We start from the raw sequence: 230686 nt of genomic DNA, 5'->3' as shown, positions 1-230686 counted from the left end.
AACTTTGCCTGCCAGGACTGTCACACGGCAAGCGAGCACGAAATCTCGGGCCGGTATTACGACCGTAAGGCACACATTGACCATGAACTGAACATGGGACGTAAAGAGCGTGAAGGTAACAACGTCTCCTGTGAATCCTGCCATAGTGAAACACCGCATAACGACAGAGAAATCGATAACCACACATCTAAGGTTGCCTGTGCATCCTGTCATATTCCGGAAATGGCCCGTGGTCCATATCTGACCAAGCTTTCCTGGGACTGGTCTACAGCCGGTAAAACTAAAGATGGCAAACCTTATGTTATTGATGAAGTTTTTGATGGCGTAGAGCACCACGCTTACATGAGTAAGAAGGGAACTTTCACCTGGGGCAAGAACGTTGTTCCTGAATATCGCTGGTATAAGGGTGAGCTGGATCAGATGACCTTCCAAGACACCATTGACCCGGCTAATGCGCCTATCGATATTAACCCGCCGACCGGTAACTACAGTGATCCGGAAGCAAAAATCTGGCCGTTCAAGATCCATAAAGGTAAGCAGCCATATGATAAAGATCGAAATAAAATGCTGCCTATCAAGCTGTACGGTAAGAAAGGAACCGGTGCATTCTGGACCGAGCTTGACTGGGATAAAGCCCTGGCAGCCGGTGCAAAACTGAATGATCTGGAGTTCAGCGGCAACTATGACTTTATTGAGACCAATGGTTACTGGCCAATCAAACACATGGTCGCACCGGCAGATCAGGCGGTTGCCTGTGAGTCTTGCCACAGCAAAGAGAGCCGTCTGAATGGTCTGAACGATTTCTACCTTGTTGGCCGCGATAGCTATAGCATTGTAGAGATTATCGGTGCACTGGCAATCTTCGGTGGTCTGGCTGGCGTTATTCTGCACTCACTGATCAGAATCATGACAATCCGCCGCAGAAAAGCAAACCAGAAGTAAGGAATACGGGTAAGAACTATGAAAAAGACAGTATTAATTTTTAAACGATTCGAACGCTTCTGGCACTGGGCTCAGGCACTGCTGATTATCGGCCTTATCGTGACCGGACTGGAGCTGCACGGGCTGATTTCTGTATTCGGTTTTGAAGACAGTTCAGAGCTTCACCACTTCGGTGGTTTTATCTGGGCCGGACTGCTGGTGCTGATCTTCACCTGGATATTTACCACAGGTGACTGGAAGCAATATGTGCCGACCATGCACGGCATTGATGGTGTTCTGCGTTACTACCTGTACGGCGTATTTGTGGGTGAAAAGCACCCGCACCATATGACAGCGGAGGATAAGTTTAACCCGCTTCAGCGACTGGCTTATATCGGCATTGTATTTGGTGTGCTGCCTGTACAGGTGATTACCGGTCTGATTTTTTTCTTCTATCCGGACCTGAGAGAAGCGGGATATATCGACCATATCGGTTTTGTTGCAGCAGTGCATACCTTCTGTGCGTATATGCTGATTGCATTTTTAGTGACACATTTGTACCTGATAACGCTTGGTGAGAAGTTGAGTAGTCATATGAAAGCTATGCTTACAGGTAAAGAAGAAATTGATGAATAATTTGAATTTAAAAATCTGGTAAAGAGGAACGATTATGAAAAAACTAGTTATCGGTATGGCTGTTGCCGCTATGTCATTCGGTGTTATGGCGGATGCCCAAAAGGGGCAGGAAGCTTATCTTGAGCACTTAAGACCACTGTTTGGCTACAACGGCCAGGAGTTTGCAGCGCAGCACCTGAAGGTTGAGTGGAAGCGTTACTTCAAAAAAGATGCGAAACGATTCATTAAAAAATTCAGTAAGAAGCATCCTGAATCAGCCGAGTTTTTAAAAAGCGACAAGTTCCAGGAAATCGCACCTGATATCGCTGACTTTGCAATGAAGTATGCGGCAGACAGTGGCGAACTGGCAGCCTGTGATTAAGTAAAACCAACCCTACAACAAATGCGTCCTGATATCAGGGCGCAACAATAATTGGAGGAACTCTATGTTTAAGAAAACAGCACTTGTCGCATCTCTTGCTCTGGTATTGCCATTCTCTGCTGCGGCAGAGCAGGTCGTCGGTAAGATTCAGTCTGCGGTTCATATGTCCAAAACCATTCAGTACCTGAACCCGAAGACCAAAGAAGTTAACGTAATTAAGTATGATGAGAATACGGTTTTAGTTGACGCGGAATCCTTTAAAGATCTTACCGTCAATACAAAGTTCAAGGCAGAAGTGGATGAAAACGGATACGCAAGCAAGATCAAGCGCGTTCTGGTAAAACTTCCGGCGGATCAGGTAATCGATACCGATACGCTGTCTGATATGCTTGACGATGGTGAGCCGGTATTTATTGGTGATGCTCGTCCGGTCAGCAAATACAATATCGGTCATATTCCCACTTCCAAACCAACGCCATCAGATAAGTTAAAACAGAACCTGGACTGGCTGCCGGAAGATAAAGATCAGTTGCTGGTTTTCTATTGTGGCGGTGTGACCTGCCCGCTCAGCCCGGCGGCGCTGAAAATTGCTCAAGCGGCTGGCTATACCAATGTTAAGGCGTATGTTGAAGGCTTCCCAGCATGGAAAGGTGATGTTTATCCGGCTCATGTGAACGCAGACTGGCTGAAGAAGAATCTGAATAAGCATCATGTCATTCTTGATGTTCGTGACGATGCTGACTCTTTCGTTAAGGGTGCGGTGCATATGCCGGCTTCGAAGCTTGCTGACATGCATGAGCAGTGGAACGAAGAGAAGTACCCGACAGCCAAGCGTACGATTTTCGAACTGCGTGATAAAAAAGCGCCGATCATTATCGTGGCGGACGGCGATGATTCCGATGAAGCGATTGAAGCCTTCGAAACTCTGACTTTCTGGAAGTTTAAGAATGTCACCATTCTGAAAGACGGTCTGGAAGGCTGGAAAGCCGCCAAACTGCCAACCGGCGAAGGTAAAATTGCCACTAAACTTGTCTATGAGAAGAAACTGGCGAAGGGCGCGGTAGAAGAGCTGGCCTTTGTTAAGGCGGCTAAAGAAGGCGCGGCAACCATCATTGACGTTCGTAACCCGGATGAAATGAGCCAGGGCAAGGTGAAAGGCTCAATTAACATTCCTCTGGATCAGCTTGAGCAGCATCTTGCGCAGATCCCTAAGGATAAGCCGGTCATCCTTCACTGTGTTGGCGGAGCGCGTGCGGCATTGGGTTACACTATGCTGTCGAAGAAAGGCTACAAAAACGTGAAGTATCTGAACGATACCTTTGTGGATGTGGCTAATGATAACGGTATTGCGCTAGTTAAATAACCAAGTTTCATAGTTTACAGAACGTCTTAGTAACGTCATCCCCCGCGGGTGGCGTTTTTTTATAGATATTTCAAACTCCTCAGCAATCAAAATGTCATAAATCGCCTAACTGTCTTACAGTTAAAGAAAAGGAAAGAATATGACGCCTGCGCAGAATGAGAGGGAAAGGTCTCTGGAAAAGATAAAACGCCTTGTGGACAAGGGACGTTATCTTGATGCCTATCATTCTGCAACCGAACTTTGGGGCGACTACCGTTCCTGGACTGACAAAGAAAGGTTAAATCAGCTTGGCCGTATTTTTCGTGGCCTTGGGCGTATCCGCTTAGCAGACTGGGTAAACCTTCGCATTTACAGAAAGTGGCCGCAGGACTCCCTTGCTGCTATCCATCAGATCCTTCATTCCACATCATCTTGTGGCGCTATCGAGTGCTATGAAAAGGCAGAGCAATGGCTGAAAAAAGTGTCATCCAGTGAAGGTGATATTGCTGACTGGTTTATTGTAAAAGCCATCATCCTGCTTAATGTGCGTGATTTTACCCAGGCACATCAATATCTGGATAAAGCAGCGAAGGTCAAAAGCTCTGAAAACTGGGCAAACCGGGTAAGAGCCAATGTGCTTGAAGCTGAAGGCCGCAGAGAAGAGGCGCTAAATATTGCCTGTCGTAGTTACGCTGTAACTAAAGGGCCAGTTGAGCTGGAACGTTATACCGAGCTTTTAAAAGTGACTACCGGAGCGCAAGCCGCACTTAATTTTCTTCTGCAAAGAGTGAATCAGTATCAAAGTGTCAGCCTCTGGCGGCGAGTGGCGGGATACCAGTTTGAGCTGGGAGAGTATGATGCGGCCCTGGAAAGTAATGCCCAAGGTGAAAAGCTGCAGATTTTCGGCACCGATAAATACGATGAATTTTCAGATTCGCTGCGTTATCAAATAGCGCTGGAGAAGCGGGACTTAACTGCGGCTAAGAACCAGCTTGTCACACTGAAAAGTGAATACTTCAGGGAGCAGGCCAGACAGCTTGAAAAACATAAGGAGTTAAAGCCGGTCCTGAAGCTGCCGGTTCCGCATATCACGCAAAAGCATATGACTTGTGCGCCATCCTGTATGGCTTCCATTGCGCAGTACTGGGGAATACATGCCGATGAAGATAAGATAGCGGCGCTTATCTGCTTTGACGGAACCGATGACAGGCTTCAGCGGGAGTGGCTGGCCGGGAATGATTTTATTTACCTGGACTTTGACCTGTCGGCACAGGCCGCCGGGGAGTTACTCAGCCGCAAAATTCCCTTTACACTGGTGACCACATCCGGCCTTTCCTCACACCTTCAGGTAGTTAAGGGAATTGATAACGAAGCGGGTATCCTTTACCTGATGGATCCGTCTTTAAGTGCGGAGAGCAAAGCGCTTATCGATGGCACCTGCAGCAAGGATCTTGCGAACGGGCCCAAATGCCGTGCGGTTGTACCTGAAGAGAAAGCCCATCTTTTACAGGGATTAAGCCTGCCATCCATGGATTTATATCCCATAAAAAACCAGTTCGATGCTCAGGCGAACAGAGGCGATATTTATGCGTGCCGGCAGTTAATCAGCGAGATTTCACAGATAGACAGTGACCATAGGCTGGCTCTCTATATGAAGCGCTCTCTGGCTATTCTACTCAATGATGAGTCTGCGATTGCCCGATATACCAACCAGCTTCTGGAGCGGTATCCGGATTCGGTTTCTCTTCTTTTATCAAGATACTACAGCCTGAAAACCACCAAAGGGCATGCTGACGCCTATCAGTGGCTAAAAGAGAAGTACAGTAAATACAGAGAGCTGGATCTGCTGAATATGCTGTTAGAAGATATCCAGTTATCACAGGATATAGGTAAAACCAAAAGAGAGTTGCTGGCAAGAAAAGCTATGTGGTCCAACCCTAAGTTTTTCTGGCTTGAAGGACACGACGCCTGGGCGAGATCCGATAAGGAGAGCGCTTCACTTTATTACTACTGGGCCTTATGTCTGGAGCCGGGGAACCCAGGCTATCTGAGAAGCTATTTTCTGACATATCTGGATCAGGGCAAAGCGGAGCAGGCACTCAGTACAATAAAAGCTATCTATGATTCGTCGGTTCATATCAATCCCGGAGTCGCATACAGCCTCTACCGGGCATACTGTTTCAGGGGGCAGGAGCACCTGGGGCTGGATGTTTTACAGGATGTCTGCGAGTTGCACCCGGATGACAGTGCATTAATCGCCTTTTATCTTCAGGAGTTATCGGATAAAGGACAGTGGCAGAGGTTTGAGCAGGCTTATGAGAAATACGCGTTATCTCTGCCGGGTATCGAGCAGAAAAAGCTGACGGCACTTTATTATCTGGACAAGGGGGACAACCTCGCCGCCGTTCATGAATACGAGGCTTTGCAGACACAGATACCGGGAAATCTACAGATTTCAGAACGCCTTATCGATGCCTATAAACGAGCCGGGCTGAATAAACAACTGGAGAGCTTCCTTGAGCGTCTGATTGATCAGTTGGGAGAGCGTCCATCAGTACTGAATCTGGTACTGGAGAGCACCAAAGATGAAGCAAAAAGGATTGGTACACTGAAGCGTCTGGTAGAGCTGTTTCCCGCTGACTTTGATGCGCAGAGAGCTCTGGCCTGTCACTATCTGATCTCAGACAACCTGACGGGAGCACAGCAAATCTCAGAACAGCTAAATCAGATAGAGCCCGGTTATGTCGAAAATCTGCTGCTTCAGGCTGAGATTTTGCTGGCTAAGGGAAAGCAAACCCAGGCCAGAGCCGTTGCCTGCGATGCAATAAAGCTGTCGCCAAATCATAGCGGCGCATTTCAGATGCTGATGAGAACTCATATCCAGCCAGATGAGAAAAAGCAGGCGCTGAAAGAATTTGCCCGGCAACTGGCAAGCATACCAAACGCCGACGATGGCGTGTGGAATTTCTGGCATACCGCCAGGTACTGGTTTACCAATCAGGAATTGAGAGAGTTTTGCGATCAGATGATAGCCAGGCATGGGGACAACTGGTGTGTCTGGGTAGTGAGTGCTTACCAGAAAGAGATAGCCAATGAGCTGGACGATGCCATTTCAGAGCTGGACAAAGCGGCAGAGATAGCTCCGCTAACGGCCAGGGTCTTTGTTGAGAAAGCCCGTATGATGTCAGTGCAGGGGCGCAAACAGGAAGCGGCTGAGGCTTTCGGGTACGCAGCCACATTAGCGCCGGGGTGGGACTATATAGCGATAGAGCACTATAAACACTGTGAGCGTTATGCAGACATAAAAACCGGCCTGGCAATCCTTGAACAGTGCAAAAGGTTTAATGACAGAGATGCTGTGCTCAGGGGGTATATGGCCGAGTGCTATTACAATCTGGGCAGAACCGAGCGGGCGCTGGAATTGCTGGTGGAAGCGATTGAAAGAATGTTTGATTACTCCTGGGCATGGGAAAAGCTTCAGCACTGGGGAGATGAGTCCGGAAGCAGTCAGTTGTGGAAAGAGATGCTGAATAAACGCCAGAGCCAGCTTCCGGATAGCGTGGACACCTGGATAATTTCGGCGCAACTGAGCAGTGATAACAGTGAACGTTGCAGATATCTTAGTAGAGCGATCGAGATAGAGCCAACACATATCGAAGCGAACAAGGAGATGGTGGATGTTCTGGTGGCGATGCAAAAAGAGCAGCAGGCATTGGAGTTAATCAGAAACAACAAATGGAATCGCAGCGCACCGATTTCAATCGCAGTAAAAGAGTGTCACATTCTGCACCGGCTGGGAGAGACGGAATCCGCGATTGCTCAGTTGGAAATACTGCTGCAAAAAAGTCCGCGCTATATCGAAGGCTGGTTGCTGCTGCTTAGCTGGGTTTCAGGAGCAGAAGATAAAAATAAGGCGCAATTTTGTGCCGCGCAGCTTGAAGCAGTCGGGGGCAATGATGCTGAATGCCTGTGCGAGATTGGAGCTTATTATGAACGCTATGGCAACCCGGAGCAGAAGAGCAGGGTGCTTTCGCTGTATGAAAGGGCACACGTACTTTCTCCCGAGTCAGGAAATGCTGCCTTCTCTTTACTGGACAGGCTTATTTTTGAAAAGCATAGCGACCGGGCATGGCGTCTGCTCTCGAAAATGGAAAGCAGCTTCGAAACGCCGTGGGTTGATGTAAGACGGATTGAGTTGCTAATCCGAGAGGGGGCCATAGAGAAAGCACTGGCGCTTTACAGAAAGATTGTTGCCAGCGGTGAAAATACGGCCTGGTTGTACTACCACCCGCTGGAAATGGTAAGCAGCACAGATAGCTCACTGCTGCCACCGTTTGTGGATGCATTACAAGAGGCGGTATCAGAAAACAGAGACACCCCTCAAATGGCCGAAGTTCTGGTTCGCTATGCAATTAAAGGCTAAACTTTAATTGATCTTTTCGCTTTGCACATGGAGCGTGTCGTGAGAAAAGCTTTACTGACCATTATCAATAGCCTGTTTATTCTTTTGTCTGCTAACTGCTTAGCAGGGGGGACTGTTCGCTTGTCCGCAGGTGAATGGAAACCTTATATTTCAGAATCCTTAGACAATTACGGTTATTTTACCCAAATTGTTACTGAGGCTTTTGCCGCTGCCGGTATAGAGGCGCAATACGATTTTTACCCCTGGAAACGAGCCGTCTATCAGGCAAGAACCGGTGTTCTTGACGGCTGTATCGCCATCGCTAAGTCAGAAGACAGGGAAAGAGAGTTCTGGTTTAGCGAACAGCCAATTCTTGTTGGTGAGCGTGTCTTCTTTTATCGTAAAGAGCAGCCCTTTGACTGGGTCAGTGTTTATGACCTCAGGGGTATCCCGTTGGGCGCGACACTGGAGTATTTTTACGGCGATGACTTTGAAAAAGCAGAGGAGTCAGGGGAGCTGGATGTTGACCGGGTTACCACGGATAGCCAGAATTTTAAAAAGCTGGTAGCGAAAAGGATTCAGGCTTTTCCGATCACCAAAGAAGTGGGCTATTACATCCTAAACACAGAGTTTGATGCAGAAAGCGCCAAAATGATCACTCATCACCCTAAGCCGCTTATAACCACATCTTTTTATGTGATTCTTTCTAAAGCAAACCCTGAGAACGAAAATCTGATGAAAACCTTTAATAAAGGATTTGAAGCCCTGAAGAAGTCGGGCAGATATGAGGAGTTAACTGGCTTGCTTCAACGCAGCGTTCAGGGTAACTAGCGGCAGAAAGAGTTCACCAGCCTCCGGTCAGCACTGTTTATTTCGCAAGATGACGCAAAAACAGGCACTTGAGAGTGAAATTTAACCATACAGTTCAAAACATTACATTTTCTTGTTGACGAATTTTCTCAATGGAGTAAAGTACACCCCGTTCCCAAGGCGAAGCCCAGCAGGAACACAGATGGTGTCTCCATCGCTTTCAAGCGTGCCCTGGTGGTGGAATTGGTAGACACAAGGGATTTAAAATCCCTCGACGTTCGCGTTGTGCCGGTTCAAGTCCGGCCCGGGGCACCATCTTGCGACACTAGCTCAGTTGGTAGAGCGCAACCTTGCCAAGGTTGAGGTCACGAGTTCGAACCTCGTGTGTCGCTCCAGATTCAGAAAAGCCCGATCAGAAATGGTCGGGCTTTTTGTTTTCTGCCGTCTGGTCGTAATTTTTGGAATTGACGCAAACAGCACAATCAAAATTACACAATTAGCCTGGATTGATTTGGAAATTAAAAAGCCCCGAACAGAAATGTCGGGGCTTTTTAATTAAATCGAAATATCACTGAATCTTAATAATCGAGTTTTTCTGCTGTTTCACCTGCTGATCCTTAATTTCAAACAGGTTCGGTAGCTGATTCAGCAGTGCTCTGTCATGTGAAACCACCAATACAATCGCGTGTGGTGCTTCCTGTTTAATGTATTGCATGATTGCGGAAACATCTGCGTTTGACAGGTTAGAAAGAGCCTCGTCCAGGACAATTAGGTGTTTGGTCGGCTCTATGCTCATCAGAATAAGCAGCTTACGCTTTTGGCCGGTGGACATTGGTATCTGGCTGATATCACGCTGGAAAATAAATTCATAGTCGATGGAAGTATGAGTAAAGATCAGGCTACAGATCTTGGTAACTTTATTCACATCAGTCACGCCGCGCATATAGAAGTTGGAATAGACGCTGCCACGGATAAACTCTGAACTTGGGTCAATAAAGACGACCTGTTTGGCAAAAACATGCGGATCGATATCCACACCATTATAAAACCCGTTATACAGAATGGTTCCGGTATACTCTGAATGAGACTGCACTATGGTTGAGAGCAGAGTGGATTTACCGCTGCCTATCTGGCCAAAGAAGCCGTAGATATTGCCTTTGGTCAGCTCAAAATTTACGCCGGCTAGTAGCGGAGTTTGTTCGGCACTTACACTGACATCTTTCAGGGTAATATTATTAATCGCATCCAGGTGAAGCCCTTTTGAAACCACCTTTGGCTCCAGGTTCTCAAATAGATCATTAACGGCTTGTTTTAAATGATAGGTTGAGATTAATACAAAGAAAGTTTTGGTGACAAAGTTGATAACACTGGAAGCGGCACGGCCATTTAAGATCAGAAGCGCAAACAGAACATTAAAGATACTGGTATCCATTTTGGATGTATAAAAAAGCACCAGAAACAGACCGAAGCTGGCTAAAAATGAGCTGACACGAACAAACTCTTCCCAGTTAAAATTAAAGCTGGCCAGGCTATGATCACTGTCAAAGGACTTTTTACAGGAGCTTTCAAAGTTATTTAGCAAAGACTGAGTATTTAAAAACCTCAGTTGTTTGTTATTGCGGTAATAAGAGATGCGCTCATTAAGTAAATCCTGTTTGGCAGACTCTAACTCGATAAAGATTTTGTAGTTGCGATAACGCATATAAGTGGATGCACCAACTATCACCATATAAAAACCGAACAAGGCCAGTGCATAACCACCGATAAACAGAAACAGCAGCGACATTATCAGCATAAAGCTGGCGGCATCCATCATAAGACCGGGCAGGTTATCCCAGATAACTTTACGGTTTGACTCCACCATACGCATCTTGGTCAGGCTGTCTTTCTGTTTAAAGGCAGGCATGATTGAGAGGAGGTAGCGTTCCACTTTTAGTGCATTTTTATCTACTTTTCTCAGGTGAATATTCTTTATTGCGTATTTCAGCGCGTACTCACAGCCCCACAAAATAAGAAATGCCATGGTGACAAAGATAAGGGTTGATACCTGTGAGTTATAGATTAAACGCGTGTTAAACAGGTTACTGTAAAATGCCGGAATAAGAACAAAAGGAACCGCGGCGAGCAGGAAAAAGTTAGCCTTCGGAAAAAGCTGATAGATAACCTCAACAAACTCTCTGGTTTTCAGAATTTTTGGATAACCTTCGATAAAAACGATCTCTTTGCCAATCAGGGTTCCGGCTTCTACCTGCTCATGTTTTTCATTAACCAGGTTCACTCCCACACGGTGCACATAAATGGGCTCCACGCCTGAAATGATAAAGGCTTCAGGAAGGTCGTTGACTGACTTTACTTCTCTTTTTTCGATGGTGTAGTTGAACAGAGAATCAGCAAAGAGTGGCTTAAGTTGTGAGATGATCTGATCAAGTGTCTCGCCTTCAATATGCTTAAAAGCCTTCCAGTCAAACTTGGCCTGAGCTTGTCTGATTAGCAGAGTAACGGTTGATTTCATAAAGACCTCACAAACGATAAGTATCAGTATGATAAGAAGTATGAGCAGAGAGCACAATCCTTATACTGAGCTTTTGCATTAATTTGTTTGTAAAACAGCCAGATATCCTCGGTGTTTGTATGAGATTCAGACTAAACCGGTATGATTACCAATTAATATAAAATTAACAGCAATATAGATACAAATTATGTATTTATTGATATAATTTCTCAGTTAAGAATACGGTATGTTATAAATAATTTTGTCAGTTGTTAATTAATGATTTTCAAAGGATATATGAAAATCTGCATGTGGTTTATATGCCGGGTAATCAGGCATCTTAAACTGACTATTTTTTCAGACCTATTCGGTTGATTTTTGGGCAAGTTGCAAATTAAATATTGGGTCTTTTATTATGCAAAAAGTTGTAGTTGATTCTGTTGCAGATATCAATATTAAAGGTTTTAACATTGAGGTTACTTTGCCCGATGGTAAGGTGGAAGTGATCGAAGATGGTGTTGTTTCTGTAGCTCAGGGTAGTTTGGAAGTTGAAACTCGTGAAGGCGAGTTTTCAATGAACGACCTGATCAATCAAACAGGGGTTAACCTTGAAACTGCATCTAGCGTTTTCTTAGAGAATCAACTTTTTGCAACAGGGGACTCAGTAAAAGGCGATCTTGCGGGTGAAGGTACCAGTGAAGAAGAGCTAACTGGTGAGGGTGATAAATCACTGGAAGGTGAAGAAGGTCTGCTTGGTGTTTTCGATGATGAGAACAGTGAAAATCAGGAAGAGTTAAATGCGTTGATTGAAGCTCAGGCCCAGGAGCGTCAGGCAGCGTTAGAAGCACAGTTTGCCCAACTGACAGAACTACAGGAAGCATTAGATGCCCAAAAGGCTGCTCTTGATGCAGAAAGACAGGAGTTAATAGAGCTTGCACAGACCCAGCAAGCCGTTCTGGAAGCAGAGACAGAAAGCTTGCTTGAATTGGCAGAAGCCATAATCAGTAATAGTCAGATAGATGGAGACTACGAGGTTGAAGATTATATCGTAGAGCTTCAGGGAGAAGGGGTTGATGTTGAAACCGGCTCTGACTCCACCGATGATTCTGGATCTAACGCCACTTCGGGCTCTGCTCTGGTTGATGCCATTGAAGAACTGATTGAATCCCAGGCAAGCGCCAGTGATTCTGCTGTTGCCAGCAGCAGTGCTGATGATTCGTCGGCAGAGTCTTCACAAACTGAAAGTGTTTCAAGCACAACTGCTTCCAGCAGTACAAGTACTTCCACAAGCACAGAAAGTTCAAGCAGTTCGTCAAGCTCTTCTTCAAGCAGTTCATCAAGTACTACAGATGCAAATACGGACGCGACTACGGATGCAAACACAGGGGTAGAAGTCCCGACTGATGATGGTACAGGTGAGAGTGAAGACTCCGGGGTATTGTCATTCCTGACCCTTCTTCTGGAGAACGAAGATGACTCAGGTACCCTTGGCGACTTTATTACCAACGTGAATACCAACCTGAGTTTTTACGGTCAGACAGACCCGGAAACGACCGTTAATTTCGTTATGACCGACGGGGTAGGCAATGTTGTTTATCAGGAGTATTTAACCTCTGATTCAGCAGGTGACTTTGCGGTTGAACTGTCCGATGAATATGCTGACGGTTCCTATTCCGTTAAAGTGACGGCAACCTCTGAATCCGGGGAAACTCTGGAAGTGGCAGAAACCCTGGTGATTGAAACTCAGGCACCGGAAGCGCCAACGGTCGCGCTTAGTGCTGAGTCGGATACTGCGGCCTCTTTTAACGAGGAAGCAGACGGGTTCAATACCGATACCATCACCAATGATACCAATCCAACCTTTGTAGGTACCGCAGAAGCCGGTTCTACCGTTACGCTTTATATTCCGGTTATTTCAGATGACTCGGAAGAAGTTACCTATACCACCTACACAACCACAGCGGAAGATGACGGCAGCTGGTCAGTAACCATCAGCTCAGCGCTGACCACCGATGGTTTGTATAACTATTACGTCACTTCAACCGATACCGCCGGCAACGAATCAGAAAAAGCAGAGTCCAGCTTTACGCTTGATCGCGAGGTAACACAGGAGTCCGGCAGACTGTCTGAAAGCTCAGACACAGCGGCAGATTTTAATGAAGATACCACCGGCCATACTGACGGCATTACCCGTAGTATCGAGCCAAGCTTTAACGGTACGGTTGAACCTGATGCTCAGGTTACCCTGGTGGTTAATGTGGATGGCACGGACTATTTTATTAAACCGACAGCCAGCCAGTATGAAGACCCGACGACGGATGATCAGGGCAATACATCGCAAGCCTGGTCTGTCAACAGCACATCTGACGGCTATTCGGATGTCTTTACTGATATTGAAGACGGCACTTACAGTTACTATTTTATCTATGAAGATGCCGCAGGCAACGTAACAACGTCAGATTCGCAGGATCTGGTCATTGATACCCTGGCACCTGAAGTCACAAGCAGCTTAACCACGGATACCGATACCGCACCGGAAGGTAGTGATGACACCAGCCTGAAAATTGACAATATCACCAATAATACCCAGCCAAGTCTGGAAGGTGAGTCAGAGGCTGGTGCTTATATTGAAATCAGCGTTAAATCCGGCGATGGCACAGTATCACTCTCTTACAACACTTTTGCAGACAGCGACGGAAAGTGGACGATAGATCTGGATGAATATTTAGACCAGGGTGATTACACCGTTGAGGTGACAGCGACAGATGCAGCGGGCAACCATTCCGATACCTCGCACACCATTACCATTGATACTGAATCAGAGCTTTCTGTTAGCGCAGGAATTGTGACTAATAGTGATGGCGTAACCAATACTGCAGCGCAGACACTAAACGGTACAGCAGAAGCGAACTCAGCAGTCACTGTTAACATATACGGCACAGATTCAAGAGGTGTTTCCTATGTTGCCTATACCCAAACCGGAGAGGCAGGTACAGACGGCAACTGGGAACTTACTATTCCGGATGATGTTAATCTGACCGACGGAATTTACACCTATACGGTGACCGCAGTAGATATTGCCGGTAACAGTACCACGACAGACACTTTAGGTACATTTACGCTGGATACTGAGGTTTCGCTGCTTACCGCAGGTCTGGATGACGACTCTAACAGCGCAGATAAAACCGATACCATAACAAGTGATACAACTCCGGTTATCAGCGGTGAGGTTGAAGCCGGAAGTACGGTAACTCTTACCATCACCATTAATAGCGTTGAGTATGTGCTGACCACAAGTGATACCGATGATGCAAACTGGTCCATCGACATCAGCGAACAGCTGCCAAGTGGTGAAGTTGTGCCTGATGGTGAGTACAGCTACACAGTGGTTGCCACCGATGCGGTAGGGAATACCTCCGAGACGCTTGTCAGAAGTGTGACGATAGATTCTAAGATCAGTGCTGATGGTGATTTAAGTACTGACAGCGATACCGGCGTGGATAACACCGATGGTATTACCAGCGACAACACGCCAACATTTTCCGGTACCGGAACCAGTGGTGATACCATTACCGTAACCATTCAGGATAGCGACAACGCCTTCCTGGCAGCGGTTGTGAAAACGGCAACCGTTAACGAAGATGGTTCATGGAATATCACCTTTGATGCATTGGCCGATGGCAATTACGAATACAGCATCAGCGCTTCAGATGTCGCCGGTAATGAAACCGATGTGGTGATCGACGGGGATTCCACCCCGACTTCAGGCTCACTGGTGATTGATACTGAAAACCCGACACCATTAACCGGCGGATTAGACAGCGACAGTGACTATCTGACGGATGCCGAAATTACGGATATCGAGAATCTGTACACAGGCGATACGGATTACGCGAGCTACCAGTACCAGGATGATTTAGATGATCAGACCACAGACACCACTCCGGTTCTAAGCGGTACTGTGGATGCAACCAATATTTATTCCGTTTTTGTTTATCTGGACGGTAGCGAAACGGGTATTCAGGCCACTCTGGAAAGCGATGATGACGGCGATGGTGTTATTGTCTGGTCAGTGCAACTGACTGATGCGCTTGGCGAAGGGGAGCACAGCTTTACCATTGAGGCGACAGATCTTGCCGGAAACATCACTGAATCAAATGAACAGACCTTCACCGTTGACAGTGCCACCAATCAGCTGTTTACGCTGGATACCACAACCGGACTGATCACACCAAATGTGCTGAACAGTGCTTCAGATTCAGGAACCAAAGGCGATCTGCTGACCTACGAACTGACCCCTAACTTTAGCGGTGATGCAGGGAGCGCAGAAGCAGGCTCTACAATCGTTCTTGAAATTAATGACAATGTCTATCAGACAACGGCAAATGCCGATGGCAGTTGGCTGATTGAGGTTACCGATCCTCTGCTGAGCGATGATGAGATAGCAGCAGGCACAACAACAGAAGATTTTGATTTCACCCTGTCTCAGGTGGACAGCGCAGGTAACGTGGCGTCGGCCAGCAATACACTGAGCATTGATGTGAGCACGGATGTCACCGTTCACCTGGAAACTGCAGCTGATCTGGATAGCGTACCGGGTGATTATGTCAGTTCCGACTCAGGTAATGTCGGTGATGATATTACCAACGTTAGTGCGCCAACCTTTACCGGTACGGGTGAGTCTGGTGCCAGCATTACATTTTCTATCGATAATCAGGTGTATACCACGACGGTTGATTCTGACGGCACCTGGAGTGTTGATGTACCCGGGTTAGATCTTTCAACTGACAATGCCACAATTAACCCATATACCGGCGCTCAGAGCTTTGAATACACAGTATCCAGCACAGATGAGGCGGGGAATACGGCCACAGTAACAGATACGCTCAATGTTGACAGCAGTGTCGTCTGGAGCAGCGGATTCGGAACCGGCACTATCACTACTGAGGCGGATGACGGTACAACTTATATTGGCATGACTAATGGCTCAGCTTCGCTCAGCTTCAGCGGTAAGATTGAAACCTACGATTACGCTACAGTTACCACAGAGTCTGTGGTACTGACAATTACGTCAGCCACAAGTGGTACTTTTGTTATTTCTGCTGATATCAGCGCAGACGGCAGTTGGGTGATTGATTCAACGGAGCTGCAGAATCTGAATGACGGGGAAACCTACACCTATACCCTGGTTGCCACCGATGTGGCGGGTAATACCGATAGCATCAGCGACAGCTTTGTTGTCGACAGTACGCTGCCGGAAATTCTGAATATGGATCTGGAGTCGGAAACCGGCCTGTCCAGCGACAACGCGGCAACGGATGCAAGCGGCACCTACAGCGATAACATCACTTCTGAAACTCTGCCGACCATTTCGGGCTACAGTCAGGTAGGTAACGATGTCAGCGTGGTTGTGACTGACTCAGACGGTGTGACCGTTGATACACTGACCACAACCGTTACTGCCACGGTTGACCCGGATAAAATCATAACAGTAAATGGCGAAGAGTTTGTTTACTGGTCGGTAACGCTTGATAATGAACTGACAACCGATGGTACCTATACCGCAACTGCAACGGTATCTGAGGGTTCAGGTAAGTCGGCGACTTCCAGCATAGATATCAAAATTGACACCACAGATCCGCTTTCTGAGTCGACCACCGGCGATATCCTGACCAATGAAATGCCGACCTTTATCGGCTCTGCGGATGAATCCGGCCAGAAAGTTACGATTACAATTACTACAGTAAATGATCAGGGACAAACCAGTATCGCTTATACCGGTACTGTTGAAGCGAATGCAAACCAGACATGGTCGATTACGGTTCCGGATGGTGAGCTTGCTGAGGGTGACTACACCTACACCATTACCTCTGAAGACTATGCGGGTAACATTGCTGACTCAGTGACGGGTAGCCTGGAAATCGATACTTCAGCGCCCGTGATCACTGCGGGGCTGGATTATGACTCTAATACCGGTGATAAAAGCGACAGCGTGACGGCAGACCCTCTGCCGGTTATCAGTGGTACGGTGGATGATCCGGATGCAAGTATCAGCGTCACCATAGACAACCAGACTTATACCAATGTAACTATTTCTGATACAGCCGACAGTGACGGAAAATATGCATGGTCGGTTGAAGTTGGCTCGTTATCAGACACTTCTGAACTGGAAGATGGTGAATACACCTATTCAGTCACAGCTACGGATGAAGCCGGCAATACGACCGTTCCTGCGGTGAGCGGTACGCTTACCATCGACTCCTATATCTCAGTGACCACCCAGTTTGACTCAAGAACTAACGATGAGTCAGATGCGGATATTCTTACCAATGACTCAACGCCGGACTTTAGCGGTACCGGTAACGGCATTGGTGATGAGATCACCATCGTTATTACCAGTGAAGATGAAACCGATGTAAACGGTGACCCGGTTACATACAGCTTTACAACTACAGTCACAAGCACGGAAGACGGCAATGGTAATTACACCTGGAGCTACACCATTCCTGAGGGCAGTGAGCTTCCTGCCGGAGATTACACCTATCAGGTAACCGCATCAGATACCGTTGGCAATACAGCCACCGTTGATGGTGAAGATTTCACGGTTGACCTTGAGGTGGCTGAATTTACCGCGCAGCTGGATTCAGATTATCAGGAGTATGCAGATGGCGATGCCACTGCAACCTATACTACAGATTCAACTCCGGAATTTTCCGGCAGGGTAGAGTCCGGCAGCTCAGTGATTCTTACCATAGGAACTCTGTCGGTAGCCGCGACAGTGAATGCTGATGATGGCACCTGGTATATTGATGATGCCTCATGGAGCGACTATGTATCCGGTCTTTCCGATGATGAGTACAACTACACACTAAAAGCAACGGACCGCGCAGGTAACACGGATACCATCAGCGGCACACTAAACGTTGATACCGGTATCGGCACCTTTAACGGTGGATTGGCGACAGAAGATGACACCACCAATAATCAGGATGCGGCATACAGCAGCGACAATTACACCAGTGTGGTTCAGCCAACCTTTGAAGGCAGTGGTGATGAAGGTGATACCGTTACTCTGGCTATCTATGCCGTAGATGCCTCCGGTAATAAAGCGGCCAACGCGACTTACACCTATACCACAACGGTTGATACCGATAATGGTGATAACACCTTCTCATGGGATATTGACCTTGAAAACGATGCCGATGCAGATGGCATTATCAATACTCTGGTTCAGGGTGATTACGTTTATGAACTGGTTGCAACGGATAAAGCAGGCAACACAAGTTCGACCATTAGCGAAAATCTGACCATAGATACAGAGACAAGCGTAGATGGCGGAGTAAGAGCTGATACCGATACCGGTTCAAGCGATACAGATGGCATCACTAAAAACACAGCGCCGGTATTTACCGGAACAGGTGAGGAAGGGGCATTTGTCACCCTGACGCTGACAAATGCGACCGACACTAGTGCCGAAGATATTGTTGAGACGCTGACCATTGACTCAACCGGGACATGGACGGTTTCTCTTACTGGTTTAGATTTAAATGCTACCTATGGTTACACCATAGTTTCTCAGGATATTGCAGGTAACTCTGACAGCGAATCCGGCACTTTAATTATTGATAACAGCGAGCCTGTTATCACTTCTTCGGCGCAACTGGATTCTCTGAGTGACACCAGCCCAGATGATGACGCGCTGGTGAACAAAACCGATGCAAGCGTTGATTTTGCTGCTGACAGCCTGACTTCAGATGTGACGCCGACCATTTCCGGTGTAACAGAGCCGGGTACAACCGTTCTGGTTCAGCAGGGCTCGGATACGGAAACTGTGACGGCAGACAGCGACGGTAATTGGTCTGCGACACCATCAACTTTTGCCAATGACGGCTCTGATGATGGCAGCTATACCTTTACGGTGACCTACACAGATGCGGCGGGCAACTCTGACACAGAAGAGGTTGTCGTTGAGCTGGATACTCAGAACACGGTAACCGGCTCACTTTCTGCTGACAGTGATACCGGCAGCAGCGATTCTGATACCATTACCAATGCGAATATTGACGCAGACAGCAATACCAATACCTTGTCGTTCAATGGTACCGGTGAGGCCGGTCAGAAAGTTATCCTTTATATTGATACCGATGGCGATAATGACTATGACATCGCAGGCACTGCGGTTGTCGGTGATTCAGGAAACTGGAGCATTGATAATATCGATGTAAGCAGCCTGAGCGATGATACCGCTTACTCTTACTATATCGCTTCAACGGATACCGCCGGTAACTACGACGCAACAGACGTACAAACTTTCACCCTGGACCGCACGGATCCGGTTATCACAGCGGATCTGGCTTCAAGTTCAGATAGCGGTATTAAAGGTGATACGGTTACCAATGAGACCTTGCCTGTGTTTAGCGGCACCACTGATTCAGCAGATGATGTTGTTACCATCAGCATTGGTGGCGACTCAGTAAATGCTGTCGTGAGTCAGACCGCTGATGAAAATGGCAACTACACCTGGACCGCGCAGTGGGAAAAAGAGCTGACCACTGATGGCACCTATACCTACACAGTAACATCAACAGATATTGCGGGTAACGTAACGACGGACAGCAGTCAGTCCATTACTCTTGATACCACCGCTGAGGTAACCGCTTCTATTGCCAGTGCTTCCGTTGCTGAAACTCAGGCCAATGGCTATGAGCTGCTTGATGCCGATCAGCAGATTACCTTTGAGGGTACGGTCGAGCCGGGAGCATCCCTGACACTGGTTATTACTGATGAGAACGGAAACCCGGTTTCCTACACAATTGGCGATCAGAATATTGATACATCTTCAGTTGACGCCAATGGCAACTATGCCTGGAGTTATACGCTTTCAACGGATGAGCAAAACGCTCTGGCAGATGGCAATTACAGCTATCAGGTTGTGGCTGTTGATGAAGCGGATAACACGGATTCCACAACAACCGGCTACTTTACAACGGATGCTCAGGTTGAGGACTTTACTGCACAGCTGGATTCTGACTCTGGCCGCACGGATGATTTTACTGCAGACCAGATCACCAATGAGTTGCCACTGACATTCAGCGGTACAGCGGAAGCGGGCTCTACGGTTGTTCTTAATATCGATGGCTACTCCTACCAGGCTGAATTTAGCACTACAGATCCGACTATCTGGACCCTGGTGGTGGCTGAAGAGAACTTAGTCAGCGGCAACTGGGCAGCAAATTATGATGCAAGTAACCTGATTGATGGTAACTATACTTACAGCTTTGCGGTAACCGATGCCGCAGGTAACAAGCTGGTTAGCACCACCACAGATGCAGACGCTGTGGTTGGTAACGGTACGGATGTTACCGATCTGAATGGTATGGTAGTACGCGATACACAAGTGACTCAGTCCGGAACTGGCCTGAGTGAAGGCTCAGATACCGGGGCAGATACCAGCGACGGCATTACCCAAACCAAATCACCAACCTTTACCGGCACCACAGAGTCCGATGCGGAAGTGGTGATCAATATCTACGCAGGCAGCGATACCACAGCGGAGCCGGTTTACAGCTACACCTTTGTTAACAGCGAAGATGCAGCGTCAGGCAATGCGTCACTGGCCGTGACTGAAACCGGTGATAACGGTGAGTGGAGCTACACTATTGCCAATGAACTGGCCGATGGCGACTACACCTACGAAATTGATATTACCGATAAAACCGGTAACACCACGGTGGATACGGCAGAGACTGTCACAGGCAGCCTGACGATAGATAACCAGTCAGAGCTGATGGTAAGCGGTATCACAACGGCAACCGATTCGGCGCAGGGTGGCACTACTAACAGCGACCAACTGACCAATATTACGCCGACCATCGCTGGTACGGCGGAAGCAAACTCAGAAATTACCCTGACCATCACTCAGATTGGCGATACCACTCTGACTACTCCGGTGGTTATTGATGGTATTACTGCAGACATTAATGGTGACTGGTCAGTCGATCTGGCAACCAATTCTGATGCTGCGAGTCTACGTGATCAGTACGGTGAACTGGCTCAGGACGGCGAGTATTTCTATAACGTTTCCGCCACTGATACGGCTGGCAATGTGACGGAAACTGCGCTGACCGGTAACTTTGAATACGATTCAACGGCTGAAACCGGTGTGGCCTTTGATGGTGGATTAGATACCTCCAGCGATTCCGGTACATCCGATAATGACGATCTTACCAAAGAGTCTCAGCCTGTCTTTAGCGGCAGCGGTGAAGTGGGCGCAACGGTCACTCTGACCATTGATGGCGTGGGAAGCACCACCACTGAAATCACCAATAGTGACGGCTCATGGTCGATTAACCTGGCAACCGCCGGACTGACGCTGTCCGAAGGGAGCAACAGCTATACCCTGAGCCTTGAAGATGAAGCCGGTAATACGGCAAGTAACATTACAGGCTCGGTAAATCTTGATACCACTGTGAACAACTTTGATGGCGGTCTGGCTGCGGCGGATGATTCAAGTAACGGCCAGGATGCAGCCTACAGCAGCGATAATTACACCAGCGAAGATCAGCCAACGTTTGAAGGCAGCGGTGAGCAGGGCGATACGGTTACTCTGACGATTTACGCCGTTGATGATTCTGGTAATAAAGCGTCGAATGCCACTTATACCTACACCACCACAGTGGATGGTACGGATTCCTGGAGTATCGATCTTGCCAATGACAGCGATACAGGTAGCGTGATTAATACCCTGATCCCGGGCGATTATGTCTATGAACTGGTGGCAACAGACAATGCCGGAAATACCAGCGCGGTGATTTCTGAAGATCTGACGATTGATACCGCGACCTCTGTTGACGGCGGATTAAGCACAAATTCAGATACCGGCTCAAGTGACAATGACGGTATCACGAAATCCACAGCACCGGAATTTAACGGCAGCGGAGAAGAGGGCGCCTTTGTGACCTTTACTCTGCATAATGAAACCGACAACACAGCAGTCGATATCGTCAGAACCCTGACCATTGATGCCAGCGGAACCTGGACCATCGATGACATAACGGGTCTGGATGCTGACGCGACTTACACCTACACCATAGTATCTGCAGATATTGCCGGTAACACAGATACCGAAACCGGTACTCTGGTGATTGATAATTCCGAGCCGGATATCTCCACTAACGCAAAACTGGATGCAGACAGCGATTCTAAGCCATCTGATACCAGTCTGGTTGTAGACAGCAGTGTTGACTACGGTGCTGACGGTTTGACTTCCGATGTTTCACCGGCGATTTCCGGTGTGACTGAAGCGGGCACGACGGTTGTGGTGACACAGGGCTCAGAAACCGTCACAGTGACTGCTGATGCGGATGGCAAATGGTCAGCCGCTCCGTCCACCTTTACTAGTGACGGTACAGAGGACGGCACTTATACCTATACAGTGACTTATACCGATACTGCCGGTAACTCAACCAGTGAAAGTGTGGATGTGGTTCTGGATACTCAAAACACAGTGACAGGCTCACTGTCTGAGGCCAGTGATACCGGTAGCAGCAATACCGATTCCATTACCAATGCTGATGTTGATGCTGACAGTACTGATGTTCAGAATAAGTTGTCTTTCAATGGTACCGGTGAATCCGGCCAGAAAGTGATCCTGTACATCGATACCGACGGTGATAACAACTACGATGTTGCTGGTACCGCAGTTGTCGGTGATTCAGGTAACTGGAGCATTGATGATATCGATGTGAGCGGCCTGAGTGACAATACCGAATACTCTTACTATATTGCCTCAACAGATACCGCCGGTAACTACGATGCAACGGATGTGCAGACCTTTACTCTGGACCGCTCCGATCCGGTAATTACTGCTGAGCTGGCTGACGGATCAGATACGGGTACCAAGGGCGATACGGTAACGAACGAGACGCTACCGCAGTTTACCGGTACCACGGATTCAGCCGATGACACGATTACCGTCAGCATTGGTGGTGATTCAGTAACAGCAACAGTAAGCGATACCCCGGATGCCGTTACCGGTCTTTACACCTGGACGGCGCAGTGGGACACCGAAATTACCACAGATGGTGACTACACCTACACAGTGACCGCAACGGATATCGCGGGCAACGTCACTACAGACAGCACACACACCGTAACTATTGATACCATAGCAGAAGTTACCGCTTCTATTGCTTCAGCTTCAATTGCCCAAACGCAGGATAACGGCTATGAGCTGCTGGATGCCGATAAGCAACTGACCTTTGAAGGCACAGTAGAGCCGGGTGCGGAACTCACTCTGGTGATCACCGATGAGAATGGCACTTCAGTCTCTTACCCTATCGGTGACGAGAATATTGATACAGACTCAACCGATGCCGATGGTAACTACAGCTGGAGCTACACTTTGTCAGCTGAAGCGCAGGCGGCACTGACTGATGGCAACTACAGCTATCAGGTTGTGGCGCTGGATGATGCGGCCAATACCGATACCACGGCGACCGATTATTTCACCGTTGATACTCAGGTGGATGATTTTACCGCGCAACTGGATTCTGATTCAGGCCGCAGCGATGCCTTCACCGCCGACCAGATCACTAATGCTGATACGCTAACGTTTAGCGGTACGGCAGAAGAAGGCTCAGAGGTGATACTGAATATCGGCGAATATGCGTATAAAGCCGAATTCAGCGATACGGATCCAACCAGCTGGACGTTGGTGGTTGCTGAAGAGAACCTGGTCAGTGGTAGCTGGGCATCCGGTTATGATGCAAGTAACTTGTCGGATGGTGATTACTCATACAGCTTCAGCGTAACGGATGCGGCCGGTAATGAACTGGTTAGTACAACCACAGCCAGTGATGATGTTGTGGGAACAGGCACCGATGCTACTGACCTGACGGGTACAGTGACAAAAGACACTGGTGTTACTCAGTCCGGAACATCTCTGAGCGCAACTTCAGATTCGGGCTCTGCTACGGATGACGGCATTACCCAAACCAAATCACCAACCTTTACCGGCACTACAGAATCTGACGCTGAAGTGGTGATCAATATCTACGCAGGCAGCGATACCACAGCGGAGCCGGTTTACAGCTACACCTTTGTTAACAGCGAAGATGCAGCGTCAGGCAATGCGTCACTGGCCGTGACTGAAACCGGTGATAACGGTGAGTGGAGCTACACTATTGCCAATGAACTGGCCGATGGCGACTACACCTACGAAATTGATATTACCGATAAAAGCGGTAACACCACGGTGGATACAGCAGAAACCGTAACAGGCAGCCTGACGATAGATAATCAGTCAGAGCTGACGGTAAGCGGTATCACAACGGCAACCGATTCGGCGCAGGGCGGCACTACCAACAGCGATCAACTGACCAATATTACGCCGACCATTGCAGGTACGGCGGAAGCGAATTCAGTAATTACTCTGACCATCACTCAGATTGGCGATACAGCTTTGACTACTCCGGTGGTTATCGATGGTATTACTGCAGACATTAATGGCGACTGGTCAGTGGATCTGGCAACCAATTCTGACGCAGCGAGTCTGCTGGATCAATACGGTGAACTGGCTCAGGACGGCGAGTATTTCTATAACGTTACCGCCACTGATACGGCGGGCAATGTGACGGAAACTGCGCTGACCGGTAACTTTGAATACGATTCAACGGCTGAAACCGGGGTGACCTTTGATGGTGGATTAGATACCTCCAGCGATTCCGGTACATCCGATAATGACGATCTTACCAAAGAGTCTCAGCCTGTCTTTAGCGGCACCGGTGAAGTGGGCGCAACGGTCACTCTGACCATTGACGGCGTGGGAACCACCACCACCGAAATTACCAATAGTGACGGCTCATGGTCGATTAACCTGGCAACCGCCGGACTGACTCTGTCTGAAGGGAGCAACAGCTATACCCTGAGCCTCGAAGACGAAGCGGGTAATACGGCTGACAACATCACAGGCTCGGTAAATCTTGATACTGCTGTGAACAACTTTGATGGCGGTCTGGCTGCGGCGGACGATTCAAACAATGGTCAGGACGCAGCCTACAGCAGTGATAATTACACCAGTGAAGATCAGCCAACCTTTGAAGGCAGCGGCGAGCAGGGCGATACGGTCACTCTGACGATTTACGCCGTTGATGATTCTGGTAATAAAGCGTCGAATGCCACTTATACCTACACCACCACAGTGGATGGTACGGATTCCTGGAGTATCGATCTTGCCAATGACAGCGATACAGGTAGCGTGATTAATACCCTGATCCCGGGCGATTATGTCTTTGAACTGGTGGCAACGGACAATGCAGGTAATACCAGCGCGGTGATTTCTGAAGATCTGACTATTGATACCGCGACTTCAGTTGATGGCGGATTAAGCACAGATTCAGATACCGGCTCAAGCGACAGTGACGGTATCACGAAATCCACAGCACCGGAATTTAACGGCAGCGGAGAAGAGGGCGCCTTTGTAACCTTTACTCTGCATAATGAAACCGACAACACAGCAGTCGATATCGTCAGAACCCTGACCATTGATGCTAGCGAAACCTGGACCATCGATGACATTACGGGTCTGGATGCTAACGCGACTTACACCTACATCATAGTATCTGCAGATATTGCCGGTAACACAGATACCGAAACCGGTACTCTGGTGATTGATAATTCCGAGCCGGATATCTCCACCAACGCCAAACTGGATGCTGACAGTGATTCTAAGCCATCTGATACTAGTCTGGTTGTAGACAGCAGTGTTGACTACGGTGCTGACGGTCTGACTTCCGATGTTTCACCGGCGATTTCCGGTGTAACTGAAGCGGGCACGACGGTTGTGGTGACGCAGGGCTCAGAAACCGTCACTGTGACCGCTGATGCGGATGGCAAATGGTCAGCCGCTCCGTCCACCTTTGCCAATGACGGTACAGAGGACGGCACTTATACCTATACGGTGACCTACACAGATACTGCCGGTAACTCAACCAGTGAAAGTGTGGATGTGGTTCTGGATACTCAAAACACAGTGACAGGCTCACTGTCTGAGGCCAGTGATACCGGTAGCAGCAATACCGATTCCATTACCAATGCTGATGTTGATGCTGACAGTACTGATGATCAGAATAAGTTGTCTTTCAATGGTACCGGTGAATCCGGCCAGAAAGTGATCCTGTACATCGATACCGACGGTGATAACAACTACGATGTTGCTGGTACCGCGGTTGTCGGTGATTCAGGTAACTGGAGCATTGATGATATCGATGTGAGCAGCCTGAGTGACGATACCGAATACTCTTACTATATCGCATCAACGGATACCGCCGGTAACTACGATGCAACGGATGTGCAGACCTTTATTCTGGACCGCTCTGGTCCGGTTCTTACGGTTGCGCTTTCGGACAGTGCCGACAGTGGCACCAAAGGCGATACGGTGACAAATGAGACGTTGCCGCAGTTTACCGGTACCACGGATTCAGCCGATGACACGATTACCGTCAGCATTGGTGGTGATTCAGTAACAGCAACAGTAAGCGATACCCCGGATGCCGTTACCGGTCTTTACACCTGGACGGCGCAGTGGGACACCGAAATTACCACAGATGGTGACTATACCTACACAGTGACCGCAACGGATATCGCGGGCAACGTTACTACAGACAGCACGCACAGCGTAACTATTGATACCACAGCAGAAGTTACCGCCTCTATTGCTTCAGCTTCAATTGCCCAAACGCAGGACAATGGTTACGAACTGCTGGATGCCGATAAGCAGCTAACCTTTGAAGGCACAGTAGAACCGGGTGCGGAATTAACCCTGGTGATCACCGATGAGAATGGCACTTCAGTCTCTTACACTATCGGTGACGAGAATATTGATACAGACTCAACCGATGCCGATGGTAACTACAGCTGGAGCTACACTCTGTCAGCAGAAGCGCAGGCGGCGCTGACTGACGGTAACTACAGCTATCAGGTTGTGGCGCTGGACGATGCAGCCAATACCGATACCACGGCGACCGATTACTTCACCGTTGATACCCAGGTGGATGATTTTACCGCGCAACTGGATTCAGATTCAGGCCGCAGCGATGCCTTTACCGCCGACCAGATCACTAATGCTGACACCCTGATCTTCAGCGGTACGGCAGAAGCGGGTTCAGAGGTGATTCTGAATATCGACGGATACGCTTACAAAGCGGAGTTTAGCGATACGGATCCAACTAGCTGGACCCTTGTGGTTGCTGAAGAGAATCTGGTCAGCGGTAGCTGGGCATCCGGTTATGATGCAAGCAACTTGTCAGATGCTGATTACTCATACACCTTTAGCGTAACCGATGCGGCCGGTAATGAACTGGTCAGCACGACAGCAGCAGGCGATGCAGTTGTCGGAACCGGCACCGATGTGACAGACCTTAAAGGGACAGTCACCTTAGACTCTGAGGTAACTCAGACTGTGGCAGCCGATCTGGACCAGAGTTCTGACACAGGTACATACGACTACGATGGCATAACACAAACCAAGTCCCCAACCTTCAGCGGTACCACTGAGTCGGATGCTGAGGTTGTGATTAATATTTATGCGGGCAGCGATACATCCGCAGACCCGATTTACAGCTATACCTTCGTTAACAGTGAAGACGCAGCAGCAGCCAATACCTCGCTGGCGGTGACGGGATCAGGTGACAACGGTGAGTGGAGCTACACCATTGCCAATGAACTGGCTGATGGCGACTACACCTATGAAATTGATATTACCGATAAGACAGGTAATACCACGAAAGATACGACAGAGACGATAACTGGCAACCTGACTGTAGATAACCTGTCAGATCTGACAGTAAGCGGTATAACCACTGCAACGGACTCCGCGCCGGGTAATACTACCAACAGCGATCAACTGACCAATATCGTTCCGACCATTGCAGGTACGGCAGAGGCAAGCTCTGAAATTACCCTGACTATTACTAAGATTGGCGATACCACTCTGACTACTCCTGTGGTTATCGATGGTATTACTGCAGACATTAATGGTGACTGGTCAGTGGATTTGGCAACCAACTCTGACGCAGCAAGTCTGCTTGATGAGTACGGTAATCTTGCCCAGGACGGTGAGTATTTCTATAACGTCACGGCAACCGATATTGCCGGAAATGTAACGGAAAGTGCGGTAGCAGACACCTTTGAGTACGATTCCTCTGCGGAAACCGGCATAGCATTTAGCGGCGGTCTGGAAAATGACAGCAGCAGCGATTCAGGTACTTCCGATTCTGATGGCTACACCGCCATCCAGACGCCAACCTTTAGCGGCTTTGGTGAAGTGGGTGCGACGGTTTCTCTTGAGATTGAAGGCCAGCAAGCTATCACCACAGAGATCACCAATAGCGACGGCTCATGGTCCATCGACCTTGCGACGGAAGGCGTTACCCTGTCTGAAGGCGAATACGATTATGACCTGACTATCACGGATGATGCAGGCAATACTAAATCGCTGGATACTCAGGTTCTGAATATTGATACTTCAGCGCCGACAATCAGCTCCTTCACGTTAAGCGATTCGGCAGACAGTGGCGAGTACAACTACGACGATATCACCAATGATACCACGCCGGCATTTAACGGCACTATCAGTGAGCAGGGCTTTGTTACCCTGACCATCAGTGATGGTTCAACTGACCTGGCCGTTGTGGAAAATATTGCCACCGATGAAAATGGCAACTGGAGCTATGACCTTTCTGATTTAGACGGCTTTACCGGTTTAGATTCCGGTGACGGAACCTATTACTACAGCGTAAGCGCTACCGATCTGGCCGGTAATACATCGGCAGAATCGGCGGATCAATCCTTCGAGCTGGATACTTCCAATGATATGACGGCAGCGATGGACTCAGGTGTTCAGCTAACCTCCGGCGCGGTAGCCGCTGAAGATGATGACTCAGCTGTTACGGATGAAAAATGGACTAACCCGGACCGCCTGACTAACGATCCGACACCAAGCTTCTCTGGCTCTGTTGAATTTGAAGATAATGCCGTACTGACCGGTGCTGTGAATCTGGTTATTTATGACTCAGACAGCAATGCGATTCTTACCGTAGCGATTGATGCAAATGCAGCGGGAAGCTGGAGTTATGATCTGGGCACCGATGAGGCTCTGGCACTGCTGAAGCAGGCAGATGCAAGCTATGAAGATGGCCTGACAGACGGCGATTACTCCTACAGCATTTCCTCCACAGACGTTGCCGGAAACATCAAAACCGTTAGCGGTGAGTTTGAAGTTAAGACAGATTCCGATGTGTTTATTACCTCTGTTGGTCTGACAGATGAGTCAGATTCCGAACCAAGAGTGGGCGCATCAGCAGAAGAGTCTTCAGACAACTACACCAACAAAGATCCGGTTATCGAAGGTGTTGCGGTTGGCGCAGATACAGTGGAAGTGATTCTGGTTAGCTATACAGGCAGTGATGGCGTCACTAAGGATGCCTCTGATGTGCTTACCACTGTTGAATCCGCAGCTGTGGATGTTGCCGATGACGGAAGCTGGACGGTCGATCTGAGCAGTCTTGGACTGATCACCGATGACCATAGTCTGGACGGTACGTATGTTTATAAAGTAGTGGCAACGGATGATGGCGTTGAGGTTGAACTGGCGACAGATGAGTTAACCTTCACCATAGATACTGAATTTGAAAATGTCGCAACCGCGGATATCAGCCACAGCACATCGTTTAACTCAGGTGATGCCAGCGACAATATTGTGGATACCGGTGAGCCTGTCTTTACCGGTACAGCCGAAGAGAACGCGGTTGTCACCGTTACTATTTATGAAGTAACCACGGTTGGAGACAGTGAAGTACGATCAGAAGTCGGCACACTGACAACCAGAGCCAGCTCGGAAGGGACAGATGGTACTTATACCTGGGTAATCAACAGCAGCACTTCCGGATACGGAGATGTTATACCTGACGGCGGACTGGATGACGGCACTTATCAGTACGATGTGGTGATGTACGATACGGCTGATAACAGTGAAACCATAGAAACCAAAGAGTTTGTTGTTGATAGTACGCCGGCTGTGGTTAATGTCTATGGCCTGGCAACAGCCAGCGATACCGGTGACTCCACCACTGATGCCTATACAAAAGACAGCACACCTACCATTACAGGTTATGTTAACGAAACCGGCTCTATCACCCTTTATCTGAAAAATCTGGATGATGGCAGTACGGAAGAGGTCACTCAGACAATTACCCAGGCGGGCGACTGGTCGGTTGATGTCTCTTCCACGCTGACAGAAGGCGACTGGGAATACTATGTGGTGATGACCGATGAGGCCGGAAATACCACAACATCAGACACATCCAGCTTTAGCCTGGATTTGGAAAATGATCTGACTGGTGAAATTGCGGCCACTCAGGTAAACGGCAGTGATACTTCGGCGACGACAACCAATGATGATGGTTCAGTCACAGTTACTATGCCAGCCACCATCACCAACAGTGGTGCTCTGAGCTTTAGTGGTCAGGTGGAAGCGGGTAATACCGACACCGGAAATACAGTTACCCTGACCATCTATGATGAAAACGGCAACACAGTTTACTTCCAGGATGAGGCGGTGATAACCGGGAATGATGATCCGGAAACTCTGGTGGACTGGAATATCACAATCGCAGATGATCAGGCACTAACGGATGAAATCAATTACTACTACACCATCACCTCTGATGATGCAGCAGGTAACGAAAAGACTGTTGAAGGTTACGTCACCTTAGACCTGACCGACAGTGTCATTACCGCATCCGGCATCAGTGATGAGACAGACTCCACCAGTGTTGCAAGTGACAGCGATGACTATATCTCAGCGGAAAATCACGACAACATAACCAATCAGGTCCCAGAGCTGGAAGGTACAGTATCAGATGCACAAGCAATCTATGTTCAGTTGCTGACTCTGGACAATGCTTCTCTGGTTACCGGAACAGATTTGGTTGATGAAGACACTACAGAAGATACGATTCAGAGCCTGTTAGCGGCAGATAATGCGTATATCTACTCGGCAGATATCAGCGACAGTAAAAACGATTCTGACACCTATGACTGGAGCGCAAGTGTTGATGATATCTTAACTAATGCAGATTTAGGTGAAGGTTCATACACTTATCAGGTAATAGCTGTAGACTCATCAGGTAACGTTTCTGTTCTGAATGAAACCACAGTAGACAGCGAAGATACCACCAGCGCGGCGAATCTGTCCTTTGATATCGATCTGACGGTTGAGACTTCAACCAGCGTGGGGTACATACACACAGCAGATAACGACACAGGCTCAAGCAACAGTGACCAGCTAAGCAGTGATACCAAGCCAACCTTTAGCGGTTACGGTGAGGCTGGTTCGCTGGTCACAGTCACCATTTATGACGATGCAGACGGTGAAGTAATTTCATTTACCACCAGAGTTAGTTCGGTTGATGGTAACAATGACGGAAACTATGCCTGGGAAATCGATACCGCTGACAGCGAGTATGATTCTGTATTTGCAGATGCGGCGTTGGATGGACTGGAAGATGGTTTGTATTCGTACAAGATCAGCATGACAGATATTGCGGGTAACACCGTTAATGATGTGACTCCGACCAACAGCAATATCTTTGAAGTGGATACTGAGCAGCCTTCTGTTGTCGATTTCGATATGGTTTCGGATGCGGCAGAGAACGCGGAAATCACCGTTGATTCCAGTCCGAAATTTGAAGGCACAATCAATGACGGAACCGTCAGCGATGAAAGCATTGTGACCGTTACCCTGACGGTAACGGATTCTGAAGGTAACTCCCATGATATCGCGGTGGATGTGTCAGACACTGACAACACAGATGGCGCGTGGAATGGCAGCTGGAGCATTGACCTGTCCGATCTGGCCGATGGCGCAGAAGATATCACTCTGTCTGACGGTCTGGCGAGCTACTCAGTGAAACTTGTGGACAGCGCAGGTAACGAATACACAAGCGAGACAAAAACGTTCACTGTTGTTACCACCAACACCATGACAGGGGAAATGACAACCTCGTCAGACTCCGGTGTTGATGATGAAAACAACTACACCAACCCGACTGACCTGACAGATATCAGTTTTGAAGGCACAGTGGAATCCGGTTCAACTGTAACGGTGACGCTAAGCGACGGCAATAGTGCCACTGCGGATATTGTGCTTGATGGTGACGATATTACCTACGACGGAGAAGGGAACTGGAGCTGTACGCTGGCCGATGGTTCTGTGCTGCTTGACGGCACAACCTATGAGTATGAAATCTCATCAACCAACTCTGTGGGTATCACCAAAACCATCAGTAACAACGGCATTGTTGAGACTGCAACCATAGACGGTGAGACAGTTACTCTGTCTGCCGATTATGAGGTGTCCGGCTATGACTTTATTGTTGACTTAACCTCGCCGGATGCTGCCACCGTTAGCGGATTAACCTCTGCAACGGATACCGCAGCCAGCGAAGAGATCTACGCAGATTCCGATGCCTATGCGGCAGCGTTGGACGATAACATAACAAGCTCAACCACTCCGACTATCGAAGGCTCCTTCGCAAGCAGCGAGAAAGGTTTGATCGCAAGCGTTCAACTGGTTCTGCTGACTCAGGATGGCAATGCACTGGATGCAACAAGCTACACCTACGACGCTGTTATCGGTGAAGATGGTACAAGCTGGACGGCAGCACTGTCTGGTCTTGATGACGGTACTTATACCTACAAAATTGTGCTGACCGATCTTGCCGGTAACACAAGCGAAGACACGGCACTATACACCTTTGAGCAGGATACTCAGGGACCAGCTGCGCCAACCAATGACGGCGATGTGGATGCTGATGCAAATGACTTCCTGGTGCACGATGATTCCGGCGAGAACACAGGTGACACCGGCGATAACATAACCAGCAATACCACACCAAGCTTCCAGGGCAGTGCGGAAGCCGGTTCAACGGTCACGCTATTTATTGATGGCAATTACTACTCTGCTCAGGCAGGTTCCGATGGCTCATGGCTAATCGACCTTTCTGATTACGAAGATGCTGCGCTGGATGAAGATGGCACCTATGTTTACACCATCACCTCCTATGATCCTGCCGGTAACAGCAGTGATTCGGTTGAAGGTGAAGTGGTTATCGATACGCAGGTATCCATTATCACCGTAGAGCTGCAGCCTGATGAATCGGTAGAAGATGATACCTGGGCGAGTGAAACTGATGCCACTCTGAAGGCAACGCTGGAAGATGCTTCAACGTCGAAAACCACAGTTATCGACGGCAGTAATGAATATGAAGTTCCGTTACTTGGTGAAGCAACGCCGGTATTTACCGGTGAGGCTGAAGTTGGGGCGGTTGTTACACTAACCATTACTGACTTGAATGATGAGTCTAAGACATATTCCTACGATGTAACCGTAACGGATGCCGATGATATTAATGGCGACGGCGTTGGTACCTGGTCAATAGAAGTGAGCGAACTTGCGGTAGATGACACAGGTACAGCGGAATACAAATACGAAGTGTCAGCCGTGGATGCAGCTGGTAACCAGGCCACGGGTGTGATCGAAACGCCGACCGTCGATGGTGAAACGCTGGACGGCGGTTACTTTGTGCTGGATACCGAGACTTCGCTCTCTGAAGTTGCTCTGGCAGCAGAGAGTGATACCGGTTCTGACGATGCCGATCAGGTCACCCGCGAGACAACACCAACCTTTGAAGGTGAAGGTGAAGCCGGTTCAACCATCCAAGTGGCGCTGGTTAATGCCAGCGGTGAGACGGTGACAACGGTGACCACTGAAGTGAATTCAGACAATACCTGGTCTGTTGATGTTAACGACTTTGATTACGATGTTGATCTGGATGGTGACAGCACCAATGACATTTATGGTCTGGCTGATGGTGTTTACTCTGCCGTTGTTACCGCAACGGATGAAATGGGTAACCAGACATCCTACACCATTGATGATATCTACATTGATTCAGAAGCACCAACCGCATCGGATCTGGATTCAGATTCTGACGGTGATTATGACATTACTCCGCTTTACAGCGCGGCTTCTAAGACTTCTTATGATGAAGGCAAAACCGGCGACTATATCACTTCAGCGAAAACAGTTGCCATCAGCGGCAGCGTTAAGGATGTGGATGGCGCGGTTGAAGAAGGTTCGGTGGTTACGGTTACCGTTTATGAAGTGGACGGTTCTACCATTGTAGAGGGCGGTGTTAGTAGTCAGGTTACCGCAACAGTACAAAGCGACGGAACCTGGACTGCAGAGGTAACATTAGAAACCAACACCTATGATGCAACCACATTCGGTTACAGCGTATCTATCGTGGATGTCGCCGGTAACTCAGATAATACTGAGCTGACCACTGAGGCTGATGGTCTGCAAACCTTCACCATAGATCCGGTTCAGCTTTCATTTAGCGGATACGACCATGGTGATGCACTTACAGGTCAGTATCTGGGTAATGGTAATTCGGATTACTACACCAACGATAATACATTCACTGCCTCAGGTGCGTATGAAGATGATGTTACTTCACTTGATATCAGCATTCAGGCAACTGGTGACGGTACGACTTTAACTGCGGGTACGGATTACCAGTATGCGTTTAATTATGCTAATGGCGAATGGACACTAGACCTTACAGGTTTAGAGGACGGTTCATATACCTATACCATTACCGCGACAGACGCTAACCTGCTGGAAGCAACCATCACTAAGACGGTTACAGTGGATACAGAACTGCCTGTTGCACCTGCTGTGACTAAAGTTGATGATGAGTCGATTTCTGACAGCGAAGTTAACTATGTTAATGACCTGACCTTTAATGGTACAGCGGAAGCCTACTCGACAATTACGCTGTACTACTCGTCTGGCTCGGATCTTAGCAGCGGTACGGCCTATTCAGTGACCACTACGGCCAACCAGAATGGTGTCTGGGAACTGGCACTTGATGAAAATGATGTTTCAGATCTGCTGACGGGTGAGTTCTACTACGCCTTTACCGCAACAGACCTTGCCGGTAATGAAAGTGATATCGCCACATCCACAACCTACCAGATAGACTACGATACAAACGATCCTGTTTTTGCATCGGTAACCCTGAATGCAGGTGAAGCGGGTGCGACTGATGACTTAGCGGACACTGAAAACTGGTGGGTAATCGGAAGCCAGGATGAGCTTGTGGTTTCCGGTCAGCTAACCGATGCAAGTAATGATATCGATACCGTGGATCTGGATCTGACTATTAACGGAACGGATTACACCAGCAGCCTTGTACTCAACAGCGATGGCAGCTTTAGCGTTGATCTGAACACCATATTTGGCGGTGAGCATGGCGACTATGAGCTGGTATTTACCGCAACAGATCAGAACGGCAATGTCACCACATTTAACAAGTCAATTAGTTATGACGATGCGGTAAATGTGACGGCGCAGCTTTCTGCTGATTCAAACACAGGTTCGGATGATGACACCATCACCAGCGAAACTCTGCCGGAACTAACCGGTGTTTCTGACCCGTATGCGATTGTGTCTGTTTATGACGCGGATAACAATCTTGTGGGAACCGTAAATGCGGATGAAAGTGGTGTATGGAGCTATACCTTTACCACTGAACTTGAGTCCGGCACCCATACCTTCACGGTAACGGCTACTGACACTGATGAGAACAGCGACAACCTGGCAACAACAAGCGTAACCTTTGATGTTGATGCGATTGCGCCAGTGCTTAGCAGCGTGACAGTTACGGCTGCGGAAGCGGAAGTAACAGATGCTAATGAAGCCACGGTTGACACCACAGAAGCAAGTGCGTCAAACGCAACGGATGCGACCACCTGGAATGTACCGGATATCGAGACCTTCTATAACTATGTCACGATTGAAGGTGATATTGGCTCAGATGATACCGATGCAACGGTCAGAATCTATGTCGGTGGTCAGTGGCATGATGTGGAAGTTGATTCAACAGGTCATTACAGCTACGACATTGCTCTGCCGGCAGACGATGACGCATACCAGTACAAAATAGAAGTGACCGATGTGGCCGGTAATGTATCGACCTCTGAAGAAGGCTCTATTAGGGTTAACGCAACCACAGTGAGCATCAGTGCCGATGCCGCGCTTTCTACCGTTGTGATAAATAGTGACGGTGAAGTGGTCATTAACGACAGCGTGGGCGATGGTGCCTACGTAAGACTGACCGGTACTGCCGTAGTTGGCAATGACTACACAGTTTATCTGGCTGACTCAGAAGGAAACAAGGTAACCGATGATCAGGGTAACGCGGTTTACTCGGTAACCAATACCGTGACCTCGTCTGACGGCACCTGGGAAATTAATGGCCTGAGCATTGACTCGCTTTCTCTGGAAGAGGGCGGCTCATACCAGTTTGTGATTAGCTCTTCGGACGGACGTACCGACTCGATAGATATTGCTGTCGATACTGGGGTTGATGTTTCTGACGTTCAGGTGATGGGCGATGAAGAAGACGGCGTGCTGTACTTCAACGCAGATGATGCGGACGGTTCAATTATTACCGGCACCACAGAAGCGGGTGCAACGGTAACGGTTGAATTAACCAATACCAATACCAGTGAAATCTTTAATGAATCTCAGGTCTCAGTGGTTGTGGATGCAAATGGTAACTTTACTATCAGTAACCCAGACTCTGTTCTGACTGAAGGCTCGTACTCTTACGAAATCACCATAACCGATACCGCCGGAAACAGCGAGACTATCACCTCAGCTGACCATAGCACCTTTGTGGTGGATACTATTGCGCCGGCAGAAGAGACCAGTAGCTCCGTTGTTCTGAAAGAGATTGATGATGAGACTTCAGCGACAACAACTCTGTCGTCAGGCTCTGTGACGGCTGAATCAGCTGTTGAGCTGAGCGGCACCATTGATCTGAACAATGATGACTACAATCAGGTTTCACTCGTGGTGAAAGACACTGAAACCGGAATTGAAACCACATATGTTATCCGTCCTGCGGATAGCGGCAGTCTGCAAACCTCAGATGGCGTGACCTATGCAGAAAGCGGTGATTCTGGAGACTGGTCACTGACGCTAAGCGATCTGGCAAGTACTACCTACACCTATACGCTGGTCACAGAAGACTCTGCCGGCAACCAGACAGAGCATACGCTGGATGACACAGACAGTTTCAGCGGCAGCTTTACCGTGAAACAGTCCACCGATGGCGATGTTAGTTACTCGCTGATCGATGGTACAGAAAGCTCGTCCAACACTTATACCACAACGGATGGCGTCTTTGATGTTGAGCTGTCGACGGCAAGTACCACGGATGTTGTGGTTGTGGCGACTCTGTACAGTGGCTCAACGGCGCTGGGCTCACAGCAGCTAACTCTGAACGCGTCGGATGCGGGTGCAACCACAGTTACCTTTGCCGATGTTAACGATGCAGACGGCACCTATCAGGTGAAACTGGATATTACCGATGCTTACGGCAACACCGGCACGGAATATATGACGGTGGAGTACACCGCAATACCTAATGATCCAACCGTAGATTTAGTCTCTGAATCAGATACGACATCCGGCGCTGGCATTGATTCTGAAGCGAGCGATTACCGGACCAATGATGAAACAGCGACGATAAAAGGCACAGCGGACGCTGGTGATACAATTTCTATCTGGGTGAATGATAAGCTTGTGGCTGATGATGTTGTCGTTGGCGATAATGGCGAGTGGTCATACACCTTCAGTGCGGGCCAGTTAGACGTTAACAGCAGCAACGAAATTAAAGTTCAGGCAACGGACAGTTTTGGCAATGAATCTGCTGTTGTCACAATGGACAACGCTATCTATCTGGATACCGATGCCCTGACAGCTCCAACCTTCAGCTTTGAAGGTGGCAGCACAGTGACAACCGATGATTCAACGCTTGTATCCAAAGTGAACGAAATTGATGTGGATATCAGCCTAGATGCTTCCATGTGGGAGTACTCGCTGGATAACGGCTCAAACTGGATTATTGGCAGTGATAGCAAGACGATTACGCTTGCTGACGGCTCTTACGATTTGGTTATCCGCCAGATCGATAATGTGGGCAACGTAAGCAGCGAAACCTCTCAGTCGATTGAAATTGATACCGTAGCGCCGGAAGCGGCGACCCTGTCACTGGCAACAGATACAGGGGTAACCGGTGATTATGTGTCTAACGTCGGTACTATCGATGTTGGTCTGCCTGCTGAGTTTGATGCAGCAACCTGGTCATACAGTTACACAGGCACAGACGGCACGGTTTCTGATACAGGGACAGGCACCAGTTTCTCACTTCCTGCCGGAGGTACTTATACCAATGTATCGGTAACTGTGACCGATCAGGCCGGTAACTCAACCGTGACCACATTGTCAGAAGTGACTATCACAGATGGGTTCGACACACTGGAGTTGATACTGCCGGATAATACCGATAGTGATCCTTCAGATAACGCAACCGTTACGGTTTCCGGCTTCACAGATGCAAGCAGCAACTGGATGTACTCTGTTGATGCTGGTGAGACCTGGTATGTTGGCTCAGGCACAATGACGCTAAATGATGACGGCACCTACAGCGTTAGCTTTAATCTTGATGAAGACCGTACTTATGATGTCGGTTATATTCAGGTTAAACAGGTGGATTCAAGTGGTGATGTAAGTGCCACTGTTAGTTCATCTTCTGCAGTTACTGTGGATACAACCGCACCAGGTGCAGCGACGGTAGCGCTTCAGGATGATACCGGTGTTGACGGTGACAGCATCACCAATGACGGCAAAGTCGATGTCACTCTTGCTGATAGCAGTGATAGCTGGACTTATGAGTACAAACTGGAAGGGGATTCCGACTGGACAACCGGAGCGAATAAGCTGGATAGCGATACCTTCGAATTAGCTCCTGGTACTTATTCCGAAGTGAAGGTCACGGTGACAGACAGTGCAGGTAACTCAACAGAAACCATTTTGTCAGATATCACTATCACTGAAACAACGGTGACAACAGATGCATCCTTCTCGGTTGGCCTTCAGAGTGACTCTGGCGCGGCTGACTATGTAACCAATGATTCTACAGTAGTCGTTTCAGGTATTACTTCCGGTAATAGCTGGATGTACTCCTTTGATGGAACAAACTGGTACTCAGGCTCAACGGTTAACGATGCAGGTTCAGGAACTTACAGCGGTACTTTTGAACTTCCGGCGGGTACTTATACTGAGAATACGATTCTGGTTAAACAGCTAGATGTCAGTGGCAGCGAAAGTGAACCAATTACGATAGGTTCAGCTGTAACCGTGGATCTGAGTACTCCGACTACACCGGTTATTTCCTACAACCAGACGGGTGATGATACAGAAATTACCAACGATCCAAGCATCACAGTAAGCGGTATTACCGAATCAAGCTACTCATGCACAGTCAATGGAACGAGTTATACCCTGACTCCGGATGCTGATGGTGTCGCCATTATTACGCTGACAGATATTGGCTCTGATGCGCTTTATGCAATTGAAGTGAACCAGACCAATGAAGCGGGCACTTCTGCCACGGCATCATTGAGCGTGACGCTCGATACTGATGCACCGGATGCCGTCACCTTCACCTATGATGAAAATGGTGATGCCGGGTACACCAATGACAGCACCATCGAAGTTTCAGGCATTGAAGCTAACTCCAGCTGGAAGTACTCCACAGATGGCGGTTCAACCTGGAGTGACAGCTTTGACACAACCTCTGGTACCATCACGCTGACCAGTGAAGGCACTAACACGATTCTGGTTTCGGTAACCGATAGCGCAGGTAATACCAGCATCACATCAGAAACGGTGATTTATGACAGCACAGATCCTGTTGTAAACGCATCGACCAGTGTGAACACCATTTCCGGTGATACGGATGAAACAGTAACGCTTAAGTTTGATGTTGATAACAACGGCTCTGTGGATCTGGAAAAAGTGGTCAGTGCCGGTGATAACTGGAGTGTGACTGCGGCTGATCTTGGGCTGACGGATACTGACGGTGATAAATCTGTCTCGGTAACAGCAACAGACAGTGCCGGTAATGTTACCGACCTGGGCACTCTGACTCTGGATGTGGATACACTGGCTCCAACATCAGCAAGCTACGCGGTCAGTGATGTCAGCGGAGCGCTAACGGCGACATCGGCTGATAACTACTCAACAGCCGATAGCCAGCCAACCTTCTCAGGTACCACTGAAGCGGGAGCGACGGTAACGCTGACCATTGGAACAGAAACTTATACTGTTACCACCTCTGACGGTAACTGGAGCATTACTTCAGGAGCCGAATTGCAGGATGGCAGCTATGGTTACTCCATCTCCATCACAGACAGTGCAGGAAATACTTCCTCAACCACAAACGGCACTCTGAACGTTGCGCTGGATACCACCGCGCCTGATGTGAGTAGTGTGACATTTACCTACAATGCATCTGGTGAGGCGGGTTATACCAACGACAATACCATTGAAGTTTCCGGTATTGAGTCAGGTGCAAGCTGGAAGTACTCCATTGACGGCGGTTCAACCTGGAGCAGCAGCTCCACAAGCACATCGGGTACAGTGACACTTGCAGCGGCAGGCACCTATACGATTCTGGTGGCGGTAACCGATATTTATGGTAATACCAACACCACATCAGAAACGGTGGTTTATGATAATGTTGCTCCGGGCGTAACAACCTCTACCAGCGTGAATTCCATTTCAGGCCAGGCTGACGAAGATGTCACCTTAGTATTTGATGCCAATAATGACGGCTCGGATGACTATAGTATTGAGGTAAGTGCTGGCAGTGACTGGAGTGTAACGGCAGATGACCTAGGTTTGTCTGGTACACAGGATGATGTTTCAGTTGCGATTACAGCAACCGATAGTGCAGGGAATGTCAGCCTGTCTAACCTGGATGTGCTTCTGGATGTGGACACAGATGCACCGACATTAACCGGTGGTGTCACAGTGACGGATGACGTTACCAGCGGTTCCACCGATGATACCGGCACACTGGCCACCGGAGACTGGACCAACGATAACCAGCCGACCTTTGAAGGTACAACGGAAACCAGTGCGACCGTGACCCTTACTATCACTGATTCTGGTACCGGGACTGAGGCATCTTACAGCGTAACTTCTGATTCTGATGACGGAAGCTGGAGCATAACGCCGGATACAGCCTTAGCGGATGGTGAACATACCTACTCAATCTCAATTACGGACAGTGCAGGTAATACTTCATCTACCGTTAATGGCACATTGAATGTGGATACGGTAGCTCCGACGATAAGCAATGTGGTGGATGATGAATCGGCTAATGAGATTAGTTTTGATGTTGCAGACGGCACTGGCTCAGGCATCAGCAATATTACAGCGCTTCTGGATGGTCAGGAGGTAGATGTCGATATGTCTGATATTGATACGACCGGTAAAGCAACCATAGATACTTCCGGAGCGGCTGACTCGTCTCATGATATTGTCATTACCATTGAGGATGCGGCAGGTAACGAAACAACGTTCTCAGATCCTGACTTGTAATCTGAAACAAGCTTCATAATAAAACCTAATAACGCCAGTCAGTTACCTGACTGGCGTTTTTTTGTCCTATTATTTAATCAGGATGAACCTCAAAGATAAAAATTAGCTATTTAAAAATGAAATATATTAATAGTATACTTAACCCTGAGTTATTGCTTTAGGTTAGAGGCTGCTCTAACATGGCTATTTACGCGCGCGCTTTTAGGCACTGTATTATCAGTGAGCTGTTTAGGAATTGTACGATCAGATGAGAAATTATAAGAAAGTGGCATGTTATAAATTTGTGCTAACTTGTTGCGGTTGTGTTTTATTGTGGGGATGTAAATCTCTGAATAAAGAACCTCAGCTTTCTTCTGACGTAAATAATAAACCGGCAGCAGAAATGGTTGCAGAATCTGCTGAGGAAAAACCTCAACAAACTGAAACCGTTGAATCAGAAATTGCAGAAACCAAAGCACCGGAAACTCAGGAAACCGAAAATTTAGCCATTGAGCTCAGCGAGCCGGAAGAGGCCGTTTCTGAGCCGGTTTTATTGACGCCAAAAGACGGCTACCTGCTTAATTTTGATGATGTTTTTGAACTGGCCCTAAGCAGCTCAAAGGAATATCACGCACTTGGTAAAGAAGTAGACTCAAAGACCATTCTAAAAGACAAAGAAGAGAAGTATTACTACCCGACGGCGACAATGAACTCTGAGACCACAAAATATTACGGCAGCCCGACACCGGATGCCACAGAAACTCAGAAGTTCATACTCAAGCTGAATTCAAAACTTTATGGCAGTGCAGTAAAAGATAAAATTGCCGCCAGTCAACAGTCACTGGATGCAGGAAATATCAGCTTAGAAGCTCAGGAAATATCCATTTATTACACCGTTTTAAAATATTTAACCAAAGTAGAACTGACACGGCAATATGAAAAAACAGCGGAAGAGTTCCGTAAAGAAATAGAGATCTATTACCTGAAGCAGGTGAATTCCACAAACGAGGGTGTTTCCACCCAGACCGATGCAATGGAAGCTAAGCTTTCCGTAGCGGAGTTTGATGACTCTGTATACTCGGTAGTTTCAAATATTGAGCAGTACTTTAAAAAGCTGAGTGAAGAGACGGGGATCGATCTGGGGACGGATGAAAATATCTCCATGGATAAAATTGGTGTCAACTACCAACGCCTTGAGCCATATCTGGCGATGGACGTTCCGGAAATAACGCCAAAAGAGCTGATAGCCACTAACTCTGAGCTAAGAAAGATTCAGAAAAACCTGAAATCCTCACTCTATAACGCTCAGGCTACCCGTGAACGTTTTACCGTTGAACTGACCTCTGAAAACTACCTGATGACCAATGGCGACACCAATAGCCACTCCTGGGGCGATACTGATGAGTCTTATATTCAGCTGAACCTGGAGCTGGATCTGTTTAACCAGGGTACCCAGGCAGATCAGGACTCGGCTTATAAAATGTATGAGGCGGAAAAGCTAAGATTTGATAAGCAGTATAAGCAATATATGGATCAGTTCAGAACGAATCTGACCAACTACAACCAGCAGCAGATTAAACGCCAGAAAACAGCGGATCAGGTCGATATCCTGGCCGGACTGATTGAGAACCAGAAAGAAGAGATATACACGGACCAGGTAACCTACAAGGATATCGTAGACAGTATTAAAAAGTTGAACAACGCTAAACAAACTCTGCTTGAAATTGATTTAAACTTGTTCGATACCCTGTACGAATTAGAAACCCTGAAATCACAGAAGTTACTGTGATTGAGAATTTTCCCGGAAGCATAAGTAAGCAATGAACCTACGCAAACACCGAAATAAACTGATATTAGCGGCACTGGCCATTGTGGCGGTCGTTTATATTCTGCTTTATAAGGAAGTGGAGGTGGTTGCGCCGGGCACCGGTCTTACCGGTATTAAGCAGAGTAACGTCTCGGTTAAAGCGCCAACCAGCAGTTATATTGTGGAGCTGATGGTGGCTCAGGGGCAGGAAGTGACGGAAGGGCAGCCGCTGTTAAAGTACCGCAATTTGGAAGATGAATACCGTCTGAAGCAGACCAGTGAAGAGCTGGAGCAGAATGAAAAGCTGCTCAATGTGTATCACAACGAGCGCTGTTTCTTAACCGGGCCACAGTTTGCTTCGGTGACCAGAGAGAAACTGGATCATGGCTGTGAAGGCACAGCGCTTTTAGCCAGCGCGGGTGGCCTGTATATCCTGAGTTTTTACGAAGACTATCTGCAAGAGCAGCACTACATCCTCAATGTTGAGCAGGAAAGGCAGCGAAAAGAGCGCGAACTGCTGAACAAAGAAGAAATCCTGACTAAAAAGAAAAACGCGTTGCGCCGTGGTAAAGGGGCAACCGTCAGTTTTTACGATGTAGACACTGAGCTCTCCAACGTTAAGACGGAAGTGATTAACCACCAGATCTCTTCCATCGATGCCACCAAAAAGCTTAATGACAAACTGATGGTATTCCAGATGCGCCGTTCAGAGCGCCTGTTGTCGCTTGAAGAGCAGATAGACAAAATTCAGCCCCTTATTACCCAGCAGAAATACACCAAAAGACTGCTGGAAGAGAAGAAGCTTAAATCGGTTATCCGTTCTCCTATTGACGGCAGCATTCTGGAGCTGACCGAAGGGCTCTCCACCGGCACCTTTATTCAGGAAGCTGCGCCTCTGTTTGTTCTGAAAAAGAAAGGGGCATCGCAGCAGGTTGAAGCTAAGTTTGATTCCCGCTACCGCCATTTCTTAAGTATTGGACGAAAAGTGCGGTTGAAGATTAATTCGCCGGGATTTAATGAAATCTTCAACGGCACCATTATAGAATTGAGTTCTGACTCTATTAGTTATGAAGATCAAAGCCACGCAGGGCAACGTTATTACCGGGTGACCATTCAGCCCGATGATGAGTTCCTGGATTTGTCTCTTGATCTTGGTATGGATGTTCAGGTTTTTGTTGTTAACGATAAAGTCAGTGTGCTCGGGTTTATATTAAGTGTGTTACCAGATGAAATTAAGTTTGAGGTGTGGTAGATGATAGGGTTTGTTGCCGCTATTACAGCCTCACTGGCCGTGATAATACTGGTTGTTATATCCAGCCTTATCGGCTTTGTGCAATCTATCATGCCAACCACAGGTCTGATTAAGATTGATGAAGTGACTTACCGTTATAACCTGCAAACGCCATATGTCAGCCGGGAAGTGCTGAAAGACCTGGTGCTGACGGTGGACGGCATGAGTTTTAATGACAGGGTTAAGTCTTATCAGACCGGGTGCAATTTTGGTTTTAATACCAATGAAAATGAAATGGTGCATATTGCGACTTTTAATTATATTTCGCTAAACCAGTTTTTCGCCGGCTCATACCCCATCGAGCATATTAATGTTGTGTCACAAGATGACAGAATGAACAGTTGCTTTATTGATATCCATCTCTTCCCTGAAGAGAGCGGTAAAAAAGCGCCTTCAACCGGAAATACAGGAGAGAGTGATGGATGATGATACTCTGGCCCCCTTTGTGGATGCACTGTCTTCCGCTTTGATCTTAATGGTTCTGGTCAGTATTTTCTTTATGCTGCAGACAGCCACCTCATTAAGTTCGGCCGCAAAGCAGCACTCAATCAACGATATTGATGAAAACAAGTACAGCCCCATCGTTTACCACGATGTGATGCGCGCTAATCTGGATGAACACCAGTTCGAATACCTGATTAACTTTAAATTAGAAAAGGAATTTATCGAGCAGATCCGTTCACAAATGCTCGAGGCAAAAAAAGTAAAAATAATTATTCACAGCAGGGATGATGTGAAAAAAAATACCGTCAATTTAATGCGACTTTTAGCCTATTTAAAGTTGCCGTCAGAAATAAAGGTTGAAACCTCAATGCAAACAACAACAAATGTATTATCGACAGTGGAATGGGAGATAAACTAGATGTATATCTTTGGCTTAATCCTTTATTTAGGCATACCCGCGTTTGTTTACTTCTTTCCGGCAGCGAACGCACTGGTCTCTCAGTGCCTTACGCTTTCTCCTGAAATTACGGTACTGATCACGCTGACCTACTTTTATCCGCTTTCTGTTTTTGCGTATAACTTTATTCGTAAGTATAAGGATGCAAGTCATCTCGCTCACTTCAGAAGTCAGGTGACACTGGCCTCATCACTGGCGGTCTCTTTCGGTCTTATCGGTACCTTTATCGGTCTGTCAGAAATGATCGCCGGTATTGCAGCTGGTATGGGCGCAGACGGTGACTTCTCGGAAAAAATGGAAGCGCTGCTGAGCTCCATCGGTACGGCTCTGGACTCCATGTCCTTTGCCTTCCTGACCTCTATTCTCGGTGTAAGTGCCTCGGTAAGTATTCTGCTTGCTTCTAACTATCTGAACGGATTTTTTGAAAAAGAGCACGTTCAGGGTGCGGATGATGAATCAGGTCCGGGAGCCGGCAATTCCATCGACGGTATTTCAGAAGAGCAGCAGCAGGTTATCAATGAGAACTTCAGAAAAGTTCAGCAATCCATTGACGACACCATAAACCTGATCAACAGCAAGGACAAGGTCTGGACAGATCTCTTTACTCTGCTGGAAAACAACTCAGGCTCAACTGTGGTGCAGGCATTCAGCGACAGCCTGGCTGAAAATAACCGCCTTGCGGTGCAGCAGTCAGAGCAGGTTAATCAGATTTATACTGAGCAGACCAATATGTATCAGAAGATGGAAACTTCTCTGAACGATTACTCGCACTATATGCAGCAGCAGACGCACTCTATGGTGAACGCCATTACTAATATGGCGTCAGAGATCGACAGAATGGGCTACCTGATTGAGCAGTCTTCTAACCGCACCAATGAGAACATTATCCAGAATGGGCAGGTGTTTGAGCGCGTTAACTCAGCGTTTACTGAAGCTCTGAGCAATACCAATGTTCAGCTGCAGGGCGTTGCTGAAATTTTGCATGATATCCGCGTGGCAACGGCGCTGCCTCTGGAAGAGTCTTTAAATGTGGCTATTCGTGAGAACGCCTTCCATCTGGTATTCCAGCCTCAGTTTAATGAAGACCAGACCGTTATCGGTGCCGAATCTTATATCCGCTGGATTGAGCCGGTTCGTGGCCTGATTCCAAACGGTAAGCTGTTTGATATCGCCAAGAAAGAGGGCGTCTCTGTTCAGCTTGAGCTCTGGGTGATGCGCAATACCATCCAACAGGTTTCCCAATGGCAGCAGCAGGGCATGTGGGATCAGGACTGGACCGTTTCCATTAACGCCACCAGCGAACTGCTTCTGGCTGCTAACTTTATCACTGAAGTTGAGAAAACCGTTAAGCAGTACGATGTTATGCCTGGCTCTATCGCCTTTGAGGTAACCGAAGATGTGCTGATGCAGCATAACGAACAGGCCAAGGATAAGATCCGTCAGCTGCACAATATGGGCATGAAGCTGTTTATCGATAACTTCGGTACCGGCTACACCAACATTGGTCACCTGAGTGAGTTCAACCCTGACCGTCTGAAGATCGCCCGTACCATTGTTAATAATCTGACCGATGCCACTCAGTCCGGCGTTGCGGTTGTGCGCTCGGTAATGTCACTGGCTCAGCAGCTGAATATTACCGTTTCTGCTGACGGCGTTGAAACCGAAGAGCAGTTCGAACTGCTGAAAGGCGAAGGCCTGAATCTGTTCCAGGGCTGGTACTTTGAGAAACCGCTGGAAGTGGATGCCTTTGAACAGAAGCTGAACAGCAGTACGCTTTTAGAAGATGCAAGTGCTGAAGGTGCTCAGCAGATCGAAGACGCTGAAATTGTGGAAAAACCTGAAGAGTAAGCAATAAAAACAACCGGACTGGCGAAGAAAAGCCAGTCCGGGCTCTGTGAGCTAAATCAAACTCCCGCCTGTAAAATTCTAAATTGCAAAAAATGACTTCTAAATCCGCTGTGATTTGCGACCAGAAAAAGGGCGCAGATATGACTAATCAGGTCAAAGCAGGGATTTATATCATGTCGTAATTTTCCATATGATTCTCTTAACTCATTGAAAAATAAGCTCTGATGCTGTTCATCTTTTTTGACATTTGAGCTCTATTCCAGCAAATCGCACGTCATTTTCTGAATGGAAAAATCCGGCGCATCATGCCTCTCGTTCTCATCCCCCAACGGTTTTAATGCCGTTTTACAAACAACAACGAGAACCCATTTAAGAAAAAGGCAGATTATTATGAAAAGAATTATTCCCCTAAGCGCACTTTCTTTGGCTTTCGCATCCACCGCATTTGCAGGCTCTTCTTATGTGACCGGTAATGTGCAGTTTCATTCGGATGCGCAGCCGGATGCGACATCCACACTGGAAGCAGGCCATACTTTTGATTCTGGCACTACTATTCTTACGGAGTTTGATGGTATTGGTTTAGGCGGCTATGACAATGAAAGCTATGAACATGGGAAAGGGGTTACGCCATGGGTAACGCTTGGTGTTGAACAGGCTTTCAATATTACCGATAACTTCTGGGCAGCAGTTGGTTACCACCATTTAGTCAACAACGGTGAAACAGTACAGTACCGTCCGCTATTTAAAATCGGCTATAACTTCGATAACGGCCTGTCTCTGAGCAACCGTACCCGCTACCATGCTCAGGAAGATGACAGACTAAGTGACGAAACCCGCTTTGATAACCGTATTGGTTACGTTGTAAATGAAAAACTGGCACTAAGCTACAACAACGTTTACGTTATCCGCGACGAAGGTGACGACACCATGGACCACGAGCTACGCGCCACCTGGACCCGCGCAGGCGTACAGCCATACTTCGAGTACCGCAACCAGGGTAATGGTTCAGACAACACCAATAACGCCTTTGTATTTGGTGCTTCTTACGGGTTCTAAAGAGACAGCCTTTACACACACGTCTAATGGGGCAAAGAAAACCCCTCCCCTTAGCCTCGAAAGGCCGGATTTTCGAAGAAGTAACATCGAAGGGGAGGCTGGGAGGGGTTGTTTCCCATGAGCTTAAGTTTTTGGGGGTTAACCATGCATAGCATAACCAACCCCCTCTAACTCCCCGTTCTATTAGCTTTATCAATCAATTAGGCTTTCTCACTCAAGGGGGAGAACCGTTCTCTGGTCACTTTAATATTTGTGTATAAGAGTCAGGGTTACAGGCTGACTTTTATACACAAGTTTAAGGAGCCAAAGAATGCTCCTCCCCTTAACCTCGAAAGGTCGGATTTTCGAAGAAGTAACATCGAAGGGGAGGCAGGGAGGGGTTGTTTCTCATGGGTTTAAGTTTGGTAGTAAACCATGCATGGCATAAGCAACCCCCTCTAACTCCCCCTTCTATTAGCTTTATCAATCAATTAGGCTTTTTCACTCAAGGGGGAGAACCGTTCTCTGGTCACTTTAATATTTGTGTATAAGAGTCAGGGTTACAGGCTGACTTTTATACACAAGTTTAAGGAGCCAAAGAATGCTCCTCCCCTTAACCTCGAAAGGCCGGATTTTCAAAGAAGTAACATCGAAGGGGAGGCAGGGAGGGGTTGTTTCTCATGGGTTTAAGTTTGGTAGTAAACCATGCATGGCATAAGCAACCCCCTCTAACTCCCCCTTCTATTAGCTTTATCAATCAATTAGGCTTTTTTACTCAAGGGGGAGAACCGTTCTTTAGTCACTTTAATATTTGTGCATTAAAGTTATGCTGATAGCTTTCTTGGCATACCAGCCTAAAACCTGCTCACTTTTCCACCACCATTACACAAATCATATGAATCAGTTGTAGCATCCAACTCAACAGTGTATAAAGACTAGTCAAATTAAAATAGCGTTCTATAAAATGTCAGGCTGGTTACTGTTAATTGTCTTTTTGTCGATTGCCTTGCTGTATATTGTCTTTAAGTGGGGAACCATTTACGGGCTAAACAGCGTCAATCTTCCCATGTTTGTTACCGACAAACAGGGAAAAATATCGTTTGCCAATAAAGCGGCCAGAGCGAGGTATGCTGGTTTGCATAATATCAGCAATCTTCCCGATACCTGCGTGACTTCTTCTTCAGACAGTCTGCTGGCGATACTCTTTGGCCCGAAATGCCGCCTTGTGACCCTTGATGCCATCCGGGAGCTGCCAGACGACTTTGCTCCGGACCCGCTAAATACCAACCTTATCCATACCGTGATTCAGGATATCCCGGATGCTATCGGTATGATGGACCATAATTTCAGATATCTCGCCTGTAACCCGGCTTTTGTAAAACCACTGGGGATTAAAGACCCGGGTGATTTGCTTGGCAAAACACTAAAAGAAGTGGCTCCGCGAGAGATTTACCTGAAATTTAATGTATCCGACCGCAATGTACTGAATACAGGCAAACCTTTTTTGATTGTTGACGAGAGCAGGGATGACAAAGGCTTGCCTGTTTATATCGATGCAAGAAAATTCAGATATATCCACCCGGAGACGCAAAAGCCGGGCGTTTTTATTATCGCCAGAGATGTCACCAAAGCTGAGATAACCAGGCGGGAGCTGAACGAGGCCAGAGATAACTTCAAAAAGCTGAGTATGATAGACAGCCTGACTCAGGTTGGTAACCGCAGGCTGTTTAACGAAAGCCTGTCCGCTGAGTGGCGCAATCATATCCGCAACAATATGCCGTTTTCGCTGATCATGTGTGATATCGACGAGTTTAAAAAGCTGAATGACAGCCGCGGCCATATTTATGGTGATGAAGTGCTGGTGGCGGTGGCTTCTGCGCTGAAAAAGGCGTTAAAGCGTCCGATGGACAATGTTTACCGTTATGGGGGAGAGGAGTTCGCCTTTATCCTGTGCGATACCGATTCCTCCGGCGCAGGCACGGTAGCCAACCGTATTCACTATGAGATTGAAGCTTTGAAAATCGCCAATCCGCACTCGGTTGTGAAAGAGTTCCTTACTGTGAGTCTTGGTGTGTATACCTGTTATCCGGAAGCCAAAGATGAGAGCCTGGAAGCGCTGATGCTGGTTGACCAGGCCCTGTACCGCGCCAAACACGAAGGGCGGAACAAGACGGTTCAGGCCGGGCAGTGGTATGAAAAGTCGGGCGGGAAGATTACTGTTTAGACCTGTATTTTCTTTACTTACGGCGTGTACCTTTGGCCAAGGTATGCAAATGGCTTGAAATGACCCAATGCAGGTTTAAAGCGTTATACACAAATATCAAAGTGACCAGAGAACGGTTCTCCCCCTTGATCGAAAAGCTTAAGTGGTTGATAAAGTAACTAGAAGGGGGAGTTAGAGGGGGTTGGTTATACAAAAGTTAACTAAATCGTAGAACCTTAAACCGCTAAGCAACAACCCCTCCCAGCCTCCCCTTCGATGTTACTTCTTCGAAAATCCAGCCTTTCGAGGCTAAGGGGAGGGGTATTCTTTGATTCCTTAAACTTCTATGAAATTAATAGAAATTGTATTGAGCTGAATTATTTCAACTTAAACTGCCCCACAATCCGCACCAACTGCTCATTAGTCTCAGTCAACTGATGCGTACTTTCCACAGTCGCGCTGCCGTTGGCATTCAGTGTCTGAATCATCTCCTGAATCGCCGTCATATTGCGGTTAATCTCCTCGGTTACTGAGCTCTGCTCTTCTGCTGAGGTGGCGATTTGCGCCGCAAGGTCGTTGATTTCTGCCACTGAGCCTGTCATCAGATCCAGAGAGTTCATTACCTGCGAAGTGCTCTCTGCTGTCTGCTGGCAGCTTGATTTGGTGCTTTCCATGCTGGAGACCACCGCGGTGCTGCCGGACTTCAGCTTAGACAACATCTCATTGATCTCTTCGGTGCTCTGACGGGTACGCTCAGCAAGGGCTCTTACCTCATCGGCCACCACGGCAAAACCACGGCCCTGTTCACCCGCTCGCGCGGCTTCAATAGCGGCATTCAGTGCCAGAAGGTTGGTCTGGTCGGCAATATCGCCAATAACATTCAGGGTATCGCCAATCTGCTCCGTGTCTTTGCTCATCTGAATAATCGACAGAGAGGTGTGCTCTACCTCTTCAACCAGAGCGGTAACATTGTCAACCGCCTGACGAACAATTGCCTTGCTCTGGTCCGCTTCAGCACTTGCACTCTGTGTCTGTTTTGCCGTTGTCGCAGCGCTTTCTGCCACCGCATCCGCTGTTGAACTCATTTCATTAATGGAAGTGACGGCCATCTCCATCTCAGAACTGTGCGCATTGAGCAGCTCCTGAGTGGTATCTGCCTGAGATTCCAGCTGTGAAATTTCATCGCTGATTTGATGATTTGAAGAAGAGACTTCCAGCATCATCTTCTGCAGGTTTTCAATAAAGCGGTTAACACCGTCGGCGATTTTGCCAAGGTCATCCTGAGACTCTACTTTCAGGCGATGAGTAAGGTCGCCACTGCCGTTTGCCAGATCGCTGATCACATCACGCAGACTGATGATAGGGCGGAAAGCCAGAGTCAGCAGCGCAATAGAAATCGGAATAATAATGGCGGCAGAGATAAGCAGCGCAATAGTGATGGCGCCATTTAGCGTATCGGTATTTTTCTGAATATTGGCTTTGTCGATATAGCCGTTCAGCGTCCAGGTTTTACCGTAAACATCAAACTGCTGACTGATAAGGGTTAAATCACCTTCCTGCTTGTTGGAAAAGATAACCGTCTGATTGGCATCAATCAGCTCAAGATAGGAGCCTTCAGCCGTCGCATCTTGCAGCAGGCGTTGTGCCGGGCTTAAATCCATATAGAAAATATTACCTGAGCTCTGATCTTCAGACACTACGATTGAGATCAGAGGCCTGTCCTGCTCAAAGTAGACATCGCTGATCACCAGTTGCCCGTTCGCCTTTGCTACCGCGTCGACATATGGCTTGGCCTCTGCTTCATCATCAATCATTCCGTTTTTAGTCATCGCCAGACCGTAGGTGACCTTGATGATGTCGTGGAAACCTGTCTTGGTGATGATCTCTTTGGTTTCAGTGATATTAAACTTGGTGGCCTGAGCAACTCTTATCTGGCTGACAATATTCGCAGCCAGGCTCTCTTTGGCGATCACAATCTGGCGGTTAATGTTGCTTGAATCGCTCTCTTTGATGTAATTGCTTATAAAGTAGTTGGCACTCAGATAGGCCGTAACAATGGTTATTGATATAACAGATATCAATAGGGTAAGCAGCTTAGCTTTAAAAGATATAGCTTTCATTATGGGTAAATCGATCCGGATATGTATATATTTATTAGTAGTCGCATTCTACTCACTTTTATTCAAATTTCTTATGAAGCTCATCACCTTTCTGAGTTTAAGTCATACAAGTTACAAAAAAATGAGAGTTGTTAGGAGAGTGATAAAGGCCTGAACTTCAGTTGTTAATGCTGATTTTCGTACTGATAAAATTGTTGCCCGCTCGCAAAAATGCGAGTAAAATCGCGCGCAATCTCGGAGCAGGCTCTGGGGGATACGCGAAAAGTCCATTAAGGCTGGTGACTTTTCGTAGGGTAGGTACTAAATACCCCTGTATTTAGTAGACGGGATACTTATGCCAAGACGGCATTTTTTTAGGAAACCCAACATTGTTATCAATACATTCAAACTTCAAAATCAGCTTAGTTCTTCCTAGTTGCAGTATTATCACTGAACCTTGATCTGCTGAAAATACAATTGGTTAGCTCTGTCTAACAGTTTTCCTGTGTCTGGAAGATGCAGGTGTTTTCCTGTGCATCCTATTCGAAAATGAACAAAGCACAGATTTGATATTTATATACCAATGTCAGCAGTTTTTACGCAGATGCCCTCGCATTGGTATCACTATAAGGGTTTATTCAGATGAGCACAGTACTGGAACTGGAAACTTATAAAGCAAACAATCCATTCAACACAAACACGCCTGTACTTGAAGGTGTCTACGATCTGTCGCTTGACCAGCTGCTTGTGGACCAGGAAGAGCACGAATCAGAAGTGCGCTCTTATCCACGCCGTCTTCCTCTTGCCATTAAGCGTGCCTACGGCGCATTAGTGGAAGACACCCGTGGTCAGCTTTTCTTAGACTGCCTGGCCGGTGCAGGTACGTTGGCACTGGGTTATAACCACCCGGAAATTAACCAGGCACTGAAAGATCAGTTAGATTCAGGTCTGCCGTATCAGACGCTGGATATTACAACAGAATCAAAAGACCGCTTTATCAAAGCAGTAAAAGCTTTTCTTCCGCAAGATTTTGCCAAGAACTCAGCAATTCAGTTCTGCGGTCCTTCAGGTGCGGATGCGGTAGAAGCGGCTATCAAGCTGGCGAAACAGACCACAGGCCGCAACACCATGTTTGCCTTCCGCGGTGCCTACCACGGTATGACCAACGGCACCATGGGTATGATGGGTAACCTGGGTACCAAAGCGCGCCGTACCGGTCTGATGTCAGACGTTCACTTTATGCCGTTCCCGTACAGCCTGCGCTGTCCGTTTGGTATGGGCGGTGAAGCCGGTGCTAAGCAGAGCATTCGTTATATTGAGCGCCTTCTTCACGATGATGAAGCAGGTATCCAAAAACCAGCTGCGATTATCGTTGAACCGGTACAGGGCGAGGGCGGTGTTATCCCGGCTCCTGCATTCTGGCTAAAAGAGCTGCGCCGCATCTGTGATGAGCACGGTATCCTGCTTATCTTTGATGAAATTCAGTGTGGTGTGGGCAAAACCGGCTACAACTTCGCCTTTGAAGAAGCGGGTATTGCGCCGGACATTCTTTGTCTTTCTAAAGCCATTGGCGGCGGTCTGCCAATGTCGCTTCTGGTATTTAACAAAGAGATCGACACCTGGAAAGCGGGTGAGCACACAGGTACATTCCGTGGCAACCAGCTGGCGATGGTTTCCGGCGCTAAAGCCCTTGAGATTATCGAGCGTGATAATCTGGTAGAGCACGCCAATGTTGCGGGTAACTACCTGCGTATGGGCCTTGAAAAGATTCAGGAGCGCACAGGTTGTGTGGTTGAAGTTCGCGGTAAAGGTCTGATGCTGGGCGTTGAAATCGTTAAGCCATCCGGTGAAGAGAACCGCTTTGGTGAGCGCGTTGCTGACCCTGAACTGACGCTGAAAATCCAGCGCGCTGCTCTTGAGCGCGGCCTGATGGTAGAGAAGGGCGGTCGTGAAGGCTCTGTTATCCGTTTCCTTCCGCCACTGATTATCTCATTTGAGCAGATTGACTTTGCGCTGCGCACGCTGGAAGAAGCGATTCTTATCTCTGGTGGTGCTAAAGAGGAACAGAAGTAATGTCCAACTGGCAAAAACACTTTGTTCATACCGGCGCAAATGGTGCAGATGAATACGCATCGGTAATGGCGCACACAAACAGCAATCTGAAAGCGTTGTTTGAAACGCTGGATAAGCCATACTCCGGCCTTGAGCCTGCTAAGCTTGAGCAGGCAATTAACGCTATTGATTTAGACAGCGGCAATCAGTCGCTTAAATCGGTTATCGATACAGCAACCGCTCTGGTAGCAAAGAACTCCATCATAGTTCAGCATCCAAACTGCATCGCGCACCTGCACACGCCACCGCTAATGCCGGCGATTGTGGCAGAGGCGATTATCGCTGTATTAAACCAGTCAATGGACTCCTGGGATCAGGCCTCTGCTGCAACTTATGTTGAGCAGAAAGTGGTCGACTGGCTGTGTGAAAAATACGAGCTGGGCGAAAAAGCTGACGGTATCTTCACCAGTGGCGGCACTCAGTCAAACCAGATGGGTCTTCTTCTGGCTCGCGACTGGGTTGCAGATAAAATCAGCGGTCACTCTATCCAGAAGCTGGGTCTTCCTGAGTATGCTGCGGATCTGCGAATCCTGTGCTCTAAGAAATCTCACTTCACAGTGCAGAAAACCGCTTCAATTATGGGCCTTGGTGAACGTGCTGTACTGTGTGTGGATACTCACGAAGACGGCACAATGAAGGTAGATTCCCTAAAAGAAACCGTCGCTAAGGCAAAAGAAGAAGGTTTGATTCCTTTTGCTCTTGTAGCCACTGCAGGAACCACAGATCACGGCGCAATCGACGATATTGACGCCCTGGCAGATATTGCAGAAAACGAAAACCTCTGGCTTCATGTAGACGGTGCATACGGCGGCTCACTTATCCTGAGCAGCTACAAATCCCGCCTGAAAGGGATCGAGCGCGCAAGCTCTGTAAGCGTAGACTTCCACAAACTGTTTTATCAGACAATCAGCTGCGGCGCAGTCCTTTTAAAAGACAAAGCCAACTTCAAGTACCTGCTACACCACGCAGACTACCTGAACCGCGAACACGATGAACTACCAAACCTGGTAGACAAGTCCATCGCCACCACAAAACGCTTCGACGCCCTGAAAGTTTTCATGACAATGCAAAACGTAGGCCCGGCCGCGCTAGGCGAAATGTACGATCACCTGCTGGAACAGACACAACAAGTAGCAGAAATGGTAAACGCCCACAGCAGCTTCGAACTGCTGGCAAAACCATCCCTCTCAACTGTCCTGTTCCGCCTTAAAGGGACAGGCACCTCAGTTAAGGGGACAGGCACCACAAAAATTACAGGGACAGGCGCCCCAACAGGCGCCCCAACAACGAGCACCGAAACCCCCATAGCCCATAGCCCAGCCCCCCATAACCCTGATCTCTTACAGGGACAGGCACCTTTAGTTGATAACCCAGTTGAAGGGACAGGCACCATAACAACAGGCGCAAACACCCCCATAGCCCCTAGCCCAGAGCCCCATAGCCCTGATCTAGACGCCCTAAACCAAAAGGTTCGCGTCGAAGCCTTAACCCGCGGAATAGCAGTACTCGGCGAAACCACAGTCGACGGAAAATCCGCCCTGAAATTCACAATACTAAACCCATGTCTGACCCTGTCAGATTTTGAAAACCTGTTAAATCAAATTGATACGCTGGCATCTGAGCTGGCTGAAACCTTATAAGGAAAAACACACTATGGCTATTTTACAGATCGGTGCCGGTGGCGTTGGATGGGTTGTTGCACACAAAGCAGCACAGAATAACGATGTACTTGGTGATATCACGCTGGCTTCACGCACAATCAGCAAGTGTGAAAAAATCATCGAATCAATCAAAAACAAAAACAATCTGAAAGACACAACGAAGAAGCTGGAAGCGCGCGCGGTAAATGCTGACGACGTAGACGCTCTGGTTGCGCTTATCAAAGAAGTTAAGCCTGATCTTGTTATTAACGCAGGTCCTCCGTGGGTAAACATCACCATTATGGAAGCGTGTCTGCAGGCGAAGGTGTCATACCTTGATACTTCAGTAGCGGTAGACCTGTGCTCAGAAGGCCAGCAGGTTCCTCAGGCTTACGACTGGCAGTGGGAATTCCGTGACAAGTTTAAAGAAGCAGGCATCACAGGCATCCTTGGCGCTGGTTTCGATCCGGGCGTAGTAAGTGTTTTCGCAGCCTACGCTGTGAAGCACCTGTTCGATGAAATCGACACAATTGACGTAATGGACGTAAACGCAGGCGACCACGGCAAGAAGTTCGCAACCAACTTCGACCCTGAAACCAACATGCTTGAAATCCAGGGCGACTCTTTCTACTGGGAAAACGGCGAGTGGAAACAGGTTCCTTGCCACTCTCGTATGTTTGAGTTTGACTTCCCTCTGGTTGGTAAGCACAAAGTTTATTCTATGGCTCACGATGAAGTGCGTTCCATGCAGGAATTCATCCCGGCGAAGCGTATCGAGTTCTGGATGGGCTTTGGCGACAAATACCTGAACTACTTCAACTGCATGCGCGATATCGGCCTTCTTAGCCCGGATCCGCTGACTCTGCATGACGGCACGGTTGTTCAGCCTCTGCACGTACTAAAAGCAATGCTGCCAGACCCAACTTCACTGGCACCGGGCTACACAGGTAAAACCTGCATCGGTACCTGGGTTCAGGGCAAGAAAGACGGTAAAGAGCGCAGCGTATTTATCTACAACAACGCAGATCACGAAGTGGCCTACGAAGACGTAGAGCACCAGGCAATCTCTTACACCACAGGTGTACCTGCAATCACAGCAGCACTTCAGTACTTCCGCGGCAAGTGGGCAGACGCAGGCGTATTTAACATGGAACAACTAGATCCGGACCCGTTCCTGGAAACCATGCCAGAAATCGGCCTGGACTGGGGGGTTCAGGAGCTGGAAGTGGGGCAGCCGGATATTCAGGTTCTTAAGTAAGGTTACCGCGATAGAAGCTTGGTGGTTTTTAGGGCTATAGGGTGAGGGGACTATGGGGTGTTGAATCCCTATAGCCTTCATCCCCCATAGCCTTATAGCCCAAATGCATACCGGACTTAAAGAATCTGCATCCAGCACAACGTCTCCTATACATGCTTTTAGCGCCTTTAAACTGTTGCGATACCCGGAACCAAGCAATACACCTTAAACCAAGATACATTTCCACGCGGGATATGTATGGAACGAGGGTAATAACTAGATTACTTAGGTTAAGTAGCCAAAGAACGGTTCTCCCCCTTAGACGCTGAAGCCAAATTGGCTGATGAAGTTAATAGAAGGGGGAGTTAGAGGGGGTTGCTTATACAAGCATGGCTAGATCACAAATGTTTAATTCCATGAGAAGCAACCCCTCCCAGCCTCCCCTTGGATGCTACTTCTTCGTAAATCCGGCCTTTCGAGGTTAAGGGGAGGAGTATTCTTTGTCTCTTAAACGAGACCAAACTATAATACCTAAGTAGGAATACTGATAATGATGCGGAAAGTTAGGTGACTTATGCTAAAGATCTTAGATGTCGATTTACATAAAGATTATATTCTGGAACTCACGTTTAGTGACGGATTTTGCGGCCGTGCAGATCTGACAGAGTATTTCTCTAAGCCGCCATTTTCTGAGCTGAGTGATTTTAAACGTTTCGCATTGACTGCAGATGGTTCACTAAGCTGGAGCGGCAATGAGCTTTCTGCTGAAACTCTCCGCGCAATATCTGTTGGTACAAGGAAAAAGCCGGAATTGATTATCAATATAAACGACATAGAAGCTGTGATCAAACAAGCATCATGGGAGTCTATGCAGGAAGGTCGTCCGGATATACTTCAGGCAGCGATTCGTTCCTATGTCGAATACTTCGGCCACAAAGACGTAATCAAAAGAGCCGGAATTAAAAGCAGAACCAGCGCCTATCGTTCACTAAAACCAGAAACCAAGCCGAATTATGGCACTCTAGTGCAATTAGGCCACGCAATAATCGAAATCGCGAAAGACCGAACAACAAGGCTGCATGTTTGAAGTATTAATAAAGCTTTCAGCCGTTAGCTGTCCCTCGTTCCCACGCAGGAGCATGGGAACGAGGTGATAAAGTTTTGGGCTTTAGAGGTTAAAGGGAAATGGGGCGATGAGGAGTCGACCCCCCATAGCCCCCAAACCCATAGCCCCATAACCCCAAAAAAACCAGATTAAAACTCATGACCAAAACCAACCTAACAACCCCATATTTCATGATCAACGAATCCGCGTTGATCCAAAACCTTGAAAAAGCCAGGCACCTGAAAGAAATCTCAGGCGTGAAGCTGGTACTTGCACTTAAATGCTTCTCCACCTGGGGCGTGTTTGACATCATCAAGCCGTACCTTGACGGAACCACCAGTTCCGGCCCGTACGAAGTTAAACTGGGCTATGAAACCTTCGGTGGTGAAACGCACGCCTACAGCGTGGGTTACAGCGAAGATGACGTTAAAGAAGTAGCAGACATCTGCGATAAGATGATCTTCAACTCTCAGTCACAACTAGCTGCTTACCGCCACCTGATCGAAGACAAAGCCTCCATCGGCCTGCGCCTGAACCCGGGTGTAAGCTACGCAGGGCAAGACCTTGCCAACCCCGCACGTAAATATTCACGCTTAGGCGTTCAGGCTGATCACATCAAACCTGAAGTATTCGAAAGCATCGACGGCTGCATGTTCCATATGAACTGCGAAAACAAAGACGTAGATGCTTTCATTAAGCTGCTGGACTCCATCTCAGAGCAGTTCGGTAAATACCTGAATAAGCTTGACTGGGTCAGCCTTGGTGGCGGCGTATTCTTCACATGGCAGGGCTACGATATCGAAAAGCTGGGTAAAGCACTAAAAGCCTTCTCAGAAAAGCACGCTGTTCAGCTATACCTTGAACCGGGTGAAGCCATCATCACCAAAACCACCGACCTTGTGGTAACAGTGGTCGATATCGTAGAAAACCAAATGAAAACCGCGATTGTAGACTCAGCAACAGAAGCGCACCGCTTAGATACCCTAATCTACGACGAGCCAGCCTCAGTACTGGAAGCCTCAGAAAACGGTGAACATGAATACGTAATCGGCTCCTGCTCATGCCTGGCAGGTGATCAGTTCTGCGTTGCCAATTTCGACAAGCCACTGGAAATCGGCCAAAGACTACACATCATGGACAGCGCAGGCTACACCATGGTCAAACTAAACTGGTTCAACGGCCTGAAAATGCCATCCATTTACTGCGAACGTGCAAACGGAGAAATTCAAAAGCTGAATGAATTTGGCTATGAGGATTTTAAGCGGTCGCTTTCGCAGTGGAAGGTTGATTTATAAGGAAATTAATGTGGCATGAAAAGCTGCAAATAAGCTCTGAACACTCGTTCCCATGCTTATATGGACTCCCGGGTGTTGTCAAAAAGTTTATTAGAACAGAGGTCAGATGCTTGCTTATATACGGGCTCTAACTGAGGAGCTACCTCGGCCTCTTCGATGTATTCGCACCTTCATGACTTTATCTCCCGCACGGTAGTTTCTACCTGAGCATGGGCCAGTCTCTTGAAGGTTGGTCTTACCTGTTTGTTCTTACGTTCTTTTTGACTAACCTGGTATTAAGCCACAAGTGGTTGTGGCTTATATTCCTCATCACTTTTTATCATGGCAAGAGCCGTTCTCACCGTTTTATTTGCCAAAGCAATAGCTGCAACTTTTTTGCCTCGCCTTGTGGTCAGATCTTTAAGCCATTGCTCTTTTCCTGTCCGGGCTTCTCGTTTTTCCAGTTTACACACAACTGTTAAGGCTCCTCGAAAGAGTGCACTACGCAACATGTTGTGACCACACTTTTTAGCGATAGAACCTATTTTCTGTTTACCACCACTACTGTGTTGAACGGGTGTTAACCCCAGACAAGCTGAAGCTTCTCTACCCTTACTAAAATGCTCTGCCTGGCCTAACGCTACTTTTAATAAAACTGAGCATACTGGGCCAACCCCCTCCAGAGCTTGTAACCGCCTGCACACTTTATCTTGCGCTATTGACTGCTGTAGTTGTTGTGTAAAAGCTTCTACTTGCTCTATCAAATTTATAAACTGCTCATACATCTGACTCAGGCAAGCTCTAAACTGGCCGGTTAATCCGTTATCAGCGTCCTCAAGAACATAAGGAATGGCTTCTCTCAATGCTTTATCACCTTTAGTGATCGGAATGCCAAACTCCAGTAAATAGGAACGCAGTTGATTACTTATACTTACCTTCTGCCTAACCAGTAGATCTCGCATATGAACGATGGATTGCTGACACTGCTCTTCAACGGTTGGTATGCGACAGGATTTTATTTGAGATTGCGTAGCTGCGATAGCAATGGCAATAGCGTCATTGGCATCGGTTTTTTGGCCCTGCCTGAATGCAGCTGCCCGACGTGGGGCAATAGCCTTCACTTCATGCCCTTGCTCTTTAGCATATCGAGCCCAATAGTTGGTTGTACTGCATGACTCCATTGCTACCAGTGTTGCTTTTTCCCTGGCTAAAAATTCCAGCAGTTTCTTACGGCTCATTTCTCGATTAAAAATAATCTTGCCATCGAAATTCATCTTACAGACCTGAAAAACACTCTTTGCAAGGTCAATAGCAATAACGGTAGAATATTTCATGTATGGACTCCTTTTGTAAAAGTTTGGTCGCTTATTACGCTACTCCTGAGGGAGCCGGGAGTCCATACATCTCCCGCGTGGGAATGTATACCGGACTTGCCCCCACCCAATTACTATCCAATGTTACTTATCATTAAAAATGCCTAAATTTCTCAAGAGGAAGTCCGTGATTTTCAACATATTCATTCGAGCTATCAATAGCGTCTTTGTTTCCTTCTAGCCAAAGTGTTTTTTTACGCAGTTTTACTGCTTCCGCAATACCTTGTTCTGCAGAATGAGACAGGTTAATTCCTAGCTTTCTGGCTTCTTCAAGCAAAGTGCTGTTCAAAGATAGGTTTGTTCGCTTTTTAGGTGATGAGCTAGTATGTGCCACTATTTGCTCCTGGCAGTATCGTTGTTGTGTATCAATTATACACAACAACGATGCACTCTTCACAGTAGGATTCCCATCTAATAACAAAGTACTACGTTTGGTTTTAGCCGTTCTATCCGGTATTACGTTCATTTTTACTACGCTGCCTTTCTAGTTGTAAATCAAGGGTAGAGCATATTTTCTGAAGAAGTATTTGCCAACAACACCATCTCAAAATCAGTCTTTTTTCACACTTTTTCCTAATAGTGCTACCATAACGTTTTGCCAATTTCATCAGGTTTCATGAAGCAAAGATGAATTCATCAAGTCATGATGAATTTTGATGAATGCCTTTCTGCAACATCTAAATTCCCATACCTTTTGACAAACCACCCACTTCCCGGTATATCAATAACTAACATCTGAAAAAAAACTAAGGAACGACCATGAGCTCAACTACCATGCTCACAGAGGAACAGATCATAAGTGGGCGTGATATCCCGTTAAATGAACTGCTATACGCGAAAAGAGTGTTTCACAACTACATGCTGATAGGTAAAGAAAGCAGCCCTGTAGAGCTGCTCGCTGAAATGAAAGAGGCCATCAAAGGCCTTGAGTACTTCAATACATCAGACGACCCGTGTGAAGCCAGAAACGTGCTAAGCAGCATGTTTGCAGAAGTAGAACCGGCTGACTCATTTGAAAGCTTCAACACCCTGGCAGCAAAACCATTCCAGGCAGTGAATGAGCTGGTAGAGGACAGAGTGCAGCTAATCAAAAAGGAACGCCAGCTTCTGCTTGATGCCGGTTATGATGTATCTCAAATCTAAAACTCTTGCCTGACTGTATTGATGATTCCGTATTTCAAAGGAATGCGGAATCATAGTGTCACTTTGAACTACCGCTCAATCATGCACCTTCTGGTGCGAGGGCAAACACGCATAAACCCGCGCACCTCGTTTCCACTCCTGCGCGGGTTATTTATCCTTGTTGATACCACGAGTTAATAATTAATAACACTTCACCTCTCTATATACGCGAATAATATTGCGTGCATGTTAACAATGTTGCCAGTAAGGTTATTTATTGTTGCATCTGATATGGATATAAATGTATTGCTGTTCAATTTGTGCCATATGCTGGAATGCATCAATAGCAATGCTATTAACATTATTATTTATATTGTCACCTTATAGTGCTATAAAAATGTACTTTGGCTGGATTTGGGCGCGTTTGTGGGCTGATTAAATTATAAACATATTGAAATTCTCATTTATGAGACGCGTATTCATAATCTATGTATATGGTTGATTTGTTCATTTACGAAACGTAGTATGGTTCTTAATGTTTGTGATATTAGTCCAACGAATGAACGGTGTAATGCATTCTTTTGGAGAGATGACTCTAGCTTATTTTGGCCCTCCCAAGATCCAATTAACTGTTTATAGGAAGTAAGTATGGATACCTATGACGATTTGAAACGTTTTTCCGATAAAACGGGTCATGGTTTTGTAAATTTTAAAAATATCTCTTCGCATGCCTCTAAAAGTATTTCTTCGCATGCTTCAAATCACTTTGGTAGAGCGCGAGCAACGTCGGTATTCAAGGAAGTCGCCAGTGCAAAGGTGGAAGAGACCAAAATAGAAGTAGCTCCTGAGCCTTTAAATACTTCAAGCCAAATTGGCGAAAGAAGTGGAAGTGATTACGCTCTTTTCAATCAAGTTGCTACGGCTAACTCAAATGAAACAAGAAAGGAGTCAAAGCCTGAAGTAATAGCAGAAGAAGCATCTCAACCTTCAATCATGTCAGCCGTGTCTGAAGATACCTCTGAACCTTCAATTATGTCGGCTATGTCTGAAGGTACTTCCTCTGAACCTTCAGTTATGTCGGCCATGTCCGAAGATACCTCTGAACCTTCAATTATGTCAGCTATGTCAGAAAAAAGCTCAGAAGTTACCCCTTCAACTGAGAGTAAGGAAGTTGTACCAGCAGGAAATGCAACAATCGTTCAAAATCACAGAACGGTTGTTATTCCGGAAAGTCCGGAAAGAAAGCAAAGCGGTATCGCTATATTAGACGCAGTATCAGATATTTCTTCTGTAAAGAAAGCGGATAAGTCTTCAGATAAAAAGCAAAAACCGAAGAAAGAGGGAATATTTTTTGCCCTTGCGGAAAGGGGAGTTTAATGCCGCTAATTACAATTTATTCACCAAAGGGCGGTGTTGGCAAAACAACACTTACTGCAAACTTGTGTTATTCCTTTGCCAGACAGGGTTTGCAGGCCATTGGTATTGATTTCGACCCACAAAACGCGTTACGCCTTCATTTTGGGGTTCATTTAAACCACGAAGAAGGGTATGTGCCAGGTTCGGAAGAGAGTGCTGACTGGAGCGACTTTGCTCTATCTTATAAAAACAAAGATAACCTGTTTGTTCTTCCATACGGAACCGCAACAGAACTTCAGCGCCTGGAATTTGAAATGAAGTTGCTTAAAGACGAGACTTTTTTAACAAGAGGTCTGAGAGCGATACTTGAAAACCCTCAACTAATTGTCATTGCTGACCTGCCTCCGGGGCCTTCAGCTGCAATCAAGGCTATCTCACCTTTAACCGATCTATTTGTTATGCCTCTGCTAGCGGATTCTGCCTCTTTATCACTGTTACCAACCGTTGAGAATGAAAACTTCGGCAATGAAACTGCCGAGCAGTATTTTCTGTTAAATCAGGTTGACTACAAAAGGCGGATCAGTAGTGATGTGACTGCTTTTGTACAAGACAGGCTAAAAGATAAGTTACTTGGCGTAGTGCACCGCGACGAAAGTGTCGTAGAAGCTAATGCGTTGCAAAAAGCAATAGTTGATGTAAACCGGGCTTCAGTCGCCGCATTTGATATCGAAGATCTAAGCAAAAAGATAGCCGATATTCTTGGGGTTGGGGTAGCTGGCGGATCCATGTTTATAGCTCCAATGTAATGGAAATACTAAGATGAAATTAGTTGCAGGAATGCGAGAATATTGATGAGTAAACTAATGTTTTATCTATTACTATTGGTGTTTTCGCCTCTAGTATACCTTATCGTTGTTACCCCTATGAGTGATCATAGCCAATATATGTTTGGCTTAATAAGTATCATCCTTGTATTTATTATGGGGCACGTTAAAAGTCGAAAATTAGCCATGACAATGATGCTATTTTCGTTACTGACTTCTACCCGCTACCTCTATTTCAGGACAACTCAGACACTGATTTTTGACTCGTATCTTGAGGCGGGTTTAGGAATAGGTTTGTTTATCGCAGAGATATACGCCTACATAATGCTTTTCCTGGGCTATCTGCAGAGTACATTCCCACTAAACAGAAAAATTGTTCCTCTTCCGGAAGATCAGTCTACCTGGCCGACCGTGGATGTTTATATCCCGAGTTATAACGAACCGCTAGATGTTGTAAGAGATGCTGTCTTAGCGGCTCAGTGTATCGATTATCCGAAAGATAAATTTAAGGTTTATCTGCTTGATGACGGTAACAGACAGGAATTTGCGGAATTTGCAGCGGATGCTGGTGTGGGTTATATCACGCGAACAGACAATAATGACGCAAAAGCCGGTAACCTGAACCACGCCATGACACTGACAAATGGCGAACTGGTGTGCATTTTTGATTGTGACCACATAGCGACTCGTATCTTCCTGCAGGCTACGGTTGGTGCCTTTATTAAAGACTCTAACCTTTCACTTATCCAGACACCGCACTACTACTATTCAGACGACCCATTTGAGAGAAACCTCTATGGTGGTCGTGATATTCCCAACGAAGGTGAGCTGTTTTACGGACCTGTGCAGCAGGGCAATGACTTTTGGAACGCGACCTTCTTCTGTGGTTCCTGTGCGGTAATAAGACGCAGCGCTCTGGATGAAATTGGTGGTATTGCTACAGAAACCGTTACCGAAGATGCGCATACAGCACTTAAGCTGCAGCGTCTTGGCTGGGATACCGCATTTCTTCCTTACCCGTTGGTAGGCGGTCTGGCAACAGAACGTTTGGCTCTGCACGTAATCCAGCGTAACCGCTGGGCCAGGGGAATGATCCAGATATTCCGACTGGATAACCCACTGCTCGGCAGAGGGTTAAAATGGCAGCAGCGACTCTGTTATTTAAGTGCAATGATGTATTTCTTATTCCCGCTGCCCAGGGTTATTTTCCTTACGGCACCGATGGCCTATCTGTTGTTTGATTTAAATATCATTCATGCGCAGTCGGGGATGATATTCGCCTACGCCTTGCCGCATTTTGTCATGTGTACCTATGTCGCCTCCAGGTTGACGGGGAGGTACAGGTACAGTTTCTGGGGGGATGTGTACGATATTACCTTAGCCATGCATCTTCTCGTCCCTACAGTTGCAACACTATTTTCACCGAAAGTGGGTAGTTTCAACGTGACCGATAAGGGCGGGACTCTGGACAGAACTTACTTCGATTTAAACGTTGTGCGTCCTCACTTAATCATTGCGGTTGCCTTGATAATCGGCCTTAGCTGGGGTGTATGGCGGACGGTAGTTGCCCATTACGCCATTATGGAGCCTTCGGTCATTATGCTGAACGTTGGCTGGGCGACATACAGTTTGATCTTCTTACTTGCATCCATTGCTGTAGGACGAGAAACCCGCCAGGTACGTAAAACCGTTCGTCTGGATGTGGAAATCCCGGCCGTAATTCACTATGCCGATGGTGTATCTTCAATCACCAGTACTGAGAACGTATCAATGGGTGGTTGTCTGGTGAAAATTCCGAATGACGGTCGCTTAGGTAACGAGATAGAAGAAATAGAGCTTCGGCTTGCTTCCGGTGTTGTCTCAATACCGGTTAAAAAATCAGTAAAAATCAAAAACACCTATGGTCTGATGTTTGATGAGGTCTCCGTTGATCACCGAAGACAGATAGTCCGGGTGGTGTTATCCCGTGCCGATGCGTGGGTCAGAGAACACCCAAGAGCGGAAGACAAGCCTCTACGCTCCCTGGCGACAATTATTGTGTGTACTATCCCTGTACTGTTTTCACTGTTTAAAAGAAAACCGAAACCAAAAAGAGCACCTGTAGGTGCACAGGCACAAACCCAAAAAGGCCCTCAAGGGGAAGCAGTATGAAAATGAGGCTCTTTTTCCGAGCAATAGTGCTGACAGCATTCTTGCCTGGCTTTGTTGCGGCAGCGGATAAAACCGCAAACGCCAACAAAGCGCAGGAAACAGTAGAGGATACAATTACATTCGCGCAAATGGGACGCTCTGAGGGCGTTCTGTTTGTGAGTGGCCAGAGTGAAGCCGGCATCGACTTTACCATGCCCGAAGATAAGATCGTCACTGACGCAGAACTTCACCTGGATATTAAAGCGACATCAGATCAGATTACCGATGACACTATGTTGGAGGTAAGGGCTAATGGTGTATTTCTTGGTGAACTTGCATTGAAAAAGGCTCTGGACGGCAAAGCGTCTTACCAGGTGAATCTTCCTGCAATGCTGGTGACAACAAGCAACGCACTAAACTTCAGGTTGAGTGACCGCGACGAATTAATCTGTTCTCCGGAACAAATTGGTATTTCGCAGCTAAACATCTTGCCGACTAGTTACGTGAAAGCAAAATCTCAGCTGCTCAACTTTCCAGCTGATCTGAGCTTTTTTCCCAGACCTTTTTGGGACCCACTTGACCTTACCAAAGGTTCAGTAACAGTTTCACTGCCAGAAACCCCGAACACAGGGCAGATTAGCGCAGCTAGTTTGCTGGCGTCATGGTTTGGCACAGTAACTGACAAAAGAGGGGTCTCTTTTGAGGTATTAACCGGCGATTTACCGTCAGGTAATGGTATTGTTATCGCGGCTCCGGGTGATGAAATCGGCGGATTAGAGATAGCAGATTCGGAAGAGCCGTACCTTCAGGTTATTCCTAATCCGTTTAATTCTGCCAGCAAGTTGCTATTGATTGTGGGTAAAGACAGAAAGGATTTGCGCAAAGCAACCTGGCGACTGACTCAAGGTGATTTTGAAACCCAGGCAGTACAACACATTGTCAAAGAAGCGGGCTCAATCCCGAAAAGCAAGGCTTATGATGCACCGCGCTGGTTGTCAACCGAGGAGCCGATTTATCTTCACCAATTAATGGCGAAAGATGAGCGCATGGTTTCCACCGGTTTCTGGCATAAAGCCATCGACATCAAGTTCAGAACCGCTCCGGATTTATACCTTTGGGATGCAAAATCTTTCCCGTTGAATATCAGCTACCGTTTTCCGACCAAGTCCTGGATAGACGAAGACAGGTCGTCTCTGGGTGTCACTCTTAATGGTGAGTTTTTAAAAGCTTTGCCGGTAAACGAGCAAGGTTTGATTGAAACAATATGGAGCAAGCTTGGTGGCGATGCCCGTAAAGAAGAAGCTTTGATCCCGGTTCAGCCTCGTGATGTTTATGGCGATAACCAATTATCGTTGTATTTCAACATTGTTAACCAGCCGGGGATTTCCTGTGATGAGCTGATGAACTCCGACATTAAGAGTAGCATCGAAACGGACTCCAGGATTGATATGAGCAAGGCAAGCCACTTCGCATTAATGCCGGAGTTATCTTACTTTGTCGGCGCATCTTTCCCGTTTTCAAAGTTTGCAGACTACTCTAAAACCGCAGTTTTGTTACCTGAGGTTCCGGGTTCAACGCATCTTGAAACCTTGCTGGACTTAGGTGCCCGCTCAGGCGCAGCGACAGGTACTCTTGTTTCCCGTGAAAATATATTCCTGGGGATTCCTAAAACCCGCTCATCACTGGAAGGCAGGGATGTTCTGGCAATATCGACCATGGCAGACGATGACTTCAACGAGGAAATTTTTGAACAATCGCCATATATGGCGTCAGACAGAGACGTTCTAGAGTTGCGTAATCTGAGCCTGATTCAAAAGGTGACTAACTGGATATTGAGCGACTGGGAATTAGACCATCTGGATGCGGAACGTTATTTCTCTTCGCAGACTGCCTGGCGAGGCTTTGTCAGCTATCCTTCACCGTGGAGCTCTGGCCGGATGGTCGTAGTTGCAACCGGTTCGGATAGTGACCAGCTATCACGTCTTGAATCAGACCTCAGAATAAGAAAAATTAACGAAAATATTCATGGTAACGCCTCCATCATCACCGATCTGGATGGTGTACGTAGCTTTTACATTTCCCCTCAGCGTCCGACAGGTGAGTACTCCTGGTACAAACTGGTGTTGTGGTACGGGGGCAAGCACATAATTTTACTTGCACTTGTGGCAGGGCTGATATCGCTGATACTGGCGTTCCCGCTGCACGGAGCATACAAAAACCGAGTCAAAAGAAGACTGAATGCAGAGCGTTAAGTTTTAATTATTGGTAACCACAAAATGAAGAACAAAAAAACACAGTTATTTGCGACAGTTTGTTTGCTAGAAGCCCTTGCAGTGGGACTAGGCTCTGCACCAGTATTGGCGGCAGAAGGGGACAGCGCTAATGTACAGGCTTTGATTGAGCAGGCTAACTATTGGCATGACAGATCAAATGATAAGCTTGCTGGCGAGTCTATCAATAAAATTCTTATGATAGATGCTAACCATGCCGAAGCGCTTTACCTGAAATCGCTTTGGGCAGAACAGCAAGGTGATGCTGATGAAGCCCAGTTGTGGCGTGAACGTCTGGAGAAAGCCGATCCGTCATCGCCTTATTTAGAAAGCCTGAAGTCGTCAAATCAGGTTAAAAAGCTTCCTCAGGATAAGATCGCTAAGGCCAGGCAGCAGTCAAACTCCGGAGACATAAAAGGTTCACTGGCGACCTGGGATAGCGTATTCCAGGGGCAAGAGCCTTCGGGAGCACTTGCCATGGAGTACTACCAAACCATGGCTGGTGACAAGTCTCGCTATGGTACTGCAGTGAAAAAACTGGAAGGCCTGAGCAAACTGCACCCGAACAATACGGCAATGAAAATTGCTTACGCAGAGGCACTGACTTACCGGGAGAAAACTCGTCGTTCAGGTATAAAAATCCTGGAAGGCCTGGCAGACTCCCAGCCAGATGCAGATAAGAGCTTACGTCAGAGCTTGCTATGGTTAAATCCAAAAACTTCAGATAAAAGTCATTATGACAAGTGGATGTCAAGACACCCGAAAGACGCCACGGTAATGAACTATTACAAGAAAAAGCAGAAAGGCACTGCGACAACGGACGCCTTTAGCCAATTAAATAGTGGCAATGTAGAAGCTGCGAAAAAGTCCTTCCAGAAGGTACTAAAAGTTAAGCCAAATAATGCTGATGCATTAGCGGGCATGGGCTACGTGTACCTTCATCAGGGAGACAATGCAAAGGCCGCTAAATACTTAAACCGCTCGGCGGACCAGGGTGGTAAGCAGGCGAAAAAGCGCAGACAACAAGCAAAAGAAGCCGCATTCTATAGCGAGCTTGCTAAAGCGCAAGCGGCCTATAAGGATGGTAATATCCAGCGAGCGCTTGAATTAAGTAAACCATTGTCTGTTCAGCCGGGTGAACTGGGTATTTCAGCAAAACTGTTCCGCGCCGACCTGTTGCGTCAGGATGGTGAATACGCACAGTCCGAATCGCTGCTACGAAGTGTTCTTAAGGCTGACCATGGCAATAATGAGGCAAAAGAACAGCTTTATTATGTGCTGACTGAGCAGGATAAAACCAAAGAAGCTAAAAGCGTTCTTTCCTCACTGCCTCAGGATGTCCGGACAAGAATTCAAAAAGAAGACACTTACGGAAATATTCGTAACCTTGCGAACCAGGCTGCAAGCATAGGTAACACAGAGACAGCGGTTGTAATACTTGAGAACGGCGTGAGTCGTTTGCCGAATAACCCGTGGCTGCGCCTTGAACTGGCCCGTATGCAAAAGAAACTAGGCCGGAATTACGAAGCAGAAAGCACTATTTCCCAGCTATACCGCTCTGATGCAAATAACGAAGAGGTGTACGTAGCCGCTCTGTATTCTCAGGATGCCGGTGACTGGAAGCGGGTTAACTCATTGCTTAGCCGTATTCCTGAAGATAAGCGTGATGGTAAGGTTAAAGAGCTCTACGCCGAGTCTCTTTTTAACCTGAAACTACAGCTGGCTGAGAAATACCTTTCGCATGGTGACAAGAGCCAGGCAATGATGGTGCTGAAAAATATTTCCGCTGAAGCGCAGGAAAGCCCGTTAAAAGCGGGTCAGGTTGCTTCATTAATGATGAAAGCGGGCGGTGTTGAGCAGGCTGTATCTCTGGTTAAGCAAAATATTGCCGGTGGCATTAAAGGTAATGCTTCCGAATACACCAACCATGTGACGGTTCTTTATCAGGCCGGGTTAAGAACCGATGCTCAGAACCTGTTGAATGATCCTAAGCTAAGAGCCAAGAGTACGCCGGAACAACTTTCTCAGGCGCGAAACATCTTTGTTATTAAAGAAGCAGACAGGCTGCGTAATATGGGCAGCTATGCTGAAGCATACGACCTTCTCCTGCAGGCACTGCAACAGGACCCTCATAACACAGATCTGATGCTGGCGATGGCAAGGTTGTACCAATCTGGTGATATGAACGACAAAGCAGGCACAGTTTACGATTACCTGCTTGCAAACAATCTGGATACGCCTGAACAGAGTGCACGCGTGGGCGCAATTAATGCAGCCCTTGCGAGCAAACAAACCAAGAAAGCCCGTGCTCTGGCCGATGGTCTGACGGATACAAAGAGCCCGTCAAACCTGCTGCTATTGGCAAGAGTAGCAGAAGCTGAAGGCAATAATAAGCAGGCAGTTGCATTGCTGAAGAAAGCCCGTGGAAGTCTGTTAGGAGCTACTCCCGGCACATTTGACGACGGTTCGGAGCCTCAAATGCAAGGCGGAATGCTCTCAATGGATAACCCGTTCAGAGCCAAACCTAAAGCATATAATACTAACACAGCACAGTCGGTGTATGGTGTCACCATGCCATGGCAAAAAGCCGGGCCGAACCAGTCTGTACAGGTGACAAATGCTCAGGGTGAGAGCGTAGCATTGAACTCTGAAAAACTGCAGACTCTGCAACAAGTTGATGAAATGCTGATTCAGATGGACGAACGAACCTCATCATGGGTTCAGGGTAAACTGTCTATACGTAACCGTGTTGGCGAGAGCGGGCTAAGTCAGCTTACTGAGGTAAAAGCGCCGCTGGAGTTTTCGACAATACCGGTTAGTAACGACAGACTGACGGTGAGCGTTACACCAGTAGCCCTGGCGGCAGGTAGTTCATCGGGCGATGCAAGCCGAGAGTTTGGTACCGGGGCATTGGAGCAAGGTGAGTCTGCTTCAAGCTCAGGTACATCAACGCTAAACGGAGATGAACTGCCAGATGTAGCTTCTCAGGGAAGCCAGAGCGATGCCGGTGTAGAACTTGCTGTTGCTCTTGAAGGTGACACCTACAAGGTAGATGTGGGTACAACGCCACTGGGGGCTGAGAAGAGTACTCTGGTTGGTGGTGTTCAGTGGACACCAAGAATCACCAATAATAGCACTTTAACACTTGCCGCAGAAAGAAGGTCTATTAACGAAAGTATTCTCTCTTATGTTGGTGTTGTGGATGAGTTCAGTGGTGATTACTGGGGTCTGGTTACTAAAAATGGTATCAGAGCCGGAGTGAATTATGACAACAGCAAAACAGGCATGTACTTTGGTGTCGCAGCTTACAAATACCTGGGTACTAATGTCGCGGATAACGATAGTATTGAATTAAATACCGGTATGTATTCGCGCCTTGTTGCTGAAAAAAACCGGGAATTCAGACTTGGTGTGAACCTGCTTTATAAAGATTTCTCCGAGAACCTGAGCTACTTCAGTTATGGGCAAGGTGGATACTTCAGCCCGCAGGACCAATGGACACTGTCGTTCCCGGTTGAATATAAGCACGACTTTTTGGATTCAGACGTAAGTTTGTCTATCGGCGGCTCGTTGGGTTACCAGTCTTATGACCTGGATTCATCGGCATACTTCCCGGATGATGCAAGCCTTCAGACCCAGTTGGAAGACTATGTGACACTTGGCTATGCTGAAGAGGCCTATTACGATGAAAACAGTGTTAGCGGAGTCGGTTATAATTTCCATGCCGCTCTGGAATATGAACTTGAAGACAATATGACATTAGGTGCAAGTGCAGCATTCGATGCATTTGATGACTACAACGAATACCTGGCTCAGGTATGGCTACGTCGTTACTTCGATGAGTAAATCTAAGCCTATGAATTTACAGATGGATCTGAAAATCATTCAGTATTAGTTTTATTATGTTTATTAGATTATTTTTAATAGCCCAGCTTTCATTGATACTTTCCTGCTCTACGGCCTTTGCGGCCGTAGACTGGGATCCGTATAAAACACGTTTTTTAGCGGTTGACGGCAGGGTAGTGGACACAGGAAACCAAAACGTAAGCCACTCGGAAGGGCAGGGTTTTGGGATGCTGTTTGCGGTTTCAGCCGCGGACAAAGAGAGCTTTGATAAAATTTGGAACTGGACTAAGAAGTACCTTCAGGATCCGAAAACAGGGCTTTTTTACTGGCGTTATAAGTACGCTAATGCAAACCCGATAGAAGATAAAAACAACGCCACTGACGGAGATGTGCTTATTGCATGGGCTCTGTTAAAGGCGGGTAATTTGTGGAATGAACAGCGATACCTGACAGAATCAGATAAGATTCTGCATGGGTTGTTAAAGTATACCGTTAAGGATTTCTCTGGCAGAAAAGTGTTGCTTCCCGGCAAGGAGGGCTTCGTTTTTTCTGATCATGTTAACCTTAACCCATCTTACTTTATCTTCCCGGCATGGAAAGACTTTGCTGATCGTGGCTATTTTGATGAAATCTACACCTTAATCGCCGACACGCAGGAGCTATTAGAGCAGATTAACTGGGGACAGCATAAGGTTCCGACCGACTGGATCACCCTTTATTCTGACGGAACTACCAGCCCTGCAAGCGACTGGCCTGCCAGAGTAAGTTATGACGCCATTCGTGTTCCGTTATATATGAAGTGGGACAGGCCGGATAACCCGTTGCTGGACAGATGGAAAGGTATGTATAGTCAATACACCCGCCAGTTCACACCCGCATGGGAAAACGTAAGCACCTTAAACAAGGCAAGCTACGTAATGACCGGCGGCCTGTTAGCGGTGCGAGATCTGACCATGGGTGAGTTATCTTATACAGAAACTCAGGTGAGCCATCAGGACGATTACTACTCAGCAAGCCTGAAACTACTGGCAGCCCTCGCGCTGCAACGCCTTTGACGAGCTGGAACACCCATTTCCGACGCCTGAGTCAATAGTAGACCCACTGATTCCCACGCTAGGCGTGGGAACGCCCCAAAGTGCAGAAATAACCCCACCTGCAATAAAAAGCAACTAACCACATAGCATAATACCAATACCAGTAATTGCTGGGATTGGTATAACAGCATGCACGCGCACGCGACGTCGTCATTCCCGCGAAAGCGGGAATCTTATCAAGGCGTGTTGTAGAGTTAAAATAAATTAGATATCTAAAAGAGGGGGGATAGAGAAACAAAACCACTACCGAAAGGAACCTAACTCGCGAGCGCTTTTTTTTTCCTGCCATACATTCCAGGATATTTTTGTCTGAGATGCATCTGCTCCTGGGTCATTCTTCTAAATGAAATGCCATCATCAATAAGCTTAACAGCTACTTCTGATTCGTGCTGACGTAGAATAGTGCCTTGTACTTCGACAGACTTGTCATCATAAAACGTAACTAAACCAGAAATAATAACGCCAACTTCTACCGGAGTATCGCTTACAAATACAATGCGCATACCTTGCTCAGATATTTCACATACGTAAAACTCTTCATCCATTATGCTGATGATTGGCCTGTCGTGATCGGGGTAGCGTAATCTGTAAAACTGACGTTTTTGCTCCCATTGTTCCTGATCCATTAAACCTAGTGTCCTTTATCTTCTTATTCGTATGATAAATATTAGCATTCCTGACGCCTTATATCTAAGGCTTTGTTCGGTTCATTAATAAAATTCAATTTTTTAACATTATCACAACAGTAATAGTTACAAATCATAATGAGTAAAATAATAATAATAAATTGATGACTTGTAAGTGACGGGAAATACGACAAATAATTTATAGTTTAAAATAAATTGGCTGCGAGTATTCGAATGACAAATGACAGTATTATCAATTTTCAGGGACGGACTTTTGCCAGAAAAATATGGATTAACTTGCTGAGTTTACGGGGTAAATTCGCATTTATAATAGGTGTGTAAGTGGCGATAAAAGCGCGGCTTACTGTTAAAAAATAGGATCTTCAGCAAATAAGCTCTGTCTCAAATTTAAGAATGTGCAGTGTTTGTGGAAAGAACATCTTTATTCTTACGCAAAGTAACTGTAACTTGTCTCATAAGTGATTCACGGTCTGAATGTGGACATCTGATGTATTATTTTTGTCATAATGCGCGTGCAAGCTTTACATCAAACGAGTTGCTTTAATAATAAAAGTGCATTGTATAACGATGTCATAGGTAATATCCCTGAGCGTCGGGTACTGATAAATAAAACGATAACTTCTGACGATGTCAGATTTTGAATTGATAGTTTAACAACGTAAACGTAATAGAAGCATGTATCTGAACCAGGTGCTATCAGGCGGCCTGTGGGGTTATTTGCTCTATAAGAAAGTATTTGCCTTATAGAAAGTTTGAACGGCGATCTGGACAGGGAAGCGCAAATTTAGTTGGTAATGTTTGAGCAAGGTAGGAGCTGTCAACCTAAGGGCGGTAGCGTGCTTAAACATAACTAGGGAAAGACCTATGGGATATTCAAATCATATTAAGCACCACTCGGAAGAGTCAGCACTTTTAAACCGTGCAGTTGATATTATTCTGATTTGCGCGGTATTAATAGTGACATGTTTTGCATACCTGGGCGACTTAACGCTCATTTATGAGCTGATCATGTGCATTGTTGTTATCGCCTATTTCATGATAGCTGACATATGCGGGCTTTACCGTACCTACAAATACACTTCTCTACGACAGACCTTCATGACCATCACCACTATCTGGTGTATCTGCATCGGTATTACACTTGGTCTTGGTTTCTTCCTGAAAATTTCCGAATCTTACTCCCGTGCTGTACTTGGCATCTGGTACTTTTTGGTCCCCCCTGCATTAATTTTGTGGCGTTTGGCTGCCATTCGCATTCCAAGGCTACTAAGGCCATCCGACTCTTATCAGGATAAATCTATCATTATAGGTGCCACCCGATCCGGTATGCTTTTAGCCAAGCAGATCAAAGAAAACGATTATCTTAACGAAAAACTCATTGGTTTTTATGATGACCGTACGCTAGACAGAATTGGTCATGAATTGCCAGTTCCCATGCGTGGTAATATAGACGATGCATTGCTGCTGGCGAAAAACCGTGGGGTAAAAAACATTTATATCGCTTTGCCAATGGAAGCGTCTATGCGAATTAAGCAGATCTTAAACGAATTTGCAGATTCAAACGCCAATGTTCATATCGTTCCTGACTTCTTTATTTTTGACTTAATGCAGTCACGCTTACGAAATGTAGGCAATATGGTTACCCTTAGTGTGTATGACACACCATTTATTGGCTTTTCCAATATACTGAAACGTGTGGAAGATATCGTCCTTGCATCGGTTATTATTACGCTGATTAGCCCGATACTTGCTGTTGTTGCTATTGGTGTAAAACTGTCATCCCCCGGCCCGGTTATTTTCAAGCAGGATCGCTACGGCCTGGACGGAAAACCAATCAAGGTTTGGAAGTTCCGCTCTATGCGCGCCATGGACAACGGCGAAAAAGTGAAGCAGGCAACTAAAGACGACCCGCGCATCACACCGTTTGGTTCTTTTATCCGCAGAACGTCGTTAGATGAACTCCCGCAGTTTTTTAATGTGCTGACAGGAAGAATGTCGATTGTAGGCCCGCGCCCACACGCTGTTGCCCACAACGAAGAGTACCGCGGCCTGATAGACAAATACATGCTGCGCCACAACGTAAAACCAGGCATCACAGGCTGGGCGCAAATCAACGGCTTCCGTGGCGAAACCGACACCCTTTATAAAATGGAAAAAAGGGTAGAGTACGATTTAACCTATATCCAAAACTGGTCACTATGGCTGGACATCAAAATCGTATTCCTAACCATATTCAAAGGATTTGTAGGCAAAACCGCTTATTAGATAAAGGCCCTGGGCCCTGGGGACGGACTTTGTCCTATAGGGCCTGGGAGTTAATGAAGGCGCGAGACCTCTCTGCATAGGGTAATCCTCTCGTTCCCATGCTCCTGCGTGGGAATGCATACCGAGCTAAACGAGCATCCGGAATCTGGCAGAGTGACTTGGTACACGTACCACCAAAACTAAACCAAAACAGATTTCCCAGGGCCCAGGGCCGAAAACCCCAGGGCCCAAAAACAACAACCAAGGCCCGAGGGCCAAAAACAGGTACACCATGCTTAAAACGATAACAAAGCTACTACTGACCACAATAACTCTACTATTCGCGTCAAGCGCTTTGGCCGACCAATACGTCCTTTCAGCCGGGGATACAATAAAGATTTCAGTATACGGTGAAGACGATCTGTCAATAGCCGAATTAATAATCGATAGCAGGGAGACCTTCGATTACCCTTATCTTGGCAACATCAGTACCCAATACAAAACACTGGAAATGATCCAAAACGAGATCGAAGATGGCCTGAGAGGCGATTATCTCATTGATCCCAAAGTAAACGTAAGCATAGTGAAGTACCGCAATATCTACGTAAACGGTGTAGTAAACAGGCCTGGCGCTTATGAATTCCAGCCAGACCTGACTGTTGACAAGGCCATCGCCCTGGCAGGAGGCTTTTTAGCCAAATACAGAAAAACGAAAGGTATTTACCTGACCAGAAATGACGAAGTAAAAGGTTTATCCCAGAGTGAGATAAATAATTTGCTAAAAAACAAAGAACCAGTAGACAGAACAGCATCAGTAGAACCAGGCGACACCATCTACGTAGTAAGTTCCTTCTGGTAAATAAATAACCCTCGTTCCCACGCTCCAGCGTGGGAATGCATACCAAAGGTAAAGGGAACCACAAAACCAAAAGCCCCACAAGTCGTCATTCCTGCGCAGGCAGGAATCTACTAACAGCGCGTTGTAGACAAACCGAGCAAGAAAACTTTCCCTCATTCCCATGCTCCAGCGTGGGAATGCATACCAAGGGTAAAGGGAACCGAAAAACAACTTATAAGTAATACTCAGGCCATTTATGCAGCAACTACTCGAAGACAAAAATTTTGCTCAGGGTGAGATGATCGACTTTGCACGCTACATCAAAGTGCTAAAAAGAAGTTTCTTATCTATCCTTTTTTTTGCAACGTTATTCGCCGTAATCACAGCCGTAGTTGTACTTTCAATCACCCCAAAATATACTGCTACAGCAACCTTACTGATAGAAGCTCAGGAAAAGAAAGTTGTATCCATTCAGGAAGTAGTAGGCATAGACACCAGCCAGGCAGAATATTATCTGACACAGTTTGAGTCCCTGAAATCGAACCAGCTTGCAGAAAAGGTAATCCGGGACCTGAAAATAGATGAGCTTGTAGAGTTCAATACAGCTTTAGACACCGAAAAAGGTATTATCGACAAAATCAAAGAGATGCCTTTTGTCGCCTCTCTGCTGAACAATAAACAGGAAGATACGCCATCAAAAGAGATGATTCGCCAGAAGGTTCTAAAAGCATTTAAAGAGAATCTGGTAATTTTTCCAGTACGTAAAACTCAACTGGTAAGAATTAGCTTTACGTCAGAAGACCCTGAACTGGCGGCGAAAGTCGCAAATGCTGTTGGTTCTGCCTATATAGAATCGAATCTCGAAGGCAGAATTTCTATAACCAAACATGCATCAAGCTGGATTTCCAGTCGACTGATTGAACTGAAAGGCCAATTGGAAGAATCTGAAAAAGCATTATCTGATTTCTTAGTGAAAGAACAACTTATTGACGACAGTGGTATAGATGTTTTAGCAAGTAAGGAACTGGACAACCTAACCGAGCGCATTGCAGAACTGCGTGACAAAAGAATAGAAACTGCATCTACTTACGATGCGCTTCGTTCATCTAATGTCACAGATGTTTCATCTTTAACTGCGATACCAAGCATTTCAAAACATCCACAGGTTATCGCGATTCGTGAAGCTGAAATTCTGGCAGAAAATAACGTAAATGAACTAAGCAAACGTTATGGCCCTAAACACGACAAAATGAAAGCAGCACAGGCAAAGCTTGATGCTGTTCAATTGCAGGCTAAAAACACCACGGAAAAGCTGATTAATGGTATAGGAAAGGAACTTCAGGCCATACGTAAGCAAGAAGCATTAATCAACCAAGAGATAAGCACCCGCAAAGGTGAATTTCAGTCACTTACGGTTAAAAAGAGCAAGTATGAAGCCCTGAAACGAGAAGTGGAAACCAACCGAAATGTACTTAATGTATTCCTGAGCCGCGAAAAAGAAACAGAAGCGACCAGTGACTTTGGTGCATCCAACGCAAAAATTGCAGATAAAGCATTAGTCCCACTAGAGCCAAGCGCGCCTAAGAAAACGGCAATTGTAGTGATAGCGTTTGTGGTGAGTGCCGGTCTTGCGATAGTGATGGTATTGATGATCGAACTACTCAAAAATACCATCGAATCAGTGAAAGATTTCGAAAACCGTTTTGGTATGATCCCGTTAGGCTGTATCCCACAGATTAAAGCCAAACGCTTTAAGAAAAGACCGCTGGATCACACCGTTCTCTTCGATGAGCAAGAGTTTGGTTTTAGTGAATCTATTCGTTCAATTCGCACATCTCTAACGCTTAGCTATATGCATAGCGATCGCAAGCGCTTAGCCATAACTTCATCTTTACCTTCAGAAGGTAAGTCTACAGTGGCTTTAAATCTTGCTATGTGCATGGCTAAGATGGAAAACACCTTGCTTATTGACTGTGACCTGCGCAAATCAGCCATTGCTGGCCGCTTTGGCCTGAAAAAACGTCAGCAGGGTTTAGTTGACCATTTAATGAAGGGCTTGCCACTTCAACAGTGTCTGCTTAAAGATGAGCAGTCTGGCTTGTATATTTTACCAGCTGGTATGGCAACAGCTAACCCACAAGAGCTACTAAGTTCTAAACAGTTTGAAAACCTATTGGATGAACTGGATGAGTTGTTTGACTGCATCATCATAGATACTCCGCCAACACTCCCTGTTAGTGATTCATTGATTATTGGCCAAAATGCAGATTCTGTTCTTCTGGTAGTAAAGGCCAACTCAACCAAGCTGGACACAGTTAAAATGTCCATGGGGATACTAATGAGTCACAACATCGTAGTAGACGGCGTAATTGTGAATCAACTGGATCCAAACGTAAGCAAATCCGAATATGGCTATGGTTATGGTGCTAGCGAGTATGGCGACCATGGAGACGAAATAAACGCAATTAACACATGATACAACAACCCCTAACAAATAGATTTTCCATGACCCTGGGCCTAACATCCCAGAGTCCGTTAACAAAAAACTCAGGCCACCTATGCAGCAGTTATTAGAAGAAAAAAAAGTCGAATCCGAAGAGATAATCGACCTGACACATTACTTCAAAGTCCTAAGAAAAAGCTGGTTATCCATCCTTCTATTCGCCATCTTAGTGACCGGCATTACCGTTCTGGTTGTACTATCCATCACACCTAAGTACACAGCAACCGCAACCCTGCTTATTGAAGCGCAGGAAACAAAGGCGGTTTCCATTGAAGATGTAGTAGGCATAGACTCCACTCAGGACGAATACTACTTAACTCAGTTTGAAATTCTGAAGTCTAACCAGATTGCAGAAAAGGTAATTGCGCAGCTAAAAATCAGCGAGTTAGAAGAGTTTAACGCTTCACTGAACACAGAAAAATCCATTGTCGACGAAATCAAAGAGATCCCTCTTGTAGCTTCTCTCCTACAAACCGAACTCGATGAAGGCCCAACCGCAGAGGGTATCCGACAGGCAGTACTGGAAGCATTCAAACAAAATCTGGTAATTTCGCCTGTACGTAAAACACAGCTGGTAAAAATAAGCTTTACTTCAGAAGATCCCGATCTGGCAGCAAAAGTGGCAAATGCGATTGGTTACGCCTATATCGATATTAACCTTGAAGCGCGTATCTCAACCACAAAATACGCCACAAGCTGGATTACTACCCGCCTGGTTGAACTTAAAGATCAGTTAGCGGCATCTGAACAGGCACTTTCTGATTTTCTGGTAAAGGAACAGCTGATTGACGATAGCGGTATCGATGCGCTGGCAAGCCAGGAGCTGGCAAACCTGACAAAACGCCTTGCCGAAGTTCGTGATCAAAGAATAGAAACCGAGTCTGCATACACCGCACTTCGCTCATCCAACATAACCGATGTCTCTTCACTCACAGCGATTCCAAGTATTTCAGAACACCCACAGGTTATTGAAATCCGTAGAGCTGAAATTGAAGCAGAAAATGATGTACAGAAGTTAAGCAAGCGCTATGGTCCAAAACACGACAAAATGAAAGAAGCGAGTGCAAAGCTTAAAGCGGTTCAGGATCAGGCAAGAAGCATTACGAATAAGCTGATTAATGGCATTGGTAAAGAACTGCAGGCGATTCGTAAGCAAGAAGCTCTGTTAACCAAAGAAATCAGTTCAATGAAAGGCGACTTCCAGGAATTAACCGTTAAGAAAAGCAAATACCAGGCACTTCAGCGAGAAGTACAGACCAATAGAAATGTACTTAATGTGTTCCTGAGTCGCCAGAAAGAAACTGAGGCAACCAGTGACTTTGAAGCAGCAAATGCAAGGTTTACAGATGAAGCGCTGGTTCCACAAGAACCAAGTGCACCAAAGAAAAAGCTGATTGTTGCATTGGCCTTTGTAGCAAGTTTTGGTTTTGCTGTAGTCATGGTCTTCATCATAGATGCAATGAAAAACACCATTGAATCAGTGAAAAACTTCGAAGATCGTTTCGGGTTGATTCCTCTTGGGGGCATCCCACAAATTAAAGCCAAACGCTTTAAGAAAAAGCCATTGGACAACACAGTATTTTTCGATGAAAACGAAGTCAGCTTTAGTGAATGTATCCGCTCTATCCGTACATCACTAATGCTTAGCTTTATGAACCGCAACGACAAACGCTTAGCAGTGACTTCTTCATTGCCATCAGAAGGTAAATCGACGTTAGCGCTTAACCTTGCTATGTCTATGGCAAAAGTAGAAAGAACACTACTAATCGATTGTGACTTGCGTAAATCATCAGTAGCTGAGCGCTTTGGCTATAAAAAACACCAGCAAGGTCTGGTAAACCACCTGTTAATGGGTACCGAATTGCAGGATTGCGTATTTAAAGACGAGCAATCTGGTTTGTATGTTCTGCCAGCCGGTATGATGACACCAAACCCGCAGGAGTTACTAAGCTCGAAGCAGTTCGAAGAGCTGCTAAATAAACTGGACAGCAAGTTTGACCGCATCATTATAGACACACCACCAACACTACCGGTAAGTGATTCGCTGCTTATAGGCCAACATGCAGCAGCCGTACTGGTAGTAGTAAAAGCAAATTCAACCAAGCAGGATGCGATTAAGAAAACCCTGTCTAAGCTAATGAGCCACAACATCACAATTGATGGAGTAGTAGTAAACCAGGTAAGCAGTAAAACAGGCAAAACAGAATACGGCTACGGTTACGGCGAATACAGCCACTACGGCGAACAAGCCAAAGCCTAAAGCACTTTGCTCCTCCCCTTTCCAAGGGGAGGCTGGGAGGGGTTAAGCACACAGATGCTTACCATACCAAACAAAGTCAAAGTTTGTCATTCCGGACGAGCCCCAGCGAGCATCCGGAATCTGGCAAAGTGATTAGATACACGTACTAACAGATATCAACCAAAACAAAGAATGGTTCTCCCCCTTCCCAAGGGGGAGTTAGAGGGGGTTCATACCTCCGAAATAAACCAATAACCAAAAAACTCAACGCTCAGTAAGGACACAAAATGAAAATCGCAGTGGCCGGAACAGGATACGTAGGCCTATCAAACGCCATGCTACTAGCGCAAAACCACGAAGTAGTAGCACTAGACATAATCCAAGAAAAAGTCGACAAACTAAACGACAAAATATCCCCAATTGTTGATGCAGAAATAGAAGACTTCCTGCAAAACAAACAACTCAACTTCCTTGCCACTACAGACAAACAAACCGCTTACCAAAATGCAGAGTTCGTCATAATAGCCACGCCCACCGATTACGACGTTGAAACCAATTACTTCAACACAAACTCAGTAGAAGCAGTAATCAAAGACGTAATGGAAACAAACCCAACAGCGGTAATGGTAATAAAATCGACTGTACCGGTGGGTTACACAAAGCGCATTAAACAAAAGTTTTGTTGTAACAACATTATCTTTTCGCCTGAGTTCCTGAGAGAGGGCAAAGCGCTTTACGATAACCTTTATCCATCCCGAATTATTGTTGGTGAACAGTCAGAGCGCGCCCAAACCTTCGCGAGTTTATTAGCTGAAGGCGCTATTAAAGAAGACATTCCAACCTTGCTGATTGAATCAACGGAAGCTGAAGCCGTTAAGCTTTTCTCAAATACCTATTTGGCAATGCGAGTTTCATATTTCAATGAATTAGACACATATGCTGAGTCCCGTGGGTTAAATACACGTCAGATTATCGAAGGAGTGGGGCTAGACCCCCGTATTGGTAATCACTATAACAACCCTTCATTTGGCTATGGTGGATATTGCTTACCTAAGGATACGAAACAACTTTTACGTAACTTTGAGGATGTTCCTAATAATCTTGTTCAAGCTATAGTTGATTCGAACACCACCCGAAAAGACCATATCGCATTTTCTATTCTAAACAAACAACCCAAAGTAGTGGGCATCTACCGACTAATCATGAAAGCTGGCTCAGATAACTTTAGAGCGTCATCAATTCAAGGAATTATGAAGCGAATTAAAGCTAAGGGGGTTGAGGTTGTTGTTTATGAGCCAGTATTACATGAGAAAGACTTTTTTCATTCAAAAGTAATAAATGACCTGGAAGAGTTTAAAGCTTCTTCAGATATTATCGTTGCGAATAGAGTAGTTAAAGAATTGGAAGACGTAATCGAAAAAGTTTACACCCGAGATTTATTTAGAAAAGATTGATAAATCTAGGTGGTTAAAGTTCTTGGGTAAATAAGTTTTCTAGTAAATGCAAAGCTATGAGGGTGACTCATGTTTCACTCAAAAAAAGAGCCATGAAAGACTTGAGACTCAGGGAAAATTCATGTACATGCCCATGTTTAAAGGGTTTGTGAGCTGGTGAGTTCTCAATTTTTGAATCTTAGTGGTTAGCGTTATCACATAACAATCAATTCGTTAATGATCGATTTGTAGATCATTTTCAGTGTTTTTAAATACCTCCATAAACTATTTGGAGGTCCAACAATGAGTAACCAGCACCCATTTATGCATTTCGATGTTATTCCAGATTACCGACAAAAAGGCAAAGTCGAGCACAAGTTAACTGATATCATTCTGTTAACAATTTGTGCAGTGCTTTCTGGTCAGGATGACTGGAAAGCAATCAGCCTTTATGGTGAAGCCCGGTTGGAGTTCCTGAAGCGATTTGGTGATTTTAGTCATGGTGTCCCTTCAACATCGACGATAGCCAGAACGATGGGAATGATTAGTGCAGCCCGACTACAAAAGTGCTTTATCGAGTGGATGAAAGATTGCTGTGAGCTGACCAAAGGTGAAGTCGTTGCTATTGACGGTAAAACTGTCAGGGGCTCTTATGATGATTCCCGCGGACTTGGTGCTATTCACATAGTCAACGCTTTTGCGACTTAAAATGGTGTGAGTCTCGGACAACATAAAGTTTACGAGAAATCTAATGAGATCACCGCTATTCCAGAGTTACTCGAGCTGCTTGATATATCTGGTTGTCTGCTTACCATTGACGCAATGGGATGCCAAAAGAAAATTGCTCAAAAAGTGCTGGATAAAAACGCTGATTATTTACTTGCAGTGAAAGGCAATCAAGGTCGCCTGGAGCAGGCATTCGACAATTATTTCGATATGAGTATGCTGCAAAAACACGATGGTGATTCTTACAGCACGCAAGAAAAATCACGTGGCAGACAAGAAACGAGGTTGGCATTAACAAACACAGATTTGAGTGTATTAGGTGACTTAGAGTTTGATTGGCCAGAGCTAAAAACAATGGGTATCGTTGTTTCCGTGAGACAAGAAGAAGCCGTAGCGAAAGAGTCAGAAATTACGGTGAGATATTACATTAGCTCGAAGGATTTAAATGCTAAGGAATTGTTAAATGCAACGCGTTCACACTGGTTAGTAGAGTCGATGCACTGGAGCCTGGATACCGAATTTGGTGAAGATGCTTGCCGAAAACGGGTGGAAGAGCGTGCAGAGAACTTCGCAAGGATCAGGCAGATGTGTTTAAACATGCTGAAGAGTGAAACGACTTTGAAAGCGAGCATTAAACACAAAAGAGCGATGTGTGCGATGGATTCTGAGTACCTTTTGAAGGTATTGGCAAGCCTTTATTGACGGGGATGTTCATGAATTTTCCGTGGGATAAAGAGGAAACAGAAGAAGGCGAACAGAAGTAACGCCTATCTTTCTCAAGTCCTTGCAGGGCAAGGGGTTTCGTAATCTTGCCCTGGCCCTTTTAGGGCGCAACCTAATAAGCCTCCGGCTCAGTCGGAGGTCATTTAGATTTATTTCTTTATTATATATGTGAGTGCTTAATGGATAAAATTGCAGTAATTATACTTCAATATAATAAGTCAAATTTAACAATTGACTGTTTAAGTTCAATGAAGGAACATGAGTGTGTAGATAAGTTTGATATCTTCGTCGTGGATAATAATTCGTTAGACAGTGAATATGAAGCGATTGAGTCTTATCGTGATAGAAACGATTTTTTTAACATCATAAGAATGGAAAAGAATTATGGTTTTGGGGTCGCTCATAATATACTGATAAATTCTATTTCTAATAAATTCGTGGTTCTATTAAATAATGATACTTTATTGATTGACAATGCTATTACTAAGATATCTGAATACTATCTCAACAATGATTGTGATTTTTGCACAGGCACGTTATTGAATACAGATAAATCATATCAAGAAAATTCGGCAGGGTATTTTTATTTCCCCCACCCACTTATTAGATTATCGAACGCTATAAAGAATAACCTTTTGAAAGGGAGTGTTACTAGAATAAATTATGTAAATGGTGCATTTTTTATGATTTCTAAAGAGCTATTTTTAAAGGCGGGGGGGTTCTCAAAGAACATATTTATGTATGGGGAAGACTTAGATTTCATGATAAAGCTAAATTTGATGGGGTTTAATAATGGTATTAAATTAAATAATACAAGAATAATCCATATTGGAGGAGCTAGTTCTCTACAAAAATGGAATAACAAAGAAAAATCAAGGTTACAAATATCCCAAGGTAACTGTATTGTAAAACAACACTATGGTAAAACTAAAAATTTCGTATTCGCTATGATTGCATTTGTAGTTACTATTTTAAGTGTTAATAAATTACTATTTTCAACTGAATTGTACAAAAATAATTTACTAAAGAGTATATATAGACTAACACAATAATAAAATAGATGTATATTTTAATTCTAAAAGTTGGAATCGGAGTGTATGAATTGTTTATCTGTTGCTGATGGCTTTGGACAATAAATGAATTACTTAAAATTTAACAAATTATACTTCGATTATAAGGTTCAATTATTTTTATTGTTCTGTGTATTTACTAATATACAAGGCTATTTGACCAATAGGTTTGTAAATCTTTGGTTTTTTAACTTGGTGGATGAATGCCTAATAATATCTATATATGTTTTGGTATTGTTTTATGCTATAAAAATATCATACACTACAGTTTTATTTGTTATGATTCTTCCTGTCATATCCATACTTTACGGGGTTATTATAAATTATTATAATGGATGGAGTGTTAATTGGTTTGTAGTTATTGCACAATCATTTATTAATGTGAAATTTTTTATATATTTCATTCCATTTTATCTGTTTTCTATTAGCACAGAAGAAAAAGTTGATGGTGTGGAAATGTATATTATGAATGTGGTTTTTTTGGTTTCTCTTGTAGGCGCGGGGCTTAGTTTAGTGGAACCACATATTTTTTCTGTAGCAGTAGGCGTTCATGAAATAGAAAGAACAAGGCTCATAGGGTTTCAATTTAAACCAAATGATCTCGCAATATTTTTATCACTCTATTATTCGGTTATTCTTTTTGATAGCAAAAAAACGTGGTTAAAATATGTATTGATGATGTTAGCTTTTTGTACAGTAATATATAGTACTTCAAGGACGGGTTTATTTGTCGTTATTATCTCTACTATGTTTTGTTTTCTGAGATTAAGGATGCTTAAATATTTATTATTTTTTGCAACTGCCATTATACTTATACTCTCTTATGATAAGATTAAAGATTCATTTTTTATTACAGAAACCATAAGGAACTTTTCTGAGTTTTTCGACATTGAAAGATCAAGATACATAAGATTTATTATGTTATATCTAGGATTCGACATAGCATTAGATAACTTTCCGATAGGAGTAGGGCCAGGAAATTTTGGTACAGTGTTATCTGAAAATAGTCCTGTATATTATCTTATAGGAGTGTCTTCTATGTCATTTTTTGAAGAGTTGAAAGGCATTTATGATAGTAATATTGCTTCTATTCTTGGTGAATACGGTTTTCTCGGATTAACATTTTTTTTGTATATCAGTTATAGAGTGTTTAAGTTTTTCGCAAAAGGAAATTTGTTCTATTTATCTCTGTTTTTTTCAATTTCAATTGTCATTGCGCTATTTCAACCATTTTATAGTTATCATGTGAACGCGATTAATATGCTTCTATTTATGTTAACAATGAAAAGACTAATCAAAGAAACGGTGTAATAACGATACCTAATTAACAGGGCAAGATCATGAAAAAGCCTTATGGAATAAGGGCTCAATCGAGAAGAAAATTTAACTAAACTTATCGCCAACCACTCAAAATTGCAAACAAAATAATGATCGATTTGACGATCTAAACTCGCTGTGATCATATACTGTTTTTTACAGTTGAGATTCCAAGTCATGAACGGATTAAGCCTTTTGGACCACATTTCAATAATACAAGACCCACGCCAAGCCTGGCAGGGAAAATTCATGTACATGCCCATGTTTAAAGGGTTTGTGGGCCAGTGAGTTCTCGTTTTTTGAATCTTAGTAGTTAGTGTTATCACATAACAATTAATTCGTTAATGATCGATTTGTAGATCATTTTCAGTGTTTTTAAATACCTCCATAAACAGGGTGAGATCGTGAGTATTTTTTAAGCAAAAAGTAAGATCGATTTGACGATCACATCTAGCTGTGATCATATACTCTCCTTTTAGGGAGAACACCATGCACATTGACCACTTCAAAGAACATTTTCAACCAATAACCGACCAACGTCAGAGTGCAAAAGTTACTTATTGCCTATTTGATGTCCTGTTTGGCTCATTGTGTGCGGTAATAGCAGGTGCTAAAGGTTGGTTTGATATTCGAGAATACATTCTTGGGCATCATGACTGGTTTAAACGTAATGGATTGTTTATAGAAGGTATTCCCGCCGACGATACCATCGCTCGAATTATCTCCACTATTGAACCTGAACAGTTTCATGAATGTTTCGTCAATTGGATGTCATCGGTACACACGCTGACAGAAGGTCAAGTGGTAGCTATTGACGGAAAAACGCTTCGTGGATCATACAACCGCGAAGATAGAGCCAGCACCATCCATATGATTAGTGCGTATGCTTCCTCAAATAAATTGGTGCTTGGACAGCTCAAAACCGATCAAAAAAGCAATGAGATAACAGCGATCCCAGAGCTGATAGAAATGCTTGATATCAAAGGAGCTTTAGTCACGATTGATGCAATGGCATGCCAGACCAAAATAGCCAAAGCCATTGTAGACAAAGGTGGAGATTACTTACTTGCAGTAAAAAGTAATCAAGGGAAACTCCGAAAAGCAGTGGAAAATGCCTTTTCAGCTCAGCGGGCTAATATGCCAGAGACAATCTCCTTAGAAAATGGACACGGACGTATTGAATCTCGTCAATGTTATGTCTTTGACAGCAAAGATCTTGGAGGTAATTTCTCACGCTGGAAAGGCCTGAAAAGTATCGTAATGGTTGAGAACTTCCGCCTTGAAAAAGGAAAAGCGGTTGACCTTGAATATCGTTACTACATCAGTTCCAAGGCTCTTAGCGCAGAGCAAGCCTTAGCAGCGGTAAGAGAGCATTGGGGCATAGAGTCCATGCATTGGGTTCTTGATGTCAGTATGGGTGAAGACGCCTGCCAGATATATAAAGATCATGGTGCAGAAAACTTATCTTGTCTGCGTCATATGAGCCTGAATATGCTTCGTGCTGAACCGACAAAGGTGAGCATTGTTGGAAAACAAAAGCGATGCATGATGAATACATCAATGCTGGAAACCGTTTTAAATGCAGGTTTTAGTCAGGTGGCGAAAAGCTGAGCACTCATGCGGTTGCCCTGCCTCCATAAACTATTTGGAGGTCCCAACAATGAGTAACCAGCACCCATTTATGCATTTCGATGTCATTCCAGATTACCGACAAAAAGGCAAAGTCGAACACAAGTTAACTGATATCATTCTGTTAACAATTTGTGCAGTACTTTCTGGTCAGGATGACTGGAAAGCAATCAGCCTTTATGGAGAGGCCCGGCTGGAGTTCTTAAAGCGATTTGGTGATTTTAGTCATGGCGTCCCATCAACCTCGACGATAGCCAGAACGATGGGAATGATTAGTGCAACCCGACTACAAAAGTGCTTTATCGAGTGGATGAAGGATTGCTGTGAGCTTACCAAAGGTGAAGTCGTTGCTATAGACGGTAAAACTGTCAGGGGCTCTTATGATGATTCTCGTGGACTTGGCGCGATTCACATGGTCAATGCGTTTGCCACTGAAAATGGGGTGAGCCTCGGACAACATAAAGTTTACGAGAAATCCAATGAGATCACCGCTATCCCAGAGTTACTCGAACTGCTTGATATATCTGGTTGTCTGGTTACCATTGACGCCATGGGATGCCAAAAGAAAATTGCTCAAAAAGTGCTGAAAAAAACGCTGATTATTTACTTGCAGTGAAAGGCAATCAAGGTCGCCTAGAGCAGGCATTCGATAATTATTTTGATATGAGCATGCTACAAAACCACGAAGGTGATTCTTACAGCACCCAAGAAAAATCACGTGGCAGGTTAGAAAGCAGGTTGGCACTAACAAACACAGATTTAAGCGTGTTAGGTGATTTAGAATTCGATTGGCCTGAGCTAAAAACGATGGGCATCGTTGTTTCCGTGAGACAAGAAGAACCCGTAGCGAAAGAGTCAGAAATTACGGTGAGATATTACATTAGCTCGAAGGATTTAAATGCTAAGGAATTGTTAAATGCAACGCGTTCACACTGGTTAGTAGAGTCGATGCACTGGAGCCTGGATACCGAATTTGGTGAAGATGCTTGCCGAAAACGGGTGGAAGAGAGTGCAGAGAACTTCGCAAGGATCAGGCAGATGTGTTTAAAAATGCTGAAGAGTGAAACGACTTTGAAAGCGAGCATTAAACACAAAAGAGCGATGTGTGCGATGGATTCTGAGTACCTTTTGAAGGTATTGGCAAGCCTTTATTGACGGGGATGTTCATGAATTTTCCGTGTTCTCAAGTCCTTGCAGGGCAAGGGGCATCGTAATCTTGCCCCAGGGTGAGATCGTGAGTATTTTTTAAGCAAAAAGTAAGATCGATTTGACGATCACATCTAGCTGTGATCATATACTCTCCTTTTAGGGAGAACACCATGCACATTGACCACTTCAAAGAACATTTTCAACCAATAACCGACCAACGTCAGAGTGCAAAAGTTACTTATTGCCTATTTGATGTCCTGTTTGGCTCATTGTGTGCGGTAATAGCAGGTGCTAAAGGTTGGTTTGATATTCGAGAATACATTCTTGGGCATCATGACTGGTTTAAACGTAATGGATTGTTTATAGAAGGTATTCCCGCCGACGATACCATCGCTCGAATTATCTCCACTATTGAACCTGAACAGTTTCATGAATGTTTCGTCAATTGGATGTCATCGGTACACACGCTGACAGAAGGTCAAGTGGTAGCTATTGACGGAAAAACGCTTCGTGGATCATACAACCGCGAAGATAGAGCCAGCACCATCCATATGATTAGTGCGTATGCTTCCTCAAATAAATTGGTGCTTGGACAGCTCAAAACCGATCAAAAAAGCAATGAGATAACAGCGATCCCAGAGCTGATAGAAATGCTTGATATCAAAGGAGCTTTAGTCACGATTGATGCAATGGCATGCCAGACCAAAATAGCCAAAGCCATTGTAGACAAAGGTGGAGATTACTTACTTGCAGTAAAAAGTAATCAAGGGAAACTCCGAAAAGCAGTGGAAAATGCCTTTTCAGCTCAGCGGGCTAATATGCCAGAGACAATCTCCTTAGAAAATGGACACGGACGTATTGAATCTCGTCAATGTTATGTCTTTGACAGCAAAGATCTTGGAGGTAATTTCTCACGCTGGAAAGGCCTGAAAAGTATCGTAATGGTTGAGAACTTCCGCCTTGAAAAAGGAAAAGCGGTTGACCTTGAATATCGTTACTACATCAGTTCCAAGGCTCTTAGCGCAGAGCAAGCCTTAGCAGCGGTAAGAGAGCATTGGGGCATAGAGTCCATGCATTGGGTTCTTGATGTCAGTATGGGTGAAGACGCCTGCCAGATATATAAAGATCATGGTGCAGAAAACTTATCTTGTCTGCGTCATATGAGCCTGAATATGCTTCGTGCTGAACCGACAAAGGTGAGCATTGTTGGAAAACAAAAGCGATGCATGATGAATACATCAATGCTGGAAACCGTTTTAAATGCAGGTTTTAGTCAGGTGGCGAAAAGCTGAGCACTCATGCGGTTGCCCTGAATCTTGCCCTGACCTAATTAAAAACGGGATATACACATTTTGAAAATTAGCATTTGTTATGAGAATTTATTAATAATAAAGACGAGGATTATAAATGCATGAATGAAGCGCTAAAGAAGTTGATATGGCTTATATTGTCATATGTTGGCTATGATGATAAATTAGAATATTATCTGTTAAAAAAACTTATTTTAAGACACAGGGATACGAAGTTACCATTAAGTTATAGAGAAAGAAGTTTATTTTTTTCGTATAACTCTAAAATTTTGTTTATACATATTCCAAAAGCTGCTGGAATGTCAGTGGTTCATAGTTTATATGGTGAAAATAAATCGCATCACGCCAAAGCTATAGACTTTATAGAACAAAGTGAAGTTAAATATAGGTCAGCATTTTCGTTTACTATCGTCCGCAATCCATATGAAAGACTATATTCAGCGTACAACTATCTAAAGAAAGGTGGTATGAATGTGATCGATCAAGTTTGGAGAGATATTTATGTTAATAAGTATAATGACTTTCGCAGTTTTGTTACAGAAGGTGGTTTACAGTTTGCGGTTTCTTGCAGTGCTGAACATTTTATTCCACAACATGAGTTTGTATTCTTAGATGAAATCCAATTGTGTGATTACATTGGTTATTTAGAGCAGCAAGAAGAAATCGAAAGAACTATATCTAACCAATTAGGATATAAATTTGTACTATCGAATAAAAATACTACTTTGAAAAATGAGTATAACTTTAAAAAAATTTATAATGACGAGATGATAGCTATTGTAAATGAAGTATATAAAGATGACTTTTCTTTGCTAGGATACAAAATGATGTGAGTTTTTGAATAATATATACCGTATTATTTTTTATTCGCTGTTTAAATGACTTGGCAATGATTTTACGAGAGATTGTTTTTAATGTGTGATATTGAAAGATATGAAATGATATGAGTTTTTACCTCCAAAGTAAGTTAAGAAAGTTTAAAGATAATAATATCATGAGCGAATTACTAAAAGGTGCGACATTAGCCTTTTTTATTAAGGTATTAGCTGCAGGGTTTGGTTTTTTTTTAAATGTTGCTGTTGCAAGAAATATCGGTGCAGAAGAAGCAGGCTATTTTTTTCTTGTACAAACTATCGTTATAATTTGCTCATTAATTTGTCGCCAAGGAATGGATAATTCTCTAGTTAGGTATATATCTGAATATAGAGTTTCTGATAATAATTCCAACATTATCGGTTTGTACTTTTTTGGGCTTAAAAAGATTACGATACTATTGCCAGTTTTTGTTGTAATGTTATTTTTTGGGAGTGATTATATTAGCGTTTACTTATTTAACAAGGAGGATCTTGCACCAGTATTGATTGCTTCTCCTGTAGTTCTTATTGCTATAACAATAAGTCAATACCATAGTTATTGTTTCCAAGGAGAAAAAAGGATAATTGAGTCAATGCTTTTCCAAGCATCTTTACTTTCAGTTGTAGCCACATTGGTACTATTGATTTCTAGACCTAACTCCGCAAAGGAATGCATGCTCATATATGGTACATGTTCGTCATTTGTGTGCTTCTTGTCTTGTTTGCTTTGGTTTAAAATAAAAAAGATAAATATAAAAAATATAAAAAATATAAAGATACTTCCCTGTGGTGAAAGAGAAAGATTTATAAAAACATCTAAACCGCTTTTTATGATTTTATTGTTAAATCAAGTTACTCAATGGTTAGGAATGCTGTTGCTTGGAGTATGGGCAAATGCTTATGATATAGCATTATTTGTATCAGCTCAGAAAACAGCAATGTTGACTTCGTTTGTGTTAGTAGCCGTCAACGCAATAGCTGCGCCAAAATTTGCGGAAGCCTATGCTAAAAAGGACTTCAATCAGCTGAAATATATTTCAGTTAATGTCTGCAAATTAATAATTTCGATGTCACTACCCATAGTGTTAGTTTTGTTTTTATTTTCTTCATCTGTAATGAGTTTATTTGGCTCTGAATTTATTAATGCAGCACCTATCTTAAGGATTTTGATAGTAGGACAATTTGTGAATCTTATTACGGGCTCTGTTGGATATTTATTGCAAATGACAGGTTATGAAAAATTAATGAGAAACAATGTTGTTGTATCGTCGTTGGTCATGGGTATAGGTGGATATCTATTTATTCCTAACTATGGAACATATGGTGCTGCTACTGTTACAACTATAGCTATATCAATTCAAAATTTGTTAGGTGTTTGGATGGTAAAGAAACACCTTGGATTTAACACGATTAATATTTTTCAAAAATCAGAGTTGTAGTCGAATAATATTCAATTTAAATAAAGTATGAGTGATGTTACTTTAATTTTCTTTCAATTATTTCTTATTTTAAAAACGATGTAAAATGAAAATATGCAATATAAGTCAGCGATCAACTTTAAATGGTGGGTCAGACCTTTACTGGTATAACCTATCTAAGTTGTTGAGCGAGTATGGTCACGATGTTTATAATTTTTCCTCTCGGGAAATATCACAGAAAGATTATCCCTCGGGTATAAAAGAATTCTATAAAGATTATCCATTGTCTCCGAGTTTTGAAAGGCCTAAGCTAGGTGATTTAATTAAGTATATGTACTCTTTGGATGCAAAAAATAAGTTAAATGCAGTTATAAAGAGAGGCGAGTTTGACATCGTTCATATGCATATTTACTACGGAAAACTAACATCATCTATTTTATCTCCCATTGTTAATAATAATATTCCAATAGTTCAAACTTGCCATGATCTGAAGTTGGTGTGCCCTTGTTATTTAATGTTAAGAAATAATGATGTCTGCTATAAATGCAAAAATAATAAATTTTATAACGCTATAAAATATAAATGTAATAGAAATAAGTATAGTCGTTCAATGCTATCAATGGTTGAGTCTTATGTCAGTGTTTTTTTTGGCTCACAGTCAAAAATTGATAAATATATTGCTGTCTCGCATACTCAAAAAAAATTATTATTAGGTATGGGAGTTGACGAAAAGAAGGTTTCAGTAATACATAATTATGTGGATATACCTGATAATATCCAAAGTGTAGTGGAAGAAAAAGAATATTTTTTATACGCGGGTAGAATTGAAGACTACAAAGGCATTTTTACTTTGCTTCGGGCTGTTAATTTTCTTAGAAAAAAAGGTAAGGTGCCAAAAATAAAAATTGCAGGTTCAGGTTCGAAAATAAAGCAGCTTAAAGAATATGTACAAATGAACAAGTTGAGCAACGTTGAGTATTTAGGGCAACTTACGCAAGAGGAAACTTATGCTTATATGAAAGGTGCGATAGCGTTAGTATCACCATCAAATGCGATGGAAACTTTTGGCCTCTCAATTGTTGAATCAATGGGTTGCTCAACTCCAGTAATTGCAACAAAAACGGGGGCGTATGTCGAGATTGTAAAAGATGACGGACTTGGCTTTCTTTTTGAAAAAGATGCGTACGAAGAGTTAGCTGAAATCATTGAATACTTATATGTTAATAGCTCAAAAGCTGTTAGTTTAGGAGAGTATGCCGCGAAACATGTCAATGAATTCTACTCAAAAAGAAAGCATTATGAAAAATTAAACTTATTATATTCTGAGGTTATTAATGGTCGCTCAACTTGATGGTGATTTTATTAAAAAATCATGGTTAAAAACATATACACGATTAGTTTCTTATTTATTCTATGAAGGTAGGCCACTAACTACTAAAGGTCGATGGATCAATCCTCTTGTGTTTGCACTTTTTAAGCTACAAGAGTACATCCCTGTAGGGAAAAAAGTCATAAGTCCTATTTTTATTTTAGGCACAGGGCGAAGTGGGACAACTATTTTAGGTGTAACGTTGGGGATGCATCGAGATGTGGGCTTTTTAAACGAGCCTAAAGCTTATTGGGCTCATTTAAATGATAAAGATGACCTTATTGGAAGCTATCAAAACCAAACTGGTTGTTATTGTCTTGATGATAAGGAAGTGGATGATTCATTGACTCGAAAAGCTCATGCAATTTATGGGAACTATTTAAGATTTACTTTTAGCAATCGCATTGTAGATAAATATCCTGAAATGGTTTTTAGATATAGTTATCTTAATAAGATATTCCCAGATGCTAAGTATCTGTTTCTTTACCGGAATGGCTGGGATACATGTCATTCAATCGAATTGTGGTCTAAACGCTTAGGGGTAACACAAGCTGATGAGAAACATGACTGGTGGGGACTAAATGATCAAAAGTGGTTCGCACTATGCGACCAAGTGGTTAAGAGTGATCGGGTGTTGGGAAAGTACCATAGAAAAATAAGAAGTTATAACAATCATGTCAATAGAGCCGCTGTCGAATGGATTGTAACGATGAAGTGCGGTCTAGCGTTAGAAAAGCACACGAATGTAATGCCAGTAAAGTATGAAGATTTTGTTGCTAACCCAAGTTTTCGAAAAAGAGTAATTGAGTTCTGTGGATTATGTGATGACTCTAAATTTGCATCTTATAGTGACAAAGTCCTTTGCCCGGTAAAACCAAAACCAACTTTTGACATGCCAGAAGAAATCTCAGAAGAATTTAAAAGAGTGATGCAGCAGCTAGGTTATGAATAACAAAAAATTAATTTTACTGGGCATTCGTGGTGTTCCAGCTTCCCACGGTGGTTTCGAGACGTTTGCAGAGTATTTATGTAAGTTCTTAGTAAAAAAGGGCTGGGATATAACAGTATATTGTCAAGAAGATGGAAGCGGTGATATTTATGAGTCAGAGTGGGAAGGTGTAAATAGGATTCATATACCAGTTTCTACACCAGGGCCTCTTGGTACCATTTTTTTTGATTTTAAGTCTGTAGTTAACTCTCTAAAGTATAACGGTCTTTACTTAACGCTTGGCTACAACACCGCATGCTTTAATATTTTTCATCGTATTTTTAGAAAGACAAACATTATTAATATGGATGGTATAGAATGGAAGCGTCAAAAATGGGGTAGGGTTGCAAAAACATGGTTTTGGCTTAATGAAAGGTTTGGTTGCTGGTTTGGCAACCATTTGATTGCTGACCACCCAAGAATCGAAGACCACTTAGCTACACGAGTCTCCAGAAATAAAATAACCATGATTCCATATGGTGCTCCAGACGTAAGTGGAGCTGATGTTTCAGTTCTAGATAAATATGGTTTAGTCCCAAATAAATATTCTATTCTAATTGCAAGGCCAGAACCTGAAAACTCAATACTCGAAGTTGTTAAAGCATTTTCTGTTAAGAAAAGAGGTCAGAAATTGGTTGTTTTAGGTAACTTCACCCCAGATGAGAAAGAGTATCATAGGAGTATAATAGACTCAGCTAGTGATGAAGTTATATTTCCTGGTGCTATATATGATTATGAAAAAGTTGGTGCATTAAGATATTTTTCTCGTTTTTATATCCACGGTCATCAAGTTGGGGGGACAAATCCGTCTCTTGTTGAGGCGTTAGGAGCAGGTTGCGCAGTAATAGCACATGATAATAAATTCAACAGATGGGTTGCAGACGATGGTGCCAGCTACTTCAAATCCGAAGAGCAGCTTTGTACCTTTTTTGATGATGAATACCAAAATGAAGAATTAGTCAGTCAAAGGAAAAATAATTCAAAAATGCAATTTTATAACCGTTTCCAATGGGACTATATCTTATCAGGGTATGAGTCACTTCTTCTTAAATACGTCAAGTAATGGTTAATATGAAAATCTTAGTTACTGGTGGAGCCGGATTTATCGGTAGTGCGGTCGTCCGGCACACCTTAGAAAATACAAAAGACACGATAATTAACGTTGATGCACTAACATATGCTGGAAATACTGAATCTATTCCCGAATCATTGTTAACTGATAGGTATGTTTTTGAGCAAGTTAATATATGTGACTTTAGTCAGATCCAGAGAGTGTTTGAAAAACATAAACCGGATGCAGTAATGCATTTGGCAGCAGAATCACATGTAGACAGATCAATTGACGGCCCTACCGAATTTATTCAAACGAATCTGGTAGGCACCTTTAATATGCTAGAAGCTGCTCGTCAGTATTGGGATGCGTTGAGTACTGAAAAAAAAGATACTTTTCGTTTCCATCATATTTCTACTGATGAAGTATATGGCGACCTTGAAGGAACAGATGACTTATTCACTGAAACAACATCTTATGCACCAAGCAGCCCTTATTCTGCGAGTAAAGCAGGTTCTGACCATCTAGTTCGTGCATGGGGGCGTACTTATGGCTTGCCAGTATTGGTAACCAACTGCTCGAACAACTACGGACCATACCACTTTCCTGAGAAGTTAATACCACATATGATCTTAAACGCGCTTTCAGGCAAAGCACTGCCCGTATATGGTGATGGAAGTCAAATTCGTGATTGGCTATTCGTAGAAGATCATGCAAGGGCTTTATATAAGGTTGTGACAGAGGGAAAGACTGGCGAAACCTACAACATAGGCGGCCACAACGAAAAGCGCAATATTGAAGTTGTAGAGATAATTTGTGAATTACTAGAGGAACTTGCGCCAAATAAACCTGAAGGGGTCACGCAATACAAAGATCTCATTACTTTTGTTAACGATCGTCCTGGGCATGATTTACGTTACGCCATTGATGCTTCAAAAATGCAACGTGAATTAGGTTGGGTTCCAGAAGAAACCTTTGAGTCGGGGATAAGAAAAACGGTTATTTGGTATTTAGAAAACCAGAAATGGTGGCAGCGTGTACTTTCAGGAGAGTATTCATTGAACAGGCTGGGTGAAGGAAGCAATAATGCGTAAATATAAGGGAATTATTTTAGCGGGTGGTTCAGGCACAAGGCTTCATCCAATCACTATGGGCGTATCTAAGCAGTTGCTTCCAATTTACGACAAGCCTATGATTTTCTATCCGTTGTCAGTTTTAATGCTGGCAGGGATTCAGGATATTTTAATTATCTCTACACCAGAAGATTTGCCTAACTTTCAGAAATTGTTAGGTGATGGTAGTCGTTTTGGAGTGAGTTTATCCTATGCTGAGCAGCCTAGCCCAGATGGGTTAGCGCAAGCTTTTGTTATCGGTGACCAGTTCATTGGCAATGAAAATGTTAGTTTGGTACTTGGCGATAACATTTTTTACGGGCAACATTTTTCTGATACGTTAGTTAGCGCAGTATCTCGTGATAAAGGTGCTACTGTCTTTGGTTATCATGTGTCAGACCCAGAAAGATTTGGTGTAGTTGAGTTTGATGCAGCTGGAATGGCTGTGAGTATCGAAGAAAAACCAGAAAAACCTAAATCAAACTATGCTGTTACGGGGCTGTATTTTTACGATAATGATGTACGGGCAATTGCCCGTGATATCAAACCATCTGCTCGTGGAGAGCTTGAAATTACAGATGTGAATAATGTATATCTGGAAAGAGGGGATTTACATGTAAGTCTTCTTGGGAGGGGGTTCGCGTGGCTAGATACTGGCACTCATGATTCGCTTTTAGATGCTGGTGAGTTTGTACAAACTATTGAGCACCGCCAGGGCCTTAAAGTGGCCTGCTTGGAAGAGATTGCTTTTCAAAAGGGTTGGTTGAGTGCAGAGCAAGTATTTGAAGCTGGTAATAAGTTGCATAAAACAGGTTACGGTCAGTATTTAATGCAATTGGTTAGAGGGGTTTAACAGGTGGAAATTATTAATACCTCTATTCCAGAAGTAAAGATAGTTCAGCCAAAAGTGTTTGGTGATGAAAGAGGTTTTTTTCTGGAAACTTTTCAGGCTGAACGATACAGAGATATCATTGGCTCAGATCTTACTTTTGTGCAAGACAATCACTCTAGGTCTTCTAAAGGTGTACTGAGAGGGCTTCATTTCCAAAAGACTAAACCTCAGGGAAAGCTAGTTCGTGTAGTGAGAGGTGAAGTCTTTGATGTTGCAGTTGACATAAGGAAAGGTTCTCCTACATTCGGCAAGTGGGAAGGCGTTATTCTTTCTGAACAGAATAAAACACAGTTCTGGGTACCACCAGGTTTTGCACATGGGTTTGTTGTGTTGTCTGACACTGCAGATTTTGAGTACAAATGTACTGATTTTTATGATCCAGCGGATGAAGGAAGTATTCGTTGGGATGACCCAGACTTAAGCATCAAGTGGCCTGTAGAAAAGCCGGTTTTATCTGAAAAAGACGCGGTAGCAGGTTTGTTTAGGGATTTATGATGAAGCTATTAATTGTTGGCGCTAATGGGCAACTGGGGCGTTGCCTACAAGATAGGGTTCAATCCAAAAAATACGAGTGTCTTGCTACTGATGTCGATCAGCTAGACATTACCGATACAAGCTCAGTCATGTCGCTAGTAACTGAATCTATGCCAGATATCATCATTAATGCCGCCGCTTACACTGCTGTGGATAAGGCTGAAACTGAAAGTGAACTGGCGTATGCCGTAAATTCCGATGGCCCCAAAAATTTGGCAGAAGCCGCCAAGAGCAGAGATATTCCGCTAATTCATATTTCCACAGACTATGTTTTTGATGGTAAAAGCACCTCACCGTATAAGTGCGATGCATTAACTAATCCCCAGGGTGTTTACGGTGAAAGTAAATTGGCTGGTGAACGTTCCGTCATTGATACAACTTCGCAACATATTATAATTCGTACTGCGTGGGTTTTTAGTGAATATGGGAATAACTTTGTAAAAACCATGATACGTTTAGCTACCGAGCGCGATGAGGTTGGCGTTGTTGCAGATCAGTATGGTTGCCCTACTTATGCCGGAGATCTTGCAGACGTTGTGCTTAAAGCGGTTGATGAGTATTTTGCTAGCTCAAATTTCTCCAAGTATGGTGTATATCATTTCTGCGGTTCTGAAGCGACGTCTTGGCATGGGTTTGCCCGAGCGATATTTTCACAAGCAGAGTCTCTTTCAGTTATTAATAAACAGCCGAAACTAAAGGCGATTAAAACTGAAGACTATCCGACACCTGCCAGACGACCTGAATATTCAGTACTTGATTGTAGCGCTATTGATAGCTGCTGGTTAGTTAACCGAGACTGGCAACGCAGTTTGTTTAAAGTTCTTAAGCAATATTAATTGTTAATGACCAGTTCATATACTGTATTTGTTCTTTTTTTATCCACGATAGTAGGGTTAGTTAAATATCAAAATAAGCCAGAAAGAGTATTTGGTGCATTGCTACTGGTATTATACGCAGCCCAACTAGCAACAACAGACCAGTTAATAGCAAGCTTTTCCAATCAGGGTTTATTAACACTAATGCTTATAATGGTCTGTTCTCTAGCTCTGGAAAAAACTAGACTACTACGCATTATTGCTGGCTATGTAATTCGAGAAGGCTATCGTGTTACTTGGTTGCGATTAGTTTCTTTAACTGCCTTATCTTCAGCGCTACTAAATAACACTGCCGTAGTTTCAACCATGCTGGCACCAATACGAAATAACTCGTACCATCCAGCAAGCAAACTGCTACTGCCACTTTCTTACGCAGCAATTCTGGGTGGCACATTAACCCTTGTCGGCACCTCAACAAACTTAATCGTAAATAGTATGGTTCTGGAAATGGGCCTACCTTCAGTTAGCTTTTTTGAGTTTACACCAATAGGTGCTGCCTTGGTGTTAGGGTGTGGACTCGTTTTATTTGGCATTTCCAGGTTTCTTCCTGCATCCGAAGAAAGTAAGGCCGTATCTACGGATTACTTTATCGATACTAAGGTATCTTCAGGTTCTGTACTTGTTGGTAAAACCATTGAGGCAAATGGGCTAAGAAATCTAGAATCGCTTTTTCTGGTTGAAGTTTTACGTGATGGAAGATTAATTTCTCCGGTTTCACCAAGTGAAGTTCTTGAAGAGAACGATCGGCTGGTTTTTAGTGGGGATATTAAGAAAGTTACTCTGTTAGAACAGATTAACGGTCTTGACTCTTTTGCTTACCGAAACGGCCTTCCTCTTGAAAATCTAACTGAAGTTGTAGTGCGTTCAGATAGTATTCTGGTTGGAAAAACACTTAAGCAAACCGGTTTTCGTGCGCTGTTTGATGCTGCTGTGGTCGCTATAAAAAGAGATGGTGCAACTGTATCGGGTAAACTTGGTGATGTTGTGCTGCAGCCGGGTGATTTTTTGGTGTTAGCGGTTGGTGAGGATTTTAAAGCTCGCCGTAATATCAGTAAGAACTTTATTGTACTTAGTGGGGTTGAGACTGAGCAGTTGTTAAGTGGCTGGCAGGAGAAGCTATCTGTATGCGGTTTCCTTGGTGCCATTTTGCTGGCGGCTACCGGGGTGGTTTCGCTGTTTCAGAGTATGTTTCTTTTGTTAGGACTGTTTTTGTTTGCCGGAGTATTAACACCTAATGAAGTGGTGCAGAGAGCGCCTAAACAGATCTGGCTTATTATTGCTTCTGCTTTGGTTTTGTCTAAATCGCTGCAGTCCAGCGGGGCGCTGGATGTAATTGGTGATTTGGTTCGTCAGCATCAGAATGGGTTTAGTCCTTTTACCGGGTTGCTTGTTATTTATGTTTTGACCTGGTTGCTGACTGAACTGGTTACCAATAATGCTGCTGCTGCGCTTATGTTTCCTATTGCTTATGGGCTGGCGGTTAGTTTATCGGTTGAGCCTATTGGGTATATTATGGCGGTGGCTTTTGGGGCCAGTGCCAGTTTTATTAGCCCTTATGGGTATCAGACTAATCTTATGGTGTTTAGTGCGGGGCAGTATAAGCTGGGTGACTTTGTGAGGATTGGGTTGCCGGTTAGTTTGGTTTATGGGGTTATTGCTGTTAGTGGTATCTCTTATCTTTATGGGATCTAGTTTGCTTACGTGGCGGTTTTGAGCCTGGTACGTATTTCTACGTTGGAACGTGGGAATGAGTTCTCTTTCGCTTTCGTTTGATCTTATTTTTTGTTTTCCTTTCGTTTATCTGTGCCTTTGAGCTCGGTATGCATTCCCACGCTGGAGCGTGGGAACGAGGGGGAATCTTTCAGAAATTACAGTTAGTTTAGTTGGAAAGGAATATATGAAAATCTCTCCTGAACGGATGACTCATTTGAAACAGCTTGAGGCTGAATCTATTCATATTATGCGTGAAGTGGCGGCGGAGTTTGATAATCCGGTGATGCTTTATTCGGTTGGTAAAGATTCGTCTGTGATGCTGCATTTGGCTAAGAAGGCGTTTGCGCCTGGTATTCCACCGTTTCCCTTGATGCATGTGGATACAACCTGGAAGTTTGTTGAGATGATCAAGTTCCGTGATTATATGGCGGAAAAACTGGGTATGAAGCTGATTGTTCATCAAAACCCGGAAGGGCTTGAGATGAATATTAACCCGTTTGTTCATGGCAGTTCTAAGCATACGGATATTATGAAAACTCAGGGGCTGAAGCAGGCGCTGGATAAATACGGCTTTGATGCTGCTTTTGGTGGTGCGCGTCGTGATGAAGAAAAGTCCCGTGCTAAAGAGCGTGTTTACTCTTTTCGTGATGAGCACCATCGCTGGGACCCTAAAAACCAGCGCCCGGAGCTTTGGAATACCTATAACGGTAAGGTGAATAAGGGCGAGAGTATTCGTGTATTCCCGCTTTCTAACTGGACAGAGTTAGACGTATGGCAATATATCTACCTTGAGCAAATTGAGATTCCAGGTTTGTACCTTTCGGCTAAGCGTCCGGTTGTTGAGCGTGATGGCCTGCTTATCATGGTTGATGATGATCGTATGGAGCTTAAACCAGGTGAAAAGGTGGAAGACAAAATGGTTCGCTTCCGTACACTGGGTTGCTACCCGTTAACTGGTGCGGTTGAGTCTGAAGCGACAACACTGCCGGAGATTATCCAGGAAATGCTGCTGACTACAACTTCAGAGCGTCAGGGCAGGGCGATTGACCACGACAGTGCCGGCTCTATGGAGAAGAAAAAGCGTGAGGGGTATTTCTAAGCAATGACGCCTTACGAAAGAAAAGAAAACGAGTCAGTAAGCGATGATGTGGTGTGGCATAACACCACGGTTTCCCATTCTGAAAGGGTTAGCTTAAAACAGCAAAAACCGGTAGTGCTCTGGTTTACCGGGTTAAGTGGTTCCGGTAAATCAACTATTGCCAATGTAGTAGAGCATGAGCTTCTTCAACTTGGTAAGCATAGCTACCTGCTGGATGGTGACAATGTTCGCCATGGCTTGAATAAAGACTTAGGTTTTAGCGATAACGACAGAGTCGAAAATATCCGCCGTATCGGTGAAGTAGCCAAATTGTTTGTGGATTCAGGTTCTATTGTGCTTACTGCATTTATCTCACCATTTATCTCCGACAGGGAGCAGGTGAGAGATATCCTTGAGCCAGGGCAGTTTCTGGAAGTGTTTATTGATACGCCACTGGACATCTGCGAGCAGCGAGATCCAAAAGGGCTGTATAAGAAAGCGCGTGCTGGAGAAATAAAACATTTCACTGGCATTGATTCTGAGTATCAGCCGCCAAAGGCTGCGGAAATTCATATCCGTACGGAAGACAAAAGCGTTAAAGAGTGTGCCGATATGATTATTGCGGAACTGAGCAAGCAAGGCTACCTGAAGATTTAGGTTAAGGATAATTTAATGCATTACGATGTTTTTAATGGCGATGCGGACGGTATTATTGCTTTGCTTCAGTTAAGGTTAGCCGAGCCTAAAGACGCTACTCTGGTTACCGGGGTAAAGCGTGATATTAAGCTGCTGGAAAAAGTCGTTGCCGAAGGTGATGCATCAGGCCTGACCGTGCTTGATGTTTCCATGGAAAAAAATATGCCTGCGCTGGAAAAGCTTCTGGAGCAGGGTGTTAAGACTTTTTATTGTGATCACCACAGAACGGGAGATATTCCTGAATCTGAGCACTTAGAAGCACTGATTGATCTGGATTCAGAAGTCTGTACCAGTTTGCTAATTAATAACCGCCTTCAGGGGGAATATGTTAGCTGGGCAATAGCAGCAGCTTTTGGTGATAACCTGATTTCCACTGCCAGCAAAATTGCTGAAGAGCAGGGTTTAAGCAAAGTCGATACCGAGTTTCTGAAAGAGCTGGGTACCCTGGTTAACTACAACGGATATGGTGCGGCTACAGCTGATCTGCATATCGCACCAGACCACCTGTATAAAGCACTTCTGGAATATTCCGACCCCTTTATGCTGCGGGATGACCTGGAATCGCCATATTACCAGCTTAAGAAGGGCTATGAAGCGGACATGGCGAATCTTTCTGAGTTATCACCTCTGGTTGATTCATCAATTAGCCGGGTATTTGAACTGCCGTGTGAAGCATGGGCACGTCGCATCAGTGGTGTATTTGGTAACCAGCTTGCGAATGAAGAGCCGGGTAAAGCACATGCGGTATTAACGTTAAATGGCAGCGGTGAAGATTACACTGTAAGTGTCAGGGCTCCGCTTGAGAACCGGACCGGAGCTGATGAGGTTTGTACCCAGTTTCCTACCGGTGGTGGCCGTAAGGCGGCGGCGGGAATTAATGCGCTTCCGGTTGCGGATAAGGCGCGTTTTACTCAAGTTCTTGAAGAGTTTTATCAATAATTTAATAAGGAAAGAGTTAGCCCCCCCCTCTAACTCCCCCTTCGGAAGGGGGAGAACTGGTTTGGTGGAGTGTTTTACTTATTGCACATGCTCTTTCTATAACAGGATATAAAAAATGTCACATTCATCAGAGCTAATCGCTACGGATATTGAAGCTTATCTGAACGTTCATGAAAATAAAGACCTGCTGCGCTTTCTGACCTGCGGCAACGTGGACGATGGTAAATCTACACTTATTGGTCGTCTGCTATACGATAGCAAGTTGATTTATGAAGATCAGATGGCGGCTATTGAGCGCGATTCTCAAAAATTTAATACCACAGACGATGCGTTTGATTTGGCGCTTTTGGTAGATGGTTTACAGTCTGAACGCGAACAGGGTATTACCATTGATGTTGCTTACCGTTATTTCTCTACCGATAAGCGTAAGTTTATTATTGCCGATACTCCGGGGCACGAGCAGTACACCCGTAATATGGTAACCGGAGCTTCTACCTGTGATTTAGCCATTGTAATGGTTGATGCCCGTAACGGTATTCAGACTCAGACCCGTCGTCACAGCTATATTTGTAGCCTGCTGGGTATTAAGCACATTATTGTTGCTATCAACAAGATGGACCTGATGGACTACAGCCAGGAGGTTTATCAGAAGATTAAAGCGGACTACCGTGAAATGGCGGAAAACTTTAACTTTAAAGATCTGCGTTTTGTGCCTATTTCAGCACTTAAGGGTGATAATGTGGTAACTGCCAGCCAGAATATGGACTGGTATCCGGGTGCAACGCTAATGAAATTGCTGGAAACGGTGAAGATTAACCAGGATGTGAATCTTGAGCATATGCGTTTCCCTGTTCAGTATGTTAACCGTCCGAATCTGGATTTCCGTGGATTCTGCGGTACTCTGTCTTCAGGTATTGTTCAGGTAGGTGATGAGATCACCGCACTGCCTTCTGGCAAGAGCTCAAAGGTTAAGTCTATTTATACCTACGATGGTGATTTAGCATCGGCGCAACCGGGCCAGGCAATCACTCTTACTCTTGAAGATGAAATCGATATCTCTCGTGGAGATATGATCGTTCATAAAGGGTTTGAACCTAAAGTCTCTAACAAGCTTGCTGCTCATATTGTGTGGATGGGTGAAACACCAGCTCGTTCTTATAAAGAGTATGCGTTTAAGTTCGCGACTAAAACTTGTTTTGGTAAGCTGGATAATATCGATTACAAAGTTGATGTTAATACGCTTGAGCGTGGTGCGCAGGGCAGTGAGACGGTTGAACTGAATGAGATTGCTCACGCAACTATTTCGTTAACCGATAAGGTTGCGATGGATAAGTATCAGCAACTTTCGGGTACGGGTTCGTTTATTATTATCGACCGCCATACTAACGTAACTGTTGGTGCGGGTATGGTTGATCTGATTAATGGTGAGTCTGTTGAAGATAAACGTACTTACTCTCAGGCTGATCGTGATCTGAATGCTTATATCAGAAAGCATTATCCTGAATGGGGCTGTACGGAAATCTAATGATTTTGCCAGTAATTATGGCAGGCGGCTCTGGCACTCGCCTATGGCCGCTTTCCCGAACTCATTTTCCCAAGCAGTTTCTCTCATTAGCAAGCGAGAATACGATGCTTCAGGATACTGTTTCCCGCTTAGCCGGCCTTGAACATAAAGCCCCACTTTTTATCTGTAACGACGAACACAGATTCATTGTGGCAGAGCAGTTAAGAAAAGCTGAATTTAAACATAGCGGTATTATCTTAGAGCCGGTTGGCCGGAATACCGCGCCAGCGGTTGCACTGGCTGCGCTTCAGGCTGTTCAGAATGGGGATGATCCGTTACTCCTGGTGCTTGCAGCGGATCATGTGATTAAAAATGAGGCTGCTTTTGTGGCATCGGTAGAGGCGGCAGTGCCTGAGGCAAGGAAAGGTAATTTGGTTACCTTTGGTATTGTGCCTACCGCGCCTGAAACGGGTTACGGTTATATTCGTCAGGGCGAAGTAAGCGGTGAAAACAGCTTTAAAGTCGATTCCTTTGTAGAAAAACCAAATCAGGAAAAAGCGCAGGAGTATCTTGCCAGTGGTGAGTATTACTGGAACAGTGGCCTGTTTTTGTTTAAGGCTTCTGCATTTTTAGCTGAGTTGGAAGCGCACCGTCCGGATATTCTGGCGGCATGTAAGGAAGCGCATTTAAGCAGTTATCCTGATCTGGATTTTATCCGGCTGGATAAAGATGTGTTTGCAAATTGCCCGGATGAGTCTATCGACTATGCGGTAATGGAACCCACTCAGAATGCGATTGTAGTACCGATGGATGCACACTGGAACGATGTGGGCAGCTGGTCTGCTATCTGGGAAGTTAACGATAAAGATGCAAAGGGCAATGCAACCCGTGGCGATGTTATCGCAGAAGATACCCGGAACAGCTATGTCTATTCTCAGAGTAAACTGGTTTCCACTGTGGGTGTGGACGATCTGATTGTTATCGAAACAAAAGATGCCGTATTGGTTGCACATAAAGACAAAGTTCAGGGTGTAAAAAACATCGTTAACCACCTTAAACAGAATGGCAGAGAAGAGTACCTTAAGCACCGGGAAGTTTTCAGGCCGTGGGGCTCTTACGACGCAATCGCAAATGGTGAACGTTTTGAGGTTAAGCAGGTCACGATCAAACCCGGTGAAAGAACCGCGATTCAAAAACACTATCACAGAGCCGAGCACTGGGTGGTGGTATCCGGTACCGCCAGAATCATTCGTGGCGATAAAGAGCTGATTTTAAGTGAAAACGAGTCTACCTATATTCCGATCAATATGGAGCACGCCATAGAGAATCCGGGTAAAGTACCTCTGGAAATCATAGAGGTGCGCTCAGGTAGCTATTTAGCTGAAGACGATATTGTGCGTATCAGCCGCGATGGTTATGTGGACTCAGAGCAAACGCTGCTAACATCAGAAAGTATGCTTGTTGCTACTCAAAGCGCGAAAGAGGCTATCAATGAATAAGGCTAAACTGGCGCTTAGCTGCTTTAAAGCCTACGATATTCGCGGCAAACTGGGTTCGCAGCTAAACGAAGATATCGCTTATCGTATTGGCCGGGCTTACGGTCAGTACTGCAGGCCAGAGAAGGTAGCCCTGGGCGGGGATGCGCGTTTAACTTCTGAATCCTTAAAGGCTTCGCTGGCAAACGGCCTCATGGATGCGGGGGTAGATGTTGTTGACCTTGGCATGACAGGCACGGAAGAGATCTATTACGCGGCCTTTGCCATGGATGTGGATGGTGGCATTGAAGTGACTGCCAGCCATAATCCGATTGATTACAACGGTATGAAACCCGTTGGTAAAGGTGCGGCTCCAATCGGAAAGACCAGCGGCCTAAATGAGATTCAGGCTATTGCGGAAAGCGGTGAGTTTGAACCGGTTGAGGTAAAAGGCTCATTGTTTAACACAGACAACCGCCCAGCTTATATTGAGCATATTCTAAGCTATATCGCCCCGGCCAATATTAAACCGCTTAAACTGGTGGTAAATGCCGGAAATGGCGCAGCAGGGCCGGTTGTTGATGAAATAGAAAAACGTTTTAATGCGCTGAATGTGCCGGTCGAGTTTATTAAGGTGCATCATCAGCCGGATGGCACCTTCCCAAATGGTATTCCAAATCCACTTTTACCTGAAAACCGTGCTTCAACCTCTGAAGCTGTGCTTAAGCATAAAGCAGATTTTGGTATCGCCTGGGATGGCGATTTTGACCGCTGTTTCCTGTTTGATGAAAATGGCCGCTTTATAGAGGGTTACTATATTGTCGGTCTGCTTGCGCAGGCTTTTTTGCAGCAGGATGCAAACCAGAAAATTATTTTTGATCCGCGTGCTTACTGGAATACAGAGCAGGTAATTAAAGAACTGGGTGGCACACCTGTGATGAGCAAGTCTGGTCATGCCATTATTAAAGAAAAAATGCGTGAAGTGGATGCGGTATACGGTGGTGAAATGAGTGCCCATCACTATTTCCGTGACTTTGCCTATTGTGACTCGGGTATGATCCCATGGCTGCTGATTGCCGAGCTTATTTCGGTTAAAGGTATAAAGCTCTCTTCTATGGTTGATGAGATGATCGCGGCTTATCCGGCGTCCAGTGAAATAAATTTCAAGCTGGAAGAGCCGAAGAGGGCACTGCAAAGAGTGCAGGATTACTATGCGCCTAAGGCTGACTCTATTGAAGATATTGACGGAATCGGTATGGCGTTTAAAGGTTCCGGTTCTGCATGGCGTTTTAATCTTAGATCTTCAAATACTGAGCCGGTTGTGCGTTTAAATATTGAGTCTGAGGGAAACCGTAATCTGATTGAAGAGAAGATTAGGGAAATATCTAGCTTGTTAAATGCTTAGTATTACCTAATCATATTTAGTATTTTACTTTGTACGACCACAGTATCAGTGAAATACCGAAACAAACCAGAACGTGTTTTCAGTCAGAAAAACTCCCGAGTTTTCTGCGGATTATGGGATTGTTGCTGTAACTGGTATTTCTTATGCCTACAGCTTTGAATTTGAATCATTTGTTCTTTGTTGGATTTACAAAATGAGTATAACAATGGAAAGAAGAGAGCACTGGGTCGATTACGCAAAGGCAATCGGAATTATCTTAGTTGTATTTGGACATGTGTCTAGAGGGCTTCATAACGCAGGTATTGAGATACCTACGGAGTTCTATGAGTTAGCAGACAGTATCGTTTATAGTTTTCATATGCCTTTATTTTTTTTTCTATCAGGGTTATTTTTTTATAACTCATTCATTAATAGAGGAATAAAGAACTTAGTGCTCAACAAGATCGATACAATTTTCTATCCTTACGTTATTTGGTCAATTATTCAAGGAACTATAGAAGTTATTTTGTCTACCTATACGAATGGTGAAGTGTCTATTACACAAGTGCTTGAGTTTTTATGGGCACCACGAGCACAGTTTTGGTTTTTGTATGTGCTGTTATTTACTTTTATCTTTTTTTCATTTGTTTATAGTTCGCTCTCAAAAATTAGTGCAGTAATAGTTCTCTCAGCGATATCAATTTTTTTCTATTTTTCTGCGCCACATATAGGTAATATTGGTGTTGTTAAACAGTTTATGGGTAGCATGGTTTTTTTTGCTTTAGGTGTACTATTCACCATACATATTAAAGTTAATTATGTTTCCACACCTAAATTCTTGATTTGTTCTGGAATTGTCTTTATATTATCTCAATGGTATTTCCACAGTATATTGTCCTTAAGGTATGTGGATAAAGGAGTCGAAACGTTATTTTTGGCGATTGTTTCAATATTTTTCGTGGTCTCAGTGTCGACCTACCTCAGTTTAAAAAATGCTAAACTTCTTGCTTACATTGGTTCATCTTCAATGGTGATTTACTTGATGCATATTCTAGCCGGAAGTGGTATTAGAGTAATATTAGGAAAAGTATTTAATGTTGACTCCTATTATATCCATATTACTCTTGGATGTATCGTTGGTGTCAGTGCTCCTTTGTGCGCTCTTTGGTTAATAAAAAAGCTCAATATTAGATTTCTCTTTTCTGCACCACTCAGTTCGTGTTTAACACAAGGGTTTAAAAAATTGGTAGCGAGAACTTAGAAACTTCTAAATATGAAGGGGACAGTGTTTTGGTTCAGGAAAAAGTAGAAGAGCTGTTTGTTCTATTCGCTTCTTCATAAATAAGGTTGTAAATAATTAATGACAAAGGGTTCAAAAGTCAGTTTAGCGGTTATTGGGTTGGTTTCACTTGCAACAATTTTTGTTGCAAGTCAGTTTGCTGTGGGGTCGCTGTATAAGATAGGTTTGGATAATCAGATCGAGGTTTATAGTAAATACCGGGCAAAATATGCCAATAGTGATGATCAGGCGGTATCGGATAAAAAGCTGAGTATCTTGGAGCGTTTAAATATGCTTAAGGACAATATGCTGGCCTGGAATCAGTATAATCCTGAGTATTTGACTTATTCTGCTTATGTTGAACTGGTAAACAGTTATTCCGGTGAAAGCAGTGAAGTACCTGATTCGTTTGTGAGTCAGGGACTGGGGCTGACTCAAGAGGCTGCTAAGGCTCGTCCTCTCTCTTTTAAGACTTATGTTCAGCAGGCTTATTCGTTTAATGCAAAGGGTGATGCTTTGCAGGAGGCGCTTTCGCAGTTATATCTTGCTGAGCAGTTTGGGCCTTATGAGAAAGCAACAGCCAGGGCCGGGATTGATTTTTATTTTGGTTACTGGGATAAGGTTTCCGCTAAGGACCGGGCTAAGGGTGTTCGGTATGTTTTAAATCCTCAGCAGTATGGCTTTAATTGGGGGTTTAGTCGGGGAGAGTTGGTTGAGTTGCTTAATGGTTCTTCTTATAAAGAGCGGGTTTGTCAGATTTTGATTTTTAGTGGGAAAGAGCCTCGGGTTTGTCAGTAGTTTTTTTAGTTTGATCAGGCGAGCGTTATTTTTTGAGAATTTTTTGAGTTTGGTATGCAATGGCATGGACTCCCTCACCTTCGTCGAAAATATCGGCTAAGGTAAGAGTGTCAACTAAAAAGGAGCCCATGCCATGAACAAGAATATCACTATTTCTATCGACCTTGCTAAGACTGTTATTCAAGTTGCGATAATTAATAAGCACGGAAAGCTTTCATCTAATCAAAAAGTATCTCAATCAAAGTTAATTTCAATGGTGGCTAAGCACCCCAAAGCTGTTATTTGTATGGAAGCTTGTGCAACGGCTCATTATTGGGGTCGAAAGTTCCAGCAGGCAGGACATCAAGTCTTACTCGTGCCTGCTCAGATCGCCGCTAAGTATCGCTCGGGAAATAAAAATGATCCCAATGATGCTTTGGCTATTTATGAAGCCAGTCAGCGGACAGATATTCATTTCGTTCCGGTTAAAACTGTTGAACAGCAAGATCTTGCCTGCTTACTAAGACTGCGGGAAGGTTATATTAAGCAACGAACACAGCTTGCTAACCGTATCCGGGGGCTTGCGATGGAATATGGCATCAAATTTCCCATAGGAATCAATTCGCTCAGAAAACAGCTACCGTTTGAGTTGGAAAATGCTGAAAATGAATTAACCCATGCTGCTCGGTTTATTCTAAATAATCTTAAAGAACAGTTGCTCGCGCTTGATACCCAAATTGATGATGCCACTCAAGCTCTTACCAATCAGGCAAAACAAAATGAAGATTGTAAGCTTTTAGCCTCGTTACCGGGTATTTCATGGATTTCAGGCAGTGCTTTGTATGCCAGGTTAGGAAATGCATCGGCTTATAAGTGTGGTAGGGATGCAAGCGCAAGCATTGGATTAGTGCCTGCTCATACAGGAAGTGGAGGTAGAAATATCAACCTTGGCATTACTAAGCGAGGAGATCGTTATCTCAGAGCTCTTGTCGTTCATGGTGCCCGAGCTGTAGTTAGTCATGTCAAAGATAAAACTGATCCACTTAGTCAGTGGATACGCTCTCTGTTAGAGAGAAACCATGTGAATAAAGTCGTTATTGCTCTAGCGAATAAGATAGTCAGGATGGCGTGTGCCATATTGAAATCAAAACAGCCTTACCAGCTTAAGTTAGCTTAACTGAAATAAGGTAAAGCTGAATTTGGAGCAAACGACAAACCAGCGTAATAGCAAGTAATTAAGATAAAGTGTTAGCACAGCACACAAGGCAAACTCTGTGTGGGAATGAGGCAATAAATGCCTGGACTGCGATTAGAAGCCTTGTTAGTGGATTTAGCCATAAAGGTTCGGGGTAGCGCCCCATGATGAAACCGAATATACGTGCACTTGCATAAACTCTTATTATCTTAAACCACTTGTGTTACAGGGGGAGTCCATATACGTTCCCACGCGGGAGCGTGGGAACGAGGGTCTTGTGATCGCGAGGGCATGCTAAGGTGAACTTTGGTTATATGTGCGAGTGATGGAAGCGTTGGTGTTTTTTTATCGGTATCGGTTTCCTGTTTTTCTTTTGGGAACTTTAATTTGTGGTGGTGCCTCTTTGTCTAAGAGCTCGGGGGTATTTCTTAAGCAGATTCACTTTGCTGAGCACTTTGTTGGGGGGCATCAGTTTTTACATTTGGCTATTGCTACCTCACTTAGCTTTTTGGCAGCCTGGTGTACTTTGCCGCAAGCTCGAAGATTTATGTTTAAAACAGTTGGCTTACCAACGCTTGTGCTTTTAGCTTTGGTTATTACCGATGAGCTGTTGCAGTATTTTCTACCAGCCAGGCATTACTCACTGGTTGATTTGTCTATTAATGTCGCTGGTATTATCGCAGGGACGTTTATTTACTTTTCTCTCAGTATCATAAAGGAGAAAATAGGGAGGTTTTTCATTTAATATGTTGAGAGTTGCTTATTATTGGATATTATTTCGTTTGTGAGCTCGTTTCACAACTTAGTTTATTAGTTTGACGTTCTCAGTGATCGTAAATAAGAGTTAAGGAATTTATACATGAAAGTTAAAAAATTATCACTAAGCATTGTTGCAGCTTTAGCGATACTTTCAGCGCCAACGTACGCTGCGATCACTGCGGCACAGCAGGCGGAAATCGATGCGGTTTTATCTGGCGGGCTAACAATTGAAGAGCAAGCGGCTCGTTTGGCTCAGCTGGCTTCTGCTAATCCAGAAATTGCAGCGGATATTACCAGGGTTGCAGTGGCAGCTGCGCCTGAAGCAGCTGCGGTAGTAACATCAGCAGTAGTAGAAGCTGCTCCAACAGCAGCGGTAGCAGTAACAGCCGCCGCTGTAGAGGCTGCGCCAGCGCAAGCTGCGGCAGTAACGGCGGCAGCGGTAGAGAAAGCACCGGAAGCGGCGGCGGCAGTAACGGCGGCAGCGGTAGAAAAAGCACCGGAAGCGGCAGCGGCAGTAACGGCGGCAGCGGTAGAGAAAGCACCGGAAGCGGCGGCGGCAGTAACGGCGGCAGCGGTAGAGAAAGCACCGGAAGCGGCGGCGGCAGTAACGGCGGCAGCGGTAGAGAAAGCACCGGAAGCGGCGGCGGCAGTAACGGCGGCAGCGGTAGAGAAAGCACCGGAAGCGGCGGCGGCAGTAACGGCGGCAGCGGTAGAGAAAGCACCGGAAGCGGCGGCGGCAGTAACGGCGGCAGCGGTAGAGAAAGCACCGGAAGCGGCAGCGGCAGTAACGGCGGCAGCGATTGAAAAAGCACCAGAAGCGGCTGTGGCAGTAACGATTGCAGCAGTAGAATCTGTATCCGATGAGTTAGCAGCGGAAGTAACGGCAGCGGCAGTTGAATCTGTTTCAGATGAAGTGGCAGCAGAAGTCACAGCGGCAGCGGTAGAGGCGGCATCAGATGAAGTAGCGGCCGAGGTAACGGCAGCAGCGGTTGAGTCTGCGTCGGATGAAGTGGTAGCGGCCGTAACAACGGCAGCGGTTGAATCTGTATCCGATGAGTTAGCAGCGGAAGTAACGGCAGCAGCAGTTGAATCGGTATCAGATGAAGTTGCGGCAGAAGTAACGGCAGCTGCGGTTGAGGCTGCATCAGATGAAGTTGCGGCGGAAGTAACGGCGGCAGCGGTTGAATCTGCGTCAGACGAAGTGGCGGCGGAAGTGACAGCAGCTGCGGTTGAGTCGGTATCTGATGAGCTGGCAGCGGAAGTAACGGCAGCGGCAGTTGAATCTGTATCAGACGAGGTTGCGGCAGAAGTAACGGCAGCGGCGGTTGAGGCAGCATCAGATGAAGTTGCAGCAGAAGTAACAACAGCAGCGATAGAGTCGGCTTCAGAAGAAGTGGTTGCTGAAGTGGCAGCGGCAGCGGTTGAGTCGGCATCGGATGAAGTGGCATCGGATGTAGCAACAGCAGCGGTAGAAAGTGCTTCTGAAGAGGCAATTGTTTCTGTTGTAGAAGCGGTTGTAGATGCGGCTTCAGAAGAGGTTGTTGATGAGGTAACTACTGCAGCGGTAACAACGGCAATCAGTGAAGGTGCTGACCCGACAGCGGTTGCTGAAGCATCTGCGGCGGGTGAGTCTACTGTTACTGACGAAACACCGGTTTCTGCTAGTTAATTTTAAAAATAATTATTAGATTAGAAAGTCCAAATTTCAGTTTGGGCTTTTTTGTTGTTTGAAGGTTTTTTGGGTTGCAGGTTGCAGGTTGCAGGTTGCAGGTTACGGGTTGGGATAGTCGGTGCTTGTTGATTTATATGTAACCTTTGTGCTTCCTTATTTTCATTTTTTTCTTATCTTTTTGGTTTATTCATGACCCGCACTGAGAGTTTTTGTTTTTATAGTCTTCTTGTTCTTATTATCTGGTTGCCTATTCCTTTGGCTAGCCACAGGGTTTGGGCCTGGTCTGTGTTCGAAATCTGGATTTCACTGCAGACCGTTGCGCTTATTTTTACCCTGAGGGGGGATTTCCCGTGGCATAGGGTTAAGCGGTTTGCCTGGTTGTTGGTTCCCTTAGTGCTGTTTCAGTTATGGACGGCTTTTCAGCTTGTTCCGTTACCACATAGTGTTGTTCAGTTTATGTCTCCGAAGGCGTTTGAGATCTATAGCTCGCTTGCGCTGGAGTCTATGACGCTGTCGCTGGACAGGTACGCGACCCTTACCGGGTTGTTAAAAGGGCTGGCTTATACGCTTTTTGCTTTTAATGCGGTTGTGCTGATTAACAGTGTCGACAGGGTTAGAAAAGTACTGCTGTTTGTGGTGATCAGTGGCACTTTCCAGGCGTTTTATGCCGCCTTGATGATACTTACCGGAACCACGGAAAGCTGGGTGTTCGGAATGCGACAAGGGCCGCGGGCTAGCGGCTCTTTTGTTTATCATAACCACCTTGCCAATTATATGATGATGTCGCTTTGTTTAGGTACAGGGCTAATTGTTGCCGACCTGCACCAGAGTGCTTCAGGTAACTGGCGTGTGCGGATTACGCGCTGGTCAGAGGCGCTGCTTTCCCCGAAAATGATTGTGCGTTTATGCCTGGTGATAATGGTGATTGCACTGGTTATGACGCGCTCAAGAATGGGCAATACCGCGTTTTTCTCGGTGACCGTGATTGGCGGTATTGTCGCGCTGCTGTTTTATAAAAACCGGCCAAGAGCATTAACGGTATTAATTATCTCTCTGCTTGCCATTGATACCTTTATTGTGGGCACCGTATTTGGGCTGGGTAAAGTAAAAGAGCGTTTAGAGCATACTTCCATGACTCAGGAAACCCGTGATGAGGTGGTTAACTGGAGTATGGAGATTATTCAGGATTACCCTTATACAGGCACTGGTCTGGGAAGCTTTTATTCCACTTTTCCCTCCTATACTAAACGTAATATCGGTTATTATGACTTTGCTCATAATGAATATGTTCAGTTTGCGGTTGAAACTGGAATTCCGGCAACGCTGCTATTAGGGCTTTCTGTGCTTTTTGCGCTGTGGTTAAGCTTTAAAGCGATCCGCAGCAGAAACAGTAAAACTCTAAAGGGAACTGCGCTGGGCTGCTTTATGGCGATTATCGGCATGCTGATACATATTTCAGTGGACTTTAACCTGCAGCCACCGGCGAATGCAGTGACATTTATATTGGTTCTGGTGCTGGCCGGGTGTTCGGTGAATTTGCAGGCTGGTTCTAAGCGAGCCTTGCAGCAATAAATCTCAGTAGAACCGATAAGGAAATCGGAGGTAACTATGAGTGAACTAGTCAAACCATTTATGCATTTCAGCATCATCAAAGATTACCGTCGGTAAGGAAAAGGGGCTTCGTAATCTTGCCCTGTACGAGCCAGAAAACAATAGTTTACATAAAAAGAGAGGGATGTGTGGGTAAGTTTAAATATCGTCCAGATATAGATGGTTTGCGTGCGGTTGCTGTAATATCTGTTATTATATTTCACCTAGATGAGTCATACCTTTCTGGTGGTTATCTAGGCGTAGATATATTTTTTGTCATTTCTGGATATTTAATTACAGGGATTATATATAGAGAGTTTATAGAAAACAGATTTTCATTATCCAACTTCTATACTCGACGTGCTAAGAGAATATTACCTCCACTCTTTTCGGTTCTTCTAATGGTAATGATTGTGGGTTATTTTGTAATGCTACCTTATGAGTATTATAAAGTGGGGGTTTCAATTATCAGTGTGCTTCTATTTATATCCAACGTTCAGTACTCCTTACGAATAGGTGATTATTTTTCCGGTGAATCTTCTGAATGGCCACTTTTACACACATGGTCTTTGTCTGTTGAAGAACAGTATTATTTTATATTTCCTTTAACATTATTTGTTTTAATTAAGTTTTTTAATTCTAGAAAGACAGTTTTCCTATTTGCTATAGCTCTCATGAGTTTTCTGTTGGCAGAGGTTCTATCGGGTAATGATAAGTTTCAATCAATTAGCTTTTACTTGATATTTACCAGAATGGGCGAGTTATTGATAGGGTCGGTTTTAGCAGTTTTAGCTCAAGATAATAAAATAAAACCTATAACTTCAAGTTTTATTTCTGTGTTGTCTCTGGTTATTATCGGATTAATGCTAATTACGATAAATGAAACATATACAACTCCTGGTTTATTATCACTATTGCTCTGCGTATGTGTCGTAATAATAATAAATAGTCATAACACTTTGGTTAACAAGTGGTTATCGAACCGTGTAATGGTTTCTATTGGATTGGTTTCTTACTCGTTGTATTTATATCATTGGCCTATAATGGCATACTATCGTTATTTATATAACTTAAAAGTAAAAATACTTGATATTCCTGTTATATCTCAATTTAGTATTGTTCTACTTACATTTATATTAAGTGTGGCATCTTACTTTTTAATAGAAAGACCGCTTCGACGAAACTCTCTAAAAGGGAAAAAAGTTGCACTCTTTTATTTTATACTTCCTTCCCTAATAATGGGGGGGCTATCTAGTTTTGTTTATTTAAGTAATGGGTATCCGACTAGATTAGATATCAATAATATCCTTGCTAAAAAGCAATATAATCACATTGATAAGGAGAAATGCCCTTCTTTAGTTAATGAGGGATGTAAAGGTGGCAATATAGGTAGTAAAAAAAGTATTTTCTTATTCGGTAATAGTCATGCCGAGCATTATTTCGAATATGTATCATTGCTTGCAAATGATCATGGGTACGAAGTTCAATTATATGCTTCTGGGGGATGCGGATTAATGCCTGTTTCTTCTAAATGTAAACATATTCAGGATAGTTTTAATAAAGTTAAAGACAGTGCGGATATTATAGTTATTTCATACAGGTGGGATGCTTTGTATAAAAAAACTGGTTTCGATAATGATTTGCAAAAAATTATTAGAGGTGTAAAAAGTAACAACAACAGAGTTATTGTTATGGCTCAGCCCCCATTGCTAAAATTTTCTCCAACCAAATTACAGAACTGTAGTCGACTTGGTTTGAACTGCATAGTTGATGAGTATTATTCGGATCAATACCCTGATTACAACAAGGTTGTAGAAAAAGTAACGACATTAAGTGGTGTTGAGTTTTTTGATCCTTATACATATGTTAAACACCCAAAAACTATAGAGGAAAAGGGTAAGCTATATTTCTCAGATAATGACCATTTGTCAGTGTATGGTGGAGACTGGCTCTATTCACAATATCAAAAGAAAAACGATATATTTAGGTGATATTGTGAAGAGGTTCTTTCTATCAGTAATTTTATTATTGGTTTTAATTTCTATAGGAGGACTGCTCGGTTTACACCATCTAATTATTGGGGTAGCTAGAACTATTGTGGTCCCAGATATTACAACCACTTCTGATTATAAAAATCGAATTGAAATTATCCGAAGCTATCCACTATCAACTGATGGTATTGTACTTTTAGGGGATAGTATAACCTATCAGTTCGATGTGGATAAACTTTCTGTAAAGAATAAAGTAGTTTACAATATGGGTATATCAGGTGATACCACGAGAGGAGTTATCAAGCGCTTAGACTTGGTAAACAGAGTTAAACCTGAGGTTGTATTTATCATGATTGGAACTAATGATCTTGGAAGAAATATTAAAGTTAAAGAAATAAGCCATCATTTTCAGATAATTTTAGATGCTTTAAAAACTGACGAAAGAAAGATCATTGTGCAGTCGGTGTTACTATCAAATGGTTTTAAACGAAATAATGATAAAGTTAAATTGCTCAACTTGGAAATAAAGAAGTTGGCGGCGTTAAATAACGTTAACTACTTGGACGTAAATCGAGTACTTAGTAAAAATGATTATATTATTCCTGAATACACTACAGATGGGCTTCATTTAAATGATAATGGAAACGACAAATGGAGAATATTGATTAACGAATGTTTGAAAGAATCGAAGTTATAAATTGATTTTATGTGGGGTCGTTATTGAATGATAAAGAAGGATATCTGAGTTAGAGAACTAAGTTAGCCCAAATAACTTACTTTAAAAGATAAATAGGTTAGTTTACTTAAGTGCTGAGAAATTGTTAAACTATACACGCTCCCATTGGCAGGTTGAATCAATGCACTGTACAGATTTTGTACCATTTACATTGCTGGCGTCTCATAGGTGAGACTGGCGTTGTTATTGGAATTCATTCCTTTATTTGTGCATTTACTCTAGGTAGATTGTTTTACAAATTGCTTACTGAATAAGTACTGAGTGGGCGGTATACAGGGTTTACCTTGGTGAATTAAAGCAGGGTGGGAGCTTTGGACCCAGGGGCGGTAGCGTCACCCATCTTATCTATCAATATAGAGTCGGCAGAGATTGAAACTAAATGAAGCTATCAGTTGTTATTCCATCTTATTGTGCAGAGGCGAATCTTAATTCTGCGCTGGCTTCGATAGGAAAGCAGATTGACAGTGAGGTTGAATGCATAGTTGTAGACTGTTCGCCTCATAATAAAGTTGAGGATATCTGTAATCGATACCCGTTTGTTACCTTTATTAAATCAGAGCAGAGATTTGATCCCGGGCAGGGGCGTAATATCGGTGCAAAGGCTAGTACAGGTGAGACCTTAGTCTTTATAGACGCCGATGTGGTACTTCATCATGATGCCATAAAGAATATTAAGAAGGCTGTGGAACAGGGCTACAGAGCCTTTGGTGCCGCATTAGATTTAAATACAGAAGTTCACGATAGTTTTCCTGCTAGGGTTGAGCACTATTACTTTAATCATGAGTCTCAGTCCACAAGAAGTTTCACCTTACGTAAGAATTTAAGCTCTGCCTTTATGATTATAGAGAAGGCGCTGTTTTTGCAGTTTGGCGGCTTCAGTGATATTCCCCGCATGCAGGATACAGAGCTTACCGAACGGTTAGTGGCCAGTGGTATTGAACTGTTTCTTGTTCCTTCTGTTATCGGGTATCAGATACAGGACTCTCCCCTAGAAAAGGTGTTAAGAAAAATTGCCATTACAGGTAACAACACCTATTTTATTCGCTATCAGAACAGCAGTGGTTTACGAAAGCGTGGACTATTTGCACTGCTTGCCCCTCTCATGATGCTGGCTAAAATAAGCCGGATAAATTACCGCAACCTGCGCTATTCATTTAGCTTAAAGATGCTGTTGGTATATTCACCCTATATGTATATATGTGGCCTATATTGGATGAAGGGATTTTACCGTGCTCTGGTTACTAATAGCGGAATATCGTCGGGCAGATAAATGAAATTGAAAATTAGCCAAATAGTCTTAATTTATTTTATATTCTTTATATCTTTTGCAAATTCCGGGCAGTCTGATGCGTCGGTGCAGAACGCCTTCCATTGGAATAAGCTTATTGGCCGTGGCATCAACCTTGGTAATGCCCTGGAAGCGCCGAAGGAAGGTGACTGGGGGCTGCGCCTGGAGGCCGAGCATTTTAAACTGGTTGCTTCTAAAGGCTTTCAGTCGGTTCGGATCCCTATCCGCTGGTCAGCCCATGCGCAAAAACAGGCACCTTACACAATAGATGATAAGTTTTTCAAGCGTGTAGACTGGGCGGTAAAGCAGGCACTGGATTTGAATCTGGTTGCGATTATCAATATTCATCATTACCAGGAGATTATGGCGTCTCCTGAAAAGCACAAAGCGCGCTTTCTTGCGTTCTGGAAACAGATTTCTGAGCACTATGCCAGTCATCCTGAAACGCTTTATTTTGAAATATTGAACGAGCCAAGTAAAAAACTAACCAGCGAAATCTGGAATGATTATTTAGCTGAGGCTATCAGCATAGTGCGAGAGAGTAACCCTAATAGAGCAATTCTTGTGGGACCCGGCCATTACAATAGTCTTGAGTCATTAACTAAGCTGAAACTTCCTGATGATAGAAAAAACCTGATTGTTTCTTTTCATTACTATGAGCCGTTTAAATTTACTCATCAGGGGGCTCACTGGCTAGGTAAAAAAAGCAATCAGTGGCTTGGTACAACCTGGGACGCAACCTACATTGAGCGCCGGGCTATTACCCGAAGCTTAAATAAAGCGAAAACCTGGGCGTTAAAAAATAAAGTTCCGCTCCATATGGGAGAGTTTGGTGTTTTTGAAAAAGCAGACATGGAGTCTCGCGTCCGCTGGACAACCTTTTTGAGGGAAGAAGCGGAGAAAAGAAGAATTTCATGGTCGTACTGGGAGTTTTGCAGGACATTTGGTATCTACGACCTTGATAATAATAAGTGGCGAAAAGATTTGTTAGAGGCACTTCAGCCATAATACCCTGCGTTATTTGTCCACTGAGATGTGGCTTTAAGTTGTAATAACGAATCGATTTTTTTGGACTATTTATGACATTTACCAATGTGTTTGGGATTAGCTTTCTTAATACCACTATAGAAGATCTTTCTTCAGAGATAATCAATGGAGAGTTATCTAAAAAAATGGTGGTGACGCCTAATGTGGACCATATAGTCCGCTTTCATAAGAATAATGATTTCAGAGCTGTTTATTCAAAGGCTGATTTGTACTTGAACGATTCACGAATACTTCAGGTACTTTCACGTTTTACAAAAAACAGATTAACGAGTCTGGTTACAGGAAGTGATTTAACGGCGTACTTATTTAATCAACTCAGACACAATGAAAATATCAAAATTGCGGTAATTGGTGGTGAAGACCCGGTTATTGAAAAAGTTATTAACGAGTACGATATCAAGAATGTTGTTCACTATAATCCCCCTATGGGCTTTCATACCCAGCAAGGTGAAATAGATAAGTGTGTTGCGGTTTGTAAGCTCGCTAACCCGGATATTGTTTTTCTTGCGGTGGGTAGTCCTAAACAAGAAATTGTGGCCAAGGTGTTAAGAGATAATGATGTGCCTGGCTGCTATCTCTGCGTGGGTGCATCTTTGTTGTACCTTGCAGGCGAAGAGAAGCGTGCGCCTTTATGGGTGCAGAAGATGCATTGTGAATGGTTTTACCGGTTAAGCCAGAATCCGAAGAGACTAGCAAAGCGGTATTTGGTTGATGGCTGGGGTATCTTGCCAGTCGTATTAAAAGAGCGAAGAAAGTGACATTCAGATATGACATAAATGGCCTTAGAGCGATAGCTGTAATCGCTGTGGTATTGTTTCACTATGAGCCTGACTTGCTGCCTGGTGGCTTTGCGGGTGTAGACGTGTTTTTTGTTATTTCTGGTTTTTTAATGACCGGAATAATTTTCCGAGGAGTAGAGCAAAATAGCTTCTCTGTTTTGAGGTTTTACATTGCTCGCGCAAACAGAATTATCCCGGCGCTGGCAGTCGTTTGCTTAGCTATCACTGTTTGGGGATACTTTTTTCTTACGCCTTGGGATTATAAAACCGTAGGCCGTGATATTGCTACCAGCATGTTTTTTGTCAGTAATATCATGTTTAGCTTCAGACGTGGCTACTTTGATTCTGAAGATAATTTTTTACTTCACACCTGGTCTTTGTCTGCGGAATGGCAGTTTTACATATTATTCCCTGCGATCTTAGTACTTATGCGCCGGTTTATGTCTGTTAAGGCGATGAAAGCATGCGTATTGGTTGGGACTGCTGCAGGATATGTGTTTTGTGTTGCTGCAACTTATAAGTGGACAGCATCATCCTATTTTCTGTTGCCAATGAGAGCCTGGGAGATGATGGCCGGAGGGGTGGCTTTTCTTTATCCAATTAATTTGCAAAGTAAAGTAAAACACCTGGTAGAAAAGACAGGAATAGTATTAATTCTTGCATCGTATATTTTTATATCTAAGGATAACTATTGGCCGGGATACCTAGCCGTGATCCCGGTTTTAGGCGCATTTCTGGTAATTCAGGCACAAAACGACAGTATTTTTACCAATAATATTGTTTTCCAGAAGCTGGGTAGCTGGTCATACTCGATTTACTTGTGGCACTGGCCGATTTTATTGTTATTCAGCTATTACTTTATAGATGAAAAGTACGAGATTCTTGGCGCTCTTCTTTCTGTCTTGATCGCTTATCTGAGTTACCGTTTTGTTGAAAGCAGACGTATAAGGCGAGTTGACGAATCTGTATTGAAACCTTTGCTCAAATACTCGTTAATTCTGATTGTTTTTGGTTTCTTCGGAACCGCTATTTTCAAAACTAAAGGGTTTGCTCAACGAGAAGACCTTACCGCCAACTCTTTAATTCGCGGCGGTACCATGGATGATTATCAAGAGCATGAAGGGGTGTCGTTACTCAACAGTGAAATAGAGTACGATTATGTATTGATTGGTGACAGCAATGCAGACCATTATGTCCGCGGCATCCTTCATAAAGGAACAAAGGTTAAGCTTTCATGGTACTCAGATTGCCTCTCTTTTCCTCATTCTATATCTACGCGACAGGGCGTCTACGTCAGTTGGAAAGAAAACTGTAGAAATAATTTCAGGATTGGCCTTAATGAAAGCAAGCCGATTATTATTGCCCAACGGTGGCGACGCGCAGGTAAGGGTAGTTTAGAGTGCGTAGACGAAGGTTGTAATCTAATCGGTGAATATGACGCCGATTTAAGAACCCAGTTAAATGATTTGTTTAGAGCATACTCTGATAGCAAATCTGTCTATTTGGTTGGTGAGTTGCCTAAGCCGGTAGATAATCAGATTATGAAATGCCTGAAAACCAGCAAGTATTTTGGCGTTGATTTGGATTGCAAAGTAACGGATAAACTTCAGGATGATATCAGAGCAATGAACCGGGCTCTGAGAGCAGTCGCTTCTGAGTTCTCAAATGTTACTTTTATTGATCCAACTAAATACATTTGTTCAAACGGTCGCTGCAAATATTCCTTTAACGGTAATTCAATATTTATGACGGACGGAACTCACTTGTCTGGCTACGGCGCTGAAGTTATATGGAGTGATATAATTGATGAGATCAAGCAATATAATTAGCAGGCAGATATTGTTTATATGAAAAAGTCAATTATAATTTCTTTTATAGATCAGGGTATGTTGAGTGCCTTTAATATGGTTCTCTCTATACTGTTTATTAAAGTGCTTAGTTTTTCTGAGTTTGGTTCTTATAGCCTGGCATTTGCATACGGGCTAACACTTATCTCGTTTCAGAACGCGCTTTCTACTACTCCTATGTCAATTATGACTAAGAAGCGAGTAAGTTCAGGCCTTTCCAAGTATCAGAACTTATTCAACCTCAATCAGTATATATTTCTTTTATGTACTGCTGCTATTTCTCTGTTGTTTAGTGGGTTTACGGGACACTCCTGGCTAATTATCTGCTTTTATTCGATCAGTTTTTGCTTCAGAGAGTATGTAAAAAACCAGTTATTACTTAACTACCACCTTGTTTTGGTGTTTATAGTAGATCTGGTTTTCGTTGTTCTGACATCTGCTTTGCTGCTTGGTTGTTTTTTTCTTGATATGTTAAGTGAAAGTACGGTGTTGGTATCTCTGGCTTTCTCTTCATTTGTCGGAACACTTTGTGTGAAAGGTTACTGCTTATTAGGGATCGATGTTAGCAGAACCAGCGTAATGCTTTGGTTTCGTTTTTTTAAAGTGAAAGTATGGAGAATGGCTCGATGGACAACGCTTGGTGTTTCTTTAACCGAGTTATACGGCCGCTCATATTTATATATTATTAATATCGCCTGGGGGCAGGATATTCTCGGTCTTGTTCAGGGCGCAAGAGTCTTGTTTGGACCGCTCAATCTGTTTTTGATGGGGTGGTTCCGAGTAGGCCGGAATTATATGGCATCGTGCGTTGGTGCTGATGATAAAAAGGGGTTCAACCGGTTTTTTTGGCTAAGTATATTTGGCTTTGTAGTCCTGAGTACTGGGGTGATTATTTTAGTTAACCTTGCCTGGGGTATAATAGAGCCTTTATTGTTTGATGAAGCGAACCAGGATATGTATTACGCGGTTATGTGCTGGGGCCTTGTTATGTTTACCGTAAATATAAGAATGGTCGTTTCTACCGCTCTGCAGGCATATAGTGAGTTTAAGAAGCAGGCCTTATTCAACGCTCTATGTGCCATTGTTACGGTTGGCTCCGGTTATATTATCACTCAGTACCTTTTCTGGCAGGTTATGCCATTTTCTGTATTTTTAGGCGAACTTACACTCTTGCTATGTTGTAGCTACTATTTGAAGAAAATTAAAAATAAAAACAGTCGCTCCCTTACTAAGGTTGTTGTGAAGTAATATTTTATATGTACGATAGGGAGAATATGGATATTTATATTTATCCTGAAATAGAGAACGATAACAAATATATAAAGCTCATCTCCGATTTGTTCAAAGGTGACTTTAATGTGCGCTACATTCCAAAGCTTAAGTCTTTACCTCCATTTTTATTCAAAAGCTGGAAGAAAGCGAATAATGCTTGTTTGATACTTAACTGGTATGAAGACAAAGTTTCAGTACAAAAGTTATTGCCATTTACACTTGGGGTTTTATATCTTTTGTTGTTTAAGCTTATGTTTAAGAAAATCATTTGGATAAAGCATAACTTAAAACCCCACTCGGGAAAGCACTATAAAAGGTATAACCTGATGTGCCGACTCCTTGAGCGGGTATCATCTGAAAAAATAACCCATAGGCATTATGCTGATTTTTCCTACGTGCCGCACCCCACCTATCGGGTAGATGCCAGTTACGATCTTAAGAAATTTGAAGAGAGAGATATAGATAACTTGTACTTCGGTATTATCAAGAGATACAAGGGAATACCCGAATTATTAGCAAACTGGCCGAGAGAAAAACAGTTATCCGTTATTGGTCGATGTGAAGATAGTGTGCTTTTCCAGGAAATTGCGAACATCATTGATGAGCGATGTTTGCAGGTTGATTTTCAGAATCGTTTTATCAGCGATGAAGAGCTGAATTCTTTGTTGTGCAGGACTAAAACGGTGATACTGCCACACAAGAAAAACAGTATGATTGTTAGCGGTGCTTTCTACCACGCAGCTTCCTTTGGTGCATCTGTTGCCCTGAATGAGGGTGAGTTTTACGACTATTTGAAAGGCAACTTTAGTTTTGTGAGGTTAATTAATGAAGACCTGACAGAGTGCCAATTAACAAGTGATATCCGTTCGGAATTGTTGTCTGAGTGTTCAGATAAGATAATAAGAAATGAACTTTCCCGGTTGCTCTACAATAACTAGTTAAGATACTTGATAAATTATGACATCATTAGGTAATCGTGCTGTTTTTTTATTTGAAAAGTATGGCTTTTCTTTGGTCTTGCTGTACTGCTTTAAAATATTTTCACCAAACCTGAGTTCCAAATCATCGATCATGGAAACTGACTTTGCCAACATGGTGGCAAGTGAGTCGGGGTCGAATGCTTTCAAGCAGATTTTTCTGGTTCTTATGTTTCTTTCTTATCTTTTCCTAGCATATAGGCATTCGAAAAATTTATCGTATAGGGTGTTGCTTCATAATTTAACGCCCAATATCTATTTGCTGGTAACATTAGTTGCTTTGTGCTTCATTAGTGTTTTTTGGTCCGCAGCTCCTTTATTGACAGTGAAACGGATATTGGCTCAGTCTCTGTTAATTTTTATTATCTCTCAATCTCTGCTGTTTTCTACATTGCATAACAATAATTATAATAACGTGAAAATTTTGGTACTATCAACGCTGATTCTAGTACTTATATCACTGGCAATGGGAGGGGGGTTAGATACAAACGGAGAGTTGAGCGGTTATCAAAACTCGAAGAATGTGATGGGTAGTACCCTTGCAGTCATTTTTATAATTTTCTACATCACGGGGAAAGCTAAGCTTGATACTAATCAAATTTTGTACATTACTTTACTGGTTGTTGTTTTCCTATTTCTTATTTTTACCAGAAGTAAGACAGGTTTAGCATTAACCGTTTTATTTATGCTATTAACTTGTTTCTCTAACCACCTGCTCAGATTCTTTATTTTGTTGTTTGGGCTTGTTTGTATTGTGACCTTCTTAGTTGCCCCCCTTTATTCATTTATATTGGCAGACTCGTTACAACCTACGGATAATTGGAATATAGCCAAAGTAGTTGGTTCGGAATTTTTTACTGATAGAGGACTTATATGGGGCTCAGTATATTACCAGTTAGAATACTTCGATAAAATGCTTCTGGGATATGGCTATGGCGCGTTTTTTGGGACGCAGGATATACCATACTTTTTTGATGTGAAAGACAGTTTTTTACGGTTTATTAATTCTGCCCACAATGGATATATTGAAATACTCTCACAGTTAGGTGTTTTTGGTGTCTTTCTTATAAGTTTTATTGTGCTAGGGTTTTCTATGTTGAGAAACGGCCATCTATTAAGTGCAGCTTTGTTCATATTGGCTTATAATTTTACCGAGTCTAGTTTTCTCAGAGGTGTACACGTTATTTGGGTTATGACAATATTAATTTTGCTATACGATCGGATTGATAATATTACGAGAAATATAAATGAAAGTTAGGAACTTGTCATTAGACTTGCTAAAGGTACTGATGGCATTTATGGTTGTTGCCTTACATGGGAATTTTTTAAAAGATATAAGCCCATTAGGGCACTACTTAACCGTTAATGGGGTTTTTAGAATTGCAGTTCCTGTATTCTTTTTAATTAACGGTTACTATTTTGTTTCAATATTAGAAACAGGAAAACTGATTCATTGGACTAAGCGTGTAGTTTATCTTTATGCTTTATGGATGTTGTTTTACGCGTATTTTTGGTTTCGACCTGGTACTTTTACTGTTAATGAATTAATGAAAATTGTAGAAGCTATTTTGGTTGGTCACCAACATTTATGGTATCTAAATGCGATGTTGGGTGCGGGTTTTTTGACGTTTTTTGTGCAAAACAAGAGTAAGTTAGGGGTTATACTAGCAACTATATGTTATTTTTGGGGTGTTCTTATCCAGTACATTGGGAACTATCATGTTTTTCCTGAAACTATTGTGGATCAAATTTTTAATATGTATTGGGCACACAGAAATTTTTTGTTTTTTGGTTTCCCATTTTTCTATTTAGGTTATTTAATAAACAATAATAACTTATTTTCAAAAAATAGCACTTTTACATTGGTACTGTTGTTTTTGTTTGGTTTGGGGCTTCTTGTAGGTGAAAGTTGGTATAATTTCAATAACCCGTTTAGTAACGGCGGTTTTGATAACTATATTTCTCTTATTTTTGTTTGCCCTGTTTTGTTTATTATTGCAATGCGAGGTACTTTGAGAATAAATAGCAAGTTTTTTACTTTGATCTCAACTGCTATATATTTAATTCATCCCTTATGGAAACAAGTTCTTTATAAGTTCCTTAATCTAGAAAATACACAATTAACATTGGCGTGTTTGTTTTTTTCGATAATTACATCGTATTTACTAATACGGTTAAATGAAAATTTTAAATTTATTCTTTAATGGCGCTGGCAAGATTGAGTATTAGTTAATCTTGCTGTTTTATAAATGTGATACATATGATTTTGAGTTTTATCCTGTGAACTTTCGTTATGATATAAATGGCCTTCGGGCTTTGGCTGTTATCGCAGTTGTTCTTTTCCATTTTGATTCAAGCCTCATGCCAGGTGGCTTTGCAGGAGTAGATGTCTTTTTTGTTATTTCAGGATTCTTGATGACTGGAATTGTCATCCGAGGGTTTGAACGAAATACATTTAATATTTTTAAATTTTACGTAGCGCGTGCGGATCGAATTATTCCTGCACTGGCAGTTCTTTGTTTAGTGCTTCTGGTTTTCGGTATGTTTTACTTAACGCCATTAGACTATAGAGAATTAGGTAAGCATATTTTGAGTAGCATAGGTTTCTTATCAAATATTGTTTACTGGAAGGAATCTGGATATTTTGACGTTTCCTCACAAGATAAATGGCTGTTACATACCTGGTCTCTATCCGTAGAGTGGCAGTTCTACATTATCTATCCACTTTTGCTAGTTGCTATGAAGCGCTTTCTCTCTTTGCAAAGCATCAAAAAGTTATTAGTACTTAGTACATTGCTTGGTTTTGCATTTAGCGTTGTAGCTACGATTAAATGGACTAGTCCCGCGTATTATTTACTGCCTACCCGTGCGTGGGAGATGATGTTTGGGGGGCTCGCTTATGCTTATCCATGGACGCTAAATGAAAATAGAAAACGGTTTGTAGAATATTTGGGTGTGATTTTAATTTTGTCATCTTATGTATTTTTCGCAAAGTATACGCCATGGCCTGGCTGTCTTGCTTTGTTACCGGTACTAGGTACATATTTTATCATAGTTGCAGATAGGCAAAATAGCATTATAACTAATAACCCCATTTCTCAATCAATTGGAAGGTGGTCATATTCTCTTTACCTTTGGCATTGGCCCATTGTTGTATTTGAAAACTATTTCAGCGTATCCGGGTGGTCTTTTTATGGAATAGCACTTTCATTTTTATTTGGTTTTTTAAGTTATAGGTTAGTGGAGAGTAAGCAGTGGAGTATATGGGAAAATTTGAAAAGGGTTATTAAATTAAGACCTGTGTGGTTGGTAACTATAGTGGCTACTTTATCCACATTCGTGTACATAAGCAATGGTATGCTTTATTATTATGATGCCAATTTCCAAAAACTGGTAATGTCTGCAAGTAACGCTTATAGCGATTGGGGGTATCCCGAAAAATATGAGTACATTGATGGTCTTGAAGTAAGAATAATTGATAACGATAAAAGAAAAAACATTCTCTTTATGGGAGCAAGTCATGCAGAGCATACATACCCATATGTTAGCAACATTAATTCCGACTATAATATATACTACCTAACAACTCCGGGGTGTTTTTCTACGCCATCTATGAAAAACCCTAAGTGGAGTTGTTCTAATTTGCAGAATTATGAAAAATTACTATCCAAAATTAACTTTGATAAGGTTGCTATTAGTTTTTATTGTTTTGATTGTTACCTTTCTGACAATGAGATTAGAAGAAACTCTCAAATCCAGACGAGAATTTTAGAATTTGATCGAGTTCTGAGTAATATAAAGGAGAAAACAAAAGAAACATTTCTTATTTTAGGCGAGCCTAAGGGAGATGAGTTTGATCCCAAGTTAGCAATTCGGCATTCACTTCGACCCTATATCACCTTAAAAGAAGCAAAACAAAACTACGTGACTCATCGCTATGCTTTATCAAAACTAACGCAGCTAGGGGGCGTTACTTTGATAGATCCAATGTCTATTTTATGTGAAAACAACATTTGTGCTACTCGTGATGACAACAATCGATTTTATTACCAAGATGGGAACCATATGCGTCCATGGTACGTTCAGAATAAGGGAGGGTATCTATCTTCCATTTTTGACTAAACCACTCGATTTTTACCTACGGCGTTAATGGTTTTGGGGCTATAGCGCATATTTTCAAGCGAGATGTTTGTATTTAGCGGGAATGTTAAGCTTGAGGGTGTCTCATTATTAAGAAAAGTGCATCATATGCAATTAATTTTAAGCTTTGCAATAAAGTTTTGCTCATTAGCCCGTATCTTTTTTGGTATTGTACTCTAGAAGCAAAATACTACTTTTGTCATATTTATAGAGAGAAAGACTCCGACAGGAGAGGGAAAAAATGAGAAAAACAATTTTAGCAGTGGCAGTTGCAGGTACAGTTGGTTCAGTCCAGGCCGCTGAAGTCTATTCACTTGATGGTGTAACTCTTAATATTTCAGGCGACGTTGAAGTTCAGTACATCAAAACTCAGTCTGAAGATCAGGACCTGGAGTTAAACGTCGCTGATGGTACCTTTGGTTTTGATATTGACTATGATTTGACTGAAGATGTTACCTTTGGCGCTGCATTGGATATCGAAGTGGACGATGCTACTGACGATTTTGAACGTGGTGACGTTTATATTTCTGCTAAGTACGTTCAGGCTCACACTCTTACGCTTGGCAGCCAGTCTACTATTTATTCCGATGCCGGTATCGGTGATGACTATGAATTTGGTTTTACCGCGGCTGTTGAAGATGTCGACAGTTCAGGTAATCAGGTTGTTAAGTATAAGTATGATGGCGGTGAGATGTTCTACGGTGGCATCGCGTACTTAGCTAACCAAAATACGACAGATACTACTAATGCGTCTGGTAGTGATTATGTAGTCGATGGAAAGATCGGTATGCGCATTACCGATTATGATTTTACTTTCTACGCTCTGCAGGGTGAAACTCTGGATCTTGACCGTGATGTATACGTGCTTGAAGCGAGATACAACTTGGGTGATACCACTTTAGCTGCTATGTACTCAAACTCTACTACAGAGAAAGCAGATGCTGCTGATGTCGATATCGACTCCGTTGGCCTGACGGCAACCTATAGTGATGGCGGCCGTATGAAGTATGCAGCTGGTTGGGCATACATAGACGATAACAGTAAGACAGAAACTGTGAACGACTTCTATGTGAATGCGACTTACACTCTTACTGATGACCTGAAAGCTTATGCTGAAGTTGGCCTGACAGATGAAAGTAATACTGACACAGGTTATGTTGTTGGTATGAAGGCTAGCTTCTAAGTTATTTTTTTGGAACAGAGCTAACTCCCTGCCTTGGTAACAAAGCAGGGATTTGTTGTAGGAATCTTTCAACGTGCATTTTAAAAAATCATTAATTTCAGTTCTTAGTTTTTCCACATTTTTTATCCCTTTTTGTTCTCACGCCGACTTTACCTTTCCGAGAACGGTTAATTTATTAGTAGTGAATGGTAATAAAGTTTCCGAGCCGGATTCTATAATTCTCCCTAAAGGTGATAACCAGCTTGTTATTCGGTATGAGCAGGAACTTAAAAAGGGTTCCGGGACTAAAAAGCTTGTTACTAAGCCGTTGGTGATAGTGGTAGAAGTTGGTGATAGTAGTGATGAAATGGCTATTACTCATAAAAGGTTTAGAGAGTACCACGCGGCTAACGCGGCCTTTGCAAATAATAAGGCTGACTGGTCGTTAATCATCAATGGTGAAAAACAGGCTATTTCTCCCGTTATTTTACCGGGCAATCCAGGAATGCTTCCTTACCGGGATATTGAAAAGGCGGTGGCAAATTTTAATTTGGATCACGGTATTAAACTTACCAGTGTTGAGTCACTACAAGAGCCTATTGATGAAGAGGTTGCTGCGCAAGTACAATCAGAAACAGAAATGGTTATTGTTGAGCAGCCAGTGGAGCTAAAAGTAGAGGATACTTTTGTTACTGATATTAAAAAGTGGTATTTGAAGGCTTCTGGTGAAGAGAGAAAATCACTTTTGAAATGGATGATTGATAATCAATAGGCTGTCGGCTTTCAGCTGTCAGCTATCGGTAAAAACAGACAACTATATGAACTAATCGCCTCAGGCAGCCGATTGATAACATAAGGAATTTCTTTGTTTAACAGTATATTAGTGATTTGTGCCGGTAATATCTGTCGTTCTCCTTATGGTGAGTTTAGGCTTAAAGCTTTGCTGCCAGGGAAGAAAATTACCTCTGCAGGTGTTGCTACTAAAATAAGCAATCTTCAGGATAAACCTGCTGACATACTGGCGATTGAGGTCGCCGGAGAGTTTAATGCTGATATTACAGAGCATAGGGCTAAGCAGGTTACTCAAGAGCTGGTTGATGAATACGATCTGATTTTGTGTATGGAGCGGAATCAGCTTGAAAAACTTTGTGAATTGCATCCTACTGCGAGACATAAATCTTTTGTTTTTGGCCATTGGGTAGGTTCGAGCACCATAGAAGATCCGTATCAGAAGGATGTTCATGCTTTTCGGCAAGCGTTTACTAATATTGATAACGCGGCTGAAAGCTGGGCTCGTAAACTGGGGTAGTGTTTGTCCCTGTTGGTGTTCAGTTCGCCTTTGGCATAGGTATGCATTCCCACGCTGGAGTGTGGGAATTTAAGTTTATTATTTTAATTAGAAAACCCTTAAGGATATACGAATGATTAGAAAGTGCCTTTTCCCGGCAGCAGGCTATGGAACACGTTTTTTACCGGCAACTAAATCTATGCCGAAAGAGATGATGCCGGTGGTGAATAAGCCGCTGATCGAGTACGGCGTGGATGAGGCTATTGAAGCTGGCCTTGAAGGTATCGGGATTGTTACAGGTCGTGGCAAGAACTCGCTGTTTGATCACTTTGATTTAAACTATGAGCTTGAGCACCAGATCATGGGCACAAATAAGGAAGAGTTGCTTGATGGTATCCGCAGTATTATGGATTCTGCTCAGTTTACTTATATTCGTCAGAGAGAGATGAAAGGCCTTGGTCATGCGATTCTTATGGGGCGTGAGCTGGTTGGTCATGAACCATTTGCTGTGGTTCTGGCTGATGACCTTTGTGTTAACCCTAAGGGGGATGGTGTACTTGCTCAGATGGTTGCGCTTTACAAGCAATTCCGTTGTTCTATTGTCGCGGTTCAGGAAGTGCCTAAGGAAGATACTCACAAGTATGGTGTTATCTCAGGCGAACCGATTCGTGATGATATTTTCCGTGTTGATGATATGGTTGAAAAACCAGAACCGGGAACAGAGCCAAGTAACCTTGCGATTATCGGCCGTTATATTCTGACTCCAGATATTTTCGAGTTAATTGAGCAGACAGAACCTGGTAAGGGTGGCGAAATTCAGATTACCGATGCTCTGCTTAAGCAGGCGAAAGCTGGCTGTGTAATGGCTTACAAGTTTAAAGGTGAGCGTTTTGATTGCGGTAGCGTAGACGGTTATATTGAAGCGACAAACTACTGTTATGAAAATTTGTATAAAATGGATGCACATAAACAGGAGCTGGATAGCCACTCAACTGTGAGAGAAGAACCCATTGAAAGTGAAGTTTCTGTGGCTAAAGAATTAGAAGCAGTATAAAAAGCGTTGATTAGTATCCCGGACCATTGCCATGCAGTATCCGGGATTTTTGGTTAGTCCGGATTAGAATTTGGGAAAGTTATGGATAATGAGCGAACCTTGATATCAGAGGGCACAATACAGTCGGCTCAGCAGGATATCAGACGGGACCCTACGGTTGCTCGGTTGCTTGAGCGTATGCCTAAGTCGGTACAAGATAGCTTTGATGATGAGCAGCTTATGCATATCCGTAACGCTGTTGGCTCGCGTAAGTGGGGGAATCATAGCGTCGATTTACGTGGCGTAGTCAGCATTCCTATGATCCGCTGGCGCTATTACTATGTTTTTCTCATCGGTAAAAACCGCCGTGAGCTTAGTGTAAAAGAGAAGTTGCTGTCACTATGGCTAGGGGCAATATTTATGACAGGGTTTACTGTTTTTGCAGTACTTTGTGTGCTTCTTATTTTGTATCTTCTTAAATCGGCAGCTGGTATCGATCTTTTCCCTGGGTTTTCTTTGGGAATTTGGACTTGGTTTAAAGCTAATGTGCTGTAACGTTTTTAAGACGGTTTTTTACAATAGCTAAATTAACCTATTTTGATCTTAAGTTTTTTTCAGTTAACTCGATTCAGAACTTCAGGCGGTGATTTTACAGGGTCAGGTTGAATATGCGTAAAAAAATGGAAATATCGTGCTTTAACTCTTCGGGCATTTATGGAAAGCGTGGCAAAGAAATCACACCGGATGTTGTATATCGCGTTAGTCGTGCGTTTGGTCAGCTTTCAAAAGCGAAGACAATCGTAGTAGGCAGCGATAATCAGATTTCTTCAGAAAAATTGAAAGCTTCGGTTTGCGATGGGTTACGGGATGCTAGCATTGAAGTTCTTGATATTGGTGCCGTCAGCTCTGAAGAGGTGCGCTTTGCAACACGGTATTATGAAGCTGATGCCGGGATATGCGTTATAGGCTACCACCATCCGGCTTATAACGGGCTCAAATTTCTTGGAATAGACTCATTAGAAGAAAGCGCCCCAGAGCTTCTCAGAGGTGTCAGGTTAATCGCTGAAAGTGGCAGCTTTATTAACCCTATTGGTAAAGGGGTATGTGTTAACCGGAGTGTACTGCCTGATTACATTTCTTATCTGCTTAGTTATATCCAATTAGAAAACCTTGAGCCACTAAAAATTGTGGTTAATTCCAATAATGTTCCGGCAAGCAGGGTTATTAACCAGATTGAAAAGCGCTTTAAGGTGCGGGATATTCCGGTGACTTTTGTTAAGCTGGAAAATCAAGATGATGAGCCTTTACTTACGAACAATTCCGGCTCTTTAAAAGATACCCTGGATGCCACTTCCGATGCGATTATGGAACATGAGGCAGATTTTGGTATCGCCTGGGATCATGACTTTTGCCGCTGTTTCCTGTTTGATGAAAGTGGCCGTCAGATTGAAGGTTATTATATTGTGGGTTTGCTGGCTGAATTATTCCTTAAAGCTGATGCAGACCAGAAAATCATTAGTGATCCGCGAGCTTATTGGAACACAGAAGCTATCGTCAGGCGCAATGGTGGCATTCCGGTTAAGTCCAGAGTAGGGGACGACTATATCCGAAAAAATATGCGTAAGGAGAATGCTATCTACGGTGGTGATATGGCTTCTTATCATTACTTTAGGGATTTTGACTATGGCAGCTCGGGTATGATCCCCTGGTTGTTGATTGCCGAATTAATTTCTTCTTCCGGTGAAAGGCTATCTGCACTTCTGATGAATAGGATTGATGCCCATCCAATTTCTGGCGAAATCCATGTGAATACGAAAGATCGTAGAGAAGCGATTCAGCGTGTTTACGAATTCTATCATTACAAGGCCTCCAGGATTGATAAGATAGATGGGTTAGGCATGGAGTTCGAGAGTTATGATGCTGCGTGGCGGTTCAATATTCGAGCGTCCGATTTTCAGCCCGGGCTTAAGTTAAATGTAGAGTCAGAAGCTGACTCTGAGTTAGTCGGCAGAAAAATTACGGAAATCAGCCGCATTTTAGCCGGATATACTCCTGTATACGCACCTGTTTATTAGTTGCTTCTTAGGAGCTGGGAAAAGGGGTTTTGCTAGGTTCGCAAGAGCTAAGAGGGGGGCTTTTATGAGAAATATGGGGCTTTTGAGTAACTCTGTTAATCGATGATAGCTTGTACTTTTGCAAGGACTTCACTGAGAACATCATAATCTACATATTCGATGAATCTGGCTCTACGTTCTCGCATATCAAGGATACGGGCTTGGTTAGAAACGATGACGCCTTGTGTTTTGGTACCTGTCCCCATTAGTGTTGTTGTGAATCCACCTTCGCGATGGTATGTCCCTTGTGTTATGGGACACACCATCGCCATTTCAGATTGGTTGAATGTATCGTTGGAAATAACAAGAGCAAAGTGTTCGCCCTTCATTTCTCGACCTGATGATGGGTCAAAATCCAGATGAACAATAGAAGATTGATTGAAAGAATACTTAGACATCTTCACGACCTACTGGTGACATGTTATTCCATTCTTTTAAATCAGGGTCTTGCCTCTGTGCCTCAAAATCAGTATTAGCCATTAATTCATTGATGTTGTACTTTGGCTTTGCTTTTATTGGTTTAATTCGGATTTCGCCGTTCTCTGTAATTACGTTCACTTTTGAGCCTTTTTTAATGTTTAATTCAGCCAGGAATTCGGCCGGAATACCGACTCCGGTTGAGTTCCCCATTGAGACCAATGTTCGAATCATAAGATATCCTAGTATGTACAGTGTTATTACTAATGTTAGAACTCTGTACTTACATATTCAACCTTCTTTGCGTGATATTAACGTTTGGGATTAATCGGATAGTTTGAAATAGTTTGATTTGTTTAGCTCTGGTATGCATTCCCACGCTGGAGCGTGGGAACGAGGGGGAGGGGTAAGTTGCTGAGGGAAAAGCTATTCTTCGCTGGTTAAAATAACCCTTGTATCTTCACTTAGTGATTCCAGCTCTTTGGTTACATCATCAATGCTGACTTCAGCCGGAAGGCGGATTGCCAGGTTGGCGGTAAACAGGCTGTTGCTTACGCCACCACCGCTGGCGATAAATACGCGCTGGCAGTCCATATCTAAAATGCTGATGCCCTGGCCGTCCAGTACCTGAGTAATTTCATTCACTACACCGGCTCTGTCTTCTGAGTCGAATCTTAGCTGGTAGATTTCGTCTTTGTCGTGAGCGGTGTCACCGGCCTCTACAAAGCGAACTAACAGGTCAGGCACTTCTCTGAAGGCTTCTTTGACCTTTTCTTCGTTCTCTTCCGGTAGTTCAATTTTAATGACTGCCGCGACCTGATTTTCTATAAAATTGACTTTACTGATTAGCCATTTGCCATCATTTTCATGCGTGGTAGCTGCCAGTTGTTTAATTGTTGAAGGTGAAGCATTGCCTACAAAATTAACAATGAAAGTAGTGTTCATAGAACCCTCCATATCAGATTAGCGCACTTAAATCGAAAAAATGATGGAAATAGAGCAATAAACCTAAGTGCATGAATTCCTTTGTTTCCTTTAGTTTAGAGAGTAACTGACTGAAAAGTATGACACTTGTCTGATTTTTGAAGTTCGGTCGATAAGGAGTTTTAAAGAATGATATGTGATACGCATTTTGTGCATTTGCGAGTTTAAAATTTTAACTTCAATTCAACGCCAACAAACTGATAATCATAGGGTGCTCCGGCATCAATGGCGAAACTGGCTGCGTTTGAGTTGTTTAGCCACTGGTCGGTTGTTAGGTTAAATTCTGTTTCGTCTCCCCAGGTATCAGTTATCCAGTAGTGGATATGGCCTACCGGGTTTAGCAGGAATAGTGAAGCATTGCCGAGCGTTTCTGATCCCCAGACTTCTCCGCCACTTGCAACTATATTTTGCTCAGCTCCCAGCATTAACTCGCCCGCCAGGGCTCCGAAAAATGGTGTGATAAACAGATCCTGATAAGACGGGGTTTCTGCGAAGGCTTCTACGCCGTATTCCCAGAAGAAAGTGGACATGGTCCAGGAGTAGACGAAGGATTCAAATTTGGTAAAGCCTGCGTGACGGGCAGAGGTGTAATACACACCGCCAAAGTAGGGGTGCATTATGTAGTTGAGGTAGTGCTCGTCTTTGTCCCATACCGGGCCGTCAGTTACGTTGTCTTTCCACTGTTCGCCAAGATCACCCAAGCTGGTTTCGTCAGTGTCCCATTTAGTGACGCTTTCCGGGAGAAAGGTCATCAGGCCAGCTGTTGCCACACTAAGACCTAAAATGGTGTAGGTCTGCTCTTTAAGGTATTGCCAGTCTTTTTCTGGTTTTACGGTAAGGTAGAGCTCGGATCCTTTTTCTGCTGGTGGTTCTGCAGCAAACATTGATGCAGTCGCCAGACACAATCCCGAAGCGATGATTTTTTTTATCACAAATTTCCCTTGTTAACGGGCTGATTAACTTAAAGTTATTAGTAATTATTGACTATGATTCATGTTATGAGAACAGAGTCAGGTAAATTCTTGTTCCGAACTTGGTTAAGATTGCTCTACAATAGTGAGTTGAGTCAGTAAGTTAGAATAGATATCTGAAGTGAAAGATAAGGCGCGCCAATGAAAAGAATAGCAATGCTGAGCACCGGAGAAGAGGTGCTGCACGGAGACATTGTAGATACAAATGCTGCTTGGTTATCACGAAAGTTTTATGAAGAAGGCCTGGCGCTAAGTAAGCGCTCGACGGTTGGTGATCAGAAATCGTCGCTGGTAAATGAGTTTATTAACCTGAGCCTGAATTACGATATCGTTATTGTAAATGGCGGCCTGGGGCCAACCTCTGACGATTTGACCGCAGAAGCGGCAGCAGAGGCAGCAGAAGAGGAGCTGACTCTGTTTAAAGAGTGGCTTACCCGCATTGAGTCGTTTTACCAGCAAACGGGCAGAAAGATGCCTGAGAGCAACATAAAACAAGCTGTGCTGCCAGCATCTTCTGAAATAGTGGATAACCCGATTGGTACAGCTTGTGGCTTTAAGATGCAGATCAATATGGCGACCTTCTATTTTACACCGGGAGTACCGCGTGAATTTAAGGTGATGATTGAGTCTCAGGTTGTGCCGGATATTAAAGCGTCGGTTGAGGGTATTCAGGCGAATGAGGTAACACGACTTTATACTTTTGGTCTTTCTGAGTCAGGCATTTCCGATCTTCTGAACAAGATTAAACTTCCGGAAGGGTATGAATTTGGTTACCGCTCTTCGCTGCCTTTTATTGAAGTGAAGCTGTTTGGCCCGGCAGGGCAGGACGAGGTACGGATGAAGATCCTGCAGCTTGTTTATGGTCACCTTGCCGACAATGTAGTGAGTGTGGATGAGCCGCTTCTTGCCAATATTGGTTCTGTGCTGGCTGAGAATAGTCTGCGCGTTTCCGTTTCTGAGCGTTCTACCGGCGGGTATCTTTCCAGCTGGATGAGCTCGGAAGCACATCTGGAGTCTGTGATGGGGCAGTCTTGGGTGCTGTCTGCCAGTTCTAAGCTGGAAGGTTTTGAGCAGGAGGCATTGGCTTCTGCGCTGGCACTGGCTGCTTCCATTCGCGAAAAAACCGGCACTCAGATAGGGCTTTCAACCGGTAAGCTTGAAGACAATACTATTGCGGTTGCTATGTCCATGGCAGAAGGGGACTGGGGGCAAATCATCCGTATTAAGCGTGCCTATGAGACCGAAGATTTGCGTAAACTGGTTTCCACTGTGGTTCTGGATATGCTGAGAAGACGTCTGGAAGGCAAATCGGTTTTCGGTCAGTACACCTTCATTGAACGAGAAAAAGAACTGTTTATTCCATCAAGTGCTTTGTAAGATATTTTTTGGAATAAGGCTGAAGTGCCGATAAACTAAGGGCTGAATGGATGGTTTACCTGTGTCCAAAAGCCCTTTTTTCATACGAGTTATAACGATTTTTCCGGTCAAAATTCAATTCAATATAACATATTGTTCTATATGTTAACTTGCTGTTAAAAATGTACTTTTCCGGATCTACTGATCTGATCTGTGATCTCCTGCTAGCGTTTATAAATAAAAGGAATAAACTAAAGTTATGCTCAAGTTAAAATAGTGTTGAGCATTCCATGTGAGGGTTAGGGAGGAACCTTTATGCAGAATAACTCTAAAATAGAAGTTTGGTATAAGGTATCAGGAGATCACGTTCTTCTTGGCGAAACCAGCAGCAGCAAAAAGATGGATGTGATTTCACTTTGGGTAAGTTTACCTTTTGATACAGAGTCGTCAGAGCTTGCGGGTTATGAGTTAACACTAGTCGATGATGACGGTCGTAAGATCGGTTCTAAGAAAGTAACTCAGGAACACGCTGAAATTGTGTTGGGAAAGCAGCAAGACCTGGAGTTCAGCCAGTTGCTCCAGGAATTCGTCAATTTTGACCGTCAGGATAGTTATGCAGACTGGGCTTTGACCTGATTGGGATTGGCCACTGCGTTTATACATCAAATTGCATTTGTGCCCTGCCTGATGGTGGGGCTTTTCTTTTTCTGGGCTCGATATTGGCTTAGTGGTTCACATTCACTAACACAAGATCCGTTTTCGCCCTGCTGATGCAGGGCAAAATCTCTTCCGGCTGAGTAAACGCCATCTTAAACCCGGTTTCTTCAATTTCCCCGGAAACCAGCTTACAACGACAGGCACCGCAGTGCCCGTCACGGCAGTGGTATTCGGGACGCAGCCCAGCGGATTCCATGGATTCCAGGAGGGTTAGGGACGCATCGGTGGGGATGCTAGTCAGGTTGTTGATGGTTATTTTCGGGCCCATAACTACAACTCGAAATCCCCAAAATCATCAGCCGTCACTTCATTATCAATCTGACCGACAAGGTATGAACTGATCTCCGCTTCTTGTGGGGCAACCTGTACATTGTCAGATGATAGCCATGCGTTAATCCATGGAATCGGGTTTGATGTCGCGCCAGGGTAGGCGGCATCCAGACCTACAGCCTGCATACGGATATTGGTGATGTATTCAACGTACTGACAAAGGATATCCTTGTTCAGACCAATCATTGAGCCGTCTTTAAACAGGTATTCTGCCCACTCTTTTTCCTGCTCAGCTGCGGCTTTGAACAGGTCAAAACATTCCTGTTTACATTCTTCTGCAATTTGCAGGAAGCTAAAGTCATCCTGTCCGTTACGCAGCAGGTTCAGCATATGCTGAGTGCCGGTAAGGTGAAGGGCTTCATCGCGGGCGATTAATTTTATTATCTTCGCGTTACCTTCCATCAGCTCACGCTCAGCAAAGGCAAATGAGCAGGCAAAACTAACGTAAAAGCGGATGGCCTCCAGCGCGTTAACCGACATCAGGCACAGATACAGTTTTTTCTTGAGATCGCTTAGCTTAATTTCGACCTTTTCGCCTGCGATGGTATGTGTACCTTCGCCAAAGCGGTGGTAGTCGTTAGTCAACTGAATCAGGTCGTCATAGTAGTGCGCGATATCTTTAGCGCGCTTTAGGATATGCTCGTTTTCTACGATATCGTCAAAAACTACAGACGGGTCATTAACGATATTACGGATAATATGCGTATAGGAACGGGAGTGAATGGTCTCGGAGAAGGACCAGGTTTCAATCCAGGTTTCTACTTCCGGCAGTGAAACCAGAGGCAGAAGCGCAACATTCGGGCTTCGTCCCTGGATTGAATCCAGAAGGGTCTGATATTTCAGGTTGCTGATAAAGATATGCTTTTCATGATCCGGCAGATTGTTGTAATCAATACGGTCGCTGGAAACATCCACTTCTTCCGGACGCCAGAAGAAGGAAAGCTGCTTTTCAATCAGCTTTTCAAAGATTTCAAATTTTTGCTGGTCGTAACGCGCCACGTTTACCGGCTGACCGAAAAACATCGGCTCTTTTAGTTGATCGTTTTTTGTTTGGGAGAAGGTAGAGTATGCCATTTTATTCACCTTTGGTGATTTTGGGGCCCTGGGTTTTTAGGCCCTGGGCCCTGGGAAGAGCGCTCGAATGTTAGAGGCTGTTCTTTAAGTTTTAATTACTTAGTTCAATTTAGACGTGATAGCTTCTGTGCCAGAGAACCCCAAAGCCCGGATACCTAGGGCCCAGGGCCTATATCTTGCACGCCCCGCTTTCACAATCATCCGCTTCCACAACCGGGGCCTTACCCCCCTGCTCATCACTCGCCCCATCCCTTGTGTTATGGTAATAAAGCGTTTTAACCCCAAACTTATAAGCAGTAAGCAGATCCTGAAGCAGGGCTTTCATTGGTACTTTGCCTGTTTCGTATCTGGCCGGGTCGTAGTTGGTGTTGGCGGAAATCGCCTGGTCGATAAACTTCTGCATTATGCCGACAAGGTGAAGGTAGCCGTTGTTGTTACCGATATCCCACAGCAGTTCGTAGTTGTCCTTCAGGTTGACGTAATCCGGTACTACCTGTTTAAGAATGCCGTCTTTTGAGGCTTTAACAGAGACAAAGCCGCGCGGTGGTTCGATACCGTTAGTGGCGTTGGAAATCTGGGATGAGGTTTCCGACGGCATAAGGGCTGTCAGGGTTGAGTTACGCAGGCCGTTTTGCTGGATTTCTGTGCGTAGTGTTTCCCAGTCGTAGTGAAGTGCTTCGTCACAGATCAGGTCGATATCTTTTTTGTAGGTATCGATAGGCAGAATGCCCTGAGCGTAACGCGTTTCGTTAAATGATGGGCATGCGCCTTGCTCCTTTGCCAGTTCCATCGAGGCTTTTAGCAGGTAGTACTGCATCGCTTCGAAGGTGCGGTGAGTCAGGCCGTTTGCACTGCCGTCTGAATATTTCACGCCATTTTTTGCCAGGTAGTAAGCGTAGTTGATTACGCCAACACCCAGTGTACGGCGGTTCATTGTTGATTTGTACGCAGCCGGAAGCGGGTAGTCCTGATAATCCAGAAGGGCGTCAAGTGCGCGGACAACCAACTCTGAAAGCTCTTCAAAATCATCCAGAGATTTGATTGCACCCAGGTTAAATGCAGACAGGGTACAAAGTGCGATTTCGCCTGAGTCGTCTTCCACATTGTCCAGTGGTTTTGTCGGCAGCGCGATTTCCAGGCACAGGTTAGACTGGCGGATAGGCGCAACGCTTGGGTCAAACGGGCTGTGCGTGTTGCAGTGGTCTACGTTTTGCACGTAAATACGGCCTGTTGAGGCGCGCTCTTGCATCAGCAGAGAGAAGAGTTCGATAGCTTTTACTGTTTCACGCTTGATGGATGTGTCCGCTTCATACTGAGCGTATAGCTTTTCAAATTTCTCCTGATCTTCGAAGAAGGCATCGTACAGGCCAGGTACGTCTGATGGTGAGAACAGGCTGATATCTCCACCTTTGATCAGGCGGCTGTACATGGTTTTGTTAATCTGTACGCCATAGTCCAGGTGTCGAACCCGGTTTTCTTCTACGCCACGGTTATTTTTAAGAACCATGAGTGACTGCACTTCGCCGTGCCACATTGGATAGAAAACGGTAGCCGCCCCACCGCGAACACCGCCCTGTGAGCAGCATTTTACTGCTGTCTGGAAGTACTTATAAAAAGGGATACAACCGGTGTGGAATGCTTCGCCACCGCGGATCTCGGAGCCAAGCGCTCGAATACGGCCTGCGTTGATGCCGATACCGGCACGCTGAGAAACATAACGAACCACAGAACTTGCGGTTGCGTTTATGGAATCCAGGCTGTCATCACACTCAATCAGAACGCAGGAGCTGAATTGCCGGGTAGGGGTGCGCACACCAGACATAATTGGTGTTGGCAGAGAAATCTTAAAGGTAGAAACAGCATCGTAAAAGCGGCGCACATAATCCAGGCGTGTTTCCGCAGGATACTTAGCAAACAGGCAGGCAGAAACCATGATGTAAAGGAACTGCGCACTTTCGTAGATCTCTTTGGTTACACGGTTCTGAACAAAGTATTTGCCTTCCAGCTGCTTAACCGCGCCGTAAGAGAAATCAAGGTCACGCTTGTGATCGATAAAGCTGTCTAGGATATCCAGCTCTTCTTTTGTGTAATCTTCAAGAAGGTGCTTATCGTATTTGCCGGTTTCCACCATCTTTGTAACGTGGTCAAAAAGTGCTGGTGGCTCGTACTGGCCGTAGGCTTTCTTGCGCAGGTGGAATACAGCAAGGCGGGCAGCAAGGTACTGGTAATCCGGCGTTTCTTCCGAGATCAGATCCGCTGCTGATTTGATGATGGTTTCATGGATATCCGTAGTGGTGATGCCATCGTAAAACTGGATATGAGATTTGATTTCTACCTGAGAGACAGAAACGTTATCAAGGCCTTCTGCTGCCCAGGTAATGACGCGATGGATCTTTTCCAGGTCGATATTTTCTTTACGACCATCCCTTTTAGTGACGGTGAGCCGGTGCATTTTGTTGTTTTCCTTTAAGACTAACTTTTTTCTAAAACGTTTTAGACACAGCTATCCCTGAAATTGCAGGAGCAATAACTAAAAGTTTCAATTTGTTATTAGTGCCCCGGATTACTTAAGTAATACTATATATGGGGTCAATTCGTTGAGCTGGTTACAAGATAGAGGGTTCTTCAGCGGATTTCAACCTATATGTAGTTGAATGAACTGTGGATAACTTAAGATGAAATTGCATTTGTTAGTGGCTCCTAACTGATGCAATTAGGTGGCATTTGACCGGGGAATTATGATGGTTGTTATTTGTTCAGGGAGAAGAAATTAGTAAATATTTTGCTTGATTTTTTCCAGGACACTGGTGAGTTCATCCGTAATATCAGCATTTGTAAACCGTAATACTTTTAGTCCTATTTGTTTCAAGTATTGATCGCGGATACGGTCTCGCTGTTGTTCCGTGCCCAAATAGTGGGAGTCTCCGTCAATTTCCACCACCAATTTATACGTAGGACAATAAAAGTCGACAATGTATGGCCCTATTCCATGTTGCCTGCGGAATTTTGCTCCAATTTGCTGTTTTCTTATGTGGTTCCATAGCCTTCTTTCTGGCTCTGGCATGTTTAGTCTCAACTTTTTTCTGAATTTTGTGTTGAAGGGAGCGTTGAAAACTCGAGCTGCTTTGGACATGTACATACTCCTGTGTTTTGGGTGATAGTAACGGTGCGCCGGTATGCTGTGAGTATGATTTGATGGGAAGAGTATCGAATATTTACAGATGGTTAACGGGTCAAAGAATGCCCCTCCCCTTAGCCACTAAAGGCTGGATTTTCGAAGAAGTAACATCGAAGGGGAGGCTGGGAGGGGTTGCTTCTTAGAGGTTCAAGGTTTTGCGAATTAGAAAAGTTTCGTGTAACCAACCCCCTCTAACTCCCCCTTCTATTAGCTTTATCAATCAGTTAGGCTTTTTTACTTAAGGGGGAGAACCGTTCTCTGGTCACGTTAGCTTTTGTGTATAGGAGTCAGTCATGAGCTGATTTTTATACACAAGTTCAAGGAGTTAAAGAACACTCCTCCCCTTAGCCTCGAAAGGCTGGATTTTCAAAGAAGTAACATCGAAGGGGAGGCTGGGAGGGGTTGTTTCTTAGAGGTTCAAGGTTTTGCGAATTAGAAAAGTTTCGTGTAACCAACCCCCTCTAACTCCCCCTTCTATTAGCTTTATCAATCAGTTAGGCTTTTTTACTTAAGGGGGAGAACCGTTCTCTGGTCACGTTAGCTTTTGTGTATAAGAGTCAGCTCTGATACTTCTACTGTGTGAATTATTTGAACTAAAACGAAGTATGAACAATATAATTAGTATCAACCCGCTTCCCAAGATAAAACGAGTCTTTCAGAGGGTTATACATAATTCCGGTAATTCCTCTGTCGGTTAGCTGTGTTTTATCAATCAATCTCAACAATTCGGAAGGCTTAATAAACTTGCTGTGATCGTGCGTGCCTTTGGGCACTATTCCTGTGATGTATTCCGCGCCGACAATGGCGAACAGGAACGATTGAATATTTCTGTTCAGGGTTGAGAAGAAGACATGCCCGCCGGGTTTTACCAGTTTGGCGCAGGACTGAACTACAGAAAGCGGATCTGGCACGTGTTCTAGCATTTCCATGCAGGTAACCACATCGTATTGCTGCGGGTTCTGTTCGGCGTGCTCTTCAATGGTTTGCTGGATATAATTCACTTTTATGCCACTTTCCAGAGCGTGCAGCTTTGCGACTTGCAACGGTTCTTTACCCATATCTAAGCCGGTAACGTCCGCGCCTTCTTTTGCCATGCTTTCTGAAAGGATTCCACCACCACAGCCGACATCCAGAACTTTTTTGCCAAACAGCCCGTCAGCGCACTCTAAAACGTACTGCAGGCGAGGGGGGTTAATTTGGTGAAGCGGCTTGAATTCGCCTTCTAAATCCCACCAACGCTCTGCCATATCTTCAAATTTTTTGATTTCTGCCGGGTCGACGTTTGCTTGTTGAGTCTCTGGAGTCATGATTTTGATTCTTTTTCTGATAGAGGTTAATTAATACCAATCACTGAACAGCTAATTACTGGTATTGGTATAACCGATTATATACAAATAGATGAAACAGATGCATCCTGCTTTTTTGGTTACTTTTAATCTGATTATTTTTGGACTGAAAATACGCCATTTTTCAGAAAGATAGATATCAATTGTGTGTTTTCTGTGCGACTTCAGCAAAACTTTGCTCACAAGCTTATAAAAGAAGAGGGAAAGTTATGCCGATCCGGCGAGTTTTATGTTATATTTTTCGACCTTGTACTATAGAGGGATATTGGCTCTATGAGCGATCTAGCTAAAGAGATCACGCCCGTTAATATCGAAGATGAGCTAAGAGGTTCATACCTGGACTACGCGATGTCTGTAATCGTGGGTCGTGCTCTTCCTGATGTGCGTGATGGCCTGAAACCTGTACACCGTCGTGTTCTTTTCGCGATGAATGTACTGGGTAACGACTGGAATAAACCATATAAAAAATCTGCCCGTGTTGTGGGCGACGTGATCGGTAAATATCACCCGCATGGTGATAGTGCTGTTTATGACACAATCGTACGTATGGCTCAGCCATTCTCGCTGCGCTACATGCTTTGTGATGGCCAGGGTAACTTCGGTTCTATCGATGGTGACTCAGCAGCTGCGATGCGTTATACCGAAGTTCGCATGTCTAAAATTGCGCATGAACTTCTGGCTGACCTTGATAAAGAAACAGTGGATTATGTACCAAACTACGATGGTACAGAGCAAATTCCTGCTGTTCTTCCGACAAAAGTTCCTAACCTGCTGGTTAACGGCTCGTCCGGTATCGCGGTAGGTATGGCAACCAACATTCCGCCACATAACCTGACGGAAGTTATCGATGGTTGCCTTGCATACATTGATAATGAAGACCTCACTATTGATGAACTTATGCAGTACATTCCAGGTCCGGACTTCCCGACAGCAGCATTAATCAGTGGCCGTAAAGGCATTGTTGATGCTTATAAGACTGGTCGCGGTAAGATCTATATGCGCTCTAAAGCGGATATCGAGGCCGATAAGAATGGCAAAGAGACCATCATTGTTACTGAAATTCCTTATCAGGTGAACAAAGCTCGTCTAATCGAGAAGATTGCTGAGCTGGTTAAAGATAAGAAAGTTGAAGGTATCAGTGCACTGCGCGATGAGTCTGACAAAGACGGTATGCGCATTGTTATCGAATGTAAGCGTGATGCTGTGGGCGAAGTGGTACTGAACAACCTGTACGCTCAGACTCAGCTTCAGACTACTTTCGGCATCAACATGGTTGCGCTGGACAATGGCCAGCCTAAGCTGTTCAACCTGAAAGAGATGCTGAAGTGCTTCGTTGATCACCGCCGTGAGGTTGTGACTCGTCGTACTATCTTTGAACTTCGTAAAGCCCGTGACCGTGCTCATATCCTTGAAGGTTTAGCACTTGCACTGGCAAATATCGATGAAATCATTGAGCTTATCCGTCGTGCGCCGACGCCAGCGGAAGCAAAAGCAGGTCTTACTTCACGCGGCTGGGATCTTGGCAACGTAGCAGCAATGCTGGAGCGTGCAGGTACAGATGCGGCTCGTCCGGACTGGCTTGAAGCGCAATACGGTATTCGCGATGGTCAGTACTACCTGACAGAGCAACAGGCTCAGGCAATCCTTGATCTTCGTCTGCAGAAACTAACCGGCCTTGAGCATGAGAAGATTCTGGACGAATACAAAGCACTTCTGGAAGAAATCGCTGAGCTGATGCATATCCTTGCCAGCACTGAGCGTCTGATGGAAGTGATTCGCGAAGAGCTTGAAGCGGTTCGTGAAGGCTTTGGTGATGAGCGTCGTACTGAAATCACAGCAGCTTCGCACGATATCGACATGGAAGAGCTGATTGCTCAGGAAGATGTTGTGGTTACGCTGTCACACGAAGGTTACGTTAAGTACCAGCTGCTAAGTGATTACGAAGCGCAGCGTCGTGGTGGTAAAGGTAAGAGCGCGACTAAGATGAAGGATGAAGACTACATCGAACGTCTGCTGGTGGCCAATACTCACGACAATATTCTTTGTTTCTCTACCCGTGGTAAGGCGTACCGTCTGAAGGTGTATCAACTGCCTCAGGCTACCCGTACTGCGCGTGGTAAACCTATCGTTAACATCCTTCCTCTGGAAGAGAACGAGCGTATTACTGCGATTCTGCCGGTATCTGAATACTCTGAAGATAAGTTTATCTTTATGGCGACCGGTGACGGCACTGTTAAGAAGACATCACTGGATCAGTTTGCAAACGTGCGTTCTAACGGTCTGATCGCTGTTAACCTGCGTGAAGATGATTCTTTGATCGGCGTTGATATCACTGATGGCGATAGCGACATTATGCTGTTCTCGAAGCAGGGTAAAGTGGTTCGCTTTAAGGAAGAACTGGTTCGTGCAATGGGCCGTACCGCTTCCGGTGTTCGTGGTATGAAGCTGGCAGATGACGATCAGGTGGTTTCACTTATCGTTCCTGCTAACGAAGGCGATGTACTGACAGTCACTCAGAATGGTTACGGTAAGCGTACTGAGCTTGAAGAGTACCCGACTAAAGGCCGTGCAACACAGGGTGTTGTATCTATTAAGGTTTCTGAGCGAAACGGTCCTGTCGTTGGTGCCATTCAGGTGGAAGACGGTGATGAGTTTATGATGATCACCGACGCTGGCACACTGGTTCGTACCCGCGTTGCTGAAGTAAGCCAGGTTGGCCGTAATACCCAGGGTGTTACGCTAATCCGTACCGCTGAAGATGAAAGCGTAGTTGGCCTGCAGCGTATCGACGAAGTTGAAGAAGCAGAACTTCCGGAAGAGGAAGCCGAAGGTGCAGAAGCACCAGAAGCAGTTGCTCCTGAAGCGGACGCGGATAACAGCGAAGAGTAATCTTTTCTACTGAAATGAAAAATGGGCTGGTTTTAGCCCATTTTTTTTGTCTGCTAATTACCCAAATAATTCACTATGTGTGCCTATCCGGGCTAGTTGTAGTGTGCTGTGTTCTATTCTATAGATTAATACTAAGTCAGGTTTTACGTGACAATCCCTGAAACCAGCCCAATTACTTGTTAATGGATGATCTACAAACTTCTCTTCAAGTGTTTCACCTCTCTGCAGTTTTGATACTACATATCCAACTTCCATGATGTCAGAAATAGGCTTTTTAGTTACCTTCTTGAAGTCTTTCTTAAACTGAGTGGAATACTCAAGAGCGTACATGGCTAACTTTACTATCCGTGAGTTCAGATATCAGAGCATCAACCGATTCCGCTTTATGACCCTTACCCTGAGCGAGTTCTTCCATGGCTTGCACAGTTGTGGTGTTAGGTTGAGGTGCTTTTATCTCAAACGGAATGCCGCCGTGATTAATTACTGCCTTAGCGAATAGTTTGAGTGCTTGTGAAGGACTTAATCCCACATCATCACAGATCTGAGTAAAGGCCATTTTGGTGTCATGATCAATTCGGGTACTTAGCATTTCGGTTTTCATAAAATCGTTCCGTGTATTACTATGTATTACATTGTAGCACGGGCTCGTAGTTTGCCGGTATGGTTTATTTTCCATCCAGGTCTCCCATTAAGATGATTCGTTAGAGGATATTCTTTAACGGAAATGTATGTGATCTCTACAGCTTGTAATTACGAGTCTTATCTAACTTTTTGCTGGCAGTAATGTTATTATTCCTATCACTAATTTCTGATAATGTCTGTCGTATGCCAGTTATAACTCTTTGTATCCTTGCGGTTATTTTTATTTTTGTTAGTCATCAATATTTCGGCAGAAAAGCGGCTGCCAGAACGTCACTGGTGTTTGCTTTGTCGGTTGGTGCTGTCACTTTGGTGCTTTGGTTTTCAGAGTTTGACCAGTCGGAGAAGCTGGAAGTGGCACAACAAAAAGCTGAGCAAAAAATTGAAGCAGAACCTAAAACGGTCGACGAGCTAATTGAGCAGATTGAGAATCAGTTAAGAGAAGACAGAAACAACTCTAAGCTTTGGTACGAACTGGGTCACGGCTATCTGGCTTCAGACCGGTTTGAGGATGCTTCCCTTTGCTTTAGTTATGTACTTCGCCTTGAAGATACGCCAGCGGCATCTGTATTAGCGGCAAAAGCTACCGCAGATTATTACGCCAACTCACAAAGAATAAATAAAAATATTCAGGCGCTTTTAACGGAAGCCTTAGAGAAGGATGAGTTTAATTACCCTGCGCTGATGCTGATTGGTAACGACCACTTTATCAGTTTCCGTTATCAGGAGGCGATAGACACCTGGCAGAAGATTCTGGATTCAGAACGCCAGGGTCTGGACCGGGTTACAGTGATCAACTCAATTAATAGAGCGAAGGCGATGTTGTAGGCTTGCAGATCTTCACCGATGCAAGTGCTATCAGGTAGTAGGCCAGCAACTCTGTGCCTTCTTCTGCTATCTGTTTTACAATCCGGACGTAGTTGTCGTCCATTACCGCTTTCCAGAAATCTCCCATCCCGACCAACCGGCTGAATACGACCAAAAGCGTGGTACCGAGGATCAGCAACCCAAAGTGTTTGTTAGTAAGAAGGCTAAGTAGCTGGCTGTGACTTACACTCATTTTGCTGAAAAACACATAGAGCCCTATGCCTGCAATAAGCAGGGCAGGGAACGCCCAGAATCCATGTACGACAAAGTCCAGCCAGTGATCCATTTCCCGGACAAAAATGACAGCATAAAAGCAACCAAACAAAAATTTTGCTCTGTTAAAAGGGTATTGCTTAAAGGCAGCGCCGAGAAAGCTGTAAGCTGCGACTCCCGCCAGAATTTGCTGACTCAGTTCGGTTAACGATGATTCGCTCAAGGAGTCTGCGTAAACGATGCAGTCAAGGTAGACGGTCAATATCACGAGTAATGAGACGGATAAGAAATCGATAAAGGTTAGAAACCGCGCTTTTAGTATCTGATTAATCTCCGGATGCGCTACTGTTTCCCGGACATTAGCGTCATTCCAAAGATCCAACTTAGACCGTTCAAGTTTTATCATTATTATTTCTTCTTGTTGTAACAATACGGCTAATGGTATTTCGAAGAAAATTGAGAACTGTGATCTAGATCATTTTGACTGTCATAAAAATGTAAAATCTAATAAAAGAGTTAAATATGCAAATGATTTAAGTGGCAGGTATTTGTTTACTGAATAGCGGAAAGGAAAAAGCCAGCAGAAATCTGCTGGCTTTGGGGATTAACGGAGTTATTTAGAAGCGTTAGTAGTTGTAATTCGCTTCGCGAGCTTCTGCTTTCTTCTTCCACTCAGGAACAAGAGTTTCTAAGAATTTCTTCTTATCAGCATTCATCTTATCCATGTCCATACCCAGAGCAGCTTGTGCTTTCTCTTTAGTAGAGATGTCAGGGATTTGGATTGGATCAGTGATGCCTTTCTTAGCCAGAAGACGAGCAAGTTTAGTACGAGCGTCTGTTGCTGCATCTACAGCAGTACCCAGGATTTCAAGAGCAACTTCAGGAGCGTGCATATGAACGCCGTGAGATGCAATTGCGTAGTCCCAACGCCACTGAGCATGACGGATATCCATCAGGATGTCTTTCATTTCTGCTTCAGTTGCGCCAGCTTTCCAGGCTTCACCAGCTTCGAAGTGAGCTGCTACGATGTGTTTCTCAGCAGTAAGCTTCATGTTAGTAACCTGAGCTTTACGAGTTGAAACAACACCTTGCAGGAACTCTTTCTCTTGAGTGTGACACTGAGCACAAGTTACGTCGAACGAGTCAAGTGGGTTACCCACTTTGTGGTCTGTGTAAACTGTACCGTCAGCTTTTTCAACTTTAGGCATGTGACAGTCTGCACAAACAACGCCGTTCTTACCGTGGATACCAAGTTTCCAACCTTCAAAGCCAGGGTGCTGTGCTTTCAGCATAGGCGCTTTAGAAACTTTGTGTGTCCAGTCTTTGAAGTTAAGATCGTCGTAGTATTTTTCCATCTGGTCAACGTTAGTACCGTTGTCCCAAGGGAATTTCACAGACTTGTTAGGACCAGTGAAGTAGTATTCTACGTGACACTGAGCACAAACAGCTACTGACTTATCAGCATCGTCCATTTCATCAAATGGCATGTTGATAGTTGCAAATGCGCGCTCTGCATAAGGGCGAGTTAGCATAAGCTCAGCAGATTCGCCGCTCTTGAAGTCATCGCTCTTAGTGTTGTGACAGTCAGAACAACCGATAGCGTTATTGATTTCATGACCCAGACGAGCCCACTTACCTTGGAAGTAGCCGTCTTCACCTTTTTCATCGATTACGCGAGCTACGTCAGGGCTCTTACAGCTCCAACAAGCCATTGGCATTGGACCAGTTTTCTCATCAACAGGACCGCCGGTACGTAGTGTGTTTTGAACATCATTCACTGCGTAGAAGTGACCGCGAGCTTTGTTATAGTCTTTTGCAAAACCATAGCCAGCCCACATAATTACCATATTTGGATCATGCGCCAGTGCATCTTCAATTTCTGAGCTTTCAGAAGTTGCCTTCCAGGACTCGTATTGATCTGCATGTGATGCTTCGAACTGTTCGTTTCGAGGATCACCTATTTTATCTGCTGCAGCTACATTTGCTGCACCAAATAGCATGCCAGCAGCCAAAATCGATAGGGATTTCGTCATCCAGTGCTTTTTCATGGTGTTATCTCCATGTTTGTATTGTTTATTCCCAAAAAACTCCGTTACTTTTACCAGCGTTGTGGACTAGTTTAAAAATAAGGATATTGAGTATTACAGACGTAATATTAGCTAAGGATTTTACTTTTGTATTTGGGAGATTTTTCAAACTTGTTTTAGATCAATTTATACAGGTGATCTGGAACACGAAATAATTTATTTAACCCTAAAGGGGTATTGGGGGTGTTTTGCTGAAAAATAATAAAAGGTGATCAGTAACTTATTAGCTGTCAAATAACCCTAATTAGGTATTCATTTTCATTTAATATTATTGATGAGTTTATCCAATTAAAACCGCCTAACTTTCAATCAGTTAATAAGGTGGAATACTTGATCTGGCTCACTAAAACGCATGCTGTTTTGTTGTGTGAAATAAAAAGATACTTATATAATAACGCCACTAGCGTTGTGGCTATTTAGAAATGGGAATTATTATTATTTGGGGCTTGTAAAAGCTCCAAATTTTAGTTGCGTCCTGCAATTATTATTTCGATTACAGGAGTTGAGTAAATATTTTACTTTCAGTGGAAGAGTATTTAAGAAAACAGGCTTGTAATATTGGCTGTTTTATACTTTTTTTACATTGTGAGTTGTCAACATACAAAGATATAAAGGAATAATATGGCCAATAGTAATTTGACCATAGCCGTAATACTCAAGAGTCTTCTTATATTATGTCTCTATGGTTTTTCAGTGAATCAGGCTGTGGCTGCGACAGGTAGTACTGCCGAACAGTCTGAAACAGCCACAAAAACGGTGAAGCTAAAACTTGCCAAAAGTGACAAGAGATGTCTTCAGTGTCATAAACAGGCTTCTAAGTCACAGCATGTCACCCACGGGCAAGATGCTGCAAATATTCTTGGCAAATCCATCAGCTGTGTTGATTGCCACAATAAAATCGGTTCTAAGCACAGAAGAAAGTCTGACAAAGTGGTTAAGTATTCCTCTGCTCAGTCTAAACAGGGAACTAAGAAAAAACTGCTGACTCAGGATGAAGTGCTTAAGGCCAATCAGATGTGTGTGGATTGTCACGAGCCGAAGCAACTTCAGGAAGCGAACTGGACTCATGATGTACACGCTTTGAATCTTACCTGTTCTAACTGTCACGATGTCCACCTTTCATCTAAAAATAAACCAGTTAAGCTGGTTAAGAAAAGAAAGCCTAAAGATCCGGGCGTGAATGTCCTTCTTTTCGATGACCACAAAACTAAGGTTAAGATGTGTGTTGACTGTCACTCTGACTTCAACCAGCTAATGCAAAAGCAGGAGGCAGAGTAAGATGAGTTGTTCAAGACGAAATTTCCTTACTGGTGCCGGTGCAGTCATTGTGACTACTGGTGTGGCCGGTACAAGCATGGTGTGCGGCAATAAAGTGCTGGCAAACACCATGGAAGATGGCGATAAGCGCTACGGCATGGTGCATGATGAAACTAAATGTATTGGCTGTACTGCGTGTGTGGATGCCTGCCGGGAAGTTAACTCGGTTCCTGAAGGTGTTACCCGCCTGAAAATTGAACGCAGTGAACCTCAGGGTGAGTACCCGAATGTGGATTACCGCTTTACCCGTGTTTCCTGTCAGCACTGTGACAACGCGCCTTGTGTGATGGTTTGTCCTACCGGTGCGGCGTATAAAGATGAGAAAACCGGCATTGTTGATGTAGACAAAGATAAGTGTGTCGGCTGTGGCTACTGTATTGTGGCTTGTCCTTATCAGGTGCGTTTCTTCCATCCTATCGAGGGTTCTGCATCGAAATGTAACTTCTGTCGTGATACTAATCTGGCAGCAGGTAAACTTCCTGGCTGTGTTGAAGCTTGTCCGACCAAGGCTCTGACTTTTGGTGATCTTAACGATCCAAACTCAGAAATTAATGCAGTACTGAAAGACAAAGTGGTATTCCGCGAGAAAGCGCACTTAGGTACTAATCCTAAGCTTTACAAAGTTCCACATCAGAAAGGGGAGATTTAATCATGGCTGAAGCATTTGCTGTTCCTCTTGTCTGGGACTGGATTATTGCGGTTTATCTGTTTTTGGCCGGTATGTCTGCCGGTTGTGTAATGATCTCGCTTTACCTTAAGCGCAAGGTCATTGAAGGCGACCCTGCCCGCGATGGTGTTTTGAAAACCATGGCCTGGGCGGCACCGTTCGGTATTATTGCCGGTTTGACTATTCTGGTGTTCCACCTGACTAAGCCGCTGATGTTCTGGAAAATCATGATCAACTTTAACGTTACTTCGGTAATGTCTATGGGTGTGATTCTGTTCCAGACTTATATGATCTTCCTGTTTGCCTGGATTGCGATTATTTTCAGAAAAACCATTATGGATTTTTTAAATACGCTATTCAGAGGCAAACTGAACTTTGTTGATAACATCATTGCGAAGCTAGAGAAGTTCGAAAACAGCATTGAATGGCTTCTGGCGATTCAGGCGTTCGCTCTTGCTGCTTACACAGGTTTCCTGCTGTCTGCGCTGAAGAGTTTCCCTATGCTGAATAACCCAATTCTGCCAATTCTGTTCCTGTTCTCCAGTCTTTCATCTGGTGCGGCGGCGAGCATGCTGTTTGGTACGGTGGTGTTTAAAGAGTCAACGGGTAGTGCGACTATTAAGTGGGTGCACAGTTTTGAGCGTCCGGTTGTACTGTTTGAGCTGTTTGTTCTTGTGGCTTTCTTCACCGGTATGATTTTCGGTGGCGGCAGAGCACAGGAAGCGGTTTACGCAGCAATCGGAAGTGGCTTCTGGGCTTCGTGGTTCTGGTGGGGAGTCATCGCCTTTGGCATGCTGATACCGCTTGCTCTGAACACCTTTGCGCCTTCTGAAGTGAGACACAAAGTCGGGTTTGTGGCACTGGTGACCACATTAAGCTTGATTGGTGTTTTGATGTTGCGTACGTTTATTCTGTATGCTGGTCAGTTGACCGTAGTTTAGGGAGTTGGTGTTCCAACTCCGTCGTTATCGTTGTGAAGGCGTAGTGGGACATTTAAATCCTGTCGTCATTCCCGTGAAAACGGGAATCTGGCTGAAGCGCGTTGTATGGTTTAAGGTTTGCCTTTACTCTACAACGCGTTGACAGTAGATCCCGGATAAAAGCTTCGCATTTTCCGGGATGACGTTGGGGATATTCCAACTCCGTCGTCATTCCCGTTATGACGATAATATGATGTTTCTTCAAGGGTATTATGTTAGCTGAAATCGGACACTTTTCTCTTCTTCTCGTTGCAGTCTCCTCTCTGCTTGCCGTTGTAAAATCTCTGTATGATATAACGCTCAGTAAAAGTGAGCCGGTATCTGTTCAATTGACGGCGGCTCATTTCAGTGTGGCTTTTTCTCTGATATCGGTTTTTGCACTGGCAGGCTGTTTTGTTTACGACGACTTTTCGCTTGCTTATGTTTCATCCCATTCGAATTCTCAGCTTCCGGTTTTCTTTAAAGGCGCCGCTGTCTGGGGCGGACATGAAGGCTCTTTGCTGTTTTGGGTGGTGATGCTGGCTTGCTGGTCATCGGCAATTGCCTTTATCAACCGGAAAATTTCGGCTCGCTTTTTAAATTATGCGCTTTGCTCATCGCTGTTTTTAGTCTCAGCATTTGCCTTCTTTACCCTTTTTGCATCCAACCCTTTTGAAGTGAACGCCATTATCCCTGAAGAGGGAAGGGACCTTAACCCTATGCTTCAGGATGTGGGACTGATTTTCCATCCGCCACTTTTATACGTTGGCTATATCGGTTTTGCCTCCAGCTTTGCTCTGGCGATGGCAGCTTTGTGGAATAAGCAGAACGAAGAGCAGTGGCTGCTATATGCAAGAAAATACGCCCTTTTTGCCTGGAGCTTTCTAACCGCAGGAATTGTACTGGGTGCCTGGTGGGCCTATAACGAACTGGGCTGGGGTGGCTGGTGGTTCTGGGATCCGGTTGAAAATGCCTCTTTGTTGCCATGGCTTACCGGTACGGCGCTGCTGCATAGCCTGATTGCCGGCATTCACAGAAGGTCGCTGGTTCGCTGGTCTCTGTTTCTTTCCTTTATGACCTTTACCCTGAGCATACTGGGCACCTTTGTGGTGAGATCGGGAATACTGACCTCGGTTCACGCCTTCGCCGTGGATCCGACCCGTGGCATTATCCTGCTTCTTATTCTGTTTGTTCTGGTTGTTGCCGGGTTTGGCTCGCTGCTGGCGCGCTCTGATAAAGTGAGCTCAGAGCCGGTGCAATCGGTAATGAGCAAAGATTTTCTGTTTATGCTGGGCAATATTGTTTTCTCTGTTGCCATGCTTACGGTTGTTCTGGGCACCTTTTATCCGATGCTTTTCCAGCTTTTCGGGCTGGGTAAAATCTCGGTAGGTGCGCCATATTTCAACGCCTTGTTTGCACCGCTTACCTTTGTTGCCCTGCTGCTGATGGCGGTTGCTCCCTGGTTAAACTGGGGGGAGGAAAAAGCGCCGGCAGCTAAATCAAAACTGCTGGGCATTTTGATTGCTGCTTCACTGATTTTAGGGTTTGTCTTATACCGTGCTCAATATGCACAAACTGAGATGATGCCGCTTGTGACGTGGTCACTTTCATCTTTTGTTGTGCTGACGCTGATTCTGCGTTTACTCAGACTTCCGGATAATGCCATACGTCTGAAAGTACTGCCTATGTTGCTTGCTCACCTTGGCGTAGCTATTGCTGCAGTCGGCTCTTCCATGAACGCTTATCACTCTGTGGAAACCAGCGCCAAAATGGCCGAGGGGAGTGAGGTTGTCTTCAGCCGCTTTGATCTGGACTTTGAACAGCTGGAGCTGTTTGTCGGACCAAACTATACGGCAGAAAGGGCGCATATGAAGGTAAACGGCGGTTTGTATGTGATTCCCGAGCGACGCCATTACGCGGTACGGGTGATGAATATGACTGAGCCGGGCATAAAAAATTACTGGCATGGTGACTTGTATATTACTCTGGGCGAAAAGCTGAAGGATGGGAGTTTTGCTGTGCGTATTCAGTATAAAGCGTACGTGATGTGGCTCTGGTTCGGTGGCATACTCATGGTTATTGGTGGTGGACTTGGGCTTTTCACCAGAAAAGATCTGAAGGTTGTAAATGTCGGACAGTAAAAGCAATTCAAAAATGAAACTGGGTATTTTCGCGCTGGTTATCGCCGTGGTATTCGGGGCGTTTATTTATGCACTGGAGGGCGATGTAACAGCGTCCAACCAGGCCATGCTTAATCAGCCTGTGCCTGAATTTACGCTTCAGGATTTAGCGGAACCGTCGGTTGAAAGGCAAACAAAAGACGTACTGCCGGGAAAATATTCGCTGCTTAATGTCTGGGCTTCATGGTGCGCAGCGTGCAGGGAAGAGCATGGTTTTCTGATTGAGCTGAAAAATCAGGGCGTGCTTATCTACGGGGTTAATTACCGTGATCAACGTAAAGATGCATTAAAGGTGCTTGATGAACTAAGCAGCCCGTATCAGTTTACCCTTTATGACCATCAGGGTTCGCTGGCGCTGGATCTCGGCGTTATCGGTGCGCCTGAAACTTTTCTCATCAGTCCTGATGGAAAGATACTCACCCGTTTTAGCGGTGTTCTGGATAGGAAAGTCTGGGATGAGCAGTTTGTCCCTATGATGAAAGAGGCAAGATAATGCGCAAAGCCATTCTGTTTTTTGTTCAGATTTTTATCCTGACGCTTACCTTTACTGCTTCTGCTGAGCAGTCCGTTGATTCTCAGATTTTCTATGACAGTAATAAAGAGATTGCGATTAAAGCGGATCTGTTTGAGTTTGACAGTGAAGAGCAGCGGATGCAGGCGACAGAGCTGGCCCGTCAGCTAAGATGTCCGCAGTGCCAGAATCAGAACCTGATAGAGTCTAACTCTCCGGTGGCGAAGGATTTACGCCTTCGGGTTTTTGAGATGGTCAAAGCCGGTGATTCTGAAGAGGAAATTGTGGAGTATATGACGCAACGTTTTGGCGAGTTTGTGCTTTATGACCCGGTGGTTTCATCCAGAACCTATGTATTGTGGTTCCTTCCTTTGCTGCTGTTGGTTATCGGTGTGGTCGTTGCGGTTAAGAGCGTTTCCCGCAAAAACTGAACTGCTTGATTTCCTTACTTTCTGTAGGTTGATAATTGATGGTTTTGTTATAACATAACAGCCATCAATTCTGATTCCGACCTTGAATTTTCCATACAAAGTCCCAATCATTAAAGCATTCGGAAATAGTGAGCAATAAATATGGCTGAAGTCCGCGCCAGAGTAGCATTAAAAGTAGGATTGAAAAGCGACATCGACGCTGAAATCCTGTCATTCAGCGGTTTAAAAAGCGATAAAGAGCACGTGGCTCTGATTTTTAAATCTGCCGACCAATCAGAGAAAACCCCTTTAGTTCGTATGCATTCAGAGTGCCTGACCGGGGATGTATTCCATTCTTCCCGCTGTGACTGCGGAGAGCAGCTTGATGAGACCATCAATAAGATGGGCCAGGAAGGCGGGATTATTCTTTATTTGCGCCAGGAAGGACGCGGTATCGGGCTGTATAACAAAATTGACGCCTATACGCTGCAAAGCCAGGGTATGAACACATACGAAGCAAACAACCACCTGGGTTTTGGTGATGATCTGCGTGACTTTACCGATGCATCCATGATGCTGAAGGCACTTGGTATTACTAAGATTCGCCTGGTGACGAACAATCCGAAAAAAATCAATGATCTGAAAGAGCTTGGTATTGAAATCGAAGAAGTGATTCATACCATAGCGCACGTAAAAGACGGCAATGAGAATTACCTGAAGGCGAAAGTGTCACACGGTAAGCATCAGTTAGATATTGATTAATCCCGAATTTCTCGTTTCCCTGTTCTGCAGGGAATGACGAATATACGTGAACGCTGAGCTTTCCCGGTCATCCCGGAAATTGCGGAGCTTTTATCCGGGATCTACTGTCAACGCGCTGTAAAGTAAGAAATAGCCACACACTCTACAACGCGCTTTGATAAGATTCCCGCCTTCGCTTGACTCTTATACACAAGTTTAAGGAGCCAAAGAATGCTCCTCCCCTTAGCCTCGAAAGGACGGATTTTCGAAGAAGTAGCATCGAAGGGGAGGCAGGGAGGGGTTGTTGCTTAGCGGTTTAAGGTTCTACGATTTAGTTAACTTTTGTATAACCAACCCCCTCTAACTCCCCCTTCTATTAGCTTTATCAACCAGTTAGGCTTCTTCACTCAAGGGGGAGAACCGTTCTTTGGTCACTTTAATATTTGTGTAGAAGAGTCAGGCCTTCGCGGGAATGACAAGCTTTGAGTCTGCATGACCGTATCCCGAGCTCAGGAATCGCATGACTTTTTATACGAATCATTTCAAATTTAATAAATCTTCCCCGAATTATTCCTTCCTCCCATAAATTATTTGCCATAATTTAATATATCCGGATAGCCTCAATTTGCTTTGGGCAGTGCGTGTTGTGTGAGGGGTAAAAAGTGAGAAGATTTTATATAGTGTTAATAACATTGCTGTTTTCCCTTACAGCACATGCTTTTGAAGATTTTTACCAGCAAAACTGGGTAGTAAGAAACAGTCCGCTGGACGCTACCCTGGTTAACCGTGACCATCTTGGTGCGCTCTACCGGCAGCGTGATTTTCAGTTTATCTGGTTTTCTCCGCAAGCTTCGCAGCAGTTAGAAGCTCAGCTCTCTTTTCTCTATTACTCCAATATCAGCCCGGACTTTTCAAAGCGTTATGAAAAGCTACGCATGTACCGGCTTCAGCATGACATGTTTTCCTACGATATTCTGGCGACGGATACGCTGATAAATTACGTCTCTTATGTGAAATCCGCTGCTGCTGAGGGCGGCAGCTGGTATTACACAGCGCCGGTGAGCCAACCTCTGAGCGGGTTTGATACCAAGGATTTTCAGGCTCTGGTGAATGCGATTAACGGGCAGAAGTTAGAACAGTACATACACAGTTTTGCGCCACCAAATTTTGATTATTACCAGAGTGCGGCGAAAGATCTGATCCATTTTATCGGGTTGGGGGACACCGGTGTTTATCATCAGCGCGGGTTAAAGCGAAAAGGGGATGCGCTGAAAAGTAAGCCGGAGCTTTTAAACCGGCTGGAAGTTGCGGGGATGGATATTTCTGCGGTGAACAGAGAAAACCGTTTATTCGACAAACCACTTGAGCGGGTCGTTAAGGCATTCCAGAAACAGCACGGGATAAAAGTGGACGGGATCATTGGCGAAAATACGCTGGGCTGGCTTAATTTCCCGCTTGAGGACAGGCTGAGATCGCTGGCAATCAATGCAGAAAGGGCCCGGCTGGTACCAAAGAAACGTGACTCGCTTATTGTGGTGAATGTACCGGGGTTTAATCTTTCTTACTGGCATGAAGGCGAACCTGTGTTCAGCGCCAAAGTGATTGTGGGACAACAGGAGCGCAAAACACCAATAATGAATATCCGGCTTTATTCTATGGTGGTGAATCCAACCTGGAATGTGCCGAAAAAAATTTTCTATGAAGATCTGCTCCCTAAGATACAACATGACCTGACATACCTTGAGAACTTCCATTTTAAGATTCTGAAAAATGGTTATGACGGTGAGGAAGTCGACCCCACCACCATAGAGTGGCAAAACTATACCGAGGATACCTACTTTCCCTATCAGGTTCGTCAGGATGCGGGGGCGCGTAATGCGCTGGGGTATTACAAATTTAATACGCCAAATAATCATGCGATCTATCTGCACGACACTCCTTCAAAATACCTGTTTGATACCGACACCAGAACTTACAGCTCCGGCTGTATCAGGATTCAGCATGCAGAGAAGTTTGCCAGCATTCTTCTGGAGACTCAGGGAATCAAATCCGACCTTATTGAGGTGAAAGAGAGCAATGAAAAAGTGTCGATCCCTATGAAAAAGTCTATCCCGGTATCCATTATTTATCAGACTGCCTGGTATCAATCGGGCTATATAAATTATCGCAAAGATGTATACGAGTATGATATGCGAAAAGGTGAGCTAAATAATAAAGAAGATTTCTCAGTTATTTTATCGAACTATCAATAAGTTGTAAAAAAGTGGTTGTAAATGACCAACTAATTGTTGACTGGTTAAATAATATACTATACCTTTTATTCCTGACAGATTTGTAACTTAAAAGGTTGTGTACTCATGCTGAGCAGACGTAACTTCTTAAAGCTTACAACAGGAAGTGTAGCTTTAGCATCAATCGCCCCAAGTATTGTATTGGCATCATCAGTGGATAAAAGCCAGATGATCCCTCGCGAAATCAGTCTTAATAACCTGCATACCGGTGAAAGACTAAAAACCTGCTTTTTCGATGGCGAAAATTTCGTTGAAGAAGCGCTGGACGATATTGCACGCCTTTGCAGAGATTTCCGTCGCAACGAAGTATTCCCTATCGATAAACGTCTTCTGGTTCAGTTAGACAATATCAGAAACCAGCTTGGCACCACTGCTGAAATTCAGATTATCTCAGGCTACCGCTCTCCGGCGACTAATGAAATGCTGGCAGCTAAATCAGGCGGTGTAGCAAAGAAGAGCATGCATATGCGCGGTAAAGCCATCGACTTCCGTATCCCGGGTGTTGACTTAAAGAAGGTGCAAAAAGTCGCACTGGCGCAGAAAGCGGGCGGTGTGGGCTATTATGAGAAAAGTAACTTTGTTCATATTGATACCGGTCGTGTAAGGTTCTGGTAATTTAATACTGATTCATTGAAGGGGCGCTAAATGCGCCCCTTTACTTGTTTGGTCTCTGATGTCATAGTCTTCTCTCTTCAAAAATAACCCGAGCAAAGTTATGAGTTTAAAATACAAAGTCGTTCCCGTTACTTCATTTGCGCAAAACTGTTCTATCGTCTGGTGTGATGAGACCATGAAAGGTGTGGTTATCGATCCGGGTGGTGATGAAAAGCAGCTTTCTGCACTCATTAAAGAGCTCGGTGTTGAAGTCGAAACCCTTTTGCTGACTCATGGTCACCTTGACCATGTTGGCGGTACGGAACGTCTGGCAGAAATGGAAAGCGCACAAATCGTTGGCCCGCATAAAGACGACAACTTCTGGCTGCAGGGCCTGGAAGGGCAGAGCCAGATGTTTGGTTTTCCTCTGACTACTGCATTTGAGCCAAACCAGTGGCTGGTTGAGGGAGATGAAGTGACTTTCGGCAATCAGTCAATGAAGGTAATTCACACGCCGGGCCACACGCCGGGTCACGTTGTTTTCTACAGCGAAGAAGCAAAACTGGCGTTTGTCGGTGACGTTCTGTTTAACGGCGGTATCGGCCGTACCGATTTCCCGAAAGGCGACTTTAATACGCTGATTGATTCAATTAAAACTAAACTCTGGCCTCTGGGCAACGATGTTGAGTTTGTACCGGGACACGGGCCTTCTTCGACTTTTGGCCGGGAAAGAGCCAGTAATCCGTTTGTAGCGGATGAGATGCCGTTGTATTGATTTTTTATGTTTATATTTCCCTCAATAACTACAAATCCTTCCCAAATTTTGGTATAAAACGCGCTTTGTATTTTTAAGTGCTGCTATGAGTGCGGCAAATGAAGGAATCAAATTAAATGAGACTTGCTCATAAACGTAAAGTGCAGATGAAACTGCAAAAGCGTCTGAAATTAACTGTTGGCACTAAACTGGTTACTCCACAGGCAGAAAAGAAAACTGCTGCGGTAGCTGAAAAAGTGGTTGCAGAGAAAGTTGAATCAGTAGCGAAAAAAGCAGAAGTATCTCTGACTCCAAAGCAGCAGCAGGTACTGGATATCGTTGCTAAGAATGCTGAAGGTATCAACCCTAAAGGTATCGGCCTTGAAGCGGGTCAGGAAGACGCAAAAGCAGCATCCTGGGCGACAGGTGCGCTGAAGAAGCTTCTGGAAGAAAACCTTGTAGTTAAAGAGCAGCTTGCGGGTAATAAGGTTATCTATAAGGCTTGCTAATTCCCGTTGCGGGAGGGGACCAGGGTTATTGGGCCCTGGTTCCTGGGAAAGTGTTTGTTGGAAGGCTTTCCCAAAAAGTACCGTTAGTGTACAGCCTCTCGTTCCCATGCTTATATGGACTCCCGGGTGTTGTCAAAAAGTTTATTAGAACAGAGGTCAGATGCTTGCTTATATACGGGCTCTAACTGAGGAGCTACCTCGGCCTCTTCGATGTATTCGCACCTTCATGACTTTATCTCCCGCACGGTAGTTTCTACCTGAGCATGGGCCAGTCTCTTGAAGGTTGGTCTTACCTGTTTGTTCTTACGTTCTTTTTGACTAACCTGGTATTAAGCCACAAGTGGTTGTGGCTTATATTCCTCATCACTTTTTATCATGGCAAGAGCCGTTCTCACCGTTTTATTTGCCAAAGCAATAGCTGCAACTTTTTTGCCTCGCCTTGTGGTCAGATCTTTAAGCCATTGCTCTTTTCCTGTCCGGGCTTCTCGTTTTTCCAGTTTACACACAACTGTTAAGGCTCCTCGAAAGAGTGCACTACGCAACATGTTGTGACCACACTTTTTAGCGATAGAACCTATTTTCTGTTTACCACCACTACTGTGTTGAACGGGTGTTAACCCCAGACAAGCTGAAGCTTCTCTACCCTTACTAAAATGCTCTGCCTGGCCTAACGCTACTTTTAATAAAACTGAGCATACTGGGCCAACCCCCTCCAGAGCTTGTAACCGCCTGCACACTTTATCTTGCGCTATTGACTGCTGTAGTTGTTGTGTAAAAGCTTCTACTTGCTCTATCAAATTTATAAACTGCTCATACATCTGACTCAGGCAAGCTCTAAACTGGCCGGTTAATCCGTTATCAGCGTCCTCAAGAACATAAGGAATGGCTTCTCTCAATGCTTTATCACCTTTAGTGATCGGAATGCCAAACTCCAGTAAATAGGAACGCAGTTGATTACTTATACTTACCTTCTGCCTAACCAGTAGATCTCGCATATGAACGATGGATTGCTGACACTGCTCTTCAACGGTTGGTATGCGACAGGATTTTATTTGAGATTGCGTAGCTGCGATAGCAATGGCAATAGCGTCATTGGCATCGGTTTTTTGGCCCTGCCTGAATGCAGCTGCCCGACGTGGGGCAATAGCCTTCACTTCATGCCCTTGCTCTTTAGCATATCGAGCCCAATAGTTGGTTGTACTGCATGACTCCATTGCTACCAGTGTTGCTTTTTCCCTGGCTAAAAATTCCAGCAGTTTCTTACGGCTCATTTCTCGATTAAAAATAATCTTGCCATCGAAATTCATCTTACAGACCTGAAAAACACTCTTTGCAAGGTCAATAGCAATAACGGTAGAATATTTCATGTATGGACTCCTTTTGTAAAAGTTTGGTCGCTTATTACGCTACTCCTGAGGGAGCCGGGAGTCCATACATCTCCTGCGTGGGAATGTATATGGACTCCCCCTGTAACACAAGTGGTTTAAGATAATAAGAGTTTATGCAAGTGCACGTATATTCGGTTTCATCATGGGGCGCTACCCCGAACCTTTATGGCTAAATCCACTAACAAGGCTTCTAATCGCAGTCCAGGCATTTATTGCCTCATTCCCACACAGAGTTTGCCTTGTGTGCTGTGCTAACACTTTATCTTAATTACTTGCTATTACGCTGGTTTGTCGTTTGCTCCAAATTCAGCTTTACCTTATTTCAGTTAAGCTAACTTAAGCTGGTAAGGCTGTTTTGATTTCAATATGGCACACGCCATCCTGACTATCTTATTCGCTAGAGCAATAACGACTTTATTCACATGGTTTCTCTCTAACAGAGAGCGTATCCACTGACTAAGTGGATCAGTTTTATCTTTGACATGACTAACTACAGCTCGGGCACCATGAACGACAAGAGCTCTGAGATAACGATCTCCTCGCTTAGTAATGCCAAGGTTGATATTTCTACCTCCACTTCCTGTATGAGCAGGCACTAATCCAATGCTTGCGCTTGCATCCCTACCACACTTATAAGCCGATGCATTTCCTAACCTGGCATACAAAGCACTGCCTGAAATCCATGAAATACCCGGTAACGAGGCTAAAAGCTTACAATCTTCATTTTGTTTTGCCTGATTGGTAAGAGCTTGAGTGGCATCATCAATTTGGGTATCAAGCGCGAGCAACTGTTCTTTAAGATTATTTAGAATAAACCGAGCAGCATGGGTTAATTCATTTTCAGCATTTTCCAACTCAAACGGTAGCTGTTTTCTGAGCGAATTGATTCCTATGGGAAATTTGATGCCATATTCCATCGCAAGCCCCCGGATACGGTTAGCAAGCTGTGTTCGTTGCTTAATATAACCTTCCCGCAGTCTTAGTAAGCAGGCAAGATCTTGCTGTTCAACAGTTTTAACCGGAACGAAATGAATATCTGTCCGCTGACTGGCTTCATAAATAGCCAAAGCATCATTGGGATCATTTTTATTTCCCGAGCGATACTTAGCGGCGATCTGAGCAGGCACGAGTAAGACTTGATGTCCTGCCTGCTGGAACTTTCGACCCCAATAATGAGCCGTTGCACAAGCTTCCATACAAATAACAGCTTTGGGGTGCTTAGCCACCATTGAAATTAACTTTGATTGAGATACTTTTTGATTAGATGAAAGCTTTCCGTGCTTATTAATTATCGCAACTTGAATAACAGTCTTAGCAAGGTCGATAGAAATAGTGATATTCTTGTTCATGGCATGGGCTCCTTTTTAGTTGACACTCTTACCTTAGCCGATATTTTCGACGAAGGTGAGGGAGTCCATGCCATTGCATACCAGATTCACCGTAATCATCCACTTCGCTTAATCTTATGCTCTTTAACCTTTTGATTTAAAGGTGTTTTAAGTTAATTCAGGACACGGTTCGCGTTAGAGTTTAAGTGATTAAATTAACTCCGATATGCATTCCCACGCTGGAGATGTATGGACTCCCGGCTCCCTCAGGAGTAGCGTAATAAGCGACCAAACTTTTACAAAAGGAGTCCATACATGAAATATTCTACCGTTATTGCTATTGACCTTGCAAAGAGTGTTTTTCAGGTCTGTAAGATGAATTTCGATGGCAAGATTATTTTTAATCGAGAAATGAGCCGTAAGAAACTGCTGGAATTTTTAGCCAGGGAAAAAGCAACACTGGTAGCAATGGAGTCATGCAGTACAACCAACTATTGGGCTCGATATGCTAAAGAGCAAGGGCATGAAGTGAAGGCTATTGCCCCACGTCGGGCAGCTGCATTCAGGCAGGGCCAAAAAACCGATGCCAATGACGCTATTGCCATTGCTATCGCAGCTACGCAATCTCAAATAAAATCCTGTCGCATACCAACCGTTGAAGAGCAGTGTCAGCAATCCATCGTTCATATGCGAGATCTACTGGTTAGGCAGAAGGTAAGTATAAGTAATCAACTGCGTTCCTATTTACTGGAGTTTGGCATTCCGATCACTAAAGGTGATAAAGCATTGAGAGAAGCCATTCCTTATGTTCTTGAGGACGCTGATAACGGATTAACCGGCCAGTTTAGAGCTTGCCTGAGTCAGATGTATGAGCAGTTTATAAATTTGATAGAGCAAGTAGAAGCTTTTACACAACAACTACAGCAGTCAATAGCGCAAGATAAAGTGTGCAGGCGGTTACAAGCTCTGGAGGGGGTTGGCCCAGTATGCTCAGTTTTATTAAAAGTAGCGTTAGGCCAGGCAGAGCATTTTAGTAAGGGTAGAGAAGCTTCAGCTTGTCTGGGGTTAACACCCGTTCAACACAGTAGTGGTGGTAAACAGAAAATAGGTTCTATCGCTAAAAAGTGTGGTCACAACATGTTGCGTAGTGCACTCTTTCGAGGAGCCTTAACAGTTGTGTGTAAACTGGAAAAACGAGAAGCCCGGACAGGAAAAGAGCAATGGCTTAAAGATCTGACCACAAGGCGAGGCAAAAAAGTTGCAGCTATTGCTTTGGCAAATAAAACGGTGAGAACGGCTCTTGCCATGATAAAAAGTGATGAGGAATATAAGCCACAACCACTTGTGGCTTAATACCAGGTTAGTCAAAAAGAACGTAAGAACAAACAGGTAAGACCAACCTTCAAGAGACTGGCCCATGCTCAGGTAGAAACTACCGTGCGGGAGATAAAGTCATGAAGGTGCGAATACATCGAAGAGGCCGAGGTAGCTCCTCAGTTAGAGCCCGTATATAAGCAAGCATCTGACCTCTGTTCTAATAAACTTTTTGACAACACCCGGGAGTCCATATAAGCATGGGAACGAGGTGTTTTGTGTTTTTCTTTCATTATTCCCCCATTTCCTCATCTTCCCCTGAAATTTAGTTACATAAGTGCTAGCATATTCTTAGTATCTACAGATTTAGGCAGAAACTATGACAAAAGGAATTGATAAGTACAGTATCGACAGTACCGATTATCAGGTTGGTCAGGATAACGTACAGAAGTGGGGTTTTGATGTTCATAACCCTGTATTCGGGCTTAGTGCCGGGATTATGGTGCTGATCTTGATTGCACTGGTTGTGATGGATCCGGGAACGGCGAAATCGGCGCTGGATAGCATCAAATGGGGTATCATCAACCAGTTTGATGAGCTGTTTATGTGGTCGGGGAACATCTTTCTGCTGTTCTGTATTGGTCTGGTGCTTTCTCCGTATGGCAAAATTCGTATCGGTGGCACGGACTGCAGGCCTGAGCACTCTAATCTTTCCTGGATGGCGATGCTGTTTGCCGCCGGTATGGGGATCGGGCTGCTTTTCTGGGGCGTAGCTGAGCCGCTGGCTTATTTTACCGGCTGGTATGAAACACCGCTTAATGTGGAAGCCAATAGCCAAGAAGCGATCCGTGTTGCGCTTGGCGCGACGGTTTATCACTGGGGCTTTAACGCCTGGGCAATGTATGCGGTGGTAGCACTGGCACTTGCGTTCTTTGCTTATAATAAAGGTCTGCCACTCTCTATTCGTTCTATCTTCTATCCGATCCTTGGTGACAGAGCCTGGGGTTGGTTTGGCCACGTTATCGATATTATGGCGGTTGTCGCCACCATCTTTGGCCTTGCGCCTTCGCTTGGTCTGGGCGCTCAGCAGGTAACCAGTGGTATCAACTATGTATTTGGCACCGATGGCGGTCTGATGACCCAGATGGTGATCATCGTATTTGTTACCCTGCTGGCAACTTATTCTGTATATCGTGGTATCGAAGGCGGCGTGAAGCTAATCAGTAATATCAATATTATCGTTGCTGCGGCACTGCTGTTTTTCGTGATCGCAGTAACCATAGATACTGCGCCTCACTATATGATGGAAACAACGCTTGGCTATATCGAGAACTTTGTCGCGCTGAGTAACCCATATGGCCGTGAAGATGAGCTCTGGATGCACGGCTGGACAGTATTCTACTGGGCCTGGTGGATTTCATGGTCGCCATTTGTCGGTATGTTTATCGCACGTGTTTCTAAAGGCCGTACAGTCCGTGAGTTTGTGGTGGCTGTCATTATCGTTCCGACTCTGGTCACTATTCTCTGGATGTCCACTTTTGGTGGTATTGCCATTGATCAGGTGTTTAATAAGGTCGGTGAACTTGGCGCAAACGGGTTAGGGGATGTCAGCCTGGCTCTTTTCCATCTTTACGATTCGCTTCCGCTTAGCAGCGTGATTTCGCTGTTATCCATTGTTCTGATCATGGTGTTTTTTGTGACCTCTTCAGACTCCGGCTCTCTGGTTATTGATAACATTACCGCAGGCGGCAAAATCGATAACCCGGTACCGCAACGCGTATTCTGGGCGGTTATTGAAGGCGCAATCGCTGGCGTACTTCTGTATGTCGGTGGCGCAGAAGCGCTACAGGCACTTCAGGCGGGGGTAATCGTTACGGCGCTTCCGTTTACGATTGTTATGATATTGATGTGTATTAGCCTACTTATGGGGCTTACGACGGAGCCGAGGGAGTAGGTTTTTCGGGCTATGGGGACGGACTTTGTCCTATTCCCCATAACCCGCTCTTCACTTCCAAAACTTACTAATCGGATCCATATCCGAATAATGATGCGAAATCTGCGCCTGCAAAAGTTCCGCTGTAGCAATCGCGTCGGTAAGCGCGTGGTGGGCTGAATAAACCGGCAATCCGTATCGTGCACGACTTTTGGCTAACCTGACAGAAAGCGGCCTTGTACCTTTTAAACGGTTAACAATTCCCTGAGTCCGCTTTTTCTGAATTTCCGCTTCCACTTCCATGGTATCGACAATCGGAAACAGCATACCTTCGCCGATTCTCTCTTTTAACGCTTTATCCAGAAAGTTGCGCTCAATCTTACGAAAATGCGCCACCACGACATGTCCTGCGAGTGACTCAAGTACCTGTTCAAGGATGCGGGTCAGATCGGGCGCGTCCACAATATCGCTGTGAGTGATGCCGTGGATAATCACAGATTCTTCCTCAAGCGGCTGGCTTGGACTGACAATCCAGTGTTTAGCCTGGTTAAGATAAATCCGGTTTAGGGTAAATGGCACCAGGCCGATACTGATAATGTCGTCTTTGTCCGGATCCAGCCCTGTGGTTTCAAAGTCCAGCGCTACAAAGCGAATCTGGGAGAGCGGGGTTTCCGGAGAAAAAATGCCCTGCTCAAAAAAGCTCAGAAGCCTCTGATCTTTCACCCGCGAAGGCGCCTGATGGTAATACTCAGGCCAGTTACAATTGTTGCTCTTTTTAAAAAACATCGCCGGCCTGCTATTTAAAACTGTTACTTGCCTGATAGCGGAACTTAAGGAAGTTCTGTGCATTACTCAGGATCTGGAAGGCATCTTTCAGGTTTCTGCGTTCAAAGTCTGAGATGTTGTCCGGTTCGATATTGTTATCCGGGTCAATCCCGCTTTCCACATCAATCGCCTGATGGCGGATACGTACCATAGAAACAAACTCCATCGCATCACGCAGGTCCTGCGCGCGTCCCTTAGGAAGAATGCCGGCCTCTTCAATATCATCCAGCCTTTCAAAGGAGTTTTGCGACTGTGAGCCCACCGCCAGGGCGTGAACGCGGATAAGATCAGCCAGCGGAGCGGTACCCCGGCGTTTCAGGTTAATGGAGTTTTTGTGCTGACCATCTTTTTCCATCACAAAGCTTTTGAAAAAGCCCAGTGGCGGAGTGCGGTTTAGCGCATTCCGGGCAAGACATGCCAGGAAGCGGTTGTTCTTGCGGGCTCTGCGGACGATAAAGCTGTTAAGCTGCTCAGCCCATTTCAGGCGGCCGTGAATGCCGTCCAGATCGAAAAAGATAGACGCATTCAACAGGGCTTTCGGATTCGGGTTGTCAATCCAGTCTGAGAAGCACTCTTCCCATTCTCTTCGGGTCATGCGCCACATCGGGTTGGTGGCCATAATGTCGCCGGTGCAGTAGCGGTACCCGCACTCATCTAAGCCGTCACAGACAAATTTCGCCAGTTTAGAAAAGTACTCGCCGTGCTTTTCTTCGTTATAACTTTCATCAAGGATAATCGCATTGTCCTGATCGGTAACCAGAATCTGCTCATCGCGCGCCATGGATCCAAGCGCCAGAAAACAGTAAGGCACCGGAGGCACGCCAAGCTTTTCTTCAGCAAGTTCAATAATCCGCTGTTTAAAACTTCGGCCGATAACAGACATAGCGGTACCGACCATATGCGAGTTGGCATCTTCGTTAACAAGACGGACAAAACTGTCCCGAACCTGCTGAGAAACCGCTTTAAGTTCTTCAATTGTGGTCTGCTGGAATATGGTGTTAACCAGTAGCAGCGAGTTCTGCGATTCGTAACGAACGATATCGGCGGTCTCGATAACACCAATGGGAACGCCACCCTTAATAATAGGAAGGTGGTTCACATTGTATCTGAGCATGGTTAGCATGGCTTCGTAGACATAGGCGTTATGATCCAGCGGGATAACTTCATAGGTCATCACATCTGAAACTGGCGTGGTCAGGTCTAACCCTTCTGCAAGAACGCGGGTACAAAGATCACGGTCGGTGACAATACCGGCAATCTGGTTCTGATCTTCTTCTTCGTCTTCCTGTTCCGGGGCCATCACTATCAGGCTGGATACGCCTTCATCGGCCATTTTTCTGGCCGCATTCTGAATGGACTCAGTCGTCGTTATGCTGATTGGCTCTTTGGTAATAAGGGTTGTGACTTTAGAAGTGGTCAGATCGTTGGCTTCGTTATTATTGGATATGGCCTGCCTTAAGCGAACGTTATTTTCTACTTCAACGAAATCGGCAAAGTTGTCGTAGTTGTCGTAAAGTTCATGAAACAGCTCTTCAGGGATACAGTAGAGCAGGGTATCTTCCGTTGCTTTGGCCGGGAAGCGGACTTTGTTGTTGGTCATCAGCCCCATCTGACCAAAGATGTCGCCTTCATCCAGGCGGTTATAAAGCTCACCGCTACGTCGCAGTATCTCAACCACGCCACTGCGAACCATATACAAATCATGGATATGATCACCGAAATGAATTATCGGCGTATCTGCCCGGAAATAGGAGATTTCGACTTGTTTAGTGATATGTTCCAGCGCTTCTTCCGGCATTTCAGAAAATGGCGGGTACTGAGCGATAAAGTTTTTAATTTCTAATAATTCTACATCCATTTAGGATTCACCTGTAACCAAAGACTTAGCTATAGTACACCATTAGTTAAACCACCAAAACTTAAACCCATGAGAAACAACCCCTCCCAGCCTCCCCTTCGATGTGACTTCTTCGAAAATCCGGCCTTTCGAGACTAAGGGGAGGAGCATTCTTTGGCTCCTTAAACTTGTGTATAAGAGTTAGGATCTAAGGTTGTAAATAGGTTGTTTTTTCGTTTGATAGGAAGAAACAAATACCGGAAACATTGGACGATTTCCGGTATCTTTGAGTTTGGTATGCAATGGCATGGACTCCCTCACCTTCGTCGAAAATATCGGCTAAGGTAAGAGTGTCAACTAAAAAGGAGCCCATGCCATGAACAAGAATATCACTATTTCTATCGACCTTGCTAAGACTGTTATTCAAGTTGCGATAATTAATAAGCACGGAAAGCTTTCATCTAATCAAAAAGTATCTCAATCAAAGTTAATTTCAATGGTGGCTAAGCACCCCAAAGCTGTTATTTGTATGGAAGCTTGTGCAACGGCTCATTATTGGGGTCGAAAGTTCCAGCAGGCAGGACATCAAGTCTTACTCGTGCCTGCTCAGATCGCCGCTAAGTATCGCTCGGGAAATAAAAATGATCCCAATGATGCTTTGGCTATTTATGAAGCCAGTCAGCGGACAGATATTCATTTCGTTCCGGTTAAAACTGTTGAACAGCAAGATCTTGCCTGCTTACTAAGACTGCGGGAAGGTTATATTAAGCAACGAACACAGCTTGCTAACCGTATCCGGGGGCTTGCGATGGAATATGGCATCAAATTTCCCATAGGAATCAATTCGCTCAGAAAACAGCTACCGTTTGAGTTGGAAAATGCTGAAAATGAATTAACCCATGCTGCTCGGTTTATTCTAAATAATCTTAAAGAACAGTTGCTCGCGCTTGATACCCAAATTGATGATGCCACTCAAGCTCTTACCAATCAGGCAAAACAAAATGAAGATTGTAAGCTTTTAGCCTCGTTACCGGGTATTTCATGGATTTCAGGCAGTGCTTTGTATGCCAGGTTAGGAAATGCATCGGCTTATAAGTGTGGTAGGGATGCAAGCGCAAGCATTGGATTAGTGCCTGCTCATACAGGAAGTGGAGGTAGAAATATCAACCTTGGCATTACTAAGCGAGGAGATCGTTATCTCAGAGCTCTTGTCGTTCATGGTGCCCGAGCTGTAGTTAGTCATGTCAAAGATAAAACTGATCCACTTAGTCAGTGGATACGCTCTCTGTTAGAGAGAAACCATGTGAATAAAGTCGTTATTGCTCTAGCGAATAAGATAGTCAGGATGGCGTGTGCCATATTGAAATCAAAACAGCCTTACCAGCTTAAGTTAGCTTAACTGAAATAAGGTAAAGCTGAATTTGGAGCAAACGACAAACCAGCGTAATAGCAAGTAATTAAGATAAAGTGTTAGCACAGCACACAAGGCAAACTCTGTGTGGGAATGAGGCAATAAATGCCTGGACTGCGATTAGAAGCCTTGTTAGTGGATTTAGCCATAAAGGTTCGGGGTAGCGCCCCATGATGAAACCGAATATACGTGCACTTGCATAAACTCTTATTATCTTAAACCACTTGTGTTACAGGGGGAGTCCATATACATTCCCACGCGGGAGCGTGGGAATGAGAGCGCGAGGGTGGTTTGGGAGCTTACGATTAAAGAACCGCAGCAATACCTTTACAAAGTGGTCCCATGTTTGCTTTAGTCATACCGGCAACGCTGATACGGCCTGAACCAACGATGTAGATTGCGTGTTCAGTTTTTAGCTTCTCAACCTGATCTTTCGTCAGGCCAGAGAAAGAGAACATACCATTCTGACGCTCGATAAAGCTAAAGTCACTGGTTACGCCTTCATCTTTCAGAGTCGCAACGAAAAGCTCACGCATCTGCTTGATACGGTCACGCATTTCTGCCACTTCGTTTTCCCACTCAGCGCGAAGCTCAGGGCTGTTCAGTACATAAGTCACAATCGCTGCACCGTGTGCCGGTGGGTTAGAGTACATCGCACGAATGATTGATTTAGCCTGAGAGAATGCCGTCGCAGCAACTTCCTGATTTTCAGCAACCAGTGTAAATGCACCAACACGCTCGTTGTACAGACCGAAGTTTTTAGAGAATGAACTTGCTACCATCATCTCTTTGTTGAATTTTGCGAAAGTACGAAGACCCTGAGCATCATCTTCTACGCCGGTTGCAAAGCCCTGATAAGCGAAGTCAAACAGAGGGATCAGGCCTTTGTCTGCACAAAGTTTTGCCAGTGTTTCCCACTCTTCAGGTGTCGGGTCGATACCGGTTGGGTTATGACAGCAGCCGTGTACCAGTACTACGTCACCCGCCTGAGCGTTTTCAAGGTCGGCAAGCATACCTGCGAAATCTTTATCTTTCGTTTCCGCGTTGTAGTATTTGTACTGAATGGTTTCAAGACCGGCAGCGGTGAAAATCGCATTATGGTTTGCCCAGGTCGGGTTGCTGATCCAGATTCTGTTGGTTTCAAGCTGACGCTTAATAAATTCACCGGCAACACGCAGAGCACCTGTACCGCCCGGAGCGTGTGCTGTCTGAGCGCGCTTGTTTGAAATGATTTCTGCGTCACTGCCGAACAGTAGCTGCTGAACCGCCAGACCATACTCCGCTGTACCCTGGATGGACAGGTAAGATTTGGTGGTTTCGTTTTCAACCAGTGCTGCTTCTGCTTTTTTTACCGTGGCCAGAACAGGGGTGTTACCTTGTTCGTCTTTGTAAATACCTGCGCCAAGATTGATTTTCTCTGCGCGTGAATCGTTTTTAAATGCTTCAGTAAGGCCCATGATAGGGTCGGCAGGTGCCGCAGCGACTTTTTCAAACATAATGTATTCATCCATGTAAATTGTATCGTCAAGTATTCTCTTTATACCTTTATGACAGGTTAGTGACAACAGTAAAACTACGCAAAACTTGATTTTTTTTGCACTTGAGCTGAATTTTTAGTTAAACATCCGTTATCTTCAACTTAAAGGCAGCAGAATCGAGCAAAATAGCCAAGTAAAGTTAAAAATAAGTTGAAAAATTAATCTATTTTTTTAACTTGTCATTGCAGGTAAATACAAGTAAATGGTAGGTCAGTTTGCAGATAAAAAACAGGCCACCAATTGGTGACCTGTTATAAATTAACTCAACTGTGACACAATGTGGTTTTAGCTGATTAGAAGTTCGCACTTCTTGGCGTACGTGGGAACGGAATTACGTCACGCACGTTTGCCATACCGGTCACGTAAGATACCAGACGCTCAAAGCCCAGACCGAAACCAGAGTGTGGCACTGTGCCGTAGCGGCGCAGGTCGCGGTACCAGTTCATGTGCTCAGGGTCGATGCCCATCTCGCGCATACGGCTGTCCAGTACGTCCAGACGCTCTTCACGCTGAGAACCACCGATGATTTCACCGATGCCAGGTGCCAGTACGTCCATAGCCGCAACAGTTTTGCCGTCGTCGTTCATACGCATGTAGAAAGCTTTGATGTCTTTCGGGTAGTTCTTCACGATAACCGGCGCTTTGAAGTGTTCTTCAGCAAGGTAGCGCTCGTGCTCAGAAGACATGTCGATGCCCCATTCAACCGGGAATTCGAACTCTTTGCCTGAATCAAGCAGGATCTGAATTGCATCAGTATAGTCAACCTGAGCAAAGTCAGAGTCAACAAACTGCTCAAGACGGGTGATCGCTTCTTTGTTGATACGCTGAGCGAAGAACTCAAGGTCATCACGGCGCTCATCAAGAACGGCTTTAAATACGTACTTAAGCATGTCTTCTGCAAGACCTGCAACGTCGTTCAGATCCGCAAACGCAACTTCCGGCTCAACCATCCAGAATTCCGCCAGGTGACGGCTGGTGTTTGAGTTTTCTGCACGGAAAGTCGGGCCGAATGTGTAAACCTTGCTTAGTGCACAGGCATAAGTTTCAGCGTTTAGCTGGCCAGATACCGTCAGGAAGGTCTCTTTACCGAAGAAATCTTCGTTGTAGTCTACCGCGCCTTTGTCAGTGCGAGGCAGGTTTTCCATATCCAGCGTAGAAACGCGGAACATTTCACCGGCACCTTCTGCATCAGAAGCTGTGATCAGCGGAGCTGAAACCCAGTAATAACCCTGCTCGTGATAGAAGCGGTGGATAGCCTGAGAAAGACAGTTACGTACACGTGCAACTGCACCGATAACGTTAGTGCGCGGGCGCAGGTGAGCAACCTCACGAAGGTATTCAATGGAATGGCGTGTTTTTGCCATTGGGTAAGTGTCGGCATCTTCAACCCAGCCAACCACTTTTACTGCCGTTGCAGCAAGTTCGAAGTCCTGACCTTTAGCCGGAGACTCTACGATTTTACCGGTTACTTCAACAGAGCAGCCGGTTGTCAGTTTAAGAACGTCTTCATCGTAATTATTAAGGTCATTTGGGACCACGGCCTGAATCGGGTCGAAACAAGAGCCGTCATAGATGGCAAGGAAAGAGATTCCAGCTTTGGAATCACGACGTGAACGAATCCAGCCGCGAACAGTGATTTCACTGTCAACCGCTAACTTTCCGCTTAATACGTCAGTTACAGGCGCGTAAGTCATTTTAGATATATTCTCCGTTAAGGGTCTTACAATATTTTTTAATCCAGCCCGCAATATTACCTGTCAAACAGATAGCTTCAAGTGCTATTGCAAAATAAACCCAGAAAATAAGTGAATTTTTTCACACTGTTTATCATCAAACTACTCAAAAAGTATATTTGTAATAACGAAATGCTATGATGTAAAAGAAATTGTATTAAAAGTAAGCTTTATCAGGGAACTAATATGAAGAAACTGCTCGGTCTTATACTCACCATTCCTTTTCTTGCTTCATGCGAGAAATCAGACCCGATACCGGAGCAGAAACCTCAATTACTGGTTTATTGCGGAATCACCATGGCTCACCCGATTACCGAAATTGCCAAAATTGTTGAGAAAGAAAAAAATGTCGAGATTTTAATCAGCCAGGGCGGCTCTGAAGATCTCTACAAAAGCCTGGCTTCAAGTAAAAAGGGTGACCTTTATCTTCCGGGCTCGGCTTCATACCGGGAAAAACATATAGATGAAGGGCTTTTAGGTGACTTTGTTCATGTGGGCTATAACCAGGCCGTTATGCTGGTTAAAAAAGGAAACCCGCTTGGAATTAAGTCCGATCTGAATGAGCTTACCCGCAACGATTTGTCCGTTGTTATAGGCAATGCTGATACGGGCAGCATTGGCAGAGAGACGAAAAAAATCCTGGATAAACAGGGCAATTATTCAGAGGTTCTGCAAAACGCGGTTTATGTGACTACGGATTCAAGAAATCTGAACAAAGCATTAAGAGAAGGCGATGCCGACGTTATTATGAACTGGCGCGCGACGGCGTTTTTCGATGAAAACCGGGAGTTTATGGATATTCTGGACCTTGATTCTTCCGTTGCTAAACCGAAAAAGTTGCTGCTCAATCAGCTCACTTTTTCGAAGTATCCTGAGATTAGCGCCTACTTTATGGAGCTGGCCGCTTCTGAAAAGGGACAGGAAATTTTCAGAAACTATGGTTTTATCGATAACAGTCACTAAACGATGTTAAAAAAACTCATTTTTAAACCGAAGCAAAAAGAAGAGGGTAATCCACAGGGGGCTCAGGGCTCACTCTGGATCTATCTGCAGGCTGTTATTTACTTAGCTGGATTCGGCGCGCTGTTCGCTATCAGTACTTTTTTCACCAGCATACATAATCAGTTAAGCGATGATATCGTTAATGAACAGGCGCGCCTTACCATCGGTGAGCTTATCGTTCTTGATTTGAAGCAGATAGAGTCCTCCTTTTATCAGATGGCGACCACCTCCAATATCAAAGGCCAGCGATATATCAGAAAGCAGATGCAAAAAGGGGTCGACGACCTCAAAGAGCTGCTGGTGGTGCTGGAAAAGGGGGGAACGGTTACCCGAGAAACCCACCTGAATATCGAAAGTCAGGATAAGATGAGGCGGGCTATTTTATACCGTCGCACGGAAGGCAAGGGCGAATACATTCTTGAGATTATCGACTTGAGACCAAAGCTGACTCAGATTGAGCAGGAAGGGGACAGGTTGCTTGAGTTGCTGCGAAACCGGGAGCAGCTCAGAAATCAAGGGAATGTGGAGGAATACGCTAAGTCTATTAAGACGATAAAAACTTACCTGATCACTCTGCCACAGCTGTTTGTCCGCTCCATGGAAAATGCCAACCGCTTGTTTTATCAGAGTCAGCTGGTGGTTAATCAGTTAGAAGAGAGCGCTGAGCAGCAGAAAGAGTGGTACCGGCTTTTGCAGTCTGTTCTTTCTGTTGTGGTTGTTCTTTTGGTGGTGTTAACCAGTTATCTGAGCCTGCGTCAGGTTGAACGCTCCAAGCGCCGTTTGCAGGAGCTGGCGAGCGATCTCGAACTGCAGAAATTCGCGCTGGATGAGCACGCTATCGTAAGTGCCACCGATACCGAAGGAAATATCATTTATGCTAATGATAAGTTCTGTGAGATTTCCGGTTATAGCCGGGAAGAGTTGTTAGGTAAGAATCACAGAATATTTAAAAGTGACGCTCATTCCGAGAATTTTTATCAGGGGCTGTGGTCAACGGTGGCCAGAGGCGAGATCTGGAATGGAGAGGTTAAGAACAGAAACAAAAATGGTGGTTTTAGCTGGTTTTCAGCCACCATTGTTCCTGTTCTGGATAGCGAGGGTAATAAGAGTCAGTACTTTGCCATCCGGACCGATATTACCAGCCGCAAGGAAATGGAGTTTACCATACAGGAAAATAACCGCTTCCTTCAGAGCCTGACAAATACCATGGGTGAAGGTGTGTATGCGGTTGATAGAGAGGGGAAATGCAGCTTTATCAACCCTAAGGCTCTTGAGTTAATTGGCTATTCTGAACAGGAAGTTATCGGCCAGGATATTCACGAGCTGATTCATCACCATAATGCCGATGGAAATGAAGTCGACAGCGAGCATTGTCCAATCATGCTCAATATGAAGCAGGCCAATAACTATGCGTCTGACGATGAGCGCTTTTTCAAAAAGAACAACGAAGCTTTTCCTGTATCAGTGAATGCGGTGCCTATCTATAAAGATGGCGAGTTGGATGGTCACGTGGCGGTGTTCCAGGATATCTCGCTGAGGAAGGAAGTGGAAGCCAACCTGCAAAGTGCTAAAGAACAGGCCGAGATGGCTAACAGTTCTAAGAGCCAGTTTCTTGCCACCATGAGTCATGAGATCCGAACACCGATGAATGCCATTATCGGTATGTCTTATCTTGCGCTGCAATCGGATTTGTCTGCCAAGCAGAGAAACTATGTGGATAAGATCCACAGGTCGGCGGAATCTCTGCTGGTGATCATCAATGATATTCTGGATATCTCCAAGGTCGAAGCCGGTAAACTGGAGCTGGAAAATAAAGAGTTCTTTATTCAGGATACATTTGAAAACCTTGCTGATGTTCTGACTATCAAAGCGGAGCAAAAGGGACTGGAGCTGCTGTTTGATATTGACCAGAATATTCCAAACTGGCTTGTTGGTGACCCGCTGCGCCTTCAGCAGATCCTGCTTAACCTTTGTAATAACGCGATTAAGTTTACCCATTCCGGTGAAGTGATCGTCAGTGCGACGGCTAAGACTCAAAACGACGAAGCCATGATTACCTTTCAGGTAAAAGATACCGGAATTGGGATGAGTACCGAGCAGATGGCAAATCTGTTCCAGCCGTTTCAGCAGGCTGACCGCTCCACAACCAGAAAATTTGGCGGTACCGGGCTTGGCTTGTCAATCAGCAAGAGGCTGGTTTCCATGATGGGCGGGAATATCTGGGCGTCGAGCAAGGAGGGCACGGGTAGCCGCTTCTATTTCACTGCTAAGTTCCCGTTAGCCAAAAGTATGGAGCAAAGCTGCGCTGAGCTTTTAGCGGCCAAAGACTTAAAAGGCAAAAATGTGCTGGTGGTAGACGACAGCCAAAGCAGCCTGGATGTCTTTACCCGCATGCTGGACAACTTCAATGTTAAGTATGACACCATGTCCGATGGCGCTGAGCTGATTGAGGAGCTAAACAGCGAAACGCCGCATCTGGAGTACGATGCTGTCATACTGGACTGGAAAATGCCGGGCGCATCGGGTTTTGACTGTCTTGCTTCATTGGCTGAAAATGCTTCTCTGAAGGTTCCGCCTGTGATTATGATGTCGGCATACGGCACCAGTGAACTGGATCAGATTATCTCTGCAAGAGATATGTCGGTAAGTCAGATCCTTTCAAAACCTATAACACCTTGTACCTTGCTGAAAACATTGAGGCAGGCTTTTGGTCTAAGTACCGATATGTTCGGTTCTAAGCAGGGCAAAGAGAGCAGCAGAGAGCATGATGTCTCACTTCTTGCCGGGAAAAAACTCCTGCTGGCTGAGGATAATGTTTTCAACCAGGAAGTGGCGATAGAGCTCTTGTCTAAGTTTGGCATTGAAGCCATTGTTGCTGAGACCGGTCAGCAGGCGGTTGATAAGTTGCAGACGGCTGACTTTGACGGTGTTTTGATGGACATTCAGATGCCGGTGATGGATGGCTACGAAGCCACCGCACGTATCCGTAAGATGGACGGCTATCTGGAGCTGCCTATTATCGCGATGACCGCAAACGCCATGCATGATGAAGTGAGTGCCATGATGGATTGCGGTATGAATGACCATATTGCCAAACCCATTAATGTGGAAAACCTGCGCAATAAGCTGATTAAATGGTTTGCTACGCCGGTTGAAGAAAAGGGTGCTAACGGGCTCGGTGAACCGATAAATGAGCGCTCTCTGAGCCGGCTAAATGTTGAAAGAACCAAATTTAGTATGGAACTGTCGGATGAGGAATACAGAAAGCTTGTTTTGCGTTATCTGGAAAATGAAGAAAACTTTATTACTGAGATAGCCTTTGCCCAGGAAAATGCCGACCGCGCGTTAATGTCCCGCCTGCTGCACACATTAAAAGGTACAGCAGCCACCATAGGTGCGGAGATCCTGGCCAAACTTGCTGCCGGAACAGAGAAAGCGGTTGATAGCGAATCAGAAGATAATCTGATGCTGGCAGAGGTGGAGGATGAGTTTTTCCGGGTAGAGAAGGAAATCAAGAAGTACCTTGCACAGACTCAGGACGGTCAGAAAGCGGAGCTGGAGGCGTTAAGTGATGAGGAATACCGGAACATGCTTGAAAGGTTGGCAGCTCTGCTTGAAGACTTTGATGGTGAAGCAGAAGAGGTGATTGATTCGCTTTTAGAACATCAGATGGATACCGAGGCCCGGATGCAACTAGAGAGTGTTGCCCGGTCAATACGTCAGTATGATTTTGAACTTGCTCTGACTGAAGTCAGAAAGCTAACGCATGGCGCCTGAAGAAATGGATGAATTAACAGAAAAACAAAACCTGCTTATTGTTGACGATACCCCTGAAAATATTGACGTACTAAAGGGGATTCTTAGCGATGAGTATCAGGTACGAATTGCAACAAACGGACAGACTGCGTTAAAAATCGCAAAACTAAAAAAGCCCGATCTGATCCTGCTCGATGTCATGATGCCGGAAATTGATGGTCATGAAGTCTGTAAAAGATTAAAAGCGGACGAAGAGACAGCCGCGATTCCTATTATATTTGTTACCGCCATGACAGAGGTGGAAGACGAAACCCTGGGGCTAAAACTGGGCGCGGTTGATTATATTACCAAGCCGGTGAATGCAGCGATAGTTAAGGCTCGTGTATCCAATCATCTTGCGCTTGCTAATCAAAGGCGCGCAATCGAGCGGGAAGTGGTTAAGCGAACTAAAGAGTTAGATGAGTCGCATAAATCTGCGATTTTTATGCTGGGTGAAGCCGGGCACTATAACGACAACGATACCGGTGTTCATATCTGGCGTATGGCGGCCTACGCCGGCGCTCTGGCGAAAAAGGTCAACTGGCATGTGGATGATGCAAAAATACTGGAACTTGCCGCCCCTATGCACGACACAGGTAAAATCGGTATCGTAGATTCGATTCTTAAAGCGCCACGGAAGCTGAATATTGATGAGTGGGAAGTGATGAAAACCCACTGTGAAATTGGTTATAAAATCCTGAACCGAAGCGAAGCCCCGCTGTTTAAGCAGGCAGCCGAAATTGCCCGTTATCATCATGAAAAATGGGATGGCAGCGGATATCCGTTTGGCCTGGAAGGTGACGATATTCCTGAGTCCGCAAGGATAGTGGCCCTGGCAGATGTGTTTGATGCACTAACCATGAGAAGACCATACAAAGAGCCCTGGCCGGTTGAGAAGGCATTTGAAGAAATTCAGAACTCAGCAGGCAGTCACTTTGAGCCAAGACTGGTCGATGCCTTTATTGAAATGAAGGACGAGTTGATGGCGATTATGGAAGAGTGGAATGCAAAAGAGCAGGCGGAAGGGAGCTGAAGCTGACTCTTATACACAAGTATAAGGAGCCAAAGAATGCTCCTCCCCTTAGCCTCGAAAGGCCGGATTTTCGAATAAGTAACATCGAAGGGGAGGCTGGGAGGGGTTGTTTCTCATGAGCTTAAGTTTTGGTGGTCTAATCATGCATGGTATAACCAACCCCCTCTAACTCCCCCTTCTATTAGCTTTATCAACCAGTTAGGCTTTTTAACTCAAGGGGGAGAACCGTTCTCTGGTCACTTTAATATTGTGCATAAGAGTGACAGTACACAACTCGATATTGTGTAAACTTAACTACGAAAAACTATCCAGTCTCTTTCTAAGAATATGCTGGGGCCCGAAGTCACCGCCGCGATAAATATCACCTGTGTCTTTAAACCCGGCTTTCAGGTAGCAGTTATAGGCAGCTTCATTTTTCTTATTCACGGTAAGGCAGATAGAGCGGTAGTCTGAATAGGCACCGTACAGGTAATTAAGCAGTTTTTTCAGCGCCTCTACGGCATAACCTTTACGCTGATGCTTCTCATCAATCATAAAGTTTCTCAGCCCTAATTCACGCTGCTGAGTAAAGGTGTACTCCTTGGAGTAGGCTTTATCTATCAAAAAAAAGCCAAGCAGCTCAGAGCCGTTATTGATAACAAAAAAGTCATGATCAGGCGTGCGGTTCTGGTACAGTTCAGAAAAACCGGTGACAAAGTTGCGCTGCTCTTCGGACACTTTCATATCCATAAGAATCGAGTAATCTTTTAGTTTCGCTTTTCTGATTGTTATCATTATTTACCGTTATGGTTATCTGCCGGGCCAACTCCCCTCTAATATACCTTCTACGTCGATAATTTAAAGTACGGCGTGTCTATTTTATCTGTTGTTGTAGAGCCTGTATGATTTGGGCGGTTACGCCCCAGATAAAATGATGCTTATATGGAATGGCAAATACCCTGTGGTTGATACCCTGGATGTTAAAACGCTGGCTGTAGAGTTGCTCAATATTAAGCAGGTGGCTGGCCGGGACCTCAAACAGATCGTCCACTTCATTTTTATCAATGACAGGCTGATAATCTGCGCTGACTCTGGCGATAACCGGGGTGACGCTAAAGCGGGAAATGGTCACCAGCTCAGGCAATTTGCCGAGAACTTCAACCTGATGCGCGGGAATTCCGGTCTCTTCCCAGGCTTCACGAATCGCGGTTTGTTCCAGCGAATGGTCGGATTCTTCATACTTGCCTCCGGGAAAGGCGATCTGCCCCGGATGGTGTCTCAGGTGGCGGGCTCTTCGGGTAAGAATAATATTCAGGCCGCTATTTCGCTCAACGCAGCCAATCAGCACAGCCGCTTTTCGAAAATGCGCGGTGCTTTGCCCGGAAAGTCTTTCAAGACTTTCGCTGTGATACTCCACAGGCAGGTTAAGGGAGAAGTTGCGGATAAACTCGTCACTGTTCATCGCAGCACCGGAAGAATCTTACTGAGTTTGTGATAGGTCTCCTGATACTCTTCGTCACATTTACTGTCTGCGACAATCGCTCCGCCGGCACTGGCGTATAGCGTATTTTCAGAGGCGATCAGAGTTCTTATGGTGATACTGGTATCCATTTTTCCGCATCGGCTGATATACCCAATGCTTCCACAATATACCGAACGACGCTGAGGCTCCAGTTCTTCAATGATTTCCATGGCTCTGACTTTAGGCGCGCCGGTTATTGAGCCGCCGGGAAAGGCTGCTCTTAACAGATCTGTAGATGAGTAACCGGCACCCAGTGACGCTGTCACAGTGCTCACCAAATGATGAACTGACGGGAAGCTTTCAATCTCAAACAGCTTGGGCACAGAGACAGAGCCGGGTTTGGCAACGCGTCCGATATCATTGCGCAGCAGGTCAACAATCATCAGGTTTTCAGCCTGATCTTTAGGTGCGTTTTTCAGCTCTTCAGCATTTGCCTTGTCAGTGACAGGGTCACTCGAGCGGGGGCGGGTGCCTTTAATGGGTTTTGTTTCTACCATCTGCCCGTTTACGCTGATAAACCGCTCCGGTGATACGCTGAGAATGGACGCTTGCGGAATCTTTATAAATGCAGAAAAGGGCGCTTCATTGTCCTGTTCAAGTTTGCTGTAGGCTTCCCATTCGCTACCTGTGTAGGATGCGGAAAATCTTTGTGAAAGGTTAATCTGATAGCAGTCGCCGGAGCGCAGGTATTCCTGAATTGCGTAAAACTTATAGGAATACTCAGATTCACTCATATTTGATGACCAGTCTGATGTCAGTGCAAACGGCTTCGTTGTCTGCTTTGCCTGAGATTCCAGCCACTGTCTGTTATCACTTAGGTTATCGCCAACAAAAAACGCCGACTGTAGTTTATGGTCAACAATCAGTGCCCAGTCATAAATGCCCACAGCCATTTCCGGGATTGCGATATCGGCTTTTGCGATTTCCGGAAGCTTTTCCACCCGGCGGCCTAAGTCATAACTGAAATAGCCAAGTGCTCCGCCGGTAAAAGGAATATCTTCAGCCTGTTGTCTTTCAGGAAGCTTTTCATTAAGGTGCTGATCCAGAAGAGAAAACGGGTCATCTTCAGACCAGTTTATCTGGCTGCCTTCAGAAATCTTTGTCTTTTTACCTGTGGTTTCCAGGGTGACAAGCGGGTTTGCGACCAGGATGTCAAAACGGCTATCCGGATGTGTTGCAGATGCGGATTTTAGTAACATTGCCCATGGCTGATCTGAAATCGGTGCAAATAACTGCTGTGCAAGTTGCGGAAAGTAAGGAAGTTTTAGAGTATTTAACTTGTGAGACGTATTGTTATTCATTTGTATAAACTGTGACAAAGACTGAAAACAGCGAATGGAATGCTGTGGCGAGCAAGAGTATCATAAAATCAGTTCAATAATTAAAAAAAGAGGGAAGCGATGACCATTATTAAGAAGCAAGACTTCATCAGCAGTATTGCTGATGCTCTCCAGTACATCTCTTATTACCATCCTCTGGACTTTGTTAAAGCGTTAGAAAAGGCCTATGAGAAAGAGAAGAGTCAGCCGGCAAAAGATTCCATTGCCCAGATTTTGATCAACTCTAAGATGTGTGCAGAAGGGCATCGCCCGATTTGTCAGGATACAGGTATAGTGACCTGCTTTGTTAAAATCGGCATGGATGTTCAGTGGGAAACCGACCAGACGGTTCAGGAAATGGTGGATGAAGGAACGCGTCAGGCGTACACCAATCCGGATAACCCGCTGCGTGCCTCTGTACTGATGGATCCTGCCGGTAAACGAATTAACACCAAAGACAATACCCCGGCAGTGGTTCATATCGACATGGTGCCGGGTGATAAGGTTGAAGTCCTTATTGCAGCCAAAGGCGGCGGCTCGGAAAACAAAACCAAGATGGTTAAGCTAAATCCTTCCGACAATATTGCCGACTGGGTAGAAGAAATCATGCCAACACTGGGCGCAGGCTGGTGTCCGCCGGGGGTTCTTGGAATTGGTATCGGTGGTACAGCTGAGAAAGCAGCAGTAATGGCAAAAGAAGCACTGATGCAGCCGGTTGATATTCAGGATCTGATTGAGCGCGGGCCTTCAAACTTTGAAGAAGAGCTGAGACTTGAGATTTATAACCGGGTGAATGCGTTGGGTATCGGAGCTCAGGGGCTTGGCGGTATGACGACAGTGGTCGATGTAAAAATCATGACAGCACCGACTCACGCCGCATCTAAGCCAGTTTGTATGATTCCAAACTGCGCCGCGGTTCGCCATATTCACTTTAGCCTGGATGGAAGCGGCCCTGCGGATCTGGTTCCGCCTAGCCTTGATGAGTGGCCGGATATCGCCTGGGATGCAGGTGCAACCGCACGTAAGGTTAATCTGGATGAGGTGACTAAGGAAGAAGCCGAGAGCTGGAAGACAGGTGAAACTCTGCTGCTTTCCGGTAAGATCCTGACCGGTCGCGATGCCGCGCATAAACGCATTCAACATATGCTGGAAAATGGCGATGGCCTGCCAGAAGGTGTCGACTTTAAAGGCAAGTTTATCTACTACGTAGGGCCTGTTGATGCGGTCCGCGATGAAGTGGTTGGTCCGGCAGGCCCGACAACCTCAACCCGTATGGATAAGTTTACCGAGATGATGCTGACAAAAACCGGGCTGACCGGAATGATAGGTAAAGCGGAACGTGGCCCGGTTGCCATCGATGCCATCAAAAAGCATAAAGCGGTTTATCTGATGGCGGTGGGCGGCGCTGCGTATCTGGTGTCTAAAGCGATTAAGAAAGCACGGGTTGTGGCGTTTGAAGATTTGGGTATGGAGGCTATCTACGAGTTTGAAGTGGAAGATATGCCGGTAACCGTAGCCGTTGATTCAACCGGCGCCAATGCGCATGAGATTGGCCCGGATATCTGGAAGGTTAAAATCGCTGAAGCGTCTGACAAACGGTAGGTTTACTTAACTTTACTTTGCGGCCGGTTTATTACTGGCCGTTTTTGTATTTATACTATGGGCTATGGGCTATGGGCTATGGGCACCGGACTTCGTCCTATAGGCCCTGGGAAAGCGGTAAAATGTACTTCCATCCCAGGGCCCAGGGCCTAGACTCCCCAATACGGCTAATCATATGAGGTAATAAATGAAAAAAATTCGCCAAGAAGTAAACGACCTAATTAATCGCGGGATGGACAGCCATTTGCGGCTGGCGGTGACCGGGCTTTCGCGGGCGGGTAAGACGGCGTTTATTACATCACTGGTGAATCAGCTTCTGTTTTCCTCTACGCATGACAATTTGCCGCTTCTATCGGTATCGCGTGACCGTCGCCTGATTGGCGCAAGAAGAGTGCCGCAGGAGAACTTGATGGTGCCGCGCTTTGCCTACGATGAAGCGGTTGAGTCGCTTCATAATTCTCCTCCATCCTGGCCGGAGCCTACACGTGATGTGAGTGAAATTCGTCTGGCGATCCGCTACAAGCCGCAAAAAGGAGCTAAGCGTTTTATTGCTAAAACCTCCACTTTGTATCTGGATATTATCGACTATCCGGGTGAATGGTTGCTGGACCTGCCTCTGCTGGAAATGAGCTTTGAAGAGTGGAGTAACTCGCAGTTTGCCCGTTTAACCGGACCAAGAAAGAAATTAGCCGAAGGCTGGATTGAAGCAGTAACAAAACTGGACCCGCTCGCAGAAGCGGATGAAAAACAGCTTCAGCAAATTTCCGGCATGTTTACTGATTATCTTCATCAGTGCAAAGAAAAAGGTTATCACTGGGTTCAGCCGGGGCGTTTTGTTCTGCCGGGTGAACTGGAGGGCGCACCAGTGCTGCAGTTTTTCCCTTTCCCGACCAACAACCGTGAAGAGTCATTAACCAAAGCGCCAAAGCATTCAGTGTTCGATATGCTGAAATCGCGCTACGAAGAGTACAAAAAGCAGGTGGTGAAAGGTTTCTATAATGACTACTTTTCCACCTTTGACCGCCAGATTGTGCTTGTGGACTGTCTGTCACCGCTAAACTCGGGACACGACTCATTTAACGATATGAAATCGGCTCTTGAGCAGATAATGAAAAGCTTCCGTTACGGCCAGAGTTCAATCTTAAGGCGTCTCTTTGCGCCGCGAATAGATAAGGTTCTGTTCGCAGCAACCAAAGCCGATCATGTTACGCCGGATCAGCATTCAAACCTGGCTTCTCTGCTTCAGCAGATGGTTCATCCGTCCTGGCAGCACGCCGCATTTGAAAACATTGATATGAGCTGTATGACCATTGCCTCTATTCAGGCCACGACGCCTGGGTTTGTATCATCCAACGGCACAAGCAATCCTGCTATTCAGGGCGTGATGCTGAATAATAAGCCAATTACCCTGTATCCGGGAGAGGTACCTAAAAAGCTGCCAAATATTGAATACTGGCAGAAAGCAGGCTTTGAATTTACCAGTTTCAGACCTATGGAAACCGAACCCGATCAGCCATGTACGCATTTAAGGCTTGATAAAGCTCTGCAGTATTTAATTGGAGACAAATTAAAATGAGTGAATTTAAAACCAAACAAGTCTTTGATGAAACGATTAAAGCTGAAATTGAAACCGAAGATCTGACATTAAAACAGCAGTTCGAAGCTAAGGAAAAATTTGTTCCTGAAGCGATTGCGGAAAGTGATGAGCAGGAGCAAGAGGACGAAAAGGAGCTGGAAACCATTATCAGGCCTTCAGGTAAGAAAAAGTGGCTGGCAAGCGGATTTCTTGCCGCCTTTACCGGACTTGTTGGCTGGCAGGCCGTGGATACGGTCACAACCGCTTTGCAAACCTCAGACTGGCTTACCGTGGGTTGGGCGGCATTTAGTGCCTCTATTGCCGGTTTAGGTATTGGCGCGATTGCAAAAGAGCTGTGGAAACTGAGAAAGCTGCGTAATCATTTTTCGGTTCACGAGCAGAGTGAGGAGCTGCTTAGCAGTGACAGCGTAGGCAAAGGGCAGGCGTTTTGTGAAAATCTTGCCAGTGAAGGCGGGATCCTGAAAGAAGACCCTTACTTAGACCGCTGGAAAAACAGCATAAACCCGTCACACAGCGACAGCGAAATTTTGGAAATGTATGACGCCATGGTTATCAGTCAGCAGGACAAAAAAGCCAAAGAGCTGGTTGCCAAGCTTTCTACAGAAGCGGCTATGCTAGTGGCGGTTAGTCCTCTGGCGATGGCGGATATACTGCTGGTAGCATGGCGTAACTTTAAGCTTATCGATAAGCTTGGAGAAATCTACGGCGTTGAGCTGGGTTACTGGTCACGTATAAAACTGTTCCGTCTGGTGCTGATTAATATGGCCGCAGCCGGTGCTACCGAGATTGCGACAGATGCCAGTATGGATCTGCTTTCAATGGATCTTGCCGGAAAGGTTTCAGCGCGGGTAGCGCAGGGCTTCGGCGTTGGCATTCTGACCGCCCGCCTTGGTCTGAAAGCCATGGCGTTGTTAAGGCCGATTCCATGGCGCAAAGAAAACCAGGTGAGACTGGGTGAAATCCGCAAAACTTTAGTATTAAGTTTAAAGGATAAAATTTAATAAATTCAATCTTATACCTCGTTCCCACGCTCCAGCGTGGGAATGCATATCTCGGTTAAAGTTTCAGAATAAAGCACAGCCAATTCGGTTCATCTGTAATCCATCACTGTATAGCAAGATGTTGGTCTGGTATGCATTCCCACGCCGGAGATGTATGGACTCCCGGCTCCCTCAGGAGTAGCGTAATAAGCGACCAAACTTTTACAAAAGGAGTCCATACATGAAATATTCTACCGTTATTGCTATTGACCTTGCAAAGAGTGTTTTTCAGGTCTGTAAGATGAATTTCGATGGCAAGATTATTTTTAATCGAGAAATGAGCCGTAAGAAACTGCTGGAATTTTTAGCCAGGGAAAAAGCAACACTGGTAGCAATGGAGTCATGCAGTACAACCAACTATTGGGCTCGATATGCTAAAGAGCAAGGGCATGAAGTGAAGGCTATTGCCCCACGTCGGGCAGCTGCATTCAGGCAGGGCCAAAAAACCGATGCCAATGACGCTATTGCCATTGCTATCGCAGCTACGCAATCTCAAATAAAATCCTGTCGCATACCAACCGTTGAAGAGCAGTGTCAGCAATCCATCGTTCATATGCGAGATCTACTGGTTAGGCAGAAGGTAAGTATAAGTAATCAACTGCGTTCCTATTTACTGGAGTTTGGCATTCCGATCACTAAAGGTGATAAAGCATTGAGAGAAGCCATTCCTTATGTTCTTGAGGACGCTGATAACGGATTAACCGGCCAGTTTAGAGCTTGCCTGAGTCAGATGTATGAGCAGTTTATAAATTTGATAGAGCAAGTAGAAGCTTTTACACAACAACTACAGCAGTCAATAGCGCAAGATAAAGTGTGCAGGCGGTTACAAGCTCTGGAGGGGGTTGGCCCAGTATGCTCAGTTTTATTAAAAGTAGCGTTAGGCCAGGCAGAGCATTTTAGTAAGGGTAGAGAAGCTTCAGCTTGTCTGGGGTTAACACCCGTTCAACACAGTAGTGGTGGTAAACAGAAAATAGGTTCTATCGCTAAAAAGTGTGGTCACAACATGTTGCGTAGTGCACTCTTTCGAGGAGCCTTAACAGTTGTGTGTAAACTGGAAAAACGAGAAGCCCGGACAGGAAAAGAGCAATGGCTTAAAGATCTGACCACAAGGCGAGGCAAAAAAGTTGCAGCTATTGCTTTGGCAAATAAAACGGTGAGAACGGCTCTTGCCATGATAAAAAGTGATGAGGAATATAAGCCACAACCACTTGTGGCTTAATACCAGGTTAGTCAAAAAGAACGTAAGAACAAACAGGTAAGACCAACCTTCAAGAGACTGGCCCATGCTCAGGTAGAAACTACCGTGCGGGAGATAAAGTCATGAAGGTGCGAATACATCGAAGAGGCCGAGGTAGCTCCTCAGTTAGAGCCCGTATATAAGCAAGCATCTGACCTCTGTTCTAATAAACTTTTTGACAACACCCGGGAGTCCATATAAGCATGGGAACGAGTGGTCTGGGGAGAGATTAGCGGTAATATTTGGTCATTATTTTATCAATTACGCGCCAATTCTCACGAATAGCGCGTGATACCTTGACGCAGCAAAGTCCTTAAGAGAAACTTGGGTGTAAATTATTCCTGACACTTAAAGGACTGTCCGTGCGTCTTGAAGTTTTATGTGAAGACCGTCTGGGTCTGACCAGAGAATTACTCGATATTTTAGCCTCTATGAACATCGACCTTCGTGGTATTGAGATCGATGTGGTCGGCATTATCTACCTGAACTGCCCAGAAACTGATTTTGAAACCTTCAGTGAACTGATGACTCAGATCCGGAAAATCTCCGGGGTAACCGATGTGCGCAAAATTCAGTTTATGCCCGCAGAACGCCACAACTACGAGCTGATTTCAATTCTGGATAATCTGCCTGAGCCGGTACTGGCAATTAACCTTAAAGGCCAGGTGGATCAGGTAAACCACGCCGCTGAAACTTTGCTTGGTAAGGACAGCGATTCTCTGCTGGGAGAAAATATCTCCACTTTGATCTCTACCTTCGCATTTTCAAAATGGCTTGATGGCGACAGAGTCCGCCAGCGTGAAACCGTGGTTATCGAAGGTATCGATTATGTTATGGATATCATGCCGGTTTATATTCAGGGCGAATCTTCAAACGAATCTATTTTTGCCAGCGTGTTGATTACACTCCGCGCCGCTGCTAAGCAGGGTGGCGAGATTGAGTTTCTTGCTGACAATAACACGCTGGGCTTTGACCACTTTGTCGGTATATCAAACCGCCATAAGGCGTTGATGAGCCATGCTAAGAAGCTTTCCATGCTTGAGCAGCCTTTGCTGATAGAAGGCGAGACCGGGACGGGTAAAGAGATGCTGGCAAGAGCCTGTCATAACCGTTCATCTCGTGCAGACAAACCTTTTCTTGTTCTTAGCTGCGCTTCTATGCCTGATGACGTGGCAGAAACCGAACTCTTCGGTAACGCACCGGGAGCGCTAAATCAGGACGAAGGCCATAAGGGTATTTTTGAACTGGCTGATGGCGGCACTGTTTTCCTCGATGAAATCGGTGAAATGAGCCCGCACCTGCAGATGAAGATTTTGCGCTTCCTTCAGGACGGCACCTTCCGCCGCGTTGGTGAAGAGAAAGAGATGCATGTGGATGTACGCGTTATCGCATCCACTAAGCAGAATCTTGCGCAGTTAACAGAAAATAACGAGTTCAGGGAAGATCTGTTTTACCGCCTGAATGTACTGACCCTGACCATTCCTTCTTTAAGAGACCGCCCGAGTGATGTGGCGGCTCTGCTTGAGCTGTTCCTGACTAAATACAGTCAGCAACTGGGCATCGATAAGCCGGAAGTTTCTGAAAAGCTTTTGGAAGAGCTGTCCAATTATCAGTGGCCGGGCAATATCCGGGAGCTGGACAATGCCGTATTAAGAGCGCTGACCCGCATTACGGACAGCGAGCTCAGCATTGAGCATTTCCAGTTGCCTAAGGTGGAATCTTCATTTGCCAGCGCTATTGGAATTAACCTTGAAGGTTCGCTGGACGATATTATGAAAGAGTACGAGGCTAAGGTGCTGGATCGTCTCTTCCAGTCATTCCCTTCCAGCCGCAAGCTGGCAAAACGTCTGGGTGTTTCACACACCTCGATTGCCAATAAGCTGCGTGATTACGATATCAGGAAACAGTAATGTGGCGGGATCTTGAGTTGAACAGATTAAATATCATTGCTGATGATATTCAGATTCGTTTTGCCACCACCGAAGATGCAAAACTGGTCAGTCACTATTTCATCAAAAACCGTGAGTTCTTAAAGCCCTGGGAGCCTGACCGTGAAGACGGTTTTTATACCGAGGAAGGCTGGCGAAAAAAGCTGATTAAACTGAACGAACTGCATTTAATGTCGCTGGGTTTTTACTGTCTGATTATCGAAGTTGGCTCAGGCAGGATGCTCGGCACTATCTCTTTTAGCAATATTGTCCGCTTTCCGCTGCACGGCTGTAATGTGGGTTACTCACTGGATGAGAATGCACAGGGCCGCGGAATCATGCGCAGGGCGCTGAAACTCGCCTGTAACTGGATGTTTGAAAAGCAGAATATGCACCGCATTTCCGCAAGCTATATGCCGAGAAACCTAAAAAGTGAATCCGTGTTAAGAACAGTTGGCTTCCAGCAGGAAGGGTATGCTAAGGATTATCTCCATATCAACGGGCAGTGGGAAGATCATAAGCTAACAGCACTGGTAAATCCCGGATGGCAGGATAAAAGAAAATGATCCAGAGAGTAAAATGTATTAATGATGCGGTTAAACAGGGCTGGTTTAAGCCATAGCAGAGGAAAAAATGAGTTATATTGATCTGAATGAATACAACCGTAAGTGGATTTTTACCCATCAGTCCATGCCGGTGGAGGAATCTGACCTTGAGCTGATTAAGCCAATGTCACAGGCGCGATCAGCTCAGTTCTGGAAAGAAAACATCAGCTCATCCAGCCCGGATGCAGACAGACTGGCAAAAGAAGACTGGCCGCGCAACAGCAAAAACTGGAGCGAGGAAGTGGACTGGATGCATTGCTGGGAATCTGATGATGAGGCGCTGCCGGAATTGGTGCTTGAGCATATTCAGTGGCAGGATGATGTTACGGTTTACTTCTGCTATGAAAAGTACAATGTGATTGAAACCAAGTGGTCGGTGTTTAAACGCAACTGGAAGAACTTTCTGTTTTTTGATGATGGCCCGATTCTGGTTGGTCGCAGAAGGGGTGAGGCGCTTTGGTTTAATTCTGGTGGTACTGTGAAGCTTGGGAATCGGAAATAATATTCAGAAAAGCGGGGCTCTTTCGTCATTCCCGTGAAAACGGGAATCTGGCTAAAGCGCGTTGTAGATTAACAAGTTACTTTAGCCTTACAGCATGACTCTTATACACAAATATTAAAGTGACCAGAGAACGGTTCTCCCCCTTGAGTGAAAAAGCCTAATTGGTTGATAAAGCTAATAGAAGGGGGAGTTAGAGGGGGTTGGTTATGCCATGCATGGTTAAACCACCAAAACTTAAACCCATAGGAAACAACCCCTCCCAGCCTCCCCTTCGATGTTACTTCTTCGAAAATCCGGCCTTTCGAGGCTAAGGGGAGGAGCATTCTTTGGCTCCTTAAATTTGTGTATAAGAGTCAGCCTTACAGCGCGCAGACAGCAGATTCCGGATAAAAGCTTCGCAATTTCCGGAATGACGATCGCATTGCTTCGCTTGCGGTTTTTGCTAAAGTCGCATATGTCATCGTTGCGGACATATACGTTGTCATCTCGGAATTGCAAAGCAATATCCGAGATCTACTCACAGAGTGTTGTAAATTCACCAAGGTTTTTCGCCTTATTAATTCAACAAATGTAGCCCGTGCGGCAGCGCATCACCAAAGGCGCGTTTAGACTCCGATTCATCCATCTCTTTCACTTCAGTGACCAGTGAAACCCAGGACTGTGGCACCTTACTGCTTTTCAGTTTTTCGATTACCTGCTCTCTGAACTCTTCGGAAACATCAAACAGTCTGTCGCCGGTTTTACGGCAGAGCATGACGGCAGCAAAACCGATAATCGGCTCTTTATTCCAGTTCTGTTTTATCAGTTCCGGAAGCCAGTGTTCAATCTGCTCTCTTGGGATCACGCTGTGCTGACTGCCGTACATAAGTCGGCGAGAGCCCAGACGACCAAGCGCCCACCAGTGTGCCTGTGCATGTTGCGCCTGAGAGGTGGCTTTGTTGATAAACCAGGTGGCAAGAAGCACCTTGTCTTCCACATCCAGATTTTCAAGCGAAGCGGCCAGGCGGACCATAGCTTCGTAGCCACGTTCCTGAGACTCTTTTGCTACTTTGGCATTTCTCAGTGAGCCCGGATGCAGATATTTGGCGATATCAGCGAGGATCTGCTCCTGCTGCTCCTGATTCAGACCTCCGGACACTCTGCGCCAGAACACCCACCAGTCACTCCAGCCCTGATGATTCTTGTACTGGATGTTATGCTGATAAAGGTTCCATGCCTGATCCATTCGCCATTCGTCAGCCAGGTCACCAAATCCCGGACGCAGAGAGTAACCGGCCAGCCTTAGCCAGTTTTTCTCATGCTGCTCTGAGCGTCTTCTCCGTTTTCTGCCTTTTGCCAGCGCATCGAAAATCTGACGGGTGGTTTTGAAATCCCACTCTTCACGTTTTCCAAGGCGGCGTTCCAGTTCTTTAACCAGAGTTTTGATGGTTTTAGGATCGGCGGATTTTTTATTGCCGCTGAATGTGAAAGCAATCAGCTCCAGAGACTCTAGCAGCTTCGGAGAAATTGCTTCAGACTCCTGAGCAAGTTCCTGTTTGCCGCGAACTTCAAATTCCACCGCCCATCGCTGAGCTTCGTCCTCTGTGCTGACACACTCAATCTGCAACGTGCCGACCTCAGAAAGCTTACAGGCCAGCTGAACTTCAACGCGTTCTTTCTGGTTAGCATGCAGTTCACCGTTCGAACTTCCTTCAAGTGTTGTGATATAAGGCGGAAGAGGGGTAAACAGATCCGCATCGACTTTATACAGCGCGCCGTTTAATGCCGCCTTATCGTCGGTAAGTTTATCGTGCGTGGAGGTGAGAATACTAAAGCGCACCGGTTCACCAAGCGTTAATGAGAACTTACGGCCACTTAAACGAATTTCCTGACCTTCTTCGGTTCCTTTTGCCAGCAGACAGAGCGCATTGCCCAGCCCTTTTTTCTCAGGAAGGTGCAGAAGATAAGAACGAGCTGAACCGCCACCGATTTTTAGCTGAGCACCACGGCGGGCTTTGGCAAAAGCGACCGCACCGAGGGCAACGGACAGATCGGGATGAGGGTTACTCAGTACCGATACCGGGTTATTGTTCCAGCCGGACAGCAGTTTGGTCACACGCTCTGTGACCAGTTCGCTGTTAAATACGCCGCCGTTAAGCAGCAGGCCAACCGGCACCGCAGGCTGGGTGCTGTCGGTAATGCCAAGCGCGTTTTGTGAAACGGACTGATGCTGCTGCAAAAACTCTGCGATATGTTTTGAAACCGCAGGGTCGGCAACATAAGGTAGACCAAACTCTACCACCGCGCTTTTGCGTTTGTCGGGCAGTTCATCAAGCGCAGTCAGAGGGAAGAAGCCATCAAGGGCAATCTTATGAACTTCCTCTTTGGATACGGCAATACTTTTGGTTCCGCCCAGTAAGCGGGAGCCGCTTCCCAGCATAGTGATCTTTACGCTTTCCTGTGCGTCAGGAGCCAGCAGGTTTTCTTTGGCTTTACGCGTTTGCTGAATCAGCTTGGTCAGATTAGAAGCGTTTAGTTTTTTCTCTTTGCTCAGCCTTTGTTCCGCAAGATGCGCCAGTGCCAGGTCAAGGTTGTCACCCCCCAGCATCAGGTGCTCGCCCACGCCGATCCGGTTAAGCGAAAGCTCGTCCTTGTTGATGTTGGCTTCGATTAAGCTAAGGTCGGTGGTACCGCCGCCCACATCACAAACCAATACCAACGGGATTTCCGCAAGTTCTTGTTTTGCACTTTCAGAGTGGCGTGAATACCAGTCGTAACAAACGGCCTGAGGCTCCTCCAGTAGAAGGATTTTATCCAGCCCGGCCAGTTTTGCCGCTTCAAGAGTAAACTTACGTGCGCTTTCATCAAAGGAAGCCGGAACTGTAATCACTACTTCCTGATTTTCCAGCACATTAATCGGATTGTGGTAGTTCCATGACTGTCTGACATGGTTCAGATAACTGGCTGTGGCGAGTACCGGTGAAACCTTATCGACATCATTATCTGCCACCCAAGGCAGTATTTCGGACTTACGGTCCACCCCCTGATGAGACAGCCAGCTTTTGGCACTGGATACCTGGCGGCCTTCAATTTTGCTTCCCAGCTCCCGCGCCCATTCACCAACAATTGCAGAGGGAATATCGCCTTCTACCGGTTGATTCTCCCAGGGAAGAACCAAATCAGCGGAAGAAAAATGTCCCGAAGCCGGATGAAAACGAAAAGAGGGCAGCAGGGGTTTTCGGACCACTTCACCCGGACCGATAAGCTGGTCTATTTCAAAGACAGTTACCGGCGCGTTTTTCAGATCTTTTTCAATTTCACTGTAGGCGACAACGATATTGGTTGTTCCTAAGTCGATACCGACTAAGTAGCGAGGAGAGGCCATTTATGGTCCTTATAATCGGGAAGTGCTACAAGAGATTATAGAAAATTCAGCGCCTTTTGATAAGGCGCTGAATAGGAGTTTATTTATGCTTCGGCTGTTTCGGCTTCAGTTTCTGTGGCGTTTTCGCGCACATCGAATTCAACATGCCATTTCTGACCGTTATCTGTTGCAACCGCTTCCAGGTAGAGGGTACCCAGTTCTGTTACGCGAGAAGCCAGTTTTACCGGAACCACTTCACCTTCATTGCGCCCTTCGGATGCCTGAAGGGTAACCTGAATTTCAGGGAGCTCTTCCAGCTCTTCCGGTTTCCAGTAATCCAGATGTGTACCGGCTTCATCTTCGCGACGAATGGTGGAACCGTAGAACTGGAACTGAACCGGCTGACCGATAATCAGGCCAAATTCTTTATCTTCCACCTGAGCGCTGGAGCCTTCTTCCATACCGAACGGCGCAACACAGATGGCTTCCATCGGAGGCGCCATACCAGGAATCGCCGGCATAGAGCTTTCGATGCCCACATAGTAGCTGCTTGCAATACCGCCACGGATACGCACGCCGTTGCCTTTTTTCACCGTGCCGTAGTAAGACGCACCGTTGGCAACTGCAAGGTCAAGATCCAGACCGGACAGTTTTTTCGCTTCTGTACCTTCTGCCTGAGTAATCCAGCTGTTAATGGTAGAAGTCAGACGCTCTTCAAGCAGCGAAGACTTAAGCACGCCACCGTTAAACAGGATGGCCGTTGGCTTGATAAAGTCAACAGGCTGCTGCTCACCGAACATTCCGCCAAACACATCCTGAGTCGCATCAGACTGCTTGCAAAGGAAAGCGGCGATATGACGGGTGATGGCTGCGTCCTGCGCGTAAGGCAGACCCATCTGAGTAAGAGCGCTACGCGTGCTCTGCATCGGGTGTTCACTGACCTGTACCTGAGGGAAGAAGCCGTCAACCAGAGTTTGCTGCACTTCTTCTTTGGTCAGGTCAGTTTTCAGTGTGCTGCCAAGCAGTTTTGAACCACGGCTTGGGATCACGATTGGCACGGACTGAACGTCTGCATCGTCAAGCAGCACTTCTTTTGCATCACGACAAGCCTGAGTAATCGCCTGAATCTGCCATGGCTGAAGATCTTTACCTTCCTGAGCCATTTTCATTTTAATGCGGTAAGCCAGGGCAAGGTCCATATTGTCACCGCCCAGAAGAATATGCTCACCAACAGCCACACGGTTCAGGTTCAGATTGCCGTCTTCTTCTGTTACAGCGACCAGAGAAAGGTCGGTTGTACCACCACCGATATCAACAACAAGGACAACATCACCAACTTCAACTTCGTTACGCCACTGGTCGTCGCTGTTGTTGATCCAGCTATACAGAGCAGCCTGCGGCTCTTCAAGCAGAGTCAGGTGCGCGAAGCCAACGTTGCGCGCGGCTTCTGCAGTCAGGTCGCGCGCTGCCGGGTCAAAGGATGCCGGAACGGTAAGGGTGATATCCTGATCTTCCAGTCTCTGCTCCGGATTTTTATGGTTCCAGGCATCTTTCAGGTGCTCAAGATAAAGCTCTGTCGCGCGCAGAGGTGACACTTTTTCCACTTCTTCAGGGCTGCCCTGTGGAAGGAAAGCGTCTCTGCGGTTTACGCCACCATGGCAAAGCCAGGATTTTGCACTGGCCACAAGGCGCATTGGTGTTTTGCTGCCAAGGTTTCTTGCAATGGCACCAACAAGCGCATTTGGTTCTGTTGTCCACGGTAGTGTGCGTGAACCTTCGCCCATTTCGTGTTCATGTGGCTGATAAAGGAAAGATCCAAGCTGGCTTTTCTCTTCTACCTGGCCCGGAGCGGTTAACTGAGGAACGGCAAAGGTGTTAACCTGAGTTTCCTCGCCATGTTCTGAGTATGAAAGTACGCAGTGCGTGGTACCTAAGTCGATACCCACACTGTATTTTGCGTTATGGTTTTCCATTACAGCTCTACCTCCGCCGGTGCAATTACTGACGCATCATAGTTTTCTGCAAGCTTAGGCAGAGTCACTTTATCGGCTTTCCAGCCTTTGTGGATTAGCGTGCCGGTATATGGCGCGCTGCCGGTCACATTGCCGGTCAGACGTACCGCCTGAGGGTTAAATCCTTCATTAAGAGTGATTCGGGTCTCTTCATCTTCAGTGCGAACGTGAGAAAGCTGCACATAATCGGTAAGCACCTTCTGGCCGCCTGAGTGGATAACGCGGGCTGCTGCGCCCACTTCTTCATCGGAGAAACCAGCCAGATCTTCTTTAAGGAAATCAATTAAACGCGCTTCGCTCTGGAAAATAGAAAGAAGCTGCATTGCAGAATCTGTGGAAGCAGTTTTTAGCTTAGATTCAACTTCAACGACTTTCTCAACAACTTTCTCTACTTCTACAACCTTTTCAACTTCAACGATTTTTTCCACCGGCTTTTCTACTTCTACAATTTTCTCTACCGGTTTTTCCACTGTTTTTTCGATTACTTTAGATTTACGCGATACTGCTACTGCAAGTAATAAAAGAGACGAGGCCGCAAGCCCACCATGAAGCATGTCAAAAGTGGTCGGAATCAGGCTCATATCAAAATTCATATTTTGCTCTCTGTTTTGTCTATCCGCTAAGCATACATAGCTTACGGATGTAACCATTTATAAATAACTGCCAATAGAATTGGGATTATCACGAAAAATTTCAAGTATATAAATAATTTTTATCTTTGTGATAGCAGAGGTGAGAAACTTTTTCAGAGGAACTAGAGTTTAAATATGATTTTAAGTTCGCTAGAATTCGCGTCTTAATTTTTCTTAACGATGAGTTTGCTATGAATTACAACCGGGTCGTTTGTTTCGATTTGGAAATGTGTTGCTGGAATGTGGATGGTAAGGGAACAACCGGTGAAATCATCGAGGTGGGCCTTGCCGAGATTGATCTGGCAAAAAAAGAGATCGTCAAACGCGCGCAATATTACGTAAAGCCGGAAAAAGATGAAATCTCGCTTTTCTGTAGTGAGCTAACCGGTATTACGCCAAGAAAAATCCAGAAGCAGGGCAGACCGCTTGCTGAGGTTATTCAGTCAATGGTGAAGAACTTTGGCGGCCCGAATAAAATTTACGCTGCCTGGGGCAGGGATGACCAGATTCTGAAGCTGGAATGTAAAGCAAAAGATATTGAGATGCCTTTTAATGAGTTTATAAACCTGGCAACCATATTCCGTATGCAGAACCGTCTTAAAGATAAAAGAATCGGTCACCGCGCCGCGCAGGAGTCGAAAGAGATTGAGTGGGAAGGCCGCCAGCACTCCGGGTATGTTGATGCGTATAATCTGGCTAAACTGGCTCTGGAAATGCTTTAAATACTTTAGTTATCTTTTTAAACATGGGCTTAACGTGTCAAAGAACGGTTCTCCCCCTTGAGTGAAAAAGCCTAACTGGTTGATAAAGCTAATAGAAGGGGGAGTTAGAGGGGGTTGGTTATGCCATGCATGGTTAGACCACCAAAATTTAAACCCATGAGAAACAACCCCTCCCTGCCTCCCCTTCGATGCTACTTCTTCGAAAATCCGGCCTTTCGAGGCTAAGGGGAGGAGCATTCTTTGGCTCCTTAAACTTGTGTATAAGAGTTAACTTTTTCCCTTCTTTGGGCTTTTTACACAGGTTTTATATAAGCATCAGTTACTTATCAGTTACTTCCAGTTTAGCTCGGATAAACTCACTGTGGTCAACATATAAAAGCTCTGCCACTTTCCTGATCACCGAATCTTCCATCGGGTCAATATGCCCGTCGGCATTGGCGACTTCCCACATGGCTTTGACCAGGTTATAGCGTTGCTCCTGGCTTAGCTCTCGCAGGTGTGACGTGAAGTCATACAGTGAGGCAGATTCTTTCACTTTCTTCTGTGCTTCAGTCAGCAGCGACTCAGCTTCTTCTTTACTAATTTCGGTCAGGTGTTGAATTAACGCCAGTTTTGCGTTGTACTCTTGCTCTTCTACCTGATAATCGGCGGCGGCCACTTCACAGAGCAGGGCGGCAATAGCCAGGTTTGGGTTAGTTAAATTGGACTCGGAAAGGTCATTTCCGTCTAAAAACTGTTTGAACAGTGAAGTGATTGACTGAAGCATAATAGAACTCATTTTTTACAGCGTACTTTATACATTGTAGCTTTATACCAATACCAGTAATTAGCTGTTCAGTGATTGCGCAGGAAAAATCGCTAAGAGCAAGGCAAAATTTGCAGTAACTAGTGGATCTAATTACAAAAATTTTAACGCAGCTATTAGCGATTTTAACAAGCAAGGATGAACAGATAATTGCTGGGATTGGTATTATACGTTAATTCCAAGCTATTCATTACACAAATTTACACAGGAGCAAAAAGCGTGGAAGAAGTTTCCCAAACCATAATCATTGCCATGGCGGTGATCTTTGCCGGGTCATTTGTGCAGAGTGCTATTGGTTTTGGGCTGGCTATTGTCGCGGCTCCCATTCTTTTTCAGATATCTCCTGAATATGTTCCGGCGCCTATTTGTGTTGTCGGTTTTTTTGTTTCAGTGCTTAATACTCTGAAATATCGCCAGAATATTTCGGTGGGAGGGTTAAAAGCCGCTCTTATCTGGCGCGTTCCGGGTTCGATTTTGGGGGGCGGATTAATCAGTCTGGTTTCTGCTTCTGTTTTATCGCTTTGGCTTGGAATTTTGGTACTTATCTCTCTTGGAATTTCTCTGTTGCCGTTTAAGTTAGAACCGACCCCGAAACGTATGGCCTTTGCGGGATTGCTGTCTGGCTTTATGGGAACCAGCTCCGGAATAGGCGGCCCGCCGATGGCGCTGCTGCTTCAACATCAGGAAGCCAACACCTTGCGGGCGAATCTTTCGGCTTTCTTTCTGTTTAGCTCAGTGATCTCTATTGTTGTGCTTGTGGTTATGGGGCATTTTACTTTGCACCAGTTGTATATCAGCCTGCCGTTATTGCCTTCCACCTGGCTTGGCTATAAGGCAGCACGCGCTTGTGTGGATAAGCTTTCTAAGGAGTGGATCCGGCGTTTTGCGCTGACATTGTGTCTGATAAGTGGTTCATCTGCGATTATTGATGGATTGATTTGAGGCTAGGAATCCCAACTTTCAGGATCTTCCAGAATTTCAATAATATCTGAGCTGCTTTTTTCGTGGCCCATAACAAAAAGCTTAAGAAAGATTTCAGCCTTGGTTTTGGAATCGTGAGATTCCAGCATCAGCTGTTCTATCTTATCTTTAATCATTGTAAGCTCATGCTCGACAAAACCACGCGCCTCCTCGTCACCCTCTATCTCGTCCGGTGCGTTATCAAATTCCAGATGCACCATTTCGCCGTCAAACTGCGCATCTGTCAAACGCTCAGGAAGCCAGATTTCTCCGGTGACAATATCGGGGTCTTTGGCATCGGGCAGGGTGTCAAAAAATGATTTAAGTTCAGATACTTTCACGTTTGTTTTCTGCTTATTGTTTAGGCTTCACCTATTCTAGCGGCAAAGAGGTGAAAACATTAAGTGTTTTTGTTGTGAGTTAGGTATTTACTGACCTTGTGGTACAATCGCCGCAATTTTTCATTATGAAGGTATAGCTTTGACAATGTCTCAGCAGAGCACCGATAAATCTGGTGCAGATAAAAAACAAAAAAACAGCAATTCTCCGGCAACTCTGAAAAAAGCCCTTCGTGAATGCCTGATTCGCGACCGTTTCAGGCTGCAAAAACGCATTAATGGCGCAAGTAAAATTAAAAACGAAAAGTCCAGAAGTGCGGTATTTGATGAAATAGCGATGGATATCGCCAGATCCATGATGGCGGTGCAGGAGCGTAGCCAGAACAAACCTAAGATTGAGTACCCGGAAATACTGCCTGTCAGCCAAAAGCGCGACGATATCGCCAAAGCGATTGATGAAAATCAGGTGGTGATTGTTGCCGGTGAAACCGGCTCGGGTAAAACCACTCAGCTTCCGAAGATCTGCTCAGAGCTGGGCCGGGGTAAATATGGTCTGATTGGTCACACTCAGCCGCGAAGACTGGCAGCCCGCTCAGTGGCAAACCGTATTGCAGAAGAGATGGAGACCCGGCTGGGCGATTTTGTCGGTTATAAGGTTCGTTTTAACGATCAGATTTCCGATAACACCCAAATTAAACTGATGACAGACGGTATTTTACTGGCTGAAATTCAGCACGACCGATATCTGAATCAGTACGACACCATTATTATCGATGAAGCGCACGAACGCTCGCTGAACATCGATTTTATTATGGGTTATCTGAAAGAGCTTTTGCCGCGCAGACCCGACCTTAAAATTATTATCACCTCAGCAACGATCGATCCGGAACGTTTCTCTAAGCATTTTAATAATGCACCGATTATTGAAGTCTCGGGCAGAACCTATCCGGTAGAAACCCGTTACCGACCGCTTCATTCGGAAGAGGCCGACGACAGAGACCAGCTTGAAGGTATCTTTGAAGCCGTTGATGAGCTGTGCAATGAAGGTCTGGGCGATATTCTGATCTTTATGAACGGTGAGCGTGAGATACGCGATACCGCCGATGCACTGCATAAACGTAATCTGCGTGATACCGAGATTGTGCCTTTGTACGCGCGTCTTTCTGCCGGTGAGCAGAACAAGATTTTCCAGCCTCATGCCGGGCGTCGTATCGTGCTGGCAACCAACGTAGCAGAAACTTCGCTGACGGTTCCGGGCATTAAATATGTTATCGACCCGGGTACGGCGCGTATCAGCCGTTACAGTTACCGGACTAAAGTACAGCGTCTTCCCATTGAGCCTGTTTCTCAGGCCAGTGCAAACCAGCGTAAAGGCCGCTGTGGCCGTGTGGAAGAGGGGATCTGTATCCGCCTTTATTCGGAAGAGGATTTTCTTTCCCGCCCTGAGTTTACCGATCCTGAGATACTGCGAACCAACCTGGCGTCGGTTATTCTGCAGATGACGGCACTGGGCCTTGGCGATATTCAGGCCTTCCCTTTTGTAGAAGCGCCGGATAAACGTAATATCCAGGATGGTGTTCGCCTGCTTGATGAGCTGGGTGCAATCAATGACAAAGCGAAAGATCCTAAGAAACGTCTTACTGCGATTGGCCGTAAGTTGTCACGTCTGCCGATTGACCCGCGTCTGGCAAGAATGGTGATTGAAGCGCCGAAATACGGCTGTCTGAAAGAGGTGATGATTATCGCTTCTGCGCTCTCTATTCAGGACCCGCGTGAGCGTCCGTCGGATAAGCAGCAGTCTTCCGATGATAAGCACAAAAGGTTCTTTGATGCGGAATCGGACTTTATTACCTTTGTAAATCTTTGGGATTACATTCAGAAGCAGCAAAAGGCGTTATCCGGCAATCAGTTCCGCAAACAGTGTAAGCAGGATTATCTGAACTATCTGCGTGTGCGGGAATGGCAGGATGTCTATTTCCAACTGCATCAGGTGATGCGTGAACTGGAAACCAAGCTCAATGATGAGCCTGGCAGCTATCACGGTATTCACAGCTCGCTGCTGGTTGGTCTTCTTTCGCATATCGGCATGAAAGATCAGGAGAAGAACGAATACCAGGGCGCGCGTAATGCCCGTTTCCATATTTTCCCGGCTTCCGGACTGTTTAAAAAACAGCCCAAGTGGGTGATTTCTGCTGAGCTGGTTGAAACCTCCAAGCTTTGGGGACGTGTGGTTGCTAAGATTCAGCCGGAGTGGATTGAACCTCTGGCCGGTCACCTGATCAAACGCAGTTACAGTGAACCGCACTGGTCGAAAAAGCGCGCGGCGGTGATGGCTTATGAGAAGGTGACGCTTTACGGAATACCGGTGGTACCGAAGAGGCTGGTCAACTACGGGCCGATTGATTCGACGGTAAGCCGTGAAATCTTTATCCGCTCTGCGCTGGTGGAAGGTGACTGGGAAACCAGACACGCCTTCTTTAAGCAGAATCAGAAGCTCATTAACGAAGTGGAAGAGCTGGAGCATAAGTCACGTCGCAGAGACATTCTGGTCGATGATGAAGATCTGTTTGAGTTCTACGACCAGCGTGTGGGAACGGAAGTGGTTTCCGGCCGTCACTTTGATACCTGGTGGAAAAAGGCCGGTCAGCAAAACAAAGAGCTGCTGAACTTTGAAAAAGAGATGTTGTTCAGAGGCGATGCCAGCCATGTTACGGATCTGGATTACCCGAACTTCTGGCATCAGGGCGGGTTGAAGCTCAAGCTTTCCTACCAGTTTGAGCCGGGCGATGACAGTGACGGTGTCACCGTTCATATTCCGCTGCCAATTCTGAATCAGGTTGAGCAGAACGGCTTTGACTGGCAGATCCCCGGGTTGCGTCAGGAATTGGTTATCAGCCTGATCAAATCTCTGCCAAAAACGCTGCGCAGGAATTTTGTTCCGGCGCCAAACTACGCCGATGCCTTTCTTGCCAGAGTCACGCCAATGGAAGCGCCGCTTCTGGATGCGCTAGAAAAAGAGTTGCGCAGAATGACAGGTGTGGAAGTGCTCCGTGAAGACTGGAACTTAGAGCAGGTACCGGAGCATCTGAAGATGACATTCAGAGCAGTGGATCACCGCAGACGTAAGCTGAAAGAGAACAAAGATATCTTTGAGCTGAAAGAGAGCCTGAAAGATAAGGTTCAGGAAACACTTTCCAAGGTGGCCGATGATGATATTGAGCAGCAGGATCTGCACACCTGGAGCTTTGGTGAACTGCCTAAAGTCTATAAACAAAAGCGGGGCGGCTTTGATGTAAAAGCTTACCCGGCGATTGTGGATGCCAAAGACAGCGTTGAAATTAAGCTGTATGAAACCGAGCATGAGCAGCAGAGCGCGATGAAAGCCGGTCAGCGAAGACTGGTTCTGCTTAACGTGCCGTCGCCGATCAAATACCTGCACCAGAACCTGCCGAATAAATCTAAGTTAGGCCTTTACTTTAATCCTTATGGAAAAGTGTTGGATCTGATTGATGACTGTATTGCCTGCGGGGTAGATAAGCTGATTGAAGAAAAGGGCGGTCTGGTCTGGCAGGCTGATGAGTTTGAGCAGCTTAAAGAGTTTGTTCGTGGCGAGCTGGGTGATACCGTTGTGGATATCGCTAAACAGGTCGAAACGATTCTGACCACCGCCTTTAATATCAACAAAAAGCTGAAAGGCCGGGTCGATTTATCCATGGCATTTGCACTTTCTGACATCAAGTCACAGATTGAGGCTTTGATTTTTAAAGGATTTGCGACAGAATGCGGCTGGAAAAAACTCCCGGATATTCTAAGGTATATGAAGGCGATTGAGCGAAGGATGGAAAAACTGCCAATCGACCCGAACCGTGATCGTCTGCATATGCTTAAGATTGAAGCGATATATTCAGACTACAAAGAGTTACTGAATAAAATTCCTAAGGGAGTTGTCGTGCCGGATAATGTTAAAGAGATCCGCTGGATGATTGAAGAGTTGCGAGTCAGTTACTTTGCTCAGCAGTTGGGTACGCCTTATCCGGTTTCAGATAAACGTATAAAAAATGCGATAGACGCCTGTTAGGCATAAAACTTGTATAGCCTACAGGGAACTATCAAATTGCAGGACTAGTGGCATTATTTTGCCACATCCTTTTTACAAGCGGAGAAGGTAAGGTATGAAAAAGGCACTATTAGCATTGACACTGGCAAGCTTTGCCGGTTCTGCAGCAGCGGATGCACTGATTTATGGTGGCGCGAAAGTCGGTCAGTCAAATTATGAAGGTAAAGATTCTACCTCAACCGAAGTTTATGTTGGCACAGGGCTGCTGCCATTTCTGGGGCTTGAGGCTGGCTATGTCAATCATGGCTCGTTCGAAGTAACGTCAAATCTGGATACGGATATAGACTCAGTGTATTTCGCTGTTCGTCCAAGCATTGATATTGGTCCTCTGCATATTTATGCTCGCGGTGGTGTTCATCGTTGGAACTGGGAAACAGGTGCCCTTGAAGATGATGGTACAAATATGCTGTACGGTGTTGGCGTTGAATACTTTATGGCCGGACCTATCGCTATCGGCGCGGGCTACAGTGTTTATGAAATGGATGACCGCGATGACATTGAACAGTTTACGCTAACAGCGACATTCCATTTTCTATAAATTCAATTTAACCAGTTGTTAACATTAAAAAAGCCGGCATTTGTCGGCTTTTTTGTATTAATGGATATCTCTATGTATATCAAAATATTGAAGTTATTCAATCAGGCATCACAAAACCGGGATAAATAAAGGTGAATTCACGCTTTTCATACTACTACTTATGAGTGGCAGATGCTTTTTTAGCCGATAATCCGCGCATAGTGTGATAATTCTATCGAAATAAAAAACAACATTTGCGTTTCAAAGGTATTGCAGGCTTATACTGATAGTTGTGTTATTTATAGCTTGTCACTATTGCTGGGATTGATATAACAACGTCGGGAAGACCAAACGTGAGTAGGGACCCCATACATGCCAGTCTGTCGCAGACCGTTGCTGCAAAGACTGGAGAATAATTAGATCCACTTGTATAGGAAGTTTACTGCCGGATGCAAAAATTTAAATTTCAGATAATTGGGACTATCAGTGCCATCATAGTGCTGATAGCGACGACTCTTGTCGTTTTAAGCTATAACGCTTTTAAGTCAGAAAGTGTTGAGCTTAACAAGGAGATCCTGCGTCAGAGAAATCACCTTATTCAGACTGAGCTGGTGGAAAAGTTTACCAGTTATAAAAAAATCCTTTCCTCTGTTCAGGTAAATGAGTCTGACATCAACGGCGATGCACTTTCTGCTGCTGCAACCTCTCAGCTAAGCGCGCTTTCACTGATTCAAAAAGGGGATAGTGATGGTATTTATCTGTTCAGAAAGAACGGTGATATTTACGCTAAAAATGGCGCTAAACTTGGTGTAAACGTTAAGCAGCTAAAGCGTTCCTACCATAAGGCGCTGTTTAGTGACGGTAAGTCCTTCTTTGTATCTGAACCCTATAACTCAGCGGCGACAGGTAAAAAAATTGTTAGTGTGGCATATAAGCTGAACCAGGATATTGCGGTTCTCTCTGCTATGTATGTCGATACCATTTTCGGTGAGCTTAGCAAGCGCAAAGATATGTTTTTGTTCACTAGTGGGGGCACCATTCTCCTTGCTCCATATCCTGATTATGTCGGTGAAAGTATTTACGATAAGCGCCCTCTGTATAAGCAATTTAGTGTCGATTCACCAGAGCTGTCATACGATGCCGTTGTTGACGGAGAGAACGTCGCTTTTACCGCTTTCTGGGATCAGATTGAGGTGAGTGAATGGGGTTATGCTAACTTTGTCCGTGACAGCGTTATTGAAAAAGGCGCAAATGAGCAGTTAACCGCGTCTCTTATTATCGGCTTGGTCTGCCTGGCTATTGCCGCTGTGGTTCTGCTTATCGTCGTAAATAAGCTGATCCTAAAACCTGTGGGTGGTGCTCCGGAAGAAATCGCTTCTCTGATGGAAAACATGGCTTCAGGGGATCTGACTCAGAACCTGAACGCTTCTGCTGATGATTCAGGGATTTATAAGTCTTTGGTTAATTTCTCCGGCCAGCTTTCTGAACTGATTAAAAACTCTCACGGAATTTCGCAGAGCGTCTCTTCAGCATCACAGGAGCTGAATGTGGTGATGAATACTTCGCAGCAAAATGCCCAAAATGAGCTTAGCCAGGTAGAGCAGATTTCTACCGCGATTAACGAGTTGTCCACCACCTCTCACGAAGTCAGCAACAAAGCGGTGATGGCAGAAGATGAAACCAGAAAAGCGAAAGAAAACCTGAACAGTGGTAAGAACACACTTGAGAAGAATATCGTTTTGAATGCTGATATTAATGGTTCAGTTACTGAAACCGCCACACTGGTGGAAGAGCTCAGAGAGTTTGCTGTAGAAATCGGTTCAGTGACCGAAGTGATTAACGGTATTTCAGAGCAGACCAATTTGCTGGCTTTAAACGCCGCAATTGAGGCTGCAAGAGCGGGCGAAGCAGGACGGGGGTTTGCGGTAGTGGCGGATGAAGTGCGTAATCTGGCGTCTAAAACTCAGGAGTCGACGGTCAGTATTCAGGAGATTATTGGTAAGCTTCAGGATCAGTCTGAGCGGGCCAGTCAGAATATGGCGAAAAATGTTGAGCTGATCGAAGAGTCGGTCTATCTGGCTGACAATATTAAAGCATCGTTTGAAGAGATCTCCTCTTCGGTTGAATCAATCTCCGAAATTAATGCTCTGGTTGCCACGGCTTCTCAGCAGCAGCATAGTGTGACTGAAGAGATCTCTAAGAATACGACGCAGACATTCGACCTGGTTCAGCAAAATGTTTCTGCCGTGCATCAAACACTTCAGGCCTCTTCCGAGTTATCTCAGCTTGCTGAAACGCAGCAGAGCGAACTCGCTTACTTTAAAGTTAAATAACGACTTCGGGTGCAGTTCTGACTTGGGCTGCACCACTTTCAATTCAGTTGCATTCGTTTCTCTTCTTTATCCTAAACAGAAACGGCAAATATCCCATTTTGTTTATAAGAATACGAGCAAGTTGTCAGTTTCTGACGTATTATCGATAGAATAAATAAAACACCCAGTTGGCTATTGGTAAAAGAAATAGAAAGGCTTTATTTTAATGCTTGAAAATCATGTAGATATTTTCCCCTGGAATGATAATTTTAATACCGGGGTTGCCGAAATTGACCGGCAGCACAGGCACCTTGTCAGTATCCTTAATAAAGTTGCCAGTTATGTTACGCTGCAGCGCTCCCATGTAGAGCTGGATTCTCTGATCGGCGAGTTGGTCGATTATGCGGCCTATCACTTTAGCTCCGAAGACAGTTTCTGGCTGGATTCATTACCCGAAAATGCGCACACCGAACAACATCGTAACAGTCACAACCGATTTATTCAGAGTGTGGTTGATCTAAAAGCTCAGGCCTCAGAGCAGTCCGAGGAGGAGTGGCTTGAGGAGTTATTGTCCTTTCTGGCAAGCTGGTTAGCCTCCCATATTCTTGAAAGTGATAAGCAAATGGCGCTTCTGGTTGAAGGTTTTCAATCAGGCAAGTCCATCGAAGAAGCAAGCTTATGGGCTGAGCAACAGATGCAAGGTTCAGCAAAAGAGACGATAGATATCATTCTGGCGGCTTATAAAACGCTTTCGGCGAATACCATCCGTCTGATGCGTGAAATTCAAGCAGGGGATAAAACACTTAAGCAGTTAAGCGACAGTGAGCAGCACCTTCAGGAAGCAATGAACTACGCAAAGATTGGTAGCTGGTCTTTTACTAAAGAAGGGGCTGTCGACTGGTCACCGCAAATTTACAAGATATTCGGGCTGGAAATGACGGTTGCTCCGGGCCCCGACTCACTTCGAACAATCATGCTGGAGCAGTATCATGAGCCGTTTGAAACATCGCTTCAGCGAAGCTTCGAAACCGGGCAGGAGCACCGGATGGAGTATAAGATCACGCGCCCGAGCGATGGCGAATTGCGCTGGATAGAGTGCCGGGGGCAGATCGTTCATAATGAGGACGGTGTTCCAGAGAAACTGGAAGGGTTTGTACGGGATATCACCGAGCAGAAAGAAAATGAGCAAAAGATTGTTAAGCTTGCTTATTATGACCCGCTAACCATGCTGCCAAACCGCCGTTTACTTCTGGACAGGCTTAATCACTCGCTCGCCGTAGGAGAGCGTAATGATAAATACAATGCGCTGTTATTTATCGATATCGATAACTTTAAAACCATTAACGACAGCCACGGCCATGACTATGGCGACCTTCTGCTTAAACAGGCCGCCCGTAAAATCCAGCAGTGTATCCGCAAAGGCGATACTCTTGCCCGTATTGGCGGCGATGAGTTTGTGGTGATTCTTTCTGATTTAAGCAGCGATGAAATAGAAGCCGCATCCAGAACGGAACTGGTTGCGGACAAAATCCGTCGTGTCACCTCAGTTCCATACGAAATCAATAATCTGCAGTTTAACTCCAGTGCCAGTATCGGTATGGCGCTGTTTAACGACAATTCTGTACCATCGCTGGATTTGATGAAGTTTGCCGATATTGCCATGTATCAGGCGAAACAGTCGGGGAAAAACTCCGCCTGCTTTTATGATCCTATGATGCAGCAGGAGATCTCCGAGCGGCTGAGGCTTGAATCTGAGCTGCGAAAAGCCATAACAAACAAGCATTTTGAACTTTATTATCAGCCTCAGATAGACACCCATAATAATATTACCGGAGCTGAGGCTCTGATCCGCTGGACCCATCCTGAAGACGGACTAATTAGTCCCGACAGTTTTATTCCGCTTGCAGAGGAAACCGGACTTATTGTGCCAATTGGTGACTGGGTGGTGGAGAGCGCCTGTCAGCAACTGAAAAAATGGCAGCAAAACCGCTCTACATCTCATCTGACACTTTCCGTTAACGTCAGTTACAAACAGTTCCGCCAGCCTGATTTTGTGTTTAAAATCAGTGAGCTGATGACTAAATATGGTGTTGAGAAAGGCAAGCTTAAGATTGAACTGACAGAGACCATGCTGGTTGACGATATGGAAACCACCATCTCACATATGGAGAAGCTAAAAGAGCAGGGGATCCAGTTCTCACTGGATGACTTTGGCACCGGTTACTCTTCGCTTCAGTACCTGAAGCAACTGCCTCTAAGTCAGTTAAAAATAGACCGCTCTTTTGTCTCTGAACTTGAATCTAACCTTAATGACCAGTCTATTGTAAAAACCATTATTCTGATGGCGAATGCACTGGGTATCGATGTGATTGCTGAAGGGGTAGAGACCCAGAAACAGAGAAGTTATCTGGGAACGCATGGCTGTCTGTCTTATCAGGGGTATTTGTACAGTAAGCCTGTACCTATTCTCGACCTGATGGAGTTAAATGAGTCCTTTCACCCTTGTATAGCTGAGAAAAACTAGCAGAAACTCCCCGCATTATCGGCCTGCCTCTTATACTCCAATTTAAGGGGTCAAAGAATGCTCCTCCCCTTAGCCTCGAAAGGCCAGGTTTTCGAAGAAGTAACATCGAAGGGGAGGCTGGGAGGGGTTGTTTCGAATGAGTTAAAACTTTTGTGATTTAACCATGCATTGTACAACCAGTGGAGATTACTGTTTTAGCTCGACGCGATTGCGGCCGGTTTGCTTCGCCCGGTAGAGCGCTTTGTCGGCTTCTCGTACCAATTCTATAAAGTCTTCTTTGGCCGGAGACTGATTCGAAACGCCGAAACTTGCTGTGATTCCGGTGCCGGAACTGAACTTATAGACACTGATTTCACTACGAATCTTTTCTGCTCTTTGAATGGCATCTTCAGAGCACTCAGTTTGCAGAATCATGATAAATTCTTCGCCACCCCAGCGGCCTACGATATCGCCCGGCTGGCTGTGCCTGTTCATAATATCCACGAACTCACACAGGATTTGATCGCCAACGTCGTGACCGAAGGTATCGTTCACCTTTTTGAAGTGGTCGATATCGGTAATTATCACTGAGAAGGGGATTTCCTGTTTATTCAGGTTCTCTACATGCCGGTTAACGTAACGGCGGTTAAAAGCCAGGGTGAGCGGATCAACCGAAGCCTCTTTAACCAGATTATCCAGGCTCTTTTGCAGAGTCACTTCTACGCTATGGGCAATGTAAGCGTCAGAATCACTCCAGTTATCCAGAAGCAGTTTCATTGCCTGATCCAAAGAAGCTTGCGCCTGTTGCAGCGTAATATACTTGAGCGTCAGCTTTATATGCTTCTTTTCTGTCTCTGATAATGGTTTACTGCGCTCAACAATAACCACATAGCCTTCATATCGGCAGGCGTACAGCTCACCGGTTGATACCCGGATTGAGTGTTCATCCCGGGAGGCGAGCTGAAGAGAGATGATTTTTACTGTATGTTCACTTAGTGATTCTGACAGCAATACCTGCTCATTTTTAACTACGCCAAACTGATCGGTATTGCCTAAAAAAGTGGCCAGATTCTGAAGGAGCTGACTTTCAAAATTACTCTGCGCAGAGGCTTCAAGCAGGCTGTGTGAATCACGCTTTAACACAGTATACTTCTGAGCCAGTTCACTGTGATGATCTAATGCGACGATGCAGTCGTTCAGCTTTTCCCTGATATGAAATTGTTGCTCCGGTGTGGTGCCGGGCTTAATACCAAAATAGAGGCCTACGGATTTTAACGGAAATGCCAGATGGTCTTCGGGCAGACTCTCTTTTGAGCTGCCCAAAGAAATAACCTCTACATCTTTTATGGAACTTACCAGCAAATTTATCGGGTTGGATTTATCCGGCACTAGTCACAATCCTTACGAAGGTATCTCGGTCTAACTCTGCCTGATAGTAGCCTTCCTGAACGATATTGTCGAAATTTATTCGTTTAATCAATGAGTCAAAGTCAAAATCCAGATCATGTAAAACCTCCTCAAGCAGACGAACATCTTTCAGATCGTACATATAAGAGGGCACATAAGAGATTTCGTTGACCAGCATATTGAGTGGCAGCACTTCCAGAGGTGAGAAGTAGGTGCCGATTAAGATTACGTTGCCTCCTGGTTTAAGGAATAAGTGAGCCTGCTCAAAGGCCTGTGTGGTATGAAACGCATCTTTACCGGCGGCGTCGATAACCACATCGTACTCCTGCCTGATATCTTCCATGTTCTCGATCACGTCGATACCGCATGCTTTGGCTTTAGACAGACGCTCAGGCAGATGTTCATACAGATGCAGGCTTTTAGCCCCCATCTTTTTCCAGAATGCTGCGCAGGATACTCCCACCGCTCCGGCGCCAAGTATCAGCACTTTTTTATCTGAAATATCCTGCTTGTATCTGTTGTAAGAGTGGGTTGCCACCAGAAGGGGTTCTACAAAAGTAAGGAGTTCAGGCTTATGAACTTCAATGATATTGTCGGCTTTTACTGCTGAATATTCACAGAATCCGCCATGAGCACCGACAAGGCCGTAATAGGCTTTCTCTTTGCAGTAATAGACATTTCCTGCTTTACAGTCTTCACATTCGCCGCAATAAATAAGAGGCAGAACAGCAACGGTTTTGCCAATTAAATCCTGTAAAACGCCGTTTCCGACTTCTGTGATGGTTCCGCCATACTCCTGGCTTGGAATCATAGGGATGCCGACACCGGTTTTAGGGTGAGGTTCTGAGTTTAATATGAAGGGGCCTTCAATAAACTCGCTAATCTGGGACTGACTGAGCCCGGCAGCGGTTACCCGGATCAATACTTCGTCATCTTTTAACGACGGAACAGGAATATCCTCAAGCCGGATATCCCTGCGGTCGTAAAACATCAATGCTTTCATTGAGCCCTCTCTAGTTTCTGCTTTATTATTTAATATTAGTTAATTGGCTCGGTTGTAAAAATTAATTTTCTTTCAGCGCTGTCAAAGTAACTGTACGGCTGATTGCGTAGCTGACTGGTTAGCGCGTCCATCTCCTGTTCGTTACTGATTTCCAGCGCGTATTTCTTTAACCCTTCAAGGCTTAACAGTAAATCGCCACCTTCTGAGTTGCCCCAACTTACGGTAAATCCGGTCACTTTATCTTTGCTCATAACTGCTCCTTGCACACTACCAACCCCTGCATTTCTGTTGTTTTGTTTATCTGAAATTGCAGTTTTTAGTACAAGCTTTATTTCGGTCTGTAAATATATTAATAAGTTTTGATCGCCGAACGTTTTAAAACCTAATGTAATAAGCTTGATGGGCTTTTTATGTGACAGAAGTTAGGAAATCAGAAACGAAATCCTTACTATCAGTAAGCGTAGGTGGAAAAGGTTAACCCGGTCACGTTGGGGTGCAAACAGGAGCTTGGTTCTGATTTTTACTTGTGGCCTCAGGATTGCGGCTGGTCATTTTCTGTATAAGTTTATTTCTCGTTTTATAAGATATGAAAGCGCTTTCTGTGTATTTTTGACGTTTACGGCATGAGTGGCTGGATTTTTGTCAATACCTAGTTTGCTGTTGTCAGAAGTTATAATCTGGCGAATCCTATAATTCGCTGAAATATCTGGTTAAATGTTTTTATGCTTGTCGAAGGACACACTTTTGCTACAGGGTTTCTATTTTTTAATGGACTTAAAGCAGGGGTTAGGTGTATCTTTCGCACGACAACAAAAGAAAGCGCTTTCTTTTGTTGTCGTGCAGAAGCAGATAGGCAACGGACTTACTATGAACAAAGAATACTATTTAGAAAATGAAGAGTTCGTAATCAATGATTACGATTTAAAGAAAACATTCTCATCTTTTTTGCCTGGTCTGGCTGGTAAGAAAGGCGTACCGCTATGGGCTTTTTATGTAAACAGAGGGCAGGGCTTATGTTCTTTTGGTGTTGAGAACAAGGAAAATCCTATTCTGGAATTTTCGCCTGCTGTAACCGCCTACCAAAACGTAAGCCGGGTTGGCTTCAGAACCTTTATTAAAACAGATGGCGAGGTTTATGAGTTCTTTGGTCCGCAGAGAACGGCGGATACCAGCAGAAAAATGTACATTAAACGCGGCCAGTTTAAGATCACTGAGGAAAACCGCGATTTAGGTCTGTTTGTTAAAGTGACCTATTTCGGTCTTCCAAATGACAACCTGGCTGCGATTATGCGAAAGGTTGAAGTGACCGACTTATCGGGTAAAGCGCGCAGCTTTGAGCTGCTTGACGGTATTTCACAAATTTTGCCTTACGGCACGTCTAACTCACTGTTTAAAGAGATGTCCAATCTGATGAGAAGCTGGATGGATGTCTTCAATATGGACAAAGAGGTTCCATTTTTCAAAATGCGATCCACCACTTCAGATAGCGCGGAAGTCGGTACGCTTGACAAGGGTAACTTCTATCTGTCGTTTGCAAACCAGAAGCTGATTAAGCCGATTGTTGACGGCGCTCTGGTATTCGGCCACGACAACTCGATGACAACGCCGGTTTCATTTGCCGCGAACTCAATAGCGAATCTTTATGCCAAAGAGCAGATCACCGCGAACAAGATCCCTGTGGGTTTCTCTCCGGCAGAAGTGGAATTAGCCGCTAACGAAACATTTACTTTAAGAACCATTATCGGTCACGCGCAGGATGTTGACCTTCTTAACGCCAAAGTATCCGGTATGGTGTCTGACGAGTATTTTGATTTAAAACAAGCGGAATCAGAGCTGGTTATCAGCGATCTGGTAAAAGATGTTGAATGTAAAACAGCAAACCCTGTGTTTGATGAATATATCAAACAGAACTATCTGGACAATGTTCTGAGAGGCGGCTATCCGCTGGTATTTGAAACTGAAGACAAAAATCACGTTTACCATATCTTTTCAAGAAAACACGGCGACCTGGAGCGGGATTACAACTTCTTTAATGTTGCTCCTGAGTATTACTCTCAGGGGAACGGTAATTTCCGCGATGTTTGCCAGAACCGCCGTGTTGATTCGCTATTTAATCCAAAAATTGGTGACTTCAACGTACTGCTGTTTGCTTCACTGATTCAACTGGATGGCTATAACCCGCTGGGTGTTAACGGTTCAACATTTGAGCTTAACCAAAACGCGGATGTGAAAGCCCTGGTTGCAGAAAACTTCAGCAACAAACCTGAAGTGATGGAAAAAGTGCTTTCCGGAAAGTTCACTCCGGGCGTTATCATCAACACAATGTCCAACGAAGGCATTACATCAGAAAAAGAGGATATGACCCTGCTGGTGGATATCCTCAAACACGCTGAGCAGAATATTGAAGCCTCATTTGGCGAGGGTTTCTGGGTCGATCACTGGACTTATATTCTGGATCTGGTGGAGTCTTACCTGGCGGTGAATCCTGATACTAAACAGGAATTTTTGTTTGATAACTTTGATTATAAGTATTATTCATCCCCGGTTACGGTTGTGCCCAGAGATGAAAAAACCGTTATTACAAAAGAGGGCAGCATCAGGCGTTACGGATCCCTTTTGCATAATGATGACGAAAAAGTCGAAAAGCTTGGCATGGACCTGAAGGGGTCGAACTGGGCTCTTGATGCATCCGGAAATATCATCAAGACCAACCTGTTTACCAAGCTGTTTACTCTGGCCTTTAATAAGTTTGCCACGCTGGATCCTGAAGGCATCGGTATCGAAATGGAGTCTGACAAACCGGGCTGGAACGATGCGATGAATGGCCTGCCTGGTCTGTTTGGCTCCGGCGTATCGGAAACCGTTGAACTTCTGAGGCTGATCCGCTTCCTGCAGGCGTCGGCAGAAAACCGGGGTGCAATGCTGCTGCCAAAAGAGTTCACCTCATACGTGAATAGCGTAATGGATGTACTGGATTCCGACGTTCAGGGCTTTGAGTACTGGGATAAGGTTTCGACTTTAAGAGAGCGCTACAGAGAAACGGTCAGATTTACCGTTGAATCCAACGATGAGCAGGTAGATGTCACGGATATCGCAGCTCTGCTGGATAAGATGGTTACCAAACTGGAAGCAGGAATCGAAAAGGCGAAGACGCTGTCCGGTGGCATCCTGCCAACCTTCTTATATTATGAAGCGGTGAAGCATGAAGCCATTGTTGAAAACGATCAGCCAAAAGTGGGTCACTATGGTCTGCCGCTGGCGAAGGTTAAGGCGTTTAAACTTCACGTTCTGCCACGATTTTTGGAAGCGCCGGCAAGGCTGCTGAAGACATCAGGCGATTTGGCGGCAAACCGGGATTCCTATAACAAGATTAAGCAAACGGGAATCTATGACCAGGAGCTGGGGCAGTTTAAAACCAGTGAATGTCTGGAAGAGATGAGCATGGAAATCGGCCGTGCCCGCGCCTTTACCAAAGGCTGGCTTGAGCGCGAGTCAAACTTCCTGCACATGAACTACAAATATTTGCTGGGCCTTCTGAAATCCGGAATGTACAGCGAGTACTTTGAAGAGATCAAAACCAACCTGATCTGTTTTATGGATCCGGAGGTTTACGGCAGAAGTATTCTGGAAAACTCTTCCTTTATTGCGCCGACATGTAACCCGGATCCTATGGTTCACGGCCAGGGATTTGTTGCCCGTCTTTCAGGCTCTACGGTAGAAATGCTGCATATGTGGACGCTGATGATGTTTGGTGGCCAACCCTTTGTTATGGATGGTGATAAACTGGCACTGAACCTGAAACCTGCACTTGCGGCCGAGTTCTTTGACGAAAACAACGAGGTATCATTTAACTTTCTGGGTCGCACTAAGGTGACTTATGTGAACCATTCCAGAGAGAATACTTTTGATAAGTTTGATGTTAAAGAATACCGGCTGACTTTTGTCGGTGGTGAGAGTAAAACGATGTCTGAAGTGAAAGGAGAAGATGCCGTTGCCCTGAGAAATGGCATGGTATCGGAGCTTGTTGTGACGTTTTAGTCTGTCTCACTCTTTGTTCAATAACAACGGCCACCATAGCGGTGGCCGTTGTGGTTTTCTTTATCACTGCGGCGGGCTGGTAGGAAATATTTAAGCCTGACCTCCAACTTATGCGCATTATTGACCATACTATCTATAAAGATATTGGATAGACATCAATGAGCAAAATAGCGAAAGGGAACCGGCTTCTGTTGCATCGCTGCCTGGCGGTGCTGTTAAGCTTTGTTATCGCTTTGGCGGGCGTGGTAAACAGTGCCATCGCGGAAGAGCCCGGAGTGCAGGGGTATCAGGCTTTCCGGAATGAGTTAACCCCAAAAGAACTGGCGTGGCTTGATGCACATCCGGTCATACGTCTTGGTGTTGACCCTGGCTTCGCTCCGTACAGTTTTAAAGATGACGGTGGCGGGTATCAGGGGATCGCTCTTGAGTTCACCGACTATTTCAGCACGCTCATGAATGTAGAAATGGAAGTCATGCCGGATTTGTCCTGGTCCGGGATTGTTGAAGGAGTAAAAGAAAAATCTCTTGATGTGGTGCTCACCATGTCTTACCGGCCTGAGCGGGAAAGCTTTGTTAATTTTACCGACCTCTATTTACCGACACCTCTGGTCATTATGCGCTGTCGTGATAAGTGTTCTGTTTCCTCAGAATCTGAGTTATCTGGGCATAGGGTTGCGCTGGTGAACGGCTACCACTCATCAAAACGTGTTATCAGAGAGCACCCGGATGTCGTTCCTTTAATGGTTGATACTCCTTTAGAAGGGCTTTTAGCGGCTGCAACGGGCAAAGCGGATGCCTACGTAGGAAGTTTAGGGGTCAATGTTTACTTAGCGGAAACAAACGGTATCACCAACCTGGAAGTGGCCTCAGTTTACGGCGATGGTGCCAATGGTCAGCGATTTGGCGTGCGTAAGGACTGGCCTGAACTGGCCAGTATTCTGAATAAAGCCCTCAGAACCATGCCACTGGAAGAGAAACGGAAACTGTTCGAACGCTGGTTACCGTCACAGGTCGTTAAGTTGTCCACCGAACCCGCTGAACGTCAGCGCCTGACTGAAAACGCAGAATTGGCCTCGGCCCGTTTTCTGAAAGCGTTAGCTCCGCAGGAGTTAGCGTGGCTGAAGAGCAATCCTGTGATTCGCATTGGCTACGACAGAGATTACCCTCCGGTAGAATATGCAGACAAACAGGGGAAGTACCGGGGTATCAGCTCAGATTATATGTCACTGATTGCGGATTTACTTCAGATTGAATTTGAATCCGGTTCTCCGCAATCCTGGCCGGAAACCATAGATGATCTGAAAAAGAGAGAACTGGATATCCTACCGGCAGCGATGCGAAATTCAGAGCGGGAGTCTTACCTGAACTTCACCACGCCATATCTTACTTTTCCCATGGTAATCATCACTCAGGTCGATTACCCCTATATCAACGAAATGGATGCATTAGCCGGGAAAAGGGTAGCAATAGTTGATGGCTATGCCATTCAGGATATTCTGAAACAAGATTACCCGAATCTGATCCTTCATCCGGTGAAAGACTACTCGCAGGGACTTAAGGCTGTTGAGGCAAATCAGGCTGACGCTTTTATCGGTGCTTTGGTAGCCGTCAGTCACCTTATGGGAAGAGAGCATAGCTTAGGTCTGAAAATATCCGGTGAAGCACCATTTAAAAGCGAGCTTTCCATCGCAATCCATAAGGACAAACCTGTGCTGGCCGGCATTATCCAAAAAGCACTGGATGCGATTCCCGAATATAAACGGCAGGAAATTTTTAACCGCTGGGTCTCTGTGCAATACGTGCGTGAATTTGATTACTCGTTATTGTTCAAAGTTATTACTCCGATCTTAGTGATTCTTTTACTGTTTGTTTACTGGAACCGCAGGCTGACAAATGAGATTCAACAGCGAAAAGCGGCCGAATCAGCGCTTCACAGCGCCAGGAGAAAAGCGGAAATTGCCACACAGGCAAAGAGCGATTTTCTGGCGAATATGTCTCATGAAATCCGGACGCCGATGAATGCCATTATCGGCATGTCTCATCTGTGCTTAGGTACAGACTTAAATTCCAAGCAAAGGGATTATATCCAGAATGTCTACCGGGCCGCGCAGTCCCTGTTAGGACTGGTGAACGATATTCTGGACTTTTCAAAAATTGAAGCGGATAAGCTCAGCATGGAGTCGATTCCGTTTAAATTGGACAAAGTTTTGCAGGACTTAAGCGATTTAATAGCCATTAAAGCCCACGAGAAGAATCTGGAACTGGTATTTGAAACCCACACAGACTTACCGGCAAATCTGATAGGCGACCCGCTACGGCTGGGGCAGATCCTGCTGAACCTGACTTCCAATGCGGTTAAGTTCACCCAGAAAGGAGAGATTATTGTACGAACTAAGCCGGTAACCAAAACGCCAGATGAAGTGGAAGTGAGGTTTGAGGTGCAGGATACCGGCGTTGGTATGACGGCTGAACAAACAGAAGGTCTCTTTGAGCTGTTTTCCCAGGCCGATAGTTCAACCACCAGAAGGTTTGGCGGTACCGGGCTGGGACTGGCGATTTCTAAAAAGCTGGCCGAAATGATGAATGGTCAGATTTGGGTGCAAAACAGTATGCCTGGTGGCGGAAGTACCTTTGCTTTCACCGCTGTATTTAAACTGGATCAGGCGCAGCTTCATGCCTCTCTGCCGCAGAGTTTGGCTCAGCTAAATCAGCTTAAAGTACTGGTTGTGGATGATGCAGAGAGTTCACGCAATGCTTTGGCACTGATCCTCAACTCCTTTGCATTCCGGGTGAGCTGCGTTGACTCTGGTGAGGCTGCGTTGCGTATGCTGGATACATCACCTGCCCATGATCCTTTTCAACTGATTCTGATGGACTGGGATATGCCGGAAATGGACGGGCTGGAAACACTCAGCCAGATAAAATGCCGTCAGAAGCATAAGCATTTACCGACCATCATCATGGTGGCAGCCTATGACCGGGAGCGGGTACAGCAAGACGAAAAGGTGTTTATATTTGACGCGATAGTGACCAAGCCGGTGACCAACTCAGCGTTACTTGACGTGATCATGGAACTGTTTTTAGGCGAATCCGGGCTAAGCAGCAGTGATTCCCCGGCAGATGCCTGGAGAATTGAAAAGATAAAAAGCATCCAGGGCGCCCGCGTGTTGGTAGCGGAAGACAACAGAATTAATCAGCAGGTTGCGCAGGAAATTCTGACTCAGGCCGGACTGGCTGTAACTGTGGTTGGTGATGGCCGGGAAGTTCTGGCGATACTGGATAAAAACCAGTTCGATGCCATCCTGATGGACATACAAATGCCGGAGTTGGATGGCATTGAAGCTACACAGGCGATTCGGGAAAACACAAAATATGCTGACTTACCTATCATCGCCATGACAGCCAATGCAATGCCTGAGGATCGAGCAAGGTGTATTGAAGCCGGGATGAACGATCACATCGCAAAACCGATTGACCCCGGCAGACTGATTCAGACTTTGTCTAAGTGGGTTACACCTGGCCTTGTCGGGGTGACAGGCAGTCCTCATTTAAGAGTTATGAAAGGAGAGGCACTATCACTCTTATCCGGGCTTAAACAAATAAAAACAGAGTCGGGGCTGAGACGGGTAAATGGTAAATCTGATCTTTACCTGAGCCTGCTGATTGATTTCTACCATGAGCATTATGATGATGCCCGGTTAATCAGACAGGCGGTGCAAGATCAGAACCTGGATTTAGCCCGGCGGTTATCACATACGATTAAAGGGGTTGCCGGTTCAATAGGCGCAGAAGCGTTACAGAAATCAGCGCAACAATTAGAGCTGGCCCTAAAAAACCGGACGGGCGAAGCTTATGACGATCTGCTGCCGGATTTTGCCCGGTCTCTGCAAAAGGTAATGGATGAGCTGTCCGAGATTGCACCTGCTTCTGATATTAATGCGGATGACAAACATCCGGAGACCGGGCTTGTGCCGGTCGATTCAAAACTCATTGCCCCTAAGCTTGAATTATTGCGCTCACAACTGGAACAGATGAACGTTAACGCAGCGGATACCGCTTCCTATCTTGAAGAGCTGTTAGACAACAGCAAAGGGCAGGGCTTACTTCATGACATCAAAAAGCACATTGGTAACTTTGATTTCGATTTAGCGGAAGAGTCGCTTTCCGAACTGCAAAAAGTGATATCCGGGAGGAGAGATGATAAACAGTAATGGAAAAATTCTTATTGTTGACGATGAAAAGCACAATCTGATCGTGCTGACTGATTTGCTGAAATCCACCTATGAGGTTATTGCCACTAAAAGCGGAAAAAAAGCACTTCAGGCCGCCAGCGGTGAAAATCCTCCGGACTTGATTCTGCTGGATATTATGATGCCGGAAATGGACGGTTATGAGGTCTGCCGCCGGTTAAAAGAGAACGAAGCCACCCGCGATATCCCGGTTATTTTTATAACAGCAATGAATCAGACTGAAGATGAGATCAGAGGGTTTGACATAGGAGCGGTGGACTTTATCACCAAGCCGATTTGTCCTCCAACTGTGATGGCTCGTGTGGAGACTCATATAAAACTTCGCAAAGCCATTCTCGAACTAAAGAGACTTTATAGCGCTGCGCTGGACGCAAATCCTATGACCGGCCTTCCTGGAAATAACAGTATTGCCAATAGAATTAACCTTGCGTTAGAGAAAAATGAAGAGGCATGCATCATATATTCGGATTTAGACAGCTTTAAAGCTTTTAATGACAGGTATGGTTTTGTTAAGGGGGATCTGGCAATCATGTACACATCCACCATCCTGCAAAAAGCCGTTAAAGCGACAAAATCCGATAGCGCTTTTATCGGCCATATCGGAGGCGATGATTTTGTTCTGGTTGTTCCCTCCGATCAGGCAAATCAAGTGGCAGCAGATGTTATCCATCACTTTGACCAGGGCATCTCACAGTTCTATTCCACAAAAGATGCGAAAGCAAAATGCATTCATTCGGTTAACCGTATAGGTGAAGAGGTCACCTTTCCCCTGATGTCTATCAGCATGGCCGGAGTTGATTTATCGCGCGGAGCTTATAAAGAATATGTGGAGATAAATGATGCCTGTGCGGAAACTAAGAAGAAGGCGAAAGAGACACCGGGGAGCGTCTTTTTTATGGATAGGCGTTCGAAATAGGGGGGGAAGATGTCGATATGCCTATGATATTTGCTGGGTCTTCTGAAATCCGGAATGTACAGCGAGTACTTTGAAAAGCTAAACACAAACGCCACTTCTGAATCCTCAAATGGCACAATTTGATAATATGTTGGCGTCTTTGGGTTACGTAAAATATATTCAGGTCAGTAGACTAATGGGCATACCAATGACACATTACGTGGAGCCTAGAATGCTGAATTTAGACAAAACTCGCCCTGTTCTTGTTACCGGTGCAACCGGCTATGTAGCCGGTTGGCTGGTGAAAACCCTGCTTGATAATGGCCTGCACATTCACGCGGCGGTGCGTAACCCAAGCCCTGATCGTGTCGGTTATCTTCAGGAACTTGCTGATAATTCCGAAGGTGAAATCACCTTTTTCAAAGCGGATCTTCTGACAGAAGGTTCCTATGACGAGGCGATGCAAGGTTGTGAAGTGGTTTACCATACTGCATCTCCATTCTTCCTGGACTTCAAAGACCCACAAAAAGAGTTGGTAGATCCTGCTTTGAAAGGCACCTGTAACGTTCTGGGCTCTGCAAACCGTACCGAATCAGTAAAGCGTGTGGTTGTGACCAGTAGTTGTGCTGCAATTTATGGTGACAACAAAGATGCGCAGGATAAGCCAAATCAGACGCTTACCGAAGAGCACTGGAACCGCTCATCCTCGCTTGAACATAACCCATATTCCTACTCAAAAACCGTAGCCGAGCAGGCCGCCTGGGAAATGCAGAAAGCCCAGAACCGTTGGGAGCTGGTGACCATTAACCCGTCTTTCGTTTTAGGCCCAGGCATTAAACCAGCTGCGACTTCAGAGTCATTTACTATTGTGAAGCAGATGGGTGATGGCACCATGAAGGCTGGCCTGCCGCATATCGGTTTCTGTACAGTGGATGTTCGTGATCTGGCCGAAGCTCATTTTCAGGCAGGCTTTAATCCTAAAGCTAACGGGCGTTATATCATCAGTGGGGCGGATTCCTCTTTCCTTGGCATTGCTGAAACCTTGCTGGATAAGTACGGTGACAGATACCCAATTCCACGTCGCAGACTGCCTAAGTTCCTGATCTGGCTGGTGGGCCCGATGAACGGTATGAGCCGCAAGTTTGTCAGTAATAACGTGAATTACGACCTGAAAGCAGATAACTCAAAAAGTAAGCGGGAACTTGGCATCATTTACCGTCCATTAAAAGAAACAATGGAAGATTTCTTCCAACAGTTGATCGATAACCGAGTTTTTGAAAAGTAGTTCTAAAATTGAATTTCATTGTAACCATAGTGCCTATTTTTAGTCAGTGACTTTTGACGTGTCCGGAGCCCGAAAAGGCTCCTTTTTTTATACTTCAAAATTCCATATGTAGCTCACGCTTGTTCACTATTGAAGTGAAAAATTCAGAGTACATCAAGATTTGAGTGTTTATATGTTTACATATATTGACATAAATGCACATATAACAACATAATCAAACCTTAATGTTGTTACTTTGTGATAATGAGGTTTCAGTAAATCACAGACAATTAGTGGAACTGTTAAATTAAGGCAACCAAATCATGAAGAAGTGGCTAATCCTGCCATTAAGTGTACTTGCAATCGCTAGCAGCTGCTTAGTACACGCAGAGACGATACGCGTAAAAAAAGTTGAAGGCGCTAAAGAAGAGCTTACCTTTGAAATACTGCAACTGGCACTTAGCAAATCAGCGCCGGGTACTCAATATCAGCAGAGCTCAGAAAAGTTAAATGATGCCCGTTTAATTAATGAGGTTGAGGCAAACCGAATTGATGTTATGTGGGCGGGAGCGGCACCAGAAAGGGAGCAGAGAATGCTGACTGTGAGGGTTCCAATCTTGAAAGGTTTGCTTGGTCACCGCATCTTTATTATCCGCTCGGAAGATCAGGCTAAGTTTGCCCGTATTAAAACCCTAAGCGATCTAAAAAAATATAACGCTGGCCAGGGGACTTTTTGGGGCGATACCAAGGTTCTGAAAAATGCAGCGATTCCGACTGTTACCACCATCAAATATGGCAACCTTTTCCCTATGTTGGAGGGAGGCAGGTTTGATTACTTTCCAAGAGCTGTACATGAACCATGGACAGAGGTGAAAAGCCGTCCTGAGTTAAATCTGGTTGTAGATAAGAATGTGATGTTGGTGTATCCGTTCGCAATGTATTTCTTTGTTAATAAAGAGAATCGAGAGCTGCATGACAAGATTTACCAGGGATTCGAAACAGCTATCTCTGACGGCAGTTTCGACAAGCTGTTTTTCAATCATCCGATGATTAAGGATGTACTGAACAAAGCGAATCTTAAACAGCGTACAGTATTTAGAATCGACAACCAGAATATGCATCCGGATACACCGTATGACCGTGCGGAGTTCTGGCTGGACGTAAATAAACTATAAGAACAAAACCTAATAATTTCCCTACTAATGAGGCATTAAAAATGAACTCGATAAAACAAAAGTCGATGCTGTTTCTGACGGGGATTTCCCTGATAGTGATGGTCGTTATTTTTTTCGGGGGATATCTGACGGCAAAGCAGTATTTTGATGATGAACTCGCCACGCAGATGAAAGACTCGGATCAAACCTTGTCTATTGTGCTTAAGGAAGCTGTGTTTGCTTACGATACGGTGCTGACGGAAGATATTCTTAACTCTTTCGTTGAGTTCCCATATATCCATGAGATCAAAGCATTTGATCACAGAGGGAAAGCGATAGGTAGTGCCATTGAATCGGCAGCTAAGCCGGAAACGGAAAATATAGCGACTAACAGTATTGAGATACTCTGGGCTGGTGGTAAAAAAATTGGATATGCCGAGGTAAGCTATCGTCTGGATGCCAATGCTGCAGTGCTAAGCTCTGCACGAGTTATGTTTATCCTGATCGCAATTGTGTTGCTTATCGCGTTGCAGGTCGCTAACTGGGCAATCTTAAGCAAACTGGTTATCAATCCCATTCAGAAGGTTGCTGATGCTATGTCGGAAATTGCCCAGGGGGGAGGTGATCTGACAAGCCGTCTGAACATTCAGAGCAATGACGAGGTGGGTGTGCTTGCCAGTGGTTTTGACCGGTTCATTTCTAACCTGCACGGTCTGGTTAGCCGGATTGTAAGCTCTGCGCAGGAGCTGTCCCAGTGTGCCGAGCAGATTAAGTCAAATGCAGATAACAATGCTGTTGCCACTCAGCAGCAGCTTAGTGAGATTGAACAGGTTGCAACAGCGCTTAATCAGATGGCTTCTGCAACACAGGAGGTTTCTAACAACGCCAACACCACAGCGGATAAAACAGCCAGCTGTAACGATTTGGCAATCGCGGGTAATGGCAGCGTACAGAAGACGGTGGCGGAAATTCACAACTTGGGTGAAGATATTAGTGCCACATCGACCACCATATCTGAACTGAAAGATAAGAGTGAACACATCAACACGGTACTTGAAGTGATCAAAGGGATCGCTGAACAGACTAACCTATTGGCGCTTAATGCTGCGATAGAAGCTGCACGAGCCGGGGAGCAGGGCAGGGGCTTTGCTGTGGTTGCGGATGAAGTACGAGCTCTGGCGCAGAGAACGCAAGTTTCTACCCAAGAGATTGAAGGGATTATCAAAGACCTTCAAGTAAGCTCCGAAGGGGCGAACAAACAGATGCATACTACACGCGATACCCTGACAAAAACGGTCGACGAGTCAGCACAAGCAATCCAGTCTTTGGAAGATATTATTACCGATATCAGACAGATCAATGATATGAACACTCAGGTCGCCACCGCAACTGAACAGCAGAATGCGGTTGCCGGAGAGGTGAGTGAAAAGGTCGTTGCAATCAATAATATTACGACTTCTGTTACTGATAATGCCGCACAGGTTGGAGAATTGAGCATTAAACTTGAGTCTCTAAGCGACAGCATACAGGCAGATCTTTCTAAGTTTAAATTATAGTTACGCGGGGTATAACCTAACCCTGAATATTAATCTAGGGAAGTCATTTAGTTAAAGAAGTCATGGAGGAGATCTGTTTTAAAGCAGCAGTGGTATTGGTATGAGATTTAGTGACAAAAGAGGAGCGGAAAGCGCTGAAAAGTCCGACACCATTTGCAAGCTATTTGCATGGATGGATTTGGTGCTTGTTATTATTCCTTCTAAAATCTTAGTTAACTAAGATGTATTTGATTCTGAATAGGGTATAAGATGAAAGTTAGCCAGATCAGAGCTGGACTGTTTGCTATGTTTCTTTCCATACATTGCTCTTTTGCAAATGAGGCTGATGTACTGACACTTGCGATATCCAGCGAAGAATCAACCCCGGCCTATAAGTTTTTCGACCTGTATTACAGTGAACTTTTTTCTCGTATTGGGCTGGAAGTAACTCTGGAGTACTTTCCGTCAGCAAGAGCCAGAGAGCAGGGTAATCAGTACCGGGTTGATGGTCAGGCTGCCCGGTCGATTAGTTACGAATCAATAACCACTCACCAGATTAGAGTGCCGGAAGTCGTTGTTTCGGTTTCTTTTGCTGCATACGCAAAACTTCCTGCTTTATATGATGAAATATATGGCTGGGATAGTTTTAAAGATACCAGCCTTAAGGTTGAGTATCAGCGTGGTGCCACAGTACCTTCACAAAAACTGAAGGAGGTTATACCGGCAGAGCAGCTATCTTCTGTGACCAGAATTCTTCAGGGACTTCAAAAACTGAATGCAGGTCGCTCAGATATTTTTGTTGGCGCAGAAGTTCTGGTTGTCCCTTACCTTCATAACCCGGAATTTAAGTCAATATACCGAGTGACCCGCCTTGGTAGTGATGAGCTCTACCTGTATTTAAGCGATGAGCACAAGAGCCTGATTGCTCCCCTTGCTAACGAAATTAAGAATATCAAGGAAGAGGGGATGGTGGAGGAATTTTTAGCTCAGACTTCATTGGACATAGATTAAAAGTAAGCCGGTTGACCGGTGTTGTAAATACTACAATTGATAGTGCTGCTGAGCGAATGCGGCTTTAAATTTGGACGTTGCGAACCCAGCACGCTTCTTCATTATTTGAGGCGCTATAAGTCGTTGTTAATAAAAGCATATCGCTAATATTGCTGTTTTGTTGGTATATCTAAAAATAGTACCTTTATCACAAAATTAGTGTTTTACAAAAAAACGTAAAACGATTATTAAATCTGTCAAAAGAAACCATTGTTTCACTGTTGTAAGGTATGTTTAGATTCGCAATTAGGTGAATCGTACCCTATATAAACGTGATGCAAAGGACAGTAGAATGAAAAAGTTTATAGCACTTCTATGTACAGCACAGGGTGAGATCGTGAGTATTTTTTAAGCAAAAAGTAAGATCGATTTGACGATCACATCTAGCTGTGATCATATACTCTCCTTTTAGGGAGAACACCATACACATTGACCACTTCAAAGAACATTTTCAACCAATAACCGACCAACGTCAGAGTGCAAAAGTTACTTATTGCCTATTTGATGTCCTGTTTGGCTCATTGTGTGCGGTAATAGCAGGTGCTAAAGGTTGGTTTGATATTCGAGAATACATTCTTGGGCATCATGACAGGTTTAAACGTAATGGATTGT

General features: G+C 44.9%; 148 protein-coding genes, 2 tRNA genes and 4 pseudogenes (2 of these 154 running past the window's edge). 119 read left to right on the top strand and 35 right to left on the bottom strand.

Features of this window, described 5'->3' with window-relative positions; genetic code table 11:
• From L3Q72_RS08455 to L3Q72_RS08420, 8 genes are all read left to right on the top strand, one after another.
• Positions 1-942: the 3' portion of a tetrathionate reductase family octaheme c-type cytochrome gene (locus L3Q72_RS08455; RefSeq protein WP_275129511.1), read on the top strand. It extends 678 nt beyond the left edge of the window; 942 of the gene's 1620 nt are visible here — the last part of the coding sequence; the start codon falls outside the window, past its left edge; the stop codon is at positions 940-942.
• A gap of 18 nt (positions 943-960) precedes the next feature.
• Positions 961-1557 (top strand): cytochrome b/b6 domain-containing protein, encoded by a 597-nt coding sequence (locus L3Q72_RS08450; protein ID WP_275129510.1) that lies wholly within the window; start codon positions 961-963, stop codon positions 1555-1557.
• A 34-nt stretch (positions 1558-1591) separates the two neighbouring features.
• Positions 1592-1918, top strand: a complete 327-nt coding sequence (locus tag L3Q72_RS08445) for a hypothetical protein (protein WP_275129509.1) — start codon at positions 1592-1594, stop codon at positions 1916-1918.
• A 64-nt stretch (positions 1919-1982) separates the two neighbouring features.
• Complete coding sequence (locus tag L3Q72_RS08440) at positions 1983-3281, top strand: rhodanese-like domain-containing protein (RefSeq protein WP_275129508.1); 1299 nt, start codon at positions 1983-1985, stop codon at positions 3279-3281.
• A 139-nt stretch (positions 3282-3420) separates the two neighbouring features.
• Positions 3421-7683 (top strand): papain-like cysteine protease family protein, encoded by a 4263-nt coding sequence (locus L3Q72_RS08435; RefSeq protein ID WP_275129507.1) that lies wholly within the window; start codon positions 3421-3423, stop codon positions 7681-7683.
• A 39-nt stretch (positions 7684-7722) separates the two neighbouring features.
• Positions 7723-8493: a transporter substrate-binding domain-containing protein gene (locus L3Q72_RS08430; protein WP_275129506.1), complete on the top strand. Its 771-nt coding sequence runs from the start codon at positions 7723-7725 to the stop codon at positions 8491-8493.
• A gap of 207 nt (positions 8494-8700) precedes the next feature.
• Positions 8701-8787, top strand: a tRNA-Leu gene (locus tag L3Q72_RS08425).
• A 4-nt stretch (positions 8788-8791) separates the two neighbouring features.
• Positions 8792-8867 (top strand) — tRNA-Gly (locus L3Q72_RS08420).
• Positions 8868-9040: 173 nt separating this feature from the next.
• Here L3Q72_RS08420 and L3Q72_RS08415 read toward each other — a convergent pair.
• Complete coding sequence (locus L3Q72_RS08415) at positions 9041-10984, bottom strand: ATP-binding cassette domain-containing protein (protein WP_275129505.1); 1944 nt, start codon at positions 10982-10984, stop codon at positions 9041-9043.
• Positions 10985-11378: 394 nt separating this feature from the next.
• Here L3Q72_RS08415 and L3Q72_RS08410 point away from each other — a divergent pair, with 394 nt between their 5' ends.
• From L3Q72_RS08410 to L3Q72_RS08375, 8 genes are all read left to right on the top strand, one after another.
• The gene (locus L3Q72_RS08410; RefSeq protein ID WP_275129504.1) at positions 11379-41546 is read left to right on the top strand and encodes an Ig-like domain-containing protein; all 30168 of its coding nucleotides are present in this window, start codon (positions 11379-11381) and stop codon (positions 41544-41546) included.
• Positions 41547-41793: 247 nt separating this feature from the next.
• Positions 41794-43314: a TolC family protein gene (locus L3Q72_RS08405; protein ID WP_275129503.1), complete on the top strand. Its 1521-nt coding sequence runs from the start codon at positions 41794-41796 to the stop codon at positions 43312-43314.
• Positions 43315-43345: 31 nt separating this feature from the next.
• The gene (locus tag L3Q72_RS08400; protein ID WP_275129502.1) at positions 43346-44584 is read left to right on the top strand and encodes an HlyD family efflux transporter periplasmic adaptor subunit; all 1239 of its coding nucleotides are present in this window, start codon (positions 43346-43348) and stop codon (positions 44582-44584) included.
• The gene (locus tag L3Q72_RS08395) at positions 44585-45049 is read left to right on the top strand and encodes a hypothetical protein (RefSeq protein WP_275129501.1); all 465 of its coding nucleotides are present in this window, start codon (positions 44585-44587) and stop codon (positions 45047-45049) included.
• The gene (locus tag L3Q72_RS08390; RefSeq protein WP_275129500.1) at positions 45042-45485 is read left to right on the top strand and encodes a hypothetical protein; all 444 of its coding nucleotides are present in this window, start codon (positions 45042-45044) and stop codon (positions 45483-45485) included. The genes L3Q72_RS08395 and L3Q72_RS08390 overlap by 8 nt, the downstream gene beginning before the upstream one ends.
• Positions 45486-47372 (top strand): EAL domain-containing protein, encoded by a 1887-nt coding sequence (locus L3Q72_RS08385; protein WP_275129499.1) that lies wholly within the window; start codon positions 45486-45488, stop codon positions 47370-47372. It abuts the gene before it with no gap.
• 390 nt (positions 47373-47762) lie between these two features.
• On the top strand, positions 47763-48428 hold the full coding sequence (locus L3Q72_RS08380) for an oligogalacturonate-specific porin KdgM family protein (protein WP_275129498.1): 666 nt from the start codon (positions 47763-47765) through the stop codon (positions 48426-48428).
• A gap of 943 nt (positions 48429-49371) precedes the next feature.
• On the top strand, positions 49372-50631 hold the full coding sequence (locus L3Q72_RS08375) for a GGDEF domain-containing protein (protein WP_275129497.1): 1260 nt from the start codon (positions 49372-49374) through the stop codon (positions 50629-50631).
• Between the two features lie 356 nt (positions 50632-50987).
• On the opposite strand, the gene L3Q72_RS08370 is transcribed toward L3Q72_RS08375, so the two are convergent.
• Complete coding sequence (locus L3Q72_RS08370; protein ID WP_275129496.1) at positions 50988-52730, bottom strand: methyl-accepting chemotaxis protein; 1743 nt, start codon at positions 52728-52730, stop codon at positions 50988-50990.
• A gap of 621 nt (positions 52731-53351) precedes the next feature.
• On the opposite strand from L3Q72_RS08370, the pseudogene L3Q72_RS08365 reads away from it, so the two are divergent.
• The 4 genes and pseudogenes from L3Q72_RS08365 to nspC form a co-directional block, all read left to right on the top strand.
• A pseudogene (locus tag L3Q72_RS08365) lies at positions 53352-56026 on the top strand (pyridoxal phosphate-dependent class III aminotransferase); the annotation flags it as partial.
• A 448-nt stretch (positions 56027-56474) separates the two neighbouring features.
• A complete protein-coding gene (locus L3Q72_RS08360; RefSeq protein WP_275129495.1) occupies positions 56475-57719 on the top strand; it encodes a carboxynorspermidine synthase in 1245 nt (414 codons plus the stop codon).
• 553 nt (positions 57720-58272) lie between these two features.
• Positions 58273-58785, top strand: coding sequence for a DUF2442 domain-containing protein (locus tag L3Q72_RS08355; protein ID WP_275129494.1), 513 nt, complete (start codon positions 58273-58275; stop codon positions 58783-58785).
• Positions 58786-58961: 176 nt separating this feature from the next.
• On the top strand, positions 58962-60098 hold the full coding sequence (gene nspC, locus L3Q72_RS08350; RefSeq protein WP_275129493.1) for a carboxynorspermidine decarboxylase: 1137 nt from the start codon (positions 58962-58964) through the stop codon (positions 60096-60098).
• Between the two features lie 275 nt (positions 60099-60373).
• Here nspC and L3Q72_RS08345 read toward each other — a convergent pair whose 3' ends face one another.
• Positions 60374-61411, bottom strand: coding sequence for an IS110 family transposase (locus L3Q72_RS08345; protein WP_275129398.1), 1038 nt, complete (start codon positions 61409-61411; stop codon positions 60374-60376).
• A 133-nt stretch (positions 61412-61544) separates the two neighbouring features.
• Positions 61545-61784, bottom strand: coding sequence for a type II toxin-antitoxin system CcdA family antitoxin (locus L3Q72_RS08340; RefSeq protein ID WP_275129492.1), 240 nt, complete (start codon positions 61782-61784; stop codon positions 61545-61547).
• A 425-nt stretch (positions 61785-62209) separates the two neighbouring features.
• Here L3Q72_RS08340 and L3Q72_RS08335 point away from each other — a divergent pair, with 425 nt between their 5' ends.
• The 7 genes from L3Q72_RS08335 (at position 62210) to L3Q72_RS08305 (ending at position 74053) form a co-directional block, all read left to right on the top strand.
• On the top strand, positions 62210-62593 hold the full coding sequence (locus L3Q72_RS08335) for a hypothetical protein (RefSeq protein ID WP_275129491.1): 384 nt from the start codon (positions 62210-62212) through the stop codon (positions 62591-62593).
• A gap of 627 nt (positions 62594-63220) precedes the next feature.
• Complete coding sequence (locus L3Q72_RS08330) at positions 63221-63949, top strand: hypothetical protein (RefSeq protein WP_275129490.1); 729 nt, start codon at positions 63221-63223, stop codon at positions 63947-63949.
• The gene (gene bcsQ, locus L3Q72_RS08325) at positions 63949-64734 is read left to right on the top strand and encodes a cellulose biosynthesis protein BcsQ (protein WP_275129489.1); all 786 of its coding nucleotides are present in this window, start codon (positions 63949-63951) and stop codon (positions 64732-64734) included. The genes L3Q72_RS08330 and bcsQ overlap by 1 nt, the downstream gene beginning before the upstream one ends.
• A 45-nt stretch (positions 64735-64779) precedes the next feature.
• A complete protein-coding gene (gene bcsA, locus L3Q72_RS08320; protein WP_342752122.1) occupies positions 64780-66903 on the top strand; it encodes a UDP-forming cellulose synthase catalytic subunit in 2124 nt (707 codons plus the stop codon).
• Positions 66900-69134 carry a cellulose biosynthesis cyclic di-GMP-binding regulatory protein BcsB gene (locus L3Q72_RS08315; RefSeq protein ID WP_275129487.1) on the top strand — a complete coding sequence of 745 codons (2235 nt, stop codon included), beginning with the start codon at positions 66900-66902 and terminating at the stop codon, positions 69132-69134. The genes bcsA and L3Q72_RS08315 overlap by 4 nt, the downstream gene beginning before the upstream one ends.
• 24 nt (positions 69135-69158) lie before the next feature.
• The gene (locus L3Q72_RS08310; protein ID WP_275129486.1) at positions 69159-72998 is read left to right on the top strand and encodes a cellulose biosynthesis protein BcsC; all 3840 of its coding nucleotides are present in this window, start codon (positions 69159-69161) and stop codon (positions 72996-72998) included.
• 56 nt (positions 72999-73054) lie between these two features.
• Entirely contained in the window at positions 73055-74053 is a 999-nt protein-coding gene (locus L3Q72_RS08305) for a glycosyl hydrolase family 8 (protein WP_275129485.1), read from the top strand.
• A gap of 296 nt (positions 74054-74349) precedes the next feature.
• Here L3Q72_RS08305 and L3Q72_RS08300 read toward each other — a convergent pair whose 3' ends face one another.
• Positions 74350-74718 (bottom strand): PilZ domain-containing protein, encoded by a 369-nt coding sequence (locus tag L3Q72_RS08300; RefSeq protein WP_275129484.1) that lies wholly within the window; start codon positions 74716-74718, stop codon positions 74350-74352.
• An 885-nt stretch (positions 74719-75603) separates the two neighbouring features.
• Between L3Q72_RS08300 and L3Q72_RS08295 the strand changes: the two genes are divergently transcribed.
• The 50 genes and pseudogenes from L3Q72_RS08295 to L3Q72_RS08050 all read left to right on the top strand — a co-directional run bounded on the left by L3Q72_RS08295 (position 75604) and on the right by L3Q72_RS08050 (position 136709).
• Positions 75604-77004: an undecaprenyl-phosphate glucose phosphotransferase gene (locus tag L3Q72_RS08295; protein ID WP_275129483.1), complete on the top strand. Its 1401-nt coding sequence runs from the start codon at positions 75604-75606 to the stop codon at positions 77002-77004.
• A 271-nt stretch (positions 77005-77275) separates the two neighbouring features.
• Positions 77276-77842 (top strand): polysaccharide biosynthesis/export family protein, encoded by a 567-nt coding sequence (locus L3Q72_RS08290; protein WP_275129482.1) that lies wholly within the window; start codon positions 77276-77278, stop codon positions 77840-77842.
• 235 nt (positions 77843-78077) lie between these two features.
• The gene (locus tag L3Q72_RS08285) at positions 78078-80297 is read left to right on the top strand and encodes a polysaccharide biosynthesis tyrosine autokinase (protein WP_275129481.1); all 2220 of its coding nucleotides are present in this window, start codon (positions 78078-78080) and stop codon (positions 80295-80297) included.
• Between the two features lie 82 nt (positions 80298-80379).
• Positions 80380-82584, top strand: coding sequence for a polysaccharide biosynthesis tyrosine autokinase (locus L3Q72_RS08280; RefSeq protein ID WP_275129480.1), 2205 nt, complete (start codon positions 80380-80382; stop codon positions 82582-82584).
• Positions 82585-82850: 266 nt separating this feature from the next.
• Complete coding sequence (locus tag L3Q72_RS08275) at positions 82851-84017, top strand: nucleotide sugar dehydrogenase (RefSeq protein WP_275129479.1); 1167 nt, start codon at positions 82851-82853, stop codon at positions 84015-84017.
• Positions 84018-84299: 282 nt separating this feature from the next.
• Positions 84300-85424 (top strand): annotated as a pseudogene (locus tag L3Q72_RS08270) (ISAs1 family transposase).
• 200 nt (positions 85425-85624) lie between these two features.
• Positions 85625-86497, top strand: a complete 873-nt coding sequence (locus tag L3Q72_RS08265; RefSeq protein WP_275129478.1) for a glycosyltransferase — start codon at positions 85625-85627, stop codon at positions 86495-86497.
• An 84-nt stretch (positions 86498-86581) separates the two neighbouring features.
• Positions 86582-87826 carry an O-antigen ligase family protein gene (locus L3Q72_RS08260; RefSeq protein WP_275129477.1) on the top strand — a complete coding sequence of 415 codons (1245 nt, stop codon included), beginning with the start codon at positions 86582-86584 and terminating at the stop codon, positions 87824-87826.
• A gap of 495 nt (positions 87827-88321) precedes the next feature.
• A complete protein-coding gene (locus L3Q72_RS08255) occupies positions 88322-89443 on the top strand; it encodes an ISAs1 family transposase (RefSeq protein WP_275129476.1) in 1122 nt (373 codons plus the stop codon).
• A gap of 49 nt (positions 89444-89492) precedes the next feature.
• A pseudogene (locus L3Q72_RS08250) lies at positions 89493-90616 on the top strand (ISAs1 family transposase).
• Between the two features lie 164 nt (positions 90617-90780).
• A complete protein-coding gene (locus L3Q72_RS08245) occupies positions 90781-91902 on the top strand; it encodes an ISAs1 family transposase (protein WP_275129476.1) in 1122 nt (373 codons plus the stop codon).
• 119 nt (positions 91903-92021) lie between these two features.
• Positions 92022-92753: a sulfotransferase family 2 domain-containing protein gene (locus L3Q72_RS08240; RefSeq protein ID WP_275129475.1), complete on the top strand. Its 732-nt coding sequence runs from the start codon at positions 92022-92024 to the stop codon at positions 92751-92753.
• 161 nt (positions 92754-92914) lie between these two features.
• Positions 92915-94213, top strand: coding sequence for an oligosaccharide flippase family protein (locus tag L3Q72_RS08235; protein ID WP_275129474.1), 1299 nt, complete (start codon positions 92915-92917; stop codon positions 94211-94213).
• An 85-nt stretch (positions 94214-94298) separates the two neighbouring features.
• The gene (locus tag L3Q72_RS08230; protein WP_275129473.1) at positions 94299-95543 is read left to right on the top strand and encodes a glycosyltransferase family 4 protein; all 1245 of its coding nucleotides are present in this window, start codon (positions 94299-94301) and stop codon (positions 95541-95543) included.
• A complete protein-coding gene (locus L3Q72_RS08225; RefSeq protein ID WP_275129472.1) occupies positions 95527-96513 on the top strand; it encodes a sulfotransferase in 987 nt (328 codons plus the stop codon). Before L3Q72_RS08230 ends, L3Q72_RS08225 begins: the two co-directional genes overlap by 17 nt.
• Entirely contained in the window at positions 96506-97612 is a 1107-nt protein-coding gene (locus L3Q72_RS08220) for a DUF1972 domain-containing protein (RefSeq protein ID WP_275129471.1), read from the top strand. Before L3Q72_RS08225 ends, L3Q72_RS08220 begins: the two co-directional genes overlap by 8 nt.
• A gap of 8 nt (positions 97613-97620) precedes the next feature.
• The gene (gene rfbB / locus L3Q72_RS08215) at positions 97621-98694 is read left to right on the top strand and encodes a dTDP-glucose 4,6-dehydratase (protein WP_275129470.1); all 1074 of its coding nucleotides are present in this window, start codon (positions 97621-97623) and stop codon (positions 98692-98694) included.
• Positions 98687-99565, top strand: coding sequence for a glucose-1-phosphate thymidylyltransferase RfbA (rfbA, locus tag L3Q72_RS08210; RefSeq protein ID WP_275129469.1), 879 nt, complete (start codon positions 98687-98689; stop codon positions 99563-99565). Before rfbB ends, rfbA begins: the two co-directional genes overlap by 8 nt.
• Positions 99566-99568: 3 nt before the next feature.
• A complete protein-coding gene (rfbC, locus tag L3Q72_RS08205; RefSeq protein ID WP_275129468.1) occupies positions 99569-100099 on the top strand; it encodes a dTDP-4-dehydrorhamnose 3,5-epimerase in 531 nt (176 codons plus the stop codon).
• A complete protein-coding gene (rfbD, locus tag L3Q72_RS08200; RefSeq protein WP_342752121.1) occupies positions 100099-100974 on the top strand; it encodes a dTDP-4-dehydrorhamnose reductase in 876 nt (291 codons plus the stop codon). The genes rfbC and rfbD overlap by 1 nt, the downstream gene beginning before the upstream one ends.
• Positions 100975-100980: 6 nt before the next feature.
• Positions 100981-102705 carry an SLC13 family permease gene (locus L3Q72_RS08195; protein WP_275129466.1) on the top strand — a complete coding sequence of 575 codons (1725 nt, stop codon included), beginning with the start codon at positions 100981-100983 and terminating at the stop codon, positions 102703-102705.
• 211 nt (positions 102706-102916) lie between these two features.
• Positions 102917-103825, top strand: coding sequence for a sulfate adenylyltransferase subunit CysD (cysD, locus tag L3Q72_RS08190; RefSeq protein ID WP_275132089.1), 909 nt, complete (start codon positions 102917-102919; stop codon positions 103823-103825).
• Positions 103826-103828: 3 nt separating this feature from the next.
• On the top strand, positions 103829-104461 hold the full coding sequence (gene cysC, locus L3Q72_RS08185) for an adenylyl-sulfate kinase (protein ID WP_275129465.1): 633 nt from the start codon (positions 103829-103831) through the stop codon (positions 104459-104461).
• Positions 104462-104476: 15 nt separating this feature from the next.
• Positions 104477-105439, top strand: coding sequence for a DHH family phosphoesterase (locus L3Q72_RS08180; protein WP_275129464.1), 963 nt, complete (start codon positions 104477-104479; stop codon positions 105437-105439).
• Positions 105440-105554: 115 nt separating this feature from the next.
• The gene (cysN, locus tag L3Q72_RS08175; RefSeq protein ID WP_275129463.1) at positions 105555-106964 is read left to right on the top strand and encodes a sulfate adenylyltransferase subunit CysN; all 1410 of its coding nucleotides are present in this window, start codon (positions 105555-105557) and stop codon (positions 106962-106964) included.
• Positions 106964-108442: a mannose-1-phosphate guanylyltransferase/mannose-6-phosphate isomerase gene (locus L3Q72_RS08170; protein ID WP_275129462.1), complete on the top strand. Its 1479-nt coding sequence runs from the start codon at positions 106964-106966 to the stop codon at positions 108440-108442. The genes cysN and L3Q72_RS08170 overlap by 1 nt, the downstream gene beginning before the upstream one ends.
• Complete coding sequence (locus L3Q72_RS08165; protein ID WP_275129461.1) at positions 108435-109823, top strand: phosphomannomutase CpsG; 1389 nt, start codon at positions 108435-108437, stop codon at positions 109821-109823. The genes L3Q72_RS08170 and L3Q72_RS08165 overlap by 8 nt, the downstream gene beginning before the upstream one ends.
• A 73-nt stretch (positions 109824-109896) precedes the next feature.
• On the top strand, positions 109897-111063 hold the full coding sequence (locus L3Q72_RS08160) for an acyltransferase (RefSeq protein ID WP_275129460.1): 1167 nt from the start codon (positions 109897-109899) through the stop codon (positions 111061-111063).
• Between the two features lie 99 nt (positions 111064-111162).
• Complete coding sequence (locus L3Q72_RS08155; RefSeq protein ID WP_275129459.1) at positions 111163-111879, top strand: hypothetical protein; 717 nt, start codon at positions 111163-111165, stop codon at positions 111877-111879.
• A gap of 133 nt (positions 111880-112012) precedes the next feature.
• The gene (locus L3Q72_RS08150; RefSeq protein WP_275129409.1) at positions 112013-113035 is read left to right on the top strand and encodes an IS110 family transposase; all 1023 of its coding nucleotides are present in this window, start codon (positions 112013-112015) and stop codon (positions 113033-113035) included.
• 343 nt (positions 113036-113378) lie between these two features.
• Entirely contained in the window at positions 113379-113798 is a 420-nt protein-coding gene (locus L3Q72_RS08145; protein ID WP_275129458.1) for a VanZ family protein, read from the top strand.
• A 114-nt stretch (positions 113799-113912) separates the two neighbouring features.
• On the top strand, positions 113913-115481 hold the full coding sequence (locus tag L3Q72_RS08140; RefSeq protein WP_275129457.1) for a hypothetical protein: 1569 nt from the start codon (positions 113913-113915) through the stop codon (positions 115479-115481).
• Positions 115482-115769: 288 nt separating this feature from the next.
• Entirely contained in the window at positions 115770-117056 is a 1287-nt protein-coding gene (locus L3Q72_RS08135) for an O-antigen ligase family protein (RefSeq protein ID WP_275129456.1), read from the top strand.
• Positions 117057-117223: 167 nt separating this feature from the next.
• Positions 117224-119065: an acyltransferase family protein gene (locus L3Q72_RS08130; protein WP_275129455.1), complete on the top strand. Its 1842-nt coding sequence runs from the start codon at positions 117224-117226 to the stop codon at positions 119063-119065.
• 4 nt (positions 119066-119069) lie between these two features.
• Positions 119070-119762: a GDSL-type esterase/lipase family protein gene (locus L3Q72_RS08125; protein WP_275129454.1), complete on the top strand. Its 693-nt coding sequence runs from the start codon at positions 119070-119072 to the stop codon at positions 119760-119762.
• A gap of 418 nt (positions 119763-120180) precedes the next feature.
• A complete protein-coding gene (locus L3Q72_RS08120; RefSeq protein ID WP_275129453.1) occupies positions 120181-121071 on the top strand; it encodes a glycosyltransferase in 891 nt (296 codons plus the stop codon).
• Positions 121072-122097, top strand: coding sequence for a glycoside hydrolase family 5 protein (locus L3Q72_RS08115; protein ID WP_275129452.1), 1026 nt, complete (start codon positions 121072-121074; stop codon positions 122095-122097).
• Positions 122098-122168: 71 nt separating this feature from the next.
• On the top strand, positions 122169-122894 hold the full coding sequence (locus L3Q72_RS08110) for a WecB/TagA/CpsF family glycosyltransferase (protein ID WP_275129451.1): 726 nt from the start codon (positions 122169-122171) through the stop codon (positions 122892-122894).
• A complete protein-coding gene (locus L3Q72_RS08105; protein WP_275129450.1) occupies positions 122891-124744 on the top strand; it encodes an acyltransferase family protein in 1854 nt (617 codons plus the stop codon). The genes L3Q72_RS08110 and L3Q72_RS08105 overlap by 4 nt, the downstream gene beginning before the upstream one ends.
• 18 nt (positions 124745-124762) lie before the next feature.
• Positions 124763-126010, top strand: a complete 1248-nt coding sequence (locus L3Q72_RS08100; RefSeq protein WP_275129449.1) for a hypothetical protein — start codon at positions 124763-124765, stop codon at positions 126008-126010.
• A 26-nt stretch (positions 126011-126036) separates the two neighbouring features.
• Positions 126037-126972, top strand: coding sequence for a hypothetical protein (locus tag L3Q72_RS08095; RefSeq protein WP_275129448.1), 936 nt, complete (start codon positions 126037-126039; stop codon positions 126970-126972).
• A 19-nt stretch (positions 126973-126991) separates the two neighbouring features.
• Positions 126992-128269: an O-antigen ligase family protein gene (locus L3Q72_RS08090; protein WP_275129447.1), complete on the top strand. Its 1278-nt coding sequence runs from the start codon at positions 126992-126994 to the stop codon at positions 128267-128269.
• Positions 128259-129215, top strand: coding sequence for an acyltransferase family protein (locus tag L3Q72_RS08085; protein WP_275129446.1), 957 nt, complete (start codon positions 128259-128261; stop codon positions 129213-129215). The genes L3Q72_RS08090 and L3Q72_RS08085 overlap by 11 nt, the downstream gene beginning before the upstream one ends.
• Positions 129216-129291: 76 nt before the next feature.
• Positions 129292-131133: an acyltransferase family protein gene (locus L3Q72_RS08080; RefSeq protein ID WP_275129445.1), complete on the top strand. Its 1842-nt coding sequence runs from the start codon at positions 129292-129294 to the stop codon at positions 131131-131133.
• Positions 131134-131392: 259 nt separating this feature from the next.
• On the top strand, positions 131393-132334 hold the full coding sequence (locus L3Q72_RS08075; protein WP_275129444.1) for a porin: 942 nt from the start codon (positions 131393-131395) through the stop codon (positions 132332-132334).
• A gap of 73 nt (positions 132335-132407) precedes the next feature.
• Positions 132408-133085: a DUF2057 family protein gene (locus L3Q72_RS08070; protein ID WP_275129443.1), complete on the top strand. Its 678-nt coding sequence runs from the start codon at positions 132408-132410 to the stop codon at positions 133083-133085.
• Positions 133086-133178: 93 nt separating this feature from the next.
• On the top strand, positions 133179-133622 hold the full coding sequence (locus L3Q72_RS08065; RefSeq protein WP_275129442.1) for a low molecular weight protein-tyrosine-phosphatase: 444 nt from the start codon (positions 133179-133181) through the stop codon (positions 133620-133622).
• Positions 133623-133734: 112 nt separating this feature from the next.
• Entirely contained in the window at positions 133735-134655 is a 921-nt protein-coding gene (gene galU, locus L3Q72_RS08060; RefSeq protein WP_275129441.1) for a UTP--glucose-1-phosphate uridylyltransferase GalU, read from the top strand.
• Between the two features lie 81 nt (positions 134656-134736).
• Positions 134737-135189, top strand: a complete 453-nt coding sequence (locus L3Q72_RS08055; protein WP_275129440.1) for a hypothetical protein — start codon at positions 134737-134739, stop codon at positions 135187-135189.
• 113 nt (positions 135190-135302) lie between these two features.
• Entirely contained in the window at positions 135303-136709 is a 1407-nt protein-coding gene (locus tag L3Q72_RS08050) for a phosphomannomutase CpsG (RefSeq protein WP_275129439.1), read from the top strand.
• 95 nt (positions 136710-136804) lie between these two features.
• Here L3Q72_RS08050 and L3Q72_RS08045 read toward each other — a convergent pair whose 3' ends face one another.
• The 4 genes and pseudogenes from L3Q72_RS08045 to L3Q72_RS08030 form a co-directional block, all read right to left on the bottom strand.
• Complete coding sequence (locus L3Q72_RS08045) at positions 136805-137146, bottom strand: type II toxin-antitoxin system PemK/MazF family toxin (RefSeq protein ID WP_275129438.1); 342 nt, start codon at positions 137144-137146, stop codon at positions 136805-136807.
• Positions 137139-137399 (bottom strand): AbrB/MazE/SpoVT family DNA-binding domain-containing protein, encoded by a 261-nt coding sequence (locus tag L3Q72_RS08040; protein WP_275129437.1) that lies wholly within the window; start codon positions 137397-137399, stop codon positions 137139-137141. Before L3Q72_RS08040 ends, L3Q72_RS08045 begins: the two co-directional genes overlap by 8 nt.
• Positions 137400-137591: 192 nt before the next feature.
• Positions 137592-138110, bottom strand: coding sequence for an ACT domain-containing protein (locus L3Q72_RS08035; RefSeq protein ID WP_275129436.1), 519 nt, complete (start codon positions 138108-138110; stop codon positions 137592-137594).
• 203 nt (positions 138111-138313) lie between these two features.
• Positions 138314-138991, bottom strand: a pseudogene (locus tag L3Q72_RS08030) (DUF3943 domain-containing protein); the annotation flags it as partial.
• A gap of 270 nt (positions 138992-139261) precedes the next feature.
• Between L3Q72_RS08030 and L3Q72_RS08025 the strand changes: the two are divergent.
• A complete protein-coding gene (locus L3Q72_RS08025; RefSeq protein WP_275129435.1) occupies positions 139262-140497 on the top strand; it encodes a CinA family nicotinamide mononucleotide deamidase-related protein in 1236 nt (411 codons plus the stop codon).
• Positions 140498-140791: 294 nt separating this feature from the next.
• A complete protein-coding gene (locus tag L3Q72_RS08020) occupies positions 140792-141112 on the top strand; it encodes a hypothetical protein (protein WP_275129434.1) in 321 nt (106 codons plus the stop codon).
• An 88-nt stretch (positions 141113-141200) separates the two neighbouring features.
• Here L3Q72_RS08020 and L3Q72_RS08015 read toward each other — a convergent pair whose 3' ends face one another.
• The 5 genes from L3Q72_RS08015 to ubiG form a co-directional block, all read right to left on the bottom strand.
• Entirely contained in the window at positions 141201-141461 is a 261-nt protein-coding gene (locus tag L3Q72_RS08015) for a 2Fe-2S iron-sulfur cluster-binding protein (protein WP_275129433.1), read from the bottom strand.
• Positions 141462-141463: 2 nt separating this feature from the next.
• Positions 141464-142597, bottom strand: a complete 1134-nt coding sequence (gene nrdB / locus L3Q72_RS08010; RefSeq protein WP_275129432.1) for a class Ia ribonucleoside-diphosphate reductase subunit beta — start codon at positions 142595-142597, stop codon at positions 141464-141466.
• 169 nt (positions 142598-142766) lie between these two features.
• Complete coding sequence (gene nrdA, locus L3Q72_RS08005; protein ID WP_275129431.1) at positions 142767-145049, bottom strand: class 1a ribonucleoside-diphosphate reductase subunit alpha; 2283 nt, start codon at positions 145047-145049, stop codon at positions 142767-142769.
• 318 nt (positions 145050-145367) lie between these two features.
• Positions 145368-145730 (bottom strand): endonuclease domain-containing protein, encoded by a 363-nt coding sequence (locus L3Q72_RS08000; protein ID WP_275129430.1) that lies wholly within the window; start codon positions 145728-145730, stop codon positions 145368-145370.
• A 638-nt stretch (positions 145731-146368) separates the two neighbouring features.
• Positions 146369-147082, bottom strand: a complete 714-nt coding sequence (gene ubiG / locus L3Q72_RS07995; RefSeq protein ID WP_275129429.1) for a bifunctional 2-polyprenyl-6-hydroxyphenol methylase/3-demethylubiquinol 3-O-methyltransferase UbiG — start codon at positions 147080-147082, stop codon at positions 146369-146371.
• Positions 147083-147394: 312 nt separating this feature from the next.
• Between ubiG and gyrA the strand changes: the two genes are divergently transcribed.
• Positions 147395-150010 carry a DNA topoisomerase (ATP-hydrolyzing) subunit A gene (gyrA, locus tag L3Q72_RS07990; protein WP_275129428.1) on the top strand — a complete coding sequence of 872 codons (2616 nt, stop codon included), beginning with the start codon at positions 147395-147397 and terminating at the stop codon, positions 150008-150010.
• A 57-nt stretch (positions 150011-150067) separates the two neighbouring features.
• Here gyrA and L3Q72_RS07985 read toward each other — a convergent pair whose 3' ends face one another.
• Both L3Q72_RS07985 and L3Q72_RS07980 read right to left on the bottom strand, forming a co-directional pair.
• A complete protein-coding gene (locus tag L3Q72_RS07985) occupies positions 150068-150340 on the bottom strand; it encodes a type II toxin-antitoxin system YafQ family toxin (RefSeq protein ID WP_275129427.1) in 273 nt (90 codons plus the stop codon).
• A complete protein-coding gene (locus L3Q72_RS07980) occupies positions 150327-150611 on the bottom strand; it encodes a type II toxin-antitoxin system RelB/DinJ family antitoxin (RefSeq protein ID WP_275129426.1) in 285 nt (94 codons plus the stop codon). Before L3Q72_RS07980 ends, L3Q72_RS07985 begins: the two co-directional genes overlap by 14 nt.
• 224 nt (positions 150612-150835) lie before the next feature.
• Between L3Q72_RS07980 and L3Q72_RS07975 the strand changes: the two genes are divergently transcribed.
• On the top strand, positions 150836-151477 hold the full coding sequence (locus L3Q72_RS07975; protein ID WP_275129425.1) for a hypothetical protein: 642 nt from the start codon (positions 150836-150838) through the stop codon (positions 151475-151477).
• On the opposite strand, the gene L3Q72_RS07970 is transcribed toward L3Q72_RS07975, so the two are convergent.
• Entirely contained in the window at positions 151452-152135 is a 684-nt protein-coding gene (locus tag L3Q72_RS07970) for a hypothetical protein (RefSeq protein WP_275129424.1), read from the bottom strand. The genes L3Q72_RS07975 and L3Q72_RS07970 overlap by 26 nt on opposite strands.
• A 220-nt stretch (positions 152136-152355) precedes the next feature.
• Complete coding sequence (gene nrfA / locus L3Q72_RS07965) at positions 152356-153762, bottom strand: ammonia-forming nitrite reductase cytochrome c552 subunit (RefSeq protein WP_275132088.1); 1407 nt, start codon at positions 153760-153762, stop codon at positions 152356-152358.
• Positions 153763-154437: 675 nt separating this feature from the next.
• Here nrfA and L3Q72_RS07960 point away from each other — a divergent pair.
• The 11 genes from L3Q72_RS07960 to L3Q72_RS07910 all read left to right on the top strand — a co-directional run bounded on the left by L3Q72_RS07960 (position 154438) and on the right by L3Q72_RS07910 (position 164749).
• Positions 154438-155094: a multiheme c-type cytochrome gene (locus L3Q72_RS07960; protein WP_275129423.1), complete on the top strand. Its 657-nt coding sequence runs from the start codon at positions 154438-154440 to the stop codon at positions 155092-155094.
• A 1-nt stretch (position 155095) separates the two neighbouring features.
• Positions 155096-155782: a cytochrome c nitrite reductase Fe-S protein gene (gene nrfC / locus L3Q72_RS07955; RefSeq protein ID WP_275129422.1), complete on the top strand. Its 687-nt coding sequence runs from the start codon at positions 155096-155098 to the stop codon at positions 155780-155782.
• Between the two features lie 2 nt (positions 155783-155784).
• Positions 155785-156741, top strand: coding sequence for a cytochrome c nitrite reductase subunit NrfD (gene nrfD, locus L3Q72_RS07950; protein WP_275129421.1), 957 nt, complete (start codon positions 155785-155787; stop codon positions 156739-156741).
• 251 nt (positions 156742-156992) lie between these two features.
• Positions 156993-158900 (top strand): heme lyase CcmF/NrfE family subunit, encoded by a 1908-nt coding sequence (locus tag L3Q72_RS07945; protein WP_275129420.1) that lies wholly within the window; start codon positions 156993-156995, stop codon positions 158898-158900.
• 13 nt (positions 158901-158913) lie between these two features.
• Positions 158914-159432: a DsbE family thiol:disulfide interchange protein gene (locus L3Q72_RS07940; protein ID WP_275129419.1), complete on the top strand. Its 519-nt coding sequence runs from the start codon at positions 158914-158916 to the stop codon at positions 159430-159432.
• A complete protein-coding gene (locus L3Q72_RS07935) occupies positions 159432-159881 on the top strand; it encodes a cytochrome c-type biogenesis protein (protein WP_275129418.1) in 450 nt (149 codons plus the stop codon). The genes L3Q72_RS07940 and L3Q72_RS07935 overlap by 1 nt, the downstream gene beginning before the upstream one ends.
• A gap of 141 nt (positions 159882-160022) precedes the next feature.
• Positions 160023-160622, top strand: a complete 600-nt coding sequence (gene ribA, locus L3Q72_RS07930; RefSeq protein ID WP_275129417.1) for a GTP cyclohydrolase II — start codon at positions 160023-160025, stop codon at positions 160620-160622.
• Positions 160623-161281: 659 nt separating this feature from the next.
• Entirely contained in the window at positions 161282-162853 is a 1572-nt protein-coding gene (locus L3Q72_RS07925; RefSeq protein WP_275129416.1) for a L,D-transpeptidase family protein, read from the top strand.
• A gap of 105 nt (positions 162854-162958) precedes the next feature.
• Positions 162959-163507 (top strand): DUF882 domain-containing protein, encoded by a 549-nt coding sequence (locus tag L3Q72_RS07920; RefSeq protein WP_275129415.1) that lies wholly within the window; start codon positions 162959-162961, stop codon positions 163505-163507.
• 100 nt (positions 163508-163607) lie between these two features.
• Positions 163608-164261: an MBL fold metallo-hydrolase gene (locus L3Q72_RS07915; protein ID WP_275129414.1), complete on the top strand. Its 654-nt coding sequence runs from the start codon at positions 163608-163610 to the stop codon at positions 164259-164261.
• A 116-nt stretch (positions 164262-164377) separates the two neighbouring features.
• The gene (locus tag L3Q72_RS07910) at positions 164378-164749 is read left to right on the top strand and encodes a MarR family transcriptional regulator (protein WP_275129413.1); all 372 of its coding nucleotides are present in this window, start codon (positions 164378-164380) and stop codon (positions 164747-164749) included.
• A gap of 329 nt (positions 164750-165078) precedes the next feature.
• Here the strand turns inward: L3Q72_RS07910 and L3Q72_RS07905 are convergent, their stop codons facing one another.
• Positions 165079-166116: an IS110 family transposase gene (locus tag L3Q72_RS07905; protein WP_275129398.1), complete on the bottom strand. Its 1038-nt coding sequence runs from the start codon at positions 166114-166116 to the stop codon at positions 165079-165081.
• A gap of 347 nt (positions 166117-166463) precedes the next feature.
• Positions 166464-167486 carry an IS110 family transposase gene (locus L3Q72_RS07900; protein ID WP_275129409.1) on the bottom strand — a complete coding sequence of 341 codons (1023 nt, stop codon included), beginning with the start codon at positions 167484-167486 and terminating at the stop codon, positions 166464-166466.
• 294 nt (positions 167487-167780) lie between these two features.
• Here L3Q72_RS07900 and L3Q72_RS07895 point away from each other — a divergent pair, with 294 nt between their 5' ends.
• Both L3Q72_RS07895 and L3Q72_RS07890 read left to right on the top strand, forming a co-directional pair.
• Positions 167781-168818: an IS110 family transposase gene (locus tag L3Q72_RS07895; RefSeq protein WP_275129398.1), complete on the top strand. Its 1038-nt coding sequence runs from the start codon at positions 167781-167783 to the stop codon at positions 168816-168818.
• 340 nt (positions 168819-169158) lie between these two features.
• Positions 169159-170733: a BCCT family transporter gene (locus L3Q72_RS07890; protein ID WP_275129412.1), complete on the top strand. Its 1575-nt coding sequence runs from the start codon at positions 169159-169161 to the stop codon at positions 170731-170733.
• 51 nt (positions 170734-170784) lie between these two features.
• Here the strand turns inward: L3Q72_RS07890 and L3Q72_RS07885 are convergent, their stop codons facing one another.
• Both L3Q72_RS07885 and L3Q72_RS07880 read right to left on the bottom strand, forming a co-directional pair.
• Positions 170785-171498, bottom strand: coding sequence for a 3'-5' exonuclease (locus L3Q72_RS07885; protein ID WP_275129411.1), 714 nt, complete (start codon positions 171496-171498; stop codon positions 170785-170787).
• 10 nt (positions 171499-171508) lie between these two features.
• The gene (locus L3Q72_RS07880) at positions 171509-173395 is read right to left on the bottom strand and encodes a DUF294 nucleotidyltransferase-like domain-containing protein (RefSeq protein WP_275129410.1); all 1887 of its coding nucleotides are present in this window, start codon (positions 173393-173395) and stop codon (positions 171509-171511) included.
• A 355-nt stretch (positions 173396-173750) separates the two neighbouring features.
• Between L3Q72_RS07880 and L3Q72_RS07875 the strand changes: the two genes are divergently transcribed.
• A complete protein-coding gene (locus L3Q72_RS07875; protein ID WP_275129409.1) occupies positions 173751-174773 on the top strand; it encodes an IS110 family transposase in 1023 nt (340 codons plus the stop codon).
• A 317-nt stretch (positions 174774-175090) separates the two neighbouring features.
• On the opposite strand, the gene L3Q72_RS07870 is transcribed toward L3Q72_RS07875, so the two are convergent.
• Both L3Q72_RS07870 and asnS read right to left on the bottom strand, forming a co-directional pair.
• Positions 175091-176281, bottom strand: a complete 1191-nt coding sequence (locus L3Q72_RS07870; RefSeq protein ID WP_275132087.1) for an amino acid aminotransferase — start codon at positions 176279-176281, stop codon at positions 175091-175093.
• A gap of 335 nt (positions 176282-176616) precedes the next feature.
• Complete coding sequence (asnS, locus tag L3Q72_RS07865) at positions 176617-178017, bottom strand: asparagine--tRNA ligase (protein WP_275129408.1); 1401 nt, start codon at positions 178015-178017, stop codon at positions 176617-176619.
• A gap of 225 nt (positions 178018-178242) precedes the next feature.
• Here asnS and L3Q72_RS07860 point away from each other — a divergent pair, with 225 nt between their 5' ends.
• The 3 genes from L3Q72_RS07860 to L3Q72_RS07850 are packed head-to-tail and all read left to right on the top strand — an operon-like array spanning position 178243 to position 183886.
• Positions 178243-179019 (top strand): substrate-binding domain-containing protein, encoded by a 777-nt coding sequence (locus tag L3Q72_RS07860; RefSeq protein ID WP_275129407.1) that lies wholly within the window; start codon positions 178243-178245, stop codon positions 179017-179019.
• 3 nt (positions 179020-179022) lie between these two features.
• The gene (locus L3Q72_RS07855; protein WP_275129406.1) at positions 179023-182835 is read left to right on the top strand and encodes a response regulator; all 3813 of its coding nucleotides are present in this window, start codon (positions 179023-179025) and stop codon (positions 182833-182835) included.
• Complete coding sequence (locus L3Q72_RS07850) at positions 182825-183886, top strand: HD domain-containing phosphohydrolase (protein ID WP_275129405.1); 1062 nt, start codon at positions 182825-182827, stop codon at positions 183884-183886. Before L3Q72_RS07855 ends, L3Q72_RS07850 begins: the two co-directional genes overlap by 11 nt.
• Before the next feature lie 294 nt (positions 183887-184180).
• Here L3Q72_RS07850 and L3Q72_RS07845 read toward each other — a convergent pair whose 3' ends face one another.
• The 3 genes from L3Q72_RS07845 to pabB all read right to left on the bottom strand — a co-directional run bounded on the left by L3Q72_RS07845 (position 184181) and on the right by pabB (position 186688).
• On the bottom strand, positions 184181-184660 hold the full coding sequence (locus L3Q72_RS07845) for a GNAT family N-acetyltransferase (RefSeq protein WP_275129404.1): 480 nt from the start codon (positions 184658-184660) through the stop codon (positions 184181-184183).
• 79 nt (positions 184661-184739) lie between these two features.
• On the bottom strand, positions 184740-185327 hold the full coding sequence (locus L3Q72_RS07840) for a CoA pyrophosphatase (RefSeq protein WP_275129403.1): 588 nt from the start codon (positions 185325-185327) through the stop codon (positions 184740-184742).
• Complete coding sequence (gene pabB, locus L3Q72_RS07835; protein ID WP_275129402.1) at positions 185324-186688, bottom strand: aminodeoxychorismate synthase component 1; 1365 nt, start codon at positions 186686-186688, stop codon at positions 185324-185326. Before pabB ends, L3Q72_RS07840 begins: the two co-directional genes overlap by 4 nt.
• A 99-nt stretch (positions 186689-186787) precedes the next feature.
• Here pabB and L3Q72_RS07830 point away from each other — a divergent pair, with 99 nt between their 5' ends.
• The 7 genes from L3Q72_RS07830 (at position 186788) to L3Q72_RS07800 (ending at position 195217) form a co-directional block, all read left to right on the top strand.
• On the top strand, positions 186788-188308 hold the full coding sequence (locus L3Q72_RS07830; RefSeq protein WP_275129401.1) for a fumarate hydratase: 1521 nt from the start codon (positions 186788-186790) through the stop codon (positions 188306-188308).
• 187 nt (positions 188309-188495) lie between these two features.
• Positions 188496-189884: a YcjX family protein gene (locus L3Q72_RS07825; RefSeq protein WP_275129400.1), complete on the top strand. Its 1389-nt coding sequence runs from the start codon at positions 188496-188498 to the stop codon at positions 189882-189884.
• Positions 189881-190906, top strand: coding sequence for a TIGR01620 family protein (locus tag L3Q72_RS07820; RefSeq protein ID WP_275129399.1), 1026 nt, complete (start codon positions 189881-189883; stop codon positions 190904-190906). The genes L3Q72_RS07825 and L3Q72_RS07820 overlap by 4 nt, the downstream gene beginning before the upstream one ends.
• A 220-nt stretch (positions 190907-191126) precedes the next feature.
• Positions 191127-192164 (top strand): IS110 family transposase, encoded by a 1038-nt coding sequence (locus L3Q72_RS07815; RefSeq protein ID WP_275129398.1) that lies wholly within the window; start codon positions 191127-191129, stop codon positions 192162-192164.
• A gap of 380 nt (positions 192165-192544) precedes the next feature.
• Positions 192545-194092 carry a transcriptional regulator TyrR gene (tyrR, locus tag L3Q72_RS07810; RefSeq protein WP_275129397.1) on the top strand — a complete coding sequence of 516 codons (1548 nt, stop codon included), beginning with the start codon at positions 192545-192547 and terminating at the stop codon, positions 194090-194092.
• Positions 194092-194676 (top strand): GNAT family N-acetyltransferase, encoded by a 585-nt coding sequence (locus L3Q72_RS07805; RefSeq protein ID WP_275129396.1) that lies wholly within the window; start codon positions 194092-194094, stop codon positions 194674-194676. The genes tyrR and L3Q72_RS07805 overlap by 1 nt, the downstream gene beginning before the upstream one ends.
• A gap of 67 nt (positions 194677-194743) precedes the next feature.
• Positions 194744-195217 (top strand): DUF2947 domain-containing protein, encoded by a 474-nt coding sequence (locus L3Q72_RS07800; RefSeq protein ID WP_275129395.1) that lies wholly within the window; start codon positions 194744-194746, stop codon positions 195215-195217.
• 556 nt (positions 195218-195773) lie between these two features.
• Here L3Q72_RS07800 and L3Q72_RS07795 read toward each other — a convergent pair.
• The 3 genes from L3Q72_RS07795 to L3Q72_RS07785 form a co-directional block, all read right to left on the bottom strand.
• The gene (locus L3Q72_RS07795; protein WP_275129394.1) at positions 195774-198581 is read right to left on the bottom strand and encodes an Hsp70 family protein; all 2808 of its coding nucleotides are present in this window, start codon (positions 198579-198581) and stop codon (positions 195774-195776) included.
• Between the two features lie 83 nt (positions 198582-198664).
• The gene (locus tag L3Q72_RS07790) at positions 198665-200533 is read right to left on the bottom strand and encodes an Hsp70 family protein (RefSeq protein WP_275129393.1); all 1869 of its coding nucleotides are present in this window, start codon (positions 200531-200533) and stop codon (positions 198665-198667) included.
• On the bottom strand, positions 200533-201165 hold the full coding sequence (locus L3Q72_RS07785) for a DUF2760 domain-containing protein (protein WP_275129392.1): 633 nt from the start codon (positions 201163-201165) through the stop codon (positions 200533-200535). The genes L3Q72_RS07790 and L3Q72_RS07785 overlap by 1 nt, the downstream gene beginning before the upstream one ends.
• A 230-nt stretch (positions 201166-201395) precedes the next feature.
• On the opposite strand from L3Q72_RS07785, the gene L3Q72_RS07780 reads away from it, so the two are divergent.
• Positions 201396-201926, top strand: coding sequence for a 3'-5' exonuclease (locus L3Q72_RS07780; RefSeq protein ID WP_275129391.1), 531 nt, complete (start codon positions 201396-201398; stop codon positions 201924-201926).
• A 319-nt stretch (positions 201927-202245) separates the two neighbouring features.
• Here the strand turns inward: L3Q72_RS07780 and L3Q72_RS07775 are convergent, their stop codons facing one another.
• Positions 202246-202692 carry a DUF533 domain-containing protein gene (locus L3Q72_RS07775; RefSeq protein WP_275129390.1) on the bottom strand — a complete coding sequence of 149 codons (447 nt, stop codon included), beginning with the start codon at positions 202690-202692 and terminating at the stop codon, positions 202246-202248.
• A gap of 291 nt (positions 202693-202983) precedes the next feature.
• Here L3Q72_RS07775 and L3Q72_RS07770 point away from each other — a divergent pair, with 291 nt between their 5' ends.
• Positions 202984-203673: a sulfite exporter TauE/SafE family protein gene (locus L3Q72_RS07770; protein WP_275132086.1), complete on the top strand. Its 690-nt coding sequence runs from the start codon at positions 202984-202986 to the stop codon at positions 203671-203673.
• A 2-nt stretch (positions 203674-203675) separates the two neighbouring features.
• Here L3Q72_RS07770 and L3Q72_RS07765 read toward each other — a convergent pair whose 3' ends face one another.
• Complete coding sequence (locus L3Q72_RS07765; protein ID WP_275129389.1) at positions 203676-204032, bottom strand: hypothetical protein; 357 nt, start codon at positions 204030-204032, stop codon at positions 203676-203678.
• A gap of 145 nt (positions 204033-204177) precedes the next feature.
• On the opposite strand from L3Q72_RS07765, the gene hrpA reads away from it, so the two are divergent.
• The 4 genes from hrpA to L3Q72_RS07745 all read left to right on the top strand — a co-directional run bounded on the left by hrpA (position 204178) and on the right by L3Q72_RS07745 (position 213499).
• Positions 204178-208107 carry an ATP-dependent RNA helicase HrpA gene (hrpA, locus tag L3Q72_RS07760; protein ID WP_275129388.1) on the top strand — a complete coding sequence of 1310 codons (3930 nt, stop codon included), beginning with the start codon at positions 204178-204180 and terminating at the stop codon, positions 208105-208107.
• 94 nt (positions 208108-208201) lie between these two features.
• Positions 208202-208684, top strand: coding sequence for an outer membrane beta-barrel protein (locus tag L3Q72_RS07755; RefSeq protein ID WP_275129387.1), 483 nt, complete (start codon positions 208202-208204; stop codon positions 208682-208684).
• A 428-nt stretch (positions 208685-209112) separates the two neighbouring features.
• Positions 209113-210996 carry a methyl-accepting chemotaxis protein gene (locus tag L3Q72_RS07750; RefSeq protein ID WP_275129386.1) on the top strand — a complete coding sequence of 628 codons (1884 nt, stop codon included), beginning with the start codon at positions 209113-209115 and terminating at the stop codon, positions 210994-210996.
• Between the two features lie 205 nt (positions 210997-211201).
• Positions 211202-213499, top strand: a complete 2298-nt coding sequence (locus L3Q72_RS07745) for a bacteriohemerythrin (RefSeq protein WP_275129385.1) — start codon at positions 211202-211204, stop codon at positions 213497-213499.
• Positions 213500-213685: 186 nt separating this feature from the next.
• Here L3Q72_RS07745 and L3Q72_RS07740 read toward each other — a convergent pair whose 3' ends face one another.
• The 3 genes from L3Q72_RS07740 to L3Q72_RS07730 are packed head-to-tail and all read right to left on the bottom strand — an operon-like array spanning position 213686 to position 216139.
• Positions 213686-214867, bottom strand: a complete 1182-nt coding sequence (locus L3Q72_RS07740) for a GGDEF domain-containing protein (protein ID WP_275129384.1) — start codon at positions 214865-214867, stop codon at positions 213686-213688.
• Positions 214857-215888, bottom strand: a complete 1032-nt coding sequence (locus L3Q72_RS07735; protein ID WP_275129383.1) for an alcohol dehydrogenase catalytic domain-containing protein — start codon at positions 215886-215888, stop codon at positions 214857-214859. The genes L3Q72_RS07740 and L3Q72_RS07735 overlap by 11 nt, the downstream gene beginning before the upstream one ends.
• A gap of 35 nt (positions 215889-215923) precedes the next feature.
• Complete coding sequence (locus L3Q72_RS07730) at positions 215924-216139, bottom strand: hypothetical protein (RefSeq protein WP_275129382.1); 216 nt, start codon at positions 216137-216139, stop codon at positions 215924-215926.
• Positions 216140-216656: 517 nt separating this feature from the next.
• On the opposite strand from L3Q72_RS07730, the gene L3Q72_RS07725 reads away from it, so the two are divergent.
• The 8 genes from L3Q72_RS07725 to L3Q72_RS07690 form a co-directional block, all read left to right on the top strand.
• A complete protein-coding gene (locus L3Q72_RS07725; RefSeq protein ID WP_275129381.1) occupies positions 216657-219926 on the top strand; it encodes a hypothetical protein in 3270 nt (1089 codons plus the stop codon).
• A 158-nt stretch (positions 219927-220084) separates the two neighbouring features.
• The gene (locus L3Q72_RS07720) at positions 220085-224137 is read left to right on the top strand and encodes a transporter substrate-binding domain-containing protein (protein WP_275129380.1); all 4053 of its coding nucleotides are present in this window, start codon (positions 220085-220087) and stop codon (positions 224135-224137) included.
• Positions 224124-225092, top strand: a complete 969-nt coding sequence (locus L3Q72_RS07715; RefSeq protein WP_275129379.1) for a response regulator — start codon at positions 224124-224126, stop codon at positions 225090-225092. Before L3Q72_RS07720 ends, L3Q72_RS07715 begins: the two co-directional genes overlap by 14 nt.
• 211 nt (positions 225093-225303) lie before the next feature.
• On the top strand, positions 225304-226356 hold the full coding sequence (locus tag L3Q72_RS07710; RefSeq protein ID WP_275129378.1) for an aldehyde reductase: 1053 nt from the start codon (positions 225304-225306) through the stop codon (positions 226354-226356).
• A 302-nt stretch (positions 226357-226658) separates the two neighbouring features.
• Positions 226659-227510: a transporter substrate-binding domain-containing protein gene (locus L3Q72_RS07705; RefSeq protein WP_275129377.1), complete on the top strand. Its 852-nt coding sequence runs from the start codon at positions 226659-226661 to the stop codon at positions 227508-227510.
• Positions 227511-227551: 41 nt separating this feature from the next.
• Positions 227552-229045 carry a methyl-accepting chemotaxis protein gene (locus L3Q72_RS07700; protein WP_275129376.1) on the top strand — a complete coding sequence of 498 codons (1494 nt, stop codon included), beginning with the start codon at positions 227552-227554 and terminating at the stop codon, positions 229043-229045.
• Positions 229046-229294: 249 nt separating this feature from the next.
• Positions 229295-230035 (top strand): transporter substrate-binding domain-containing protein, encoded by a 741-nt coding sequence (locus L3Q72_RS07695; protein WP_275129375.1) that lies wholly within the window; start codon positions 229295-229297, stop codon positions 230033-230035.
• A gap of 461 nt (positions 230036-230496) precedes the next feature.
• A protein-coding gene (locus L3Q72_RS07690) for an ISAs1 family transposase (RefSeq protein ID WP_275132085.1) crosses the window boundary here: on the top strand, positions 230497-230686 show its start. 932 nt of this gene lie beyond the right edge of the window; the window shows 190 of its 1122 coding nt (coding positions 1-190); it begins with the start codon at positions 230497-230499; its stop codon lies beyond the right edge, outside the window.

Origin of the sequence: Vibrio sp. JC009 (genome assembly GCF_029016485.1) — a bacterium.
In the GTDB taxonomy this organism is placed as follows: Bacteria; Pseudomonadota; Gammaproteobacteria; order Enterobacterales; family Vibrionaceae; genus Vibrio.
This window is presented reverse-complemented; position numbering and strand designations above follow the sequence as displayed.

Bases quoted from the DNA above. Each gene is read 5' to 3' on its own strand.
- L3Q72_RS08450 (WP_275129510.1), top strand. From the start codon at position 961: ATGAAAAAGACAGTATTAATTTTTAAACGATTCGAACGCTTCTGGCAC.
- L3Q72_RS08445 (WP_275129509.1), top strand. From the start codon at position 1,592: ATGAAAAAACTAGTTATCGGTATGGCTGTTGCCGCTATGTCATTCGGT.
- L3Q72_RS08440 (WP_275129508.1), top strand. From the start codon at position 1,983: ATGTTTAAGAAAACAGCACTTGTCGCATCTCTTGCTCTGGTATTGCCA.
- L3Q72_RS08435 (WP_275129507.1), top strand. From the start codon at position 3,421: ATGACGCCTGCGCAGAATGAGAGGGAAAGGTCTCTGGAAAAGATAAAA.
- L3Q72_RS08415 (WP_275129505.1), bottom strand. From the start codon at position 10,984: ATGAAATCAACCGTTACTCTGCTAATCAGACAAGCTCAGGCCAAGTTT.
- L3Q72_RS08410 (WP_275129504.1), top strand. From the start codon at position 11,379: ATGCAAAAAGTTGTAGTTGATTCTGTTGCAGATATCAATATTAAAGGT.
- L3Q72_RS08405 (WP_275129503.1), top strand. From the start codon at position 41,794: ATGAGAAATTATAAGAAAGTGGCATGTTATAAATTTGTGCTAACTTGT.
- L3Q72_RS08400 (WP_275129502.1), top strand. From the start codon at position 43,346: ATGAACCTACGCAAACACCGAAATAAACTGATATTAGCGGCACTGGCC.
- L3Q72_RS08395 (WP_275129501.1), top strand. From the start codon at position 44,585: ATGATAGGGTTTGTTGCCGCTATTACAGCCTCACTGGCCGTGATAATA.
- L3Q72_RS08390 (WP_275129500.1), top strand. From the start codon at position 45,042: ATGGATGATGATACTCTGGCCCCCTTTGTGGATGCACTGTCTTCCGCT.
- L3Q72_RS08385 (WP_275129499.1), top strand. From the start codon at position 45,486: ATGTATATCTTTGGCTTAATCCTTTATTTAGGCATACCCGCGTTTGTT.
- L3Q72_RS08380 (WP_275129498.1), top strand. From the start codon at position 47,763: ATGAAAAGAATTATTCCCCTAAGCGCACTTTCTTTGGCTTTCGCATCC.
- L3Q72_RS08375 (WP_275129497.1), top strand. From the start codon at position 49,372: ATGTCAGGCTGGTTACTGTTAATTGTCTTTTTGTCGATTGCCTTGCTG.
- L3Q72_RS08370 (WP_275129496.1), bottom strand. From the start codon at position 52,730: ATGAAAGCTATATCTTTTAAAGCTAAGCTGCTTACCCTATTGATATCT.
- L3Q72_RS08360 (WP_275129495.1), top strand. From the start codon at position 56,475: ATGGCTATTTTACAGATCGGTGCCGGTGGCGTTGGATGGGTTGTTGCA.
- L3Q72_RS08355 (WP_275129494.1), top strand. From the start codon at position 58,273: ATGCTAAAGATCTTAGATGTCGATTTACATAAAGATTATATTCTGGAA.
- nspC (WP_275129493.1), top strand. From the start codon at position 58,962: ATGACCAAAACCAACCTAACAACCCCATATTTCATGATCAACGAATCC.
- L3Q72_RS08345 (WP_275129398.1), bottom strand. From the start codon at position 61,411: ATGAAATATTCTACCGTTATTGCTATTGACCTTGCAAAGAGTGTTTTT.
- L3Q72_RS08335 (WP_275129491.1), top strand. From the start codon at position 62,210: ATGAGCTCAACTACCATGCTCACAGAGGAACAGATCATAAGTGGGCGT.
- L3Q72_RS08330 (WP_275129490.1), top strand. From the start codon at position 63,221: ATGGATACCTATGACGATTTGAAACGTTTTTCCGATAAAACGGGTCAT.
- bcsQ (WP_275129489.1), top strand. From the start codon at position 63,949: ATGCCGCTAATTACAATTTATTCACCAAAGGGCGGTGTTGGCAAAACA.
- bcsA (WP_342752122.1), top strand. From the start codon at position 64,780: ATGAGTAAACTAATGTTTTATCTATTACTATTGGTGTTTTCGCCTCTA.
- L3Q72_RS08315 (WP_275129487.1), top strand. From the start codon at position 66,900: ATGAAAATGAGGCTCTTTTTCCGAGCAATAGTGCTGACAGCATTCTTG.
- L3Q72_RS08310 (WP_275129486.1), top strand. From the start codon at position 69,159: ATGAAGAACAAAAAAACACAGTTATTTGCGACAGTTTGTTTGCTAGAA.
- L3Q72_RS08305 (WP_275129485.1), top strand. From the start codon at position 73,055: ATGTTTATTAGATTATTTTTAATAGCCCAGCTTTCATTGATACTTTCC.
- L3Q72_RS08300 (WP_275129484.1), bottom strand. From the start codon at position 74,718: ATGGATCAGGAACAATGGGAGCAAAAACGTCAGTTTTACAGATTACGC.
- L3Q72_RS08295 (WP_275129483.1), top strand. From the start codon at position 75,604: ATGGGATATTCAAATCATATTAAGCACCACTCGGAAGAGTCAGCACTT.
- L3Q72_RS08290 (WP_275129482.1), top strand. From the start codon at position 77,276: ATGCTTAAAACGATAACAAAGCTACTACTGACCACAATAACTCTACTA.
- L3Q72_RS08285 (WP_275129481.1), top strand. From the start codon at position 78,078: ATGCAGCAACTACTCGAAGACAAAAATTTTGCTCAGGGTGAGATGATC.
- L3Q72_RS08280 (WP_275129480.1), top strand. From the start codon at position 80,380: ATGCAGCAGTTATTAGAAGAAAAAAAAGTCGAATCCGAAGAGATAATC.
- L3Q72_RS08275 (WP_275129479.1), top strand. From the start codon at position 82,851: ATGAAAATCGCAGTGGCCGGAACAGGATACGTAGGCCTATCAAACGCC.
- L3Q72_RS08265 (WP_275129478.1), top strand. From the start codon at position 85,625: ATGGATAAAATTGCAGTAATTATACTTCAATATAATAAGTCAAATTTA.
- L3Q72_RS08260 (WP_275129477.1), top strand. From the start codon at position 86,582: ATGAATTACTTAAAATTTAACAAATTATACTTCGATTATAAGGTTCAA.
- L3Q72_RS08255 (WP_275129476.1), top strand. From the start codon at position 88,322: ATGCACATTGACCACTTCAAAGAACATTTTCAACCAATAACCGACCAA.
- L3Q72_RS08245 (WP_275129476.1), top strand. From the start codon at position 90,781: ATGCACATTGACCACTTCAAAGAACATTTTCAACCAATAACCGACCAA.
- L3Q72_RS08240 (WP_275129475.1), top strand. From the start codon at position 92,022: ATGAATGAAGCGCTAAAGAAGTTGATATGGCTTATATTGTCATATGTT.
- L3Q72_RS08235 (WP_275129474.1), top strand. From the start codon at position 92,915: ATGAGCGAATTACTAAAAGGTGCGACATTAGCCTTTTTTATTAAGGTA.
- L3Q72_RS08230 (WP_275129473.1), top strand. From the start codon at position 94,299: ATGAAAATATGCAATATAAGTCAGCGATCAACTTTAAATGGTGGGTCA.
- L3Q72_RS08225 (WP_275129472.1), top strand. From the start codon at position 95,527: ATGGTCGCTCAACTTGATGGTGATTTTATTAAAAAATCATGGTTAAAA.
- L3Q72_RS08220 (WP_275129471.1), top strand. From the start codon at position 96,506: ATGAATAACAAAAAATTAATTTTACTGGGCATTCGTGGTGTTCCAGCT.
- rfbB (WP_275129470.1), top strand. From the start codon at position 97,621: ATGAAAATCTTAGTTACTGGTGGAGCCGGATTTATCGGTAGTGCGGTC.
- rfbA (WP_275129469.1), top strand. From the start codon at position 98,687: ATGCGTAAATATAAGGGAATTATTTTAGCGGGTGGTTCAGGCACAAGG.
- rfbD (WP_342752121.1), top strand. From the start codon at position 100,099: ATGAAGCTATTAATTGTTGGCGCTAATGGGCAACTGGGGCGTTGCCTA.
- L3Q72_RS08195 (WP_275129466.1), top strand. From the start codon at position 100,981: ATGACCAGTTCATATACTGTATTTGTTCTTTTTTTATCCACGATAGTA.
- cysC (WP_275129465.1), top strand. From the start codon at position 103,829: ATGACGCCTTACGAAAGAAAAGAAAACGAGTCAGTAAGCGATGATGTG.
- L3Q72_RS08180 (WP_275129464.1), top strand. From the start codon at position 104,477: ATGCATTACGATGTTTTTAATGGCGATGCGGACGGTATTATTGCTTTG.
- cysN (WP_275129463.1), top strand. From the start codon at position 105,555: ATGTCACATTCATCAGAGCTAATCGCTACGGATATTGAAGCTTATCTG.
- L3Q72_RS08170 (WP_275129462.1), top strand. From the start codon at position 106,964: ATGATTTTGCCAGTAATTATGGCAGGCGGCTCTGGCACTCGCCTATGG.
- L3Q72_RS08165 (WP_275129461.1), top strand. From the start codon at position 108,435: ATGAATAAGGCTAAACTGGCGCTTAGCTGCTTTAAAGCCTACGATATT.
- L3Q72_RS08155 (WP_275129459.1), top strand. From the start codon at position 111,163: ATGACAAAGGGTTCAAAAGTCAGTTTAGCGGTTATTGGGTTGGTTTCA.
- L3Q72_RS08150 (WP_275129409.1), top strand. From the start codon at position 112,013: ATGAACAAGAATATCACTATTTCTATCGACCTTGCTAAGACTGTTATT.
- L3Q72_RS08145 (WP_275129458.1), top strand. From the start codon at position 113,379: ATGGAAGCGTTGGTGTTTTTTTATCGGTATCGGTTTCCTGTTTTTCTT.
- L3Q72_RS08140 (WP_275129457.1), top strand. From the start codon at position 113,913: ATGAAAGTTAAAAAATTATCACTAAGCATTGTTGCAGCTTTAGCGATA.
- L3Q72_RS08120 (WP_275129453.1), top strand. From the start codon at position 120,181: ATGAAGCTATCAGTTGTTATTCCATCTTATTGTGCAGAGGCGAATCTT.
- L3Q72_RS08115 (WP_275129452.1), top strand. From the start codon at position 121,072: ATGAAATTGAAAATTAGCCAAATAGTCTTAATTTATTTTATATTCTTT.
- L3Q72_RS08110 (WP_275129451.1), top strand. From the start codon at position 122,169: ATGACATTTACCAATGTGTTTGGGATTAGCTTTCTTAATACCACTATA.
- L3Q72_RS08100 (WP_275129449.1), top strand. From the start codon at position 124,763: ATGAAAAAGTCAATTATAATTTCTTTTATAGATCAGGGTATGTTGAGT.
- L3Q72_RS08095 (WP_275129448.1), top strand. From the start codon at position 126,037: ATGGATATTTATATTTATCCTGAAATAGAGAACGATAACAAATATATA.
- L3Q72_RS08090 (WP_275129447.1), top strand. From the start codon at position 126,992: ATGACATCATTAGGTAATCGTGCTGTTTTTTTATTTGAAAAGTATGGC.
- L3Q72_RS08085 (WP_275129446.1), top strand. From the start codon at position 128,259: ATGAAAGTTAGGAACTTGTCATTAGACTTGCTAAAGGTACTGATGGCA.
- L3Q72_RS08075 (WP_275129444.1), top strand. From the start codon at position 131,393: ATGAGAAAAACAATTTTAGCAGTGGCAGTTGCAGGTACAGTTGGTTCA.
- galU (WP_275129441.1), top strand. From the start codon at position 133,735: ATGATTAGAAAGTGCCTTTTCCCGGCAGCAGGCTATGGAACACGTTTT.
- L3Q72_RS08055 (WP_275129440.1), top strand. From the start codon at position 134,737: ATGGATAATGAGCGAACCTTGATATCAGAGGGCACAATACAGTCGGCT.
- L3Q72_RS08050 (WP_275129439.1), top strand. From the start codon at position 135,303: ATGCGTAAAAAAATGGAAATATCGTGCTTTAACTCTTCGGGCATTTAT.
- L3Q72_RS08045 (WP_275129438.1), bottom strand. From the start codon at position 137,146: ATGTCTAAGTATTCTTTCAATCAATCTTCTATTGTTCATCTGGATTTT.
- L3Q72_RS08040 (WP_275129437.1), bottom strand. From the start codon at position 137,399: ATGATTCGAACATTGGTCTCAATGGGGAACTCAACCGGAGTCGGTATT.
- L3Q72_RS08035 (WP_275129436.1), bottom strand. From the start codon at position 138,110: ATGAACACTACTTTCATTGTTAATTTTGTAGGCAATGCTTCACCTTCA.
- L3Q72_RS08025 (WP_275129435.1), top strand. From the start codon at position 139,262: ATGAAAAGAATAGCAATGCTGAGCACCGGAGAAGAGGTGCTGCACGGA.
- L3Q72_RS08020 (WP_275129434.1), top strand. From the start codon at position 140,792: ATGCAGAATAACTCTAAAATAGAAGTTTGGTATAAGGTATCAGGAGAT.
- L3Q72_RS08015 (WP_275129433.1), bottom strand. From the start codon at position 141,461: ATGGGCCCGAAAATAACCATCAACAACCTGACTAGCATCCCCACCGAT.
- nrdB (WP_275129432.1), bottom strand. From the start codon at position 142,597: ATGGCATACTCTACCTTCTCCCAAACAAAAAACGATCAACTAAAAGAG.
- nrdA (WP_275129431.1), bottom strand. From the start codon at position 145,049: ATGCACCGGCTCACCGTCACTAAAAGGGATGGTCGTAAAGAAAATATC.
- L3Q72_RS08000 (WP_275129430.1), bottom strand. From the start codon at position 145,730: ATGTCCAAAGCAGCTCGAGTTTTCAACGCTCCCTTCAACACAAAATTC.
- ubiG (WP_275129429.1), bottom strand. From the start codon at position 147,082: ATGACTCCAGAGACTCAACAAGCAAACGTCGACCCGGCAGAAATCAAA.
- gyrA (WP_275129428.1), top strand. From the start codon at position 147,395: ATGAGCGATCTAGCTAAAGAGATCACGCCCGTTAATATCGAAGATGAG.
- L3Q72_RS07985 (WP_275129427.1), bottom strand. From the start codon at position 150,340: ATGTACGCTCTTGAGTATTCCACTCAGTTTAAGAAAGACTTCAAGAAG.
- L3Q72_RS07980 (WP_275129426.1), bottom strand. From the start codon at position 150,611: ATGAAAACCGAAATGCTAAGTACCCGAATTGATCATGACACCAAAATG.
- L3Q72_RS07975 (WP_275129425.1), top strand. From the start codon at position 150,836: ATGCCAGTTATAACTCTTTGTATCCTTGCGGTTATTTTTATTTTTGTT.
- L3Q72_RS07970 (WP_275129424.1), bottom strand. From the start codon at position 152,135: ATGATAAAACTTGAACGGTCTAAGTTGGATCTTTGGAATGACGCTAAT.
- nrfA (WP_275132088.1), bottom strand. From the start codon at position 153,762: ATGACGAAATCCCTATCGATTTTGGCTGCTGGCATGCTATTTGGTGCA.
- L3Q72_RS07960 (WP_275129423.1), top strand. From the start codon at position 154,438: ATGGCCAATAGTAATTTGACCATAGCCGTAATACTCAAGAGTCTTCTT.
- nrfC (WP_275129422.1), top strand. From the start codon at position 155,096: ATGAGTTGTTCAAGACGAAATTTCCTTACTGGTGCCGGTGCAGTCATT.
- nrfD (WP_275129421.1), top strand. From the start codon at position 155,785: ATGGCTGAAGCATTTGCTGTTCCTCTTGTCTGGGACTGGATTATTGCG.
- L3Q72_RS07945 (WP_275129420.1), top strand. From the start codon at position 156,993: ATGTTAGCTGAAATCGGACACTTTTCTCTTCTTCTCGTTGCAGTCTCC.
- L3Q72_RS07940 (WP_275129419.1), top strand. From the start codon at position 158,914: ATGAAACTGGGTATTTTCGCGCTGGTTATCGCCGTGGTATTCGGGGCG.
- L3Q72_RS07935 (WP_275129418.1), top strand. From the start codon at position 159,432: ATGCGCAAAGCCATTCTGTTTTTTGTTCAGATTTTTATCCTGACGCTT.
- ribA (WP_275129417.1), top strand. From the start codon at position 160,023: ATGGCTGAAGTCCGCGCCAGAGTAGCATTAAAAGTAGGATTGAAAAGC.
- L3Q72_RS07920 (WP_275129415.1), top strand. From the start codon at position 162,959: ATGCTGAGCAGACGTAACTTCTTAAAGCTTACAACAGGAAGTGTAGCT.
- L3Q72_RS07915 (WP_275129414.1), top strand. From the start codon at position 163,608: ATGAGTTTAAAATACAAAGTCGTTCCCGTTACTTCATTTGCGCAAAAC.
- L3Q72_RS07910 (WP_275129413.1), top strand. From the start codon at position 164,378: ATGAGACTTGCTCATAAACGTAAAGTGCAGATGAAACTGCAAAAGCGT.
- L3Q72_RS07905 (WP_275129398.1), bottom strand. From the start codon at position 166,116: ATGAAATATTCTACCGTTATTGCTATTGACCTTGCAAAGAGTGTTTTT.
- L3Q72_RS07900 (WP_275129409.1), bottom strand. From the start codon at position 167,486: ATGAACAAGAATATCACTATTTCTATCGACCTTGCTAAGACTGTTATT.
- L3Q72_RS07895 (WP_275129398.1), top strand. From the start codon at position 167,781: ATGAAATATTCTACCGTTATTGCTATTGACCTTGCAAAGAGTGTTTTT.
- L3Q72_RS07890 (WP_275129412.1), top strand. From the start codon at position 169,159: ATGACAAAAGGAATTGATAAGTACAGTATCGACAGTACCGATTATCAG.
- L3Q72_RS07885 (WP_275129411.1), bottom strand. From the start codon at position 171,498: ATGTTTTTTAAAAAGAGCAACAATTGTAACTGGCCTGAGTATTACCAT.
- L3Q72_RS07880 (WP_275129410.1), bottom strand. From the start codon at position 173,395: ATGGATGTAGAATTATTAGAAATTAAAAACTTTATCGCTCAGTACCCG.
- L3Q72_RS07875 (WP_275129409.1), top strand. From the start codon at position 173,751: ATGAACAAGAATATCACTATTTCTATCGACCTTGCTAAGACTGTTATT.
- L3Q72_RS07870 (WP_275132087.1), bottom strand. From the start codon at position 176,281: ATGTTTGAAAAAGTCGCTGCGGCACCTGCCGACCCTATCATGGGCCTT.
- asnS (WP_275129408.1), bottom strand. From the start codon at position 178,017: ATGACTTACGCGCCTGTAACTGACGTATTAAGCGGAAAGTTAGCGGTT.
- L3Q72_RS07860 (WP_275129407.1), top strand. From the start codon at position 178,243: ATGAAGAAACTGCTCGGTCTTATACTCACCATTCCTTTTCTTGCTTCA.
- L3Q72_RS07855 (WP_275129406.1), top strand. From the start codon at position 179,023: ATGTTAAAAAAACTCATTTTTAAACCGAAGCAAAAAGAAGAGGGTAAT.
- L3Q72_RS07850 (WP_275129405.1), top strand. From the start codon at position 182,825: ATGGCGCCTGAAGAAATGGATGAATTAACAGAAAAACAAAACCTGCTT.
- L3Q72_RS07845 (WP_275129404.1), bottom strand. From the start codon at position 184,660: ATGATAACAATCAGAAAAGCGAAACTAAAAGATTACTCGATTCTTATG.
- L3Q72_RS07840 (WP_275129403.1), bottom strand. From the start codon at position 185,327: ATGAACAGTGACGAGTTTATCCGCAACTTCTCCCTTAACCTGCCTGTG.
- pabB (WP_275129402.1), bottom strand. From the start codon at position 186,688: ATGAATAACAATACGTCTCACAAGTTAAATACTCTAAAACTTCCTTAC.
- L3Q72_RS07830 (WP_275129401.1), top strand. From the start codon at position 186,788: ATGACCATTATTAAGAAGCAAGACTTCATCAGCAGTATTGCTGATGCT.
- L3Q72_RS07825 (WP_275129400.1), top strand. From the start codon at position 188,496: ATGAAAAAAATTCGCCAAGAAGTAAACGACCTAATTAATCGCGGGATG.
- L3Q72_RS07820 (WP_275129399.1), top strand. From the start codon at position 189,881: ATGAGTGAATTTAAAACCAAACAAGTCTTTGATGAAACGATTAAAGCT.
- L3Q72_RS07815 (WP_275129398.1), top strand. From the start codon at position 191,127: ATGAAATATTCTACCGTTATTGCTATTGACCTTGCAAAGAGTGTTTTT.
- L3Q72_RS07805 (WP_275129396.1), top strand. From the start codon at position 194,092: ATGTGGCGGGATCTTGAGTTGAACAGATTAAATATCATTGCTGATGAT.
- L3Q72_RS07800 (WP_275129395.1), top strand. From the start codon at position 194,744: ATGAGTTATATTGATCTGAATGAATACAACCGTAAGTGGATTTTTACC.
- L3Q72_RS07795 (WP_275129394.1), bottom strand. From the start codon at position 198,581: ATGGCCTCTCCTCGCTACTTAGTCGGTATCGACTTAGGAACAACCAAT.
- L3Q72_RS07790 (WP_275129393.1), bottom strand. From the start codon at position 200,533: ATGGAAAACCATAACGCAAAATACAGTGTGGGTATCGACTTAGGTACC.
- L3Q72_RS07785 (WP_275129392.1), bottom strand. From the start codon at position 201,165: ATGAATTTTGATATGAGCCTGATTCCGACCACTTTTGACATGCTTCAT.
- L3Q72_RS07780 (WP_275129391.1), top strand. From the start codon at position 201,396: ATGAATTACAACCGGGTCGTTTGTTTCGATTTGGAAATGTGTTGCTGG.
- L3Q72_RS07775 (WP_275129390.1), bottom strand. From the start codon at position 202,692: ATGCTTCAGTCAATCACTTCACTGTTCAAACAGTTTTTAGACGGAAAT.
- L3Q72_RS07770 (WP_275132086.1), top strand. From the start codon at position 202,984: ATGGCGGTGATCTTTGCCGGGTCATTTGTGCAGAGTGCTATTGGTTTT.
- hrpA (WP_275129388.1), top strand. From the start codon at position 204,178: ATGTCTCAGCAGAGCACCGATAAATCTGGTGCAGATAAAAAACAAAAA.
- L3Q72_RS07755 (WP_275129387.1), top strand. From the start codon at position 208,202: ATGAAAAAGGCACTATTAGCATTGACACTGGCAAGCTTTGCCGGTTCT.
- L3Q72_RS07750 (WP_275129386.1), top strand. From the start codon at position 209,113: ATGCAAAAATTTAAATTTCAGATAATTGGGACTATCAGTGCCATCATA.
- L3Q72_RS07745 (WP_275129385.1), top strand. From the start codon at position 211,202: ATGCTTGAAAATCATGTAGATATTTTCCCCTGGAATGATAATTTTAAT.
- L3Q72_RS07735 (WP_275129383.1), bottom strand. From the start codon at position 215,888: ATGAAAGCATTGATGTTTTACGACCGCAGGGATATCCGGCTTGAGGAT.
- L3Q72_RS07730 (WP_275129382.1), bottom strand. From the start codon at position 216,139: ATGAGCAAAGATAAAGTGACCGGATTTACCGTAAGTTGGGGCAACTCA.
- L3Q72_RS07725 (WP_275129381.1), top strand. From the start codon at position 216,657: ATGGACTTAAAGCAGGGGTTAGGTGTATCTTTCGCACGACAACAAAAG.
- L3Q72_RS07720 (WP_275129380.1), top strand. From the start codon at position 220,085: ATGAGCAAAATAGCGAAAGGGAACCGGCTTCTGTTGCATCGCTGCCTG.
- L3Q72_RS07715 (WP_275129379.1), top strand. From the start codon at position 224,124: ATGATAAACAGTAATGGAAAAATTCTTATTGTTGACGATGAAAAGCAC.
- L3Q72_RS07710 (WP_275129378.1), top strand. From the start codon at position 225,304: ATGCTGAATTTAGACAAAACTCGCCCTGTTCTTGTTACCGGTGCAACC.
- L3Q72_RS07705 (WP_275129377.1), top strand. From the start codon at position 226,659: ATGAAGAAGTGGCTAATCCTGCCATTAAGTGTACTTGCAATCGCTAGC.
- L3Q72_RS07700 (WP_275129376.1), top strand. From the start codon at position 227,552: ATGAACTCGATAAAACAAAAGTCGATGCTGTTTCTGACGGGGATTTCC.
- L3Q72_RS07695 (WP_275129375.1), top strand. From the start codon at position 229,295: ATGAAAGTTAGCCAGATCAGAGCTGGACTGTTTGCTATGTTTCTTTCC.